This is a genomic window from Altererythrobacter chaiwopuensis, from assembly GCF_054957755.1.
Genome location: NZ_JBTXJG010000001.1, coordinates 724,806 through 949,842 on the forward strand (window position 1 = coordinate 724,806; position 225,037 = coordinate 949,842).

The 225,037-nt window shown below is 61.7% G+C and carries 210 protein-coding genes and 4 tRNA genes (2 of these 214 only partly in view); 124 read left to right on the top strand and 90 right to left on the bottom strand.

The genetic code is table 11. The features are described from left to right. Together ACX2DJ_RS03595 and ACX2DJ_RS03600 are read right to left on the bottom strand one after the other, a co-directional pair. Positions 1-2,415: the 5' portion of a [protein-PII] uridylyltransferase gene (locus ACX2DJ_RS03595; protein ID WP_462571043.1), read on the bottom strand. 345 nt of this gene lie to the left of the window's left edge; 2,415 of the gene's 2,760 nt are visible here — the first part of the coding sequence; its start codon is at positions 2,413-2,415; its stop codon lies beyond the left edge, outside the window. A 143-nt stretch (positions 2,416-2,558) separates the two neighbouring features. Continuing rightward, positions 2,559-4,256, bottom strand: coding sequence for a class I adenylate-forming enzyme family protein (locus tag ACX2DJ_RS03600; protein ID WP_462571044.1), 1,698 nt, complete (start codon positions 4,254-4,256; stop codon positions 2,559-2,561). Between the two features lie 221 nt (positions 4,257-4,477). Between ACX2DJ_RS03600 and lgt the strand changes: the two genes are divergently transcribed. Then, positions 4,478-5,404 (top strand): prolipoprotein diacylglyceryl transferase, encoded by a 927-nt coding sequence (gene lgt / locus ACX2DJ_RS03605; RefSeq protein WP_462571045.1) that lies wholly within the window; start codon positions 4,478-4,480, stop codon positions 5,402-5,404. Next, complete coding sequence (locus ACX2DJ_RS03610; protein WP_462571046.1) at positions 5,401-6,459, top strand: class I SAM-dependent methyltransferase; 1,059 nt, start codon at positions 5,401-5,403, stop codon at positions 6,457-6,459. Before lgt ends, ACX2DJ_RS03610 begins: the two co-directional genes overlap by 4 nt. Here the strand turns inward: ACX2DJ_RS03610 and ACX2DJ_RS03615 are convergent. From ACX2DJ_RS03615 to ACX2DJ_RS03625, 3 genes are read right to left on the bottom strand one after another with little or no spacing between them, the layout of a single operon-like run. Then, a complete protein-coding gene (locus ACX2DJ_RS03615; RefSeq protein ID WP_462571047.1) occupies positions 6,456-7,991 on the bottom strand; it encodes an ABC transporter permease/substrate-binding protein in 1,536 nt (511 codons plus the stop codon). The genes ACX2DJ_RS03610 and ACX2DJ_RS03615 overlap by 4 nt on opposite strands. Continuing rightward, on the bottom strand, positions 7,988-8,749 hold the full coding sequence (locus ACX2DJ_RS03620; RefSeq protein WP_462571048.1) for an ATP-binding cassette domain-containing protein: 762 nt from the start codon (positions 8,747-8,749) through the stop codon (positions 7,988-7,990). Before ACX2DJ_RS03620 ends, ACX2DJ_RS03615 begins: the two co-directional genes overlap by 4 nt. A 37-nt stretch (positions 8,750-8,786) precedes the next feature. Further along, positions 8,787-9,281, bottom strand: coding sequence for a hypothetical protein (locus ACX2DJ_RS03625; protein ID WP_462571049.1), 495 nt, complete (start codon positions 9,279-9,281; stop codon positions 8,787-8,789). A 162-nt stretch (positions 9,282-9,443) separates the two neighbouring features. On the opposite strand from ACX2DJ_RS03625, the gene ACX2DJ_RS03630 reads away from it, so the two are divergent. The 7 genes from ACX2DJ_RS03630 to ACX2DJ_RS03660 all read left to right on the top strand — a co-directional run bounded on the left by ACX2DJ_RS03630 (position 9,444) and on the right by ACX2DJ_RS03660 (position 15,995). Beyond that, positions 9,444-10,613 (top strand): isovaleryl-CoA dehydrogenase, encoded by a 1,170-nt coding sequence (locus ACX2DJ_RS03630; RefSeq protein ID WP_462571050.1) that lies wholly within the window; start codon positions 9,444-9,446, stop codon positions 10,611-10,613. A gap of 124 nt (positions 10,614-10,737) precedes the next feature. Then, on the top strand, positions 10,738-12,345 hold the full coding sequence (locus ACX2DJ_RS03635) for a carboxyl transferase domain-containing protein (RefSeq protein ID WP_462571051.1): 1,608 nt from the start codon (positions 10,738-10,740) through the stop codon (positions 12,343-12,345). 183 nt (positions 12,346-12,528) lie between these two features. Next, positions 12,529-12,867, top strand: a complete 339-nt coding sequence (locus tag ACX2DJ_RS03640) for an endonuclease domain-containing protein (RefSeq protein WP_462572540.1) — start codon at positions 12,529-12,531, stop codon at positions 12,865-12,867. Positions 12,868-13,037: 170 nt separating this feature from the next. Continuing rightward, positions 13,038-13,757: a CPBP family intramembrane glutamic endopeptidase, BDIM_20840 family gene (locus ACX2DJ_RS03645; RefSeq protein WP_462571052.1), complete on the top strand. Its 720-nt coding sequence runs from the start codon at positions 13,038-13,040 to the stop codon at positions 13,755-13,757. Between the two features lie 119 nt (positions 13,758-13,876). Then, complete coding sequence (locus tag ACX2DJ_RS03650) at positions 13,877-14,467, top strand: 1-acyl-sn-glycerol-3-phosphate acyltransferase (protein ID WP_462571053.1); 591 nt, start codon at positions 13,877-13,879, stop codon at positions 14,465-14,467. After that, positions 14,464-15,264: a DUF1295 domain-containing protein gene (locus ACX2DJ_RS03655; RefSeq protein WP_462571054.1), complete on the top strand. Its 801-nt coding sequence runs from the start codon at positions 14,464-14,466 to the stop codon at positions 15,262-15,264. Before ACX2DJ_RS03650 ends, ACX2DJ_RS03655 begins: the two co-directional genes overlap by 4 nt. A 98-nt stretch (positions 15,265-15,362) precedes the next feature. After that, positions 15,363-15,995 (top strand): hypothetical protein, encoded by a 633-nt coding sequence (locus ACX2DJ_RS03660; protein WP_462571055.1) that lies wholly within the window; start codon positions 15,363-15,365, stop codon positions 15,993-15,995. 119 nt (positions 15,996-16,114) lie between these two features. Here ACX2DJ_RS03660 and ACX2DJ_RS03665 read toward each other — a convergent pair whose 3' ends face one another. From ACX2DJ_RS03665 to ACX2DJ_RS03680, 4 genes are all read right to left on the bottom strand, one after another. Further along, positions 16,115-16,849, bottom strand: a complete 735-nt coding sequence (locus ACX2DJ_RS03665; RefSeq protein ID WP_462571056.1) for a M50 family metallopeptidase — start codon at positions 16,847-16,849, stop codon at positions 16,115-16,117. A gap of 10 nt (positions 16,850-16,859) precedes the next feature. Further along, positions 16,860-17,948 carry an AI-2E family transporter gene (locus ACX2DJ_RS03670; RefSeq protein ID WP_462571057.1) on the bottom strand — a complete coding sequence of 363 codons (1,089 nt, stop codon included), beginning with the start codon at positions 17,946-17,948 and terminating at the stop codon, positions 16,860-16,862. Between the two features lie 231 nt (positions 17,949-18,179). After that, positions 18,180-20,708, bottom strand: coding sequence for a DNA topoisomerase (ATP-hydrolyzing) subunit B (gene gyrB, locus ACX2DJ_RS03675; RefSeq protein WP_462571058.1), 2,529 nt, complete (start codon positions 20,706-20,708; stop codon positions 18,180-18,182). 83 nt (positions 20,709-20,791) lie between these two features. Further along, a complete protein-coding gene (locus tag ACX2DJ_RS03680) occupies positions 20,792-21,580 on the bottom strand; it encodes a PIG-L family deacetylase (protein ID WP_462571059.1) in 789 nt (262 codons plus the stop codon). An 81-nt stretch (positions 21,581-21,661) separates the two neighbouring features. On the opposite strand from ACX2DJ_RS03680, the gene ACX2DJ_RS03685 reads away from it, so the two are divergent. The 4 genes from ACX2DJ_RS03685 to ACX2DJ_RS03700 all read left to right on the top strand — a co-directional run bounded on the left by ACX2DJ_RS03685 (position 21,662) and on the right by ACX2DJ_RS03700 (position 27,723). Continuing rightward, a complete protein-coding gene (locus ACX2DJ_RS03685) occupies positions 21,662-23,206 on the top strand; it encodes a class I adenylate-forming enzyme family protein (RefSeq protein ID WP_462571060.1) in 1,545 nt (514 codons plus the stop codon). A 138-nt stretch (positions 23,207-23,344) separates the two neighbouring features. Next, entirely contained in the window at positions 23,345-24,220 is an 876-nt protein-coding gene (locus ACX2DJ_RS03690) for a hypothetical protein (RefSeq protein ID WP_462571061.1), read from the top strand. Positions 24,221-25,004: 784 nt separating this feature from the next. Then, positions 25,005-26,579: a glutamine-hydrolyzing GMP synthase gene (gene guaA, locus ACX2DJ_RS03695; RefSeq protein WP_462571062.1), complete on the top strand. Its 1,575-nt coding sequence runs from the start codon at positions 25,005-25,007 to the stop codon at positions 26,577-26,579. 169 nt (positions 26,580-26,748) lie between these two features. Next, positions 26,749-27,723, top strand: a complete 975-nt coding sequence (locus tag ACX2DJ_RS03700) for an NAD(P)H-dependent flavin oxidoreductase (RefSeq protein WP_462571063.1) — start codon at positions 26,749-26,751, stop codon at positions 27,721-27,723. A gap of 57 nt (positions 27,724-27,780) precedes the next feature. Here the strand turns inward: ACX2DJ_RS03700 and ACX2DJ_RS03705 are convergent, their stop codons facing one another. Both ACX2DJ_RS03705 and ACX2DJ_RS03710 read right to left on the bottom strand, forming a co-directional pair. Then, the gene (locus ACX2DJ_RS03705; RefSeq protein ID WP_462571064.1) at positions 27,781-28,236 is read right to left on the bottom strand and encodes a hypothetical protein; all 456 of its coding nucleotides are present in this window, start codon (positions 28,234-28,236) and stop codon (positions 27,781-27,783) included. A 93-nt stretch (positions 28,237-28,329) separates the two neighbouring features. Next, positions 28,330-28,584, bottom strand: coding sequence for a zinc-finger domain-containing protein (locus ACX2DJ_RS03710; protein WP_462571065.1), 255 nt, complete (start codon positions 28,582-28,584; stop codon positions 28,330-28,332). A gap of 88 nt (positions 28,585-28,672) precedes the next feature. Between ACX2DJ_RS03710 and ACX2DJ_RS03715 the strand changes: the two genes are divergently transcribed. From ACX2DJ_RS03715 to nadB, 3 genes are all read left to right on the top strand, one after another. Continuing rightward, a complete protein-coding gene (locus tag ACX2DJ_RS03715; RefSeq protein WP_462571066.1) occupies positions 28,673-29,602 on the top strand; it encodes an ABC transporter ATP-binding protein in 930 nt (309 codons plus the stop codon). An 88-nt stretch (positions 29,603-29,690) separates the two neighbouring features. Further along, complete coding sequence (locus ACX2DJ_RS03720) at positions 29,691-30,671, top strand: MBL fold metallo-hydrolase (RefSeq protein WP_462571067.1); 981 nt, start codon at positions 29,691-29,693, stop codon at positions 30,669-30,671. Between the two features lie 39 nt (positions 30,672-30,710). Further along, complete coding sequence (gene nadB, locus ACX2DJ_RS03725; protein ID WP_462571068.1) at positions 30,711-32,297, top strand: L-aspartate oxidase; 1,587 nt, start codon at positions 30,711-30,713, stop codon at positions 32,295-32,297. 27 nt (positions 32,298-32,324) lie between these two features. Here the strand turns inward: nadB and ACX2DJ_RS03730 are convergent, their stop codons facing one another. Both ACX2DJ_RS03730 and ACX2DJ_RS03735 read right to left on the bottom strand, forming a co-directional pair. Beyond that, entirely contained in the window at positions 32,325-32,711 is a 387-nt protein-coding gene (locus ACX2DJ_RS03730; RefSeq protein WP_462571069.1) for a DUF6768 family protein, read from the bottom strand. Continuing rightward, the gene (locus tag ACX2DJ_RS03735; protein WP_462571070.1) at positions 32,708-33,256 is read right to left on the bottom strand and encodes an RNA polymerase sigma factor; all 549 of its coding nucleotides are present in this window, start codon (positions 33,254-33,256) and stop codon (positions 32,708-32,710) included. Before ACX2DJ_RS03735 ends, ACX2DJ_RS03730 begins: the two co-directional genes overlap by 4 nt. 136 nt (positions 33,257-33,392) lie before the next feature. On the opposite strand from ACX2DJ_RS03735, the gene ACX2DJ_RS03740 reads away from it, so the two are divergent. Further along, the gene (locus ACX2DJ_RS03740; RefSeq protein ID WP_462571071.1) at positions 33,393-34,280 is read left to right on the top strand and encodes an alpha/beta fold hydrolase; all 888 of its coding nucleotides are present in this window, start codon (positions 33,393-33,395) and stop codon (positions 34,278-34,280) included. Between the two features lie 24 nt (positions 34,281-34,304). Here the strand turns inward: ACX2DJ_RS03740 and nrtS are convergent, their stop codons facing one another. After that, positions 34,305-34,472, bottom strand: a complete 168-nt coding sequence (nrtS, locus tag ACX2DJ_RS03745; RefSeq protein WP_462571072.1) for a nitrate/nitrite transporter NrtS — start codon at positions 34,470-34,472, stop codon at positions 34,305-34,307. Between the two features lie 574 nt (positions 34,473-35,046). On the opposite strand from nrtS, the gene ACX2DJ_RS03750 reads away from it, so the two are divergent. Then, the gene (locus tag ACX2DJ_RS03750; protein WP_462572541.1) at positions 35,047-37,095 is read left to right on the top strand and encodes a ribonucleoside-diphosphate reductase subunit alpha; all 2,049 of its coding nucleotides are present in this window, start codon (positions 35,047-35,049) and stop codon (positions 37,093-37,095) included. A gap of 7 nt (positions 37,096-37,102) precedes the next feature. Continuing rightward, positions 37,103-37,372 carry a hypothetical protein gene (locus tag ACX2DJ_RS03755; protein ID WP_462571073.1) on the top strand — a complete coding sequence of 90 codons (270 nt, stop codon included), beginning with the start codon at positions 37,103-37,105 and terminating at the stop codon, positions 37,370-37,372. A gap of 159 nt (positions 37,373-37,531) precedes the next feature. On the opposite strand, the gene ACX2DJ_RS03760 is transcribed toward ACX2DJ_RS03755, so the two are convergent. After that, on the bottom strand, positions 37,532-37,774 hold the full coding sequence (locus ACX2DJ_RS03760; protein ID WP_462571074.1) for a DUF2171 domain-containing protein: 243 nt from the start codon (positions 37,772-37,774) through the stop codon (positions 37,532-37,534). A 195-nt stretch (positions 37,775-37,969) separates the two neighbouring features. Here ACX2DJ_RS03760 and ACX2DJ_RS03765 point away from each other — a divergent pair, with 195 nt between their 5' ends. Continuing rightward, positions 37,970-38,260 (top strand): hypothetical protein, encoded by a 291-nt coding sequence (locus ACX2DJ_RS03765; RefSeq protein ID WP_462571075.1) that lies wholly within the window; start codon positions 37,970-37,972, stop codon positions 38,258-38,260. Between the two features lie 26 nt (positions 38,261-38,286). On the opposite strand, the gene ACX2DJ_RS03770 is transcribed toward ACX2DJ_RS03765, so the two are convergent. After that, a complete protein-coding gene (locus ACX2DJ_RS03770) occupies positions 38,287-39,555 on the bottom strand; it encodes a GGDEF domain-containing protein (RefSeq protein ID WP_462571076.1) in 1,269 nt (422 codons plus the stop codon). Between the two features lie 304 nt (positions 39,556-39,859). On the opposite strand from ACX2DJ_RS03770, the gene ACX2DJ_RS03775 reads away from it, so the two are divergent. From ACX2DJ_RS03775 to ACX2DJ_RS03790, 4 genes are all read left to right on the top strand, one after another. Further along, the gene (locus tag ACX2DJ_RS03775; protein ID WP_462571077.1) at positions 39,860-40,924 is read left to right on the top strand and encodes a ribonucleotide-diphosphate reductase subunit beta; all 1,065 of its coding nucleotides are present in this window, start codon (positions 39,860-39,862) and stop codon (positions 40,922-40,924) included. Between the two features lie 3 nt (positions 40,925-40,927). After that, a complete protein-coding gene (locus tag ACX2DJ_RS03780; protein WP_462571078.1) occupies positions 40,928-42,049 on the top strand; it encodes a DUF4238 domain-containing protein in 1,122 nt (373 codons plus the stop codon). 704 nt (positions 42,050-42,753) lie between these two features. After that, positions 42,754-42,906, top strand: coding sequence for a hypothetical protein (locus ACX2DJ_RS03785; RefSeq protein ID WP_462571080.1), 153 nt, complete (start codon positions 42,754-42,756; stop codon positions 42,904-42,906). Positions 42,907-42,934: 28 nt separating this feature from the next. Beyond that, on the top strand, positions 42,935-43,192 hold the full coding sequence (locus ACX2DJ_RS03790) for an HP1242/YdcH family protein (RefSeq protein ID WP_462571081.1): 258 nt from the start codon (positions 42,935-42,937) through the stop codon (positions 43,190-43,192). Here the strand turns inward: ACX2DJ_RS03790 and ACX2DJ_RS03795 are convergent. The 3 genes from ACX2DJ_RS03795 to ACX2DJ_RS03805 form a co-directional block, all read right to left on the bottom strand. After that, positions 43,189-43,758, bottom strand: coding sequence for a pyridoxamine 5'-phosphate oxidase family protein (locus tag ACX2DJ_RS03795; protein WP_462571082.1), 570 nt, complete (start codon positions 43,756-43,758; stop codon positions 43,189-43,191). The two genes, ACX2DJ_RS03790 and ACX2DJ_RS03795, sit on opposite strands and share 4 nt — an antisense overlap. Positions 43,759-43,785: 27 nt before the next feature. Beyond that, the gene (locus ACX2DJ_RS03800) at positions 43,786-44,199 is read right to left on the bottom strand and encodes a nuclear transport factor 2 family protein (RefSeq protein WP_462571084.1); all 414 of its coding nucleotides are present in this window, start codon (positions 44,197-44,199) and stop codon (positions 43,786-43,788) included. Positions 44,200-44,346: 147 nt separating this feature from the next. Then, entirely contained in the window at positions 44,347-44,520 is a 174-nt protein-coding gene (locus tag ACX2DJ_RS03805) for a hypothetical protein (protein ID WP_462571085.1), read from the bottom strand. Positions 44,521-44,766: 246 nt separating this feature from the next. Between ACX2DJ_RS03805 and ACX2DJ_RS03810 the strand changes: the two genes are divergently transcribed. The 3 genes from ACX2DJ_RS03810 (at position 44,767) to ACX2DJ_RS03820 (ending at position 46,681) form a co-directional block, all read left to right on the top strand. Next, the gene (locus tag ACX2DJ_RS03810; RefSeq protein WP_462571086.1) at positions 44,767-45,333 is read left to right on the top strand and encodes a TetR/AcrR family transcriptional regulator; all 567 of its coding nucleotides are present in this window, start codon (positions 44,767-44,769) and stop codon (positions 45,331-45,333) included. A gap of 82 nt (positions 45,334-45,415) precedes the next feature. Next, complete coding sequence (locus tag ACX2DJ_RS03815) at positions 45,416-45,943, top strand: DsrE family protein (protein ID WP_462571087.1); 528 nt, start codon at positions 45,416-45,418, stop codon at positions 45,941-45,943. A gap of 150 nt (positions 45,944-46,093) precedes the next feature. After that, a complete protein-coding gene (locus ACX2DJ_RS03820) occupies positions 46,094-46,681 on the top strand; it encodes a carboxymuconolactone decarboxylase family protein (protein ID WP_462571088.1) in 588 nt (195 codons plus the stop codon). Positions 46,682-46,825: 144 nt separating this feature from the next. Here ACX2DJ_RS03820 and ACX2DJ_RS03825 read toward each other — a convergent pair whose 3' ends face one another. After that, positions 46,826-47,122 (bottom strand): BufA1 family periplasmic bufferin-type metallophore, encoded by a 297-nt coding sequence (locus ACX2DJ_RS03825; RefSeq protein WP_462572543.1) that lies wholly within the window; start codon positions 47,120-47,122, stop codon positions 46,826-46,828. Positions 47,123-47,347: 225 nt separating this feature from the next. On the opposite strand from ACX2DJ_RS03825, the gene ACX2DJ_RS03830 reads away from it, so the two are divergent. Then, a complete protein-coding gene (locus ACX2DJ_RS03830) occupies positions 47,348-48,253 on the top strand; it encodes a sulfotransferase domain-containing protein (protein ID WP_462571090.1) in 906 nt (301 codons plus the stop codon). Positions 48,254-48,313: 60 nt separating this feature from the next. Here ACX2DJ_RS03830 and ACX2DJ_RS03835 read toward each other — a convergent pair whose 3' ends face one another. Continuing rightward, positions 48,314-49,066: a hypothetical protein gene (locus ACX2DJ_RS03835; protein WP_462571091.1), complete on the bottom strand. Its 753-nt coding sequence runs from the start codon at positions 49,064-49,066 to the stop codon at positions 48,314-48,316. A 217-nt stretch (positions 49,067-49,283) separates the two neighbouring features. On the opposite strand from ACX2DJ_RS03835, the gene argB reads away from it, so the two are divergent. The 5 genes from argB (at position 49,284) to ACX2DJ_RS03860 (ending at position 52,940) form a co-directional block, all read left to right on the top strand. After that, a complete protein-coding gene (gene argB / locus ACX2DJ_RS03840) occupies positions 49,284-50,195 on the top strand; it encodes an acetylglutamate kinase (RefSeq protein WP_462571092.1) in 912 nt (303 codons plus the stop codon). Between the two features lie 119 nt (positions 50,196-50,314). Then, a complete protein-coding gene (locus ACX2DJ_RS03845) occupies positions 50,315-50,608 on the top strand; it encodes a YggT family protein (protein WP_462571093.1) in 294 nt (97 codons plus the stop codon). Between the two features lie 4 nt (positions 50,609-50,612). Continuing rightward, the gene (gene folD / locus ACX2DJ_RS03850; protein ID WP_462571094.1) at positions 50,613-51,506 is read left to right on the top strand and encodes a bifunctional methylenetetrahydrofolate dehydrogenase/methenyltetrahydrofolate cyclohydrolase FolD; all 894 of its coding nucleotides are present in this window, start codon (positions 50,613-50,615) and stop codon (positions 51,504-51,506) included. Between the two features lie 48 nt (positions 51,507-51,554). After that, complete coding sequence (locus ACX2DJ_RS03855) at positions 51,555-52,313, top strand: hypothetical protein (protein ID WP_462571096.1); 759 nt, start codon at positions 51,555-51,557, stop codon at positions 52,311-52,313. Positions 52,314-52,316: 3 nt separating this feature from the next. Then, positions 52,317-52,940, top strand: coding sequence for a MarC family protein (locus ACX2DJ_RS03860; protein WP_462571097.1), 624 nt, complete (start codon positions 52,317-52,319; stop codon positions 52,938-52,940). A gap of 16 nt (positions 52,941-52,956) precedes the next feature. Here ACX2DJ_RS03860 and ACX2DJ_RS03865 read toward each other — a convergent pair whose 3' ends face one another. The 3 genes from ACX2DJ_RS03865 to ACX2DJ_RS03875 all read right to left on the bottom strand — a co-directional run bounded on the left by ACX2DJ_RS03865 (position 52,957) and on the right by ACX2DJ_RS03875 (position 55,196). Next, positions 52,957-53,586 (bottom strand): TetR/AcrR family transcriptional regulator, encoded by a 630-nt coding sequence (locus ACX2DJ_RS03865; RefSeq protein WP_462571099.1) that lies wholly within the window; start codon positions 53,584-53,586, stop codon positions 52,957-52,959. Between the two features lie 72 nt (positions 53,587-53,658). Continuing rightward, complete coding sequence (locus tag ACX2DJ_RS03870; protein WP_462571100.1) at positions 53,659-54,270, bottom strand: LON peptidase substrate-binding domain-containing protein; 612 nt, start codon at positions 54,268-54,270, stop codon at positions 53,659-53,661. A gap of 5 nt (positions 54,271-54,275) precedes the next feature. Then, a complete protein-coding gene (locus ACX2DJ_RS03875) occupies positions 54,276-55,196 on the bottom strand; it encodes a tetratricopeptide repeat protein (protein ID WP_462572544.1) in 921 nt (306 codons plus the stop codon). A 229-nt stretch (positions 55,197-55,425) separates the two neighbouring features. Between ACX2DJ_RS03875 and ACX2DJ_RS03880 the strand changes: the two genes are divergently transcribed. Next, positions 55,426-55,500: transfer RNA gene (locus ACX2DJ_RS03880), tRNA-Gly, on the top strand. 227 nt (positions 55,501-55,727) lie between these two features. Continuing rightward, on the top strand, positions 55,728-57,830 hold the full coding sequence (locus ACX2DJ_RS03885) for a TonB-dependent receptor (RefSeq protein WP_462571101.1): 2,103 nt from the start codon (positions 55,728-55,730) through the stop codon (positions 57,828-57,830). A 24-nt stretch (positions 57,831-57,854) separates the two neighbouring features. Here the strand turns inward: ACX2DJ_RS03885 and ACX2DJ_RS03890 are convergent, their stop codons facing one another. The 3 genes from ACX2DJ_RS03890 to dcd form a co-directional block, all read right to left on the bottom strand. Beyond that, positions 57,855-59,036, bottom strand: a complete 1,182-nt coding sequence (locus tag ACX2DJ_RS03890) for a saccharopine dehydrogenase family protein (RefSeq protein ID WP_462571102.1) — start codon at positions 59,034-59,036, stop codon at positions 57,855-57,857. Between the two features lie 77 nt (positions 59,037-59,113). Next, entirely contained in the window at positions 59,114-60,301 is a 1,188-nt protein-coding gene (locus ACX2DJ_RS03895; protein ID WP_462571103.1) for an acyl-CoA dehydrogenase family protein, read from the bottom strand. Positions 60,302-60,313: 12 nt separating this feature from the next. After that, entirely contained in the window at positions 60,314-60,868 is a 555-nt protein-coding gene (gene dcd / locus ACX2DJ_RS03900) for a dCTP deaminase (protein WP_462571104.1), read from the bottom strand. A gap of 291 nt (positions 60,869-61,159) precedes the next feature. Between dcd and ACX2DJ_RS03905 the strand changes: the two genes are divergently transcribed. Further along, a complete protein-coding gene (locus tag ACX2DJ_RS03905; RefSeq protein ID WP_462571105.1) occupies positions 61,160-62,959 on the top strand; it encodes a tetratricopeptide repeat protein in 1,800 nt (599 codons plus the stop codon). A 36-nt stretch (positions 62,960-62,995) separates the two neighbouring features. Here the strand turns inward: ACX2DJ_RS03905 and ACX2DJ_RS03910 are convergent, their stop codons facing one another. The 6 genes from ACX2DJ_RS03910 to ACX2DJ_RS03935 all read right to left on the bottom strand — a co-directional run bounded on the left by ACX2DJ_RS03910 (position 62,996) and on the right by ACX2DJ_RS03935 (position 70,544). Continuing rightward, entirely contained in the window at positions 62,996-63,526 is a 531-nt protein-coding gene (locus ACX2DJ_RS03910; protein WP_462571106.1) for a hypothetical protein, read from the bottom strand. A gap of 69 nt (positions 63,527-63,595) precedes the next feature. Beyond that, positions 63,596-64,579: a quinone oxidoreductase family protein gene (locus ACX2DJ_RS03915; RefSeq protein ID WP_462571107.1), complete on the bottom strand. Its 984-nt coding sequence runs from the start codon at positions 64,577-64,579 to the stop codon at positions 63,596-63,598. Positions 64,580-64,603: 24 nt separating this feature from the next. Continuing rightward, positions 64,604-65,458, bottom strand: coding sequence for a formate/nitrite transporter family protein (locus ACX2DJ_RS03920; protein ID WP_462571108.1), 855 nt, complete (start codon positions 65,456-65,458; stop codon positions 64,604-64,606). 84 nt (positions 65,459-65,542) lie between these two features. After that, on the bottom strand, positions 65,543-67,420 hold the full coding sequence (locus ACX2DJ_RS03925; protein ID WP_462571109.1) for a hydantoinase B/oxoprolinase family protein: 1,878 nt from the start codon (positions 67,418-67,420) through the stop codon (positions 65,543-65,545). 122 nt (positions 67,421-67,542) lie between these two features. Next, complete coding sequence (locus ACX2DJ_RS03930) at positions 67,543-69,612, bottom strand: hydantoinase/oxoprolinase family protein (protein ID WP_462571110.1); 2,070 nt, start codon at positions 69,610-69,612, stop codon at positions 67,543-67,545. 23 nt (positions 69,613-69,635) lie between these two features. Beyond that, positions 69,636-70,544 (bottom strand): hydroxymethylglutaryl-CoA lyase, encoded by a 909-nt coding sequence (locus ACX2DJ_RS03935; protein ID WP_462571111.1) that lies wholly within the window; start codon positions 70,542-70,544, stop codon positions 69,636-69,638. Between the two features lie 206 nt (positions 70,545-70,750). Between ACX2DJ_RS03935 and ACX2DJ_RS03940 the strand changes: the two genes are divergently transcribed. Further along, positions 70,751-71,932: a CaiB/BaiF CoA transferase family protein gene (locus ACX2DJ_RS03940; protein ID WP_462571112.1), complete on the top strand. Its 1,182-nt coding sequence runs from the start codon at positions 70,751-70,753 to the stop codon at positions 71,930-71,932. A 15-nt stretch (positions 71,933-71,947) separates the two neighbouring features. Here ACX2DJ_RS03940 and ACX2DJ_RS03945 read toward each other — a convergent pair whose 3' ends face one another. After that, positions 71,948-72,595: a GntR family transcriptional regulator gene (locus ACX2DJ_RS03945; RefSeq protein WP_462571113.1), complete on the bottom strand. Its 648-nt coding sequence runs from the start codon at positions 72,593-72,595 to the stop codon at positions 71,948-71,950. Positions 72,596-72,878: 283 nt separating this feature from the next. Here ACX2DJ_RS03945 and ACX2DJ_RS03950 point away from each other — a divergent pair, with 283 nt between their 5' ends. Both ACX2DJ_RS03950 and ACX2DJ_RS03955 read left to right on the top strand, forming a co-directional pair. Beyond that, the gene (locus ACX2DJ_RS03950) at positions 72,879-75,395 is read left to right on the top strand and encodes a TonB-dependent receptor (protein ID WP_462571114.1); all 2,517 of its coding nucleotides are present in this window, start codon (positions 72,879-72,881) and stop codon (positions 75,393-75,395) included. A gap of 44 nt (positions 75,396-75,439) precedes the next feature. Further along, entirely contained in the window at positions 75,440-76,075 is a 636-nt protein-coding gene (locus tag ACX2DJ_RS03955) for an isochorismatase family protein (protein ID WP_462571115.1), read from the top strand. Here the strand turns inward: ACX2DJ_RS03955 and ACX2DJ_RS03960 are convergent. Together ACX2DJ_RS03960 and ACX2DJ_RS03965 are read right to left on the bottom strand one after the other, a co-directional pair. Then, positions 76,072-76,944 (bottom strand): phosphorylase family protein, encoded by an 873-nt coding sequence (locus ACX2DJ_RS03960; RefSeq protein ID WP_462571116.1) that lies wholly within the window; start codon positions 76,942-76,944, stop codon positions 76,072-76,074. The two genes, ACX2DJ_RS03955 and ACX2DJ_RS03960, sit on opposite strands and share 4 nt — an antisense overlap. Before the next feature lie 98 nt (positions 76,945-77,042). Next, positions 77,043-77,735 (bottom strand): glutathione S-transferase family protein, encoded by a 693-nt coding sequence (locus ACX2DJ_RS03965; protein ID WP_462571117.1) that lies wholly within the window; start codon positions 77,733-77,735, stop codon positions 77,043-77,045. A 195-nt stretch (positions 77,736-77,930) separates the two neighbouring features. Here ACX2DJ_RS03965 and ACX2DJ_RS03970 point away from each other — a divergent pair, with 195 nt between their 5' ends. Genes ACX2DJ_RS03970 through ACX2DJ_RS03980 form a run of 3 tightly spaced genes read left to right on the top strand, consistent with a single transcriptional unit; the run spans position 77,931 to position 82,024 of the window. Next, the gene (locus tag ACX2DJ_RS03970; RefSeq protein WP_462571118.1) at positions 77,931-79,358 is read left to right on the top strand and encodes an aldehyde dehydrogenase family protein; all 1,428 of its coding nucleotides are present in this window, start codon (positions 77,931-77,933) and stop codon (positions 79,356-79,358) included. 13 nt (positions 79,359-79,371) lie between these two features. After that, the gene (locus tag ACX2DJ_RS03975) at positions 79,372-80,733 is read left to right on the top strand and encodes a phosphotransferase (protein WP_462571119.1); all 1,362 of its coding nucleotides are present in this window, start codon (positions 79,372-79,374) and stop codon (positions 80,731-80,733) included. A 4-nt stretch (positions 80,734-80,737) separates the two neighbouring features. Further along, positions 80,738-82,024 (top strand): acyl-CoA dehydrogenase family protein, encoded by a 1,287-nt coding sequence (locus tag ACX2DJ_RS03980; RefSeq protein WP_462571120.1) that lies wholly within the window; start codon positions 80,738-80,740, stop codon positions 82,022-82,024. On the opposite strand, the gene ACX2DJ_RS03985 is transcribed toward ACX2DJ_RS03980, so the two are convergent. From ACX2DJ_RS03985 to ACX2DJ_RS04000, 4 genes are all read right to left on the bottom strand, one after another. After that, complete coding sequence (locus ACX2DJ_RS03985; RefSeq protein ID WP_462571122.1) at positions 82,021-83,361, bottom strand: APC family permease; 1,341 nt, start codon at positions 83,359-83,361, stop codon at positions 82,021-82,023. The two genes, ACX2DJ_RS03980 and ACX2DJ_RS03985, sit on opposite strands and share 4 nt — an antisense overlap. Positions 83,362-83,467: 106 nt before the next feature. Continuing rightward, positions 83,468-84,856, bottom strand: coding sequence for an alpha-amylase family glycosyl hydrolase (locus ACX2DJ_RS03990; protein WP_462571123.1), 1,389 nt, complete (start codon positions 84,854-84,856; stop codon positions 83,468-83,470). Then, positions 84,849-86,375 (bottom strand): MFS transporter, encoded by a 1,527-nt coding sequence (locus tag ACX2DJ_RS03995; RefSeq protein ID WP_462571124.1) that lies wholly within the window; start codon positions 86,373-86,375, stop codon positions 84,849-84,851. Before ACX2DJ_RS03995 ends, ACX2DJ_RS03990 begins: the two co-directional genes overlap by 8 nt. Positions 86,376-86,488: 113 nt before the next feature. Further along, on the bottom strand, positions 86,489-87,577 hold the full coding sequence (locus tag ACX2DJ_RS04000; protein WP_462571125.1) for a LacI family DNA-binding transcriptional regulator: 1,089 nt from the start codon (positions 87,575-87,577) through the stop codon (positions 86,489-86,491). 304 nt (positions 87,578-87,881) lie between these two features. On the opposite strand from ACX2DJ_RS04000, the gene ACX2DJ_RS04005 reads away from it, so the two are divergent. From ACX2DJ_RS04005 to ald, 7 genes are all read left to right on the top strand, one after another. After that, positions 87,882-90,683: a TonB-dependent receptor gene (locus ACX2DJ_RS04005; RefSeq protein WP_462571126.1), complete on the top strand. Its 2,802-nt coding sequence runs from the start codon at positions 87,882-87,884 to the stop codon at positions 90,681-90,683. Between the two features lie 128 nt (positions 90,684-90,811). Further along, the gene (locus tag ACX2DJ_RS04010) at positions 90,812-92,326 is read left to right on the top strand and encodes a tryptophan halogenase family protein (RefSeq protein ID WP_462571127.1); all 1,515 of its coding nucleotides are present in this window, start codon (positions 90,812-90,814) and stop codon (positions 92,324-92,326) included. Then, positions 92,323-94,188, top strand: a complete 1,866-nt coding sequence (locus tag ACX2DJ_RS04015) for an alpha-amylase family glycosyl hydrolase (protein WP_462571128.1) — start codon at positions 92,323-92,325, stop codon at positions 94,186-94,188. Before ACX2DJ_RS04010 ends, ACX2DJ_RS04015 begins: the two co-directional genes overlap by 4 nt. A gap of 5 nt (positions 94,189-94,193) precedes the next feature. Continuing rightward, positions 94,194-95,810, top strand: coding sequence for an alpha-amylase family glycosyl hydrolase (locus ACX2DJ_RS04020; protein WP_462571129.1), 1,617 nt, complete (start codon positions 94,194-94,196; stop codon positions 95,808-95,810). Further along, positions 95,807-97,840, top strand: a complete 2,034-nt coding sequence (locus ACX2DJ_RS04025; RefSeq protein WP_462571130.1) for a glycoside hydrolase family 97 protein — start codon at positions 95,807-95,809, stop codon at positions 97,838-97,840. Before ACX2DJ_RS04020 ends, ACX2DJ_RS04025 begins: the two co-directional genes overlap by 4 nt. Continuing rightward, on the top strand, positions 97,837-99,330 hold the full coding sequence (locus tag ACX2DJ_RS04030) for a tryptophan halogenase family protein (protein ID WP_462571131.1): 1,494 nt from the start codon (positions 97,837-97,839) through the stop codon (positions 99,328-99,330). The genes ACX2DJ_RS04025 and ACX2DJ_RS04030 overlap by 4 nt, the downstream gene beginning before the upstream one ends. 108 nt (positions 99,331-99,438) lie before the next feature. Continuing rightward, positions 99,439-100,527: an alanine dehydrogenase gene (gene ald / locus ACX2DJ_RS04035; protein WP_462571132.1), complete on the top strand. Its 1,089-nt coding sequence runs from the start codon at positions 99,439-99,441 to the stop codon at positions 100,525-100,527. A 78-nt stretch (positions 100,528-100,605) separates the two neighbouring features. Here the strand turns inward: ald and ACX2DJ_RS04040 are convergent, their stop codons facing one another. Then, the gene (locus ACX2DJ_RS04040) at positions 100,606-100,812 is read right to left on the bottom strand and encodes a hypothetical protein (RefSeq protein WP_462571133.1); all 207 of its coding nucleotides are present in this window, start codon (positions 100,810-100,812) and stop codon (positions 100,606-100,608) included. 85 nt (positions 100,813-100,897) lie between these two features. Between ACX2DJ_RS04040 and ACX2DJ_RS04045 the strand changes: the two genes are divergently transcribed. The 10 genes from ACX2DJ_RS04045 (at position 100,898) to ACX2DJ_RS04090 (ending at position 111,454) form a co-directional block, all read left to right on the top strand. Next, positions 100,898-101,479: an OsmC family protein gene (locus ACX2DJ_RS04045; RefSeq protein WP_462571135.1), complete on the top strand. Its 582-nt coding sequence runs from the start codon at positions 100,898-100,900 to the stop codon at positions 101,477-101,479. A 187-nt stretch (positions 101,480-101,666) separates the two neighbouring features. Beyond that, complete coding sequence (locus ACX2DJ_RS04050) at positions 101,667-102,914, top strand: flavin-containing monooxygenase (RefSeq protein ID WP_462571136.1); 1,248 nt, start codon at positions 101,667-101,669, stop codon at positions 102,912-102,914. A 12-nt stretch (positions 102,915-102,926) separates the two neighbouring features. Then, positions 102,927-104,093, top strand: a complete 1,167-nt coding sequence (locus ACX2DJ_RS04055; RefSeq protein ID WP_462571137.1) for an NAD(P)/FAD-dependent oxidoreductase — start codon at positions 102,927-102,929, stop codon at positions 104,091-104,093. 80 nt (positions 104,094-104,173) lie between these two features. Then, positions 104,174-104,533, top strand: coding sequence for a group I truncated hemoglobin (locus ACX2DJ_RS04060; protein WP_462571138.1), 360 nt, complete (start codon positions 104,174-104,176; stop codon positions 104,531-104,533). Positions 104,534-104,537: 4 nt separating this feature from the next. Then, on the top strand, positions 104,538-105,584 hold the full coding sequence (locus tag ACX2DJ_RS04065) for an adenylate/guanylate cyclase domain-containing protein (protein WP_462571139.1): 1,047 nt from the start codon (positions 104,538-104,540) through the stop codon (positions 105,582-105,584). A gap of 6 nt (positions 105,585-105,590) precedes the next feature. Then, positions 105,591-107,465 (top strand): hybrid sensor histidine kinase/response regulator, encoded by a 1,875-nt coding sequence (locus ACX2DJ_RS04070; RefSeq protein WP_462571140.1) that lies wholly within the window; start codon positions 105,591-105,593, stop codon positions 107,463-107,465. Further along, complete coding sequence (locus ACX2DJ_RS04075; RefSeq protein WP_462571141.1) at positions 107,458-108,174, top strand: response regulator; 717 nt, start codon at positions 107,458-107,460, stop codon at positions 108,172-108,174. Before ACX2DJ_RS04070 ends, ACX2DJ_RS04075 begins: the two co-directional genes overlap by 8 nt. Before the next feature lie 114 nt (positions 108,175-108,288). Next, positions 108,289-109,806 (top strand): cysteine synthase A, encoded by a 1,518-nt coding sequence (cysK, locus tag ACX2DJ_RS04080; protein ID WP_462571142.1) that lies wholly within the window; start codon positions 108,289-108,291, stop codon positions 109,804-109,806. A gap of 24 nt (positions 109,807-109,830) precedes the next feature. Next, positions 109,831-111,279 carry a pyridoxal phosphate-dependent decarboxylase family protein gene (locus tag ACX2DJ_RS04085; protein WP_462571143.1) on the top strand — a complete coding sequence of 483 codons (1,449 nt, stop codon included), beginning with the start codon at positions 109,831-109,833 and terminating at the stop codon, positions 111,277-111,279. Between the two features lie 49 nt (positions 111,280-111,328). Next, on the top strand, positions 111,329-111,454 hold the full coding sequence (locus tag ACX2DJ_RS04090) for a hypothetical protein (protein WP_462571144.1): 126 nt from the start codon (positions 111,329-111,331) through the stop codon (positions 111,452-111,454). Positions 111,455-111,865: 411 nt separating this feature from the next. Here the strand turns inward: ACX2DJ_RS04090 and ACX2DJ_RS04095 are convergent. Both ACX2DJ_RS04095 and ACX2DJ_RS04100 read right to left on the bottom strand, forming a co-directional pair. Beyond that, a tRNA-Leu gene (locus tag ACX2DJ_RS04095) sits at positions 111,866-111,952 on the bottom strand. A gap of 107 nt (positions 111,953-112,059) precedes the next feature. Next, on the bottom strand, positions 112,060-112,935 hold the full coding sequence (locus ACX2DJ_RS04100; protein ID WP_462571145.1) for an MJ0042-type zinc finger domain-containing protein: 876 nt from the start codon (positions 112,933-112,935) through the stop codon (positions 112,060-112,062). Between the two features lie 197 nt (positions 112,936-113,132). Between ACX2DJ_RS04100 and ftsE the strand changes: the two genes are divergently transcribed. From ftsE to ACX2DJ_RS04120, 4 genes are read left to right on the top strand one after another with little or no spacing between them, the layout of a single operon-like run. After that, positions 113,133-113,876 (top strand): cell division ATP-binding protein FtsE, encoded by a 744-nt coding sequence (ftsE, locus tag ACX2DJ_RS04105; protein WP_462571146.1) that lies wholly within the window; start codon positions 113,133-113,135, stop codon positions 113,874-113,876. Next, a complete protein-coding gene (locus tag ACX2DJ_RS04110) occupies positions 113,873-114,820 on the top strand; it encodes a cell division protein FtsX (RefSeq protein ID WP_462571147.1) in 948 nt (315 codons plus the stop codon). Before ftsE ends, ACX2DJ_RS04110 begins: the two co-directional genes overlap by 4 nt. Beyond that, entirely contained in the window at positions 114,817-115,347 is a 531-nt protein-coding gene (locus tag ACX2DJ_RS04115) for a YdcF family protein (protein ID WP_462571148.1), read from the top strand. Before ACX2DJ_RS04110 ends, ACX2DJ_RS04115 begins: the two co-directional genes overlap by 4 nt. 10 nt (positions 115,348-115,357) lie before the next feature. Continuing rightward, the gene (locus tag ACX2DJ_RS04120) at positions 115,358-116,044 is read left to right on the top strand and encodes a lysophospholipid acyltransferase family protein (protein WP_462571149.1); all 687 of its coding nucleotides are present in this window, start codon (positions 115,358-115,360) and stop codon (positions 116,042-116,044) included. Here ACX2DJ_RS04120 and ACX2DJ_RS04125 read toward each other — a convergent pair. Together ACX2DJ_RS04125 and hisC are read right to left on the bottom strand one after the other, a co-directional pair. Next, positions 116,041-116,943: a prephenate/arogenate dehydrogenase family protein gene (locus ACX2DJ_RS04125; protein ID WP_462571150.1), complete on the bottom strand. Its 903-nt coding sequence runs from the start codon at positions 116,941-116,943 to the stop codon at positions 116,041-116,043. The genes ACX2DJ_RS04120 and ACX2DJ_RS04125 overlap by 4 nt on opposite strands. Next, positions 116,940-118,052 carry a histidinol-phosphate transaminase gene (gene hisC, locus ACX2DJ_RS04130; protein WP_462571151.1) on the bottom strand — a complete coding sequence of 371 codons (1,113 nt, stop codon included), beginning with the start codon at positions 118,050-118,052 and terminating at the stop codon, positions 116,940-116,942. The genes ACX2DJ_RS04125 and hisC overlap by 4 nt, the downstream gene beginning before the upstream one ends. Before the next feature lie 83 nt (positions 118,053-118,135). Here hisC and metX point away from each other — a divergent pair, with 83 nt between their 5' ends. From metX to ACX2DJ_RS04165, 7 genes are all read left to right on the top strand, one after another. Then, on the top strand, positions 118,136-119,269 hold the full coding sequence (gene metX, locus ACX2DJ_RS04135; RefSeq protein ID WP_462571152.1) for a homoserine O-acetyltransferase MetX: 1,134 nt from the start codon (positions 118,136-118,138) through the stop codon (positions 119,267-119,269). After that, positions 119,266-119,697, top strand: coding sequence for a GNAT family N-acetyltransferase (locus ACX2DJ_RS04140; protein WP_462571153.1), 432 nt, complete (start codon positions 119,266-119,268; stop codon positions 119,695-119,697). Before metX ends, ACX2DJ_RS04140 begins: the two co-directional genes overlap by 4 nt. After that, the gene (gene metW / locus ACX2DJ_RS04145; protein WP_462571154.1) at positions 119,694-120,287 is read left to right on the top strand and encodes a methionine biosynthesis protein MetW; all 594 of its coding nucleotides are present in this window, start codon (positions 119,694-119,696) and stop codon (positions 120,285-120,287) included. Before ACX2DJ_RS04140 ends, metW begins: the two co-directional genes overlap by 4 nt. Before the next feature lie 83 nt (positions 120,288-120,370). Then, positions 120,371-120,742 carry a hypothetical protein gene (locus ACX2DJ_RS04150; RefSeq protein ID WP_462571155.1) on the top strand — a complete coding sequence of 124 codons (372 nt, stop codon included), beginning with the start codon at positions 120,371-120,373 and terminating at the stop codon, positions 120,740-120,742. A 66-nt stretch (positions 120,743-120,808) separates the two neighbouring features. Continuing rightward, on the top strand, positions 120,809-121,480 hold the full coding sequence (locus ACX2DJ_RS04155) for a glutathione S-transferase family protein (RefSeq protein ID WP_462571156.1): 672 nt from the start codon (positions 120,809-120,811) through the stop codon (positions 121,478-121,480). 9 nt (positions 121,481-121,489) lie between these two features. Next, positions 121,490-121,891 (top strand): peptide-methionine (R)-S-oxide reductase MsrB, encoded by a 402-nt coding sequence (msrB, locus tag ACX2DJ_RS04160; protein ID WP_462571157.1) that lies wholly within the window; start codon positions 121,490-121,492, stop codon positions 121,889-121,891. A gap of 104 nt (positions 121,892-121,995) precedes the next feature. Next, complete coding sequence (locus ACX2DJ_RS04165; RefSeq protein ID WP_462571158.1) at positions 121,996-124,197, top strand: transglycosylase domain-containing protein; 2,202 nt, start codon at positions 121,996-121,998, stop codon at positions 124,195-124,197. An 89-nt stretch (positions 124,198-124,286) separates the two neighbouring features. On the opposite strand, the gene ACX2DJ_RS04170 is transcribed toward ACX2DJ_RS04165, so the two are convergent. From ACX2DJ_RS04170 to hflK, 3 genes are all read right to left on the bottom strand, one after another. Further along, positions 124,287-125,795, bottom strand: coding sequence for a Do family serine endopeptidase (locus tag ACX2DJ_RS04170; protein ID WP_462571159.1), 1,509 nt, complete (start codon positions 125,793-125,795; stop codon positions 124,287-124,289). Between the two features lie 200 nt (positions 125,796-125,995). Beyond that, the gene (gene hflC, locus ACX2DJ_RS04175) at positions 125,996-126,841 is read right to left on the bottom strand and encodes a protease modulator HflC (protein WP_462571160.1); all 846 of its coding nucleotides are present in this window, start codon (positions 126,839-126,841) and stop codon (positions 125,996-125,998) included. A 2-nt stretch (positions 126,842-126,843) separates the two neighbouring features. Then, positions 126,844-128,004, bottom strand: a complete 1,161-nt coding sequence (gene hflK, locus ACX2DJ_RS04180; RefSeq protein ID WP_462571161.1) for a protease modulator HflK — start codon at positions 128,002-128,004, stop codon at positions 126,844-126,846. A gap of 73 nt (positions 128,005-128,077) precedes the next feature. On the opposite strand from hflK, the gene ACX2DJ_RS04185 reads away from it, so the two are divergent. The 4 genes from ACX2DJ_RS04185 to ACX2DJ_RS04200 all read left to right on the top strand — a co-directional run bounded on the left by ACX2DJ_RS04185 (position 128,078) and on the right by ACX2DJ_RS04200 (position 133,857). Beyond that, entirely contained in the window at positions 128,078-129,043 is a 966-nt protein-coding gene (locus ACX2DJ_RS04185; protein WP_462571162.1) for an Mrp/NBP35 family ATP-binding protein, read from the top strand. A 2-nt stretch (positions 129,044-129,045) separates the two neighbouring features. Next, positions 129,046-131,319 carry a xanthine dehydrogenase family protein molybdopterin-binding subunit gene (locus tag ACX2DJ_RS04190; RefSeq protein ID WP_462572545.1) on the top strand — a complete coding sequence of 758 codons (2,274 nt, stop codon included), beginning with the start codon at positions 129,046-129,048 and terminating at the stop codon, positions 131,317-131,319. Next, on the top strand, positions 131,316-132,350 hold the full coding sequence (gene hemH, locus ACX2DJ_RS04195) for a ferrochelatase (RefSeq protein WP_462571163.1): 1,035 nt from the start codon (positions 131,316-131,318) through the stop codon (positions 132,348-132,350). The genes ACX2DJ_RS04190 and hemH overlap by 4 nt, the downstream gene beginning before the upstream one ends. Positions 132,351-132,441: 91 nt before the next feature. Further along, on the top strand, positions 132,442-133,857 hold the full coding sequence (locus ACX2DJ_RS04200) for a cytochrome P450 (protein ID WP_462571164.1): 1,416 nt from the start codon (positions 132,442-132,444) through the stop codon (positions 133,855-133,857). 115 nt (positions 133,858-133,972) lie between these two features. On the opposite strand, the gene ACX2DJ_RS04205 is transcribed toward ACX2DJ_RS04200, so the two are convergent. Next, a complete protein-coding gene (locus ACX2DJ_RS04205; RefSeq protein WP_462571166.1) occupies positions 133,973-134,140 on the bottom strand; it encodes a DUF1674 domain-containing protein in 168 nt (55 codons plus the stop codon). A 56-nt stretch (positions 134,141-134,196) separates the two neighbouring features. On the opposite strand from ACX2DJ_RS04205, the gene ACX2DJ_RS04210 reads away from it, so the two are divergent. Then, positions 134,197-135,432 carry an RsmB/NOP family class I SAM-dependent RNA methyltransferase gene (locus tag ACX2DJ_RS04210; protein ID WP_462571167.1) on the top strand — a complete coding sequence of 412 codons (1,236 nt, stop codon included), beginning with the start codon at positions 134,197-134,199 and terminating at the stop codon, positions 135,430-135,432. Here ACX2DJ_RS04210 and ACX2DJ_RS04215 read toward each other — a convergent pair. After that, positions 135,422-136,249: a hypothetical protein gene (locus ACX2DJ_RS04215; protein ID WP_462571169.1), complete on the bottom strand. Its 828-nt coding sequence runs from the start codon at positions 136,247-136,249 to the stop codon at positions 135,422-135,424. The genes ACX2DJ_RS04210 and ACX2DJ_RS04215 overlap by 11 nt on opposite strands. Before the next feature lie 126 nt (positions 136,250-136,375). Here ACX2DJ_RS04215 and ACX2DJ_RS04220 point away from each other — a divergent pair, with 126 nt between their 5' ends. Beyond that, the gene (locus ACX2DJ_RS04220; RefSeq protein ID WP_462571170.1) at positions 136,376-136,762 is read left to right on the top strand and encodes a VOC family protein; all 387 of its coding nucleotides are present in this window, start codon (positions 136,376-136,378) and stop codon (positions 136,760-136,762) included. Here the strand turns inward: ACX2DJ_RS04220 and msrA are convergent. Continuing rightward, the gene (gene msrA / locus ACX2DJ_RS04225; RefSeq protein WP_462572546.1) at positions 136,759-137,289 is read right to left on the bottom strand and encodes a peptide-methionine (S)-S-oxide reductase MsrA; all 531 of its coding nucleotides are present in this window, start codon (positions 137,287-137,289) and stop codon (positions 136,759-136,761) included. The two genes, ACX2DJ_RS04220 and msrA, sit on opposite strands and share 4 nt — an antisense overlap. Before the next feature lie 114 nt (positions 137,290-137,403). Between msrA and ACX2DJ_RS04230 the strand changes: the two genes are divergently transcribed. Together ACX2DJ_RS04230 and aguB are read left to right on the top strand one after the other, a co-directional pair. Next, complete coding sequence (locus tag ACX2DJ_RS04230) at positions 137,404-138,279, top strand: class I SAM-dependent methyltransferase (RefSeq protein ID WP_462571172.1); 876 nt, start codon at positions 137,404-137,406, stop codon at positions 138,277-138,279. A 16-nt stretch (positions 138,280-138,295) separates the two neighbouring features. Then, positions 138,296-139,159: an N-carbamoylputrescine amidase gene (aguB, locus tag ACX2DJ_RS04235; RefSeq protein WP_462571173.1), complete on the top strand. Its 864-nt coding sequence runs from the start codon at positions 138,296-138,298 to the stop codon at positions 139,157-139,159. An 86-nt stretch (positions 139,160-139,245) separates the two neighbouring features. Here the strand turns inward: aguB and ACX2DJ_RS04240 are convergent, their stop codons facing one another. Beyond that, a complete protein-coding gene (locus tag ACX2DJ_RS04240; protein ID WP_462571175.1) occupies positions 139,246-140,679 on the bottom strand; it encodes a M20/M25/M40 family metallo-hydrolase in 1,434 nt (477 codons plus the stop codon). A gap of 100 nt (positions 140,680-140,779) precedes the next feature. On the opposite strand from ACX2DJ_RS04240, the gene folK reads away from it, so the two are divergent. Both folK and ACX2DJ_RS04250 read left to right on the top strand, forming a co-directional pair. Further along, positions 140,780-141,283, top strand: coding sequence for a 2-amino-4-hydroxy-6-hydroxymethyldihydropteridine diphosphokinase (gene folK, locus ACX2DJ_RS04245; RefSeq protein ID WP_462571176.1), 504 nt, complete (start codon positions 140,780-140,782; stop codon positions 141,281-141,283). Positions 141,284-141,325: 42 nt separating this feature from the next. Next, a tRNA-Lys gene (locus ACX2DJ_RS04250) sits at positions 141,326-141,401 on the top strand. A 52-nt stretch (positions 141,402-141,453) separates the two neighbouring features. Here the strand turns inward: ACX2DJ_RS04250 and ACX2DJ_RS04255 are convergent. Then, positions 141,454-142,140 carry a queuosine precursor transporter gene (locus ACX2DJ_RS04255; protein ID WP_462571177.1) on the bottom strand — a complete coding sequence of 229 codons (687 nt, stop codon included), beginning with the start codon at positions 142,138-142,140 and terminating at the stop codon, positions 141,454-141,456. Positions 142,141-142,279: 139 nt separating this feature from the next. Here ACX2DJ_RS04255 and ACX2DJ_RS04260 point away from each other — a divergent pair, with 139 nt between their 5' ends. The 6 genes from ACX2DJ_RS04260 to ACX2DJ_RS04285 all read left to right on the top strand — a co-directional run bounded on the left by ACX2DJ_RS04260 (position 142,280) and on the right by ACX2DJ_RS04285 (position 150,973). Next, the gene (locus tag ACX2DJ_RS04260; RefSeq protein ID WP_462571178.1) at positions 142,280-143,593 is read left to right on the top strand and encodes a NupC/NupG family nucleoside CNT transporter; all 1,314 of its coding nucleotides are present in this window, start codon (positions 142,280-142,282) and stop codon (positions 143,591-143,593) included. 9 nt (positions 143,594-143,602) lie between these two features. Then, a complete protein-coding gene (locus ACX2DJ_RS04265; protein WP_462571179.1) occupies positions 143,603-144,532 on the top strand; it encodes an isopenicillin N synthase family dioxygenase in 930 nt (309 codons plus the stop codon). Positions 144,533-144,782: 250 nt separating this feature from the next. Continuing rightward, complete coding sequence (locus tag ACX2DJ_RS04270) at positions 144,783-148,220, top strand: TonB-dependent receptor (protein WP_462571180.1); 3,438 nt, start codon at positions 144,783-144,785, stop codon at positions 148,218-148,220. 103 nt (positions 148,221-148,323) lie between these two features. Next, a complete protein-coding gene (locus ACX2DJ_RS04275; RefSeq protein ID WP_462571181.1) occupies positions 148,324-149,049 on the top strand; it encodes an energy transducer TonB in 726 nt (241 codons plus the stop codon). Positions 149,050-149,108: 59 nt separating this feature from the next. Beyond that, positions 149,109-150,161: a mannose-1-phosphate guanylyltransferase gene (locus ACX2DJ_RS04280; protein ID WP_462571182.1), complete on the top strand. Its 1,053-nt coding sequence runs from the start codon at positions 149,109-149,111 to the stop codon at positions 150,159-150,161. 8 nt (positions 150,162-150,169) lie between these two features. Further along, complete coding sequence (locus ACX2DJ_RS04285) at positions 150,170-150,973, top strand: class I mannose-6-phosphate isomerase (protein WP_462571183.1); 804 nt, start codon at positions 150,170-150,172, stop codon at positions 150,971-150,973. Between the two features lie 6 nt (positions 150,974-150,979). Here ACX2DJ_RS04285 and ACX2DJ_RS04290 read toward each other — a convergent pair whose 3' ends face one another. Genes ACX2DJ_RS04290 through ACX2DJ_RS04300 form a run of 3 tightly spaced genes read right to left on the bottom strand, consistent with a single transcriptional unit; the run spans position 150,980 to position 153,239 of the window. Then, positions 150,980-151,285 (bottom strand): polyhydroxyalkanoic acid system family protein, encoded by a 306-nt coding sequence (locus tag ACX2DJ_RS04290; RefSeq protein WP_462571184.1) that lies wholly within the window; start codon positions 151,283-151,285, stop codon positions 150,980-150,982. After that, positions 151,282-152,031: a hypothetical protein gene (locus tag ACX2DJ_RS04295; RefSeq protein ID WP_462571185.1), complete on the bottom strand. Its 750-nt coding sequence runs from the start codon at positions 152,029-152,031 to the stop codon at positions 151,282-151,284. Before ACX2DJ_RS04295 ends, ACX2DJ_RS04290 begins: the two co-directional genes overlap by 4 nt. Then, positions 152,031-153,239: a toxic anion resistance protein gene (locus ACX2DJ_RS04300; RefSeq protein WP_462571186.1), complete on the bottom strand. Its 1,209-nt coding sequence runs from the start codon at positions 153,237-153,239 to the stop codon at positions 152,031-152,033. The genes ACX2DJ_RS04295 and ACX2DJ_RS04300 overlap by 1 nt, the downstream gene beginning before the upstream one ends. Positions 153,240-153,413: 174 nt before the next feature. Here ACX2DJ_RS04300 and ACX2DJ_RS04305 point away from each other — a divergent pair, with 174 nt between their 5' ends. Together ACX2DJ_RS04305 and ACX2DJ_RS04310 are read left to right on the top strand one after the other, a co-directional pair. Continuing rightward, a complete protein-coding gene (locus tag ACX2DJ_RS04305; RefSeq protein WP_462571187.1) occupies positions 153,414-154,955 on the top strand; it encodes a TIGR00341 family protein in 1,542 nt (513 codons plus the stop codon). A gap of 37 nt (positions 154,956-154,992) precedes the next feature. Beyond that, positions 154,993-156,633 (top strand): acyl-CoA dehydrogenase family protein, encoded by a 1,641-nt coding sequence (locus ACX2DJ_RS04310; protein ID WP_462571188.1) that lies wholly within the window; start codon positions 154,993-154,995, stop codon positions 156,631-156,633. A gap of 23 nt (positions 156,634-156,656) precedes the next feature. Here the strand turns inward: ACX2DJ_RS04310 and ACX2DJ_RS04315 are convergent, their stop codons facing one another. Beyond that, positions 156,657-158,408 (bottom strand): fatty acyl-AMP ligase, encoded by a 1,752-nt coding sequence (locus ACX2DJ_RS04315; protein ID WP_462571189.1) that lies wholly within the window; start codon positions 158,406-158,408, stop codon positions 156,657-156,659. A 151-nt stretch (positions 158,409-158,559) separates the two neighbouring features. Between ACX2DJ_RS04315 and ACX2DJ_RS04320 the strand changes: the two genes are divergently transcribed. The 4 genes from ACX2DJ_RS04320 to ACX2DJ_RS04335 are packed head-to-tail and all read left to right on the top strand — an operon-like array spanning position 158,560 to position 160,583. After that, positions 158,560-159,129 carry a regulatory protein RecX gene (locus tag ACX2DJ_RS04320; RefSeq protein ID WP_462571190.1) on the top strand — a complete coding sequence of 190 codons (570 nt, stop codon included), beginning with the start codon at positions 158,560-158,562 and terminating at the stop codon, positions 159,127-159,129. Beyond that, positions 159,119-159,637, top strand: coding sequence for a DUF192 domain-containing protein (locus tag ACX2DJ_RS04325; protein ID WP_462571191.1), 519 nt, complete (start codon positions 159,119-159,121; stop codon positions 159,635-159,637). Before ACX2DJ_RS04320 ends, ACX2DJ_RS04325 begins: the two co-directional genes overlap by 11 nt. A 50-nt stretch (positions 159,638-159,687) precedes the next feature. Further along, entirely contained in the window at positions 159,688-160,083 is a 396-nt protein-coding gene (locus ACX2DJ_RS04330) for an NADH:ubiquinone oxidoreductase subunit NDUFA12 (protein ID WP_462571192.1), read from the top strand. 2 nt (positions 160,084-160,085) lie between these two features. Then, positions 160,086-160,583 carry a DUF2155 domain-containing protein gene (locus tag ACX2DJ_RS04335; protein WP_462571194.1) on the top strand — a complete coding sequence of 166 codons (498 nt, stop codon included), beginning with the start codon at positions 160,086-160,088 and terminating at the stop codon, positions 160,581-160,583. Here the strand turns inward: ACX2DJ_RS04335 and aat are convergent. Beyond that, positions 160,532-161,230: a leucyl/phenylalanyl-tRNA--protein transferase gene (gene aat / locus ACX2DJ_RS04340; protein WP_462571195.1), complete on the bottom strand. Its 699-nt coding sequence runs from the start codon at positions 161,228-161,230 to the stop codon at positions 160,532-160,534. The genes ACX2DJ_RS04335 and aat overlap by 52 nt on opposite strands. Positions 161,231-161,349: 119 nt before the next feature. Here aat and ACX2DJ_RS04345 point away from each other — a divergent pair. Next, positions 161,350-161,425: transfer RNA gene (locus ACX2DJ_RS04345), tRNA-Trp, on the top strand. Between the two features lie 219 nt (positions 161,426-161,644). Then, positions 161,645-162,730 carry a hypothetical protein gene (locus ACX2DJ_RS04350; protein WP_462571196.1) on the top strand — a complete coding sequence of 362 codons (1,086 nt, stop codon included), beginning with the start codon at positions 161,645-161,647 and terminating at the stop codon, positions 162,728-162,730. Between the two features lie 31 nt (positions 162,731-162,761). Here ACX2DJ_RS04350 and ACX2DJ_RS04355 read toward each other — a convergent pair whose 3' ends face one another. After that, on the bottom strand, positions 162,762-162,860 hold the full coding sequence (locus tag ACX2DJ_RS04355; protein WP_462572547.1) for a hypothetical protein: 99 nt from the start codon (positions 162,858-162,860) through the stop codon (positions 162,762-162,764). Positions 162,861-163,135: 275 nt separating this feature from the next. Between ACX2DJ_RS04355 and ACX2DJ_RS04360 the strand changes: the two genes are divergently transcribed. The 4 genes from ACX2DJ_RS04360 (at position 163,136) to ACX2DJ_RS04375 (ending at position 166,460) form a co-directional block, all read left to right on the top strand. Next, positions 163,136-164,062, top strand: coding sequence for an HNH endonuclease (locus ACX2DJ_RS04360; RefSeq protein WP_462571197.1), 927 nt, complete (start codon positions 163,136-163,138; stop codon positions 164,060-164,062). Between the two features lie 190 nt (positions 164,063-164,252). Continuing rightward, complete coding sequence (locus ACX2DJ_RS04365) at positions 164,253-164,948, top strand: thermonuclease family protein (RefSeq protein WP_462572548.1); 696 nt, start codon at positions 164,253-164,255, stop codon at positions 164,946-164,948. Between the two features lie 110 nt (positions 164,949-165,058). Next, positions 165,059-165,826 carry a hypothetical protein gene (locus ACX2DJ_RS04370; protein ID WP_462571198.1) on the top strand — a complete coding sequence of 256 codons (768 nt, stop codon included), beginning with the start codon at positions 165,059-165,061 and terminating at the stop codon, positions 165,824-165,826. 94 nt (positions 165,827-165,920) lie between these two features. Next, positions 165,921-166,460, top strand: coding sequence for a hypothetical protein (locus tag ACX2DJ_RS04375; RefSeq protein ID WP_462571199.1), 540 nt, complete (start codon positions 165,921-165,923; stop codon positions 166,458-166,460). Between the two features lie 25 nt (positions 166,461-166,485). On the opposite strand, the gene ACX2DJ_RS04380 is transcribed toward ACX2DJ_RS04375, so the two are convergent. Then, complete coding sequence (locus ACX2DJ_RS04380) at positions 166,486-167,064, bottom strand: recombinase family protein (protein WP_462571201.1); 579 nt, start codon at positions 167,062-167,064, stop codon at positions 166,486-166,488. 573 nt (positions 167,065-167,637) lie between these two features. On the opposite strand from ACX2DJ_RS04380, the gene ACX2DJ_RS04385 reads away from it, so the two are divergent. Then, positions 167,638-167,787 (top strand): hypothetical protein, encoded by a 150-nt coding sequence (locus ACX2DJ_RS04385; protein ID WP_462571202.1) that lies wholly within the window; start codon positions 167,638-167,640, stop codon positions 167,785-167,787. Between the two features lie 9 nt (positions 167,788-167,796). Here the strand turns inward: ACX2DJ_RS04385 and ACX2DJ_RS04390 are convergent, their stop codons facing one another. Next, a complete protein-coding gene (locus tag ACX2DJ_RS04390) occupies positions 167,797-168,024 on the bottom strand; it encodes a hypothetical protein (RefSeq protein ID WP_462571203.1) in 228 nt (75 codons plus the stop codon). 1,044 nt (positions 168,025-169,068) lie between these two features. Between ACX2DJ_RS04390 and ACX2DJ_RS04395 the strand changes: the two genes are divergently transcribed. Further along, positions 169,069-170,115, top strand: coding sequence for a sulfite exporter TauE/SafE family protein (locus ACX2DJ_RS04395; RefSeq protein ID WP_462571204.1), 1,047 nt, complete (start codon positions 169,069-169,071; stop codon positions 170,113-170,115). 729 nt (positions 170,116-170,844) lie between these two features. Here the strand turns inward: ACX2DJ_RS04395 and ACX2DJ_RS04400 are convergent. Continuing rightward, on the bottom strand, positions 170,845-172,212 hold the full coding sequence (locus ACX2DJ_RS04400; RefSeq protein ID WP_462571205.1) for a tyrosine-type recombinase/integrase: 1,368 nt from the start codon (positions 172,210-172,212) through the stop codon (positions 170,845-170,847). A 288-nt stretch (positions 172,213-172,500) separates the two neighbouring features. Then, positions 172,501-174,024, bottom strand: a complete 1,524-nt coding sequence (locus tag ACX2DJ_RS04405) for an alanine/glycine:cation symporter family protein (protein ID WP_462571206.1) — start codon at positions 174,022-174,024, stop codon at positions 172,501-172,503. A gap of 278 nt (positions 174,025-174,302) precedes the next feature. Here ACX2DJ_RS04405 and secE point away from each other — a divergent pair, with 278 nt between their 5' ends. Together secE and nusG are read left to right on the top strand one after the other, a co-directional pair. Further along, a complete protein-coding gene (gene secE, locus ACX2DJ_RS04410; RefSeq protein WP_462571207.1) occupies positions 174,303-174,512 on the top strand; it encodes a preprotein translocase subunit SecE in 210 nt (69 codons plus the stop codon). A 30-nt stretch (positions 174,513-174,542) separates the two neighbouring features. Next, on the top strand, positions 174,543-175,079 hold the full coding sequence (nusG, locus tag ACX2DJ_RS04415) for a transcription termination/antitermination protein NusG (RefSeq protein WP_462571208.1): 537 nt from the start codon (positions 174,543-174,545) through the stop codon (positions 175,077-175,079). Positions 175,080-175,093: 14 nt separating this feature from the next. Here nusG and ACX2DJ_RS04420 read toward each other — a convergent pair whose 3' ends face one another. Together ACX2DJ_RS04420 and ACX2DJ_RS04425 are read right to left on the bottom strand one after the other, a co-directional pair. Further along, positions 175,094-175,558 carry a host attachment family protein gene (locus ACX2DJ_RS04420; protein ID WP_462571209.1) on the bottom strand — a complete coding sequence of 155 codons (465 nt, stop codon included), beginning with the start codon at positions 175,556-175,558 and terminating at the stop codon, positions 175,094-175,096. Between the two features lie 85 nt (positions 175,559-175,643). Then, positions 175,644-176,888, bottom strand: coding sequence for an FAD-dependent oxidoreductase (locus tag ACX2DJ_RS04425; protein ID WP_462571210.1), 1,245 nt, complete (start codon positions 176,886-176,888; stop codon positions 175,644-175,646). Between the two features lie 402 nt (positions 176,889-177,290). Between ACX2DJ_RS04425 and rplK the strand changes: the two genes are divergently transcribed. Beyond that, entirely contained in the window at positions 177,291-177,722 is a 432-nt protein-coding gene (gene rplK, locus ACX2DJ_RS04430; protein ID WP_462571211.1) for a 50S ribosomal protein L11, read from the top strand. A 4-nt stretch (positions 177,723-177,726) separates the two neighbouring features. Next, entirely contained in the window at positions 177,727-178,419 is a 693-nt protein-coding gene (gene rplA, locus ACX2DJ_RS04435; RefSeq protein WP_462571212.1) for a 50S ribosomal protein L1, read from the top strand. 129 nt (positions 178,420-178,548) lie between these two features. Here the strand turns inward: rplA and ACX2DJ_RS04440 are convergent, their stop codons facing one another. Continuing rightward, on the bottom strand, positions 178,549-178,938 hold the full coding sequence (locus ACX2DJ_RS04440) for an MAPEG family protein (RefSeq protein ID WP_462571213.1): 390 nt from the start codon (positions 178,936-178,938) through the stop codon (positions 178,549-178,551). A gap of 83 nt (positions 178,939-179,021) precedes the next feature. On the opposite strand from ACX2DJ_RS04440, the gene ACX2DJ_RS04445 reads away from it, so the two are divergent. Next, on the top strand, positions 179,022-179,336 hold the full coding sequence (locus ACX2DJ_RS04445) for a winged helix-turn-helix transcriptional regulator (protein ID WP_462571214.1): 315 nt from the start codon (positions 179,022-179,024) through the stop codon (positions 179,334-179,336). Here the strand turns inward: ACX2DJ_RS04445 and ACX2DJ_RS04450 are convergent. The 3 genes from ACX2DJ_RS04450 to ACX2DJ_RS04460 all read right to left on the bottom strand — a co-directional run bounded on the left by ACX2DJ_RS04450 (position 179,333) and on the right by ACX2DJ_RS04460 (position 184,701). Continuing rightward, a complete protein-coding gene (locus tag ACX2DJ_RS04450; protein WP_462571215.1) occupies positions 179,333-182,191 on the bottom strand; it encodes a DUF2339 domain-containing protein in 2,859 nt (952 codons plus the stop codon). The genes ACX2DJ_RS04445 and ACX2DJ_RS04450 overlap by 4 nt on opposite strands. 72 nt (positions 182,192-182,263) lie before the next feature. After that, positions 182,264-183,028, bottom strand: a complete 765-nt coding sequence (locus ACX2DJ_RS04455; RefSeq protein WP_462571217.1) for a competence/damage-inducible protein A — start codon at positions 183,026-183,028, stop codon at positions 182,264-182,266. Positions 183,029-183,192: 164 nt separating this feature from the next. Continuing rightward, the gene (locus ACX2DJ_RS04460; protein WP_462571218.1) at positions 183,193-184,701 is read right to left on the bottom strand and encodes a flavin-containing monooxygenase; all 1,509 of its coding nucleotides are present in this window, start codon (positions 184,699-184,701) and stop codon (positions 183,193-183,195) included. Between the two features lie 130 nt (positions 184,702-184,831). On the opposite strand from ACX2DJ_RS04460, the gene ACX2DJ_RS04465 reads away from it, so the two are divergent. Together ACX2DJ_RS04465 and ACX2DJ_RS04470 are read left to right on the top strand one after the other, a co-directional pair. Beyond that, complete coding sequence (locus ACX2DJ_RS04465) at positions 184,832-186,841, top strand: TonB-dependent receptor (protein ID WP_462571219.1); 2,010 nt, start codon at positions 184,832-184,834, stop codon at positions 186,839-186,841. Between the two features lie 162 nt (positions 186,842-187,003). Continuing rightward, complete coding sequence (locus tag ACX2DJ_RS04470; protein ID WP_462571220.1) at positions 187,004-189,973, top strand: TonB-dependent receptor; 2,970 nt, start codon at positions 187,004-187,006, stop codon at positions 189,971-189,973. Between the two features lie 117 nt (positions 189,974-190,090). On the opposite strand, the gene ACX2DJ_RS04475 is transcribed toward ACX2DJ_RS04470, so the two are convergent. Together ACX2DJ_RS04475 and ACX2DJ_RS04480 are read right to left on the bottom strand one after the other, a co-directional pair. Then, positions 190,091-191,254, bottom strand: a complete 1,164-nt coding sequence (locus tag ACX2DJ_RS04475) for an acyl-CoA dehydrogenase family protein (protein ID WP_462571221.1) — start codon at positions 191,252-191,254, stop codon at positions 190,091-190,093. Positions 191,255-191,292: 38 nt separating this feature from the next. Continuing rightward, positions 191,293-192,054: a crotonase/enoyl-CoA hydratase family protein gene (locus ACX2DJ_RS04480; protein WP_462571222.1), complete on the bottom strand. Its 762-nt coding sequence runs from the start codon at positions 192,052-192,054 to the stop codon at positions 191,293-191,295. Positions 192,055-192,170: 116 nt separating this feature from the next. On the opposite strand from ACX2DJ_RS04480, the gene ACX2DJ_RS04485 reads away from it, so the two are divergent. The 4 genes from ACX2DJ_RS04485 to ACX2DJ_RS04500 all read left to right on the top strand — a co-directional run bounded on the left by ACX2DJ_RS04485 (position 192,171) and on the right by ACX2DJ_RS04500 (position 196,758). Beyond that, entirely contained in the window at positions 192,171-193,439 is a 1,269-nt protein-coding gene (locus ACX2DJ_RS04485) for an acetyl-CoA C-acetyltransferase (RefSeq protein ID WP_462571223.1), read from the top strand. Between the two features lie 10 nt (positions 193,440-193,449). Beyond that, positions 193,450-194,979 (top strand): acetyl-CoA acetyltransferase, encoded by a 1,530-nt coding sequence (locus ACX2DJ_RS04490; RefSeq protein ID WP_462571224.1) that lies wholly within the window; start codon positions 193,450-193,452, stop codon positions 194,977-194,979. 100 nt (positions 194,980-195,079) lie between these two features. Continuing rightward, entirely contained in the window at positions 195,080-196,195 is a 1,116-nt protein-coding gene (gene hppD / locus ACX2DJ_RS04495) for a 4-hydroxyphenylpyruvate dioxygenase (RefSeq protein ID WP_462571225.1), read from the top strand. After that, positions 196,192-196,758: a VOC family protein gene (locus ACX2DJ_RS04500; RefSeq protein WP_462571226.1), complete on the top strand. Its 567-nt coding sequence runs from the start codon at positions 196,192-196,194 to the stop codon at positions 196,756-196,758. Before hppD ends, ACX2DJ_RS04500 begins: the two co-directional genes overlap by 4 nt. Before the next feature lie 12 nt (positions 196,759-196,770). On the opposite strand, the gene hemN is transcribed toward ACX2DJ_RS04500, so the two are convergent. The 10 genes from hemN to ACX2DJ_RS04550 all read right to left on the bottom strand — a co-directional run bounded on the left by hemN (position 196,771) and on the right by ACX2DJ_RS04550 (position 206,865). Further along, positions 196,771-198,081, bottom strand: a complete 1,311-nt coding sequence (gene hemN, locus ACX2DJ_RS04505) for an oxygen-independent coproporphyrinogen III oxidase (protein ID WP_462572550.1) — start codon at positions 198,079-198,081, stop codon at positions 196,771-196,773. A 244-nt stretch (positions 198,082-198,325) separates the two neighbouring features. Further along, positions 198,326-198,493: a cbb3-type cytochrome oxidase assembly protein CcoS gene (gene ccoS / locus ACX2DJ_RS04510; protein WP_462571227.1), complete on the bottom strand. Its 168-nt coding sequence runs from the start codon at positions 198,491-198,493 to the stop codon at positions 198,326-198,328. Further along, positions 198,493-200,637 (bottom strand): heavy metal translocating P-type ATPase, encoded by a 2,145-nt coding sequence (locus ACX2DJ_RS04515; protein ID WP_462571228.1) that lies wholly within the window; start codon positions 200,635-200,637, stop codon positions 198,493-198,495. Before ACX2DJ_RS04515 ends, ccoS begins: the two co-directional genes overlap by 1 nt. Next, positions 200,610-201,059 (bottom strand): FixH family protein, encoded by a 450-nt coding sequence (locus ACX2DJ_RS04520; RefSeq protein ID WP_462571229.1) that lies wholly within the window; start codon positions 201,057-201,059, stop codon positions 200,610-200,612. Before ACX2DJ_RS04520 ends, ACX2DJ_RS04515 begins: the two co-directional genes overlap by 28 nt. Next, the gene (gene ccoG / locus ACX2DJ_RS04525) at positions 201,056-202,606 is read right to left on the bottom strand and encodes a cytochrome c oxidase accessory protein CcoG (RefSeq protein ID WP_462571230.1); all 1,551 of its coding nucleotides are present in this window, start codon (positions 202,604-202,606) and stop codon (positions 201,056-201,058) included. The genes ACX2DJ_RS04520 and ccoG overlap by 4 nt, the downstream gene beginning before the upstream one ends. Continuing rightward, the gene (gene ccoP / locus ACX2DJ_RS04530) at positions 202,593-203,513 is read right to left on the bottom strand and encodes a cytochrome-c oxidase, cbb3-type subunit III (RefSeq protein WP_462571231.1); all 921 of its coding nucleotides are present in this window, start codon (positions 203,511-203,513) and stop codon (positions 202,593-202,595) included. The genes ccoG and ccoP overlap by 14 nt, the downstream gene beginning before the upstream one ends. After that, positions 203,503-203,667, bottom strand: coding sequence for a cbb3-type cytochrome c oxidase subunit 3 (locus tag ACX2DJ_RS04535; RefSeq protein ID WP_462571232.1), 165 nt, complete (start codon positions 203,665-203,667; stop codon positions 203,503-203,505). The genes ccoP and ACX2DJ_RS04535 overlap by 11 nt, the downstream gene beginning before the upstream one ends. Then, the gene (gene ccoO / locus ACX2DJ_RS04540) at positions 203,664-204,425 is read right to left on the bottom strand and encodes a cytochrome-c oxidase, cbb3-type subunit II (RefSeq protein WP_462571234.1); all 762 of its coding nucleotides are present in this window, start codon (positions 204,423-204,425) and stop codon (positions 203,664-203,666) included. The genes ACX2DJ_RS04535 and ccoO overlap by 4 nt, the downstream gene beginning before the upstream one ends. 11 nt (positions 204,426-204,436) lie before the next feature. Further along, on the bottom strand, positions 204,437-206,092 hold the full coding sequence (gene ccoN, locus ACX2DJ_RS04545) for a cytochrome-c oxidase, cbb3-type subunit I (RefSeq protein WP_462571235.1): 1,656 nt from the start codon (positions 206,090-206,092) through the stop codon (positions 204,437-204,439). Between the two features lie 11 nt (positions 206,093-206,103). Next, the gene (locus ACX2DJ_RS04550) at positions 206,104-206,865 is read right to left on the bottom strand and encodes a Crp/Fnr family transcriptional regulator (RefSeq protein WP_462571236.1); all 762 of its coding nucleotides are present in this window, start codon (positions 206,863-206,865) and stop codon (positions 206,104-206,106) included. A gap of 164 nt (positions 206,866-207,029) precedes the next feature. On the opposite strand from ACX2DJ_RS04550, the gene ACX2DJ_RS04555 reads away from it, so the two are divergent. After that, positions 207,030-207,707, top strand: a complete 678-nt coding sequence (locus ACX2DJ_RS04555; protein ID WP_462571237.1) for an OmpW/AlkL family protein — start codon at positions 207,030-207,032, stop codon at positions 207,705-207,707. Between the two features lie 18 nt (positions 207,708-207,725). Here ACX2DJ_RS04555 and ACX2DJ_RS04560 read toward each other — a convergent pair whose 3' ends face one another. Further along, positions 207,726-208,433 (bottom strand): Crp/Fnr family transcriptional regulator, encoded by a 708-nt coding sequence (locus tag ACX2DJ_RS04560; RefSeq protein ID WP_462571238.1) that lies wholly within the window; start codon positions 208,431-208,433, stop codon positions 207,726-207,728. Between the two features lie 123 nt (positions 208,434-208,556). Between ACX2DJ_RS04560 and acs the strand changes: the two genes are divergently transcribed. Further along, positions 208,557-210,494 carry an acetate--CoA ligase gene (gene acs / locus ACX2DJ_RS04565; protein WP_462571239.1) on the top strand — a complete coding sequence of 646 codons (1,938 nt, stop codon included), beginning with the start codon at positions 208,557-208,559 and terminating at the stop codon, positions 210,492-210,494. 51 nt (positions 210,495-210,545) lie between these two features. Here acs and ACX2DJ_RS04570 read toward each other — a convergent pair whose 3' ends face one another. Next, positions 210,546-211,682: a M14 family metallopeptidase gene (locus ACX2DJ_RS04570; protein WP_462571240.1), complete on the bottom strand. Its 1,137-nt coding sequence runs from the start codon at positions 211,680-211,682 to the stop codon at positions 210,546-210,548. Next, positions 211,679-212,299, bottom strand: a complete 621-nt coding sequence (locus ACX2DJ_RS04575) for a DUF4136 domain-containing protein (RefSeq protein ID WP_462571241.1) — start codon at positions 212,297-212,299, stop codon at positions 211,679-211,681. The genes ACX2DJ_RS04570 and ACX2DJ_RS04575 overlap by 4 nt, the downstream gene beginning before the upstream one ends. 141 nt (positions 212,300-212,440) lie before the next feature. Between ACX2DJ_RS04575 and galE the strand changes: the two genes are divergently transcribed. The 3 genes from galE (at position 212,441) to ACX2DJ_RS04590 (ending at position 214,383) form a co-directional block, all read left to right on the top strand. Then, positions 212,441-213,454: a UDP-glucose 4-epimerase GalE gene (gene galE, locus ACX2DJ_RS04580; RefSeq protein ID WP_462571242.1), complete on the top strand. Its 1,014-nt coding sequence runs from the start codon at positions 212,441-212,443 to the stop codon at positions 213,452-213,454. An 85-nt stretch (positions 213,455-213,539) separates the two neighbouring features. Beyond that, entirely contained in the window at positions 213,540-213,665 is a 126-nt protein-coding gene (ykgO, locus tag ACX2DJ_RS04585) for a type B 50S ribosomal protein L36 (protein WP_007165381.1), read from the top strand. A gap of 100 nt (positions 213,666-213,765) precedes the next feature. Further along, on the top strand, positions 213,766-214,383 hold the full coding sequence (locus ACX2DJ_RS04590) for an HAD family hydrolase (RefSeq protein WP_462571243.1): 618 nt from the start codon (positions 213,766-213,768) through the stop codon (positions 214,381-214,383). A 106-nt stretch (positions 214,384-214,489) separates the two neighbouring features. Here the strand turns inward: ACX2DJ_RS04590 and ACX2DJ_RS04595 are convergent, their stop codons facing one another. Then, a complete protein-coding gene (locus ACX2DJ_RS04595) occupies positions 214,490-214,834 on the bottom strand; it encodes a DUF8200 family protein (protein ID WP_462571244.1) in 345 nt (114 codons plus the stop codon). 166 nt (positions 214,835-215,000) lie between these two features. Between ACX2DJ_RS04595 and ACX2DJ_RS04600 the strand changes: the two genes are divergently transcribed. After that, positions 215,001-215,552, top strand: coding sequence for a winged helix-turn-helix transcriptional regulator (locus ACX2DJ_RS04600; protein ID WP_462571246.1), 552 nt, complete (start codon positions 215,001-215,003; stop codon positions 215,550-215,552). Positions 215,553-215,650: 98 nt separating this feature from the next. Here the strand turns inward: ACX2DJ_RS04600 and ACX2DJ_RS04605 are convergent, their stop codons facing one another. Next, on the bottom strand, positions 215,651-215,944 hold the full coding sequence (locus ACX2DJ_RS04605; RefSeq protein ID WP_462571247.1) for a GIY-YIG nuclease family protein: 294 nt from the start codon (positions 215,942-215,944) through the stop codon (positions 215,651-215,653). Positions 215,945-216,047: 103 nt separating this feature from the next. Next, positions 216,048-217,556, bottom strand: a complete 1,509-nt coding sequence (locus ACX2DJ_RS04610; protein WP_462571248.1) for a YifB family Mg chelatase-like AAA ATPase — start codon at positions 217,554-217,556, stop codon at positions 216,048-216,050. Positions 217,557-217,789: 233 nt separating this feature from the next. Here ACX2DJ_RS04610 and rpmH point away from each other — a divergent pair, with 233 nt between their 5' ends. From rpmH to yihA, 5 genes are read left to right on the top strand one after another with little or no spacing between them, the layout of a single operon-like run. Beyond that, positions 217,790-217,924, top strand: coding sequence for a 50S ribosomal protein L34 (rpmH, locus tag ACX2DJ_RS04615; protein ID WP_119514694.1), 135 nt, complete (start codon positions 217,790-217,792; stop codon positions 217,922-217,924). Positions 217,925-217,956: 32 nt separating this feature from the next. Then, a complete protein-coding gene (rnpA, locus tag ACX2DJ_RS04620) occupies positions 217,957-218,352 on the top strand; it encodes a ribonuclease P protein component (RefSeq protein WP_462571249.1) in 396 nt (131 codons plus the stop codon). After that, on the top strand, positions 218,349-218,558 hold the full coding sequence (gene yidD / locus ACX2DJ_RS04625; protein ID WP_462571250.1) for a membrane protein insertion efficiency factor YidD: 210 nt from the start codon (positions 218,349-218,351) through the stop codon (positions 218,556-218,558). Before rnpA ends, yidD begins: the two co-directional genes overlap by 4 nt. A gap of 60 nt (positions 218,559-218,618) precedes the next feature. Further along, entirely contained in the window at positions 218,619-220,385 is a 1,767-nt protein-coding gene (gene yidC, locus ACX2DJ_RS04630; RefSeq protein WP_462571252.1) for a membrane protein insertase YidC, read from the top strand. A gap of 8 nt (positions 220,386-220,393) precedes the next feature. After that, positions 220,394-221,065: a ribosome biogenesis GTP-binding protein YihA/YsxC gene (gene yihA, locus ACX2DJ_RS04635; RefSeq protein ID WP_462571253.1), complete on the top strand. Its 672-nt coding sequence runs from the start codon at positions 220,394-220,396 to the stop codon at positions 221,063-221,065. 151 nt (positions 221,066-221,216) lie between these two features. Here yihA and ACX2DJ_RS04640 read toward each other — a convergent pair whose 3' ends face one another. The 3 genes from ACX2DJ_RS04640 to ACX2DJ_RS04650 are packed head-to-tail and all read right to left on the bottom strand — an operon-like array spanning position 221,217 to position 223,242. Continuing rightward, positions 221,217-221,522, bottom strand: a complete 306-nt coding sequence (locus tag ACX2DJ_RS04640; RefSeq protein ID WP_462571255.1) for a GIY-YIG nuclease family protein — start codon at positions 221,520-221,522, stop codon at positions 221,217-221,219. A gap of 41 nt (positions 221,523-221,563) precedes the next feature. Beyond that, a complete protein-coding gene (locus tag ACX2DJ_RS04645; RefSeq protein WP_462571256.1) occupies positions 221,564-221,983 on the bottom strand; it encodes a VOC family protein in 420 nt (139 codons plus the stop codon). 50 nt (positions 221,984-222,033) lie between these two features. Continuing rightward, positions 222,034-223,242: an OmpP1/FadL family transporter gene (locus tag ACX2DJ_RS04650; protein ID WP_462571257.1), complete on the bottom strand. Its 1,209-nt coding sequence runs from the start codon at positions 223,240-223,242 to the stop codon at positions 222,034-222,036. Positions 223,243-223,495: 253 nt separating this feature from the next. On the opposite strand from ACX2DJ_RS04650, the gene ACX2DJ_RS04655 reads away from it, so the two are divergent. Continuing rightward, a complete protein-coding gene (locus ACX2DJ_RS04655) occupies positions 223,496-224,161 on the top strand; it encodes a glutathione S-transferase family protein (protein WP_462571258.1) in 666 nt (221 codons plus the stop codon). Continuing rightward, positions 224,161-225,037, top strand: the 5' portion of a protein-coding gene (locus ACX2DJ_RS04660) for a S1/P1 nuclease (RefSeq protein ID WP_462571260.1). It continues 5 nt past the right edge of the window; 877 of the gene's 882 nt are visible here — the first part of the coding sequence; its start codon is at positions 224,161-224,163; its stop codon lies beyond the right edge, outside the window. Before ACX2DJ_RS04655 ends, ACX2DJ_RS04660 begins: the two co-directional genes overlap by 1 nt.

Sequence of the window (225,037 nt, forward strand, 5' to 3'; positions counted from 1 at the left end):
CACCAGCTCGATCCGGTTGGCGAGCGCGTCACCGATCGATTTGCGCAGCCGTTCCAATTGCCCCTCTTCACAGAACGGCTGGCCGAGGGGGTCCTGCACCAGGAAATTGTCGACCGCCCAGCCCGACCGCGCGGTATGAATACGCGCGTCGATGATGTTCGCGCCGGCCAGCGCGATGCCCCCGGCAATACGATAGAACAGGCCGGGGTGGTCGGCGGCAATCACACTGACCAAAGTGGCCCCGCGTTCCGGGTCGAATTCGCACTCGATCGAAAGGTGTTCCTCGACCAGTCGCGCCGCATCATATTGCACCAGATTGCGCGCGATCATGGCTTCGGGTTCGGCGATCCAATAGGAATCGTCGAGCAGCGCGCCGACTTCCTCGACCAGATTCGCCTTGTCGCCCAGTAATTCGCGCACAGCCTCGCGCTTTGCCGCCACGCGCTGGCGGCGCCCCTCGCGCATATGGCCCAGCCGCAAGCGTTCTTGTGCGGCATCGTAAAGCTCGCCCAGCAATTGCCGCTTCCAGCTGTTCCACGTGCCCGGCCCCACCGCGCGGATATCGACCGCAGTTAGCATCACGAGATTGCGCAGGCGCTCCAGGCTTTGCACTTCGCCCACGAAGTCCTCGATCGTCTTGGGATCGGTCAGATCGCGCTTGAAGGCGGTCGCGCTCATCAGCAGGTGTTGCCGCACCAGCCAGGCGATGAGATCGGTTTCGTTTTCACTCAGGCCTAAACGTGGGCACAATTCACGCGCGACCTCCGCCCCCAGTACCGAATGATCGCCGCCGCGCCCCTTGGCGATATCGTGCAGCAGCACCGCGACATAAAGCGCACGGCGTGAATTGATGCGGTGGATCAGCCGCGCTGAGCGCGGATGGTCGGCATTGAGTTCACCCTTCTCGATCCGGCTCAATAGCCCGATGGCGCGGATCGTATGCTCATCGACGGTGTAGTGATGATACATGTCGAACTGCATCTGCGCATTGACCCGGCCGAAATCGGGTATGAAGCGGCCAAATACCCCCGCTTCGTTCATCCAGCGCAGCACCGTTTCGGGATCGTTGCGGCCCGCCAGCAACTCAAGGAACAGCGCATTGGCCTGCGGGTCCTCGCGCACATCGGATCTGATCAGCGCGCTGTCGCGATCAGCCAGGCGCATGGTTTCAGGGTGGATCTCCAGACTGTTGGCTTCAGCCAGCTGGAAGATTTCGATCAGCCGCACCGGATCCTGGCGAAACCAGTCATCCGATGGTGCCGCGATCTTGCCGCCAAATACGCGGTAGCCCTTCAGCAGGCGCGATTTCTGCGCCCAGCCGGCAAAGAAGCCCTTGCGCGCCCGCTTGCCTGCAAATTCATTGTCGAGATGGGAGAGGAACACTCCTGTCAGGCTGCCCACCCGCTTGGCCTGGAGGAAATAGAACTGCATGAAGCGTTCGACCGCGCTTTTGCCGGGGCGGTCGGCGAAATTCATTCGTGCGGCAACTTCGCGTTGCAAGTCGAAGGTCAGCCGGTCTTCCGGGCGCCCGGTGATGATGTGCATGTGGCACCGCACCGCCAGCAGGAAGCCCTCTGCGCGGCGGAAGCTGCGGTATTCGGGCCGGGTCAGCAGGCCGACATCGACCAGCTCGGCGGCGCTGCGCACCCGGTGAATATACTTGCCGATCCAGTACAGCGTCTGCAGATCGCGCAGGCCGCCCTTGCCTTCCTTGATATTGGGCTCGACCACATAGCGGCTGTCCCCCATCCGTTTATGGCGGGCATTGCGCTCTGCCAGCTTTTCGCTGAGGAATTGCCGCTCGCTGCCCTTGACAACATCGGCCCAGAAACGGGCACTGGTTTCCTCGTCGAGCTTGCGGTCGCCCCAGATGAACCGGCTTTCGAGTAGCGCAGTGCGGATGGTCAGATCCTCGCGCGCCATGCGGATAGTGTCATCTACAGTGCGGCTCGAGTGCCCCACTTTCAGGCCCAGGTCCCACAGGTAATAGAGCATTGCCTCAATCACCTGCTCGCACCACGGCGCACGCCTGGTCGGTGTGATAAAGGCGATATCGACGTCTGAATGAGGCGCCATTTCAGCCCGGCCGTATCCTCCCACCGCCAGGATCGCGAGCCGTTCAGCACGGCTACGATTGGCCACCGGGTAGACGTGCTCGGTTACGTGATCGTGCACCACGCGCACGATCTGATCGATCAGGAACGATTGCGCGCCGGTGCATTCGTGCCCGGCGGATGGTCTTTCCTCAAGACGACGGGCTATCTCGGCGCGACCTGTGTCGAGCGCGTCGCGCAGCAGCTTGACGATCTGCGGGCGCGCCTTTTCACCCTTGTCGGAGGCGAGCGCGTCGATCGCTTCGGCAAGCGCACGGCGATCGATAATCGCCCGCTGGTTTGTGACCTTGGGGGAACTCAAGCCGGTTCTCTGCCTCGCTGCTAGAGCCTGATCGTGTGAGATTGAAGCGCTTCGGTTTCGATCTCACACGTGCATCAGGCTCTTATCAATATGATGAGACCTTGATTCACGTTTCAGTTGATTCCGCCTGAAACGATCAAGGCCTACGCCGCCGCCTGTTCGGCGGTAAACATGTTGCGCACGGTGCGTTTGTCGATCTTCTGGGTGCCGAGCCGCGGCAGCGCCTTTTCCGAAACCCAGATGTGATCTGCCAGCGGCACCTTGAACGGGGCGATATGCGCGAGCAGGAATTCGCGCAGTTCGGGCCCGCTCAGGCTGTGCCCCGGTTTGAGATAGAACACCGCCGCGGGCACTTCGCCCATTCGCTCGTCGGGAATGCCGAACACCGAACATTCGGCGATCGCATCATGCGCATAGATCGCTTCTTCGACCTCGATGCAGGTGATGTTTTCGCCGCCACGGATGATGATGTCCTTCTTGCGGTCAACAATATAGACATAGCCGTCTTCATCGACCCGGCCGAGATCGCCGGTGCGGAAATACCCGTCGGCGGTAAAGGCCGCTGCGGTTGCTTCCTCATTATTCCAATAGCCGATGAAATTGCACACGGAACGGATCGAGATTTCGCCGATCTGGCCCTGCGCCAGGGGCTTGCCGGCATCGTCGAGTATCGCCAGATCCACCAGCGGGCGGCTTGGCTTCCCGGTCGAGGAAGGCTTGGCGAGATAGTTTTCGTTGAAATTGGCGCAGCCAACGCCGTTGGTCTCTGTCAGGCCATAGCCCAGCAGCGGGAAACCGTCGGGGAAGGCTTCCCTGATCTTGCCGACATGATCAACCGGGCGCGGTGCGCCGCCAGCGGCAAAGCCGGTGCAAGAGCTGATGTCATATTTGTGCCGGTCAGGATGGGTTGCGATTTCATAGCTCATCAGCGGCACGCCGGCGAAATAGCTGACCTTCTCCTTGTCCATCAGCCGCAGCGCCTCGCCCGCGTCCCAGCGCGGCATCAGCACCAGCTTGCGGCCGAGCGCGAAGCTTTGCAGGAATACAGGAACCTCTCCGGTAACGTGGAACAGCGGCACCGCCACCAGCGCGCAGGCCTGAGTGGATGGCGCGTTGCCGATACTATCGAAATAGGTGAACGCCATCAGCGACTGCATGGCATAGCTGAGCGCACCGCTGACCACGCCGAGGTGATCGGACCATGCCCCTTTGGATTTGCCGGTCGAACCCGAGGTGTAGAGGATGGTGGCGTAGTCCAGAGGCCCCATTTCGGGGAAACTGGCAGTGGCGGGATCAGCCCACAATTCGCCAAGCCCGCGCGAAGGTTGCTCGTCATGGTCGAACAGGACGATCCGGGCGCCATGATTGTGCCCGTCGAGCCGCTGGGCGCGCTGGGCATCGGCCAGCAGCAGGCGGCAGCCGACCAGCTCGATCTGGTCCGCCAGCTCTTCGCCACTGGAAAATCCATTGAGCAGCGTGGCGCAACCGCCGGCGGCCAATATGCCCATATAGGCGATGATCCAGTTGGCCGAATTGCGTGCCGCAATGCCCACGCGGTCGCCGCGTGCGACACCGTGATTGGCAATCAGCCCGGCGGCAACGTGCTGCGCCGCATCCCAGGCCTGAGCAAAGCTGATCCGGATGTCTCCGTCGATAAGAAATGGCAGGTCGCCATGCTGGTTGCAGTAATGGGCAAAGTAATGGACCAGGCTGGGCGGGGCGTTCTTTAGCGAAGGCATGTCCACGCCGCCGCGACTGACCGGCACGGTCTCAGCGGGGGCTCCGGCGGCGGTCAGTTTGTCCATGATAGCATCGAGGGCTGTATCAAGATCGGTGGGCATGCGAATTTCTCTCCTTGTCGTCCCGGTTGTTCGACATCTTCACAGCGCACGCCAAGCCAATACGCCAGTGTGCGTTTGCCGTTATGCCGTTGATGCCGCGTCCTGCAGCCTGTCAGCGGAGTTTCTCTCCGCGAACGGGCTTTCCCCCAATCCCCGGCTGTGCCAAAAGCCGCTCCGAACGGTGTGCCGGACCGGCATACCCCTATATAGAGGTTCGCTTCGTGCTGTCACTACTTGCCGCCACCGGGGCCGTCGTCGGCGGTACCGCTGACCCGATTTTCTGGAAAGACCTGGGCCTTGTCGAGGGGATCGACCTCGGCTTTTTCACCCTCCGCTTCTATTCGATGGCCTATCTTGGCGGGATCCTGTTCGCCTATTGGCATCTCAGCAAGATGATCAAGGCACCAGGAGCGCCCATGGCGCAGCGCCATGTCGATGACCTGTTCTTCTACTGCACACTGGGTGTGATTTTGGGTGGGCGGCTGGGCTATGCTGCATTCTATCGCCCGGAGCTGTTTGTCAGCTTTGAAGGTCAGGGCTTCGTGAGTTGGGAACTGCTGCGTTTGTGGGATGGCGGCATGAGCTTCCACGGCGGGCTGCTGGGCGTGCTGGCGGCGATGGCCTGGGTTTCCTGGCGCGGCAAGCTGCCGCTCCTGCGCGTGACCGATTATGTCGCGGTCAATGTGCCGATGGGCATGTTCCTGGGCCGGCTTGCCAATTTCAACAATGGCGAGCTGTGGGGCCGCGAAACCGATGTGCCGTGGGGCATGGTGTTCTGCGATCTTCCCAGCCTGCCGGGTGAATGCGCCACTACCTTCATCGTGCGCCATCCCAGCCAGCTCTACCAGGCCGGACTGGAAGGGCTGCTGATGCTGGCGATCATGCTGCCGCTGTTCTGGAAGACCGGCGCGCGCTACCGCCCCGGGCTGATGGTGGGCATTTTCACCACCGGCATCGCGACTGCGCGCTTCATTAACGAATTCTTCCGGGAACCGGATGCACATCTGGCCGAATTCGCTGCGACAACCGGGCTTTCGATGGGGCAATGGCTCACAATACCGCTGATTCTGCTTGGATTGATTGTAACGCTTTACGCGCTCAGCCGCGACCCGGTCGGGACCGGCGGGAGCAAGCCGGCCGGGGTATGAGCGGCGGTGCACGGGCCGATCTGGCGGGCACTTTCCGGCGGCTGATCCGCGAAACAGGCCCGATCAGCCTTGCCCAGTATATGGGCGAAAGCAACGCGCACTATTACACCAGCCGCGATCCGTTGGGTGACGCGGGCGATTTCATTACCGCGCCTGAAGTAAGCCAGGTATTCGGCGAGCTGATCGGGCTGTGGCTGGCAGACATCTGGGTGCGGGCGGGGCGGCCCGGGCCGGTGCACTATGTCGAACTGGGCCCCGGACGCGGCACTCTGGCGTCTGACGCGCTGCGCACGGCCGGGCGCTACGGGCTCATCCCGCAGGTGCATTTCGTCGAGGGTTCAGACGCCTTGCGGCAAATCCAGCGCGGCACGATTCGCGGAGTGACGCATCACGCCGATGTCACCACCCTGCCAGAAGATGGCCCGCTGCTGATCATCGCCAATGAATTCTTTGACGCGCTGCCGGTGCGGCAATTGCTGCGCGCCGCAGAGGGCTGGCGCGAGCGGATGGTTGGGCTTGAAGGTGATCGGCTGGTGTTCGTTTATGGCGATCGGCCGATGGATGCCGCTGTGCCACAAAGCTGGCGCCATGCAAGCCAGGGCACGGTGATCGAAACGAGCCCAGCAGCGGCAGCGGTGATGAGCGAGCTTGCCGACCGTCTGGTGGCGCAGGGCGGGGCGGCGCTGATGATCGACTATGGTTCGCGTGAGAGCCGTGCTGGTTCAACACTGCAGGCGATCAAGGGGCATCAGAAAGTCGATGTCTTTTCGGCCCCCGGCAAGATGGACCTGACCGCGCATGTCGATTTTGAAGTGCTGAGCCATGTCGCGCAGCGCCAGGGCGCGAATTTGCTGGGGGTTCAGATGCAAGGCGAATGGCTGAGCGCGCTGGGGATCGACATGCGGATGGAGGCGCTCAAACGCCGCGCGCCTGACCAGGCCGAGAAACTCGCACGCCAGCATGCTCGGCTTGTCGCGGAAGACCAGATGGGCTTGCTGTTCAAGGTAATGGGTCTGTCCGGCAAGGGCTGGCCTGCCGAAGCACCGGGTTTCTAGAGGCCCACCCGCCGCGCAAGCTGGCGCGCGGCTTCGTCGGGCGTCAGCTTTTCCTCGTCGCGGTCGACCGCAAAATTCGCCTCGCGCATGGCATCGACGTCGACCGCACCGATCACCGGACGCAATGCATCGATGAATGCGGCGTCTGCGGCACGCCCGGGGCTGACCAGCAGCACCGCATCATAATTGGGGAAGGCCTGCCGCTTGTCCTCCAGCACGCGCAGCCGATCTGCGGCGATTCGCCCGTCGGAAGTATAGGCGCCGATCACGTCTGCCTCGCCCGATTGCAGCGCGTTGTACATGAAGGTGGGGGCAAAATTGCGCTGGCTGGCGAATTTGAGGCCATAGGCATCGCGCACCGCCACCCATTCGGGCCGCTCGAAGAATTCGGGATCGCCGCCAACGGTCAGCTGCGGGGCAACGCGCGCGAGATCGGCCAGGTCCTCCACGCCGAGCGCCGCCGCGCGATCCTCGCGCATGGCGAAGGCATAGGCATTTTCGAACCCCAATCGCCCCAGCACGCGGGTGCCGCTGGCCGCCTGTTCCCATTGCTCGATTTCGGCCAGCATGGTGTCGCGCGGCGGGTTGTCGCGGCGTTTCATCTGGTTGGTCCAGATAGTGCCAGTATAGTCGACCAGCAGATCGATATCTCCGCTCGAGACTGCGCTATGCGCCACTGCCGAGCCCAGCCCGTCGCGATATGCAACCCTGTATCCTGCCGCCTCGAGCCGCTGGCCGATCAGCCGGGCGAGCACATATTGTTCGGAAAAGCCCTTTGCGCCGATCAGCACGCGGTCACGTTCGCCGCTGCCGAATTGCGCGAAGAGCGCTGCAGCAATGCCCAGCACAACCACGGCAAGCCCGCCCAGCGACAAGCTGCGCCTGCGCTCGGCCATCCCGCGTTCGATCAGGCCGAGCAAATTGTCCGCCACCAGTGCGAGCCCGGCAGAGGCGATGCAGCCGGCGAGCACCAGTGCCCAGTTCTGCGTCTGAAGCCCGGCAAAGATCGGATCGCCCAGGCTGGGCTGGCCAATGGTGGTGGCCAGCGTGGCCGCGCCGATGGTCCAGACGCTGGCGGTGCGGATACCCGCCATGATGAAGGGCGCGGTCAGCGGCGCTTCGACCAGCCGCAGCTTCTGCCAGCCGGTCATCCCCACGCCGTCAGCCGCTTCGAGCACGCCCGGGTCGAGATTGGCCTGCGCGGTCACGGCGTTGCGCAGGATCGGCAGCAAGGCATAAAGCGCCAGTGCCAGCAATGCGGGCAGGAAGCCCAGCGTGGGCAGGCCTTCGCCGAACACGGCGCGCAGGCTCAGCAGGATCGGGAAGAACAGCGCCAGCAGCGCCAGTGCGGGAACGGTCTGCACCAGGCTGGCCATGCCCAGCGCGAGCCGCGCAACTGCCGGCGATCGGCTGGCCCAGACAGCCAGCGGCAGCGCCACCGCGATCCCCAGCGCGATCGCTGAAGCGGCCAGCAGCACATGGGCGACGAGTTGCGGGCCGAGACCGGTGAGCGCAGCAAGGAAATCGCTCATGCCGGGCCTCCATCGCGCTCCATCGCGGCGAGCCGTTCGGCCTGCGCGCGCGGCACCGCGACGAGGCCTTGCGCCACCTCGCCTCCCTTGCCAGCGACAAGAGCCTGCGGTGTTTCGTCCGCGACGATCCGGCCGGCTTCCATCACCAGCACCCGGTCAGCCAGCAGCAGCGCCTCGGCCATGTCATGCGTCACCATCACGCTGGTGAGGCCCAGCCGGTCATGGAGCGCCCGCACCCGCTCGCCCAGGGCATCGCGCGTGATCGGATCGAGCGCGCCGAAAGGCTCATCCATCAGCAGCACATGCGGATCATTGGCCAGCGCACGCGCCACGCCCACCCGCTGGCGCTGCCCGCCCGATAGCTCGTCGGGCATTCGGCCAGCCATTTCAGGTTCAAGCTCGACCAGTTCGAGCAATTCGGCCACACGCCGATCGGCAAGCTTCTCGCCGCCCAGCCGCGGGCCGATCGCGATATTCTCCGCCACGTTCATGTGCGGAAACAGGCCGATGCCCTGGAAGACATAGCCGATCCGGCGCCGCAGCGCGGGCGGCGGCAGCGTGGTGACATCAATGCCTTCCAGGCACACGCGCCCGCTGCTGGGAATGGTGAGCGCATTGACCATCTTGAGCAGCGTCGACTTGCCCGATCCGGAGGCGCCCACCAGCGCCACGAAGCTGCCCTGCGCGATGTCGCAGCTCACGCCGCCCACCGCCACCACTTCGCCATAGCGGCGCGTCACCGCATCGAAGGCGATCATCGCGCCATGGCCGGGTTCAGGCTCGGGAAAGATCGTTTCAGCCTTCTTCAGGGCCTGTCGGGGCGAGGTAGGTCACCTGTTGCAGCAGCACTTCGCGACCCTCTTCGCTGGTGACCCGCATGGTGCCGTTCTTCTTGTGCTTGCCCAAGGCCCAGCAGGCGCCCGCGCGGGTCTCGTCTGACGGCGTGAAGCAAAGCCGCCCATCGCCCAGCCGTTCCCAGGTGCCGTCAGCCCATGGTTCGCCGTTCTTCATGTCGCGGTACTGGCCTTCGGGATCAAGAAAGGTGGTATAGATTGCACCGTCTTCGCCGGTCGCGCGCCACGCGGTGTTGGCCATGGCCAGCTCTTCGGCGGAGGGTTGGGTGGCCTCATCAACCTGTCCGGCATCGGGGGCCTGTTGCCCCTGATCCTCTCCGCCGCCAGCTTCGCTGCTCGCATCGGCCCCCAGGCTGATTTCATTGGCTGCCCCATCCTGCGGCGGATTGCAGGCGGCCAGCAGCAAGGTGGACGCAATGAGCGGGGTGATGCGCATGTCTGACCCTCCGGTATTACCTTCACCCCATACCCTAGGCGGCGGATCGCGCGCGGCCAAGGCCGATTGCGCACACCGTGGATTAGCGATTGATTGCAGTCGCAACCGGTTTGCGTGCCGCGCGCGCGCTGGTATGGGCCAATGCGAGGAGATTGTCTGAACATGCGCGCCACCCCTGAGTTCGATTTCCAGCTGGGCGAAAGCGCCGAGATGATCCGTGAGGCGGCGGGCCGTTTCGCCGATGAGCAGATCGCGCCGCTGGCCGCGCAGGCTGACCGTGAGGACTGGTTCCCGCGCGACGAATTGTGGCAGGCCATGGGCGCGCTCGGCCTGCACGGGATTACCGTGGAGGAAGAATGGGGCGGGCTTGGCCTGGGCTATCTCGAACACGTAATCGCGGTGGAAGAAGTGAGCCGCGCAAGCGCCTCCATCGGCCTCAGCTATGGCGCGCATTCGAACCTGTGTGTCAACCAGATCCGCCGCTGGGGCAATGACGAACAGAAGGCAAGATATCTGCCCAAATTGATCAGCGGAGAGCATGTGGGCTCGCTCGCCATGTCGGAAGCTGGCGCCGGGTCGGACGTGGTTTCGATGAAGCTGAAAGCCGAACAGGTGCAGGGCGGATACGTGCTCAACGGCACCAAGTTCTGGATCACCAATGCCACCTGCGCCGATACGCTTGTGGTCTATGCCAAGACCGATGGCCACGCCGGTTCGCGCGGGATCACTGCCTTCCTGATCGAGAAGGACATGCCTGGCTTCTCCATCGGGCAGAAGATCGACAAGATGGGGATGCGCGGCAGCCCCACCGCCGAACTGGTGTTCGATAATTGCGAGGTGCCCGAAGAGAACGTGATGGGCCCTGTCAACGGCGGGGTCGGCGTGCTGATGAGCGGGCTCGATTACGAGCGCGTGGTGCTGGCCGGATTGCAGCTCGGCATCATGCAGGCGTGCCTCGACACGGTGATACCCTATCTGCGCGAGCGCAAGCAGTTCGGAAAACCGATCGGTTCGTTCCAGCTGATGCAGGCCAAGGTCGCTGACATGTATGTCGCGCTGCAATCGGCCCGCGCCTACACCTATGCGGTGGCCAAGGCCTGCGACGCCGGGCAGACCACCCGTTTCGACGCGGCCGGCGCGATCCTTCTGGCAAGCGAGAACGCCTTCCGCGTGGCGGGGGAAAGCGTGCAGGCGCTGGGCGGCGCGGGCTATACGAAAGACTGGCCGGTCGAACGCTACCTGCGCGATGCCAAGCTGCTCGACATCGGCGCGGGGACCAACGAAATCCGCCGGATGCTGATCGGGCGCGAACTGATCGGGGCGGCTTCTTGATCCTCCCCGATACTCCCCTCGTCACCCTGAACTTGTTTCAGGGTCCATTGTGCGACGGCGAGCCTTCATTGCTATTGGAGAAATGGATGCTGAAACAAGTTCAGCATGACGGGGAGGATCTGGAATGACTGCCCCTACTCTCACCACTAAGCTCGACCGCGAAAGCCCCGAGGCGAAGGCGCGGTTCGCGCACAACAAGGCGCTGGCCGATGAACTTCGCGCCGCCGTGGCCGAAGCCGCGCTCGGCGGGCCGCAGAAGCACCGCGAGCGGCATGTTGCACGCGGCAAACTCCTGCCACGGGAGCGCGTCGAGCGCCTGCTCGATCCGGGCTCGCCCTTCCTCGAGATCGGGCAGTTGGCCGCGAACGGAATGTACGAAGGCGACGTCAATGGCGCGTCGATGATCGCGGGGATCGGGCGCGTTTCGGGCCGGCAGGTGATGATCGTGTGCAATGATGCCACGGTCAAGGGCGGCACCTATTACCCGATGACGGTGAAGAAGCACTTGCGCGCGCAGGAGATCGCGCAGGAGAACCGGCTGCCGTGCATCTACCTCGTCGATAGCGGGGGTGCGAACCTGCCGCATCAGGCCGAGGTGTTTCCGGACCGCGACCACTTTGGCCGCATCTTCTTCAATCAGGCGAATATGTCGGCGCTCGGTATCCCGCAGATCGCCTGCGTCATGGGCAGCTGCACCGCAGGCGGCGCTTACGTGCCCGCCATGTCCGACGAGAGCGTGATCGTGCGCGAACAGGGCACGATTTTTCTCGCGGGGCCACCGCTGGTCAAAGCCGCGACGGGCGAGGAGATTTCAGCAGAGGACCTTGGCGGCGGCGACCTCCATGCGCGCAAATCGGGCGTGGTCGACCACCTTGCCGAGAATGACGAGCATGCGCTCACCATCGTGCGCGATATCGTCAGCCATCTGGGCGCAAACACCGGCGCGGCGGCAGATGTGGCGTTGAAAGACCCGCGCCCGCCCAAATTCGACGCGGAAGACCTCTATGCCCTCATCCCCGATGACGTGCGCGCGCCCTATGATGTGCATGAGGTGATCGCGCGGCTGGTCGACGGTAGCGAATTCCACGAGTTCAAGGCGCATTTCGGCAGCACGCTGGTTTGCGGTTTCGCCCATATCTGGGGCATTCCCGTGGCAATCCTCGCCAACAATGGCGTGCTGTTTTCCGAAAGCGCGCAAAAGGGCGCGCATTTCATCGAGCTTGCCTGCCAGCGGCGCATTCCGCTGCTGTTCCTGCAGAATATCAGCGGCTTCATGGTCGGCGGGAAATACGAAGCCGAAGGGATCGCCAAGCATGGCGCGAAGCTGGTGACGGCAGTCGCCACCGCCACCGTGCCCAAACTCACCGTGGTGATCGGCGGCAGCTTTGGCGCGGGCAATTATGGCATGTGCGGGCGGGCCTATTCCCCGCGCTTCCTGTTCACCTGGCCCAATGCGCGCATCAGCGTGATGGGCGGGGAGCAGGCCGCATCCGTGCTTGCGACCGTCCACCGCGATGCGGAAAGCTGGACGCCCGAGCAGGCCGAGGCGTTCAAGGCGCCGATCCGCCAGAAATACGAGGACGAGGGCAACCCCTATAATGCCACCGCGCGGCTGTGGGACGACGGGGTGGTGGATCCGGTCCAGACCCGCGACGTGCTGGGGCTGGCCCTTGCCGCAACGCTTGAAGCACCCATTGCCGAACGGCCCGCGTTCGGCGTGTTCAGGATGTGATAGCAGGCTCTCTCGCCTGGCAGTCCGGCACCTTGCAGCGGGACAATATGTAGGAAATGTGACGATCCTCGCGATTGCTTGTCTGCGCTCCATCTGCATGTAAGTCAGGCGACAAAGGATTCGGATTTGGAACAGAATCACGCGCCACCGCCCGGCAAGCGGGAAAATGCTGCTTTGCCCAAGATGCATGGCAACATGCATTTGCTAGAGGGCTTACTATGGCGGCAGTTGAGATCGCGGCCGAGCGGGCTGAGGTTCAACAGGCGGCGCGCGACTGGCAAATATGTCCATGACTTCTACTGTCCCGACGCACGGCTTGCGATCGAGCTTGATGCTTCGACAGTTGATCCGGTGCGGGACGACTGGCTGAAGCGCGCAGGAATTGCCACGATGCGGATAACTGCCAAACATATCATTGAAGAGTCCGGCGCTGCGGCCGACGAAATAGTCTCCCGCGCCCGGGCGCTTTTGCCGCAGAGCCATCCCGCGCTTGCTGTGGAGCGCACACCGGAAGCAAGCTGACGAACGCCGTGATAAATGGCGCGAATTGATCCCTCTCGCATTCCCGCGCGCAATTGCTATGCATGTGCGGGGGAGAGGGAACTTTCGTCGTCTGCGCCGCTGGTTCGACCTATGCTGGAAATCCCCAATCAAATCGAATAAATACAAACATATAACAAGGGTCGCAAGCAATGGATGCGGTGGTTTCGATAGGGTTGATCTGTGCAATCCTGGTTGGGTCCGGTTTGATCATTGGCCTGATGGATCGCGCGAATTTCGCCCCCCGCTGGCTAATGGCGAGCGCGGCGCTGGTGTTCTTCAACGATGCATTGCTGACGAATTTCTACGGCAATCTCCCGTCCTTCCTCCCGGACAGTGACTGGAACTGGCAGGGCAAGCTGTTGGCGCTGGCAGCATCGCTGGCGATTGCATTCCATCCCGCGATCGGCTGGAAAAAGATCGGGCTCACGCTGGCGCAGAAGCGCGAAGGCTTGTTGGGCACTCTGGCCATAGCTGCCGCCTATTGCCTGTTCTTCGTCGCAATTGCCTCGATGTTCCCCAACGATCCGATCCGCGCCGACGCTTTGGCGTTCCAGCTGACCATGCCGGGGCTTGAGGAAGAGATATTCTATCGCGGCCTGCTGCTGTTCATGCTGCACGAGGCGTTTCGTGGCCGCATCCGCATGGCGGGGGTGAACTGGGGATGGTCGGCAGTGCTCACAAGCGTGCTGTTCGGCCTTGCCCACGCATTCAGCTATTCGTCCGCCGATGGAATCAGCTTTGATGCCATGATCATGGCGATGACCTTCATTCCCTCTTTCCTGGGCGTGTGGATGCGTGAGCGTTCGGGCAGCCTGTTGCTCCCCATCGTTGCGCATAATTTCGGGAACTCAATCTTCTTCTTTGTCTGAGGAAGGCGTGATCCTGCCCGCTCCCGCTTCGCAAATCCCCCTCGCAATCCCGCGCGCGGATGCTAGGCATGTACGGGGAGAGAAAAGTGTCGTCCAAGCCCGCTCGCAAGCGTTCCATCATGTCGCGCATTGTGCGGCGCATCATCCTGACCATATATCGCTGGAAGGGGTGGACGCTCGACGGGCATCTGCCGCCGATCCCGAAATATGTCATCGCCGGCGCGCCGCATACTTCCAACTGGGACTTTGTATTCTTTATCGGTGCAACCGCCGAAGAAGGAGTCGAACCCAATTTCATGGGCAAGCACACGCTGTTCTCCGGATATATGCGCCGCTTCATGCTCGACATGGGCGGCATCCCGATCGACCGGACCAAGCGCAGCAATGTCGTCGAACAGGTAGCTGCCGAATTCGAACGGCGTGACCGGCTGGCGCTGGTGATCGCGGCGGAGGGAACGCGTAGCACAGACGGGAGCTGGAAGTCGGGCTTTTACAACATCGCGCGCGCGGCAAATGTTCCGATCGTGCCTGCGTGGGTATGTAACAAGCGCATGGTGCTGGGTTTCGGGGAACCGATCTGGCCCACCGGGGATTATGGACAGGATCTGTTGAAAATCGCCCGTTTCATGCGTTCCAAACTTCCTGAATATGAGCGCTTCAAGGTGCTGGAAGCGCAAGCGCTAAGCCTGATCGAGGACACAAAGCCATGATCGATGCCCTGCTTTTCAATGCCGCTATCCTGCTTGCACTGATTGTGGTGCTGTGGCTCATTTCCGTGAAGATCAGCGATGTCTCCTTTGTCGATGCCTTCTGGGGCGCGGGCATGGGCATAATGGCGCTTGCCAGTTATTTTCAGCTGGCCCGCCCCGGTGCGCTGGCTACGCTGATCATGGTGATGACCGCCGCATGGGGCTTTCGCCTGGGCGTTTACTTGCTGCGGCGCTGGATGCGCGAGGGTGAGGACAAGCGCTACAGGATGATCCTGAAAAAGGATCGCGAACGCGGCAATTTCGCGTTCGCCGCGCTAACCAAGGTGTGGCTGATGCAGGCAGTGCTGCTGTTTCTGGTGTCGAGCCCGGCGCAGGTCGGCATTCTTGCGTCAGGCGACGCCGCCCCCATCACAGCCCTTGCCTGGGCGGGGCTGGCGATATTCCTGACCGGGATCTTCTTCGAATGGGTTGGCGATTGGCAATTGGCGAGATTCAAGGCTGATCCCGCCAATGAAGGGCAGGTGCTCGATAGCGGTCTGTGGCGCTATACCCGCCACCCCAACTATTTTGGCGATTTTGCCGCCTGGTGGGGGATCTGGCTGGCGTGCGCATCGGCTGGCTGGGAATACGCGCTTTATACATTGGCCGGGCCGATTTTCCTCAGCTTCACGCTCACCAAATGGTCGGGCGTGGCATTGCTTGAAAAGGGGATGGACCGCAGCAAGGGTGACAAATACGCCGATTACAAGCGCAGGACTTCGGCATTTGTCCCGCTCCCGCCAAAAACTCTTTCCTGAAGAAGGCGCAGCCGGCCGGTGCAAATTAAATCGGGCATTGCGGGTTTAAGCCTGGCATCTGAACCCCTAAATTGCCCCTCGAATGCGAGGTCAAGGCGATGATGGCACGGGAAACGCGACAGACGGAGCGCAGGCGCGCAGCACTGCTGGCGAATGAATTGTTCGAGCAGCGCGGCGAGGAAGTTCGCATCGCTGATCTTGCGGCATCGGGCCGTATCCCGCGCCGCATTCTGGACGAGCTTTTCGAGCATGATGACGATCTGTTCGAAGCGACGGTGGAGCTCTGGTTCGAGCCGCATGTGGCTGCGATGGAAGAGGTTGTCGCCAGCGATCTGCCGCCCAATCGCAAGATGTACGAATTCTTCGTCCGGCGTTTCCGTGTCAACCGTGAGCGGTTTCGCAGCGATCCAGCCAGTTTTGCGCTGATGTGTGAAGCCGGAGCAGCCCGCTTCGAACGGGTGCGAAGCTTTGTCGACCTGGCCGACCACTATCTGTGCGAAGTAATCGCGCAGGCTCAGGCCGAGGGGTACTTTCCCGGGCTGGAAATCGACCAGACCTTGTCGCTGATCAACCAGATGGTTGCCAATTATACCATGCCCGAAGCGCTGACCTATCTCGATGACAAGCTGAACGAAGAGAAGCTGGCGCGTATCATCGACACGATCTTTGTCGGTTTGTCGGGGGAAGATGGCGGCTCACGCGGGATCAACACCATCCGGATTGCGACCTGAGCACCGCGAGCTTGCGATCTAGACTCTGTTCGATTTTGGCTGAATCAAAATCTGAGTCTAGATTCTTGGTTTACCGTGATTTCCGAGCCGAGAAATGTTCCATTTCACTCGAAATCACTCTAGCGGCGGCCACTGCGCCCATATTCCTTCAGCGCGTATTTCAGACTGGTACCGATCATCAGTGCAGCGATTGCCACCAGCAGCATCGCCCAGACCCAGTGCGGCAACAGCAGGTTGGCCGCAATCGCGCCGGTATCTGACAGGATCAACTGGCCATTGATCAACGCGCTTTCCATGAACAGATAGTCCCACGACAAAAACATGCTGAGCCCGGCCAGCATGCCGAGAAATTGCAGCGTGAAGCGCCCAATCCCCTCTTGACCGCGCCATGCCAGCAGGGCCAGCGCCGCAGCGATCAGCGGCAGCACGATCCAGCCAGTAGTGGTGCGCACCCAGATCACCGTCGAGATCCCGATAATTGCTGCCAATCCTATCAGTGCCGCGCGCCACAGCTTGTGCCGGGCGCTGGCCAGGATCAGCACCGATCCGATCACGCTGGGCCCCAACGGGCCGCCAGCTGCGATTGCAGCCCGCGCCAGCGGCGTTATGCCCGCCGGCGTGCGGCTTTCCGCCAGGCCTGACCCGTCGGGAAAGATCAGCAGCCGGTCGAATTCAAAGCCCAGTGCCAGCGCCGCAAGGCCGTGCCCCATTTCGTGGAACCAGGTGCCCAGAATCATGAAAGGATAGATCAGGTAATTGCCCAATGGCAGGTGCGGCGCGAACACCACCAGCACGCCTGCAAGAAACAGCCGCCCCAGCTGTTCGGCTTGCGATCCGGGTACAGCCCGCCTCATGCGGCGCGGCTCAACTGTCGCTGCCTGCAATCTTGTGGTGGAGCAAATATTCCTGCGCAATCGACCATGCGGCAAGGAACAACCCGGCCAGCAACGGCCCGAGCACCACCCCGGAAAGCCCCATGGTGGCAATGCCCCCAAGCGTGGTGATCAAGATGATCCAGTCGGGAATTCCCGTGTCGCGGCCAACCAAGATCGGACGCAGCACATTGTCGGCCATACCGATCACCGCGATCCCCGATATTGCCACCAGCACGCCTTCCCATGTCGATCCGGACGCAAGCAGATAGATTGCCATCGGCACCCACACGATGCCGGTGCCGACTGCAGGCAGAAGCGAGAAGATCGCCATCAGCAGGCCCAGCAATAATGCCGCCTCGACGTCAACAATCCAGAAGGTGATCGCCCCCAGCCCGCCCTGTACAAGCCCGACCACGACCGATCCCTTGATCGTCGCCCTCACGATTGACAGGAAGCGTTCGGCCAGGCGCTCGGCGATTTCCAGTTCCAGCGGCAGGCCGCACAGAATCGCGTGGCTGATCTTCTTGCCGTCGCGCAGCAGGAAATAGGTCACATAAAGGCCAAGCAGGAATGAAATGACGAAGCCGAACAGCCCACCGCCGATCGCCACCGCCTGGCGTGCGATCATGCCGGCGCTTTCGGTCAGCAGTTCCTGCGCGCGCGCCTGCAGTTCACCAAAGTCTGCCAATCCAAGCTGCTCCAGTGGATCGCGCAGCGCGGTGGGAAGCGCGAGCAGGATCTGCGAGAACCAGGCCGCTACGTCGAGATCGCCCTGCTGGAAGGCGATCACCACATTGGCCGCCTGCTCGACGATCAGGCCGCCGATGAATAGCGAGGGTAACAGCACCGCAAAGGTAATGAACAACAGTGTGGCGGCCGCCGCCCTGTTCTTGCCGCCATTGAGCCGGGCAAGAAACCATTGGTAGAGCGGCTGGAACATGATCGCTGCCAGCGCTGCCCACAAAACCGGTGTGGCAAAGGGCCAGACCACGAAGGTGACGCCCGCGGTAAGCAAGCCCAGCAGCAAGACGAAACCCAGGTGTTCGTAACCGTCGCCGCGCTGCTGGCTCTCACTCATCAGTGCCTCCATTAACTCTCACAACGCGGCATAAGCTATCGCCGCTGCCGCTGAAAGTGTCGGCAGGGCGAATAGGTCAAATAACTGCCGCGCGATGCGCTGTGCCAACCAATGGTTGGATCGACGATGGCAATCGATGATGCCAGTCGCGTGGAGCAATCAGAAAAACCAGGCTGACCAAAGCCAGCCACCCGGCTGCGATCAGGAAACAGCTCCGGGCCAGGAGCTGGATCACACGTCGAGATTGGCCACATTGAGCGCGTTTTCCTGGATGAACTCACGGCGTGGCTCCACAACGTCGCCCATCAGACGGGTGAATATTTCGTCGGTCACGTCGGCGTCTTCGACCTTGACCTGAAGCAGCGCGCGGTTGTCCGGGTCGAGCGTGGTTTCCCACAATTGCTCGGCATTCATTTCGCCCAGCCCCTTGTAGCGCTGCACCGAAACTCCCTTGCGACCGGCGGCAAGCACGGCGTCGAGCAGTTCGGTCGGGCGCATGATGGCATCAACTGCGGTGGCGGCGGGCAGATCGTCCGCCTCTACATCATCGTCCGGGACTGCATCGGGCTCGGTGCCTGATTTTACCAGCCGCGCCGGGCGGGCATAGGTTTCGGCATGGCTGCCGGCAAGGCCGTGCAACTTGTGTGCCTCGGCGCTGATCAGGAACTTGGCCTCGATCTCGTGCACGTCGGTTACACCGCGCCAGACCCGCTCGAAGCGAACCACACCATCCTCGCCGATTCTCGCTGACCATTTCGCCTCCGGGTCGGCCATGCCCAGCCGTTCAGCCGTGAATTGCAGCGCCTGCGCCCGCGTAGGGCGATCGAGCGAAGGATCGAGCGCGCCCGACAGGGCCATCTGTTCGATGATTGCCAGATCATACTTGCGCGGGACGAAGCCCAGCAAATTGCGCAGGCGCAGTGCATGTTCGACCAGCGCGCGCAGGTCTGCGCCCGAGCGCGCACCGCCGACCGATTCGAGCACGCGACCCTGCAGCCCGGCATCGACCAGATGGCGGTCGAGCGCGGCCTGGTCTTTCAGATAAACTTCGCTGCGGCCCTTGGCGACCTTGAACAACGGGGGCTGCGCGATGAAAAGATGTCCGGCCTTGATGATCTCCGGCATCTGGCGGTGGAAGAAGGTGAGCAGCAGCGTGCGGATGTGTGCGCCGTCCACGTCAGCGTCGGTCATGATCACGATCTTGTGATAGCGCAGCTTCTCAAGGTCGAATTCGTCGCGAATGCCCGTGCCCATGGCCTGGATCAGCGTGCCCACTTCCTTCGAGCTGATGATCCGGTCAAACCGGGCGCGCTCGACGTTCAGGATCTTGCCCTTCAGCGGCAGGATCGCCTGGGTCTTGCGATCGCGGCCCTGTTTTGCGGAGCCGCCGGCTGAATCGCCCTCGACCAGGAACAGTTCACTCTTTGCCGGATCGCGCTCCTGGCAATCAGCCAGTTTGCCCGGCAGACTGGCCACGCTCATCGCGCCCTTGCGGCTCATTTCGCGCGCCTTGCGAGCGGCCTCGCGTGCCGCGGCGGCATCAATGATCTTCTGGATGATCGCCTTGGCGTCTGCCGGATTTTCCTCCAGCCATTCGGTCATCTTTTCGCTCATCAGGCTTTCGAGCGGCTGGCGCACTTCCGAAGAAACCAGCTTGTCTTTCGTCTGGCTGCCGAATTTGGGATCAGGCAGCTTGACGGAAACGATCGCAGTCAGCCCTTCGCGCATGTCTTCGCCCGACAGACTGACCTTTTCCTTCTTCATCAGCCCGGAGCTGGAAGCGTAATTGTTGATCGTGCGTGTCAGCGCGGCGCGGAACGCGGCCAGGTGGGTGCCGCCATCGCGCTGCGGAATGTTGTTGGTGAAGCACAGCACGTTTTCGTAATAGCTGTCGTTCCATTGCAGCGCGACATCGATCCCGATCCCGTCTTTTTCCGCCGAAACCGAAATCGGGGAGCTGATCAGCGGCTGCTTGTTGCGATCGAGCCAGCTCACAAAGGCTGCGATGCCGCCTTCATAGAACAGGTCGTGCTCGAGCGGTTGCTCGTGCCGGTTGTCGCGCAGCAGGATGCGCACACCCGAATTCAGAAATGCCAGTTCGCGGTATCGATGTTCAAGCTTGTCGAAATCGAATTCCGTCACGTTCTTGAAGGTGTTGTGCGAAGCCTTGAAGGTCACGCGCGTGCCTTTCTTCAAACCGTTCGCATCGCCATTGCTGGCGGCCGGCGGGGCATCGCCCCGCACTTTAAGCGAGGCAACCGCATCGCCATGCTCGAAGCGCATCCAGTATTCCTTGCCGTCCCGCCAGATGACGAGTTCGAGCCATTCGGAAAGCGCGTTCACCACTGAAACGCCCACGCCGTGGAGGCCGCCCGAGACCTTGTAGGCGTTGTCCTCCGAAGTGTTCTCGAATTTGCCCCCGGCGTGCAGCTGGGTCATGATGACTTCGGCTGCCGAAACGCCTTCTTCCTTGTGCATGCCGACAGGGATGCCGCGGCCATTGTCTTCGACTGACACCGATCCGTCGGGATTGAGCTCGATCAGCACCAGGTCGCAATGGCCCGCCAAAGCTTCGTCGATCGCATTGTCCGAAACCTCGAACACCATGTGGTGCAGGCCACTGCCGTCATCGGTATCGCCGATATACATGCCGGGGCGCTTGCGCACCGCATCGAGCCCCTTGAGGACCTTGATCGAATCGGCGCCATATTCGCCCATCTGGACGATTTTTTCAGGAATTTTTTCAGGGTTTTCTGACATGCTGATTATATAGGCCGGAGAGGGGTAATTCCCAAGCTTTTCCCCCCTTCAGACGGCGGTTTTCCACGATGTGTAGCCGCCCGCTAGAAACCCGCGCGCAAATGCACCGATCCTTGCCAGATAGTCTGGTCGAACAGTGCCATCATTCCTGCCCTTGTCGGCGCATCGAATTGAGTCTCGTGGCAGGCGGTGGCCCGCGCCGCCGCGGCCAGGTCGCCGGCATTGTAGCCATAGGCCAGCGTCAGCAACTCAGGATCGGTTTCGGCCCAGTCCTGCATCTCGGGGACAGGGGGCAGGGTTCCCTTGCGGATGCCGGGATAGAGCAGTTCGGGACGGTCTTCTTCCATTGACTGGACCAGCTGGGTGGTGATCGCGCTGACCATGCGATGGTCCGAATGGCCATATCCGCCATCCGGACCCCATGTTATTACCCGGTCATAATCACCCTCTTGCAGGATCGCATCCAGTCCGGCTGCAAGTCTGCGCGCGGCACTGCCCGGCCTGCTGGCCCCCTCTCCCAGTGTCCCGTCGCCCAGCCGCAGGAATATTGTCTGGTGAACCCCCAATGCATCGGTGGAACATCGCGCTTCGGCTTCGCGCGCGGCGGCGAGGTCGGCGCCGGCCTCGAACTCCGAAACGCCCGGGCCTACATCGCCGCTGGTGGCGTAGACCACGCTTACCGCCGCGCCTTCGCGTGCCATTGCGGCCAGCATGGGGGCCACGAACACTTCGTCATCGGGGTGCGCGAAAACCGCCAGGATGCGCGGTGCAGCGGCCGCGCTTTGGGCATGAGCGGCCGGAATTGCCGCAAGCGCCGCAAGCGCCGCAAGCGCCAACGTACCCGCTAGTATCCGATTGCAGGGTCTGCTCATCCCGATTCTCCTTGGCATTGGATTGCCAGACTGCAAAGTCGCACGCACTAAAGCAATGCGAAACAGGGAGAGAAGCACGCGATGCTGGAAACACTTCAGTCCGAGTTCGGCAATTTTCCGGATATCATCGCAAATTGGGCACAGCGTCAGCCCGGCAAGGTTGCGCTGCGCGATGGCGAACGTGAATTGACCTGGGGCGAGCTTGGTGATCGGGTCGAGCGGATCGCCGCAAGACTGGTCGAGACAGGCCTCGAACGCGGACAATCGGTCGCGATCCTGGGCACGAGCTGCATCAATTATGCGCTGGTGTTCCTCGCCGCAGTGCGTGCGGGCGGGGTGGCTGCGCCGCTTACCACCAGCGCCTCGAAGGAGCAGCTGATCGGCATGGCGGGTGACAGCGGGGCGCGGCACCTGTTCATCGATGCGGCGAAAAGCGCCGAGCTGGGCGCGGATTTCATGCCCGGGCTCGATCATATCGCGCTTGAGCAGATCGAGAGCTGGATGGCGCCCGCTGGAACCCTTGCCCCGGCTTTCACGCCTGGGCCGAAAGATCCGTTCAACATCATCTATTCCAGCGGCACCACCGGCATCCCCAAGGGCATCGTCCATTCGCACCTGATGCGCTGGCGGCAATTTGCCAGCACCGCTTCAAGCTATCTCGAGGCGGGCATTCCGGTGCGCTCGCTCGCCTCGACCCCGCTCTATTCGAACACCACCATGGTTGCCTTCCTGCCCCCGCTGCTGGCGGGCGGCACGGTCAACATCATGGGCAAGTTCAATACTATGGACTGGCTTAAGGTGGCGCAGGAGCACGAAGTGACCATCACCATGCTGGTGCCGGTGCAATACCAGCGGCTGATGGCCGAACCGCGCTTCGACGAATTCGACCTCTCTTCGCTGCTGCTGAAATATTGCACCTCGGCGCCCTTCTCCGCCGAGCTCAAGGCCGAGGTGCTGCGGCGCATGCCGGGCGGGCTGATCGAGATTTACTCGATGACCGAAGGCGGCGTGGTGTGCCTGCTGGCATGCCACGAATTCCCCGACAAGCTGCACACGGTGGGCCGGCCCACCCCGGGCAGCGAATTGAAAGTGCTCGACGATGAAGACAGGCGTGTGCCGCCGGGCACACCGGGCAACCTCATCGGGCGTTCGCAGACGATGATGAGCGGCTACAAGAACCAGCCCGATAAAACCCGCGAGGGTTACTGGACCGATCCTGAAACCGGCGAAGTGTGGCAGCGCATGGGAGATATCGGCCGGGTTGACGAGGATGGATTCGTCGAGCTGGTCGGCCGCGCCAAGGACATGATCATTTCGGGCGGTTTCAATATCTACCCGAGCGATCTCGAGGCCGAGCTGGAAAAGGATCCGCGCGTGGCCGAGGCTGCGGTGATCGGCATTCCCTCCGAGCGCTGGGGCGAGACGCCTTATGGTTTTGTCAGGCTAACTGTGGGGGTCGCGGAGAGCGAGGTCGATGATATCCTCGGCACGGTCAATGCGCGGCTGGGCAAGACCCAGCGGCTCTCTGCGCTCGAAGCGATCGCGGAAATGCCGCGCAGCCATATCGGCAAATTGCTCAAGACCGAGCTGCGCGAACGCGCCACTGCGAGCGCGGCAATCAACTGACAGGCAGGGCACCAGCCCGCTCCATCCATTGGTCAAGGGTTAACCTGTTCGCGCTAACAGGTTGACGGGGCGCGGATATTTTTTACCGTGCTGCCTGGGAATTCAGGGATGAAGGAATTTACAGGACAGGAGTTGCAGATGAGGGTGCATTCGATACTCGCCGTTTCGTGCGCGGCATTGGCGTTGAGTTCATGCGGACCATCGTTTGACGGACCACAGACTGACGACATTGATCAGTTCCTCGAAATGGAACTGCCCGAAGGCATAGATGCTCAAGATATCGAGATCCAGGCGGCGCAGAATGTCGGTGACGAAATCGAGCCGGTCTTTCGCACCAGGAGCAAGCTGAGCCTTGTCCTCGAAGAAGACTATGCAGAGCGGGTCGACACAATCGATGATCGACCTGTGATCAAGATCACCAAGAATAAGGGAACTGAACTTCCTGCCGTACTCTTTACCCGCAGCGAACCGATCGGCGATGATGACTGGAAAATCGAAAACGAACGGTTGGAATGGAAACTGGTCAAGGGCTCCCCGGTAAGCCTTTATGATGACCCGATCCTCGAAGGCTCGGAGGAAGAGAAGACAGCTCGCGAGGCTGCCAAGAACAAGGCGGCCGAGGAAGAACGTGAGCAGAAGGCCAAATTCGCTGCCGCGCAAAAAGCCTTCGTCGGCAATTGGAAAGCCAGCCAGCCGCTGATGAACTACGGCTCGGTATACTCCCGCGGTGGAACCCAGATCGGGATCAGCTTCGACCTTGGCCCCAATTCCGATGGCTTCGGCAAGGGCACTGGGCGCGTTTATGACTTCAACAAGCCATCGGTCCGGGCGCAGAGCGACGTGACATATACTGTGAATGAAAATGGCAGCCTGGCGACGGTGACATTCCTGTCGCGCGCGCGGAACGATGACCTGCCATGGTACATTACCGAAGGCACCAACTTCAGCTTGAATTCCGAAGGGAATGTCTCGATTGGCGGCAGTCGTCGCTGGACCATCAAGATGTCGAAATAGGCAGTACAATTGGGCCAAGTGGCCCGAGGGCCTGATCGCATTATCAGATGCGGTGAAGTGGTGAGGCGCGGCTCCCGCCCGGACGGGGGGGGCTGTGTCACGGTGTGCGGTAGCCGCGCCTCGCTGGCCTGAGGGGAGGGAGATTCTCAGGCATCAGCTATATCTTCGATCATTCCGCACCGGTGCCGATCACTGCGATCTGGCGAGCGTTCAGATCTTTACTTTACTGCCTGAAAGTGGCCCGTTTCGCTTTCACCGGCCACTGCAAGGCATCTGTTAACTGGTTCGCGATCAACCTCATTTTGGTTACAGGTGAATTTGGCTGAAGGCAGATTGCGCGCAGCCGGGTGCGCCGCTGCGGCAAGCTATTGCGAGAGAGGCGCGTCCGCCTGTTGGTTGGGGGGAGGACTGGCGGTGATCGCGCCTCGCTCGCTTCGCTGGTCGCCCGGGTCCGGCCTATGCGGCACGGACCCGTCGGCGTTCCTTGGGAGAGGTTGGAACGCCAGCGACCGGCTGTCAGGACGCGGCTATCCGGGGGGAAGGAGGCCGATTGTCCTGACGCGCTGCAGATAAAGGGGGGAGGATTTCCCTATTTGCAGCGGAGACAGCGAAATAATATTTCGTACGATTGAACACAAATGAGAAAACCACGTAACATGTTGCAAAAAACGCAACTCTGTAACTGTAACATTCGTGGGTGTTGCAGCTCCCGCAGGGCCGCCGCTTCGTGCATAGCACACGCCGCATGCTGGACAGCCACGCTACGCATCCTTAACGGGCGGCCATGGACCCTACGCATCTCCCCGATTCCATCCTGATCGTCGATTTCGGCAGCCAGGTAACCCAGCTGATCGCGCGCCGCGTGCGCGAGGCGGGAGTCTATTCCGAGATCGCTCCCTTCTCCGCGGCGGAAGAGGCATTCCACCGGATGAAGCCCAGGGGCATCATCCTGTCGGGCAGTCCGGCAAGCGTATGCGACGAAGGCAGCCCGCGCGCGCCGCAGGTGCTGTTTGACTCCGGCTTGCCGATCCTGGGCATCTGCTACGGCCAGCAGGTGATGAGCCAGCAGCTTGGCGGCGAGGTCCGCCCCGGGCACGAGACAGGGGAGGGCGGCGAATTTGGCCGTGCCTTCCTCACCGTGACCAAATCATGCGCGCTGTTCGACGGTTTGTGGAGCGAAGGCGAGCGCCACCAGGTGTGGATGAGCCACGGCGACAAGGTGACGCGATTCGCCCCCGGCTTCGAGATCGTCGCCACCAGCGACGGTGCACCCTTCGCGGTCATCGCGGATGAGGCGCGCCGCTATTACGGCACGCAGTTCCACCCCGAGGTGGTCCACACCCCCGATGGGGCCAGGCTGATCGCCAATTTCGTGCATAGGGTGTGCGGGCTGGCGGGCGACTGGACGATGGCCGCCTATCGCGAAACCAAGGTGGCCGAGATCCGCGAACAGGTAGGTGCCGGCAAGGTTATTTGCGGCCTGTCAGGCGGGGTCGACAGCTCGGTTGCAGCAATCCTGATCCACGAGGCAGTGGGCGATCAGTTGACCTGCGTATTCGTCGATCATGGCCTGCTGCGCCTCAATGAGCGCGAACAGGTCGAAAGCCTGTTCCGCGATCATTACAACATCCCGCTGGTGGTGGTGGATGCGGAAGAGCGTTTCATGGCGGGGCTTGCGGGCGTCACCGACCCGGAAAAGAAACGCAAGTTCATCGGCGCCGAATTCATCGCCGTGTTCGAGGAAGAGGCGAACAAGCTGGGCGGGGCGGATTTCCTGGCGCAGGGCACGCTTTATCCCGATGTGATCGAAAGCGTCAGCTTTACCGGCGGGCCGTCGGTCACGATCAAGAGCCATCACAATGTCGGCGGCCTGCCCGAGCGGATGAACATGAAACTGGTCGAGCCCTTGCGCGAATTGTTCAAGGACGAGGTGCGCGAATTGGGCCGCGAACTGGGCCTGAACGAGCAGTTCGTCGGCCGCCACCCCTTCCCCGGGCCGGGCCTTGCCATCCGCATTCCTGGCGAAGTCACGCAAGAGCGCTGCGACATCCTGCGCAAGGCCGATGCGATCTATCTCGATGAAATCCGCAAGGCCGGGCTTTACGATGCGATCTGGCAGGCCTTCGCCGTGCTGCTGCCGGTCAAGACGGTGGGCGTGATGGGCGATTACCGCACCTATGACAGCGTGTGTGCCTTGCGCGCGGTGACCAGCACTGACGGCATGACCGCCGATGTCTATCCTTTCGACGCGGCGTTCCTCACCGGGTGCGCCACCCGTATCGTCAACGAGGTGCAGGGCATCAACCGCGTGGTCTATGACTATACCAGCAAGCCGCCGGGCACGATCGAGTGGGAGTGAGTGAGGCGGCGCAGATCATGCGCTGCACTCCCGCTCCGGACTGCGAGGACAGGACACAGCGCGGCACCTGACGCTACGGCATCAGCACCTAACCAAAACGGAGCTTGCGCGGCGGCGCGCGATCCGCAATCCCTGTATGAAACTAGCCAGCGCAGGGGAGATTCCAGCCATGAAAACCGCCATCACCGAAATGTTCGGCATCAAGCACCCGATCATCCAGGGGGGCATGCATTTCGTCGGCTTTGCCGAGCTGGCGGCTGCGGTCAGCAACGCGGGCGGGCTGGGCATCATCACCGGGCTGACCCAGGGCACGCCCGAAAAGCTCGCCAATGAAATCGCGAAGTGCCGCGACATGACCGACAAGCCGTTCGGCGTGAACCTCACCTTCCTGCCCAGCCTCACCCCGCCCGACTATCCCGGCCTGGTCAAGGCGATCATCGACGGGGGCGTGAAAGTGGTCGAGACGGCCGGGCGCAACCCGGTGCAGGTCATGCCCGCGCTGAAGGATGCCGGGATCAAGGTGATCCACAAATGCACCAGTGTGCGCCATTCGCTGAAGGCGCAGGAGATCGGCTGCGATGCGGTTTCTGTCGACGGGTTCGAATGCGGCGGCCATCCGGGCGAGGATGACATTCCCAACTTCATCCTGCTGCCGCGCGCGGCGGACGAGCTGGAAATCCCCTTCGTCTCATCGGGCGGCATGGCCGACGGGCGCAGCCTGATCGCCAGCCTGGCGATGGGCGCGGAAGGCATGAACATGGGCACGCGCTTCATCGCCACCAAGGAAGCGCCGGTGCATGAGAATGTGAAGCAGGCGATTGTCGCCGCGAGCGAACTCGACACAAGGTTGGTGATGCGCCCGCTGCGCAATACTGAGCGGGTGATGACGAACGATGCCGTCGAGCAATTGCTGCGGACCGAAAAGGAGAAGGGCGACGACCTGAAGTTCGAGGATATCATCGAACAGGTCGCGGGCGTCTATCCGCGGATCATGATGGAAGGCGACATGGACGCGGGCGCGTGGAGCTGCGGCATGGTGGCGGGCCTGATCCATGACATCCCCACCTGCCAGGAACTGATCGACCGGATCATGAGCGAGGCCGATGCCATCATCGCCCGGTTGAACCGGCTGCAGGCCGGGTGACCTGTCGGCAGCCCTGACCTGCCGTGATCAGGGCTGTCATTCGGTCAGGTCTGGAGTCTAGCCTTCACCGGGTCCAGCGTCATCGGCCCTGGTGTAGGGGATGAAATCGTCGAAGAACACGGCGCCGCTGAAGAAGCCGCTGGTTCGATCGACGGTGGTCACATTATCAAGCCGGCACAATTGCGAGCCGGTGAATGTCTTGAGGACCAGGATATCGTCATCATCGATATCCTCAGGGTTTTTGGTTCGCTGCACGTAAATCGTGTTGCCCCGGCCATAGACATAGGCGGTATCATCGATCACGCGCAGGCTCTGGTTGGGATAGTTGCTGATACAGCTCACAGGCTCGCCTGCCACGCGGCCTTCGAGCAGCTTGGCAAGCTCCTTTTCGCCCTTGGTCGATTCCTGCTGGTCTGCAGAATCCTGCTCAGGCTCGTCACTTGCGAATACGGGGGCGGCCAGCACACCGGAAAATGCTGCGGCGATCAGGGCGGGGCGAAAAAATCGGGTCATTGCTGGACTCCTCTCAAGGTATTTTCCTTGAAGCCAATATAACGCGCGATGCTGAACCGGCGATGAGTAAGGGATACGCTCAAAAAGCCAGGCTTATTGCGGGCTTGCGCCTTCGGAAATGTCGGGCAAATGCGCATGGTCCGCGCCATCGGCAGGGCCGCCCTTCAATACAAAACGCCGGTCGCAATATCCGCAATCGACATAGCCATGCTCGTCGATTTCGAGATAGATCCTGGGGTGGCCAAGCGCAGCAGGGCGATAATTCTCGCCCCCGCGAATAGCGCTGGCACCATCGCAACTGACGCGCGCTGTCTCGACTGTGATAACTTCGGGCGGTGCAATGCTCATGGGCTTGCCGATAATCGGATCGCTGCGGATTCGCAACTGGTGACGAAGGGCTTTGCAGTGCACAGGGATTGGCATTAGTGCGGCGTCCATGAGCACACCGCCCGCCATCTCGATCCGCGACCTCAGAAAAACCTACGCCGGGGTGAAAGGCGAACCGGGCAAGGAAGCGCTCAAGGGCGTAAGCTTCGATGTGCCGCAGGGCGAGATTTTCGGCCTGCTTGGCCCCAATGGGGCGGGCAAATCAACCCTGATCAATATCCTTGCCGGGATGGTGATGAAGAGCGGCGGCAGCGCGGAAATCTGGGGCTTCGATATCGACGAGCACCGCCGAAACGCCAGCCGCTCAATCGGGATCGTACCGCAGGAAATCGTGTTCGATCCCTTCTTCACCCCGTTTGAAGTGCTGGAAAACCAGGGCGGCTTTTACGGCATTGCCAAGCATCTGCGGCGCAGCGAGGAACTGCTCGAAGCGGTGCGTTTGACAGACAAGCGCGATGCCTATGCCCGCACGCTGTCAGGCGGGATGAAGCGGCGCCTGCTGGTGGCCAAGGCGATGGTCCATTCGCCGCCGATCCTGGTGCTTGACGAGCCGACGGCCGGGGTCGATGTCGAACTGCGCAAGCAGCTGTGGGAACTGGTTACGCAGCTCAATGATGATGGCGTCACTATCGTGCTGACCACGCATTATCTGGAAGAAGCCGAGCAGTTGTGTGACCAGATCGCGATCATCAACCATGGCGAGCTGATTGCGAAAAAGCCGACTCGCGAACTCATCAACATGGCTCGCGAGAAGATCGTGCGCGTGACCGTTGACCGGGATCTGGCGGGGCCAGTGGTGGAAGAAGGCTTCCACAAGGTCGAATTGATCGAGCCGCGCGTGCTGGAGATTACTTATGACCGCGACCAGGCCAACGCCGGGCAAGTGCTCGCCAAGGTCCAGTCGCATGGCTATACAATCGAGGATGTGACAACGCGCGAGCCCGACCTCGAAGACGTGTTCGTGCAACTGACGGCATAGCCTGGGCTGGCGGGTAAGGCCTGCCGTGCTGTAACTCGCCTGCGGTTTGTTGCGGACCAGTGGATGAAGCTTTCAAGGGGAATCCATCATGCTCCATCGTGCGCCATCGCTTGTTGCCGCCGCCATGCTCGCCGCAATCGCGGCGGCGTGTTCGGCAGCTGAAAGCGGGCCGGGCCCGGTTGAAACCGTTGATCCGGCAGAACAGGCCGCCAGCTGCCCGGCAAGCGGCCCCGCATTGCAGGTGCTGGGTTCGGGCGGTCCGATCGCCGAATCCGGCCGCGCCGGAACTTCCTATCTGCTGTGGATCGATGGCACGGCTCGCTTGCTGATCGACAGCGGGTCGGGCGCGTTCCTGCGTTTTGCCGAGGCTGGCGGGGATTTCACCACGCTTGATGCGGTGCTGTTGACGCATCTGCACGCCGATCATGTCGGCGATCTCGCTGGCATTCTCAAATATGGCGGCTTTACCTCGCGCACCCGCGCATTGCCGGTAATTGGCCCTGACGCAGCCCCGCGCTTTCCCGCAACCGGTGAATTTCTGGAACGCCTGGTGAGCAAGGATGGCGGCGCATTTGCCTATCTTGGAGGTTACCTTGATGGTAGCGAGGACAAGGTAGTGCTGGAACCGCGTGAGATCGCGACCGACATGGGCAAGGGGGAGCCGGTTACAATCGAGCTGGCAGACGATCTGGTCATTCGGGCGATCCCGGTGCACCACGGGGTGGTGCCCGCGCTTGGCTTTGCAATCAGGGTTGACGGCAAAACGATAGTGATCACCGGCGATCAGAGCGCGAACAGCACTGTGTTCGAACAGAGGCTGGCAGGCAGCCGCCCCGAAATTCTGATCGCGCATCATGTGATCAATGGCCAGCCGGGCCAGCCGCGAGGCTTGCATCGCACGCCAGCACAGATCGGCGAGCTGGCGGCGGGCCTGCAGCCCGGCCAAGTGATACTGACCCACAATATGAACCGCGCGCTTGAGCGGATTGACGAGAGTCGCGCCGCGATTGGCGCGAACTATTCCGGTGTGGTGACTGTCGCAGATGATCTTGACTGCTTTGCCTTTTAAGCAGTTGCCCAAGCCGGTTAGCGCCGCCATGACACGTCCATGACGGAACAAGCGCATGATGTCCTGATAATCGGTTCCGGTGCCGCCGGGCTTACTGCCGCGCTCGAACTGGCGCAGGTGAAAAAGGTGCTGGTGCTGGCCAAGGGCTCGCTCACCGGTGGCAGCACCGCCTGGGCACAGGGCGGCATCGCCGCAGTGCTGGATACGGGCGACACATTCGAGAACCATATCCGTGACACCATGGTGGCGGGTGCGGGGCTAAACCGGCGTGAAACTGTGGAGTTCGTGATCGAGAACGCACCGCGATCGATCGCCCGACTGGTGGATCTGGGCGTGCCCTTCAACACCGAGGGCGAGAATCTGCACCTCACCCGCGAGGGTGGGCATAGCCATCGCCGTATCGTCCATGTCGCCGATGCCACCGGCTGGGCGGTGCAGGACGCCTTGCTCAGGGCGGCACAGGCCAATCCCAACATCACGCTGCTGCCGGGCCGCAGTTGCATCGACCTGATCACCGGCAGGCACGGCGAGCGCTTTTCGGGCGATGGCAGGGTGTGGGGCGCCTATGCGCTCGACGAAGCGACCGGCAAGGTCGAACGGCATGTGGCGCGCGCTACCGTGCTGGCGGCGGGCGGCGCGGGCCGCGTCTACCAGTTCTCCACCGCCCCGCGCGGCGCGACCGGTGACGGGATCGCCATGGCCTGGCGCGCGGGCTGCCGCGTCTCCAACATGGAAATGATGCAGTTCCATCCCACTTGCCTGTACAATCTCGAGGTCAAGAATTTCCTCATCACCGAGGCGGTGCGTGGCGAGGGCGGGCATTTGCTCCACCCTGAAACCGGGCACCGGTTCATGGCCGATTACGACCCGGAACGGATGGAACTGGCCCCGCGCGATGTGGTGGCGCGCGCGATCGACGACCAGATCAAGCGTTATGGCCTCGATTATGTCCATCTCGACATTTCGCACCAGCCGCCCGAATTCGTGCGCGCGCATTTCCCGACCATTCACGAGAAGCTGATCGGCCTCGGTATCGACATGACCACAGGGCCGATCCCCGTGGTCCCGGCGCAGCATTACACCTGCGGCGGGGTGTTGGTGGGGCTTGACGCGCGCACCGATTTGCCGGGCCTGTGGGCAGCCGGCGAATGCACCGAAAGCGGGCTCCACGGCGCCAACCGGCTGGCTTCGAACAGCCTGCTCGAATGCTTCGTGTTCGGAGAGGCGGCGGCGAAAGACATCCTGGCCCGCTGGGACGAACTCGGCGCCCCGCCCCCGATCCGCGAGTGGGATGAAAGCCGCGTGACCGATTCCGACGAGGAAGTGGTGATCAAGCAGACCTGGACCGAGATTCGCCGTTTCATGTGGAACTATGTCGGGATCGTGCGCACCACCAAGCGGCTGGAACGCGCGGCGCACCGCATCGCCCTGCTGCGCAAGGAGGTGCATGATTATTACAGCGCCTTTCGCGTCACCACCGACCTCATCGAACTGCGAAACCTGATCGAAGCGGCCGACCTGATCGTCACTTCAGCGCTCCGCCGCCATGAAAGCCGGGGCTTGCACTATACGCTCGACTATCCCGAAACGGCGGAGGTAGCGCGCGATACCGTGCTGGTGCCTTGACCGTCAGGACACCAGCCATGCAGCGCCTCAGTCTTTCGCCTTCGCCCGCGCGATTTGCAGTTCGACCCGCTTCAGTTCGCGCAAAACGCGGTTGGTTTGCAGGCTGGGCCACAGCGCCAGCTTGAGCATGCCCGCCATGATCAGCAGCACTGCTGAAGGCATTCCCCAGCGCAGCGCCTCGAGCGTTTCGTTGGCCTGGAAGAATTGCACCGCGCAATAGACAGCAGCGATGAACATCACGGCCTGCCAGAACATCATCAGCCAGCTTACCCAGCCCAGCCTGCCGCCGAACAGGCCGTGGATCTGGCTGAGATAGCCCGGTTCCTCGCCGATCTGGCGCAGCAATTCGCGCTCCTCGGCATCGAGGGTCTCATCAATCATCGCATCAAGCGAATCATTCATTTTGGTGCTCATTGGTGTTCTCCTTCCAGTATCGCGCGCAATTTGCGGCGGGCATTCATCAGTCGTGTCTTGACCGTGCCGACCGGCACAGCGAGCGCGACCGCAACCTCGGCCACGCGCAATTCCTCGAAATGGTAGAGCGCAATCGCAGCACGCTCCCCTGCAGGTAACTGGCGGATCGCTGCCCGAAGCCTGCCAGGCTGCGATGGCTCCTCCGGTTCGATGCTCGCTTCGCGCGGTTCGCTGGCCCAGGCCCGCGCCAGCCTGCGGCGGGCCACGGCATGGCCGATCTCGCCTGCGCAAGCCCGCGAGGTGATCCGGTAAGCCCAGGCGGGGAATGCGCGCGGATCCTTCAGCCGGGCGATCCCCTTGACGATTGCTGCCCAGGCCAGCTGGACCGCATCCATCGCCAACTCGCGCTCACCAGTCAGGCGCAGCGCATGCGCGACGAGTTTCGGGTGCCAGCGCCGCGCCAGCTGACCAAACGCCTCGCGGCTGCCTGTCTGCGCGCTCGCAACCAGATATTCGTCAAGGAGGCGGGCGGTAGATTGCATCATGTCCTCGCTTCTGCCGTTCACCAGTATAGTGGGCGTGAAGGCCAACCCGGTTCATCGTGAGGGCAAAAATTTCCGCTTCGCCCTTGTCGCAAGCGCGCCAATATGGCCAAAGCAGCGAGTACCACAGGAGGAAAGCTTGCCAGAAATCACCGCCAACGGAATTACCATCCATTACGATACCCATGGCGATCCGTCGAACCCGCCAATATTGCTGGTGATGGGGCTGGGCGCGCAGATGACATTCTGGCCGACCGAATTGGTCGAGGCGCTGGCAGGCCGCGGCTTCCACGTGATCCGCTATGACAATCGCGACATCGGCCTGAGCCACAAGTTTCACGGCGAAAAAGTGCCCGGCATGATCTGGCATATGATCCGCAAGCGCTTCGGTTTTCCGCCCAAGGTTCCTTATTCGCTTAGCGATATGGCGGCAGACGGGATCGGCGTGCTCGATGCGCTGGGAATCGAGCGCGCGCATATTGTCGGCGCTTCGATGGGCGGGATGATCGCGCAATTGATGGCTATCGAGCATCCGCAACGCGTCCTCAGCCTCACCTCCATCTTTTCGACCACGGGCCATCACAAGCTTCCGCAGGCCGACAAGGCGGCGATAGAGGCGCTGACCAAGCGACCGGCATCAGAGGAGGAAGAGGTGCTGGTTGAACACGGCATGATGGTGGCGACTGCAATTGGCAGCCCGGGCTTCAGGCCAGACCCCAAGAACCTGCGTGAGCGGGTGACGGGATATGTTCGCCGTTCCGTTTATCCCGAGGGACTGTTCCGCCAAATGGCGGCGATCATCGATGATGGGGACCGGACCGAACGTTTGAAGTCCGTAAACGCGCCCGCGCTGGTTCTGCATGGCGAGGATGATCCCCTGGTCAAGGTGGAATGCGGCCATGCAACTGCGGCCGCAATTCCCGGCGCCAGAATCAAGACCATTCCCGGCTGGGGCCACGATCTGCCGGTGGAGCTGGTCGATCCGATTGCCAATGCGATTGCCGAACATGCGCAGGCGGCAGGCTAGGGTGAGGCAGCCAGGGCCCTGACCCTAGTAGTCGCGCATGGCCAGCGCAGAATAGGCACCATAGCTGGCGACCAGGAACGGCACGAGATAGGTCAGCGCAACTTTCCAGATCACCGGCTGCTGGCCGGCCATGATAAGATCGCCCTGGTTGATGGCCGTAAGCAGGGTGCCGATAATCAGTGCGACCTTCAACGAGCGCCGCAAGACGGGGCCGGTAAGGCATGTTTTCAAGGCAATGCGATTCATCTTGTTCACGCTTTCGAGGGCAGTCGCCGGATTCGAAAATTGCGTGCCCGGATTCGAAAGATTCACAAGTCCTGTAAACCCGTTTTGCCCGCAAAAATTTTTTCCCAGATTCATTTTGGGGCTTGCGCTGCACGCCAGCCAAGGATTTCCCATGCGTCGCGGCGTTGCAGCAAGGCAATACACCTTGCCTCCGGGTCGCTCAAACATGGTGAATCGGTATTTACCCTCTTGCGCCGGACTCGCCTCTGATTCAGTATCTAGTGGTACATGGCGCAGGGGCACCTACTAGACCTAGTCATTTTAGCCGCAGTTCCCATATCTGCGGATTAAGAGAGGATTCGGTCTTCCGCGGGGAAACGCGCAGGTTCTGTGGGCAAAAAGGGGAAAACTATTTCCCCCTTGGGCCCGCGAAATTGCTAGGTGGGAGCGATCCCGCCGATTCGAACACAAGCGGAACATCGCCATTCAAGGGGCGGGCGCCGCGAGAGAGTCAAACGGGCGAACGGAAGCGGGGCAAATGATGGATTTCAGGACTGGCGACGAGGCGACATTGGGGCTGGATCACGGCACGGAAGATACGAACGAAACGGAAGCCGGGGCAGCCGCAAAAAAGGGCCAGCCAGCCCGCGAAAAAGGTAAGGCCAAGGCAGTGGCAATGGAAACCGAAGACAAGGGCAGCGAAGAACTGGTTGCACAGAAGGCCGGCGAAGCCTTGGCCGGTGCGATGGCTGCCGCCGCCAAGTCTGCCGCACAGGTGGACAGCAAGAAGGTCAATGACCGCCGCTTCACCGTCATTACGGACGAAACGCGTGACGCCAATCTGACCGAATTCGGCAAGGAAACCCTGATTGACCGCTACCTGTTGCCGGGCGAGAATTTTCAGGACCTGTTCGCGCGTGTGGCCGATGCCTATGCCGATGATCAGGAACATGCCCAGCGGCTTTATGACTATATTTCGCGCCTGTGGTTCATGCCCGCCACCCCCGTTCTTTCCAATGGCGGCACCAATCGCGGCCTGCCGATCAGCTGTTACCTGAACTCGGTCGAGGACAGCCTTGAAGGCATTGTCGGCACATGGAACGAGAATGTCTGGCTTGCTTCCAAGGGCGGCGGCATCGGCACCTATTGGGGCAATGTGCGCGGCATTGGCGAGCCGGTGGGCCTGAACGGCAAGACCAGCGGCATCATCCCCTTCGTGCGGGTGATGGATTCGCTGACGCTGGCAATCTCGCAAGGTTCGCTGCGGCGCGGTTCGGCCGCCTGCTATATTGATATCGCGCACCCGGAGATCGAGGAATTCCTGGAGATCCGCAAGCCATCGGGGGATTTCAACCGCAAGGCGCTCAATCTGCATCACGGCGTGCTGCTGACCGATGAATTCATGGAAGCGGTGCGTTCGGGCAGCGAGTTCGATCTGAAATCGCCGCGCGATGGCAGCGTGCGCGGCAAGGTTGACGCGCGCAGCCTGTTCCAGAAACTGGTTGAAACCCGGCTGGCGACCGGTGAGCCCTATATCGTCTTTTCCGACACGGTGAACCGGATGATGCCCAAGCATCACCGCGAGCTGGGCCTCAAGGTCTCGACTTCGAACCTGTGCAGCGAAATCACCCTGCCCACCGGGATTGACCATCTTGGCAATGACCGCACGGCGGTGTGCTGCCTCAGCTCACTCAACCTTGAAAAGTGGGACGAGTGGTCGACCGAGAAGGATTTCATCGAGGACGTGATGCGCTTCCTCGACAATGTCCTGCAGGATTATATCGACCGTGCGCCGGATGAGATGTCGCGCGCCAAATATTCCGCCAGCCGCGAACGCAGCGTGGGCCTGGGCGTGATGGGCTTCCACTCCTTCCTGCAAATGAAGCAGATCGGCTTCGAAAGCCCGATGGCCAAGGTGTGGAACCTGAAAATGTTCAAGCACATCCAGGGCAAGGCATCCGAGGCCTCCATGCTGCTGGCGCATGAACGCGGCGCCTGCCCCGATGCCAAGGAAATGGGCGCGATGGAGCGCTTCAGCTGCAAGATGGCGATCGCGCCAACCGCGTCGATTTCGATCATCTGCGGCGGCACCAGCGCCTGCATCGAACCGATCCCGGCCAATATCTACACCCACAAGACATTGTCGGGCAGCTTCATCGTCAAGAACCCCTATCTGGAGAAAATCCTGCGCGAGAAAAGCAAGGATTCGACCCAGGTGTGGAACTCGATCCTGGAAAAGGGTGGCTCCGTCCAGCATCTCGATTTCCTCTCGGTAGAGGAAAAGGCGGTGTTCAAGACCAGCTTCGAAATCGACCAGCGCTGGCTGCTCGAATTCGCGGCCGATCGCACGCCCTACATCGATCAGGCGCAGTCGCTGAACCTGTTCATCCCGGCCGATGTCGACAAGTGGGACCTGATGATGCTGCACTTCCAGGCGTGGGAGAAGGGCATCAAGTCGCTCTATTACCTGCGCTCGAAATCGGTCCAGCGCGCGGGCTTTGCCGGCGGGGTGGAGGCGGACAACACCGCCGAGGCCGCAGTGTATCAATTGCCGACGACCGATTACGACGAGTGCCTGGCCTGCCAGTGAGGGGGCATTGAACAGCGCGGGGATCATCGGGATCGCTGCTTTGGGACTGATCGCGGTCGGCTGGAGCCTCTACGAATTCTTCGTCAGTGCCCAGCGATTTATTGCCCCGGACAATGCAGATCGCGATGTAATCAATCGGGATCTTGGCGAAGGCACGCCTGAAGCGCAGGCAGAACTGGAAAAACGCTTCGGTCCGGACAGCCATTGGTATGATTTGCGCACCGGACTTGTTGGACTGCTTGGCATGGTTGTATTGATCTGGATATGGCTGGGATGACCATTCGCCGGCTTGCCGTTGTGGCTTATTCCTCGCCCTCGCCGCACCGCTCTTTGCGCTCGCCCACGTAAAACCCCGGTCTCGCGCATATCGGGGGACAGGCGAAACCGGGGCAGCTGCCTGCGGCCTTGCGGCGCGGCAGACTTGGTCAGGTTGAAGCTAGAGGCCGACCGAGGCCTTGTTCCCTAGCCCGATTGGAATCTTCGCGTCTTCCTTCAGGTAAACGCGGTTCTCCTCAATCTTGTCGACATCCGCGAGCGGCAGCACGTGGTGCTTGCCGTCCATGCTGTCAGACTTGGTCAGCCGGATCATCTCATCCTTTACCTCGTCGACCGTGCCGACGTGGCGGCCCTTGGCGTCGCTGACTTCCATATGTTCCTTGATGCGTAGCTTCTCGAACATGTTTTTCCTCCTTTTTTGAGTTGGTTACATGTCATCAACGGGTGAGCGGGCGGATCGGTCCTCGTCTCACCCCGCCTCAGCCACGGCTCGTGGCGAAGGGCGGCAAATGCGCTGTTTTCGCACGACGATCGCAATCTCTTGTGCCTGCCCAAGGCAGCGAATAGGATCGGATCACACCGCCCTGGGAGCCGTGCCATGACCAGACCCGTTCGTATCCTGACTCTGTCGGCAGCCCTGCTGCTACTGTCTGCCTGCGCTTCGCAGCTCGACGCGGGCGTGGCCAGTGGGCCCGAAGTGCCCGGCTTCTGGTGGGGGCTGTGGCATGGGTTCGTGTTCCCCTTCGCCTGGATCGGTTCGCTGTTCGATTCAGGCATCGCGGTTTATGCCGTGCCCAACACCGGCGGCTGGTATGATTTCGGCTTCTTTCTCGGCATCACCGTGCTGGGAGGGGGCAGCTGGTTCAGCTCGAAACGGGCGAAACGATAGCGGCCCCAACCATTGCGGCTGGCCATTCAGGCCTTCCGTCCCGAAGCATTCGCATGAGGTAAAGCTGCGGACTGATCGCTCACCTCGACGATCTCGACCCGGTTCCGCCCGGCGCGCTTGGCGCTATAAAGCGCAACATCGGCCGCCTCGATCATGTCCTCAAGCTCAAGCGTTGTATCGGCTGCGACCAGCGCCATCCCGATGCTGGTGGTGATCAGCGGCCTTGACGTGTCGCGAACCGGCACCAGCATCTCTTCGATCGCTGCCCGCATGGTTTCGGCCAGCCTCACAGCCTCCCCGGGCTCGCGCTCGCGCACGGCCGCGATGAACTCTTCCCCGCCGTAGCGGGCCAGCACACCGTATTCGCGCGGGAATACGGCCTGCAACTGGGCCGCCGCCATCGCCAGGCAGCGGTCGCCCGCCTGGTGGCCGTGGCGATCGTTGAACGCCTTGAAGTGATCGAGATCGATCATCATCACTGCCAGTCTGCCCGGCCAGGCCCGATCGGGCCGCCGCCCCTCCAGCCGCTCGGACACGACGCGTTCGAACTTGCGCCGGTTGGGCATGCCGGTGAGCGGATCCTGTTCCGACAATTGGCGCAGCATTTCGTTGTTCTGCTCAAGCTCGTGCCGGGTCAGATCGTCGCGCATGTCGAGCAGGATCGAGCGCGCCCTGACATTCCAGTGCTGCCGCGCGATTGCCCAGGCGGGGATGCCGATCAATGCAGTGAAGATGATATGGAGCCCCAGTTCACCCGGCGGCAGCGCATTGGGCCACAGCCCGGCGATCGAGGTTGCCAGCCCGAATATCAGCGCGAACCGCTTGATCTCCTGCGGGGGGCAGGGCAGCGCCAGGCACGCCAGCCCGAGGAGGAAACTGGTCGCCATGGTATAGCGCGACATGATCTCTGGCGAGCTGAAACTGGCCAGATGGATGGCCAGCACGCCCACGCCGACAAGCGAAAGCGCGATGACCAGCTTGATCTTTCTGACATCGCCCGTGCGCAGCACGAACAGGCCGAACAGCGCCAACGGCAAGGAGGTGAGCAAGCGCCAGGCAATGGCGACATCGGCCTTTTGCGGCACCGCGACTATGTCCCACATCAGCGCAATTGCGCTGATCGCCAGCCCCACCAGCAAATGATAGCGCAGCAGCACGAATTCGTTGCCGCTCTGATGGCTTGCCAGCGCCTCTTTCAGTTCGGGCGACCATGCGTCAAAGTCGGTGCGGCGTAGCAGTGCCGCATCAAGCTCTTCGCGCAATGTGAAGCTGTGAGGAGGGGGATTCGCTGACATGACCCCCAAAAGTTAGCCGAAAGGCCGTTAATCATCTCCTAAAGCACGGTTTTTGCAGGATTTCCGCGGCACACGATGGTTAACACCACCCTCCTTCGGCCGGAAAAGGGTTAACGCCGATATAAGGGGGGCGAATCAGTGGCTGATCCGGGCTTTTGGGCTGCCCACGCCGCAGCGCGATTCGCCTGCTCCGCCCGACTCGAAAAAAGCACGGCTTATCCCCGCCCAATCGTGCCTGCTTGCCTTCGAATTGCCACCATGATTCCCTATATTGACGTTTGTACTGATTCACGGAGGCCACAAGATGTCGTTGCTCGAAGCTCGTAAGACCTACAAGCCCTTTGAATACCCCTGGGCTTACGAGTTCTGGAAACGCCAGCAGCAGATCCACTGGATGCCCGAGGAAGTTCCCCTGGGCGAGGATTGCCGTGACTGGGCGCAGAAGATCACCGATCACGAGCGCAATCTGCTCACCCAGATCTTCCGTTTCTTCACCCAGGCCGATGTCGAGGTGCAGGATTGCTATCACGACAAATACGGCCGCGTGTTCAAGCCGACCGAGATCAAGATGATGCTGACCGCGTTCAGCAACATGGAGACGGTGCACATCGCCGCCTATTCGCACCTGCTTGACACCATCGGCATGCCCGAAAGCGAATATTCCGCCTTCCTCGAATATGAGGAAATGAAGGACAAGCACGATTATTTGCAGCTGTTCGGCGTTGATACCGACGAGGATATCGCCCGCACCCTGGCGGTGTTCGGCGGCTTCACCGAAGGGATGCAGCTGTTCGCCAGCTTTGCCATGCTGATGAACTTCCCGCGCTTCAACAAGATGAAGGGCATGGGCCAGATCGTGAGCTGGAGCGTGCGCGATGAAAGCCTGCACTGCGAAGGGATCGTGCGGCTGTTCCACGAATTCGTGCGCGAGCGCGATTGCTACACCAAGGCGGTGAAGGAAGACATCATCGACATCTGCCAGAAATCGGTGCGGCTGGAGGATAATTTCATCGATCTCGCCTTCGAGATGGGGCCGGTTTCCGGCATGACCGCGAAGGAGATCAAGAAATACATCCGCTATATCGCGGACTGGCGGCTGGGCCAGCTGGGCCTGCAGCCGATCTATATGATCGATGATCACCCGCTGCCCTGGCTCGCCCCGCTATTGAACGGGGTCGAGCACGCCAATTTCTTCGAACAGCGCGCTACCGAATATTCCAAGGCTGCGACCAAGGGTGACTGGAACACTGTCTGGGCCAGCTTCGACAAGCGCCAGAAGGCCAAGGCCGCGAATGAGGAAGAGGCGGTAGACGATGGCCCGGATATGTTCGGGGATGCTGGTGGTGAGGGCGCGCAGGCGGCGGAGTAAGAATTGGGGCGTACCAAGAACCATCATTTTGTCCCGCAGTTTTATCTTAGACTGTTTTCCGAGGATGGGAGGTCCATTTGCTTACTCAACAAGGCATCTGATCAAATCATTTCGTGCGCCTCGATAAAGGGGCAGTGCGCGATTGAAAATTTCCACGGCTGGCACGATGGGGTTGAATCGGCGGTCGGATACATTGAATCTGACTGTGCGACCGCGATCCATCAAATCATACGAACATCGACTTTGCCGGCAGTTGGTAGTGTTGATTTCGAGAGAATATTGCTTTTTGTTGCAATGCAGCAGGGGCGAACGCTTTCAGTTGCCAACGAGAATACAAAAATGACGGATTACTTCTCCAAGCAAGTGCTTCGTCATGATCCTACGATGGACAACGTGAATCTTGATACGTTCGAAATTCGTGACCAATACCCAGTGGCGCTTCCGCTAATAACGGCACTTCAGTCATTCGAATATTTGCAGACGCTTAGAGTTCAACTCCTTGAAGCAAGTTCGCGCGCAAATTTCGTAACAAGTGATAATCCCGTCATTCGATATAACACAATGCGCCGAGATGTGTGGTGGGAAGGGGTGACAGGCTTGGATTCAGACGGCCTGCAGTTGTTCTTGCCATTGAATCCAAGGCTATGCCTACATTTATTTGATAATAATACCTACAGTTCGTCAAGTAACCATAGACCATGGAGAGCAAGTTACTTCGACACTGTTAAAATTAATGCTCTTTCTCTTCTAAATTCAACTAGAAATATCTACGGATGTCTTGAGTGTGATTTAAAAAATATACAATCTATTCGTAAAGTTACAAAAGAGTTTGAGGAGTATGATCGTATCGCATTCACAGAAACTGGCGAACATGTGGATGAGGATGGCAAACGAGGCACCCTATTTGCAACCTATAGAATGCATCCCCCTGTAGACTTCACTTTCCGATTCGCTCGTCTGCGTAGGAAGATCTATCACGACGGTATGCGTAGCGATCCGACTCTGACTATTCGGCGCAAATCCATTCCTGCAAATGAGAACTCCGTGGCGATCCCAATCTCCCAGATGACGATTGACCGGCCTCGACAGCTATTGAAAGAAGCGATGTTGCGCAGAGTAAGTTAAGTATTCGCAATTCGGTAACAGTGCACTTAATTCCTCAAATTCCGGGGACGGCAAATTCCGGGGACAGTATACTTAATTCCTCACGCAAAGGCGTGAAGAACCGCGCGGCGCGTTCCTTAGCGCCTTCGCGTGAACCCACTCCGTCACCCCGGCGAAGGCCGGGGCCCAGCGAGAAAACAAACGTGGCACTGCGTTGCTCTGGATTCCCGCGTTCAGCCTGCGGCTGTGCTTCGCAACCGTGGGAATGACGAAGTGCGCCCTAGCACCCGCCCGGCAGCACAAGCGAATACCATTGGTGCGGGCGCGCCATAAAGCGCAAGCCCGCTTTCCTACAGGAGGGCGGGCGCGCTAGGCTTCAGGCCATGCCAGCCCTCTCCCGCTCACCCCAGCTCCAATGTCGCTGCCCCAAGCAGCCTGCCTCAAGGTCACATCTCCCTCGCTGCAGGGTGACACTTCGCGCGCCGCAAGGTCACGCTATCGCGCGGCAGGTTCACGCTGTGCGGCCAAGGGTCACACATTTCGCCCCCAGGTCTACACATTGGAGGCTTTCGGGCGGTTTTTACTACAGGACCGTGTTCCATGTGTTCCATCGCGCCGGATTGGCGGAAGGTCAAACCGCGCCGCCACACCGCCCCCGTTTGACCTCCCGCAAATCCCCGGGCGCAAAATGTGCTATGCTGCCCGCCACGAAAGGAGAGAAAACCATGCAGGAAACAAGCCTGGCCGATCGCCACAAGGAGCTGCGCGACCTGCTCGACAAGCTTGAGGCGCATCCCGAACGAGCCTATCCGCAAGAGCGCGCGCGGGTCGCGGTGCTGCAAAAGCTGCTCGCCGCGCATGAGAAGGCGCGGGCCTGAATTCCATCACAGATCGAGAGGCATTGCCATGTCACAGCATACCCCGCACGAACTCCACCAGGCCTTCCCCGAGGATATCGCGCTGCTCACCCGGCTCAAGGTTGATGACCGGCATTTCGCCAATCTTGCCGAGCGCTATCACGAAGTGAACCGCGCGATCCACCGGATCGAAAGCGAGATCGAGCCCGCCAGCGACGATCATGCCGAGGGGCTCAAGAAGCAGCGCCTCGCCATGCTTGACGAGATTTCCGCGCTGCTTGAGCAGGCGCGCAAGGCGGCGGGCTAGATTTCCCCGCCCTGTTCCAGCGCGGCAAGTTCCTCCAGCGTGTAGCGCTGCGGGATATGCTGCGGGCAGTTCCAGTCAAACCCCGCCAGCGTGATCACAAAGGCGCGCTCGGGCACGGCGCGATATGCCGGATCATGCAGCCGCTCGACCAGTTGCGGATTGTCGGCAATCTCGACCACATCGACCGTGCCGAGGATCTTGAGCCTCCGGCGGTTCGGGTAATCCATCAGGAACAGCGAAATGCGGTTGTTGGCCTTGAGGTTCCCGACGCTGAGATACTGCCGGTTGCCGCGGAAATCGGCATAGGCGAGCCGTTTCTCGTCAATCACTTTGAGGAAGCCGCGAGGGCCGCCGCGGAACTGGACATAGGGCCAGCCGGTTTCGGACACCGTCGCCTGGTAGAACCCGTCACGCGCGGCGATGAACTCGGCCTCGCGCATGGTGAAGGCATCGCCGCCTGACACGTCAGGCGACAGGAAGCGGGCATAGCTTTCCGCGCTGCCCTGCTTGCGCTGCATCTCCAGCACATTGGGGGTGAAGGTCAGTTCGGCATAGGCGCGGGGCATACGGGGTTCTCCTTGAAGGCGAAGCTGTCAAAGGCGCCGGTCGAGCGCGGAAATCGGCTGATCATTGACGCTGGCGAAGCGCTGGCGCATCAGCCCGGCGGCGTCGAATTCCCACATCTCGTTGCCGTGGCTGCGATACCACTGGCCCCCGGCGTCATGCCATTCATAGAAGAAGCGCACCGCGATGCGGTTGTCGGTGAAGGCCCACAGTTCCTTCTTGAGGCGGTAATCCAGTTCGCGCGACCATTTGTCAGCCAGGAAAGCGCGGATCTCGTCGCGTCCGTTTAGGAAACGGTCGCGGTTCCGCCACTCGCTGTCGGGCGTATAGGCAAGCGCCACCCGCTCCGGATCACGCGTGTTCCAGGCATCCTCGGCGGCCTGCACCTTGGCGCGGGCGGTTTCCTCGGTGAAGGGCGGGGCAATGATGGGAGGCGTGGTCATATTTATCTCTGCGATCCTGAATGGTGGGCCTCAACGGATGACCCAGTGGGAAGGGGGGCTGCGGGGCACGGGGGCGATATGGGGCGGTCGTGCCCCGCAGCGGGGGGCGGCCGGGCTGGGACGCCCGGCCTTGGGGTATCGTGTGCGTCAGGCCCCGCTTTCGGCATGCTGCGCGGGAAGGGTTGCTGGCGCCAGCGGATCGGCCAGGGCGATGATGCAGGCGATGCCGAGAAACGCGGCAATGATGGCGACAAACGTGACCGGCCCTGGCCCGGGGCTCAGATCGGGATCGAATTCGGGGTTCTCGATCGGGCTCAACATTTTTGCCTCCTGCACGGCGAAGTGCGCGAAACGGACAATGACCGGATTGGGTTAACCGATCTGTTACTGTGGATCTATTGCACAATTACCGATCAGTCAACCACCTTGTGCAAGATTTCCGCTGCGGCAGCGTGGGGCAGGCGATGGAGTATATCTACAATACTGATAATAGGCATTTATACCGGACGAGTTGAAAGGCACCGGTCATCGCGCTATTGACCGTTATGTCAATGTAAGGAGCAAAAGATGAGCGCTTCGAAGCGCGACGAGCTGGTCCAGAAGGCCCTCGATTCGTTCTATCGGGGGGGCTTCCATGCGATCGGGATGGACCGGTTGGCGAAGGAAACCGGCGTCTCCAAGACGGCGATCTACAAACACTTCCGCAGCAAGGAGGATTTGATCCTGGCTACGCTGCGGCTGCGTGACGAGCAGTTCCGCAACTGGCTCTATCGCCGGACCGAGGCGGCTACGCCGGACCCGCGCGGCCGGTTGCTGGCGATCTTCGATGCGTTGGCGGATTGGTTCGAGGAGCCTGGCTTCAAGAGCTGCATGTTCATCAAGGCATCGTCAGAGTACCAGAACCGCGATCATCCGATCCATGCCATGTCGGCCGAGCACAAGAAGCTGCTTACGCGCTATTTCTCCGGGTTGGCCGAAGCGGCGGGGGCGCCCGATCCGCAAGGGCTCGCGCGCCGTCTGCTGTTGGTCAAGGAAGGCGCGATCGTTATGGCACACCTTGCCGGGCCGCAGTTGGTGGTGGGCGACATGAAGGACGCGGCACGCACGCTGATCGACGAAGCCCTGCCGCAATAGGCGCGGGCAATCCCAGCCAGTACTTGCCGCCGCTGCACCGCGATGGCACTAGAAACCCGGACAAAACCAAGGGAGGACAATCTTGAAGAGATCGATCGCGTTGGCGGCCCTGCCGCTGTGCCTGCTTGCCGCTCCGGCGCTTGCCGATCATCACGCGCCGGGCGAGGTCATCGTCACCTCGGACATGACATTTCCCGCCGATGGCGAATGGAAGCACAGCTTCGACGCTTATGAATCCGAAGCCGGCAAGCCCAATGGTGCCTTTGCCCGCGCGCTCGCCTTCATCCGCGCGATGGAAGGCGCCGGGGTCGATCCTGACAATGTCAAGGTCGCCATCGTCATCCACGGCCCGGCAGTGTTCGATGTCGTCAATGATGCGCGCTATGGCGCCAAGTACCAGAGCGAGAGCGGCGAGCCGCTGCGCAACCAGAACTACAACAATGTGGCCGATCTGGTCGCTCGGGGAGCGGAAATCTGGGTGTGCGGCGTGGCGGCGAAATATCACCGCGTTGGCAATGCGGATTTGCTCGAAGGCGTGAAAATGGCGCCCAGCGCCACCGTGGCCCACGCTGAGCTGCAGCGGCGCGGATTCACCATCAATCCTTATTGATCGGCCTTCCCGCCCCGGGAATCGCGTTTTAATTCAGTGTCAGGGACCATCAAGCCGCGGCCCTTTGCTTGAAGGATCAAGCCGGGCTGCTGCGCTTGTCGCGATTGGGCGCTGCCACTATGCCGCAATAGATTCATCGCAGGAGTCACCATGGCCAAACTACCCACGCTTCCCGAAAATCCCGAAATGATCGACGTGCTGGCAAAATACCCGCAAGGCTTTGCGGCGCTGTGCGACTATCACGATGCAATCCTGCGCGGCCCCTCTGAGTTGAGTGTGGCTGAGCGCGAGCTGATCGCGGCCTATGTCTCGGGCCTCAACCAGTGCAGTTTCTGCCATGGGTCACATCGCACCTATGCCGAAGTTCATGGCATCGATCCCGAAGTGTTTGAAAAGCTGATCGGCGATCCGGCGGCTGCAGGCGTGGATGCGCGGCTTCTGCCGCTGCTGGAATATGCCCGGGTATTGACCTTGACGCCAGCGATGGTTGGTGACCGGCTGGCGCAGGCGGTTTACGATGCCGGATGGGGCGAGGAGGCCTTGTTCACTACCGTTGCAGTGACCGGCCTTTTCAACCTGATGAACCGGTTGGTAGAGGGTACTGGCATTACCGCCGACCCGGTTATTCGCGCAGGTTCACGAGCGCGTGCGGCGGGCAATATCGATAACCCGGCGCCCTATGCGGCATTTGCGGCAATGGTCGAGGATGTGCACCGTGAGCGTTACGGCCAAGCCTAGCGGGCGATCACAATAGCGCTGGCCACCGAGCAGTCTGGATCGGTCTGACCAGCCAACGAATACGGGCCAGCAGGGTCGCTGTCCTGCTGGCCCGCCTCACTCGCGTCTTCCTCAAGGAAAGGAAAACGTGCGACCCGAGCTCAGTTAAGCTTCGATGGGCTCGAGTGATCCGGTGCCATTGGGCGTTTCGATTGTCAGGCACGTGCCGGCATCGACATATGTCCAGGCATTGCCCTGATAATCGGCAGTGCTGGTTCCGGCGCAGCTGGTGCCCGGTCCGGCCGCGCAATCATTCTTGCCTGCCTTGGCGACGCCATAGCATTTTTCCTTGTCACCTTTCGGGTTCTCGGCAGCGGCAACCTGCTGCGGATCCGAACTGTCAACCGTGGTTGCATTCTGCGACGCTCCGCTGTCTCCGCTCGGCGAGCAGGCGGCGGCAATCCCGGCGGCGATGGCCAGCGTAAGACCACCTTTAAAGTGTATCGAATTCATTTGCGTAACTCCCAACTGTCGCAAGCCAGACCCCCAATCTCTTGCGGAGTCATCGGTGATTTCGCTGCAGCACGGGGAAAGGTTACAAAAATTTCTGAACGGTGGGCGATTGCAAGGATCACGCGAAGGTGTCAGTCAACTGTTGGGGTTGCGCTTTGGGCAGGGGTCATCGCGATGACAGCAGGATTGGGGCGCCGCGCGCGCAGTGTAGAGGAATTCGGCATCAATATGGGCGCGCTGGCCGCGATCCCGCCACAAAACTTTCGCCCGCTCAAGGCAGAATCAGGCGATGTGTTCATCGCCTGCTGGGCCAAGAGCGGCACCACCATGATGCAGCAGATGTTCCACCAGCTGCGCATGGGTGCCGCGACCGGCAAGGGCGATATGGATTTCGACGACATCAGCCGCATGACTCCGTGGGAAGACAGTGCCCCTGTGATCGACCACGACATCAACGGGGCGCAGCGTGCCAGCCCGCGCGGCTTCAAGACTCACCGCGAATATGAGCGTCTGCCATCAGGCTGCCGCTATGTGGTCACGCTGCGCGATCCACACGAAACCTATATTTCCATGCACCGCTTCTTCGACGGATGGGTGATGGAGCCGGGAGCGATAAGCCTGGAGGAATTCTTCCCCATATGGATGACCGGCGGGCCGGGCGGATGCGATTATTACACCCACTTGCTGAGCTGGTGGGCGCGCCGGGGCGAACCCGACACGCTGCTTGCCACCTATCGCTGGGCGGTGAAGAACAAGCGGGCGATGATTGCCCGGTTGGCAGAATTCTGCGGCATCGAACTAAGCGAAGAATTGGCGTCGATAGTCGAGGATATGACCAGCCGGGAATTCATGTATGCGCATAAGGACCGTTTCGACGATGCAATGTTCGGCGCCGCGCTCGAACGCAAGCTCGGCTTCCCGCCCGATCGCGATTCGACCAAGGTTCAGGCAGAGGGGAGCGATCCCAAGCAGGTGCCACCGGCCATTGCCGAGCAGATCGATGCTATGTGGGCCGAACGCGTCGCGCCTGTTACGGGCCACGGTAACTTTGCCCCGCTCGCGGCAGAGCTTGACGGGTAAGCAGGCTTACATCCCGTCCCGGACAGGGCCGGATTCGCCCCGCCCGGAATCAATTGGCGATCAGAGGTTCACCTTCTTCTCGACATACTCGGTGAAGTCTTTCGAATAGGCATCGCGCAGCTCGGCTTGCGCTGCCTCGATCATCGTTTCGTCCTTTGGCGGGAAATGTTCGAGCGGGTTCTTGACCTGGCCGGTGCCTTCGCGCGTCACATTTTTGCCGTCGAACTGGCGGAATACCCAGCCCGTGAACAGGTTTGAGCCGTACATCATCGCCTTGTGATAGAAGATGTGCGTGGTGACCAGTTCGGCATAGCAGGCGTTGTCGCTTTCGGTCAGCCGCTCGCCGCCCTTGAGCTTCTTGTTGAAGGCCTTGACCTCGGCCTTGAGCTCGGGATTGTTCTTCAGGTCTTCGTTCCAGGGTGTCGGCTGCTGCACGATCACCTCGTATTTGTCCGGATCGAAACCAAGCAGCGCGACGAATTCGAGCCTGTCCAGTTCGCCCAGTTGCACCTGCGGGCCAAGATATTCGCGCATCAGGTCCTTCACCGTCTTCACGCCCTGGGCATGGCCTGCCTGGTCGATCGCCGCGCCAACCAGGCCGAAGCCCGAGAAAAGCCCCATCTTGACGCCGATATAATTCTCGGTTGGCCAGACATGCAGTTCACACGGCTTTGCCGGTTCGACTGCGGGTTCGGCCGTACTATCGCTTGCTGCCAGAGCTTCAACCGGTGCATCGCTTTCCTGCGCAAGGGCAGGCATGGCGAAGACCATGGCACCGGCCATCAGGCCGAGCCGGAACGCATTCAACTTCATAGAAGGATTCCCTCTTTCCAGTCCCTGATCGCGATCAACCACCGGTTCGAATGAAGGTCAATAGAACCCGCTGAAATCCAGTCTGAAAACACAGTTCCTTGGTAGAATTGCGCCGTGGGGTGACGCATGCTGCGCGGCTTCATGCTTTGCAGCGCCCTTCCTTGCCGCTAAGCGCGCTGGCGAGCCCGGGCTTGCGGGCGCGACGAAAGGATTCTGGATGAGCGCGAGCAGCGATCCCAACATGCTGGCACCAGGCAATCTTGAAAAGGCCGAGGTGCTGATCGAGGCGCTGCCCTATTTCCAGCGCTATGCCGGGCGCACCTTCGTGGTCAAATATGGCGGCCATGCGATGGGCGATCCTGAGGCGGCGCGCGATTTTGCCGAGGATATCGTGCTGCTGAAGGCGGTCGGCATCAACCCGGTGGTGGTGCATGGCGGCGGGCCGCAGATCGGTGCGATGCTGAAGAAACTGGGCGTCGAAAGCACCTTTGTCGACGGCCTTCGCGTGACCGACAAGGCCACCGCCGAAATTGCCGAAATGGTCCTGTCGGGCGCGATCAACAAGCAGCTGGTGGGCTGGATCGCGGGCGCAGGCGGCAAGGCGATCGGCATTTCGGGCAAGGACGGCGGGCTGGTCAAGGCGCGCAAGGTGGAACGGACCACGCGGGACCCGGACAGCAATATCGAACAGGCGGTCGACCTTGGTTTCGTTGGCGAACCCGAACAGGTTGATACCACCGTGATCGATACCGTGGTTGCATCGGGCATGATCCCGGTGATTGCGCCGATCGGTGCGGGCGATGATGGGCACACCTACAATATCAACGCCGATACCATGGCCGGCGCCATCGCGGCGGCGCTGGGCGCGGCGCGGCTGTTCCTGCTGACCGATGTTACGGGCGTGCTCGACAAGCAGGGCAAGCTGCTGACCGATCTCAACCCGGCGGATATTGCCCGCCTGCGCGAAGATGGCACGATTTCGGGCGGGATGATCCCCAAGCTGGAAACCTGCGTGAAGGCGGTCGAATCCGGCTGCGAGGCGGCGGTAGTGCTCGATGGGCGCGTGCCGCATGCCATGCTGCTCGAATTCTTCACAACACACGGTGCCGGTACGCTGGTGCGCGCCTGAACGATGCGCTAGCGCGGGAACAGGCTTGGTCCCGCGGCGTAGCTTTCACCATGGGGGTGGCTTCAGGCGTATTACTAAGGTAATACGGAAGCGGGACGCAGAATACGGAAACGGGTAACATGCAGGCTCTTTACGCGATCTACGAAATCATCTCCTTGCTCACCAATGTATTGGTGATGCTGATCATCATCCAGTTCGTTATCGGGTTGCTGTTTGCCTTCAACGTGGTGAGCGCATCGAACGAATTCCTGATGGCGTTCTACAATTCGATCAACCGATTGCTCGATCCGGTGCTGCGCCCGATCCGCAACATGATGCCGCAAACCGGCGCGATCGACTTCTCTCCCCTGGTGCTCATCATCGTGTTGCAGATCGTGCTGATCGTCCTGAGCAGCATTATCACGGGCGGCTGATCCGATGGGCGCAACGCTGATCGACGGCAAGGCATTTGCCGCGCGCCTGCGCGAGCGGGTAGGCGAAGTTGCAGCGAAATTTGAAGAGGCAGCCGGGCGCAAGGCAGGCCTTGCAGTGGTGCTGGTGGGCGATGACCCGGCGAGCCAGGTCTATGTTGGCAGCAAGGGCAAGGCGACCGTGGCCGCCAACATGGCCAGCTTCGAACACCGCTTGCCCGCCGATACCAGCAAGGCCGATCTGCTGGCGCTGGTCGAACGGCTCAACAGCGATCCCACGGTTGACGGCATCCTGGTGCAATTGCCGCTGCCTGATCATCTGGACGAACAGGCGATTATCTCCGCGATCAGCCCCGACAAGGATGTGGACGGGTTCCATGTCATCAATGCCGGGCGGCTTGCGGTCGGACAGCGCGGCTTCGTGCCCTGTACGCCGCTTGGCTGCATGATGATGCTGACAGACCTGCTGGGCGACCTTTCGGGCCTCGAAACGGTGGTGATCGGCCGTTCGAACATCGTCGGCAAGCCGATGGCGCAGCTGCTGCTCGATGCCAATGCCACTGTCACCATCGCGCATAGCCGTACGAAAGACCTGCCCGCTGTGGTGCGCCGCGCCGATATCGTTGTCGCCGCCGTGGGTCGGCCCGAAATGGTCAGGGGCGACTGGCTCAAGCCCGGCGCGACGGTGATCGACGTAGGTATCAACCGCCTGCCGCCTGAACCCGGCAAGGAAAAGGGACGGTTGGTGGGCGATGTCGCCTTTGACGAAGCGAGCGAGGTCGCCGGCGCGATCACTCCCGTGCCGGGCGGGGTCGGGCCGATGACGATCGCCGTTTTGCTCAGGAACACGCTGGTCGCCGCGCACCGCAAAGAAGGGCTTGCCGTACCCGAGGGACTGTGAGCGTTTTCACCTTCGACAAGGCTGGTTTGTGTGGCTAGACCGCTTCCCATGTTCAGAACTGTGATTTCAATAACGGCGCTGGCCGCCCTTTCGGCCTGCGCTTCCGCCCCTCGCCAAGCGATCCCCACGCAGATGATCAACCGCGTGCTCGCCGGTGCACCGGGGGAAGCCCAACCGGGCAAGATCGTCGCGCGCGAGCTGGAGTTTGCCCGCGCGGCGCGCGAAACGGGGCAATGGAGCGCGTTTCGCGCCTTTGCCGCTCCGGGCGCCCTGATCCATGGCCGCGAGGGGCCGATCATGGCCGAACCTTGGCTGGCAGCGCAAAGCAATCCGCCGGTTTCGGTGCAGTGGGAACCGCGCGCGGTATGGATGAGCTGCGACGGCGCGCTGGCGGTGAGCCACGGGCGTTTCCGCGAACCTGACGGGACCGTGGGAAATTTCATCACCGTATGGGAACGCCAGTCGGATGGCGCCTACAAATGGACTTATGATGTCGGTTCGCCCGACAATCCCCAGCCGCCCCCGCCCGCGCAGTTCGATGACGGCGATATCGTGGTGACGTCGATCGACGCGATCAAGGCCGGGATCGCCGATTGCCCGCGTCGCGGCGTTGAAGTGCCCGCGCCGCCTGCATTCTCGATTGCCGAGGATTTCACCCAGGGGGGCAAAGTGTCGAACGATGGCACTCTGCGCTGGCGCTGGGAAGATCGCGGAAGCGGGCAGCGGCGTGTGGTGGTCGACTATTTCTATCAGGGCAAATGGCAGGGCGCACTCGACGAGCAAATGCCGGCCGGGGATGCGGGCTAGGCCATGTTCGAGCTGTTTGTATCAGCCTTTATCACACTGTTCGTGGTGATTGACCCGCCGGGGTGTGCGCCGATCTATGCCGGGCTGACCAAGGGGGCATCGGCGGCGCAAGCGCGCAATATGGCGCTGCGCGCCAGTTTCATAGCAAGCGCGATCCTGCTGTTCTTCGCCCTTCTGGGCCAGGAACTGCTCAACGCGCTGCATATCCAGCTCGACAGTTTCCGCATCGCGGGCGGGCTGATGCTGTTTTTCATCGCCTTTGAAATGGTGTTCGAAAAGCGCACCCAGCGGCGCGAGGAACGGGCCGAAAAGGTCGCCGCCAGCCCCGAGGTGGAGGATGTTTCGGTTTTCCCCATGGCGATGCCGATGCTGGCCGGGCCGGGGGCGATTGCGGCCATTATGCTGCTGATGAACGAAGCCGACACGCTGCAGCAATCTCTGACCGTGCTGGCGGCGCTGGCTGCGGTATTGCTGATCACCGCTGCAGCGCTGGTTGCCGCAGGCCCGCTGATCCGCCTGCTGGGCGCACGGGTGGAAGCGGTGATTACCCGGCTGCTTGGCGTGCTCCTTGCAGCGTTGGCGGCACAATATGTGATCGACGGGCTGAGGGGCAGTTTCGGGATCTAGGGTCCTGACCCTAGGGCTAGATCGCCAGCGCCGCTTCCGGATAGCCAATGAGCTGGAGCGAGGTGCGCCCGGCGTCGAGGATATATTCGGGCTCTGCGGCGATCCGTGAACTGGCGCAGGCACCGTGGTGCAGCTGCATCAGCGCGCGGCCGATCTTGTCCGGTGCTCCATCGGTCCGGCCTGCGGCAATGGCATCGCGCGCAATTCCGGTGAAGTAGCTTTGGACCCGGTCGAAGATATGGCCTGCCTCACGGCGGATTTCAGGCATTTCGAAGCCCAGTTCCAGCACCAGGCCGAGCACCGGGCAGCCAAGCAGGTCGCCCCTCTCCTGCTTCATCTCGATATTGCCGCGGTAGGCCTTGGTGTAGATAGCAATAAGCCGCTGATCGGGCGCCTTATGGGCAGCGAAGCTGGCTTCGAAGATCTGCTCCAGCGTCAATATGCCCTGGTGGCGCGTGGCCGCCAGCGCAAGATCGCCCTTGTCGGCGAAATAGCGATAGATCGTTGCCTTGTTGACGCTCGCGGCATTGGCGATCTCGTCAACCGAGACGCCGTTGAAGCTGCGCTGCCAGAACATCTCGGCTGCGGTGGCCACGATATGCGCGCGCGTGCGCTCGCCCTTGGTGGGGAAGTCTGCATAGTTCATAAATAACCGGTTAGTTATTTTCACTGAACTTGCAAAGCCACCAATTGCAACGTCGGGTCGCAAAAGCGCGTCCTATTGCAGCGTCACGCGGTCGTCATCGCCGTCGCGCCGGCCATAGAAATACATCAGCTGGATCAAGAGTTCGCAGCGTGCGGGAAGGTCCGGCGCTTCAAGCAGAGCCTGCTTCGAAGCAGGATCGAACGGTGCAATCTGCGATACGCCGTTGATGAGCGATTCGTCATCGAGCCGTTCGACCGATGCCCAATCGACGCTGTAGCCCTGGTTGTCGGCAAAGCGGCGCGCTTCCCGCTCGAACCCCGCGCGTTCGACTGCGGACAGCGCGGCATCATCGTCTTCCTCGAGCAGTTCGGCCTCGACCTGGCGAAAGGCGGTCGTGACATCAAGCTCGCGGATAATCCGGAACCGGGCCTCGCCTTCGAGCACAAGGTTGTATCGCCCGTCATCCATCGCCTCGATATTGCCGATCCGGCCGACGCAGCCGATACTGTAGAGCGGCGCGCTTTCCACCGGGCGCTGCGGCTGGATCATTCCTATGCGGCGATCGCGCACCAGCGCATCACCCACCAGCGCGCGATATCGCGGCTCGAAGATGTGGAGCGGCAATTGCAGGCCGGGAAACAGGATCACGCCCGGCAGCGGAAAGATCGAAAGCCGTGTGGACACGTGCCTTAGCCGAACAGGATTTGCGACAGGCGGCGGCGCCTGGCGACAACCCATTCGTCTTCCAGGCCCACCGCTTCGAAGATCTGCAGCAACCTGGCCTTGGCCGCGCCTTCATTCCACTCGATGTCCCGGGCGATCATGGCCAGCAGTGCATCGGCCGCATCGTCACGTGCGCCGCTGGCAAAGGCGGCCTCGGCAAAGGCGAACTGCGCCTCCATATCGTCAGGCCTGGCTGCGGCGGCCTCGCGCAGAGCGGCAAGCTCGCTGTCATCGACCTGGTTGGCGGCCAGCTCCAGCGCACTCTTGGCCGGCGCCATCGCTGCGTCCTGTTGAATGGCGGGTTCCAGCGCGTCGAAGATCTGCTGCGCCTGCACGGCTTCGCCTGCAGCCACCAGGGCGCGGACCAGGCCCGAATGTGCCGCGACATTGTCCGGCGCCATTTCGACCACTTGCGCAAAGATCGTAGCGGCGCGGGCGGCATCGCCGTCGGCCAGCACCTGTTCGGCCATGTCGACGAACTGGCCGATATCCTGCTGCGGTTGCTGGCCGCCGTTCGCGCCTCCAGCACCGGGCTGCACCGGCAGCTGCGCCAGAATCTGGTCCAGCATCTGCTTCAGCTGCGTCTCGGTGCGTGCCTGGGTCAGTTCTGCCACCGGCTGGCCCTGGAACATCGCGTAAACCGTTGGGATCGAGCGGACCTGAAACTGCGCGGCGATGAATTTCTCTTCATCGACATTCACCTTCACCAGCACCACGCCCTTGTCGGCATATTCCGCGGATACCTTCTCCAGCACCGGGGTCAGCGCCTTGCACGGCCCGCACCATTCGGCCCAGAAATCGAGGATGACGAGCTGCGTCATCGAAGGTTCGACCACGTTGGTCCTGAAACGGTCGACTGCCTTCTGTTCGTCGAGATTGAGGCCCATGCTTGCCAAGATTCGCGCTCCTGATTCGATTTTCCCCGGGGCAGTGTACCCCGTATTGTGCCTCCCTCATGTGGGGCTGCCACGCCGAATGTGAAGGGGGACTGTGCCGCCCCCATCGCGCGACTGCAAGGGCGACATTTTCCGCTTGCGGGCGCGACTGCCCGCTGCTAATCGCGCCGCCTCTCCAGTGATGGTGTGCCGATCGGGCCGCATTGCTGAGCGTCAGTGAGCGGGCGTAGCTCAGGGGTAGAGCACAACCTTGCCAAGGTTGGGGTCGAGAGTTCGAATCTCTTCGCCCGCTCCAGTTTCTTCAGGAAATCTCCGCAACGACAGGCCCCGCTGTCATCGCGGCATTTCGTCCGCCATAGTCAACCTTCCATCGATTGTGCGTATTTGACCCTTGCACCGGGCGCAGGCATTGCTACAGCACATGATATGTTATCACATTATAAGGGTTGTCCATTGATCCGTCAGGCGAATCACTCCGTTTCCCATACTGCCTTGGCCATGATGCTGCTTATGTCGTGCGCTGTGTCTGTTCCGGCAACTGCCCAGGATAGCCAGAAGCCGCAGAATCCGCAGGCACAGGCCGAGAGTGTCGAGGACGATGTGCATGATCGCCAGGTCGACTACCAGGGCAATATCATGGTCAGCGCAACCGGATTGGCCCAGCTCGATCTGCTCGCGGGTACCTCGGTTTTCGAAGCGGCGGATATCCAGAACAACCTCAACGGCCAGATCGGCGAGGTGCTGGCCAAACTGCCCGGCGTTTCTGCGACCAGTTTTTCGCCCGGCGCCTCGCGCCCGGTGCTGCGGGGCTTCCAGGGTGAGCGTGTGCGTGTGCTGATCGACGGGCTGGGGACGACCGACGTGTCCAACACTTCGGCTGACCACGCGACCACGATCGATCCGCTCACCGCCGAACGGATCGAAGTGCTGCGCGGTCCGGCGGTGCTGCTGTTCGGAAGCCAGGCGATCGGCGGCGCGGTCAACGTGATCGACAAGCGTATTCCGCGCCGCGTGCCTGACGAACCGGTTCATGTCGACGGGCTGGCGAGCTGGAATTCGGCCTTTGATTTGCGCGAGGGCGGAGTCTCGGTCGATGTGCCGGTTACGGGGCGCTTCGTTATTCACGCCGATGGCACCTACCGCGAGACCAACGATCTCGAAATCGGTGGATTTGTCATGTCGCAGGCACTGCGGTCCGAGCTGCTAGAGGCGGCGGACGAGGAAGCGGGCGAGTGCAATGATGAGGCGGCCGCCGAGCTGCGTGAAGCTGCTGGACAGCGCGGCATCCTGCCCTCCAGTGCAACCCGCACCTGGACTGCGAACGCAGGTGCGGCCTTTATCGATGGCGACAACACGCTTGGCGTCGCGGTCGGCTGGTACGATACACGCTACGGCGTTCCGGTGCGCCCCGGCACTGAGCATCACGGGGAAGGCGGCGAAGAGGAGGCCGGCGAAGAACGTGTCACGATCGGCCTCGAACAGTTCCGGGCCGATTTGCGTGCGGAGGCAGGGCTGGGCGATGGGTTTTTGTCCCAACTCAAGGCCCGCGTCGGTTACAGCAACTATAGTCACACCGAATTCGAAGGCGACGAGGTTGGCACCACCTTCGATGTCGAAGGGATTGAGGCGCGGCTGGAACTTGCGCAAAGCGAACGCGGCGGCTGGCGCGGATCGAGCGGGGCGCAGTATTACTATCGCGACTTTCTCGCCGTGGGCGAAGAAGCCTATGTGCCGCCCAACCGGACCGACCAGTTCTCGCTATTTACATTGCAGGAATTCGGCACTGGGCCGATCCAGTTTGAAGCGGGCGGCCGCGCCGAATTCACCGATGTCGAATCGCAGCCGCTGGGGCTCGCTCGCAACTTCTCGACCTTCTCGGGCGCACTGGGGCTGGTGCATGAGGGGCCCGGCAGAATGCGCATGGGCGTCAACCTGTCGCGCGCCGAGCGTGCGCCGAGCGCGGAAGAGCTGTTTTCCGAGGGGCCGCACATCGCAACGCAGGCATTCGAGATCGGGGATCCCGATCTGGTCAGCGAAAGTGCCGTCGGGATCGAGGGATATGCGCGCGGCCATCTGGGCGCGGCGAAAATCAGCGTGGCAGTTTACCAGAACTGGTTCGATAACTACATCTTCCTGCTCGAAACGGGTCTGGAAGAAGACGGCCTGCCGGTGTTCCAATACTTGCAGGACGATGCCACCTATTTCGGAATCGAAGGCGAGGTTACATTTCCGTTCTTCGAGCAGGATGGCTTGACACTGATGGCCGATCTTCGCGGCGACTATATTCGCGCGACACTCGACGATGGGACGCCCGTCCCGCGTATCCCGCCGGTGAGCCTGCTGGGCGCGATCGAGGCGCAGACCAGCAGTTTCGACGCGCGGGCTGAAGTCCAATGGTCCGCGAAGCAGGACCGGGTGGCCTCTTTCGAAACCGAAACCGCCAGTTTTACGCTGGTCAATCTTTCGCTCACCTGGCGTCCGATCAAGGACAGCAAGGGCGTAGCGCTGGTGTTGGCGGCGGACAATTTGTTTGACGTCGTCGGCCGCCGCCACGCCAGCTTTACCAAGGATTTCGTGCCGCTGGCCGGGCGCAATTTCAAGGCCAGCCTGCGCTTCAGTTTCTGAGCGCGGGCACCTTTCCCTACCGGTTCAGTCTTCGATTGCGAAGCTGATCTCGGCGTGTTCCTGCAGCCGGTTGACCAGCGCTTCGCCCAGGAAATAACCCGGCGTGCCGATACCGCCCGGCTTGTCGCATGATAGCAGGCCGATCGCGGTTTCGGCGATCATGCGGCTGGTCGAACCATAGCCCGGATCGTACTTGCCCTTGACGCCGTAACGCAGGTGCTCGCCATCCGGCATGTCGGCCACGAACAGCACGTCGTAATACCCGTTCTCGCGCTCTTCCTTGCTTGGCCCTTCGCCGGGCTTGAGCGGCTTGGCCCCGAACGGATTCTTCATCAGTTCGGTCGCAGCCTCGGCCATCTTCCTGCCCGCTTCGCCGGGGCTGGTCAGCACCATCTCGTCATAGCGGAAGTCCTCGCCATAAGGGAAGCCGGCCAGGAAATTGGTGCGGTGCACGTTCTTGGTGTTGATCGGCGCCATCACGAAAGGGGCGGCCCATTTGTCCAGGTCCTTCTCGTAGTGCGGGATCATGCCGGATGGCTGGTCTGGCCCTTCGAAACCGGGCGTCAAACCGAACGCATTGCGCAGAACCTGGATGATCCGCGGGTTGGTTGCCGCAGCCTTCATCGTTGCAGTGAGGCTGGCGGCCGTACCGCCCGAGAAGGTGCCCTGCATCGCGCGCACCCGCCCGCGGATGCGCGGGGCAGGCTTGCCGAAGCGCTTCACCGCTTCCTTCTGCGCCATCAACACGCCCAGATCGAACGGGATCGAATCGAACCCGCTGGAAAAGCAGATGCGTGCGCCGCTGGCCCTTGCCGCTTCGTGATGTTGGTCGATCTTCTCACGCATCCAGGCCGGCTCGCCGCACAGATCGGCATAATCGGTGCCGGTCTTGACGCAGGCTTCGACCAGCGCATCGCCATAGAGCTGGTAGGGGCCAACTGTGGTGATCACCACCCGCGTGCGATTGCACATTGCCTCAAGGCTGGCCGGGTCATCGGCATTGGCGACTACCAGCGGGGTGGTATCGGGCGCGCCGATTGCGTCGCGCACCGCCTCCAGCTTGTCGAGGCTGCGCCCAGCCATAGCCCATTTGGGGCCGTCTGCGCGCGGGCCATAGTGATGAGCGAGATATTCGGCGACGAGCCGCCCGGTATAGCCGGTGGCGCCGTAAACGATGATGTCGAATTCGCGGTTGTCGCTGGACATGGATGCTCTCCTTTGTGCCCTGCATGCGCCGGGCGCTTCAGAGAGTCAAAGCCGCTACGGCAGTTTACGTTCCCGCATCAAAAGCCGAACTGGCGGCTGGCAAGATCGTACATGATCTCTTCCGATCCGCCGCCGATCGCCATCACGCGCACCTCGCGATAGATCCGCTCGACCCGCCCGCCGCGCACGAAGCTTGCCCCGCCCAGAATCTGGCACGCCTCGCGCGCGCAATATTCCAGCGTCTGGGTCGCCTGGACCTTGAGCAGCGCGAAATCGCCGGGGAAGGCGCAGCCATGTTTCACCGTCCAGGCGGCATGGTCGATCATCGCCTGCGTCGCGCCGATCATTTGCAGCATGCGCGCCAGCTTGTGGCGGATCGCCTGCCGCGTCACCAGCGGTCGGCCAAAGGTCTCTCGGCTCCGCGCCCAGTCGAGCGCGTCTTCGTAGCAGATCCGTGCATAGGCGGCGGCCTGCTGCGCCATGCCCAGCCGCTCGCCGTTGAAATTGCGCATGATCGCACCGAAGCCCGCGTTTTCCGGCCCGATCAGGTTTTCGGCCGGCACTTCGACATCGTCGAAATGGATCGTCGCGGTGTCAGACGCATGCCAGCCCATCTTTTCCAGCGGCGTGCGCGACACGCCTGGCTGGTCAAGCTCGACCAGCAACAGCGAAACCCCGCCCATGCCCTCGCCGCCGGTGCGCACCGCCAGCGAAATATAGTCGGCGCGCATGCCCGAGGTGATCAGTGTCTTGGCACCATTGACCACATAAAGATTCCCGCGCCTTTCCGCGCGGGTACGAAGATTGGCAACGTCCGATCCGCCGCCCGGCTCGGTGATGCCAAGGCAGATGATCTTCTCACCGCTTAGCACCTGCGGGGCGATGCGCTGTTTGAGCTCTTCGCTGCCCGCCGCGATCACCGGGGGCAAGCCGATGCCGTGGATCATCAGCGAGGCCGGGATACCGCCAGCGCCGGGGCGGCACATTTCCTCTGACTGGACCAGCGAGTGGAAGATGTCGAAGCCGCCCTGATCCAGCGTGCCGCTGCCGCCATATTCCTGCGGATAGCCAAGCCCCAGCACGCCCGCCTCGGCGGCTTTCCGGTGCAGTTCGCGCGGCAATTGGCCCGCACGCTCCCATTCGTCGACATGCGGCATGATCTCGCGGGCAACGAAGGCGCGCACGCTGGCGCACACCGCCTCGTGGCTTTCGTCATAATGCGGCGAGCGGCTGCGCCATTGGTCAAACAGCGGCGCAGTCTCCATCACATCCTCCGTTCAGAGCCGCGGCAGCGTGACCCCGCGCTGGCCCATATATTTGCCGGCGCGGTCAGCGTAGGTTACTTCAGGCCGCTCGTTCCCAGCCAGGAACAGGAACTGGCACGCGCCCTCATTGGCATAAATTCTGGCGGGCAGCGGAGTGGTGTTGGAAAACTCCAGCGTCACATGCCCTTCCCAGCCCGGCTCAAGCGGAGTGACGTTGACGATGATCCCGCAGCGGGCATAGGTGCTTTTGCCAAGGCAGATTACCAGCACATCCTCGGGCACGCGGAAATATTCCACCGTGCGGGCGAGCGCAAAGCTGTTGGGCGGGATCACGCAGACATCGGTCTTGCGGTCGACAAAACTGTTGGCGGCGAAATCCTTGGGATCGACCACCGCGCTGTCGACATTGGTGAAGATCTTGAACTCGTCAGCCACGCGGGCGTCATAGCCAAAGGAACTGAGCCCATAGGAAATGCAGCCTTCGCGCCTCTGCGCCTCGACGAAGGGCTCGATCATGCCTTCGCTCAGCGCCTTGTCGCGGATCCACTTGTCGGAAAGAATCGCCATGGGAGAGTGATTCCCGATTGTGATGAGGGCGGCAAGCGGGGGAACGGTTTTATCTGGGGGAGACTTTGAAAGCGGTGCCCCAATGACCCCTGGAATGCGGACCATGTGCCAATCGCCCAGCTGCGGACAAAGCCGAATTCGTCCGGGCGCCGGAGCCGGAATGGCCAATCGGAGAATTCTGCGCTACAGTTCAGCTATTGAGAATCTGGCTTGGTGGCTTCGGGAAGACCGATTTCTGCCTCAAGCCAAAAACCTGGCGGGTCGCGCGAAACCTTTTTGGGAGGGACCGCTATGCTAAGATTCATGGGACTGTCGGCACTGTTGATCGGGTCGAGCGGGATTGCCGCGTCAGCCTATTTCGACAATGCTGCAATGGTTGAAACCCGCAAGCTGGCAGCGCTTGATCCATCGTTGGCTGGCCGAAATGCGTGCCGCGGCATCGACGCGAACGGCGCGTTGCTGGACAAGAGGCTGGAAATTGCTGCGGCGAAATCACCGCAGCTGCTTTCGTCGGTTTCTGCCACCACCTTCCCTCTCTACTCCCAGATACCCGCTTCGGATATCGATGTAACGGGCATGTCAGGCGAGGCGCGCAGATATTTCGACCAAGGCGTATCCTTCCTGTACGGCTTCAACCACAAGGCTGCGGTCAAATCGTTTCGAACGGCCCGCAGTTTCGCGCCGGAATGCGCCATGTGCTGGTGGGGTGAAGCAACGGCCAATGGCCTGAACATCAACGCCGGTATAAACGAGGAGCAAAACCGCCGTGCAATCTTCGCAATCAAGCAAGCACAAAGATTGTCGGCAGATTCCAGCCCTGCCGAAAAAGCGCTGATCGCGGCGGCGGCACTGCGCTTTCCCGATGATCTATCGGCAGACCGTGGCGCGCTTGAACGGGAGTATTCCAACTCGATGATGGAAATTGCCCGCCGCTTCCCGGCGAGCGATGACATTGCGGTTCTGGCAGCGGAATCCGCCATGAACACAACCCCCTGGGATTACTGGGTCGATAGTGACGGAAAGCGAGTGGCCAAACCGCAGATTGCAGCGGCGATCGCACTGATCGACAAGGTGATGGAACGAAACCCTGCCCATCCCCAAGCGTCCCATCTCTATATCCATCTTACAGAAAACGGGCCCAATCCCAGCATGGGCGAAGTTGCCGCCGATCGCCTGGTCACGCATGCGCCTCCAACGCTGGGGCATCTGGTCCACATGCCCGCGCACATTTTCTATCGGATCGGGCGATACAAGGATTCGATTGCCGCCAATATCAAGGCTGCGCGAGCCGACGAGGAGTATCTGCACCTTGCCGGCGATGACGGTTTGTACCGGTTCGGTTATTACCCTCACAATGTGCATTTCCTGCTCACATCGGCGCAGATGGCAGGCGACATGCTTACGGTCGCGAACGAGACTGAGCGCCTCAAGCGGATTGTCGGAGTAGAGGCAGCGCGAGAAATGCCCTGGGTGCAGGCCATTCACGCGGCGCCATCCTTTGCGTTGACCCAATTCGCTTCGAACGATGCGGTGCTGGCATTGACCCAGCAGCCATCCGAACTTGCCTATGTCGAGGCGATGCGCCACTACGCCCGAGCCGTGGCTTACGCAAGAATTGGCAACGACCAGGCTTTTTCCGCCGAGATTGAAAAGATGCACCAGCTTGCGAGCGAGCCGCAAGTAACCGCGATGGTAGATGCAGGCTTTCCCGCTCCAGACATAATCAGGCTGGCTGCGCTGGTCGCAAAGGGACGCCACGCACACAGCAAGGGCAAGTTTGACGCGGCTGCGGATCATTATCGGGCAGCACAGGCGATCGAACGGACCATTCCCTATACCGAACCGCCTTATTGGTATTATCCGATCGCCCAATCGCTGGGTGCATCGCTGTACAAGGCTGGCAAATACGGGGATGCACAGGCGGCCTTTCGTCAAGCATTGTTCCAGGCGCCGAACAGTGGCTGGGCACTTTACGGTCTTGCCCAGACCGAAGCGAAACTCGGAAACGAGCTGGAGGCGAAAGCGGCGTCTGCAGCATTGGACAAGGCATGGATCGGCAATCGCGATTGGCTGGTAATGGACCGATTGTGATGCGCATTGGCCAACAGTTGGCGTTCGCCGCCAGTGTCAGTCGATCAGTGCGGCGCGCAGCTTGGGATTGAGCGAAGTGATGTAGTTGAGCCACTTCTTTGGCCGGCGCAGCATGTCCTGGGGATAGGTCACCTTGATCCCGGCGATCCTGGCAATCTCGCCCACGAAATGGATGCAATTGCGCTTTTCGAGGTCGTAATACTTGCCCGGTGCATCTCGCCATGCCTTCACCAGCGCGGCAATTTCGCTATATTGCTCGTCGCTTATCGTCACAGTGAAATGGCGGTTGGTCCTGGCGATATATTTCGGCTCTTCCACCATCACATCGTGTTCGACCGGGCCGCTGAGGATCGCGGTGGACACCTTCTTGGCGGTGAAGCCGTAATTCTCGCTCACCTTCTTGCCGGTCTCCTCCAGCGTGCCCTCCATCACGATGAAGGCATGCGGATAACGCCCCACCAGCACCGAGCCATTGAAGCTGTGGAAGCTGAGCTTGACCTCGGCCAGCACGGGCGAAGCCCAGCCGAGCGAAAATGCAGCAAGCAGGATGGTGAAAATGCGGCCCATTGCGCAGCTATTATCGCTGTGTTCCGGCAAAGGGCAAGCCCGGCGTGGCTCTTTCCGCTTGTCGGGCACTCAGGGAACCAGCACGGTCGAACCGGTCGTGCGTCTCGCTTCCAGGTCAATCTGCGCCTGGGCTGCATCCTTCAGGGCATAGGTCTGGCCGATGGTGACCTTGACCTGCCCCGATCCCAGCATGTCCCACACACGGGTGATGCCTAGCGTGCGGTCTTCGGGCGTGGCGTAATAGTGGAAAATCGTCGGGCGGGTCACGAATAGCGAGCCCTTCTGCGCCAGCAGGCCCAAATTGACGCCTTCGACCGGGCCCGAGGCATTGCCGAAACTTACCAGCAGGCCGCGCGGGCAAAGGCTGTCGAGCGAGGGCATGAAAGTGACCATGCCCACCCCGTCGAACACCACCGGCACGCCGGCCCCGGCGGTCAGTTCCCGCACGTGCGGGGCGATATCTTCACGGTCATAGCGGATCACGTGATCGCAGCCGGCCTCACGCACGGTGGCGGCCTTGGCATCGGAAGAAACCGTGCCGATCACCTTGACCCCGATTGCCTTGAGCCATTGCACCATGATCAGGCCAACCCCGCCCGCGGCGGCGTGGACCAGCACTGTGTCGCCGGCCTCAAGGTCGGCGCAGCGTTCGACCAGCGCCTCGACCGTGGCAGCCTTGACAAGCGCAGCTGCGGCCAGTTCATCGCTGACATTGCCGGGCAGCTTGAACAGCGCATCGGCGGGCAACGCCCGGTGGGTGGCATAGGCACCAAGGCCCGGCCCTATATAGGCGACGCGGTCGCCCATGGCATGGCCTGTCACGCCCGCACCGAGCGCAATGATGCGCCCTGCGGCTTCCAGCCCCAGCCCGCTTGGCAATTCCACTGGATAGAGGCCGCTGCGGTGATAGGTGTCGATGAAGTTGAGCCCGACAGCGCTGTGTTCGATCAGCACTTCACCCGGTGCCGGCACCGGCAAATCGCCTTCCGCCCATTCGATCACTTCGGGGCCGCCGAAGCGGCTGATCTGCGCGCGCAGGTATGTCGTGGTCATATGTTCTCCCGTGTCGCTTTTGCCCTACATCCGGGTGCGGCTGGCATCCGCCTCGTCGTGCAGGCGGTTGACGGTGGCCTTCAGTTCGCGCCGGATCTGTGCCCAGGCGATCAGCGCGAACAGCACCGTGCCGCCCAAGAGATTGCCGATCAGCGTAGGCAGGATATTGCTCAGCATCATTTCGCCGATCGCACCCTCGCCGATCCATGCCAGCAGGAATATCTCGCACGATCCGACCACGACATGGGTGAAATCGCCCACCGCAATAACATAGGTGACCAGCAAGACCATGCCCAGGAAGCTGTTGCCCGAACTCGGCCGCATCCACACCAGCGCGGCAATCAGCAGGCCCGATGGCAGCCCTTTCACAAAGCTTTCGGTGACGCTGAGATCGGCCACCTTATGGCTGATTTCGAGCATGGCGGCGAGCGTTTCGGGCGTCACCATGGGCGTCTTGGCGAACATCAGCGCCATAGTGGCGGTGCCGATCAAATTGGCCGCCAGGCTGATCGCCCACACGCGTGACAGATTGCCGACATTCCTGGCCGATGGCGAGGCAATCGTTGGCAGCACCGGGGTAATGGTGTTCTCTGTAAAGAGTTGCAGGCGGCAGAAAATGACCAGCACGAAGCCCACGGTATAGCCCAGGCTGTCGATCGCATGGCCCGCCGCCATACCCTTGGTTTCGGCATGGAGCACCGCCTTGAGCAACAGCGAGAAGGACAGCAGAAAGCCCGCCGCCACTGCCGACCAGAACAGCGAGGCCGAGGGGCGCCCCATCTCCTCGATCCCCTCGCGCGCGACTTCGATATAGATCTGCGGCGATGTCAGCGAATCAGGCGGAGCTTGCGCTTCCTCGATGATCTCGTTCTCGCCCATGCCTGCTCCCGTCGTTGCAGCAAATTGCGCCAATCCATAGCCTTATCAAGCGACGGCAACCGCATAAGTTCCGGCAGTGCAACCTCAGGCGGCTCCCGCCCACACCGGCTGTATCGGCGCGGGCAGGCCGGTTTCCGCTTCGCAGGATTCGCGCAATTTGTCGATTCCGGGTCCATAATCGAACAGCGGCAGTTCGCCGCGCCCGGCGCGGATTGCGGTGCGCAGCTTGTCCGTCGCCGCACTATCGACCGTGCCGTTTTCATCAGCGACCACGCCATAGGGGCGCGCGCCTTCCGGTGTGACCAGGCCCTGGCGAATTTCCAGACCGACCAGCTCCGGATCGCGCTCAAGCGGATCACCCCAGCCGCCGCCGCCCCAGGTGATATAATGCAGCAGGTCGCCGGCCTTGACCGGCACATCCTCCACCTTGTTGCCGATGATTTCGGTGGTGCCGTCGGCGCGTTCGAGCACTTTCTTCGCGCGCGTGCCGGGATGCCCGCCGTTGACGCCCCATGGCGGGACGAACCAGCGGTCATCATGCACCGCGATCTCGCCATCGGCTAAAAAGCGGTAGGTCATGTGGATGCCATTGCCGCCGCGGTGCAGCCCCGCGCCGCCGCTGTCGGGCTCGGTCGAGTAGCGTTCGATCCGCAGCGGGAAATAACGCTCGAGGAATTCGTTGGGGACATTGGTGAAGCCGGGCCACAGCGAATGTCCGTCCGGCCCGTCGCCCAGCGGGCGGCCGGGAATGCCGCCAAAGCCGATCTGGAACAGCTGGAACCATTCGGGCGGCTTGTCGTCTCGCGCGTCCCAGCCGGAATAGAACAGGTGCGGGCTTGAACTGAAGCCTGCCGCATTGAGGAATTCGGGCGTGCCCTGGCCCAGCAATCCCCCCAGAATGTCGAAGATACGGCCCAGCGCATGAGTGCGGCCCGAAAGCGCGGCAGGGAATTTCGGCTTCAGCAGCGATCCCTCTGGTATGCGCACTTCGATCAGATCGTAGAACCCGTCATTGAACAGGATCTGCGGGTCGAACACCATGATCATGTAGATACCGAAGAACATCTTGAACATGTTCTCGTTGAGATAGAAATTGATCGAGGCGGCGGATTGCGGGTCGGTGCCGTCGAAATCGAGCACCACCTTGTCGCCCTCGCGCCACATGGTGCATCTGATCCGGTAGGGGCCAAAGCCCTTGCCATCGTCGCAGATGTAATCCTCGAAGCTCACCGGCTCCTCGGCCACTGCCATGCCGATCAGCGCCTTCATTGCGCGATAATTGCGGTCGAGCAGTTCCTGCGTCGCCGAGTAATAGACATCGTCGCCGAAGCGATCGGCCATTTCGACCACCCGCCGCGCGGCGACCCGGCACGATGCGATCAGCGCGTTCAGATCGGCCTGGCACCAGTCGGGCTTGCGCGTCTGGTGCATCACCAGCTTCATCAGATCGGCATTGTATTCGCCCTTTTTCCAGATCTTCACCGGCGGGATGCGCACCCCTTCCTCGAAGATCGAGCTGGCGCCGATCGGCATCGATCCGGGCACCGAGCCGCCGATGTCGCTCTGGTGGCCGAACATGGCGGTATAGGCGATCAGTCGCCCGTCCTTGAACACCGGCAGCAGCACCAGCCAGTCGTTCGAGTGCGAAATCGCGCCTTCGCAGGAATATGGATCACTGAGGAAGATCATGTCGCCATCCTCCAGCGTATCGTCATAGCCCTTGAGGAAGCCGCCGATGAAGCTGCCGAACTGGCCGACGATCATCTTGCCCTTGGGGTCCGCGATCAGCGGGAAGGCGTCACCCTGTTCGCGGATGCCGGGGCTCATTGCGGTGCGCACCAGCGTGGCGTCCATCTCGATGCGGGCATTGCGCAGCGCGTTCTCGATGATGTCGAGCGTGACCGGGTCGATCCTGACCTTCTCGAAGGGCGTGGGGTTGGTTTCGATGATTTGTGCCGGCATCGCTTGCTCCTGAAATCTCTAATTCGTCATTCCGGCGAAGGCCGGAATCCAGATGCGGCGAAGGTGGTTCCGCGCTGGACCCCGGCCTGCGCCGGGGTGACGTGAAAGGGGAAAGACGGGCGTCATTCCGACACCGGATTGATGAGAATATTGCCGACTGCATCGACCCTGGCCACGCAGCCGCTTTCGACCAGCGTGGTCGAATCCATTTCGGTGATGATCGCGGGGCCGGGAATCACATCGCCTTGGCGCAGCCGACTGCGGTCATAGATCGCTGCGGCCTGCTCGCGCCCGTCCATCCACAGCACATGGTCGCGGATCTTGGCGGCCGCTGGGTCGCCGTCGCCCTTTTCCAGTTCGGCGGCGGGAAGCGCCGGCGCCTGGCCCAGCGCCACCGCGCGCAGGTTCACGATTTCATGCGGGGTATCCATGTTGAAGGTGAAGAGGCGCAAATGCTCCTCGTCGAAGCGCGCCAATATGCCTTCGATCCCGTCTTTCTCGAGCACCGCCTTGTCGATCGTCAGCGGCACTTCGAAGGCCTGTCCGGTATAGCGGATATCGACTTCGAACTGCGTGGTAACCTGCTCTTCCGGCACCCCGTCAGCCAGCAGCTCACTGCGGGTCTGCGCCGCCATTTCATCAAGCACGGCTTCGAGATCGGCAATGCCGATATCCTTTGCCAGGCGGTTGAAGCTGCGTGCGGTTTCAGTGCGCATCCGCGTGGTTGCATCACCCAGCGCACACAGCACGCCCGGCGAAACGGGCGAGATCGCAGGCCAGCTGCCCATCAGCCGCGCCACCGCATTGACATGCAGCGGACCTGCCCCGCCAAAGCCCATCAGCGCGAATTCGCGCGGGTCATATCCTTGCTGCACGCTGATCATCCTGAGCGCGCCGAACATGTTCTCGTTGACGATATCGATGATCCCGCGCGCCGCCTCCATCAAGGTGACACCCAACGCATCGGCAATCGTCTGTACCGCCTTTTTCGCGCCTTCGCGGTCAAGCTTGAAACTGCCGCCCAGCAGGTCTTCGGGCAAATAGCCCAGCACGACATTGGCGTCGGTCACCGTCGGCAGTTCGCCGCCCTTGCCATAGGCGACTGGGCCGGGCACCGCGCCCGCGCTTTCGGGGCCAACCCGCAGCGCCCCGGTCAGCTGGGGCACATGCGCGATCGAACCGCCACCCGCGCCCACGGTCTTCACGTCGAGCGAGGAAGCGCGCACCGACAGATGGCCAACCTCGGTCGAACGGACCCGGCGCGGTTCAAGCCCTTCGATCAGCGCGACATCAGTGCTGGTGCCGCCGACGTCGAGCGTGAGAATGTTGGTGAAGCCGGCATTCTTCGCCACCCATAGCGCGCCGGTAACCCCGCCTGCGGGGCCGGACATCAATATGTTGACCGGATGCTCCTCGGCCTTCTGGCTGCTCATCAGCCCGCCGTCCGAGCGCAGCAGCGAGAGCTTGCCCTTGAGCCCTTCGTCCTCCAGCTTGCTGCGCAGGTTGGAGACATATTTGCTCACCACCGGGCGCACCGCGGCGTTGGCAACGGTCGACAGCGTACGTTCGTATTCCTGCATCTCGGGCAGCACTTCGTGGCTCAGCGACACGGGAATGCCGGGCAGTTCCTCTGCCGCGATCTCGCCGATGCGCTTTTCATGCGCGCCGTTGACATAGGCGTTGATCAGGCTGACGGTGAGTGCTTCGATCCCTTGCCCCTTGAGCTTGCGCAGCGCGGCGCGCACCGCCTTTTCATCAAGCGGGCGCACTTCCCGGCCATCGGCATCCATCCGCCCCGGCACTTCAACCGTATCTTCCAGATGCGCGAGCGGCTGCGGCTTGGGCCACACGATCCATGCAGCAAGGCCGCCGGGTACGAAGCTGCGCGCGATCTGCATGATGTCGCGGTAACCCTCGGTGGTCACCAGCCCGACCTTGGCGCCCTTGCCTTCAAGCACGGCATTGGTCGCCACCGTAGTGCCATGGAGGAAATAGGAGATGTCGCTGGCCGAAACGCCCGCTTCGGCGGTGATCGCCTTCACCCCGTTGAGTATCCCTTCCGAGCTGTCATGCGGGGTTGAGGGCGTCTTGTGGCGCCAGAATTTCCCGCTTTGCTCGTCGAACAGCAGCAGGTCGGTGAAGGTTCCCCCCACATCGACGCCCAATCTGTACTTATCGGGCCTGTAAGTCATAGTCTCTCCGTGGCTATATTCGGTCAGGCCGCTCGTGCGACCAAGGATGGCAAGGCCCGGCCCAGTCTTTCGGCGAACCAATGGTTGGCGGCGATGGCTGCCTCGAGCTCGATTCCCGTGTCGATGCCCGAACGCTCCATCATGTAAACCAGATCCTCTGTGGCAATATTCCCCGTCGCCTTGGGGGCAAAGGGGCAGCCGCCCAGCCCGCCAAGCGATGCGTCGAATATGCGCACGCCCGCCTGATACGCTGCCCAGGCATTGGCGATGCCGGTGCCGCGCGTATCGTGGAAATGCGCGCGCATCGGGATCCTGCCGCCAAGCAGTTCACCCAGGCGCCCGAACAAATCCCCCACCTGCGCCGGAACGCCCACGCCGATGGTATCCGCCAGCGCGATTTCCTCCGGCCCTTCGGCGGCCATTTCCTCGGCAATGGCGAGCACGGTTTCAGGCTGCACCTCGCCCTCGAACGGGCAGCCAAAGGCGGCGCTGATCGTTACCTGCGCGCGCATCCCCTGTTCGCGGGCGAAGCGGATCATGGCGCGGTTCTCGGCGATGCCCTGTTCGATGGTCTGGCCCTGGTTCTTCTGCCCGAATGTGTCGCTGGCCACGATCACGCAGCCGATCTGGTCGATGCCGCGGGCTCCGCCCTCGCGCGTTGCCAGCGCGCGCATCACCCCGCGCTTGTTGAGCACCAGGCCGATATAGGTCGCATCCTTGCGATCGGGCAGGCCGGCGATCACGTCTTCCGCATCGGCCATCTGCGGCACGCGCTGCGGGTGGACGAAGCTCGCCACCTCCAGCCGCCGCGCGCCATAGTCGAGCATCCGCCCGATCATCGCCAGCTTGACTGCGCTGGGGATGATCTCGGGTTCGTTCTGCAGCCCGTCGCGCGGGCCGACTTCGACGAGTTCGATGCTTTGGGCAGCCATGGGAATAGTCTCGCTGGCAAAAAACGACTGGGCGCGTGATACGCAAATTGTATACAAATGCAAATGGCGCTTGTATAGGCCCGGTCACGTTCGGGTCCGCTTGAGCGCCGCTTGTGTCGCTCTCTGTACCCTTTGTGTGCCTTTAGGGTGCGCCTTGAGTAAATAGCTGTGTGGCGCTGGAATTTTGACGATGCGAAAGGGGTGACATGGCCGAGGGAGCGCTTTCGGGACTGCGGCTGATCGAAATGGGCCAGCTGATCGCGGGGCCATTCTGCGGCCAGCTGATGGCCGATCACGGTGCCGAAGTGATCAAGATCGAGCCGCCCAAGGTGGGCGATGCGATGCGCAACTGGGGGCAGGGTATCCCGCTGTGGTTCTCGGTCGTCGCGCGCAACAAGAAATCGATCACCCTCAATCTGCGCGAGAAGGAAGGGCAGGAGATTGTCCGCCAGCTCGCCGCCAGGGCCGATTTCCTGCTCGAGAATTTCCGTCCCGGCACGCTCGAGCGCTGGAACCTGGGGTGGGACGATCTGCACGCGATCAACCAGGCGCTGATCATGATCCGCGTTTCGGGCTATGGCCAGAGCGGCCCCTATTCCCCGCGCGCTGGCTATGGCGGGATCGGCGAGGCGATGGGCGGCATGCGATACATCGCGGGTGAGCCGGACCGCCCGCCAAGCCGGGCCGGTATCTCGATCGGCGATTCGCTCGCCGCGACCTATGCCTGCCTCGGCGCGCTGATGGCGCTCAACCACCGGCACAAGACGGGGCAGGGGCAGGTGGTCGATTCGGCGATCTATGAAGCGGTGCTGGCGATGATGGAATCGACCGTGCCCGAATATACGGTGACCGGCCATATCCGCGAACGCACCGGCTCGATCCTGCCCAAGATCGCGCCCTCCAACGTCTATCCCACCAGCGATGGCAGCGTGCTGGTGGCGGGGAACCAGGACAGCGTGTGGAAGCGCATGGCGGCGATGATGAGCGTGCCCGAACTGGGCGATGATCCGCGCTACAATTCGCACGTCGCCCGCGGCGAACGGCAGGCCGAGCTCGACGCGCTGATCGGCGAATGGACCAGGCAGCGCACCAGCCAGCAGGTGCTCGACCTGTGCGAAGAGCACGGCGTGCCGGCGGGCAATATCTACCGCGCGCCCGAGATGCTGGCCGATCCGCATTTCGCCGCGCGCGAGGCGATCATCGAAATGCCGCATCCCAAATATGATAACTTCAAGATGCAAAATGTCGCGCCCAAGCTGTCGGAAACGCCCGGCCATGTCGAATGGGTGGGGCCGGAGCTGGGCCAGCATAACGAGGAAATCTACGGCGGGCTGCTGGGGATGGATTCGCGCAAGCGCGCCGAGCTGGAAGAACGCGGGATTATCTAACCCGGCGCAGCCGCTCTACTCCGCCGCCTCGGCCGCATTCGCAAAGGTGTGAAAGGCGCGGCGCAGATGGCTGCCCATGACCGCGCGGGCCCAGCCCGGATCGCGCGCGCGGAAGGCGGCGATCAGTTCGTCATGGTCGCGCGCCGACTGCCTCAGATCCTCCACCGAATAGCTGCGCGCGGTGCGCAGTACCACCGGTTGCTCGACCAGCATGGCCAGCACCTGCGCCAGGCGCGGCGAATGCGCTGCCTCGGTGATGATCTCGTGGAAGCTGCGGTTGGCATCGAGAAAGCGCACAACGTCGGGCGGCTCCATCGTCACCGCCAGGTGCAGCTGCTGGTTGACTTCCTCGAGCCGGTCGATCTGCTCGCCTGAAAGGCGGCGCGCCGCGCGCTCGGCGGCATGGCCCTCGAGCATCTGCCTCAAGGTGAACATCTCGTCGATGTCGTCGCGGCTCCAGTCGGCCACGAAGATGCGCTTCGATTCGCTGCGCACCAGCAGCATCTCGCTCTCCAGCCGCCGCACCGCCTCGCGCACCGGCGTACGGCTGACGCCGGTGATCTGCGTCAGCTGGTCCTCGGTCAGCTGCGCGCCCGGCTTGACCGCGCCGCTGAGCAGGTGGGCGCGGATCTTGTCATAGGCGAGGTCGGAGGCGCGGCTCATCCCGGAACCCTAGGCTGCTGTGCGCCCAAAGGGGACTGAAAAGGACACAAAGGATACTGAAAAGCACAGAGAAGCAGCTGAAAGGTGCACAAACGCTCCCCCGCAAGCTGCCATCGCGACCATTTTGCCACACACCACGGCCTTCCCCCCGTTCTTGCACATTAAGCTTGACCAGGATAAATTGTATACAATATTGCGTCAATTAATTGGGTAGCGTTTGCCTGCAGCCGGCAAGTCCGGGAAAAATCCCGTACCGGCTAAAGGTTCAGGGGAGATACGACAGATGACCACCTTCAAGTACACCCTTGCGTGCGGCGCGGCGTTTGGCGCGATCATTTTGGCCAACCCCGCATTGGCGCAGGATGTCGGCAGTGAAGCAGTTGCGGAAGACGCTACCGGCAGCAACGCCATTATCGTGACCGCGCGGCGCCAGTCCGAAACGCTGGCCGAGGTTCCGAGCGCGATCACCGTGTTCACCGCAGATACGCTGGAGAAGACCGGGATCGACCGGGCTGAGGAATTCGTCCAGCTGACGCCCGGCGTGACGATTGTCACCGGCACTGCGGAAGCGGGCGATACCCAGATCAACATTCGCGGCATCAATGGCGCCCGCGACGCGGAAAGCTCGGTCGCGCTGGTGGTGGACGGCATTCTCAAGACCAACACTGCACAGCTCAACCAGGATCAGGGCACGCTGCGCCAGATTGAAATCCTCAAAGGCCCTCAGGGGGCGCTTTACGGCCGCAATGCTGCGGCTGGCGCGATCGTGATACAGACGCTCAAGCCGGCTGGCTTCCTGGAAGGCGGCATCAAGGTGAGCGCCGCAGAGGACGAGACCTACAAGGCCTCGGCCTATGTTTCGACGCCGGTGGGCGAGGGGGCCGGGCTGGTCCTGTCGGGCAGTTATTCGACCACCGACGGCTTCTACCGCAACGTGCTGCTGGATTCGAATACAGTCGATGACCAGGAAGTGTGGTCGGTCGACGGGCGCTTCGTGGCCGAACTGGGTCCGTCGACGGAGCTTGATGTCAAGGCGCGCTATGCCGATCTCAAGGGCGCATCGATCAATTACAACGCGGCCTTTGCGCTGCCCAATTTCGGTGGTGCCTTTTTCGAGGACGTCAACGAGCACCCGTTCAATTTCTATTCCAACATTCGCCCCACCAATACCCAGCAGACCTTCGAGGCATCGGCCAAGATCGAGCACGAATTCGACAGCGTCACGCTGACGGCCTGGGCGCTTTATAGCGATGTCGAACAATTGCTGACCGCCGATGGCACTTCGGCGGATTTTGCGCGCTTCACCTTCCCAGGGGCGACGCAGGATTCGGTCGACGCTTCGAATGCCTGCTTTGCCAGCACCGCCTCGCTGACCGGCTTCCCGGTCAACCCGCCGGGTTTCATCGGGGCGACGCCGGTGCCCTTCATCTTCGATCCCGTCAACGGGTCGACCTTCGGCCCCTTCGGTCCCACAACCTGTGACGGCACCCAGCTACAGGTTCGCAACCAGAGCGATTTCAGCGCCGAAGTGAGGCTCGCCTCGAACGGCGATAGCCTGGTCGACTGGCAGGTGGGTGGTTACTACCTCCATATCGACCGGGAAGTCGGGGTCAGCCTGGGCGCAGACCTGGGCAATGGCGCCAGTACGGAACTGTTCAATCCGGCTGGTTCGTTCAACCCCACCACCCAGCTCTACCACGATGATTTCTCGACCGATGTCTATGCCGTGTTCGGCTCGGCAGATTTCGAGGTGAGCGAACGCTTCGAACTCGGGCTGGCAGCGCGCTATGACATCGAGGACCGCAAGGTGCGCAACCTCGTGCCCAATGCCACCGATCCCTTTACCGGCGGCCCGATCAATCCGGGCCAGGCCTTCGGGCCGATCCCCGACCAGTCGAAGAGCTTCAAGCAGCTCCAGCCCAAGATCTCGCTGCGCTACGAGCTTTCGGATGACGTCAATCTCTACGCCAACTGGGGCATCGGCTTCAAATCGGGTGGGTTCAACAATCAGGGCTCGGCCGCGATCGTTGACCAGGCCTTCAACCAGTTCATCGGCACGGACGTGCTGATCGAGGACCAGTTCCGCAAAGAGAAATCGAGCGCCTTCGAAGCGGGTATGAAGGGCGACCTTCTGGGCGGCGCGGTGACATTCGATCTTGCAGGTTACTATACCAAGATCGACGACATGCAGTTCTTCGAATTCTTTGTTGGCGGCTTCGGCCTGCTGCGCGTGGTGTCGAATATCGACGAGGTCGAGATCTATGGCGCCGAGCTCAACCTGTCTGCCGAGATCATGCCGGGCTGGAGCGTGTTCGGTTCAGCCAATGTGACGGAGAGCGAGATCAAGGAGAATGCCTCTCGGCCGGTCACGGTCGGCAACAAGTCGCCCTATACCGCGGACTACACCCTCAACCTGGGCACCCAGCTTGACCTGCCGGTAACCGACACGCTCGATTTCGTTGCCCGGGCCGATTACCGCATCACCGGGCCGACCTGGTTCCACACCATGCAGAACAACACCTCGCCCACGCTGTTCAGCGGGCTGCTTCCGGGATCGGCGCTGGCCCTGCCTTCATTCGTGGGCGATGCGGATTACTCGCTTACCCGGCGCGATACTTTCGGCGTGCTCAACACGCGTATCGGGCTGGAAACCGACAGCTGGTCGGTCACGGCCTTTGCCGACAATCTCACCAACGAAAAATACATTGCCGAGGCGATCCCGGCGATCGAATTTGGCGGATCGTTCATTTCTCCGGGGATGTTGCGGCGCTTCGGGGTGGAGTTTGGCTACAAATTCTAGGATAAGCTGTTCACACACGCGAGCGTGCGAGAGGAGCTCTTTGGGTGAGCGCTGAGGACGTGAAGAGCAATTATGCCGGCGTCTTCGAAGGTCGGATCGGTTTCGGGCAAAGGCCCGCGCTGATCCTGATCGACTTTGTAGAGGCCTATTTGGCCAAGGGCAGCCCGCTTTACGCAGGCGTCGAGCCCGCATTGGAGGCGGCCTTGCGGCTGCGCGATGCGGCACGCACGGCGGGTGTGCCGGTGATCTATACCAATGTCGAGTTCCATCCTTCGATGGCGGACGGGGGGATCTTCGCGCGCAAGATCGACGCGCTGAAAAGCTTTGCGCGCGGCAACCCGCTTGGCGCCTGGCCCGCAGGGCTTGAGCCGGGCGGGGATGAACTCGTCATCACCAAGCAATATGCCAGCGCCTTTTTCGGCACCACGCTCGCCTCCACGCTCACCGCCATGGGCATTGACAGCCTGGTGATCACCGGCGTCACCACCAGTGGCTGCATCCGCGCCAGCTGCGTCGATGCCTGCCAGCACGGCTTCATCCCGATTGTGGTGGAAGAGGCGGTGGGCGACCGGCACGAGGCTGTACACCGCGCCAATCTGTTCGACATGAACGCCAAATATGGCGATGTGGTGGGGATGGCCGAAGTGCTCGATCACTTCGCGCAGGTCGCGGGCCGCTAGCCCCCGGCAAGCAACCGGCCCGCAACTGCGTCAAGCTTTGCCAGCAGCGCCGGATCGAGTTTGTCGGGCGCGGTGATCACTGCATCATCCAGCGCGAAGTCGATCGGTGAAGGCTCGCGCTGGTCAGGCAGTGCGTTGATGAAGCGGGTCAGCATGTCGCGCGCCAGCTTGCTGTTGAGCTGCATCTGCGCAACCACCTGTGCCACGTCGACCGCTTCGCCTTCCCGCCAGCAATCGTAATCGGTCACCATGCCGACCAGGGCATAGGGCAGCTCCGCCTCACGCGCCAGTTTGGCTTCGGGCATGGCGGTCATGCCCACCACGTCCGCCCCCCATTCGCGGTACATCCGGCTTTCGGCGCGGGTCGAGAATTGCGGGCCCTCCATGGCAAGGTAGGTTGCACCGGTCGCCACCTTTCCCTTGGCGCCAGCGATCGCGGCGGCGGCCATTTCAGACAGGCGCGGGCAAACCGGATCGGCCATCGAGACATGCGTGACGAGGCCGGTGCCGAAGAAGCTGCGTGGTGTGCGATTGGTGCGGTCGATGAACTGCTCGACAATGGCAAAGCGCCCCGGCTCGATCTGCTCACGCAGGGAGCCAACCGCAGAGATGGCAAGAATGTCGGTGCAGCCTGCGCGCTTGAGCACATCGATATTGGCGCGCGCATTGAGCTCGCCGGGCGCGATCGGGTGCCCCCGCCCGTGGCGCGGGAGGAAGCGCACCCGCACGTCGCCAATGCGTCCGCACAGCACCTCGTCGCTGGGCTTGCCCCACGGGCTGTCGATCGCGATCCATTGCGCGTCTTCAAGCCCCTCTATCGCGTAGAGCCCCGATCCGCCGATGATCCCGATGGTCCACGGGCTGGTCATGCATTTCCCCTGTTTGCGTGCCTGTACGGCAAGCTTTATCGCTCAATGCCGCGTCATGGCAAAGAAATGGTTAGCCTTGCGTCGTTAGCCGCGGGAAATCACGCCAGATCATGGGGTTCAGGCACCGACCTGCGGATGAAAGCTTCCGCCTTGGCATAAGGCACGGCTATCGAATCGCGCGCCTGCATGCGCTTCAGGTGCGCGGCGAGCGCGGGATAGGCATCGAGCGGCAGCCTGGCAGCGAGCGAGAGCTGCATCAGGCAGGTGGTGACGGTGATATCGGCGATCGACAGCGCGTCGCCGGCATAGAATTCGCCATCGCCCAGCGCGCCGTCGAGATAGGCCAGGATCGGCGGCATCTTTTCTGCCCAGCATGCCCGCGCGGTGTCGAGATCGGGCTCTTTCCCCTGCATGGCGGCAAAGGCGATCGGACGGAAAATGCCCAGCCCGCCGGTTGCGGCCAGATGGCTGTCGGCATACTCCTCGATCCACAGCGCGTGCCCATAGGCGAAGGGATCGGCGGGATAGAGCGGCACCTGGGGGTGCTTCCTCTCGATATAGCCGCAGATGGCAGAGCTGTCCGCAATCGTCCCAGGAATACCCTCTTCGGCAATCGAGCGATCGCGCAGGACCGGGATTCGTTTCAATGGCGAGATCTCGCGAAACCAGTCGGGCGGATCGAACACGTTGACCGCGTCGGTTTCGAATTCCACGCCCTTTTCGATACAGACCGCCTGGACCTTGCGCACAAAGGGGGAAACGGGGCTGCCGTAAACGACGAGATCGGCCATGCGGGAATCCTCTTCAGCTATGCTTTTTCGCTCGCTTTCATGCGGCTATCAGTTGCATAGCGCAATGGATAGGCGCGCGACATGCCGTCGCGCTCTATGATGCAAGGAAAGTGTTTGCCCTTGGGGCGGCGGCGTCCCATCTTGGCGACTCGAGACATTCCTGCACACTGGCAGTTCAGACTGGAGAGAGGCCCCATGGCTACCCAATACAAGAATCTCATCAATGGCGAATTGGTTGAATCGGGCGAATGGCTCGACGTGGTCAACCCGGCCAATGAACAGGTCATCGGCCAGGTTCCGGCTTGCGGCGCGGCCGAGCTTGACCGCGCGGTGGCCGCTGCCCGCGCTGCCTTCAAGAGCTGGCGCAAGACACCGATCGAGGAACGCCGCGCCGCGCTGCAGGCGATGGCCAAGATCATCCAGGACAATCACGAAGAGCTGTACCGGCTGCTGACCAGCGAGCAGGGCAAGCCGCATGAACAGGCCAAGGGCGAAATCATGGGGTCGGCCTACATGATTGCCAGCCAGTCGACACTCAGCCTCGAAGACGAGGTGACCGAGGATTCGGCGCAGCGGCTCAGCCGCACCCGGCGGGTGCCGGTGGGCGTGGTCGGCGGCATCGTGCCGTGGAACTTCCCGCTGCTGATGGCGGTGCAGAAGATCGTGCCGGCGCTGCTTTCAGGCTGCACCATCGTGCTCAAGCCTTCGCCCTTCACGCCGCTCACCACGCTGCGCTTTGCCGAACTGATCAAGGACACCGTGCCCGCCGGTGTGGTCAATTTCATCACTGGCGAGGATTCATTGGGCCCGCTGATGACCAGCCACCCCGATATCGACAAGATCACCTTCACCGGCTCGACCGCGACCGGCAAGAAGATCATGGAGGGCGCCTCGAAGGATCTGAAGCGCATCACACTCGAGCTGGGCGGCAATGATGCCTCGATCGTGCTGCCCGATGCCGACCCCAAGAAGGTGGCGGAACAGCTGTTCTGGTCAAGCTTCACCAATGCCGGGCAGGTCTGTATCGCGGCCAAGCGCATCTATATCCACGAGGATATCTATGACGAGTTGAGCCAGGCGATTGCCGACTATGCCAAGACGGTGAAGGTGGGTGACGGCTCACAGCAGGGCACCGGTGTCGGCCCGATCCAGAACAAGAAGCAATATGAGCGCGTGCTCGAACTGATCGAGGACGCGAAGGACAATGGCTACAAGTTCCTGGTTGGCGGCGATGCCGATCCCACGGGCAGCGGCTATTACGTGCCGATCACCATCCTCGACAATCCGCCCGAAGACGCGCGGATCGTGGCCGAGGAACAGTTCGGCCCGGTCATGCCGCTGATGAAGTTCTCGACCGAAGAAGAGGTGATCGCGCGCGCCAACAATTCCGACTATGGCCTGGCCGGCGCGGTGTGGACCGCCAATCCCGAAAAAGGCATCGAGATTGCCGAGCAACTTGAAACCGGCACCGTCTGGATCAACGAGTTCATGCACATTTCGCCCTTCGCTCCCTTTGGCGGGCACAAGCAATCGGGCTTTGGTGCCGAATACGGCAAGGAAGGGCTCGAGGAATTCACCTACTCGCAGGTGATTACCGTCAAGAGGGACAATATCCCGGCCTGATCGCTGCTGAACGGTGAGCAGCAGCGACCCACAGGCGATAGAGCAGGGCCTGGCCCGCGCCCTCTCCAGACTGGGAGGCTCGCGGGCCGGGCTGCCTGCACCGTCAGGCCTGGCGCGGCTCACCGGCGGGGCAACCATGGAAAGCTGGCGCTTCTCGAGCGGGGCGGAGGATTTCGTGCTCCGCCGCGCGCCTTCGCTCGCCTTCATGGAGGGTCGGCCCTACGGGCACGCCACCGAGGCGGCAATCATCCGCGCCGCGCATGGGGCGGGCGTGACCGCGCCCGAAGTGGTGGCGGTGCTGGAGCCGGGCGACGGGATCGGCAGCGGCTTCATCATGCGCGCCCTGCCCGGCACGCCCGATCCGCGCCAGATATTGGCGATGGAAGGTGCTGGCACGATCCTGGCCGAAGCGGCGCGCGATCTGGCGCGCATTCATTCGCTAAAGCGGGAAGACCTGCCGCCGGATGTGCCCGTGATGGATTACCGCGCGGCGATTGCAGACCTGCGCCAGCAGTTCGAGGAAGCGGGCGGCGACCGCCCGATCATCGCTCTGGGGCTGAGGTGGATGGAGGACAATTGCCCCGATCAGTGCGAGCCTGTGCTGAACCACGGCGATTTTCGCATGGGCAATATCCTTGCCGAGATTGGCCAGCTTACCGGCGTGCTCGACTGGGAGCTGGCCCATTTCGGCGACCCGCACGAGGATCTTGCCTTCGGTTGCATGGCGGTGTGGCGCTTTGCGCGGTATGACCGGCCCGCGCTGGGGCTGGGTTCGCTGGACGATTATTTCGCCGCCTATGAGGCCGAAAGCGGACGCACGGTCGACCGCGCCCGGTTCCGCTACTGGCTGGTGCACCGCACCGTATGGTGGGCGCTCGGCTGTCTGCGCAATGCGCGCATCTGGCGCAGCGGTGAGGACCGCATGCTCGAACGGGTGGTGATCTCGCGCCGCACTTCGGAGAACGAGCTGGACCTGCTGATGCTGCTCGAACAGGAAGCCCCGCAGCAGGAACGCGCGCGCAGCCTGCCGCCCGCCGGGCGGGTGCCCGAATCGAGCGGCGAGGCCACTGCGGGCGAAGTGGCCACCGCGATCGGCGAATGGCTGGCAACGGTGAAAGGCCGGATGGAAGGGCATGACCGTTTCCAGCTGGCCGTGGCCCGCAATGCGCTGGGCATGATCGCGCGCGAGGAGGCGAGCGGTGTGCGCGCCGAGGACCGCGCCATCGCCCGCGCGCTGCTCGGCGGAGAGCGCGACCTTGCCGAGCCTGCCCTGCTCGCCTTGCTGCGGCGCAAGGCGCTCGACAAGCTGGAGGCCGACATTCCCAAATATCCTGCGCTCGCCGTGGCGCGCAAACTCTGGACCGGAGAGGAATAACCGCATGGACTTCGCCATTCCCGCAGATTTGCAGGCCTACCTGGACGAGCTCGACGCCTTCATCGAAGCCGAGATCAAGCCGCTGGAGCAGCAGGATGACAATATCCGCTTCTTCGACCACCGCCGCGAGCATGCGCGCACCGATTGGGAGCGCGGCGGGTTGCCGCGCTACGAGTGGGAAGAACTGCTGATCGAGGCCAAGCGCCGCGCCGACAAGGCCGGCCATTGGCGCTTTTCCGCGCCGAAGAAATATGGCGGCAAGGACGGCTCCAATTTGTGGATGGCGGTGATCCGCGACAACTTCGCGCGGAAGGGGCTGGGCCTCCACAATGATTTGCAGAACGAGCACAGCATCGTCGGCAATTTCCCCTTCGTCGCCATGTTCGAGACTTTCGGCACCGAGGAACAGAAACAGGAATTCATCCGCGGCGGGTTCGAAGGCACACGGCGGGTTGCCTTCGGCCTCACTGAAGCGAACCATGGCTCCGACGCCACCCATATGGAAACCCGCGCCGTGCGCGAGGCGCGCGACGGGGTCGATGGCTGGCGCATCGATGGCGAGAAGATGTGGATCACCGGCATGCATGTCGCCACGCACTGCGCCATGTTCGCCCGCACATCGGGCAAGGATGGCGATGCCAGCGGGATCACCTGCTTCCTCGTCCCCAATCCCACGCCGGGACTCGAGATCGAGGAATGGATGTGGACCTTCAACATGCCGACGGATCATCCGCGGCTGTCAGTCAACAACGTCTGGGTGCCGGATTCTGCGATCCTGGGGGTGGAGGGCCGCGGCCTCGCGCTGGCGCAAAGCTTCGTCCACCAGAACCGCATCCGCCAGGCGGCAAGCTCGCTCGGCGCGGCGCAATTTTGCGTCGATGAGAGCGTGCGATATGCGCGCACCCGCAAGCCCTTTGGCGAGGAACTGGCGAAGAACCAGGCGATCCAGTTCCCGCTGGTGGAGCTTGCCACACAGTGCGAAATGCTGCGGCTGCTGATCTACAAGACCGCCTGGGAAATGGACAACATGCCGCATGAGGAGATCGAGCGGACGATCTCCGACAAGGTCAGCATGTGCAATTACTGGGCGAACCGGCTGGTGTGCGAGGCGGCCGACCGCGCGATGCAGGTGCATGGCGGGATCGGCTATTCGCGGCACAAGCCGTTCGAACACATCTATCGCCACCACCGCCGCTATCGCATCACCGAAGGGGCGGAGGAAATCCAGATGCGCAAGGTGGCGGCATACCTGTTCGGCTATCTCGGGCCAAAGCGCGGGATGTACGGCTAGGCGCGGCGTTCGGGCAGGATCACGCCCTCATGCTTGACCGCGCCGCCCTTTGACAGCGCGTAGAGCACCAGTCCGGTTGCCACCAGGGCCAGTGTGGATAGCGCCGAGCTGAGCGGAACCTGCGATGTCAGCCACACGATCATGCCGATCGCGATGGGCATGATGACCAGCCAGCGCGGCCCCATCGCATCAGCAACACCCCCGTCATTGCGGTGCCACATCTTGAGCAGAGCGCCGACCGACGCGATGAATATCAATTGCTCGACCGCAACCACCAGCATGGCAAGGATGGCAAAGGAGCCGGATATGGCCAGGCCGGCAACGATCAGCGAATAGGCGGCGATGGCAATGGCCGGGGTTTCAAAGCGCGGCGAGACATAAGCGAAGAAATTGGGCAGCAGCCCGCGGCGAGCCATGCCATAGGCGATGCGGGGCATGGCCACGAAGCTGCTGAGCTGGTTGGTCCCAATTGAAAAGATCGCGGCAAAACTGATCAGCAAGGTTCCCGCAGCGCCAAAGACTTTTTCTCCCGCAGCCGCGAGCGGACTGTCGATTGCCGATGGATCGGGAGCGATCGCGATATAGGCCAGCTGCACAATCGCATAGAAGACCGCCACCCCGGCGAGGTTGATGAAGATCGAGCGCGTGATATGTGATCGGGGTTGCTTCGTTTCCCCCGCGGCAACCGTTACTATTCCAGCGCCTGAAAAGGCATAGGCAAGCAGCAGCGCGACGGCTTCGATCTGCGAAAATTGCGGCAGGCTGACCCGGGTGGGAATCCCGTTCGCGTAAAGCCCGGCTAGGCACAGAAACAGGATCGGAGCCAGCTTTGCGACAGTTCCGACCCACATGACCGCGATCGAGCGCCTGGTGCCAACGATGCTGATCATCATGAATGCGGCGATGAGCGCAACAATCGTGGCAAGCCGCACGAATGGGTTGTCGAAGAAGGGGAATATCGCTGCAAGGTAAGATACCAGCACGTGGAAATTGGCCGCCCTGCCAGACATGTTCGCCGCCAGGTTGAACCAGCCGACCAGAAACCCCGCCAGCGGCCCGAAGGCATGCTGCGCATAGAGCTGCGGCCCGCCCGACTGGCGAAAGACCGTCGACAGTTTGGCCGGCACCGCGATCAGGCAGGCATAGAGCAGCGCGAAGGCCAAGATGGCGAGCGGCGAGAAACTGCCCGCGCTGGCATAGAGCAAGGCCGGCAGGGCGAATATTCCCGCTCCGACAACGCCGTTGAGATTGATCAGGATGGCGCCCGCAAGCCCCACCACCCGCGGCGGCTTCTGGTCGTAAGTTATTACATGTCCCCGGCCAAGGAAGGCGCCCAAGCGTGAGAACTATAGCAGCGGCAGCCATTGTCAAACCCTACGCGCTATCTATGCGCCGTCGGTGCAGTGGCTCCGCCACCACTGGCGTAGGCGTGGCTGCAGCCGACTATTGCGTGGCCAGCAGGCGATAGCCCCAGGCTGGCAGCGTGACCGTGTCGCCAGCGGCCAGGCTGGTCGCGGCCCCGCTGCGGAATTCGCGGTAGGTTCCCGCAGCATGGCCATCGGCCAGCACCGCGCTGACCGGGCGGGGCGACAGATTGAACAGGCCCAGTACCTTGTTGCCGTCTTTCTCCCGGACCCAGGCAAACATCTGCTGCGGCTTGTCGGTCACGACCTGGCTCATGCGCGCGCCCCACTGGCCATTGGCGAGTGCCGGGTTAGCCTTGCGGAAGGCGATCAGATCGGTCAGCAGTTCGTCCAGCTGGCAACCTTCGCCCTGGCTCCAGTCGATCGGATCCTTCTCGAAGAAGGCAAGGCGTTTTGCGTTGCAGGCTTCCTGCCCGTTGTAGATCATCGGCAGGCCTTCGCCGGTGAAGCTCAGCGCGAGGAATGCGGGCAGGGCCGGGCCGAAATTCTCGTATTGCGTCCCTTCCCAGGCATTGCTGTCATGATTGGCGATATAGGTCAGCCGCATCGCCTGAGCGGGCCAGGCGCTTTCGTTTTCGGCGTAATAGCCGAACAGCGCGGTGGCGTCGGCCTTGCCCTGGGCGATGTTCTTGACCGTTTGGTGCCATTCCCAGGCATAGGTGGCGTCGAAGGCGCGGCGGTGGAGTTCAGAGCTTTTCCATTCGGCCAGCATGAAGACCGGTTTGATCGCATCGAGCCGGGCGCGCTCGCTTTCCCAGAAATCGAGCGGGACATATCCGGCCACGTCGGCGCGGAAACCATCGACATCGAAATCGCGGACCCACATCTCCATCGCCTCGCCGACATGCTGGCGCACGCCGGGCTGCGACCAGTCGAGATCGATTACATCCGACCAGTCCCACCACGGGGTGGGCCGGAAATCACCCTTCCAGTCCTTTTCGTACCAGTCGGGGTGCTCGCTCGCCAGGGCATTGTCCCACGCGGTGTGATTCGCAACCCAGTCAAGGATCACCTTGAAACCCTGCTCGTGTGCGGCGGCGATGAAGGCCTTGAGATCCTCGGGGGTGCCGAATTCAGGGTTCACAGCGTAATAATCCTGCACCGAATAGGGGCTGCCCAGCGTGCCCTTGCGGTTCTTTTCGCCGATCGGGTGAATCGGCATCAGCCACAAAATGTCGACACCCAGCGCCTTGAGCCGCGGCAGCTCTTTCTGCGCGGCCTTGAACGTCCCTTCGGGGGTAAACTGGCGCGTGTTGATTTGATACAGCACCGCATCGCGGCTCCATTCGGGATGCGTCAGTTCGACATAGGCGGCGGGCTGCCACTCGGCCTCGCCGGTATCGCCCGAGCAGGAGGTGAGCAGCGCCAGCGCTGCGGCAGCGGTGAGCGGGAGGGCAATTTTACGCATGGGAGACCTCTGCAATTCTGGCGGGAAGGGCGGCAGTGACGCGCAGCATCGCGGCGGCGGCCACGAGCCATGCGAGCGCGGCAAACAGCATCGTCCACACCGGCTCGCCCGGGAAGAAGGCCTGCATGATCGATCCCATCACCGTTGCCACCAGCAGTTGCGGCACGACGATGAAGATGTTGAACAGGCCCATGTAGATGCCCAGCTTCGCTTGCGGCAAATTGGATGCGATGATGGCATAGGGCATGGCCAGGATGCTGGCCCAGGCGATCCCGATGCCCACTTCGGCCAGCAGCAGCATCTGCGCATCGCGCACCACGAAGAACATCAGGAAACCCGCCGCGCCCAGCGTCAGACAGATCGAATGCGTCAAGACCTGCCCGACCTTGCGTGACAGCCACGGTAGCAGCCCCAATGCGGCGATGGCGGCCACGCCGTTGTAAACAGTGAACAGCACGTTCACCCAGCTGGCGCCTTCATTATAGGCGGCGCTTACCGTATCGCTCGATCCGAAGACATATTGCGTCACCACCGGGGTGGTGTTGATCCACATGATGAACAGTGCCGACCAGCTGAAAAACTGCACCACAGCCAGGCGTTTCATGATTTCCGGCATGCCGGAAAAATCGCCGACGATGCTGGACAGCATGTTGGCGGTCCGGCCCTGCTTCGCCAGGTTGATGGCGACCGCGCTGAGCAAGCCGTAGAACACCAGCAATCCGCCCAGCAGGAAGACTTCCTTTTCCAGTTCCAGCGCGTTGACCAGCAACAGAACGATCGCACCCAGCACGGTCCAGACTGCCGCCGAAACGAAGCTCTTTTCCGCCAGCAGCCGCACCGGCTGGCCGCTTTCGAGCGGGGCTTCTTGGGCAAAGACGGCCTGTTCTTCCGGGCTGTATTCGCGAGTGAACAGTACGGTCCACATCACCGCCGTGAACAGCGCCGCCGCCCCCGCCCAAAAGCTCCAGCGCACGGTGTCCGGCAGGCCGCCATCGGGTGCGACATTGGCGACACCTAGCGTTTCGAGAAGATAGGGAAAGATCGATCCTACCACTGCGCCGGCGCCGATGAAGGCGGTTTGCACGGCATAGCCCGCGCTGTGCTGATCGGTGCGCAGCATGTCGCCCACAAAGGCACGGAACGGTTCCATCGAGACGTTGAGGCTGGCATCGAGCACCCACAGCATGGCGGCGGCAAAGAACAGCGGCGCGGCCACAGTGGGCGCCAGCGGCATCGCGAACAGCGCCAGCGCGGAGAAAATCGCTCCGGTCAGGAAATAGGGACGGCGGCGGCCCAGCCGGTTCCATGTCTTGTCTGACAGATGGCCGATGATCGGCTGCACGATCAGGCCCGTCAGCGGGGCGGCTACCCACAGCGCGGGCAGATCGTCCATGCTCGCGCCCAATGTCTGGAATACGCGGCTCATGTTCGAATTCTGCAGCGCGAAGCCGATCTGGATCCCGAAAAATCCGAAGCTGATATTCCACAGTCCCCAGAAATTCTGACGCGGTTTTTCCATTGCCTCTATTGTCCCTTCCCCTTGCGCGAGCGGTCATTGCCGTCCCGCGTCAATACCGGAGGGCTGGCATGAAAGCCTTGAGCCGACAACACGTATACGAATGTATCGGGATCTCAGGCGAGCGGAACAGGCGGCGCGGGCGGTGTTGGTGCGGCCGGGGCGACGGGGGCACCGCCGCTGCTGGCACGCACGATCAGGCGGGTGGGCAGGCGGTTGTCAGGCCCTTCGCGTTCCTCGATCTTGGCCAGCAGCGTTTCCACCAGCCGTTCGCCCGCGCCGCCGATATCCTGCATGATCGTGGTCAGTGGCGGGTTGGTGAGGCTGGCGGAGGGAATATCGTCGAACCCGACTAGCGCCACATCGCCAGGCACCTTTAGCCCGGCCTCGGCCAGGGCGCGCATCGCACCGATAGCGATCAGATCGCTGGCGGCGAAAATGCCGTCGAACCGCTGACCGCTCGCAATCAGGCTGCGGGTGGCAGCATAGCCTGCTTCCTCGGTGGTGATGGCATCGCGCTGCAAGGCGCGCTCGGGCGCTATACCGGCATCCTCCAGCGCCTGGCACATGCCGCGATAGCGCTGGGCGAATTCGGGATAGTGATCGTCCGCATGGCCGAGAAAGGCCAGCCTGCGCCGCCCGCGCTCGATCAGATGCGCCCCTACCAGCTTGCCTGCGCCGAAATTGTCCGAACCGATGGTACTGCCGGAAGAATCGCCGCTGACCGATCCCCAGCGGGCAAAATGCGTGCCCTGCCGCGCCAGTTGATTCAGCCGTTCGCGGTAAACCGTGAAATCGCCGTATCCGAGCAGGATCAGCCCGTCGGCTCTATGGCTGTCCTGGTATTGGACGTGCCAGTCATCCTCCATCCGCTGGAATGAAATCAACAGGTCAAGCCCATGATTGGCACAGGCACGGGTGATCGATCCAAGCATTGCCAGAAAGAAGGGATTGATCATGCTCTCATCTGGCGTGGGGTCTTCAAAGAACAGCAATGCAATGGTGTTCGAGCGCTGGGAACGCAGCGATGATGCGTTCTTGTCGACAGTGTATCTGAGGTCTTCCGCGATAAGACGGATGCGTTCGCGCGTTGTGGCGCTGACCGAAGGGTCTCCACGCAGCGCGCGGCTGACGGTTGGCTGCGATACCCCCGCCAGATAGGCGATATCGAAGCTAGTCGGCCTGCCGGTAGGCTTGCGACCCAAGTTCCTCTCCTGCGAACAGCCGCCGTTTGGCGATCGCCCGAAACTTTAGGCTTTGCACCGGGGTTTGGCAATTCGGTCATATGAGGCCAGATGGCGCCCTCTAAGGACCTGGTCAGCAGGTTGAAAGATCGTTGTAAGCCATTGAATATATTAACGTATACGTATGCTATCTTTCGCATGCCGACTATGACCGGCTATTCCTGCGTCCAAGCCGGGGGGCACTTTCGCTTTCCGAGCCTGGACTGGATCAGCACGCAGGCGGGCACAGCAGATGCCTGATCGCCGTGCAGGGGAGGAAATTCACATGGCAATTCGTAGCAAGCTTTCCGTCGGCGTGAGCATGGCGGCCTTTTCGGTTGCGCTGGGCGCGGCCGCGTTCCCGCAGGTTGCAATGGCGCAGGACGCAGGTGCCGAAGACGCGGCCGAAGCGGAAGCGTCCCCGGAAGGCGACGCCATCGTCGTTACCGGTTTTCGTGCCTCGCTGGAGAGCTCGATCAACACCAAGCGTCAATCGACCGTGATTGCGGAAGCCTTCTCGGCCGAAGACATCGGCAAATTGCCAGATGTCTCGATCGCCGAAACGCTGGGCCGCCTGCCCGGCCTGGCGGTGCAGCGGATCGACGGCCGCGCGCAGAACCTGTCGGTGCGTGGTCTTGGCCCGGACTTTTCCACCTCGCTCCTCAATGGCCGAGAACTGGTCTCCTCAAGCGATAACCGCGGGGTCGAATATGACCAGTATCCGTCCGAACTGATCGACCGCGGCATCATTTACAAGGTGCCCTATGCCGGCCTCATCGGCCAGGGCCTGGCCGGTACGGTCGACCTAAAGACCATCCGTCCGCTCGAGAAGGGCGAGCGGATCGTCTCACTCGCAGCCCGCGGCGAGTTCAACGAGGATGGCTCGCTCAACCCCGATGTCAAAGGCCGCGGCTATCGCGCGACCGCCACCTATGTCGACCAGTTCGCAGGCGACACACTTGGCCTGGCTGTGGGCGTCGCTTACCAGTCGAGCCCGAGCCAGGTGAAGAAGTTCAACGCCTGGGGCTATCCCAACGATGCCGGTTTCACCGTGCTCGGCGGAATGAAGCCCTTCGCCAAGTCGGTCGACCTTGATCGCCTCGGCGCGTTCGGCACGCTCGAATGGCAGCCCAGCGACGAATGGAGCACGTCGCTCGATCTGTTCTACGCCGACTATCGCGAGCGCATTCCGCTGCGCGGCATCGAATTCCCGCTTAATCCCGGCTGGGGTTCGGGAGCCACGATTACCTCGAACAGCGGCGGCGATTTCCCCGATACGGTCAGTTTTTCGGGCGTCCAGCCGGTGGTGCGCAATGATTTCGATCGCAAGGATACCGAGACTTTCTCGGCCGGGTGGAACACCAAATACGAAGACGACGCGGTCATTCTCGAACTCGACGCATCCTATTCCTCGTCGGATCGCCGCTTGCAGCAGATCGAAAGCTATTCGGGCCTGACCTATGCGGCCAATCCGGCCGGTCCTTCGGACACTGTGACCTACACCCGCAGCCCTAAAGGCTTCCCCTTCGCCTTCACCAATTCGATCGATTATTCAGACACCAATCTCATCCAGTTGACCGATCCGCGCGGCTGGGGTGCGGACGGGCTGGTCCAGGCCGGCTTCATCAACGACACCCTGACCGATGACGAGCTGTGGACGATCCGCGGCGAAGCCGTGGGCAAGGTCGACAACGCGATCATCAAGCATCTCGTGGCTGGCCTCTCCTATTCGGATCGCAGCAAGAAGCGCGACATCACGCAGAACTTCCTCAGCCTGGCTGGAGGGCCGTCGGTGTTCGCGGCAGATGGCGCCGTCACCCGCCTGCCGATCCCGGCGGATGCGCTGTTGCCATCGATCGCCAGCCTCAGCTTCCTCGGCTTCGGGCCGCAGGTTGCCTATGATCCCTTCGTGCTCCTGAGCAACGGCACTTATGTGCTGACCGATGTCCAGAGTTCGAGCCTGCCCTTCCCGGGTGACTGGACCGTGTCCGAAAAGGTCACGCAGGGATACCTGCGGGCCGATATCGATACCCAGGTCAGCGGTTTGCCGGTAACCGGCAATCTGGGTGTGCAGCTGGTCTTTACCGACCAGTCATCCAATGGCTTCAACTCGCCGGGCGGGATCGGCGCGGTGCAGACCCCTGTTACCGACGGCGACAACTATTCCCATGTCCTGCCGAGCCTGAACCTCAATTTCGAACTGTCGGATGACATGAAACTGCGCGTCGGTGCGGCCCGCACCCTGGCTCGCCCGCGCATGGACCAGCTTAATGCCTCGTTCAATGCCGGAATCGCCAATATGCCGCCGGCCGACGGCTTCAACTCGATCTTCAGCGGCAGCGGCGGCAACCCGCAGCTGCGGCCCTTCGTGTCCGACGGGATCGACGCGTCGTTCGAATATTACTTTGGCGGCGCGGGATATCTGGCCATCGCCACCTATTACAAATGGCTTGACGATTTCGTGAACCCCAGCGCACCGGTGCTGCGCGACTTTTCCAACCTCGTCCCGCTGCTGACGCCGACCCAGCAGGCGGCCTTCGCGGCCACCGGCAACAATACGCTGGGCCTGGTCACGGGCCCCGACAACGGCGCCGATGGCTACATCTTCGGTGTGGAAGCAAGCACGGCAGTTCCCTTTGGAATGGTTACTTCGGCGCTGGAAGGTTTCGGCTTCCAGACCAGCGTGTCCTACACCAAGAGCAGGCTCGACGTGACGCAGCCTGACGGGACGAGCTTCAACGTCGATACGCCGGGCCTGTCGAAGTGGGTCATCAATTCGACCGCCTATTTCGAGAAGGACGGGTTCGAGGCCCGCATCAGTAACCGGTATCGTTCGTCGTACCTGGCCGAATTCATCGGTATCTCGGCCAGCCGCGCGTTCCGGCGGACCTATGCGGAATCGATCTTTGACGCGCAGATCGGCTATCGCTTCGAGGCAGGGGCGCTCGAAGGGGTTTCGGTCTCGCTGCAGGCGCTTAACCTGACCAACGAACCCTTCGTCAACTTCACCGATGGCGATCGCACCCATGTAATCGATTATGAAGAATATGGCCGCACCTATCTGGTGGGTGTGTCCTATCGCTTCTGACCAGCCATGAGGGGAGCGCCGGGTCTTTCGAATTTCCGCCGGATACTTGAAAGACCCGCCGCTCTACCGCTTAATGGGGTCCGGGTTGTGCTCTCCCCATTCGTTTCGGGGCATGTCGGGGATCGTTCATGACGGCGCAGGCAGCTACGGATTTCGTGATCGTGGGCGGCGGGACCGCCGGCTGGATGGCTGCGGCCGCGCTGGCGCGCTTTGCGCCGGGCCGCCCGGTCATGCTGGTCGAAAGCGAAGCGATCGGCACGGTCGGGGTGGGCGAGGCGACCATTCCCCAGATCCACCTGTTCAATGCCGCGCTTGATCTCGACGAGGCTGAATTCCTGCATGAAACCAGGGGCAGCTTCAAGCTTGGCATCGAGTTTGACGGCTGGCTGCGCGAAGGCGAAAGCTATATGCACGCCTTCGGCAATGTCGGACAGGGCATGGGGCTGCTGCCGTTCCAGCATTACTGGGTCCGGGCCAGCCAGCTCGGGCTGGCCAAGCCGCTCCAGCGTTATTCGCTCAACGAACTGGCGGCGCGCAAGATGCGGATGCAGCGTGGCCGGCGTACGCCGCAATCGCCCGAAATGCCCTATGCCTATCATTTCGATGCCGGGCTCTATGCCGCGCACCTGCGCCGCTATGCCGAAGCGCGCGGCGTGGTGCGGCGCGAAGGCGTGGTCGAAGCGGTCGAGCGTGACGGCGAGAGCGGCGATATTGCGGCGGTGCGGCTTGAAGGCGGCGATCGCATCGCCGGGCGCTTCTTCATCGATTGCACTGGCTTTCGCGCATTGCTGATCGAAGGCGCGCTCGAATCCGGGTTCGAGGACTGGACCCACTGGTTGCCGTGCGACCGGGCGATGGCAATTGCCTGCGAAGGGGCAGGCGATTTCACCCCCTATACCCGCTCGATCGCGCGCAAGGCCGGATGGCAATGGCGCATCCCGCTGCAGCACCGGATCGGCAATGGCCATGTCTATTCCAGCACGCATATGTCGGATGACGAAGCGGCCTCGATCCTGCTCGCCAATCTCGACGGCGCGCCGCTGGGCGATCCCCGCCCGTTCCGTTTTGCCACCGGTACGCGGCGGCAGCACTGGGTTCGCAACTGCCTTGCCATAGGGCTGTCCGCCGGCTTCATGGAGCCGCTCGAATCCACCAGCATCCACCTGATCCAGAGCTCGATCTCGCGTTTCCTGGCGATGCTGCCGGGGGACCGGGTGGAGCAGGCGCTGGCTGACGAGTTCAACCGCCAGGCCGCGTTCGAATGGACGCGCATCCGCGATTTCCTGATCCTGCATTACTGGGCCAACCAGCGCGAGGGCGAACCCTTCTGGGACATGGTGCGCCACATGGAACTGCCCGAAACGCTGCAACGCAAGATTTCCCAATGGCAGGCGGGTGCCTTCATCCATCGCGAGCATGAAGAACTGTTCACCCCGGTCGGCTGGTTCCAGGTGCTGATTGGCCAGGGCATCGTTCCCCATGGCTACAATCCGATCGCTGACACCCTTCCGGTCGCGCAACTGGCGGCGCTGCTCGAAGAACATGAACGCCGCTGCGAGGAGGAAGCCCGCGCCATGCCATACCATCTCGATTTCCTCCGGGCCTTTGTCGGCCAGGCCGCGCCCGAAAAGGTTGGCGCATGATCGCGCGCGGGCTGATCCTGTCCGGCCTTGCCGCCTGTGCCCTGTTTGGCGCGAGCGCATGCGCTGCGCAGCAGCCGGCGGTGGATGGGGCTGCAGCAACATCGTTCGCCGCCGCGCCGCTGCGGCTGCGCGATCCGGCCGAGGAAGTGGTCTATTTCGTCCTGCCTGACCGGTTCGAAAACGGCGATCCAGCGAATGATCGCGGCGGGCTCGCGGGCGGCCCGCTGCAGACCGGGTTCGACCCCGCGCACAAGGGCTTCTTCCATGGCGGCGATCTGAAAGGGCTGACCGCGCGGCTCGACTATCTCGAGCAGATGGGCATCACCGCCATCTGGTTCGCGCCGATCTTCCAGAACAAGCCGGTGCAAGGGCAACCCGGGCAGGAAAGCGCAGGCTATCATGGCTATTGGGTGACCGATTTCACCCGGCCCGATGCGCATTTCGGCACCAGCGCCGAGTTCAAGGCCTTTGTCGATGCCGCCCATGCGCGGGGCATGAAGGTCTATATGGACATCATCACCAATCACACTGCGGACGTGATCCGCTATGCCGATGGCGATGCGACCAATTACGAATATCGCAGCCGGGGCGACTATCCCTATTCGACCCTTGGCGGGGTGGACGGGCCACCCATAAACCCCGGTTTCATGGGCGATGAGGATCGCAGCGCCGCCAATTTCGCCCGGCTCGTCGATCCGGCCTATGCCTATGTGCCCATCGTTCCCGATGCGGAAAAGGACGTGAAGGTCCCAGCCTGGCTCAACGATCCGATTTATTACCACAATCGCGGCAATTCCAGCTTCACGGGCGAGGATAGTCGTTTCGGCGATTTTTCGGGCCTCGACGATTTGTTCACCGAACATCCGCGTGTGGTTGCGGGAATGATCGACATCTATGCCGGCTGGATCCGCGAGTTCGGGATCGACGGGTTCCGGGTCGACACCGCGCGGCATGTGAACCCTGAATTCTGGCAGGCCTTCATCCCGGCGATGCAGGACACCGCGCGGGCGGCGGGCATACCCAATTTCTACATCTTCGGCGAGGTGTTCAAGGATATCCCGCAGAACGGATATATCGCGGAATACACCCGGCGCGACGGTTTCCCGGCGGTGCTCGATTTCGCCTTCCAGGCGGCGATGCGCGAAGTGCTGGGGCGAGGCAAGGGCACGGTCGTGCTGGCACACATGTTCGATGGCGATGTGCTTTACGAAGGCGGTGAAGCTGCGGCGCTGCGCCTGCCAACCTTTCTTGGCAATCACGACATGAGCCGGTTTGCGACCCTGATCCGGCAGGACATGCCCGGCATCGGGCAAGATGAGCTGTTGGCCCGGGTCATGCTCGGCCATGCCATGCTGCTGACGCTGCGCGGTTCACCCGTGATCTATTACGGCGACGAGCAGGGCTTTGTCGGGGATGGCGATGACCAGCTGGCGCGTGAGGACATGTTTCCCTCACGCACAGCGGTCTATAACGACAACCAGCTGATCGGCACGTCCGCGACCACGGCGCAGGCCAATTTCGACCACACCCATCCGCTCTACCGGCTGATCGCCAACTTTGCCGCGATCCGCAAGGCGCATCCGGCGCTGGCCACCGGGCGCCAGCTGGTGCGGCATTACGAACAGGCGCCCGGTATCTTTGCAGTCTCGCGTTTCGATCCGGCCACTGGTGGAGAATACCTGCTTGCTTTCAATACGACTGCACAAGAAAGGACGGCCAATGTGGCGCTCGGTTACGATGCCCGCACCTTTGAATCGCTGGCGGGCGATTGCCCCTTATCCGTCACGGCACCGGGTAGCGCGGCATTTCGCCTTGCTCCATTCGGCTGGGCGATCTGCCGCGTGAGCGAGCTTGCCCGGTGAACAGGTTGAGCTCTCCTTCCGCGCAAGCCGCCGACGCCAATCTGGAACCCTGGTGGAAGGGCGCGGCGATCTACCAGATCTATCCGCGCAGCTTCCAGGATTCGAATGGCGACGGAATCGGCGATCTGCCGGGCATTACCGCGCGGCTGGATCATGTTGCGTCGCTCGGGGTAGATGCGATCTGGGTTTCGCCTTTCTTCACCTCGCCGATGAAGGATTTCGGTTACGACGTGGCCGATTATTGCGGCGTCGATCCCATCTTTGGCACGCTGGCCGATTTTGATGCACTGGTCGCCCGCGCGCACGAGCTGGGGCTGCGGGTGCTGATTGACCAGGTTTATTCGCACACTTCGGATGAACACGAATGGTTCGCCGAAAGCCGTTCCAGCCGCACCAACCCCAGGGCTGACTGGTATGTCTGGGCCGATCCCAAGCCGGACGGCTCGCCCCCTTCAAACTGGCAATCGGTGTTCGGGGGCCCCGCCTGGACCTGGGATGCACGCCGCCAGCAATACTACCTGCACAATTTCCTCAGTTCCCAGCCGCAGCTGAACGGCCACAATCCGCAGGTGCAGGAGGCATTGCTGGGCGTGGCCAGATTCTGGCTCGATCGCGGGGTTGACGGTTTCCGCCTCGATGCGCTCAATTTCGCGATGCACGATCCGCAGCTGCGCGACAATCCGCCCGCGCCGCCATCGGACAAGCCGCGCACGCGCAGTTTCGATTTCCAGCGGCAGACCTACAACAAGTCGCACGCTGCCATTCCGGCCTTCATCGCCCGGATCCGCGCACTGACAGACGAGTATGACGCGGTGTTTACCGTAGCCGAAGTCGGGGGCGACGAAGCCGAAGGCGAAATGAAGGCTTTCACCGCTGATGGCCGGCATCTCAATTCGGCTTATGGCTTCAACTTCCTGTATGCCGAACGGCTGACGCCCGGCCTGGTTTGCGCGGCGCTGGCCCAGTGGCCGGATGAACCCGGACTGGGCTGGCCCAGCTGGGCATTCGAAAACCACGATGCCCCGCGCGCCCTGTCGCGCTGGTGGAGCGCAGACGAACGCGCCGCCGCAGCGCGCATGAAGATTCTGCTGCTGGCTTGCTTGCGCGGCAACATCATCCTTTATTACGGCGAGGAACTGGGTTTGACCCAGATCGACATCCCGTTCAAGCAGCTGCACGATCCAGAAGCGATCGCCAACTGGCCGCTGACGCTTTCGCGTGACGGCGCGCGCACCCCGATGCCGTGGAGCCATGACGCCCGCCATGCCGGCTTTACCATCGCCGATCCGTGGTTGCCGCTGGGCGAACAAAATGTCGCACGATCGGTCGACCAGCAAGAGGCTGATCCGGCTTCGCTGCTGCACCACACCCGCGCGGTGCTGGCTCTGCGCAACGCCCATCCGTCGCTCAAGCTGGGCGCGGTCACGCGCTGCGAGGTGCGGGGCGATCTGCTGGTTATCGAGCGCGGCCATGGCGATGAAATGCTGCGCTGTCTGTTCAATCTCGGCCGTACGCCAATCGAGGTGCCCCGCCATCTGGCAGGCAGAGAGCTGGTGCACTCTGCCAACAGTGCCACACCCGATCGTTTGCCGCCCCTTGGAGCCCTGGTGACCAAACCATGATCTTGCGTTTTCTTGCTGTAGCCACCGTCCTGATCGCGGCGCTTGCCATGCCGGTCAGGGCAGAAGAACGAGTGACCTCGCCCGATGGACAGATCAGCGTGGCCATTGACGTCGATGGTGAAGGCAAGCCCTTCTACCGGGTGGAGAAAGACGGGGTGCCGGTGCTCGACGCGAGCCGCCTGGGGTTCCTGCTGACCGACCAGGACAAGCTCGAGCGCCGTCTCAGGATCATCGGGTCTGAAACTTCCAGCAATGACGAGACGTGGGAGCAGCCCTGGGGCGAGCGGCGCTATGTCCGTGACCACCACAACCAGCTGATCGTGCGCTTCGAGGAAGAGAGCGATGCGCAGCGCCGTTTCGGCGTCATCTTCCGGGTGTTCGATGACGGGATCGGTTTTCGCTATCTGTTCGATGATACCAGCATGGGCCAGACCGTGCGCATTGCCGAGGAACTGACCGAGTTCAACATCACGGCAGACGGCAAGGCGTGGTGGATTCCCGGCGGCGAATGGAACCGCTACGAATATCTCTATCAGGAGACGCCGATCAGCGCGGTCTCGCTGGCGCATACGCCGTTGACCTTCCGGCTCGACAACGGGACGCACCTGGCAATCCACGAGGCGGCGCTGGTCGATTTCGCCGGGATGTGGATCAAGCGCACCACCGGCACGGGATTTCGCGCTACGCTGGCGCCGACCGGATCGGGCGCGGCCCGCGCGGTGCGCGACGTTCCCTTCGCCACGCCGTGGCGAACAGTGCTGATTGCGCCCGATGCGGCGGGCCTGGCGATGAGCGATATCGGGCTCAATCTCAACGAGCCCAACCGGCTGGGCGATGTCAGCTGGTTCACACCGCACAAATACGTTGGCGTGTGGTGGTCGCTTCATCTCGAAACGGAAAGCTGGGGATCAGGGCCAAGTCACGGTGCCAATACCGCCAACGTCAAGCGCTACATCGATTTTGCCGCCGCCAACGGGTTCAAGGGTGTGCTGGTCGAAGGCTGGAACATCGGCTGGGACGGCAACTGGTTCTTCAACGGCGCCGACTTCAGCTTTACCCAAAGCTATCCCGATTACGATCTGGCGGCGCTGGCTCGCTATGCCGCGAACAAGGGTATAGCGATCATCGGCCATCACGAAACTTCAGGCGATGTCGGCAATTACGAAGCGCAACTGCCCGCTGCGCTTGACCTGATGGCCGCCAATGGCGTCGGCACGATCAAGACCGGCTATGTCACCGATGCCTGCAACTTGCGCTATGTCCATCCCGACGGGCGCGAGACACGCGAATGCACCGAAAGCCAGGTGATGCAGCGCCACCACCTCAAGGTCGTGACTGAAGCGGCCAGGCGGCACATTGCAATCAATCCGCACGAACCGGTCAAGGACACCGGGCTGCGCCGGACCTATCCCAACTGGGTCAGCCGCGAGGGTGCGCGGGGCATGGAGTACAACGCCTGGGGTGTTCCGCCCAACGGGCCGGACCATGTCCCGACTATGGTGTTCACCCGGATGCTGGCGGGGCCGATGGACTATACCCCCGGCATCCTCAGCCTTGAGGGGCGCGGCCAACCCCTGCAGATGACGCTAGCACGCGCGCTGGCGGAATATGTCGTGATCTATTCGCCGATCCAGATGGTGGCTGACCTGCCGGAACATTATGCGCAGCACAAGGCGGCATTCCAGTTCATCAAGGACGTGCCCACTGACTGGTCTGACAGCCGTGTGCTGGCGGCCGAAGTCGGCGATTATGTCGTCACCGCGCGCAAGGACCGCAGCAGCGACGCATGGTATGTCGGCGGCGCCGCTGGCGAGCAGGGGCGCAAGCTTTCGGTCGCGCTCGATTTTCTCGACCCGGGCCGCGCCTATCGCGCCGAAATATACCGCGATGGACCAACGGCAACCTATGAGGGGCAGGGGAGGTTCGATATCGTGATAGAAAGCCGGGCGGTGACATCGGCCGATGCGCTCGATCTGGCGATGGCGCCGGGTGGCGGCTTTGCGATAAGGCTGGTACCGGCAGTGAGGTGAGCGAGCGAGTTCCCCCACGCGTTGTCATCCTTGGCGGCGGCAGCGCCGGATGGATCACTGCCTGTCTGCTCCACCATCAATGGGCAGCGCGCGGCGGCAGCGTCACAGTTGTCGAGAGCCCGGAAATCGGGATCATCGGCGTGGGCGAGGGCTCGACCCCGCAGTTAAAGGCCTTCTTCGACCATCTCGGCATTGCCGAAAGCGAGTGGATGGCGGCCTGCGATGCGACCTACAAGCTCGGCATCCGCTTCACGGGATGGAGCGAGCGCGAGGGTTTTGACAGCTATTTCCATCCCTTTCCAGGGCCGACCGACCTGCATAGCGAGCCCGGCTTCGTGCAGAACTGCCTGCTGGCGCGGCGGGGCTTTGCGGTCCCCGCGCACCCTGATCACTGGTTTCTGGCGGCACGGCTGGCGCACGCGCGCAAGGGCCCGCACCCATCCGAAAATTTCCCCTTCGCCCCCAGCTATGGCTATCATTTCGACGCGCACCGGCTGGGCGGTTTTCTGCGCGAATGGGCAAGCGCGCGGGGCGTGGTGCATGTTCCGGCGACAGTGGCCGAGGTCGAGCTGTTCGGCAATGGCGATGTCGGCGCGCTTTTGCTCGGTGACGGGCGCCGGATCGAAGGCGACATTTTCGTTGATTGTTCAGGGTTCCGCAGCCTGATCGCGCAGCAGGCAATCGGTGTGCCGTTCTACTCTTTCGCTGAAAACCTGTTCAACGACCGCGCGGTTGTGATCCCGACTGCGCCGCAAGTGCCGTTCCATCCCCAGACCGACAGCATCGCGATGCGGGCAGGCTGGCGCTGGTCAATCCCGCTCACCTCGCGCGTGGGCAATGGCTATGTCTATTCCTCGCGCCATATTTCGGACGAGGAGGCCGAAGCGGAACTGCGCACCGCAATCGGTGTGGACGATACCGGGCAAGAGGCGCGCTTTCTGAAAATGAAGGTCGGCCGCGTGGCTGAAAGCTGGCACCGCAATTGCCTTGCCGCAGGGTTGGCGCAGGGCTTCATCGAGCCGCTCGAGGCAACCGCACTGCATATCGTGATCGCCACTGCGCTGGAGTTTGCCGATGCCTGCGAGGCAGGCGGTTTCACCGCAGCCAACCGCGATACCTTCAACTCCGCGATCGGCGCACGCTATGACGGTATCCGCGACTATATCGTCGCCCATTACCGCATGAACCAGCGCCATGACACGGATTACTGGCGCGACAATGCCGCCAACCAGGCGCTGTCGGACAATCTCAAGGCGATGATGACGGCCTGGTTCACGCATCAGGACATGGCGCAGGCGAATGCTGCAACTTATGCCGATCCGGTCTATTCCTCGCTGAGCTGGCATTGCCTGTTTGCCGGATACGGCACCTTCCCACCGCCAGCCAAAATGCGGCCGCTGCCGCAGGGTGCCAGCGGTGCCGATGCCGGGCGGGTCGAACACATGCTCGAAGCCTGCCAGCGCAACTTCCCTGATTATTCGACCGGGTGATTCCCGCCCGGTGAGGCCAAACAAAATACCAATAGATTGTAATTTTCTAACCCTTGCGATAGGAATCGCCTGCAAAGTCTGCCGAGTCCGATCAAAGAGGTTTTCCGCATGCTCGTAGGTGTTCCCAAGGAAATCAAAGCCCATGAATATCGCGTCGGCCTGACGCCTGAGGCGGTGCGCGAATATGTCAGCGCCGGACACCAGGTGATCGTCGAGACCACAGCGGGCGAGGGCATCAGCAAGGGTGACGAGGTCTATCGCGCCGCCGGGGCCGAAATCGTCAGCAGCGCGGCTGAAGTGTTCGCGCGGGCCGAGATGGTGGTCAAGGTGAAGGAACCACAGCCCAATGAATGGGTGCAACTGCGCGAAGGGCAGATCCTGTTTACTTATCTCCACCTGGCGCCCGATCCCGATCAGGCGCGGGGCCTGATGGCATCGGGTGTTTCGGCGGTGGCCTATGAAACGGTTACCGCGTCCGATCGTTCGCTGCCGCTGCTCGCGCCGATGAGCGAAGTGGCCGGGCGGCTTTCGATCGAAGCGGGTGCCACGGCGCTATATGCGCACAATGGCGGCCGCGGCACGCTGATGGGCGGGGTGCCCGGCGTGCTCCCGGCCAAGGTGGTGGTGCTGGGCGGCGGCGTGGTCGGCACGCAGGCGGCGCGCATGGCGGCGGGGCTTGGCGCGCGGGTCGAGATTTTCGACAAGTCGCTGCCGCGTATCCGCCAGCTTGACGAGATGTTCCAGGGCCGCGTGGCCACCCGTTATTCGACTATCTCGACGATCGAACAGTCGATCGCCGATGCCGATTTGGTGGTGGGTGCGGTGCTGATTCCGGGCGCCTCCGCGCCGCATCTGATAACGCGCGAAATGCTGGGCCTGATGAAGCCGCGCGCGGTGCTGGTAGATGTCGCGATCGATCAGGGCGGCTGCTTTGAGACCTCGCATCCCACCACGCATGATGCACCGACCTATGAGGTGGACGGGATCATCCATTATTGCGTTGCCAATATGCCCGGCGCAGTGCCGCTGACCTCGTCTTACGCGCTCAACAACGCCACGCTGCCGTTCGGCCTGGCGCTGGCGGCAAAGGGCATAGCCGCGTGCGAGGATGATCCGCACCTGATGCTTGGCCTCAACGTGCACCAGGGCCGGATCGTCAATGCAGCGGTAGCGGAAAGCCTGGGCTTCGGCGGTTGACGCCCTAACGCCAGAGGGGTGATCAGCTGAGCGATCCAGAGCTGTTTGGTGCGTAGCGCAGTCGCGAGCGGACTGGTCTCATGTGCTGTTTTCCCTATTTTCAGGCAATTTGCAGGCAAAATTGCATTTTCTGGCCATTCCAGGCGGCCCGTGATCGTCAGAAAACCCCAGAATTCTGCGTTTGCAACTATAAATTCCCTGCGTAGGTAACAGGGAATTCGTCACGGCCATCCGCTGAAACAACTGAAACCATTTGGCGGCTTCGGCGGCATCGAATTGATACATTGAGAGGGGAAAAGGTCCTCGTTCGGAGCGGACAGTCGCTCTGACTTTACTCCCCTTTTCAAATTCAATCCGAGGACCTGATACAATGACCACTGTAACCATCGAAAAGCCCGCCCGCGTCGCCATGAACGGCGTTGATGTCCCAACCTTTATCGCCACGCTTGGCGCAGTCGACAAGCAGCGCGAAATCGCTCGCTTCACCTTCCGCGCCAATGGCAAGTGGATGTCGGGCACGCATAGCCGTGTAAACTTCAAGAGCTTCTTCGGCGCCTGCTCGGAAAACGAGCACAAGCAGACCTATTCGATCGAAGGCGATCACCCCGAAGTGCTCTGCGGCAGCGACAATGCCCCGACCCCGGCCGAACTGTTGCTGGGCGCACTGTCGGCCTGCCTTACTGCCGGTATTGGCAACATCGCTTCGATGCGCCAGGTCAAGCTGGAATCGGTTGATGTGATCGTCGAAGGCGACATTGACCTTAACGGTATCCTTGGCATCGACCCGCAGACCCGCAACGGCTTTCAGGGCGTCCGCGTTCTCGTGGCCATCAAGGGCGACGCCGATGACGAGACCCTCGAAAAGATCGTCCATCAGTCGGTCGCCCGCTCCGCAGTATTCGACGTGATGACCAATGGTGTGCCGGTTGCCGTGAGTGCGGTCGTCAGCTGACACCAAGCTCACCTTCCAACGCCATAGAGTGAAATCCAGCCCGCCGGTTCCCGCAACCGGCGGGCTTTCTGCGTCCGGCTCAGCTTGGGGTAGGCTGAAACAATCGAAACAATTTTGCCTCTGGCGCGGCACATTCCCGATACATGGCTGGTCCAAACAGGGCGCGACACCAAGCAAGGAGCGCCCCATGGCCCGCATGATTGACTGCCTTATTATCGGAGCCGGCCAGGCCGGGCTGGCGATGAGCCATTGTCTCTCGGCCCATAGCATCGAGCACGTCGTTCTGGAACGCGGCCGGATTGGCGAGCGCTGGCGCTCTGAACGATGGCCAGCATTGCGTTTGCTGACCCCGGGTTGGATGACCCGTATGCCGGGCGGCGCACTGGCCACCAGGGCAGATGGCTTTCTGAAGTCTGCCGATCTCGTCGACCGGCTCGAAGATTATGCCGCCAAGCATGGCGCGCCGGTCGAGGACAATACCGAGGTGCTCGCCGTCGAGCCGGTCGGCGATCGGTTCCGCGTCGTGACCAGCGCGGGAAGTTGGATTGCCCGCGCGCTGGTGGTAGCGACCGGAGCCTGCGACCGGCCACGAGTTCCGGCCTGGAGCCTTGGCCTCGACCACCGCATTCATCGAGTCACGCCAAGCCAGTATCGCGGCATGGACCATTTGCCCGATGGCGGCGTGATGGTGATCGGCGGGTCGGCCACCGGCGTCCAGCTGGCACGCGAGGCGGCAGTTTCTGGCCGCCGGACGATCCTTGCCGCAGGCCGTCACGTTCGCACTCCGCGCCGTTATCGCGGCATGGATCTGTTCGAGTGGCTCGATTTTGTTGGCTTCCTTCGGGATCGCCGTCCGCCAGGGCGCAGCCAGCGCGAATTGATGGCTCAGCCTTCCCTGCAACTGGTGGGGGATGCAGCCAAGGGCGATATCGACCTGGCCGCGCTAGCTGCACAGGGAGTCACAATCACCGGCCGCGCGCTCAATGCCGCCGGTTCAAGAATTCACTTTGCCGACAACCTGGCGAGCGAATTCGCGGCTGCAGAACGGCGACGCAGGAAGATTCTCGAGCGGATTGATTCTGAAATAGCCCTGTGGTCGCTCACCGTCGAGCAGGACCCCGTAGCATGGCTGCAACCCGCGGCCGTTCCGCAAGGTCCGACGCAAATCGACCTTCTAAGCGAGGGCATCTCAACAGTCATCTGGGCCACTGGATACCGGCGCTCCTATCACTGGTTGCATCTCGATGCATTCGACGAACATGGCGAGATCGCCCAACAAGACGGCATCGCCAGTTGGCCAGGACTTTACGTCCTTGGCCTGCCCTTCATGCGTCACCGCGCATCGAGCTTCATCGATGGCGTCGGGCGGGATGCCGAAGCCCTTGCCCAGACAATCATTGCCCAGCTTGGCGCGCACAAACTGCGCGCAGCCTGAAAGGATATTGCCATGACTCTCACCGGATTTGCCCACGGACATTATGACGCCATTATCGTGGGTGCACGTTGTGCTGGCGCGGCAACGGGCATGTTGCTCGCCCGGCAGGGAGCGCGCGTGCTGGTGGTCGATCGCGATCCGTATGGCAGCGATACCATTTCCACGCACGCATTGATGCGCGGCGCAGTGATGCAGCTGACCAATTGGGGACTCGTGCACAATGTCGCAGCAACAGGCGCCCCTCCCCTGCGCGCGACGTCGTTCATCTATGGCAAGCAGGAACCGATCGACATCGAGATTTCACCGCAGCATGGCGTCAGCGCTTTATATGCTCCACGGCGCCACGCGCTCGACAAGGTTCTGGTCGACGCCGCCCGGCGCAGCGGTGCCGAAATCCACCATGGCATAAAGTGCGTCGACCTTCTCCGCGCTCCCGATGGTGCCGTTTCAGGCGCGTTCCTGCGCGATGCCGGTGGGGCAATCCACAAAATTTCCGCCGAACTGGTGATCGGTGCTGATGGCAGGAATTCGGCCGTCGCCAGGTTGGCCGGCGCGGGATACACCAAGCGCGGCACGCATGCTTCGCGCTGCATCTATGGCTATTTCAACGGACTTTCACCGCGCGGATATCGCTGGCACTGGGGCGAAGGCGCCGCAGGCGGCATCATCCCCACCAATGACGGTCAGGCCTGTGTTTTCCTGTGCCTGCCACAGCGCGCGCGGGACAGATTTCGCGAGGCGCTGAAGCCCGCAGGCTTCCGGGCGCAGATTGCCGCGCTGATGCCGCAGATGGACAGCGAGCTTGAGGGTGGACGGCTTGCCCGGCGGCTCACCGGCTTCGCGGGTGAACCTGGCTACATGCGCCAGGCATGCGGTGATGGCTGGGCGCTGGTCGGCGATGCAGGCTACTTCAAGGATCCGATCACGGCCCACGGCATCACCGACGCATTGCGGGATGCGCAGATCCTCGCAGACAGCTGGTATCAAGGAAAGCTCGATGAATATGCCGCCACGCGGGATGCAATTTCGCAGGATCTGTTGCGGATCTCGGACAAGATTGCGGCCTATGACTGGACGCTTGAGCAGCTGATGGACCTTCACCAGTCGCTGAACCTGGCCATAAAGGCCAATCAGCACTGGATGGCCCAAAGTATGAACCGGTTGGTCGAGGCCGCTTGACATCGGCACGCCCCGATTTGATTTTTTCGTTGGTTAGAGGCACTCTTCCCCCGGGTTAGAGGGGTTTCGGGATTAGAGTCATGCAACAGACGCTGTTCGATAAATATGGCGGTTTCTCCGTCATCTCAAAGATCGTGATGGATCTTTATGACCGCTTGCTGGACGATGATGATGTCGGCCCGTTCTTCGACGATGTCGATATGGCCCGGATCGTCGACCACCAGACCAAGTTCGTCTCATCGCTGATGGATGGCCCGGCGTCCTACACCGACAACCAGATCGAGAAGCTGCATGCACATCTGGCGATCGCAGCACGTCATTTCGAACAGCTTGCGTTGATCCTGCGTGAAACGCTGCTGGCGCATGGCATTAGCGAAGAAGATGCCACAACGATTGTCGGGCGGTTCACAGAACGCCGCAATCTCGTCGTGAACAGTTGACGCCATGTCGATCGAAGCCATCAACGAACAATTGCTGCGCGCCATCGGCGTGGGCGTGTCGCTGCTCGACCTGGCCGACCTGCGGCTCCGCTTCATCAATGACACATTCCAGGAATGGTTTGGCGAGGCGGAGCTTGGCCAGCCATTGACGGAACTGTTCCCCGGCATTGATGCAGCAGAGGTGCACAAGGCGCTTGAGGCCGAAGGTCGCTATGTCGGCGAGACCAGCTTTCGCGTGCGCCGGCGCACCCTGACCATCGCGCTCACGATAAACCCGGCATTGGAACGCAATGAACGCGTCGCCGTGCTCGTGTGCCAGAATATCAGCCGGATCAAGGAACTGGAATCAATGATCGATTCCTATTCCATGATGGTCGAGCGCAACACGCGCGAGATCAAGCGTGAGAAGGAGCAGGTCGAACGGCTGCTGCTCAACATGATGCCGCGCTCGGTTTATGATGAGTACAAGACCTTCGGTGTCGTAACCCCCCGCCTGTATGATGATGTGGCCGTGATATGCCTCGACTTCGTCGGGTTCAGCCAGACGGTGAAAAATCAGGATGCGAGCGTCGTTGTGAGCGAGCTCAATGATATCTACACCGCTTTCGACCGCATCGGTGACCAGTTCGGGTGCGAACGAATAAAGACCGTCGGTGACACGTACATCACTGTTGCCGGCATGCCAGACCCATCGGAACGTGCCCTGCAATCGGTGGTCGATGCCGCGATCCGGTTCGAGCGTTACCTCGCTCAGCGCAATCGCAGCCATCCAATCGGCTGGCAGTGCCGGATCGGCATCGCAATGGGACCGGTCATCGGGTCGGTAGTGGGTGTGCAGAAGTATATCTACGATGTCTTCGGACCCGCCGTGATTGAGGCCAATGCGCTGCGCCAGGCTGCGGAACCCATGCAGATTGTGGCTCCGGCAGCGCTAACCGAAATGCTCGGTGAAGCGATCGCGCTTTCACCTGCCGGAACCATCAGGAGCGACGGAGGCGAAGAGAGTGACATCGTCGCAATCCGACCAGTCGATGCGAGTGAGCAAGGCTAGGGTGTGATGACGGCGGCCGAGGCCCATTCCGGCAAGCAGATACTCGATGAGGTCGTGAATGCATTGCAAGACGGGATTGCCCTGTTCGATGCCTCCGCTCGCCTGCTTCAGGCAAACCAGTCCTTTCGCCAACTCAATCCGAAAGTAGCTGAACTTATCGTACCTGGTCTCGAGTGGGATCACCTGCTGATAGAGATGGTCGCAAGGGGTGCGGTTGCCCCGTCAGCGAGAGAGCGGATCCAGTGGATGGAAAGCCGGCTTGAACCGGACCAGCCTCCACTGCCGCCCTTGATGGTAGAGATGCGTGATGCCGGAGTGCATGAGTTCGCCATGCGGCCCACGGCGCGCGGCGGGTTTCTGCTGATGCAGTCCGACGTTACTGCCCGCAGCCAGACTGATGAAGACGAACGCGAGGCAGACGCACTCTTGCGCCAGGTCATGGAAGCGTGCCCAGCAGCGTTGCTCATGTCGCGGATCGCCGATGGTCAGATTATCTACCGTTCGCCAGCTGCACGCGACTTGCTTGGCCCCGGCCGGAACGCAGCGGCGCATTTCGTCAGCCGCACCGATCGCGCCGATTTCATTACTGCCCTGTTGCCCGAGGGCAGGATTGACGAGCGCACCATCGAACTGCAACGGACGGATGGCAATTGCTTCCCCGCGCTCGTTTCGGCGAGGCTGATCGAATACCGTGGGGATGACGTAATTGTCTCCTCAATCGTCGATATCACCAAGGAAGTCGCACTGCGCAGGACGCTGGCGCAGCAGCGCGAGCGAATCTTCCAGGCCGAAAAGCTCTCCGCCCTGGGCGAATTGCTGGCCGGGGTGGCGCATGAACTGAACAACCCGCTTTCCGTAGTGGTTGGGCACGCGCTGATGATGCGCGAGGAAACCACCGACCCGGCAACACTTGCCCGGATCGAGAAGATCGGCGAGGCCGCCGAACGCTGTGCACGGATCGTGAAATCATTCCTCGCCATGGCGCGGCAGCAGAAGGTCGATGCCCGCCCTGAGAAGCTGGCTGAAATCCTTGACGAGGCGCGAAACGCCATCGCGGCCCATGAGACATTCGAAATCATTATCAACCTTCCCCCTGATCTTTCGCCTGTGCTGGTCGACCGCAGCCAGTTGGAACAGGTTTTCGGTAACCTGCTGTTGAATGCAGTACAGGCGATGGATTTGAGTGGTACCGGTGACAGGGTCGAGGTTTCAGCCCGGTTGCTTCCCGGCGATGAGATGGTCGGGATCGACATTATCGACAATGGTCCGGGCATTCCGGAGGAAACCGGCAAGCGAGTATTCGAGCCCCTTTTCACTACCAAGGGCCCGGGCCAAGGTACCGGGATCGGCCTCGCCTTCTGCCATCGGGTGATCCATTCGCATGGCGGCACGATCGAACTGATGCCGTCAGCCAGCGGTGCGCATTTCCACATCACCTTGCCGGTTGCCCGCGAGGCAGGCAGGCAGGCATCGAAAGCCGGTGCCCACAGTGACGGTAGCCACGGGAACATCCTGGTGATCGACGACGAAGGGGAAGTGGCTGACCTCATTTCGGAGATACTCAAACGCGAAGGCTATCAGGTGGACACGGTTGCCAGCGGCGAGGAAGGGCTCGAACTGGCGACGACGCATGATTACGATGCCATCCTGACCGACATGAACATGCCGGGAATCAGCGGGCGCGGCTTTTACGAGGGATTGGGCAGGCGGCGGCCTGAACTGCTTGACCGGGTAGCCTTCGTTACAGGTGACACCATGAGCCCGGCCGTACGCGATTTCCTTGACCAGGCTGGCTGCGATTACCTCGAGAAACCGATCGCTCCGCAAGACTTGCGTGAACTCGCCCGGCGCCTACTCACTGGAGCGAAGCAAATTGGCTGACGGCAATCTCATATACGTCTGCGACGACGAGCAAGACCTGCGTGAGATGCTGGCTGAATATCTCGGCAAGCACGGTTTCGAGGTGAGGCAAGCGGGCAACGCAGACGAAGCACGCGTGCTGATCGCCAACCAGAAGCCCGATCTGATGCTGCTCGACATCAACATGCCGGGCGAAGATGGGCTCTCGCTGCTGCGTTCGCTCCAGAGTGGTGCGGCCCCGCGAATTATCATGCTGACGGCTGCGGGCGAAACCGTTGACCGGATCGTGGGGCTGGAGCTGGGTGCGGATGACTATCTCGGCAAGCCGGTGGACCTGCGCGAGCTGGTGGCAAGGGTCCGCGCAGTGCTGCGGCGCTCGAACAAGGAAGAATCGGGCTCGGCCACGACTGATCTTGAGGGGCGGATTCGTTTCGGCAAGGCCTGGCTCGATCTCGAGGCGGCCAAGCTGTTCGACGAAGATGGGAATTCCTTGCCGTTGACCTCGATGGAGTTCAACCTCTTGAAGCTGTTCGCCCAGAACAAGGGCCGCGTGCTCAATCGGGACCAGATCCTGGAAGGCGCGCATGACCGTTCGTGGGATCCGTTCGACCGCAGCATCGACATCCGCATCTCGCGCATCCGCAGGAAGATTGAGCCCAACCCTTCCAAGCCGGTCACGATCCGCACGGTTCGCGGGCTGGGGTATATCTTCGATCCGGACGGGTACTGAAGACCCATCTACCGCTGATACAATTGAAACATTTTCCGGCCTTCCGCGGGATCAGGCTGAAACACGCGCAGCCTATTCCCGCACTTGCCCAAAGCAAGCCAGAAGGACCCGCCAATGACCGCTCAATTCCCCTCCCCTCCTCTCCCGCGGAGCCTGGCGGGTCCTTCTGGTTCCATACTCGAACTGGTCGGCAACACTCCCGTAGTGCTGATGCAAAGGCTCTCGCCCCCCGGACGCGAAGTCTACGCCAAGCTCGAAGCTTTCAACCCGATGGGATCGGTCAAGGACAGGCTGGCAATAGGCCTGATAGAGGCTGCAGAAGCCGACGGTTCGCTCAAGCCCGGCCAGACCGTGGTAGAGGCAACCAGCGGTAACACCGGCATCGGACTCGCCATGGTCTGCGCCCGCAAGGGTTATCCGCTGGTGATCGTAATGGCCGAAAGCTTCAGCATCGAAAGGCGCAAGATACTGCGCTATCTCGGTGCCAAAGTAGTCCTTACGCCTGCGTCCGAGAAAGGCACCGGCATGATTGCCAAGGCGCGCGAACTGGCTGAGACGCACGGCTGGTTCCTGCCGCGGCAGTTCGAGAACGAAGCCAATGCCGCGGTTCACGAACGGACTACGGGAATGGAAATCATCGAGGCCTTTGCGGAGCGCCCGCTCGATTGCTTCGTCAGCGGTTTTGGCACCGGCGGTACCATTGCCGGTGTGGCAAGGGCGCTGCGTCGGCACAGCCCCAACACCCGCATCATTGCCTGCGAGCCGGAAAATTCCCCCATGCTCGGCTCAGGTTTGCCGCAGGCTTACCATGCCGACGGGACTCCTGCGGGCAGCCATGCCGTGTTCCGTCCGCACCCGGTGCAGGGCTGGGCACCGGATTTCATCCCCGCGATCACCCATGATGCAGTTCGTGACAAGCTGATTGACGAAATCGTGCCTGTCTCGGGTGACGAGGCGATCACCTGGTCGAAACGCCTTGCCCGCGAGGAGGGCATTTTCTGCGGTATCAGTTCGGGTGCCACCTTCGCCACCGCACGCCGGGTCGCCGAGCAATTGCCGAAAGGGTCACGCGTGCTGGCCATGTTGCCCGACACCGGCGAACGATACATGTCCACGCCGCTGTTCGCCGATATAGGCGAAGCCATGGACGAGGACGAAATTGCGATCTCTCGCTCGTCCCCCACTGCCCGTTTTGATGCCGCTCCGGTCAGGCCCGCAGTTGCGCCCGAATCCGCCAGTCCAAGTGCCGTCACTCATGTCGATGCGCTCCTGACAGATGAGGAACAACCGTTGGTATTCTTTGCCCTGGAGTGGTGCGAGTTCTGCTGGTCCGCGCGCAAGCTGCTCGACGCACTGGAAGTGCCCTATCGCCTGGTAGCACTTGACGGGCCGGACTATGCCGACCCAGAATGGGCAGCCGATGTCCGCCGCGCTGTCGGTGAGCGCAGCGGTGCGCCTACCATCCCCCAGATTTTCCTGCGGGGCCAGCATCTCGGCGGAGCAACCGACCTGTTCGATCGCCACAATGCGGGCCTCCTGGCGGGAATACTCGCTGGCGCCGGACTGGAAGCGAAGGGTGCTGGGCCGGACAATGCATATTCCTTGCTGCCGGCCTGGCTGCAGCCACGCTGACAGGTAAAGACTGGATACTGGACAATGAAAGAAGCAGAACTGGAGCTCGCTGCCAGGCTTGCAATACGGTCGCGCTGCGAATTGCGCCCCCTCCATTCGACCGCGGACCATGCTGAACTGCGCGAGAATTTCGCCATCGGATTGCCTGACAAGGGTCGTGACAGTCTGGAGGTGATCCGCAATCTGGTCGACGCCGCCACGCCCGGCCTGTCAGGCTCAACCGATCCCGGCTTCCTGGCCTGGGTGATAGGCGGATCAAACCCAACCGGCGTGGCAGCAGACTGGCTTGCCTCGGCCTGGGGCCAGAATGCCGGCATGTTCCTGACTTCCCCTGCCGCGGCGGTTGCCGAGGAAGTGGCTGGCGAATGGTTGGTGGATCTTATGCAACTGCCCCGCAGCTGCAGCGTGGGATTCTCGACAGGGGCCACCATGGCGGCCTTTGCCTGCCTTGCGTCGGCCAGGTTGGGCGTGCTGGCACGCAAGGGTGTAGCGCTTGAGGAATGCGGCCTTGCCGGGGCTCCTCCGGTGGCGATCTACATTGCCGAAGATGCGCACGTCTCCAACTACTCGGTGCTGCGCTATCTGGGTTTCGGGACAAACCAGATCCGACGCATCCCGTCTGTACCGCAGGGCACGTTCGATCTCGCAGCGCTGGAGACGGCAATGGCCAGAGATGGCGATGTTCCGCGCATCGTTATTGCCCAGGCGGGGCATATCATGTCTGGCGCATTCGACAATTTTCCCGTTATCGCAGAGCTCTGCCGCAAACACGATGCCTGGCTGCATATCGATGGTGCCTTCGGCCTGTGGTGCCGCGCGAGCCCGCGCCTGCGCCACCTCGCGAAAGGCGCAGACCTTGCCGACAGCTGGTCGGTTGACGGGCACAAGTGGCTGCAGGTTCCATATGATTCCGGATTTGCGATCGTGAAGGACCGCACGCTGCACCGGGCGGCGATGCAGATGACTGCGGGCTATATCGAGCGCGAGGCGGCGCACGAACCCGATCCAAGCGATTACGTGCCCGAATTGTCTCGTCGTGCGCGCGGATTTGCCGCTTGGGCGATGCTGCAGCACCTGGGTCGGCGCGGTTTGGCCGAAATGATCGAACGCCATTGCCGGGCAGCTCAGAAAATCGCGGCAAGCCTGGACAGAATCGAAGGTATCCACCTGCGCAATGAGGTAATCCTGAACCAGATTGCAGTCGGCTTCGATCTGCTGCCTGGTGTGGATGCCGCAGAGGCCGTTGCCGAACGCCTGAATGCAACCGGCCGCTATTTCCTGCGCACGGCCAAATGGCGCGGAGAGAAAGTGCTTCGAATCTCTGTCATATCTGACCGTGTAGATGACCAGCTTGCCGCCCGCCTTGCCGGCGATCTGGCGCGGGTATGGCGCGAATTGTGCGCGAGCCTTGTTGAAACAAACGAAACACGTTTCCACGCTGCGCGACACATGGCTGATACTTCGCTGTCCTAGAGCTTGGTCATCGCCTGAAAGGGCAAAGACCAACTAAAGGAGAATGACAATGTACGATAACCCGACTGCCAGCTCGGCCGACCGTTTCAAATTCGCAATTGCGGCCAGCATTTGCGCCTTCACCACCATCAGCTCGGCAGTGGCCATGTTAGCGCTTCAAGGAATGGTGGTCTGAAAACGGCCACGACAAGTTGAACGGAATACGGCCTGCCAGACTTACAATTTAGTCTTTTCAGATTGAGCTGGCTTAGCCCGCGGATCGTCGAAACGGTCCTGGCGGGTCACCAACCGGCCTCTCTGACCCGATAACAACTGTTTGACATCGATCTGCCGGTCGACTGGGCCGAGCAGGAAGCGCTGCTGCGTATCGCACGCTGATATTGCTAGCCCTATCAATGCCGAACAAAGGCCTGAGGCGAGGAAATCACAGACAGAGAAAAGGAGTGATTGGGGCGGCGAAAGCCGGCTCTTTCAGCGGTCTCTCGCCCAGGCGCATGAGATCGACCGCCGGAAACCCCCCAGAACTGCGCCATTTTTGGCCGTGTTTGCATAGGATGGTGGAAAATCAGTTCAGCGAAGGACTGTTTGGTGCGGTCGAGAAGACTCGAACTTCCACGGGCGTTAGCCCACAACGACCTCAACGTTGCGCGTCTACCAATTCCGCCACGACCGCACCCAGTCGTTCAAGGGAGCGAACGTCCCTTGCGAACAGGAGCGCGCCACTAGCAACAGCGGTGCGGCTCCGCAAGCAATTTACCGCAGGCTTTGCGGTCGTGCCGTTCAGGTGGGCTTCCAGCCGATCTCGACCACGCTGGCAGACCGCGGCACATCGACCATGGCTTCGCGTATTGTCACGGTTTCGCCGGGTGCAAGTTCGCTTTGCGGCGGGGCCAGTTCCCACGTGTAAACGATGCGGTCCTGCTCGTCGCGCAGCACGATCAGGATCGGTGGCACCGAAGCGCCCGTGCGGCCGGTGTTGGTAACAGACCCGTTGACTTCGAAATACTCTGTGCCGTTGGGCAGGGTCCGCAGATCCTGCTGTTCGGCGGGGAAATCGAGCTGCAATTGCGGCTGCTCCATCCCGAAAGTGGGCCGCTGGATCGGCACCCAGGCGGGCAGGCCGTAATAATTGACCGCCACCGCAGCGCCGCTTGCGGCAATAAAGAACACCACCGCCGCCGCCGTCCACAGCTTGAGCGGGTTGCGGCGCGCGCGGAACGGCGGCTCGTGCTCGAACTGCGAATAATCGCCATCCGGCTCTTCGGTGTAGCCGGGCGCATCATCTGCTTCGACATCGGGAGAGGTCGGCACTCCCGGCGCGGCCGCAGGCTCGCTCACAGCGGCTGGTTCCCGATCCGCTTCACCCTCATCGGCTTCGGCCTCGCCGCGGCGATCGCTCGAGCGCCAGAAGTTGACCGAGGGCCGTGCACCGGGATCGGCGGGCTCCGCTGTATCGGGCGCCGCCTCATTATCAAACGGCTCGGGTTGATCTGCCTGCTCGGGCGCCTCGTCACGGGGCGGAGGCGCAACCTCTTCAGCGGGTGCCGGTTCGGCAGCGGGCGAGGGTTCAAGCACGGGGCCATCCTGGAACCAGCTGTGCTTGCATTTGGCGCAGCGGACCGTGCGTCCATCGATGCCGATGGCCGTGTCAGGCACAACATAACGTGTGCGACAGGCTGGACAGGCGATGATCATGGCAAACAAAGCCTTACGCGGCGTGGTATGGCGCTAGCAAGAGCGCGTTACGCGCGAGAGGGCGAAAGCCGCCTTTTTTCCACACCGAAGCCCCGCTATAGCCCCCCGGTGGCGATGATTGACCTTGCACTGCCCCGATCTTGGGATAGAGCCGCGCGATGACCCATGGGGCAGGCGAAATCGTGACCTTCGACAATGTCGGGCTGCGGTATGGCACCGAACCAGAGGTGCTGCGCGATCTTGCCTTCACGCTATTCGCCGGGCGGTTCTATTTCCTCACCGGTGCCAGCGGCGCGGGCAAGACCAGCCTGCTCAAGCTGCTCTACCTGGCTCAGCGCCCCTCGCGCGGGGCGATCCGCATGTTCGGCAATGACATGATCACCTTGCCGCGCGACCGGTTGCCCATGTTTCGCCGGAAGCTGGGAGTTGTGTTCCAGGACTTCCGCCTGATCGAGCATCTTTCGGCATTCGACAATGTCGCGCTGCCCTTGCGTTTGGCGGGTGTGCGCGAAAGCGAGCTGGTCCGGCCGGTCAGCGAAATGCTGGAATGGGTCGGCCTGGCCAAGCGGATGGACGGAGTTCCCGCCACCATGTCGGGCGGCGAGCAGCAGCGCGTTGCCATCGCGCGTGCGGTGATCGGGCGGCCCGACCTGCTGATCGCCGACGAGCCAACCGGCAATGTCGATCCCGACATGGCGCTGAAATTGCTGCAGTTGTTCGAACGGCTCAACCGCCTCGGGACCACGGTGATCGTGGCGACGCATGATATCCATTTGCTGCGCCAGGTACCGGATTCGCTGATCATGCGGCTGCAGAAAGGCAGTTTGCTAGACCCCACAGGGGCACTGCGGTTTCCCCCGCGCCTGGCACCGCGGGCAAGTGAGCGGGGAAGCGAGGCATGAACGGCGAACCGGCTATCGGTCATTCGCTGGTGCGTGATCTGGTGCCGTTCCGCGGGCGGCGTGCGGCCAATCTGGTGCCGCGCAAGCTTGCCAGCGGTCCGATGCCCTGGGTGATCGCGATCATGATCGCGCTGACAGTGATGGCGGCTGCAGCAGGACTGGCGCTGGGCAATCTGGCAGACCGCGCACGGGCTGACCTGTCTGGCGCGCTGACAGTGCAGATTGTCGAGGCGAATGCCGAAATGCGCGCTACCCAGGCGCAGCGTGCCGCCGAACTGCTGCGGGCTGACAAGGCGGTCGCGGGACTGCGCGTGATCCCGCAGGATGAACTGGCTGAAATGCTGGCTCCCTGGATCGGAGCCGGTGGTGGCAGCGGTGATGGTGGTTTCGATGCGGTGCCGATTCCGGCGCTGATCGATGTCCAGCTCAGCACTCTTGCGGATACGGCTGAAATTGCCCGGCTCAATGCGATGTTGGTGAGCGAGATACCCGGCGCGCGGGTCGATGCGCAATCTGATTGGCTGAGACCGGTTTATGATGCGCTGGCGGCGCTGCAATATCTTGCGCTGGCACTGATCGCCTTGCTCGCCTTGACCAGTGCGGGGGCGGTGTGGCTTGCAGCGCGCAGCTCTTTCGCCAACCATCGCAAGACCGTGGAAATCGTCCACCTGCTTGGCGGCACTGATCGCCAGATTGCGCAGGTGTTCCAGCGCAGCGTGACGATCGATGCTATGGTAGGCGGTGTGATCGGCCTTGCCCTGGGCGCGCTTGCGGTCTGGCTGATTGGCGGCCAGTTTGCTGCCATCGATTCGGGCATGGTCGCAGGCGGAAACCTGCGGCGCCTTGACTGGCTTGTGCTAGCGGCAATTCCGCTGGCCGGGGTCTTGCTTGCCATGCTGACCGCGCGCATCACGGTGATGTCAGCCTTGAGGCGAATGTTATGATATTGAGACTCCTTTCCACGATATTCCTGGCCTGGGCGTTTGGCTTCGTGTGGTTCTTTGCCACGCTGCCTGCGCCTGTCGGCAAGATTGAAACAGATGCCGTGATCGTGCCCACCGGCGCTGCCGGGCGAATTCAGCGCGGAATCGAAGCGCTCGACAAGGGCTGGGCTGAACGGATGCTGGTCAGCGGGGTGGATCTGGAAGTCAGGCCGGATGAATTCGCTGCGGAGTTCGGGGTTTCGCAGCGGCAGATGCGCTGCTGCATCGACCTGGGCTTCGCTGCCATCGACACGCGCGGCAATGCTGAAGAAATCGCCAAATGGGTGGTGGAACACCGGGTCGGTTCGATCCGGCTTGTGACCAGTGACTGGCATATGCGCCGCGTGGCGAGCGAACTTAACCGCACTTTGCCCAGCACCGTTACCGTGGTGCCCGATGCGGTGCGCAGCGAGCCGGGTTTCGGCGTGCTGCTGCTCGAATATCACAAGCTGGTGGTCACCTATCTGACCGGCCTGGTCAAAGCCTGAGTTGAACGCAATGTCGGTGCTGCGCAGCCTGCTCTATTACCCGCTGTTTTACGGGGGAAGCGCCGTGCTGGTTTTTGCGGCAGGTCTTGCCTCGTACCTAGGGAGCGAGACACTGCGCGCCGTAGTGCGCTGGTGGACCAACTGGCATCGCTGGTGCGTGACCTATATTCTGGGCATCGAAATACGCGTCGAGGGAAAAATTCCGGCCGGGCCGGTGCTGATCGCAATGAAGCACGAAAGCTTCTTCGAGGCGATCGATGCGCCTACCCTGCTGCCCTATCCATCCGTCTTTGCCAAGCGCGAGCTGTTCAAGATCCCGGTCTGGGGGCGGTCTGCGCGGGTCTATGGGTTGACCCCGGTCTCACGCGACGAAGGTGCCCGGGCGCTGCGCCAGATGCTGAGCGCGGCGAAGCAAAGGCTGGCTGAAGGCCGCCCCTTGCTGATTTTCCCGGAGGGAACGCGCGTCCCGCATGGCAAGCCCGCTCCTCTGCAAGCTGGATTTGCCGGAATCTACAAGCTGCTGGGTGTTCCGGTGATCCCATGCGCGGTCAACAGCGGGCCGCTATACCACGGCTTGTGGAAGCGCGGCGGGGTGATAACCTATAAATTCGGCGATTTGATTCCCGCAGGGCTGTCGCGCGCCGAGGCCGAAGCCCGTGTACAGGCGGCAATCAATGCTCTGAACGAAGGGGGCTAGTGCTCCCGGCCAAAGTCGGGCCGCTCATCATCCTGCCCTTCCTCGATGATCCCGCGGCGGATTGCGCGGGTGCGGCTGAACAATTCGTGCAGCGTTTCGCCATCGCCCGAACGGATCGCACGTTGCAGCGCGGTGAGATCCTCGGTAAAACGGCCCAGCATCTCCAGAACCGCAGACTTGTTGTGCAGGAACACGTCGCGCCACATCACCGGATCGGAAGCGGCGATGCGGGTGAAATCGCGGAAACCGCCGGCCGAATACTTGATCACCTCGCTGCGGGTCACGTCTTCCAGATCGCTCGCCGTGCCAACGATGGTATAGGCGATCAGGTGCGGGATGTGGCTGGTCACCGCCAGCACCAGATCGTGATGCTGCGGGTCCATGATCTCGATCCGCGCGCCCAGCGTGCGCCAGAATTCGGCCAGCGTGTCGACCGCGGCTTGCTCTGCCCCGGCAGGCGGGGTCAGGATGCACCAGCGGTTTTCGAACAATGTGGCGAATCCGGCTTCCGGCCCGCTTTGTTCGGTGCCCGCAACTGGGTGGGCCGGAATGACCGTGGCACCGGGAAGCGCAGCTGCAAGATCCTCAGCCACGCTCTGCTTTGAAGAACCGACATCGCTCACGATCGCATGCGGTGGCAGAACATCGGCAATTGCCATGGCAGCTTCGCGCATCGCGCCCACCGGCACGCACAGGATCACCAGATCGGCCCCACGCACGGCTTCTTCGGCGCTGTCATACACCCTGCCCACCAATCCGCGTTCGGCAGCCTTGGCGCGCGCGGCGGGGCTGGAATCATAGCCACTGGTGGCAATATGCGCTGCGCGCGCTTGAACTGCCAGCCCGATCGAACCGCCCAACAGGCCCAGCCCGATGATCGTGACCTTCTCGATATTCATGCGCCTTCGCCAACGAGTTCGCGCAGAGCGGCGGCGATCGCGCCCATCTGCTTGTGCGTGCCGATGGTGATGCGCAGCGCATGGGGCAGGCCCTGGCCCGGCAGGTGCCGCACGGCAAAACCTGCTTCGCCAATCGCGTCGAGCGCCTGTGCCGCGCTCACTTCGCCTTCGAACAGTACCAGCAGGAAATTGGCCTTGCTGGGAATTGGCCGCAGTCCGTGATTGCCGAGTGCCTCGATCGATGCGGTGAAATGGGCCAGTTCCTCGGCATTGTGCTCACGGCTGCGGGCAACGAAATCCTGATCGCCCAGCGCGGCCAAGGCGGCAGCCTGCCCGCTGGTGGTGACATTGAACGGCCCGCGGATGCGGTTCAGTACATCGATCATTTGCGGCGCGCCTGTGGCCCAGCCGATCCGCTCGCCCGCCAGCCCGTAGATCTTCGAGAAGGTGCGGGTGACGAGCACGTTTTCATGGCGCGCAGCCAGCTCCAGCCCGCCATCGTCCTCGCCTTCGCCGAGATATTCGGCATAGGCCTGGTCGATTACCAGCAGCACATCGGTTGGCAGCCCGGCGTGGAGCCGCTCGACCTCAGCGCGCGGCAGGTAGGTTCCGGTGGGGTTGTTGGGGTTGGCGATAAAGACCACCCGCGTGCGATCCGTAACGGCAGCCAGCAGCGCATCGACATCCGTGGCATAGTCGCTGTCCGGTGCTTCCACCGGCGTCGCGCCGCAGCGCCTTGCAGCGATGTCATAGACTATGAAGCTGAAGCGGCTGAACAGCACTTCATCCCCTGGCCCGGCAAAGCCCTGAGCGGCGAGGTTGAGCAATTCGTCCGAGCCGGTGCCGCACACGATCCGCGCCGGATCAATGCCATGCAGCGCGCCGATGGCGGCACGCAGATCGCGCGCGTCGGGATCGGGATATTCGGCGCTGCCCGCAACCGCGCGCCGTGCCTCGGCGGCGGCGGTGCTGGTGCCGAGCGGGTTCTCGTTTGCCGATAGCTTGACCAGCTGGCGCCCATCCGCAGCCACTGCCTTTCCTGGCACATAGGCATGAATGCCCATGATCCAGGGTTTGCCTTCGGGACGGGAGCTTGCTTGTTCGGTCATGGCGCGGCGGCGCATAACCGCTTTCGCTGCCGAAAAACAGTGCAATTGACTTAAGCCGCGCCCTCGCCCAATCGGTGCGGCCCATGGCACCAACGCTGCCCTCGAAGCGCCTTACGCTCAGCAACGATCTGCCGCTTGACAGCGGGCAGGTGCTTCCGCGTGTCGAGATCGCCTATGAGACCTACGGCGAACTGGCGGCGGACAAGGGCAATGCGGTGCTGGTCTGCCATGCCCTGACGGGGGACCAGTATGTCGCCTCGAGCCACCCGATTACCGGCAAGCCGGGCTGGTGGGAACGGATGGTGGGGCCGGGCAAGGTCGTCGATACCAATCGCTTCCATGTCATCTGCGCCAATGTAATCGGCAGCTGCATGGGCTCGACCGGCCCGGCTAGCGAGGCGAGCGACGGCAAGCCTTATGGCATGCGTTTCCCTGTCATCACCATCCGCGACATGGTGCGCGGCCTTATCGGCCTGCTCGACGGGCTCGGCATCGAGCGGCTCCACACAGTGATCGGCGGATCGATGGGCGGGATGCAGGCATTGAGCCTTGCCGCCAACTGGCCCGATCGCGCGGCGCGCGTGCTGGCGATCGCCACCACCGCGCGGCATTCGGCGCAGAATATCGCCTTTCACGAAGTGGGGCGGCAGGCGATCATGGCCGATCCCAACTGGCGCGGGGGCGATTATTACGGCGGCTCCACGCCCGATGCCGGCCTCGCGGTGGCGCGCATGGCCGCGCATATCACCTATCTTTCGGAAGAGGGACTGACCGAGAAGTTCGGGCGCCGCCTGCAGGACCGGCCCGACGGTACAAAGGGGACGAAGAGCTTCGGCTTCGATGCCGATTTCCAGGTCGAAAGCTATCTGCGCTATCAGGGCAGCGGCTTTACCCAGCGCTTCGATGCCAATTCCTACCTCTATATCACTCGTGCGATGGATTATTTCGACCTTGCGGAAGAACATGGCGGTAAGCTGGCCGATGCCTTTGCCGGGCACGGGCTCACATCGGTGAACGGCAAGGGCGCGCGTTTCTGCGTGATCAGCTTCGATAGCGACTGGCTTTATCCCACCGCGGAGAGCCGCCACATCGTGCACGCGCTCAATGCAGCGGGCGCGCCGGTGAGTTTCGTAGAGCTGTCGGCGCCATTCGGGCATGACAGCTTCCTGCTCGATGTGCCCGCGCTCGACCGGGTGATGAAGGGGTTTATTGAATGATCGAACTCTCCAGCGGCTATGAATTGATCGGCGATCAGAGTGAAATTGATGCCGCCGCTGCCCATGCCTATCTTTGCCGCAGCTATTGGTCACAGGGGATTCCGAGTGAAATCGTGGCCCGTGCGCTTTCCAATAGCCTATGCGTGGCGGTTCGGTACGAAGGTGCGCAGGTGGCCATGGCCCGTGTCATCACTGACCGCGCTACTTTCGCCTATCTTGCTGACGTCTATGTTCTCGACGAGCACCGCGGCAAAGGCCTCTCGAAAGCGATGATCTCCTATTTGCACGATCACCCGGAGCTTCAAGGGCTACGTCGCTGGCTGCTGATGACCCGCGATGCGCATGGTCTTTACGAACGGTTCGGGTGGACAGCGCTGGCCAGCCCGGGATCGGCGATGGAATTGCACAATCCGGCGGTTTATGCATGAGCTTGCGGCCAGACCTTGCCGTAATCGCGCAGAATATCGCGCCGGGTAGCCGCGTCCTCGACATCGGCTGCGGTGACGGCAAGCTGATGGCCGAGCTGGTCGAAAGCCACGGGATCGATGCGCGCGGGCTCGAAATCGATCCGCAGCTGGTCGAACGCTGCGTGGCGCGCGGGCTGTCGGTGGTGCAGGGCGATGCCGGCAGCGATCTTGCCAACTATCCTGACAAGGCGTTCGACTATGCGATCCTGTCGCAGACGTTGCAAACCGCCGCGCGGCCCGACCGTATGCTCGACGAACTCCTGCGGGTGGGGCGGCAGACCTTCGTCAGCTTTCCCAATTTCGCACATTGGCGTACCCGCAGCGCGCTGATGCTGGGTGGGCGCATGCCGGTGACCCGCGCATTGCCGGTGAGCTGGTACGAGACGGAGAACATCCACCACGTGACAATCGCCGATTTCCGCGAACTGGTGGCGGAAAAGGGCGTGACGGTGGAAAACAGCTGGTTCTTCTCCGGTGGGCATGAAATCGGCAATTTTGCGGCCAATCTCCGCGCCGAATTCGCGCTGTTCCAGTTAAGTCGCCAAGGCTAGCGCTGGCACTGGCGCAACATTCTCGCGCTGCGGCGCCACATATTGTAGCGCGCGGTTCAGTTTCGCTGGTATAGTCAAACCCGATGAACATGATCCTGATCGCAGCCGCATTTGGCCTTGCCCCGATAGCCATTCAGGCTTCCCCTCCGGCACCTGTTCCGGCGCCCGAATTGTCGCAGGAAAACGCCGCGCTGCTGCGCTGTTCCGCTGCCTTTGCTCTGGTGTCCTTCGGGCAGGCGAGCGGCCAGGAGGCTTCGCTCAAATGGCCCTCGATCGATCCCCGCGGGCGCGAATTCTTCGTCCGCGCGCTGGCCCGTGTGATGGACGATACCGGCCTGGATCGCGAGGCAGTGGCGCAGCTGGCACAGGCAGAGGCCCAGCGCCTGCTCGATCAGCAGCAGCTCGATGCCGTCATGCCGGCGTGCCTGTTGATGCTGGATGGATCGGGGATCTGATAACCGCCATTCCAGCGCTTGAGCCGGTGGATTTGCTGCGCGAATTGAGGCAAGGGCGTGAATAGCATGTGGCGCCTCTACCAATTTCCCCTGTGTCCATTCAGCCGCAAGATCCGCTTGCTGCTGAGCGAGAAGAACGTTGCCTACGAATTGGTGCGCGAAGATCCGTGGACGGCCAGTGATTATTTCTGGAATCTCAACCCTGCGGGGCGCACGCCGGTACTGGTGCATCAGGAGCGCGACACGGTGCTGTGCGACAGCCGCGCGATCGCCGAGTATTTCGAGGAAACGGTGGACAAGGCACCGATGATCAACGGCACCGCCACCAATCGCGCGGAGATCCGCCGACTGGTCGCGCTGTTTGACGAGAATTTCTATAATGACGTCACTGCACCGCTGCTCAACGAACGGATGAAGAAGCGGTTGGTGCTGAACCAGCCGCCTGATTCGCGCATGTTGCGCGAGGCGATGAAGTTGGCGCACGGCCACCTGGACTATATGGATTGGTTGATCGATAACCGTCCGTGGCTGGCTGGTTCGAGCATGAGCCTGGCCGATTTGGCCGCTGCGGCGCAGATTTCCGTGGCGGATTACCTGGGCGGGATTGACTGGGCCGGGCATGAGCAGACGCGCGGCTGGTATTCGGTTTTCAAGAGCCGCCCCAGCTTCCGCCCGCTGCTGAGCGAGCGCATGGGCGTGATTCAACCGCCCGCGCATTATGCCAAGCTGGATATGTGAGGACCGGAAATGAGCGAGAAAATCGAGCTGTCTGAGGAAGAGTGGCGCGAGCGGCTCACGCCCGAACAATATCACGTGCTGCGCGAGGCAGGCACAGAGCGTGCCTTCACCGGCCAGTATGACAAGCATTTTGATGAGGGCGAATATATGTGCGCGGGTTGCGGCACGAAACTGTTCGCCAGCGATGCCAAATACAATTCGGGCTGCGGTTGGCCGGCATTCACCCGCCCTGCGGAAAGTGACATGGTGGAGGAGCGGCGCGATATTTCCTTTGGCATGGTCCGCACCGAAGTGCTGTGCGCCAAATGCGGTGGGCATCTGGGCCATGTCTTCCCCGATGGACCTTCCGAAGCGGGCGGAATGCGTTATTGCATCAACTCCGCCGCGCTCGACTTCGACCCCGAAAGCTGACCTTGCCGGAGGATATCGCCCCGCGCCCCGTTCACGCGGGGTTACAACTCACCTATGCAAGCCGCACGGCGGTCAGTTGCAGCAGGGCTTTCACGTAGTTTCCGATGTCGAAGCGCGGTAATCGCATGGTCAACCAGAACAAGCGCGGCTCTCGCCGTGCGGCCGCTGCGCGTGGGCAGGGTGCGATGCCGCCAAGCCGCAAGCCCAAGGGGCACAGGGGTGGTGGCTCGCGTGGGCGACGATTGATCAAGCGTGTCATGATGGGCGGCGTGGCGCTGGTGTTGCTGGGGCTCCTTGCCCTTGGCATTGCAGTGGGATTTGCTGCGCAATCGCTGCCCAGCTATTACCAGCTCCAGGCGACCCAGACCGGCCAGACCATCGTGGTGCGCGCGCGCGATGGCACCGAAATCGTCGAGCTTGGCCCCAGCTTCGGCGAATGGCTCGACTATGCCGAAATCCCGCAGGAGATGAAGGACGCGATGGTGGCGGTAGAGGATCGCCGCTATTTCTCGCATTTCGGGATTGACCCGATCCGCCTGACCGGTGCCGTGGTGGAATCCTTCACTGGCGACAAGCGGATTGGCGGCACTTCCACCATCTCGCAGCAGCTCGCGCGCAACCTGTTCCTCAACAGCAACCGCTCGCTGGATCGCAAATTGCGTGAAGCGGTGCTGGCGCTGGCGCTGGAATGGAAATTCTCCAAGGAGCAGATCCTCGAGCTCTATCTCAACAAGGTCTATTTCGGCGGCGGCGCCTATGGCATTGACAGCGCCAGCCGCAACTTCTTCAGCCATCCCGCGACCGAGCTTTCGATCGCCGAGGCCGCGATTATCGCCGGGCTGGTCAAGGCGCCTTCGCGTTATTCTCCCACTGCCGATGTCGATGCCGCGGTGGGCCGTGCGCGCGTGGTGCTGCAGTTGATGCGCGAACAGGGCTATATCACCCCGCAGCAGGCCTCGGTCGATGTCGATGCCGTGCGGCTCAAGCCCCGCGGTGCAGAGAACTCGGTGCGCTATTTCACCGATTACGTGCTGCCGCAGCTCGACCTGCTGTTGCCCGAAACATTCGAGCCGATCGAGGTCTGGACCACGCTTGACGTAAAGCTGCAGGAAGCCGCCACCGCAGCGGTGACCGCCAACACGCCCACCGGCGCGCAGGGGGCGCTTGTCAGCCTCGATCGGGACGGCGCGATCCTGGCGATGGTGGGCGGCACCGATTACGTTGCAACCAATTACAACCGTGCCACCAATGCACAGCGCCAGCCTGGCTCGGCCTGGAAGCTGTTTGTCTACCTCGCTGCGCTTGAAGCGGGCTATACGCCGGATGACCGGGTGGTTGACACACCCACTGAAATCGACGGGTGGAGCCCGCGCAATTCGAATGGCAAATTCGTGGGCGAAATCGATGTGCGCACCGCCTTCGCCTATTCGATCAACACTGTGGCGGCGCAGCTTGGCCAGGATGTCGGCTTTGGCACGGTTGCATCGATGGCGCGGCGTTTTGGCATTTCCTCACCGATTTCGACCTTTCCCTCGATGGTGCTGGGCACCAGCGAGGTGCGGCTGATCGATATGGCGCGCGCTTTTGCGGCCGTGTCGGCCAAAGGGACGTCGGTTGAGCCTTATGGAATTACGCGGGTTGTCACGGCAAGCGGCGACGAGATTTACCGCTACAACCGCCCCCGCACGAGCCAGCTGGTTCCGGGCTATGTCGCCGCGGGTATCACCGACTTGCTGCAAACTGCGGTTGCCACCGGCACTGGCCAGGCGGCGCAGATCGGCCGGCCGGTGGCAGGCAAGACAGGGACCACCAGTTCGAACAAGGACGGCTGGTTCGTGGGCTTTTCTTCCGGTGTCACCACTGGCGTATGGATGGGCCGCGACGATGCGCGCGCAGTGGGCGGGCTGGCCGGTGGGCGGGCCCCGGCACGTGCTTTTTCGGATTATATGCGGGTTGCAGTCAAGGATCGCCCGATCGAACAATTCGACACGGAAGTGCAATTGCCGGGCTGGATGCTGGAGCCTGACGATGAATATCTGTTCGGTGATCCCGGCGAATATTATTACATCGACGAACAAGGCAACCTGATTGAGCCCAATCGCGGCGAAGGTGGCGGGCCATTTGGCGTGGATGGAGAGCAGGTGCCGGGCCGGCCACAAAACCCTGCACCCGCTGGAGAAGCGGGCCAGGCGGCGAGCGATGCATTCCTCGAGCAGGCGACCGGGCAGGAATTGCCGCCCGGGCCGCCGATGCCGCGTACTATCCAGCCCGCCCAGACAGCACGCCAGCGCGCCGAACAACGCTAACGCCAGCGCCATTTCCTTCGCCGCAATAGCAAAGGGGCACTGCAGCCCCGGCCGCAGCACCCCTTCGCAATAGTCAGGTTAGGCCTGGTCTAGCGCATCCGCACCGGGACATAACTTGGCGATCCGCCCCGGCGCTGCACGCGCAGCAGCACGGCTTCGCGGCCTGCCTTCTGCGCCTCGTTCACGATGGCTTCAAGGTCTGCGGGCGAGGCGACCGGGCGATAGTTCGCAGACAGGATGATGTCCCCGCGCCTCAGCCCTTTGGCTGCGGCGTCGGCATTGCCATCGACCGCGCCGATCACCAGGCCAACTGTGTCCTGGCTAGCGCCCAGCTGGCCCGCGATCTGCGGCGTCAAGGTGAGTACTTGCAGGCCCAGCTTTTTTTCAATTGCACCGTTGGAATCGGGCACATTTTCCGGCTCGGCTTCGGGGTCGAAAGTCTGCTGGCGCCGCAATTCGTCTTCGGTCGGGCGCTTGCTGACCGTTGCGGAAACGCGAAGTTCCTCACCGTTGCGGATCAGGTCGATCGGGATGCGGGTGCCCGGCGCGATATTGGCGACCAGGAAGGACAGCGTCTGATCTTTCGTCACCGGCTTGCCGTTGACGGCCGTCACCACGTCGCCCGGCTTGATGCCGGCGCGATCGGCCGCGCCATCGGCCACCACGGTCTGGACGAACTCGCCGCGATTGCGCGGCAGGCCGAGCGAATCGGCCAGATCATCGCTTACCGGCATAATGCTCACGCCCAGGAAGCCGCGTTCGATTTCCGCGCCGGACCGCAGTTGCTCAACGATTGGAGCGGCAGTGTCGGCCGGAATGGCAAAACCGATACCCACGCTGCCGCCTGTGGGCGAGATGATGGCGTTGTTGATGCCGATCACATTGCCCTGCATATCGAACAGCGGGCCGCCCGAATTGCCGCGGTTGATGCTGGCATCGGTCTGGATATAGCGGTCATAGGCGCCGCCACCGGCATTGCGCAGAACCGCGGACACGATACCGCTCGTGACTGTGCCGCCCAGGCCGAACGGATTGCCGATCGCGATCACCCAGTCGCCTGCGCGCACATTGCCCGAACTGCCGAATTTGACGAACGGAAAGTCACGGTCTGACTGGATCTTGAGCACTGCCAGGTCAGACGCGGCATCGGCGCCAACCAGTTCTGCCCGGTACTCTGTGCCGTTGGGCATGGTTACGGTGATCTCTTCCAGCGTGGCGCGATTGTCAGGCGCGATCACGTGATTATTGGTCACTACGTAGCCGTTAGATGAAACGATGAAGCCTGAGCCGAGCGATTGCGCCTCACGGGTTTGCGGCTGCGCCTGGCCTCTGCTTCCGAACAGGTCGGCGAAGGGCGTTCCCGCGAACGGATTGGTGTTGACCTCGATTCGCTGGCGGGTCGAGATATTGACCACTGCGGGCTGCAATTGCTCGGTCAGATCGGCAAAGCTTGCCGGCGCACCATTGCGCGGCACGATCTGTTCGATCCTGGTCTGGTCATTCTGCGCCACCTGGGCACCGGCAGGGTAACCAGTGGCCAGCGACAGGGTTGCGCCACCCACCAGCAGCGCGGTTGTCAGTCCGTATACGTAACGCACAGGCTTATCGTCCTCTTGTTGCTTCTCGGTTGGCGCGCTGCTTCGGATCGTTTCCGAAGCAGCGCCGTTCTCAATCCCCGGTTGCGGTCTGATTATGGCTACAACGGCACTTAACCGCATTTGAACGGTGCCTGTCACCGGCAGACCGCATTGGGCGGTTCGTCGGCTCGCTATGCCATCAGCGCGATGGCGCGGCCCAATCAGCGGCGACCGCCGAACTGGCGGAAGTATTCGTTGTCACCCGACAGGATCATCGAGCTTTCGCCTGCGCCCTGTTCGAATGTCCGGCGATAGCTTTCCATCGCGCGGTAGAAGTCGTAAAATTCCGGATCCTTGCCATAGGCATCGGCATAGATCCGCGCAGCTTCCGCTTGCGCCTCGGCCTGGATGATCTGTGCGTCGCGCTGGCCCGCAGCGCGGATCGCGGCCGCTTCTTCCTGGCGGTCTGTCTCCATGCGGATGAAGGCAGCATCAAGCGGGCGCCCTTCGGGCAAGTCCGCGCGCTTGATCCGCACGTCGAGCACCTGCGCGCCATATTGCCGCGCCTGCCGGTCAAAAACAGTGGTGATGTTCTGCATCGCCGTGCCGCGTTCGGCGTTGATCAGCGAAGCGAAGGGCCGCCGCCCCAGTTCCTGCCGCAAGACCGAAGTGAGGATCGGCACGAGCGCGGATTCCAACTGCTCCTCTGTCCCGGCGCGTTCCACCATTCGCACCGGATCAATGATCCGGTAGCGGGCATAGGCATCAACTTGCAGGCGCTGCTGGTCGTTCGAGAGGACCTGCTGACGCTCCATGTCGAGGTCCAGCACCCGCCGGTCGACCATTTGCACCTGTTCGATCAGGGGCACGCGCCAGGCAACGCCCGCGCCAGTCTGGCCAAACGGCACATCGGGCTTGAACCTGTTGATCGTGCGCACGGGTTCACCAGTGCGGATCACCACTGCTTGTTGCGTTTCAGGCACGATCACCATGCTGCTGAAGGTGAGGGCGAGCAGAATGCCGACGGCAATGATCGCGCCCTTATAGGCTTGCCAGATCGATTCCATGATCATTGGCCTCCTTGCGGCTGCGCTTGGGGTGGTTGCTGTGCCCGGCGTTTCACTTCAGGCAGCGGCAGATAGGGTGTGACCCCGTCAGCTTCGATGATGGTCTTGTCGGTCTTGGACAACACGCTTTCCATGGTTTCGTAATAGAGCCGGCGCCGCGTCACTTCGGGCGCAAGCCGGTATTCGGCGTAGATGTTATTGAATTCAGCCGCGTCGCCTTGCGCCCGGGCGAGCAATTGCTGCGCGATTGCGCGGGCCCGGTTCATCGCCGCGTCGGCATCCTGCTGCGCCGAGGAGACGTCCTTGAATGCCTCTTCAACCCGGCTGGGCGGATCGGTCTTGTTGATTTCGATACCCTGCACCTTGATGCCCGACCGATAGGCATCGAGCCGTGCCTGCATCCGCTCGCGCACTTCCTGTTCGATCTCGGCGCGCCCGGCACCTGTCAGCACCGTGTCGAGATCATGCTTGGCAACCGCCGCGCGCATAGCGGATTCGCCCACTTCCAGCAGCGTTTCGCGCGGGTCCAGGAGCTGAAAATTGTACAGGGACAGATCGGAAATGTTCCAGCGGATCAGATAACTCAGATCAACGAGGTTCTGGTCAGAGGTGAGGATCAGCTTCTCCTGATCGCCATCGGGAATCTTTTCAGAGCGGATCTGGCTGACGTTCTCCACTTCCACCTGCTGGATCGGCCATGGCATGGTAATATTCGTGCCGGGATTGAGCGTGTCGGAAAATTTCCCGCCCAGCCAGGTGACGATGCCCTGCTCGCGCGGCTGGACGAAATGCACGCCAGTGGTGAACAGCCACAATGCGGCAAGCCCGCCCAGTATCAACGGCAGCCAGCTCTTGCCTCCCGGCCGCTCGGGAAAGCGGAAGTTGGGTCCGCCCGGCCCACCACCGCGCCGCCGCGGGCCTTCGGGGCCGCGCTGTCTGAAGATATCCTCGATATTGGCAGAGCGGCGCCCACGATCCTGTTTCTCGTTGTCGCCACCGGGAAGCCATGGGTTGCGCGGCCCTTCGCCAGCTCCCTTGTCATCGCCGCCGGAGCCGTCTCCCTCTTCGCCGGAAGGCCTTTCACCGTCGCCCCCGCCCCACGGGTTTTTCTTGCCGGCCATGGCAAGGCCGATCGATCTTTTGAAATTGTCGAACATATCCATGGAACTCTTATAGGGGTGGTTTCTGCGAAAAACAGGGGTTGCGTGTGCGAAATTGGTGCTAGGTGCGGCATCTATGAATTCGCAGGATCTGGCAAACCACATTCCCGAAGCTATCGCGCCGCGCATCAAGTCGGCCAAACTGGTGGGTGACCGCGCCGTGGTGGTGGTCGATGCGACCGGAATGACCGCCGCCGACCGCGATGCGATCGAGCAGGAGGTCACCGCCAGTCTGGGCGCGCTCGACAATGTCGGCGAAGTGCGCGTGGCCATGATGGCGGACCGTGTGCACCGCCGGATCATTGCGGTGGGTTCGGGCAAGGGCGGCGTAGGCAAGTCCACGCTAACCGCCAATCTGGCGGTCGCGCTGCAGCGGCTGGGCATGAAGGTCGGCGTGGTTGATGCCGATATCTATGGCCCCTCGCAGCCCAAGCTGCTGGGGCTTGAGGGCAGGAAACCCGAAGCGCGTGATGACAAGCTCGTGCCCGTCACTGGCAAACACGGCGTGCCGGTGCTGTCGATGGGTTTTCTGGTCAAGCCGGCGCAGGCGCTTGCCTGGCGCGGGCCGATGGCGGGCAATGCGCTGTCGCAATTGATAGATGCCGACTGGGGCGACACGGAATTGCTGCTGATCGACCTGCCGCCGGGCACCGGTGATGTGCAGCTTTCGATGTTGCAGAAGCACAAGCCAGACGGGGCGATCCTGGTTTCGACCCCGCAAGACCTTGCGCTGATCGATGCGGCGCGGGCCGGCCAGCTGTTCGAGCAGGGCCATGTGCCGGTGATCGGGCTGGTTGAAAACATGGCCGGATACCAATGCCCGCATTGCGGCGAAGTTTCCGATCCCTTCGGCAAGGGCGGGTTCGAAGCCATGGCAGCGAAGGTCGACTTGCCCTTCCTCGGGCGGATCGCGCTTGCCCTGCCGATTCGCGAGGCGGGCGATAGCGGCAATCCCCCCGCCGCGCAGGACACACCGGAAGGTGAGGCTTTTGCGGGGATTGCGCGGCAGGTCGCTGAATGGCTGGCACAGGAACAGGGCTGATCATGCCGGTTACTCGCCGCGGATTGCTGACCGGGGCCGCGATTGGCGGCGGCCTGCTGGTGGCATGGACGCTCTATCCGCGCAGCTTCCCCAATCCGCTTGAGCCGCGTGAGAACGAGCAGGTGTTCGACGCCTGGTTCAAGATAGCAGCCGACGGGGTGATCACCGTTGCGGTGCCGCAGCTCGAGATGGGGCAGGGCATCACCACGCTTTTGCCGCAGATTGTGGCGGCAGAGCTGGGCGCGGACTGGCGCCAGATCGCGGTTGAACCGGCACCGGTCAGCGGAAGATATGCCAATGTCCCGCTTGCCGCGCGCTGGGCGCCTTTGTGGATGCCCTTTGCGCCTGGCCTTGCCGATGAACCTGACGCTTTCCTGGCGCGGCGCTTTGCCGAAAACAACCGCTTCAACGCCACAGGCGACGGAACTTCGCTGGATGCATTCGAGCAGCCATGCCGCGAAGCTGCCGCGGCTGCGCGCGCCATGCTGGCGCAGGCGGCGGCCGAGCGTTGGGGCGTGGCTTGGGAGCAATGCGAGGCAGAGGGCGGCTTTATCCGGCACGGCGAAAATCGCCTGAGCTTTGGCGAACTGGCGGCAGAAGCAGTGGAATTCGATCCGCCCGATCCGCCCCCGCTGCGCCCGCAGCCCAATGGCGAGGATAGCCTGCCCGGCAATGCCGATGCGCAAACGGCCTATCCAAGGCTGGACCTGCCATCAAAGGTTGACGGCACGTTCCAGTTCGCGAGCGACGTGCGGCTGCCCGGCATGGTCTATGCCGCGATCCGTCACGGGCCGGTCGACAAGGCAGAGTTGGTCGAGTTCAACCCCTTCAACGCGCGCAATATCCGCGGGATCGTGGGCGCGGTTGAGGGAAAGCGCTGGCTGGCGGTGGCGGCGACCAGTTGGTGGGCTGCCGAACAGGCGCTCGACACCATGCGCGCGCGTTTCCGGGTCGATCATGTGGTTGACAGCGATGAAATCGAGCAACGGATCGATGATGCGCTGGCCACCGGCAAGGCGAAACGGATCGCCAGCCTAGGCGATGTCGATGCCCTGGTGAAAGAGCCGGATCTGGCGCTGCGCTATGACATCGAGGCTGGCGTGCACGCCACGCTGGAAACCTCGAGCGCCACCGCGCGCTACAATGATGGAAAGCTCGAGCTGTGGATTGCCTCGCAGGCGCCCGAGCAGGCGCGCATCGCGGCGGCCCGTGCGCTAGGCATCGGGGTTGAGGATGTCGTGCTGTACCCGATGGCGGCAGGAGGCAGCTTCGATCGCCGTTATGAACATGACCACGCGATCGAAGCGGCTCTGATCGCGCGCGAGATTGGCCGCCCGGTGCAGTTGATCTGGTCGCGCTGGCAGGAAATGCTGGCCGCCCGCCCCCGATCGCCCGCAGCGCTGGTGCTGCGCGCCAAGCTGAGCCGGGATGGCGAGGCGCGGATCGAGGCGCTGCGCACGCGCATTGCCATGCCGCCGGCCAATCTCGAATTCGGCCAGCGCCTGTTCGAGAACAAGACGAGCTGGGCGGCGATCCGCGACTCCGAAGGCGCAGCTGACGCGCTGGCGGTGGAGGGTGCGATGCCGCCCTATGCCATCCCTCATCTCGCGGTCGACCATATTCCGGTGGAGATCGGATTGCCGGTTTCGCGGATGCGCGGCAATGCTCATGGCTATACCGCCTTTGCGATGGAATGCTTCATTGACGAGATCGCCAGCCGCAACGGGCGCGAACCGCTATCTTTCCGCATGACGATGCTGGGGGATGACACGCGGCTCGCCGCCTGTCTCCAGCGCGCCGCGCGGCTGGCCGAATGGGGCGGCGGGGGTGATCAGAGCGGGCAGGGGATCGCCTGCCACCGCATCGGTGATGTCGAAAGCGGCGGACGCATCGCCTGCGTTGCGACTGCGCGCCAGGGCGAAGGGGGCGTGCGCGTGAGCCGCCTCGTGGCGGCGGTCGATATCGGCCGGATCGTCAATATCGATATCGCACGCCAGCAGATCGAAGGGGGGCTGGTGTTCGGCCTGGCCAGTGCGATGGGGGCCAGTACGCGCTATTCCGGCGGCCTGCCGCAAGCGCAGCAGCTTGCCGCGCTGGCCCTGCCCCTGCTGGCCGATTGCCCGGATATCGAGGTGGATTTCATCGCCAGCGAGGCGCCAGCATTCGATCCGGGCGAACTGGGCGCAGTGATCGCCGCTCCGGCGATTGCCAATGCCTTTTACTCGGCCACCGGCTTGCGCTTGCGCCGCCTGCCCCTACTTTCAGGCGGTCTATGACCTGGCTGCCTCAAGAACTTCCGTCAGATCACAAACCGGTCAGGAGCGGCAGGATCGGCGTGCTGGTGGTCAATCTGGGCACGCCCGATGCGCCTGACGCGCCTTCGGTGAAGCGCTACCTGAAGGAATTCCTGTCTGACCCGCGGGTGATCGAGATTCCGCAGATCATCTGGCAGGTGATCCTGCGCGGGATCATCCTCAACACGCGCCCGAAGAAGAGTGCCCAGGCCTATGCGAAGGTGTGGACCGATCGCGGTTCACCGCTGTCAGCGATCACGCAGGACCAGGCGGCGGGGCTTCAGCAGCGGCTCGGCGATGCGGTGATCGTGCGCCACGCCATGCGTTATGGGCAACCCTCGATTCCCGCCCAGATCGAGGCGCTGCATGCTTCGGGTTGCGAGCGCATCCTGCTGGCCCCGCTCTATCCGCAATATTGTGCCGCGACGACGGCGACCGTGGTCGACAAGGCGGCAGAAACGCTGGGCAAGATGCGCTGGCAACCGGCCTTGCGCACCTTGCCCGCCTATCATGACGATGCGGCCTATATCGATGCCCTGGAAGCTGACATCACGCGCCAGCTTATGGCGCTCGAATTCGAGCCTGAAGTGCTGCTGCTGAGCTTTCACGGGATGCCGCAACGCACGCTTGAACTGGGCGATCCCTATCACTGCCAGTGCCGCAAGACTGCACGGCTCTTGAGTGAACGGCTGGCGGCCCGCGCTGAATATGTCGATCTACGGATCGAGACAACGTTCCAGTCGCGTTTCGGGCGCGCCAAATGGCTCGAGCCCGCCACCGACGCCACGCTCGAGGCCGAGGCCGGCAAGGGCACGCGGCGGCTGGCGGTGGCCGCGCCGGGCTTTTCCGCCGATTGCGTCGAGACGCTGGAAGAGCTTGCCATCGCCGGTCGCGAACAGTTCGAAGCTGCGGGGGGCGAACATTATGCGGTGCTATCGTGCCTCAATGCTTCCACCGCCGGCATGGACATGCTCGAGACGATCACCCGGCGCGAGCTGGCTGGCTGGATCTGACGATTTTCCGGGCAATCGGAACTGGATTTGCGGCGAGCGATTATTTACACATAGGTAAGTAGCAATTCACCACCCGATTGAGGACTTCCCGATGGCCACGCTTGTTAAATCCGCGCCCGCGACCGAGCTTGCCGAAGAATTTCACCCCAAGCACTGGTCGGAAAAGCTGCCGCCTGAAGCGCTCGATCATATACCGGGCGAGGCCGGCTGGCCGATCGTCGGCAACACTTTTCGAATGCTGGCAAATCCGCATGGTTTTGCGAAGGAAATGGTCGCGAAATACGGCAAGGTTTACAAGGGCAAGGCGTTCGGCGGCTGGCAGGTGGCACTGATCGGCGCTGAGGCCAACGAACTGCTGTTGTTTGACCGCGACAAGATCTTTTCCAGCGAGCAGGGTTGGGGGCCGATCCTCGACCAGCTGTTTCCGCGTGGACTGATGCTGATCGACTTCGACCATCATCGGGCTGACCGGCGGGCGCTGTCGATCGCGTTCAAGCCGGAACCCATGCGGCATTATGCGGGTGCGCTGGGGCGCGGGATTGCCCGCGAAGTGGCGAGCTGGGGCGGCAAGCCGATGCTGTTCTATCCCGCAATCAAGCAGCTCACGCTCGATCTTGCGGCGGACAGTTTCATCGGCATTTCCTGGGGCCCGGAAGCAGACAAGATCAACAAGGCATTTGTCGATATGGTGCAGGCCTCGGTCGCCCCGGTGCGTAGGCCGCTGCCCTTCACGCAGATGAAGAAGGGCGTTGATGGACGCAGCTATCTCGTCGACTATTTCACCCGTGAAACCCATCGCCGCCGCGCCGAAGGCGGCGGGCAGGACATGTTCAGCCAGTTCGCCACCGCCACGCGCGAGGACGGTTCGCTGCTGCCGGTCGACGAGGTGGTCGATCACATGAATTTCCTGATGATGGCGGCGCATGACACGATCACTTCCAGCGCCACTTCGCTGATCTACCTGCTGGCCAAGAACCCGGACTGGCAGGAAAAGCTGCGGCAGGAGATTATCGCGGTCACCGGCGGGCCCGATGCGAGTGGCAATCCGCGCCCGCTATCCTATGACGATCTTGGCAAGCTCGAACTGACCGAAATGGCGTTCAAGGAAGCGCTGCGGATGATTCCGCCGGTGCCCTCGATGCCGCGCCGCGCGCTCAAGAGCTTCGAATATGGCGGCTACACCATTCCCGCGGGCGCGATGGTGGGGATCAACATCCACATGGTGCACCATATGGAGGAATACTGGCCCGAGCCGGACAGATTCGACCCGATGCGCTTTACGCCGGACAAGGTGAAGGCGCGGCACAAATATGCCTGGGTGCCGTTTGGCGGCGGCGCGCATATGTGCCTGGGGCTACATTTCGCATATATGCAGGTGAAGATCCTGCTGGCGGAGCTGTTGCAGAGATACTCGATCGAGATCGCAGAGGGCTATGATCCCGAGTGGCAGCCCTGGCCGATTCCCAAGCCCAAGGACGGGTTGAAGGTGGTTTTTCGTTCGCTTTGAACGTCATTGCGAGGAGCCCGCAAGGGCGACGCGGCAATCCAGCAAGCGACATTTGTCATAGCCGCAAGGCCAATAGCTGGATTGCTTCGCCTGCGGCTCCCAATGACGCGTGGTCTCAAAAATCAATCGCGATGCCGTTTTTCTCCCAATCGCCATAGCGCGTGGGGGAAAGCTTCTCCTCGACCTTGCCTTCCTTCGGTTCGGGCGGGGGATCGCTGGTCCAGTGCGCGGGCTTTTTGAAGGCGTCGGGGCGTTTGCCGGTGCGTTTTGCGGGGCGTTCCATGGCAGGCCTTATGCGCCCGCTGGCGCTTGATGTCGATACGGCCTAAGGGCCGCGCCATGGCTCAACCCCCCGGAATCCACGCGCGCCGCGCCGCCCTGCAGATGCTAGACGCGGTGCTGCGCCGCGGCGAAACGCTTGAACAGGCCGAACATGCCGCGCTGAAAGCGGTGCGCAGCGGGCCCGACAAGGCACTGGCCCGGGCCATCGCCAACGAGAGCCTGCGCTGGCTGACCGATCTCGATGCGCTGATCGACAGCGCCACCAAGACCAACTTGCCCGGTGATGCCAAGCCGCGCAGTGTCCTACGCATGATGCTGGCACAGTGGCTGCGGCTGGATACCCCGCCGCATGCCGTGATCGCCACCGCATTGCCCCTGCTTTCCGGTGGGCCAAGGCGGCTGGCGCATGGCGTGTTTTCTGCGCTGATCAAGCGCGAAGTGGCGTTGCCCGATGCGCCGACCCTGCCCGGGGCGGTTCGCGCTCGGTGGGGCGAGCAGGCTCAGGCAATCGCCAGCGGCCTTGCCGATCCTCCTCCGCTTGACCTGACCTTGCGAAATCCTGCCGAAACGCAGCGCTGGGCAACCCAGCTTGCCGCAGACAGCCTGCTGCCCGGCCACCTGCGCCTGCCGCGCGGGGAAGCGATCGAGAAGATCGAAGGATTCAGCGACGGCGCATGGTGGGTGCAGGATCTGGCCGCGTCATTGCCCGCGCGTCTGCTCGGCGCGGGGGATGGCAAGCATGCGCTTGACCTGTGCGCGGCGCCGGGCGGCAAGACCATGCAGCTCGCGGCGGCTGGCTGGCAGGTCACCGCGCTCGATCTCAGCAAGCGCCGGCTTGACCTGCTCAAGGACAATCTCAAGCGCACTGGCCTCAAGGCATCTCCCATCCGCGCCGATGCGCTCAGCTGGGAGCCGAAACACCATTTCGACGCGATCCTGCTTGATGCGCCCTGCACCGCCACCGGCACCTGCCGCCGCCACCCCGATGTGCTGCACCGCATCGGCCCGCGCCAGATCGGGGAGATGACCGAGCTGCAGGCGGCGCTGCTTGAACGCGCCACAGCTTGGCTCAAGCCCGGCGGCGTGCTGGTCTATGCGGTGTGCTCGCTCGAGCGCGAAGAGGGCGAGGATCAGGCCGTGCAGGTTGCGCTGGAGCCGCTGCCGATCACACCGGAAGAACTGCCGACGGGACTTTCACCCACGCCTCAGGGCTGGCTGCGCACGCATCCCGGAATGCTGGCCGGTGAAGGCGGGCTGGATGGCTTCTTCATCGCGCGGTGGATCAGGCGCTGAGCACTTCCCAGCGCAGCGTCAGCAGTGCGCATGGGCGATCCATCTGGGCCACTTCCATCACTGCCGAACCCGCGCTGTGCGCGGTGACACGAATATCGAAGGGACAATCAAGCTCGACATAGCGGTGCATGTCCATCTCGCCGCCAGTCACCAGCAATGCTGCGCCGTCGCATAACAGGCTGGCAATCTGGCGGGCCACCTCGGCCAGATGCGGCGCATTTACATGATCGCCCGATCCGGTGAAATAGGGGTGGCCGGGCATCAGCCCGTTCGCCTTGGTAATCAGCGCGCTCGCTTGCGGTCCGTCGAGGCGTGAAACAAGCGGCGGCTCGCGCTCGGACAGGCCGAGCAAGCGGCGCGGTGCATATGGGAATCCCTCCGGCGGTGAGCGGCGGACGACTTCCCGCTTTGCCCCCTCGCGCCAGGCCTCGAAATTGCGGTTTCGGAACACGACACCGCGCCCGCGCATGGCAACGATCAGCCGCTCTGCATCGTCGAACAACCGCGTTTCGAAGGCGAGCTTGTCATCCACCAGCGTGCGGGCGAATGTGCCGCGCGCGGCGTGGCCTGTGCTGCGATCGCCCAGTTCCCAGTCAGTCCAGGTCAATGCGCTCCACTTGCCATCTTCAAGCGTGCCCAGTGCGGCGGAGGCGCCAATGCTGGTCCAGAAATTCTGCGTCTGGATCACGATCGGATGTTGCGGCGGCAATTCGAGCCAGGGCCATTCAGCGCAATCGGTCGAGCAGGTGAAGGCGACTGTGCCGTCGTCTTGGACGGTGTTGCCACGGGTATAGGATCGGTCGGGTGTCTGCGGCATGGCTGGCACGATTGCAGAGCGAGCGGATTGCGACAAGCATTTGCATAAAAGGGCTTGACCTCAAGTGTGCTTGAGCTTGCATATATTCAGTCCTGGAAAATTGATGCGAATTGGAAAGGACTGACAATGGATCTCAATCAGGTGACGATCGGCGCGCGCGATTTTGACGCCTCGCTAGCGTTCTATCGCAAGCTCGGGCTCAAGTTGATCGTACTGACAGAGGGGCGCTATGCGCGGTTCGAGCTGCCCTCGGGCTCGTCGACGCTTTCGCTTCACCACGATGCCGTGCATTCGCCCGGCGATACGCTGCTCTATTTCGAAGTTGACGATATCGACGGAAAACATGCGGAACTTGAAGCCGCTGGCATCATTTTCGACAGCCCGCCGCGCGACGAGCGCTGGAATTGGCGCGAAGCGCGCTTCAGCGATCCATCGGGCAATCGGCTGTGCCTGTTCCATGCCGGGCCGGATCGACGTTTCCCACCCTGGCGGCTCTCCGCAGCGGAGCGCTAGCCCTTGACCTTCGCCGCAAAGCTCTTGCGCAGCTTCTGCAGCTTGGGCGGGATCACTGCCAGGCAATAGGGATTGCGCTGGCCTTCGCCCTCCCAATATTCCTGGTGATAGTCTTCGGCCGGATACCATTCGGCGGGGCCTTCGATAGTGGTCACGGCAGTTTCGCCAGGATGCTCTGCATGCCAGCGTGCGATGGCGGCTTCGGCTGCATCCCGGTCGAGATCGTCCGACAGGAAGATCGCGCTGCGATATTGCGTGCCGATATCGTTGCCCTGGCGGTTGAGCTGCGTCGGGTCATGCGTGCCCATGAACACGTCGAGAATTTCTGCGAGCGAGATTACGCCGGGATCGAAGCTGACGCGGATCGCCTCGGCATGGCCGGTCGTGCCGCTGCACACTTGCTTGTAGGTCGGGTGCGCAGTGGTGCCGCCGATATAGCCGCTTTCGACCTCGCTCACGCCAACCACGTCGCGGAACACCGCTTCAGTGCACCAGAAACACCCCCCAGCCACGATTGCCCGTTGCACATCGTTCATTGAATTCTCCTTCGCTTGGGAAGATAGGGAACCACTGCGTTATTGTCATCGTTTGCTGTCTATCTATCAGCAGCTACGAAATTATTCGGGAAAGGAACTGGACCAATGAAAAAGCTGATCCTGGCCTCTGCGCTGCCTGCGCTGGCACTGGCGGCAACAGCCAATGCCGATCACCACAGATCCGGCGAGCAGCCACATCATGGGCAGCACGACGAAGCCACTTTCATGAAGCATCACGGCGAAGCCCTGTCGGGCGCGATCAACCACCCGACCCGCGCGCAGGATCGGGCGCGCGACAAGCATCGCCATCCCGGCGAAACGCTCGCCTTCTTCCATGTTGGCCCACACATGAAAGTGGGCGAATACGCCCCTGGCGGCGGGTGGTATTCGCGCCTGCTGGGCCATTATCTGGGCGGCGAGGGCCAGTTGGTCGGCATCTACGCCAATCCGCTGACCGCAACTTCGGATCCCGTTCGCCAGCAGCGCGTGCGCGATGCGGCTGCGGCCTTTCCCGCTGAAGTGGCCGGATTTACCGGGCTGCCTGCGGAGAAGTTTGGCGGCATGACGCTCGAAACCATTCCCGACGAGCAGCGTGGCACCTTCGACCGGATCCTCGTGATTCGCATGCTGCACAACATGTTGCGCTCGAGCACCGCCGACAGCGAGATCAAGTCCATGCGCGAACTGCTCAAGGATGACGGCATGATCGGCATCGTCCAGCATCGTGCGAAAGCGGATGCGCCATGGTCCTATGTCGACGGCTCGAAGGGCTATCTGCGCGAAGCCGATGTGATCGCCTTCATGCAGGTCAATGGCTTTGAGCTCGTTGGCAAGAGCGAGGTCAACGCCAATCCGCAGGATAGCGCCGATCACCCACTGGGCGTGTGGGAAATGCCGCCGGTCTGGCGCACCAAGCGCGAGGAGCTCAAGGACCTGGGCGAGAGCGATCGCATGACGCTGCTGTTCAAGAAGCGACCGTAAAGCTAAAGGGCGGCGCATGAGAGAAATCACTGTCGCCGCCCTCCAGCTCGCCCTTGGCAGCGAAGACGAGCACGAAAACATCGCTGCGGTCACCGCGCTGGTTGAACAGGCTGCCGCGCGCGGTGCGGACATCGTGCTCCCGCCCGAGCTGTTTTCCGGCCCCTATTTCTGCAAAACCGAAGACGAGGCGCAGTTCGCGCTGGCCCGCCCGACCATTGAGCATCCTTCGGTCATCGCCATGCGCAAGCTCGCCGCCCAGCTCAAAGTCACGATCCCGACCAGCTTTTTCGAGCGCGACGGGCATCATTACTACAATACTCTGGCGATGATTGGGCCTGACGGCGAGATCATGGGCACCTATCGCAAAAGCCACATTCCCGATGGGCCGGGCTATGAGGAGAAGTTCTACTTCCGCCCCGGGAATGACGGGTTCAAGGTGTGGGACGTGCCAACCTCCTGTGGCCCCGCTCGTATCGGCGTGGGGGTATGCTGGGACCAGTGGTATCCCGAATGCGCGCGGGTGATGGCATTGAAGGGCGCCGAAGTGCTGTTTTATCCCACCGCGATCGGTTCGGAGCCCTATGACGCCGATCTTGACACCAGCCGCATGTGGCGCCGCGCGATGCAGGGGCATTCGGTGTCGAACTGCATGCCGGTGGTGGCATCGAACCGCATCGGGGTGGAGCAGGGGCAGGCCTTTTATGGCCACAGCTTCATCACCAACGAATGGGGCGACCTGGTGTGCGAATTTGGCAAGGAGGAATCGGGTGTGCTGGTGACTACGCTCGATCTTGAGCAGGCCGCCACGCACCGCGCGGGCATGGGCTTCTTCCGCGATCGACGACCGCAACTTTACGGGCGGATCGCTGAGGATATCTGATCCGGCAGGAGCGTTGCGCAGAAAAGTGGGCACCGGTTTTCTGCAATAAGCAATGCGACAACCGCTATAGGGTCCTGACCCTAAGCTCAGCCGCCGGCGAGTTCCTTCAGCATGATGTACCAGTGATCGAGCCCGCGGAAGAAGGTATCGGCGTGGAGCCTTTCGTTGAGCCCGTGGGCAAACATGTCTTGCGGGCGGGAGCCAGCGCCGCTGATCGCGACTGTATCATAGCCGAGCGTGCGGTAATGCATACCGTCCGTACCGCCCGATTCCATATAGGGAATGATCGGGATTTCTGTGTCCCAGCGTGCTTTCAGGCTCTTGGCCAGCGCTGCCTTCACGTCCTCCCGCAAGCCTGACTCCGGGCTCTCCGTAACATCCGTGATGAGTTTGAAGGAGATATTGTCATTGCCAACCACTTCGCGCAGCGTGGCTTCGGTGGCCGCTGCGCCGATACCCGGGAAAATGCGGCAATTGACTGTGGCAGTAGCGCTTTGTGGCAGAGCGTTTTCGGCGTGTCCGGCGCGCAGCATGGTCGCCACACAGGTAGTTCCCAGCGTGCCGACCGTCTCGGGATCGGCTTGCAACACTGCAATCGCTTGTGGGCTGTCCGGATTGGCGGCGAATGTGCGCATTGCCTGCCCCAGCTCTCCGGGCGCCTGTTGCCCCAAGGCGCCAAGATATGATCGTGTTAGCCGCGTGGCGCGGACCGGGAACTGGTATTGTGCAATTCGGCCAAGTGCTTCTGCCAACTCGTAGATCGCATTGTCCTTGCGCGGGCGGGATGAATGGCCGCCCGGGTTGGTGATGGTAAGCTCGAAGGTGGCAAAGGTCTTTTCAGCGGCCTGCACCCGCATCGCGAGCGGGGCATAATCATTGCTCAACGCCAACCCGCCTGCATCGCTGTTCAGGACGAACGCCGGATCGACGTTTTCGGCCACCCAGCGCGCCTGTGCGCGGGTGGAAATCATTCCCGTTTCCTCATCGCCCGAGAATACCAGATACAGATCACGCCCGGGTGCCCAGCCTTCACGCTTCAGCCGCAGGAAAGTCTGTGTCAGATTCATCACGCCATATTTGTTGTCCATTGTCCCGCGTCCGAAGAAATAACCCTCTTCGGATGTCAGCGTGAACGGAGCGCGTTCCCAGTCTTCCGGCAGCGCGTCCACCACGTCCATATGGGCAAGCAACACGATCGGCTTTTCGCCCGAAGCGCCATCGCCTCGATAACGCACCATCAGCCCCTGGGTCGGTTCGCCTTCGCTGTCATAATCGGTGACCATGATATCTTCATCGGCGAAACCGCCAGCTTTCAACCGCTCGACCAGATAGCTGACCATGGCCGGTACCTGGCCGTGGCCCCGCGCCGTTCGGAAGCTGACAATATCCCTGTAAATGTCGAGCGCGACCTGTTGATCGCTCGTCAGCTCGCGGCTGTGTTCGTCATATGCACCGGCTGGCAGCGATGCGGCTGCCGCAGCAAATGCGGCCACAGTCCCGAGAAGTTTAAAGCAACGCATGATTCCGGTTCCCCCTTGTCACAATCCGATTGCCTAGCTTTTGCCAGCAGCAAAGTCGACTGCGCTTGCAAGCACGCCCGCCCGCGCTAGGACGCACGGCATGATGGCCGCTGCATCGCACGTTTATCTCATCGCGCTGGGCTCGAATATCCGGCATCCGGCAGACGGGCCGCCGCGTGAAGTCTTGCGGGCCGCGATCGAAGTGCTCGAAGATGTTGGACTGCTGTTCCACGCTGCCTCGCCCATCAGCGATAGCTTTCCGATGGGGCCGTCGCAGCGGCGCTTTGCCAATGCCGCGGCGGTAATCGAGACGCACCGTGATCCGGCAGCTTTGCTGGCACTGTTCAAGGGGATTGAGCAGGCGTTCGGCAGGCGGCGCGGGCAGCGGTGGGCGGCGCGGGTGCTCGATCTTGACATTGTGCTGTGGGATGGCGGGATCTGGGCCGGGCGGGAGCTTGCCATTCCGCATCCGCAATTCCGCCAGCGAGACTTCGTGCTGCGCCCGGCAAAGGCCATCGCGCCGGGTTGGCGCGATCCGGTGACAGGATTGTCGATTGCGCAGCTTTATGCACGCTTGACCAAGCCGCGACCTGTCCCTAGGTGACGCGCTCTGTGCCGCGCTTGAGATCAGCGGGGCATGTCAGGTGGGCCCTTAGCTCAGTCGGTAGAGCAACTGACTTTTAATCAGTAGGTCGCTGGTTCGAGCCCAGCAGGGCTCACCACCTTCGCTTTTGATTGATCGTTCTGCGGCGGCGCACAAGCGTGCGCCCCGGCCTACCGGGCCGAAGCGTCGAGCCTGCGCGCCAGCGCCACCCCGCCAGTGATCAGGAACGGCACCAGCACGAAGCTGAGCGCGACCTTGGCCAGCACCTGGCCGATCATCAGATTGGTGATGTCGAATTCGCCATAGAAGGCGAGCGTGATGAAAATCACCGAATCGACCGCCTGACTTAATGCAGAGGCGATCGCGCCGCGCGCCATCAGGCCAAAGGTGGAATTCTCACCGCTGCCGCGCAGTTTCGAGAAGATCCATACATTGAGCAGCAGTGAGGTGAGATAGGCGGCGGGCCCGGCCAGCCATACGCGCCAGGTCGATCGGTGCACCTGTTCGAAAGCGGCAAGGTCGTCTGGGCGGAACGCGACCATCTCGGTCGATGGCGGAAGAGCCAGCACCAATTGCATGAGCAGCGCCGATACGCCCAGCGGAACGAAGCCCCACCACACGATCCGGTTGGCAATCTTCTGACCATAAAGCTGGGCCACCGTGCTCGAAATCACCACCAGCGTCAGAAAGGCAAAAATGCCCGCTTCCACCGCAAGATCGCTGGGCGGCAATTGCACCTGTTTATAAGCCAACACGCCCGCCAGCACCGTCATCCCGCCATAGAGAAGCATGTACACGAACAGGCCACGCGGCATGGCAGCAGCGGCGGCAGCTTGCGGAGTATCGTGTTCGCTCATGCTGGAAATAGCCCTTCTGGCAGAAATGATCTGTGCACGGAGCTTGCGCTCGCACCATGCGAAAATTGACTAATGGCGGCGCGCGCGCAAGACAGCGTTTGATTTCATCCGCAACTTGTCGGGCCGCAAAGGGGCGCAGATGCCGCAGTTTGTTGTAAGTCTTGCCGGGATCGCCGCGATCCTGGCTATCGCCTTTGTGCTGTCGAACGGGAAAAGAAGGATCAAGCTTCGGATTGTCGGGGCCGCCTTCGCGCTGCAAATGCTGATGGCGCTGCTGGTGCTGCGTACGCCATGGGGCGTCACTGCGATCCAGGGGCTGTCCAACGGGGTGATTGCCCTGCTGGACTATTCCAAGGTCGGCATTTCCGCGGTGTTCGGACCGATGGACGCCAACCCCTTCGTCAACACTTTCGTCATCGCGGCGCTGCCGGTGATCGTGTTCTTCGCGGCGATCGTCTCGATCCTTTACCACTGGGGCGTGATGCAGCGGCTGGTGCGCTGGGTCGGCGGGGCGATCGGCTGGATCACCGGGATCAGCAAGGTCGAGGCACTGGGCGCGGCGGCCAATATCTTCGTCGGCCAGTCCGAAAGCCCGCTGGTGGTGCGGCCCTATCTCGCCGCGCTTTCACCCAGCCGCCTGTTTACCCTGATGACCGTCGGCATGGCTGGGGTCGCCGGAACGATCCTGGCGGCCTATGCCAGCTTTATCGGCGAGGACGCGGTGCCCTTCCTGCTCGCCGCCGCCTTCATGTCGGCCCCCGGCGGTATCCTGATGGCCAAGATCATCATGCCCGACGACGAAGGCGAGCCAGCGCCCGAGGGGCGGATCGTGCTGCCTGATGCGCGGATCAGCGCCGAAGGACCGGCCGCGATCACCGAAGGGTCCAGCACCCATGAAGTCGAGGTCGCCGAGACGTTCGAGGAAGGGCATCGCCCGGCCAACCTGATCGAGGCGGCGGCGCAGGGCACCCAGACCGGGGTCAAGCTGGCGGTCGCCGTGGGCGCGATGGTGATGGTGTTCGTGGCGCTGGTGGCGCTGGCCAATGGTATCCTCGGTGGGTTAGGCGGCTGGGCCGGCTACCCCGAATTGACCTTCCAGCAGATCCTCGGCTGGGTCTTCGCCCCGGTAATGTATCTGATCGGCATCGCCGACTGGCAGCAGGCGCAGCTCGCCGGCGGGCTGTTCGGGACCAAGATCGTGCTCAACGAATTCGTCGCCTTCATCGAGCTGGGCCAGCTCGAGGGGCTGACCGAACGCAGCCGCGCAATCGTCACATTCGCACTATGTGGCTTCGCCAATTTCTCCTCGATCGCGATCCAGATGGCGGTGACGGGGGGGCTTGCGCCAAATCAAAGACCGGTGATAGCGCGGCTCGGTATCAAGGCACTTGCTGCCGGCAGCCTCGCCAACCTCATGAGCGCGGCGCTGGCCAGCCTGTTCCTGCCTTATTAAGATGGTGTCATGACTGAAATCGCATCCGTTTCACTCGATCAACCGCTCGAGAACATCGCCGATGAACTGGGCCGAAGCTTTGCCGAATTCGGCTTTGCCGTCATTCGTGACCACGGCATCCCGCAGGAATTGATCGACCGGGCCGAAGCCAGGTCGAAGGAATTCTTCGCGCTGCCGGAAGCGGTGAAGCGCGGCTATCACATTCCCGGCGGCGGCGGTGCGCGCGGCTATACCCCGTTCGGTACGGAAAAGGCCAAGGATGCCGAGGTTCAGGATCTGAAAGAGTTCTGGCACGTTGGGCGCTCGCTTCCAGAGGGGCATCCGCTGGCGGAATATATGGCACCCAATGTCTGGCCGGATGAGGTCGAGGGCTTTCGCGAGACGTTTACCGAGCTCTATGCCGCGTTCGAGAAGGCCGGCGGGCGTGTGCTCGAAGCAATTGCGCTGCATCTGGGGCTCGACCGCGAATATTTTGCGCCCACAGTGGAAGACGGCAATTCGGTGATGCGGCTGCTGCATTATCCGCCGCTCAGCGAGGATGCGCCCGAAGGGGCAATCCGCGCCGCCGCGCATGGCGACATCAATACCATCACCCTGCTGCTCGGCGCCGAAGAGGCCGGGCTTGAATTGCTGACCAGGCAAGGCGAGTGGAAATCGGTCGATGTTCCCGAAGGTGCTCTGGTGATCAATGTCGGCGACATGCTTGACCGGCTGACCAACGGCAAACTCCGCTCGACCACGCACCGTGTGGTCAACCCCAAGGGAGACGCGGCCCGGCGCGCGCGTTTCTCCATGCCGTTCTTCCTGCATTTCCGGCCCGATTACGTGATCGAAACGCTCGACAGCTGCATTGAACCGGGCAGCGAATCGGACATTCCCGAGCCGATTTCGAGCCACGAATTCCTCCAGCAGCGTCTGCGCGAGATCAATCTGGCCTGAATTCAGCGATGCAGGGCGAAAAACCCCTGATTTTCTGACTCTGTTGCGCCCCGGCAACACTGGCCAAAGCGCTAGGGATTCTGCGGCTTTCAGGCCGGTCAAGAGGGCGTGAATGGCCTGCGCGCTGCCAGTGCGGCCAGGTGTTTCACAATTTTGTCATGCAACTGACTTTTTGCCGCAGTGCAGCGCGTTTAACCAGTTCTTAGCCGAGCGCTAGATTCCGGTTCTCATTCACATCAGGGGCCTAACCATGAAATTGAAATATCTTCTGGCAGCGAGCGTTGTCAGCCTTTCTGCCGCCGCCACGATTGCCACGCCCGCAGCGGCGCAGCAGATCACCTCGGGGGTTGAAGGGCGCGTTACGGATGAAAGCGGCGCTGCGATCGCCGATGCCACTGTAACCGTCACCGATACGCGTACCAGCCAGACTCGCACATTGAGCACCGGTAACGATGGAAATTTCCGTGCCATCGCGCTGGTCCCGGGCGGACCTTATACGATCACTGTTACCGCTCCCGGCTATCAAGGCCAGACGGTCGAAGACCTGTCGATCAGCATTTCGGGCAATACCAGTTTCAATTTTGCGCTCACCGCCACCGAAACGGGTGCCAGCGACAGTGTGATCGTGGTTACCGGCGCTCGGGCCAATGCGGTTCAGCTGGCGGTTGGCCCTGGCGTTGCATTCGATACGGCAACTCTGGAGGCCTTTCCCTCGATCAGCCGCGATGTGCGCGACATCATTCGGCTTGATCCGCGCGTCAGTCTCGAACGTTCGAACGAGGTTGATCGTATTTCGTGTTTGGGTGGTAATGACCGTTCAAACACTTTCACTGTCGACGGTATCGTACAGGCTGACGTATTCGGCCTGAACGGAACGCCATTCGCGGCGCGCAACTCGCTGCCGTTGCCCTTCGATGTGATCCGATCGACATCGGTCGAATTTGCGCCTTTCGACGTTGAATTCTCTGACTTTACCGGTTGCCTTGTCAATGTGGTGACCAAATCAGGCGAGAACGAGTTTCACGGCAGCGCTTTTTACACCTATTTCGATTCAGGGCTGCTGGCCAACAGCATCATCGATGGCGACGGTGTGGAGCAGCCGCTTTCTTCTGGGAGCGAGAAACGCTGGGGCGCCACCTTGGGCGGACCGATCATCAAGGACCGCCTGTTCTTTTATCTCGGATACGAACAGGTCGATCTTGGCGATGCCAATGACGAAGGGCCAACAGGTGGCGGTTTTGTCAACGAAGTGGACGGCATCACGCAGGATCAGTTCGATCGTTTCGCGTCGATCGCGCAAAACGTGTATGGCCAGGACGTCGGTGGTTTCCCGCGTACTCTTGATGAGTCCAGCAAACGCTATTTTGGCCGAATCGATGCGTATATTTCTGACGATCACAGGCTGGAGGCGACTTATCAGCGGCTTGAAGAATCGAATATCGAACCCGATTTCGGTTCGGATAATTTGACCGGCCTCAATTCTTTCGAGGATGAAGGCACGAAATCTGATTATTTCTCGCTACGCCTTTATTCCGAATGGTCAGACAAGGTTTCAACGGAGGTGCGCCTCAGCCGCTCTGAGGTAGGAGACATTCAGGGCCCGGTCGGGGGCGGTGAAGCGCAAAGCGAAAACCCGATTGTCAGGCTGGCGGTTGGCACTTCCACACCAGGCGATGACGGAATTCTGGGAACGAGCGATGATGATTTCGGCGTTCTGAGCACTGGCCCCGGCATCTTCCGCTCAGCCAACCAGCTCGATACACGGGTTAATCAGGCGAAGTTCCAGATGAACATTGACGGCGGCGATCACCAATTCAAGATCGGTGCCGAGCTGAATGATCTTCAGGTCTTCAATCTGTTTGCGGTCAATGCCACAGGGACACTCTATTTCGCCAATCTCGATGCCTTCGAGCAGGGCATCGTCAACCAGGGGACCGAATTCTTCCCCGATGCGGAAGAGATCTTCAACGGATCGAGCTATGGCGCTGATATCAACGCTACCCCCAGCGGAGACATCAATGAGGCCGCTGCGCTGTTCAGCCGCAAGATCTGGTCATTCTACGCCCAGGATGATTGGCAGGCGACCGATCAACTCAGCTTGACCGCCGGCATCCGCGTTCAGACCTATTCGGGTGGTGCACCTCGTGCGAACCCGAATTTCCTTGAACGCTATGGCTTCACCAATTCCGTTAGTTTTGGCAGCCTTGACCCGGTCATCCTGCCGCGACTTTCGGCAACTTATGAATTCGACAATGATGGCTTCCTTTCCAACTCGCGTCTGACAGGCGGCGTCGGCATGTTCTCGGGTGGGGATCCGGTAGTCTATTTCTCCAACGCGTTCTCGAACAATGGGTTCTCGACCGGACTTGGCACTTCGCTCAGCTGCGCTTCAGGCGAATTCCCGACCAGCGTTCTGTCCGGCGGACAATTCGCCGGTTTCCCCAGCTGCGTTGTGGCGGGCGGATCGGCGCAGGCAGCGGCCGGACTTGCCGATACGCAATCGACCGATCCCAATTTCGATGTCCCCACGGTGCTGCGTGCCAATCTGGGTTTTTCATCCACGTTCGGGACCGATGGCGGGTTCTTCAGCGATTGGCGTCTGAACCTTGATTATATCTATTCGCGGTTCAATGACACGATCAACTTTGTCGATCTGGCACAAGCGCCTAATATTAGCCGCGGCCTCAATGGCTTTACTGTTGATGGTCGTCCAATCTATGCCGCGATTGATCCGACCGATCCTGATGCTGCTGGCTGTAACGCCACTCTGGCAGGCACCGGCGGCACACCGCCGGTTTGGCAGAATGTCACGGCTGCCTGCTTCAATCGTATTGGCCGCGATGACGAGATCCAGCTGACTAATGGCCCTGATTATGAGAGCCATATCGCCTCGATCTTGCTGTCGAAGCGGTTCGATGGCCTCTTTACCGATGGGGGCAGCGTCAACTTCCGCTTTGGTTATGCTTATACCGATTCGGAAAACAATCGTGACAATGGCTCTTCGACAGCGACTTCGTCATTTGATGTCACGGCTGCGTTCGACCGGCAAAATCCGGCGGTATCGACCTCGAATTTCGAAACGCGCCACAACGTCACCGCAGCTCTCAGCTTCAAAGAAGAGTTCTTCGGCGATTTTGCGACGCGGCTCGGCGTGTTTTTCCGTGCTAGTTCGGGCAGGCCCTATAGCCTGACCTTTGATGGGGGCGGGGTTTTCAACGACAGCGCGTCTGGGAGCGACAATGCACTGCTCTATGTGCCGTCAGGTGTGAACGATCCGAATCTCGCACCTACCTCTGACCCAGCGGCAGTACAGGCACTGATCGATTATGTCGGGACTACAAACTGCAAGTTCACACCGGGGGCTTCGATTGCGCGCAATTCCTGCCGCAACCCATGGCAGTATGATATGGACCTGCGTTTCAGCCAGGAGTTGCCTTTCCTCGGAAGCTTGACGAACGTTGTTGAAGACAAGGTCGAGCTGTTCATGGATTTCGACAACTTCCTCAACTTCCTCGACAGTAGCTGGAACCGGCTAAAGTTCAGGAACAGTCAGGTCGATGTCGTCGATGTCGCGGTAGATAGCGCAGGGCGCTACGTCATTTCCGGCTTTAATCCGGACGATGATACGTCTGTCGGGATCTCAAGCTCTGCCTGGAAGATCCAGGTAGGAGCACGCTACAAATTCTGATCCCCGTAGATCATAGAATGTGAACAGAGCGGCGGGGCCTTCGGGCTCCGCCGTTTACATTTGGGCGGTTTGTATTCGGGGTGAGGCGCGATAATGGTGCGTCATGGCTGGTCCGGGCGAAGGGTTCTTGAAGCAGCGCCGCAAGCTGCGCCCCGGCATGATCGCGCTGATTGTGCTGCTGCATTTGCTCGCGCTTTACGGGCTAGCGAAAGCGCTGGTTCCGCAAGTCACCGCCACGATCGAGCGCGGCGTGGTTGAGGCGTTCACCGTCACTGTTACCGCGCCGCCGGATGACCCGCCCGATGTGCCCGATGAAGGGATGGCGGGCGATCCGGGGGAAGAGGCGGTGCCCGATCCGGTCAGCGCGCCCACGCCCAGGGTGACGCCAAAGCCTGATCGTGCTCTTCCGCAGGCATCCTCCACCGGCGACGCGGCAACTTCGGGCGCCACCGCCAGCGGCGAAGGCACCGGTGCCAGCGGCGAGGGCACAGGCACGGGCAGCGGGGATGAAGGCAGCGGCCAAGGTTCCAGCATGGCCACCGGCCCGGTCAAAATCGCAGGCACGATCGATTCGGCGCGCGATTATCCCGTGCCCGATGGCGGGCGCGAAGTGCGTTTTGGCCGGACGGTGCGGATCGCGATCCTTGTCGGCACCGACGGCATGCCAAGGCGCTGCCGCGTGTTCCGCTCGAGCGGCTTGCCCGAAACCGACGCGCGCACCTGCGAGCTGGCCATGGCACGCTTTCGTTTCAAGCCGGCGCGCAACGCACGCGGGACACCGATCGAGGCCGAATTCGGCTGGGAGCAGCGCTTTCGCCGCGCGCGCTAGGTGCGCTCGCCAGGCGTTTCCTTATGGCCTGCCTGCCCCAGCCTTGTTAGAGCATGCGAATGTCACATTCCTCCAATGACATGCTGACTCATCCGGTGATCCTGTGCGGCGGCGGGGGCACCCGGCTGTGGCCGCGCAGCCGCAAGCAAAGCCCCAAGCCTTTCCTGCCCCTGCTGGGCGATGAGACGCTGCTGCAACAGACGCTCGCTCGCTGCAGTGACGAGGCCATCTTCGCACCGCCCATGCTGGTGGCGGGCGCGGACCATGTGCCGTTGATAAGGGAGCAGGCGGGCGAGCTGGCGCCGGGCGCGCTGATCGTCGAGCCGACGGCGAAGAACACCGCTCCGGCGGTGGCGCTGGCGGCGGCGCGGCTTGATCCCGATGCGGTGATGCTGGTGTGCCCGAGCGATCATCATATCGCCGACACGGCAGCTTTCCATGCGGCGGCGCTGGCGGCAGCGGCTCTTGCGCGCGATGGCTGGCTGGTGTCGCTGGCGATCACTCCTGACCGGCCAGAGGTCGGCTATGGCTATATCAAGCGCGGGGATGCCTTGGCAGGCGGCTTCGAGGTCGAGCGTTTCGTCGAGAAGCCCTCGCTCGAGACGGCGCAGGCCTTCCTCGCCGATGGCACCTATGCCTGGAACGGCGGCATCTTCGCATTCCGCGCGGGCGCATTGCTGGCAGAGCTTGCCACCCACCGCCCGGCGATGGCCGAAGCGGTCCAGCAGGCGGTCCGCCAAGGCAGCGTAAAGGGCGCGGAGTTCAACCCGGCGGCAGAGCCCTTCGCGGCAATTGAGGGCGAATCGATCGACTATGCGGTGATGGAAAACACGCGCCGCGCGGCAATGGTGCCGGCGGCGATGGGCTGGTCGGACATTGGCAATTGGGCCAGCCTGCAGGATACCATGCCCCGCGATGCCGCGGGCAATCACGCCCCTGCAAATGCGGAACTGGTCGATTGCGAGAACGTGCTGGCAGTGAGCGACGGGCCGCGCATCTCGGTGCTGGGGCTGAAGGATGTGTGCGTGATCGTTGACGGGGACGAGGTTCTGGTGACCACCCGCGATGCGGCCCCGCATGTCGGCAAGCTGGGTGGGGCGAAGGAGCAATGAGCCCCGCAATGACCAGTGCCCGCGCGCTGACCACCCGGATGGTCGAGAAAGTGTGGGGCAGGGATACTCTGCCGCCGCCCTTTGCCGCACCCGGTGGCCAGCGGATCGGCGAAATCTGGTTCGAACCGCCAGCTGAGCTTGGCAACCTGCTGGTGAAGTTCCTGTTCACCAGCGACAAGCTTTCGGTCCAGGTCCATCCTTCCGATGCGCAGGCGATTGCGGGCGAGCAGGGCAAGGAGGAATGCTGGCTGATCATCGCCGCCGAACCGGAGGCGTGCATTGCGATCGGCCTGCGCGAGACGGCGGGCGAGGAGCAGCTGCGCCGTGCGGCGCAGGACGGCAGCATCGAGCAGCTATTGGCATGGCACAAGGTTGCGGCGGGAGATTTCTTCTACCTCCCGGCCGGCACGATCCACGCCATAGGCCCTGGGCTGTCGCTGGTCGAAGTGCAGCAGAACAGCGACACCACCTTTCGTCTGTATGACTATGGCCGTCCGCGCGAATTGCATCTCGATCGTGCGCTCGACGTGGCACGGCGGGCACCCTATCCGGCGGATTTGCGCCAAAGGACAGCCGAGAGATCGCAGTGTCTTGTTGACGGGCCGCACTTCCGGCTCGACCGGATCGTGGGCGCGCCAGATGCGGAATTCGCCCATGCGTATGACGGGGCGCTTCTGGCACTCCCGCTTGAAGGGGAACTTGCGCTTGCGGGCGGCGGGGTGCTGTTGGCCGGGGGCTGCGCCTATGCGCCATCGCTCGAAGCGATCGACTTCACCCGTGCGGGCGTGAGCTTGCTGGTGCGCCCCGTTTAGGACGCGCTATTTCGGCGCTTCAAGCATTTTCGGGCCATCCTTGCGGATCGCCTTTTCGATCACCGGCTCGATGAACGACAGCATCCGCGGCAGCCTGATCTCGAAGATCACCTGCCGGTCCTCTATGTCGATATGGCCGGTGATGTTCTGCCCCATGGCGGATACCAGCAGCGCCATGCGATCCTCGCTGACCCAGTCAGTCTCGACATCGGCGATGCCACCCGGCAGATAATCGGCAATTTCGTGGCTGCGGGTGCTCAGGCGATGGCGCACCTCTTCGCGCCCAAGATCATGCGGCAGGGCGACTCTCATTTGCTGTGATCCTCCAGCGCTTCAGCGCCGCCAAAGCGGTAATCGAGATAGCGCGATTTGACCGCCAGATCGTCAAGCGCGCCTTCGGCCAGCCGCCTGGTCACGCGATCAACCTCGCCGCTGATTTTCGAAAGGCTTTCGATCAGCCGCTCGTCGGCAGTCTTGCCGACATGTTGCTCGCGGCGCAGATGGGCCGGGATCTTGCGGTAATTCTCGATCGTCTCGGGGATATATTCGCCCACCAGTTCGCGCACTTCGTTCACCGCGGGATCGGCCTGGTCGATGGCCTGCAATTGCAGCCCCAGCGCATCGAGCTGCACGCCAAGCTGGTCGACGATCTGCACTGCGGGCGGGGGCAGCGCAGGGCGCTGCGCCTCCAGCCACAATTCGGTGCGCGCCACCATCTGCTTGGCATCGCCTTTCTTGAGGTCGGCGCGCTGCGGCACCATCACCTTGGGAAAATTGGCGAATACTGCAAGCGCCGCGACCACCGCGAAGAAGGTCATCACCACGCCGATGAAACCGATCCCGTCAAGGATGATCCCGGCAGCGGTGGCCGCCAGCATGATCGCCACCACGGCGGCGCCGAAATAGCCTGCCCTGCGGATCCAGTTCTTGAGCTTGAGCTCGGCAGAGCCCTTGCCGATGTTCTTCGCCGGGCGATGCGTGCCGCCTTCGCGCTGCACCTGCAGCGAACGGCCTGCCGCGCTCAGGATTGCGTCAGACTCTCTGGTTGAATCGGCCATTATTTTTCAAGCGCCAACAGACCCGGTTCGGACGAAACCTTCTTCTGCGCCTGCGCCTGCCCTTCCGCACGCGCAATATATCCTTTCGACTTCTCGACCTCGGCGGATAGCGTATCGACTGTCTGCTTCATGCTCGAAAGCGCGCGCACCTTGAACTCGTCGACCTCGTCCATCGTGTCATAGATGTTCTGGAAAGCGCGCTGCAGCGTTTCGAGCGGGATCGTGCTCGAGGCCGCCTGTTCATGGATCTTGCCGGTCTGGTCGCGCAGCATGGTGCTGGTCGAATCGATGATGTCGCTGGTGGTCTGGTTGAGCGAAGTGATCTGCCCCAGCACCAGCCGCTGGTTGGTCATCGCCTGCGCCACGGTAACTGCTGTGCGCAAGGCCCCCACAGTGGTGGTGCTGGCACGGTCGACGCCCTTGACCAGTTCGACATTGTTCTTCTTCACGAGATCGAGCGCGAGGTAACCCTGCACGCTCACCGCCATTTGAGTGAGCAGATCCTGCGTGCGCTGGCGGACATAGAACAGCGCGCTTTCGCGCAGTGCCTTGGCCTTGGCGGGATCGATCGAATCAAGTTCGTCCGCCTTTTCTTCCAGCCTGGTGTCGAGCTTTTTGGCGATATGGATCATCTGCTCCAGCTCGCCCATCGCCTCCCACAATTTCTGGCGCTCGACATCGATTGCGGCATTGTCCTCGTAGAGCTCCCTCTTGCCCGAGGCGAGCCGCTCAAGGATCGCCTGGATATGGCCCTGGGCGGAAGTGTAGCTGTCAAAATAGCGCTGCAGCTTGTTGCCGAAGGGGATGATCCCGAACAGCTTGCGCCCGCGCATCTTTCCTTTGCGCCCGGGATCAAGGTCCTCAACAGTCTTGCGCAGCTCGAGCAAATCATTGCCCACGCCATTGTCCTGGTCCATTGCCCGCACCGGTCGATCGAGGAAGCGGTTGGACATGGCGGCGGCGGCACGGATCTGTTCCTGCCCCATGCGTGTGATCTGGTCGACCTTTTCGCCAAAGGCGGGCGAATTGGCATCTTCGGCCACCAGTTCGGCCACAAATCCTTCGACCTTTTCCTCAAGCTTGGAGCGCTTTTCCTCGCTTACCGGCACCAGGCCGACCGCCTTTTCCGGCGTAATCGTAGGCACCGGATCGGGCGGGCTGAGTTCGAAATCGGTCGCCGTCTTGGCTGGGGTTTCCTGCGTGCTCATGATCGGTCTTCAAGCTCCCTGGGATGGCGGTAAGCGCCCTTCGCATACTGTATTAGTGCACTAAAACACAAACTTCAAGAATTGTGGCTTATTCGCGCCCGCGCGTCCATGCTTTCGTTTGCCAGCTCAAGGGGCTACATTGCCCTGGCCTGCCATTTGGAATGGAACGGAAATTTGGCTGAAACTTCTGCACCGCAAAGCGCCGCGCCTGGCGATGGCGCACGCGGGACGTCATCCAGTTTCTCGCGCGTATTGTTCAGCTGGCGCCGCTGGTGGCTGCAGGACGTGGTCGGCACGGTTGACCAGGCTGCCGTGATCGAGAATCGCCGCGAGGAGTGCGGGCTGACCGAGCGTTATCTGTTCATGACCGCAATGTCCGGCGGCATCGCGATCCTGGGCCTGCTGCTTTCGTCCCCGGCGGTGGTTATCGGCGCCATGCTGCTATCGCCGCTGATGGGCCCGATCATGGGGCTGGGCTTTGCCCTGGCAATCGGGGATTACAACTGGCTCAAGCAATCGGCCCGTTCTCTCGCCTGGGGATCGGCAATGGCGGTGGTGCTGTGCGCGCTCGTGGTGTTCTTGTCGCCGATCCAGACGGTGACACCTGAAATTGCCTCGCGCACCCAGCCCAATCTGTTCGACCTGCTGGTGGCGCTGTTCTCGGCATTGGCCGGTGCCTATGCGATGATCCGCGGGCGCGAGGGCACGATCGTGGGCGTGGCGATCGCAACCGCCTTGATGCCGCCGCTGGCGGTGGTCGGGTTCGGCCTTGCGACCTTCAACTGGACGGTATTTTCGGGCGCGTTGCTGCTGTATGTGACCAACCTCATCACCATCGCGCTCACCGCATGGGGGATGGCGCGGCTTTATGGTTTCCGTACCACGCTGAGCGAGCGCAATACATTCTACCAGAATGTCGCCGTGGCGGTGGTCTTCGTTGCACTGGCTGTTCCGCTTGGTTTTTCCTTGCAGCAGATTGCCTGGGAAGCCAATGCGCAGCGGCAGGTGCGCGGCGAGATCCTGGACGAATTCGACCCGCGCTCGCGGCTAAGCCAGGTTGACGTTGATTTTGATGCAGATCCTGTGCGGATCGATGCGACCGTGTTGACACCGCGCCTTGTTGCAGATGCCGAAGCAAAGGGCGAACGATCCCTGGCGCGCGTTCTGGGCCGCCCGGTGCAACTTACGATCAACCAGTATCAGGTCGGTACCAGCGCCACTGCCGCTCAGCAGGCGGAGCTTTCCGCCACCCGTGAGCGCGAGGAAGCCGCCGCGACGCGTCGCGTAGAGGCCCTTGCCCAGCGCCTGGCGCTGGTGGCAGGGGTGAGTGAGGACGACGTGGTGATCGATCGCCAGCGCCGCCGTGCGGTGGTTCGGGCCAAGCCGCTCGAAGGCGCCACGCTTTCGACCTATCGCGAACTGGAGCGGCGCATCGTTTCAACCGAGCCCGACTGGCAGGTTGAACTGCTGCCGCCAACCCGCCCGCTTCCGGCAATTCCCTTTGCCGATGGCGAGCCAACGGCAAGGGGTGAGGCCGCCCTGTCGCTGATTGTTTGGGGAGCACAACGGCTAGGCCTGCCGATCGTGATCGAAGGCAATCCCGAGAATGTCGAACGTACGGTTGCGCTGTTGGCCGAGCGCGGGATCCCGGCCACCGCAGTGCCCGACCGGCGCGCCGACAATGTGCGTGCACGCTGGGGAGAAATTGACCAATAGCAATTCACCCGATGCCTGGATGTGAAATGAAGCTGGAATGGGAAGCAAGGATTTGAGCACCATCAAGCCTCTGAGCGAACTTGGAACCCATGAGGTTTACAACCAGCCCCCTCCGCTTGAAGGTGTGGATCTGTTTGCCTCTGATCGGGCCCTGAATGAAGCCGTCGCAGCAGCGGGCGGTGCGGTGCATGCCCCCCATCTTTCAAAGCTTGGCGCCATATGTGGCAGCGGTGAAGCGATCGAATGGGGGGTAGAGGCCAATCGCAGCTTGCCCGTGCTGGAAACGCATGACCGCTATGGCCACCGCATCGACGAAGTGCGCTTCCACCCGGCTTACCACGAGCTGATGCGTCTCGGCCTGGACAACGGTTTTGCCTCGATTGCCTGGACGGGGCAGCCGGCGGGGCATGTGGCGCATGCTTCGGTGCTTTACCTCACCGCGCAGGTCGATTGCGGCACTACCTGCCCGATGACGATGACCTATGCCGCCGTGCCGTCGCTGCAGGCCGAGGATTCTGTCGCGCGCGAGTGGGTGCCCAGGATCGAGGCAGGACGCTACGATCCGGCGGTGCGGCCCGCGCCCGAAAAGGCCGGCGTTACGATCGGCATGGCCATGACCGAGAAGCAAGGCGGCTCCGATGTGCGGTCCAATACCACGCGGGCCGATCCGGTCGGCGAAGATGGCTGGTACAACCTCACCGGCCACAAATGGTTCTGTTCCGCCCCGATGTGCGATGCCTTCCTGACGCTCGCCTATGCCGAAGGCGGATTGACCTGCTTCCTGCTGCCGCGCTGGCTGCCCGATGGCACGCGCAATCCCGGCTTTCGTGTGATGCGGCTGAAAGACAAGCTGGGTGACCGCTCGAACGCTTCGTCCGAAGTCGAATATCACGGCGCACTGGCGCAGCGTGTTGGGTCAGAGGGGCGCGGCGTCGCAACCATCATCCAGATGGTGCAGCACACCAGGCTCGATTGCGTGATGGGTTCGGCCAGCCAGATGCGCGCGGCGCTGGCGCAGGCAATGTGGCATACCGCGCATCGCTCTGCCTTCCAGAAACGGCTGATTGACCAGCCTGCGATGGCGGCAGTGCTGGCCGATCTGGCGCTGGAGAGCGAGGCGGCGTGCGCGCTGGGCATGCGCCTGGCGCAAACCTTTGATGAAGGCGATCCACTTGCACGGCTACTTACGCCCGTGGCCAAATATTGGGTGTGCAAGCGGGCGCCACTGATGGTCTATGAGGCGATGGAGGCACATGGCGGCGCCGGCTATGTCGAAACCGGCCCGATGCCGCGCCTGTTCCGACAATCGCCGCTCAATGCGATCTGGGAGGGATCGGGCAATGTCATCGCGCTTGATGTGCTGCGCGCGCTTGGCCGCGAGCCAGAGGCAGTCGAGGCGCTACGTGCCTGGCTGATGAAGCAACGCGGCAAGAACCGGGCCTATGACAATTGGCTCGATGGTTTCGATCTTGCCGGGGTGAACGAGGCGACAGCTCGGCTAGCGGTTGAGCGTGCTGCCCTGGCGGCGCAGGCGGCGGTTCTGCTGGAATGGGAAAGCCCCGTTGCCGATGCGTTCTGCAGCTTGCGGCTTACCGGACGGGGCATGGCCTATGGTGCGTTCGATCAGGCGATTGATGCGCGCGCGATCATTGAGCGTGCTTCGCCCGCACTCGGCTGAACGGTCTTGCTTGAACCTTGAAGTCAGGCCGCCAGGTCGAGCGGCTGGATTTCACCCGACAGATACAGCTTCTTAGCCTTGGCGCGGCTCAATTTGCCCGATGACGTGCGCGGCAGAGTGCGCGGCGGCACCAGCTCGACAACGCAGCTCATGCCGGTGACAGAGCGAACCTTGTCGGCAATCTCGTCACGCAGGCGTACCCGCTCTTCGGGGTCGGACACGCGGCAATGCACCAGCACTGCGGGCGCCTCTTCGCCATTGTCCATCTCGATCGCAAAGGCTGCAATATCGCCATGGTTGAAGCCGGGCAGCTGTTCCACCGCCCATTCGATGTCTTGCGGCCAGTGGTTCTTGCCATTGATGATGATCATGTCCTTCGCGCGGCCGACAACGAACAGATAACCATCGCCAAGATAGCCCATGTCGCCCGTGTCGAGCCAGGCTCCCTTGCCATCCTTGCTTGGGACAAGGCAGTCTTCGGTCGCTTCGGGATTGCGGAAATAGGAATGCATCACGCTGGGGCCGCGGCACCACACCTTGCCGATCTGGTGATCGCCGCGCTGCTCGCCGTTCTCGCCGCGGATCTCGACCTCCATGTCGGGCAGCGGCTTGCCGCAATTGACGATCGCGCGATAGCGGGCCGGGCGCGAAAGATCGCGCGGGGTGCCCGAAAGGCGTTCTTCCTCCACCAGTTCGACCCGGATCCCCTCGCCCGGCGGCATGACAGTCACGGCCAGAACAGCTTCAGCCAAGCCATAACTGGGCGTGAAGGCATTGGCTTTGAACCCTGCGTCGGAAAAGGCGTTGACGAAATTCTGCATTACGTCGGGCCGGATCATGTCCGCGCCATTGCCTGCAACCCGCCAGCGCGACAGGTCAAAGCGATCTGCCACATGGCTCTGGCTCGAAATGCGGCGTGCGCAAATGTCATAACCGAAGGTGGGCGAATAGGAGAGCGTATTGCCCGGATTGCGGCTGATCATGTCGAGCCAGGCAAGCGGGCGGCGCGCGAAATGGTCAGGCTTGAGATAGTCACAGCTTACCTGGTTGGCGATCAGCGACAGGAAACACCCGACCAGCCCCATATCGTGATACCACGGCAGCCAGCTGACCACACGGTCACCGCTGCCCAGGTTCATCGAGGTGGCGTGACCATAAAGATTGTGCAGCAAGGCGCGGTGCGTCACTGCCACCCCGGTAGGGAAGCGGGTCGAGCCGGAGGAATATTGCAGGTAGCAAATGTCTTCGGGATCGGCCTCGGGCAATTCGCATTCGGGCGCCTCGCGCCGGACGAAATCCTGCCAGGATTCGCTCGCGCAGCCTTGCTTGGCGGCGGCGGTTTTGGCCATTTCGGCGATCTCTTCGGGGAACAGCAGCAGCTTTGGGTCGCAGCTCTGCAACTGCACCGCCAGCTGATCGATATAACTTTCCTTGCCGCCGAAAGTGGTGGGCAGCGGCAGTGGCACCGGCCAGGCGCCGGCATAGATGCAGGCACAGAACAGAGCGGCAAATTCGGGGCCGGTTTCCGCAATCAGTGCGATCCGGTCTTCCTTGCCGATTCCGGCGGCGGCCATGCGCCGCGCCATCACCAGCGCGTCATCGCGCATCTCGGCAAAGCGATAGGCGCGTATCAGTTCGCCCCGCATATCGTGAAAATTGAGGCCCTTTTCGCTTCTGGCGGCGTAATCGATAGCCTCGTTGAACGTGGCGAAGTCAGCCCGCCTGCGTGGCAGGGGGCAATCATTCGGCGTCGGCTTCAATGCGGCGTCGGTCATATTATTCAGCGATACCCGTTATTTGCGGCGCAAAATGCGCCGATTTCAGTCCCCAATGCGGAATTCCCCTCATGTCCGCGTCCAATCCAGCTTTCCCATTTGATAAGGAGTGTGGCACGAATAAGGCGAAATGGTTGCAAAGCAAACCGGATTGTCGCGTAAAAGACGCAAGTCGCCGCCGCTGGATCAGGCCAGGCTCGAGGAAATCGCGCTGGCCTATGTGGCGCGATTTGCCACTACGCGGGGCAAATTGCTGGCCTATCTGCAGCGCAAGATCCGCGAACGCGGCGCGAGCGAGGATGGGCCTGCCCTCGATCCCGAGGCGGTGGCTGACCGGCTGATCGAGCTGCGGTATATTGATGAAGAGGCCTTTGCCCGGGCGCGCAGCCAGGGATTGCTGCACAGGGGCTATGGCGCGCGCCGGGTGGAGCAGGCGCTGCATGCAGCCGGGATCAATGCCGAATTGCGAGAGGAACTGGCGCCCGGCGAGGCGGCGGCACGGCAAGCGGCCCTGGCGTTGGCCCGCAAGCGCCGGTTCGGACCCTATGGCGCGCTGGCGGACAGCGAGCCGCCTGACCGCGCTCTACGCGAAAAGCAGATTGCGGCAATGATCCGCGCAGGCCATGACTATAGCATCGCACGCGCATTGATCGAAACCACCAGCACCGGCGAGGCCGAAGATTGGGCGCGTGAAGCACAGGATGATTGCGATGAAGTATAAGTGGACGGCCCTGGCGGTTGTTTTGGCGCTGATTTCGTGTTCGCCCGCGCCCGAGGCAGGGGCCGCCGGAGCAGCTGAAACGCAGGCCGGGGCGCAAACCGTCGGCGATGAAGTGCTGCATCCGGTTTCCGGCCTGCAGGTGATCGATCTGGCAGTGATCTCGGACGGGGCACGGCACGATTTCAAGGTCGAGCTGGCAGATAGTCCCGAAGCTCAGGCACGCGGGCTGATGTTCCGCACCGAGCTGGGCGATGATGAAGGCATGCTGTTTCCTTCCGACAGGCCCGGTATCCGCAGCTTCTGGATGAAGAACACCCCGCTATCGCTCGACATCATCTTTATCGGCATGGACGGGCGGATTCTGAATGTCGCGGCCAATACCGTGCCTTATTCGCTCGAATCGGTCCGGTCTGACGGCATGGCCAGCGCCGTGCTGGAGCTGCGAGGGGGGCGAGCTGCCGAACTCGGCATCGGGCCGGGAGCCGTTGTCGAATACAGGCTTCCCTAGGCAAGGTTCCCGCTTGGCGCAGCGGCAACTATCCGCTAATCGCGCTGGCCATGGGAATCCTCGGCAAGATATTCACCTGGTGGGATGGCGCGACCATCGGCACCATGCTGTTCACTGCGCGCAAGGGCGAGCATGTCGGCACCGATGCTCAAGGCAGCAAATATTACCGTTCCAGGCCCAAGCCAGGTGAGCGGGAGCGCCGCTGGGTAATCTACAACGGCAATAATGATGCCAGCCGCGTGCCCAGCGAATGGCACGGCTGGTTGCACGGCGCATTTGACGATGTGCCCGAGAGCCGGTTGCCGCCGCCCAGAATCTGGGAAACCGATTTCACGCCCAATGCCACCGGCACGCCTGCCGCCTATCGCCCGCAAGGCGCGCTTGAGCGCGGCGGGAAGCGCGCTCGTGCCACTGGCGACTATGAGGCATGGAGCCCGGAAGGCTGAGCATGCCCGGTTGGCGCATCGGTTTGGTGGTGGTGGGCGTGATCGGCCTGGCCGCCTGTTCGCAGGATACGCCCGCGCCCGTACCGGTCGAAACCGAATTGCCGGAAGAACTTGCGACGCCTTCGGCCACTGGCACGCCGACCGATATCGGCGCAGATGTGGCTGGAGCCACGCCGATGGAAGAACGCGTGGCGACGCTGGGCCTGCTCAACAAGCGTAACAATTCGAGCCAGGATATAGAGCTGCGTCCGGGTGAATCGCGCCGGATCGGCGACATCGTGATCCGCCTGCAGGCCTGCGAACGCACCGCGCCGTGGGAAATGCAGCGCGAGACCGGGGCCTTCGTCCAGGTTTCCGTGCAGGATCGCGGCACGTCGGATTTCCGACGCATTTTCTCCGGTTGGCTGTTTGAGAGTTCGCCCAGCCTCAACGTGGTCGAACACCCGATCTATGATGTCTGGGTGAAGGATTGCGCGATGAGTTTCCCGGGCGACGAATGATCCCGTGCGGCCTGCTGAATTATGTCCGTATAGGCTTGCGGAAGGCTCATTCCAGGCTGCCCTGAGGCCCGCGTCAACCCTTCCAGATACTGCCGCTGGGTAAGCTCCACAGCACCCATCGTGCCGAGATGTTCAGTCATGAACTGGCAGTCAAGCAGGTGGTATCCGGCCCGCCGCATCATCGCCACCAGCCAGGCCAGCGCCACCTTGCTGGCATCGCTGCGGTGGCTGAACATGCTTTCGCCGCAAAATACCCGGTCGAAGCTGACCCCGTAGAGCCCGCCGACCAGCGTTGCGCCATCCCAGCATTCGACCGAATGCGCGTGGCCCAGCCGGTGGAGCTGGCGATAGCTGGCGATGATCCGTTCGCTGATCCAGCTTTCGGGATGATCGGGGCGCGGCTGGGCACAGGCGGCGATCACATTGTCAAAATCGCGGTCGATCGTGACTGTGAAGCGATCCTGCCGAATCGCCTTGCGCAGGCTGCGCGAGAGATGGAATTGCTCAAGCGGTATGATGGCGCGCTGTTTGGGCTCGACCCAGAATACTTCGGGATCATCGCGCCGATCCGCCATCGGGAAAATTCCGCTGCGATAGGCGAGCAGCAGCATTTCCGGCGGTATCGGCGGGGGATAAGGCGAATGCATATTGCAGCCATTATAGCAGGGCCTTGCCCAATTGCGGCAAGGCAAATCCGCCGGCTGCATGGGCAAACTGCCATGTTGCCATGCTGCGCGCTTGGCTATAGAGGGCAGCGTCCGGCTGCAGGGGTGTAGCTCAGCTGGTAGAGCATCGGTCTCCAAAACCGAGGGCCACGGGTTCGAATCCTGTCACCCCTGCCACTTCTCAAAAAATGTTGAAAAACAACACTTTGGGGCCCTCCGGGGCCCTTTTGTGTACCAGCTTTGTGTACCAGCTTTGCGTGCCAATTTCCCTAGTGACGGGGCCGCTCTAGCAGCGAGAGCCGCGAGAGCCGCGAGAGTCGGGCTCATAGGATCTTCGTATTCCAGATTGGCTCGAACAGATTTTGAGGTCAGATCAATTCGCGTTAGACAATCAAAATGTACACACACTACCTCACAATCTGGAAGGTCCGAGGCTTTAACAAGCTTGATGGTGTGAAGGACGGCGTGATCCTTGCGTCTCAAGCGCAACCCCATGCGAGCGCTAAGCTTACTAGCGACCCCGAGCCGTTTTTTGAACACATCGAGAAATGGCAGGCTATTGCCACGAGCCTTATGTTTGGGCTCTTCACCGAAGGTGACACGCATTCCCCAGAAGAGAAGATTGCGAGGCTATTGGAGGAGATCCGAGAGGAGCGTCGGCACAGGGATAATACGACCGGGATCTACCTAATAATTGAGGGCATTCTTGAGATCGAAGAACCCGACAGCTTTAAAGACCGCCGCAGATTGGACGGATTTTCTGTAGCGTTCGATGCAATCGACAAGGACAAAACCGTCCAGGCATTCCAGCAATTCACTGACGCATGTTTGGCTGGTTTAGTCCTCAGTCTTCCACAAGACTCTGAGCACCAAGCGACTAAGATGGGAGGCGTAACTTACATAACGGAGGAAGAGCTGGGCGAGCCGACATATTCTATCACGTTCACCGCAGGGCAGCCTCGCATTTCGGTCGCTGCAGCACTGACGCCCGAACCCGTGGAAGATACAATGAGACGGGTGCCCATACTTCTCGGAGATGCATCCTCAAGACGTCCCATCGGATTAATGCGCTCGGCACTCAACCCAGACGCGAACGAGCTTGAGGCATTTGTAGCAGCTTGGTCAGCGCTTGAGATATTCGTGAATAAGGGTTTCTCCGAACTCTATCACGACGAGTGGGTCCGTATCTTGAAAAGCGGGGCACCTAGTGAAGCGAGCCCGGTCTTTGATCGTATGCAAGGCGTCCTCAAAGACAAATACAGAGTGCTCGACAAGTTCATTATCATTGCTTCGATATTATGCCCGCAATCCGTCGAGGCGGACACCAAAGAGTTCAAGCGATTGAAGTCGGTTCGTGACGAACTTTTCCATGGGAATGATCGCAGCGAAGACCTGCCCACTGATTCCGCTGTTCGGCTCGTCGCCAAGTTGCTACGCCTTCACGCTGATCGAAAAAAGCAGGGCGTCAAGGAGGTGTGTTGATAGTATAACACACTAGGAAAGGCGCAGGGTCTCAGCCCCCCAGTCGCTCCAGCACCCGCTTGACCCCCGAAGGATGCCAGCTGCCTCCCCTCGGTGCCTCAATGTGCCGCTCGTTCAGCCCCTGAGCTATCTCCCTTAGTCTCTCGGCCCAGCGGGTTTACCTCGGCAATGACCTTGGCGACCTGGCAGCTGGGGCGCCTACTTATGATGAAGTTGTAGAGACCCGCATTATGATCCAATTCTGGCGGGTTTCGCGAACGCAAGATGAAGAGCTTCATCATATCACTGTTCCCCCCATCACGCGAACGTAAACAAAAGCGGCGCACTTTGAGTTTCGTGTCTTGGGAAAGAAAGAAATATACTTTAAGAACAGGGCTTAAGCGTCATCCAAAGGAGTCTCGGAAAATGAGTGCGCTCAGCGATCTGCTAAGGAGTATCTCGCAGGAGCATCGAGAGGCGCTTCAATGGTTCCTCGATCATGCGGGCAAAGAAGTTGGCTGGCCCGAGCCTCTCTCTTCCGGATTGTTTTTGGTGAACAAGGCAAAGGGAATCCATAAGCCGTCAGGCTGGGATCACGCGCTCAGTGTACGCCAAAGCTTGGGGGGGCCATACGACGACAAAGAAGTCGTGACCCGTACCGACGGAACCTGGACATTCGAATACTACCAAGAGGGTCCTGATCCCAGCAGGCGTGACGACGACTTTACTAACCGTGCCTTGATGCAGAACATAGCAGACGGGATTCCCGTTGGTGCAATTGTTCAAGTCAAGAAGAAGCCAAACCCACGCTATAAGGTGCTCGGTCTTGCTCAAGTCACGGGATGGGCTGGCGGCTATTTTCGGCTCGAAGGGTTCAACCTAGAGGGGCAACTACAGATCTCTCCCGAGCCATCAAACACCGATCAGATCGTCGCTGCCCTTGATACAATTCCAGACGATCTCACCGACGCACGGAAAAGGATTAATGCAGCGATAGTTGCCAGGCAGGGGTCTGGGGCATTTCGAAAGAGCGCCCTGAGTGCCTTTGGGGGACGTTGCGCGATTACCGGCTGCGACGCCGAACAGGCACTCGAGGCCGCCCATATCGTTCCCTATCTGGGTACTGCTACTAATCAGTTGTCGAACACCCTTCTCCTGAGAGCAGACATTCATACGCTTTTTGACCGAGGTCTGATCTCGATTTCTGAAGAGACACTTCGAGTTACGCTATCCCCCGCACTTCGATCATCGAGTTATGCCGATTTGGACGGCGTAAGCATTTCTCTTCCCCCTACCGACACAGCGCCTTGGCGATCAAACCTGCGTCAAAGAAGAGAGATGCTCGAAAACTGACATGGACAGCGAAACAGGGCGTTAAGAAGAGAGCACTAGCTTTACCAGCCGGAGTCGGGGACATCTTCAAGATAAGAACTTCAAGACCCGTGCAAGAGCTTGGCGAGTTCGAAGCGGAGTTGCTGAATGAATTGAGAAGGAGCTACACAGGACAGCAAGGGATTCGAAGGAGTTAGTCTTTGTGCTTCGAATGATCGCCAACTGTGTGGCCGCTGCCTTGTTCCTCGGCTCAGCCCCTGCCTATTCGCAGATCATCTTCGGGCAGGCTCAGGCAATCGACGGCGACACTCTTCTACTAGGCGATTCTCACATCAGACTCCATGGGATCGACGCCGTAGAAAGCTCTCAGCAGTGCACCCGCAATGGGACCACCTGGGCCTGCGGTGCCGACGCTGGTCAGCTTCTATCAAGCCTAGTCGCTGGTAAGGCCGTCCAGTGTCAGCAGAGGGACGTGGACAGTTATGGGCGGGTAGTTGCTACCTGCACTGCCAACGGTGTGGACCTGAGCCAACGGATGGCCAACGCTGGTTATGCTGTTGCCCTTCCCCAATACAGTGACCGGTATGTCGGCGTGGTGGACCAGGCCAGAGCGCGGGGTGTGGGTATATGGGGTGGCGAGTTCCAAATGCCCGCCGACTATCGTGCAGCGAACCCCCAGCTTCTCCTTCCGCCCCCCTCAAGACCCCGTGATGACTACCGGGATGCACCAATGACAGCCCGCGAAGTTAGCCCACGGCAGAGCCAATCGGGGGCCGCGTATTATCGCAACTGTGCCGCCGCGAGAGCTGCAGGGGCCGCACCGCTTCGTAGGGGCTCGCCTGGTTATCGCCCGCAGTTGGACGCGGATAGCGATGGCATAGCTTGCGAGCCGTATCGGCCTCGTTAGTCGCCCGGTGGTCTCGGTTTGCTCAAGATAGGAACTTCAAGACCTTCGAGGGAGATTGAGGAGTTCGAGACGAAGTTGCTGGCGATATTGAGACGGCGGGGTTTAGGGGCTTGTATCTCGAGGCCCTCCGGTTAGTCTTGGGGGTAGGAAATGGAGCGCAGATTATGGCTTGGTTGCAGAGGCTTCGCGCCCACTTCACAGGAAAACAAGACAACTCGCCAGAGCTTGAGCAAGCGCTTAAGGAGCACGTTCAAGAATATCTCTTTGGCGACACAATCCTAAACAACCTCTCAGAAGAGGCGAAACAGAAGCAAGCCGCAGGACTTGGCGCACACATCCAAGAGGCGCTGACTAGCACCAACCCCTTGGCAAAGGTCCGCGAAAACATCTGCGGCTATTCGTTCCAATACGCAGCCGTGCAAGTCATTTGTCTAACGGAAGCCGAAAAGGAGCAGGCCTTCTACGCAAGCAACCCCCACATCTCAGCGAAGCTCTATCACGATATCCGCTCGGCCATCCCCCACGTTGACGACCTCAAAGAGATGGAGGACGACCCTGCGGACGAGAGCCTCATTTTTGCCGCGAACCTCCGGAGTGCGGTACACCTCTTCTATCTCAACGCATTCAATATGGTGCGCCTGTCACTCGGAGATCATCCAGACCCTGACTGGTATTTTCCGCTCATTGAGGCAGACCTTATTTGGTCAGAGAACCGAATAAGGCGGGCAATGGGACTGCCGCTAACAGTTCCGACGGATACAGACGCGCTGGTCTACTCCTCGATGTCGAATATGGTCGAGAACGGGAACGAAAATCCATACTTGGCGTGGCGAGAAGCGTGGCCGAATCACTACCTGAGTAGTGACGTCCTCAGATAATTTCGGGGCCGACTGCATTTAGTGCGGTTTTGATACTAGCAGGCCCCCCCCTCGTTGAATATGGAAGTAAGATAGCAGCCGGGAGCAGCAGACGGTGGGGGACAAGGGTAAGACGGCTTTAGGCTGGCTGGAGCGCCATCCCGTTTTCAGCAGCGGTTTGGCCGCCATATTGGGCGCTGCCTTCACTGTCGGAGCGGCATGGACTTCGATCAATAGTAGGATCGAGAGGCTGGAACTCAGCGTCCAGGATTTCAGACAGACCACAGCGGATGAGCGATGTCAGGCGGTCTTAGTCCGACAGATCGCAGCCATTGAACAGAACCGCTCCGATCTCCAGCCGGTCTTCCGCGATCTCATGAAGCAGCACTGCCGCCCACTCGGCCCCATTGATGGTGATGGGGAGGTAATGCTTGCGACCAGCCCGATGTCCAATAAAGAGTTTCGCGAATACCTACAGGAACAGGAAAAAGCGCGTGCGGCTTTTCAGCGGGAGGTGCGCAAGTTTGATGATGTTCTTGGGCTGGACCGACTGGAGGATTTGAGGGCCACTATGGAGAACCTTGGGAAGCCGCAGGGTGGTGGGGAGGCTGGTTCAAACAAAGCAGGGGATAGCGGACCCGTGTTAGTTCCATAATACACCTTGCATATACCGCCCCGCCTCAATTTCGCGAACAGGCCCTGCTGACCGTTGCGGGTGAGATGCCGAAGTGCCTTGCGGTCTGAGCGATGCTGGCGCTGTTCGCCTTTCGCCATCCGGCCACTTCCTGTGGGTCTACCTTTTGGGGCCTTCCGAGACTTGCCTTGCCCCGATGGGTCCTGCCAGTCTCCTCAAGAGCCTTGCGCGCTCTGGCCCTTCCATCAGCAGTCCGCTCGGCGATCCGGCGCTTCTCCATTTCAGCGACCTGAGCGAGAACGGCTAGGATCAGTTCCCCCACACCCCGCCCGATAGGGCCAAGGCCATGGACGTCCACGGTCACCCCGTTGTCGATCAGCTGGCGGACGGTGGCTTGCACGTCCAAGGCGTCACGGCCCAGCCGGTCCACCGCATAGACACAGACGGTGTCCCCTTGGCGGACGTAAGAGAGCATCTTGGCAAAGCCGGAACGCTTGGCAGCGAGTACGCCCCCGCTCACGCCTTCGTCACTGAACTCTTGATCGAACTCACCACCCATTGCGCCACGCTGGGCTTCGATGGATTGGTCTGCGGTCGATACACGATAGTAAGCTATGCGAGCCATCTGGCTATCTCCTTCAAAAGATACTTCCAGATAATGAGGGGTACCGCATAAGTCAATATGCTATCTTTTGAGGGATTATATCAGACACAATCCATCCTCTCTCATAAGGTGTAAGTTGTGGGGGGGTGTGATCAGCTCGCCCCGTTTCGGACTCGTTTGGACTTAAACTGCCCACTGGTTCCACATGGTCGATATTTCGGTCCCTGCGGATGGGATAGACGTCTAGCTCCCAACCAATGGAGGACTGCATGAACGAAGAGCAAACGACGGGCACAGTAGCGGCAGAGGTTCGCGCGAGGCTCGACAAGCTTCTAGGCGAGAACACGGAAGACTGACCCCGCCCCGTCAAAAGCGCACAGCCCACCGCGCCCCAACAATCCCCCTCGGATATCCGACGGGGAACTGAAGGAGCGCGGCGGGTCTATTTGTGGGCAGCACCCCCTAGGGGGGGAACCGCTGCCTTCTTATGCGTATATTGACCTTCAGATTTTTGCACCAAAACTAACGGACTTTCGGGCGACACAGTCCAACGAATAAGGCAAGCATGCACTCGTCAGAGATGGAGACGAAAACATGGCTGATATTGGTTCGTGGAGTGACTTCGAGAAGGGGCTAGCTGCAGCCTTTCTCGCTATGCTGTGGCTTGGATGGATGATCGAGAGGGTCGGAAGAACTCTAGATTCCATCAAACAAATACTGCTCGAAATACGTTATCGCGACTAGATTGCGCGCTTACTCGGCAAGCATATAGCCAACAGCGCCGTTCCTGAGAGCATCTTCAATCAGCGGATAGTAGAGGCTGCTCGCTGCGAAGCTGTCTCTACGGTCTCCAAGGCGCGTGGCCAGAGAGGCGAAGGGGAACGGCTCGCGGTTGTGGGTGCGGGGAGCGGTAGCGATGGTCTCTTCTGCAACCGGGATCACCTCACCATAAAGCCCCCGATACACCCTGTAGCGCCTCATGGGTGCGCTCTAGACATTGGGGGATAGCTAGGCTCGTACGGCTCAGACTTCCTCGTTGCGAAGTAGGCCTGCATCTCTGCGGCCACCTCTTCGACTAGCCTGCTCATGTCCCGGGACGCTTTGGACGATTCCTTGGCGCACTCTCGGCACTGAGAGGTTAGCCCGTCGGGCTGGCTGCGGTTTCGGTAGAACCTCTTGACGTGTTGGACGGTCTGGCAGCTGTGACAGAACTTGTGACGCTCTGGCACAGGCACAGAAATCCTCTTTCTAGGCATGTTACCTCCAGGCCAGCAAAACGCTGGCATTTTGGGTTGTCGGGATTGGTTTGGAAGTAGCCCCCCAAGGCCGCTCGGGATTTCCCAAAAAGCCAGCCTTGCGGGGTCATTCTCAGCCCACAGCGGCCATCAAGAGCGCGACCGGGGCATAGGGCGGAACGCAAAGAGCGGACAGCCCGTACAGGTGCAGGCTGCGACCTGCTGTCGCCAGCCTCCCGGCTCTAGTTCGTCGTGTATGCAATCCTTGCACTTTGCGTCGATTGCGGCCTTCCGGGATAGAGTGGCGGTGCTCACGCATCGCCGCCATCGGCGGAGGTTCTAACTTCAGTCATGTTGAAATGCTTTCCGCTGAGGACGTTGCCTCAGTCTCTAGTGTTGGTGTTTGCGTCGATTGTAGACCCGGCTTGTCCTCGGTCACCTTGAAGGTTTCCGATGGATTACGCGGGGGTGGATGGAGTCAGGTCTGGAGGGGGTTTACCCCGTCCATGAAACCTCTCTGCCCTTGCAGAGGCTCCGAATGAGAACCCTTGGGGCACAGGAAGAGCACTGGCGGTTCTCCTAAAGGAGATACCTAATCCTCTTTCACCGGGGGTGTTCGCTTCTCCGGGAGTAAGGGTTAATTGAAGAAGCCCTGATTTCCCGGGTTTCCGCTAGTGGGTGGAAAGCAGTCGCTCAGTGAGCCCCCTGGTGGTTGCATCACACAGATGAGCAGCTTAGGGCGCTCAGCGCGCCAACGCTATGTTCGTGTTGCCCGCAGGGGGTAAGTTCGATGAGTCCGAAAAAACCGGAGAGACGAGCGGATATCAGGATATTCCTGATCTGGCTCGCAATCTTCTATACTTCGTGGCTCGTCATCGTGATTCTTGTCGATGGATGGCAAGCTATTCTCGATCATTGGCCGATCGCCGCCGCGATGGCGCTGGGGTCGTATTTTGCAGGCTCAACGCCAATGGGTGGTGGCACGGTCGGGTTTCCTGTCTTGACCCTGCTCTTCGACCATCCCGCGTCGCTGGGTCGGAATTTCGGCCTCGCGGTCCAGTCGATCGGCATGGTATCGGCCAGCATCTACATTCTCGCGATGCGGCGCCATATCGACGGGGCGATCCTGCTACCGGCACTGGTCGGCGCAGCCGTCGCAACGCCACTCGGCGCGGCATTCCTTGCTCCAGAGGCACCTGACCTGTTGGTCAAACTCATCTTCGCCGTGATCTGGGCTGGTTTCGGGGTGATCCACTGGCTCAAGATCGCGGACATTGTGGGACCCGAGGGCCCCCGAGTGCCGCACGGAGGCCTCGATACTCCGATCGGCCTCGGTATCGGCCTGTCGGGCGGCATCATCGCGTCGCTTACCGGGGTCGGGATCGACATGATCATCTACGCCGTGCTCGTCCTGTTCTATCGGACCGATCTTAAGGTCGCGATCCCCACTTCGGTGATCCTGATGGCGTTCACCTCCGTCGTCGGCATCGCCAGCAACGCTGCGCTCGCATCGGCCTTCCCCGTCGTCTACGCGATTGATCCCGCGGTCTTCCTGAACTGGCTCGCTGCCGCCCCCGTCGTCGCCCTAGGCGCCCCGATCGGCGCGATCGTGGTCGAGCGCCTTCCGCGTCAGCCCACCCTCCTTCTGGTCTCCACTCTCTGCATTGCGCAGTTCGTCTGGACTCTCGTCGACCAGCAGGTCGGCGGATTGACGCTGATCGTAACGTTATGCGCCCTGATCCTGGTCTGCTGGTTCTTCCTCTATCTTTTCAAGCTCGGCCATCCCAACTCAGCCTACGCGGTCGAGGAGATCCGGCCCGCGCCAACCATGTCGTGACAAGAGGATCAGCCCTCTCCAGCGTTTCGACTTCGACAGCTTACGTGAATGCTAGCGAGGCTGGCGAATGGCAACGATGAGCGCGCATAGCAGAAGGAATGACATTGGGTCGTTAGCGGACATATGCCTTGATCCAATGAGGCACAGCCTGCAGCGATACTCAGTAAGCTAAGAAAGCCACGATTTTTCCGACCTTTTCGGATACCGCCGGTGTCTTGGGTGTCGACGTACCGGAGAACCTATAGGTCTCTGAAAATGCCACGGTTTCGCTGTCAAAATTCAGACCATCGCTTTGCTTGAAGACCACACCTCCAAGCTACCCGCCTTCAGACAAACTGTAGATGCACTGAAAGGGAACCTAAAGGATCACCCTTAGGAGCTTACGGTAAGAGCTAGTGTAAGAGTTCTAGAAGGAGTGTTCTCTTAGGATAACCTAAAGGGCGCGCGCACGCGTACACGTACGTGAAAGGGATTTAGGCCGCCCAATAGCACCCAACAGCCACGGCCAGAGAGTGCTCGGTTCTTCGAGGGTGGGTGTTTATTAGCATGGCCCTAGAAGCCACGGCCAGAAAGTGTTCGGTTCACCAAAGGTGAGGGTTTATTGGCATGGCCTTAGAAGCCCCTCAGAGCCACCGCAGGACTCGAAGAGCCGATGCTGGCTATCCGGGACAGCGGGATTCATCTATCGGCGTCCTAGCGAGTCCCTAGGGGGCTTCTCGCGATTGTTATTCAGGGCGAAGCTTCTTCTCCCGTCCGGAACTGCGGGAACTCAATGTCCGGATATTCGACCAGGGCGATCAAGTCGGCCTTCTGCTGGATTGTGATCCCGTCGGGACTGTAGCGTCCGTAGGTGAGCCCGCGTTCATGGCCCAGCACTTGCGCCCACTCGTTCTCAGGAACTCGACTACGCTCCATGATCTGCGTGACGTTCTTGCGGAACGAATGGAACACCTTGCGGCGGTCCCTGAAGCCCTTGGCGATCTTGAAGCGGGAGAACTCGGTGGAGGCGTCCATGCCGGGTTTTCTGCCGGGGCCTTCGGGGTTGAAGGTTGGCCAGACGCGGTCCGTTGATTTGCCTTTGAGCTTTGTGAGCCAAGCGATCTGCGGATGGATCGGGACTTGTCTGTTTCCAGCCTCGGTCTTGGCATCCTCTACTTCGATGAAGGCGATCCCTTCCTCCTCGCGGATATGCCCAAGGGTCAACGAAGCAATCTCATTGATGCGCATGCCTGTGTGCAGGGCGACCACCATAACCTCGGTCACGTCTTGTCGAGACGGCGGGGGATCGAACAAGGCCTGGAGTTCTTCTGCGGACCACGGTAGATAGCCGAGCTGGTTCTTTCCCGGCTTCAGGCGCTGGCGCAGATTGGCGAAGGGGTTCTTGCCCCCGCAGCGGTCCCGATCTTCGCCCCATCGCCACAGCTCCGAGAGCGCTTGCACATGACGGTTGAGGCTGGACGCCGAGAGGCCTTTCGAATGGTCACCGAACTCCCGCAGAAGCTCTGGCCACTCCATCTTCTTGCTCTTGGCTGACTTGCCCCAGAGCGGGTTCCACCGCCTGAGCACGTCCATGAAGCCCACAGCATCGGCCTTGCGGACCTCAAGAATAGGGCGGTCTCCGAAGTAGCCTGCAAAGAGGCGATAGCTGGCCTCCTTCTGCTGGCGGGTGTTGCTCTCCTTTAAGCCGTGCTGCGCACCCCACCACTCGAGGTAGTCGGATGCGGTTTCTGAGAAGCTCGGCTCCAGCTCGCGCCGCCGCTTCACTCGCTTCCCCCGGTGCTCTGAAAGGGCGTCTTGCAGGCCTGCCAGCTTGGCCAACTCGACATCGCTGAGACCTTTCCTCTCGTCCAGCTCCGCGAGCTTGTCGATCTCGTAATCGATGCCCAGTTCGACTGGTGAGCTCTCAGCATCCGCATGGACCATGAACTTGCCTTCGAGCGCTGAGCGCCTTCCGCTCTCATAGACCTGTCGAAGCGTCTCGCGTGTGGCGTTCCCCTCGGACTCCATCGCGGCCCATTCCAGCCGCAATCCGCTCTCCCACGCCGCCGCTTCTGCTTTTGCGGTAGGCCTGTCCATCGCGCTCATGGTGGCCTGCATGAACTCTCGCCCACCGTAGCGCTCACGGAGTCCTTTGGGGATTCGGACTTTCGCCCGCCATTTGTTGTATCGGTTCTGAAGGGTCGCCAAGGGTCGTCCGTCCGCTTTGTGGGCCATGTTTGTGGGCCAGCTTTGTGGGCCGGGAGGCTTTGAAATACAAGAGATATTAGGAGTTCTGCGGGTTTGAGGTATCTCCGACAACGCCTCCTGTCACCCCTGCCATTTCCTGCCGTTCAAACAGCAAAGGGGCTGGCTCTTCCCAGAGCCAGCCCCTTTTGTTTGCCGCTCTCAATATTCGTTTGGTTCTTCCGGCGTGTCGGCGGTGTGGGTCGGCCCGGCGGTCCTGTTGCCGCGCGCGAGTGCGAACACCACGCCAGACAACAGCAGCAACGCCAGCAGGTTGGGCGCTACCATCACGGCATTGGCAATGTCACCCATACGCCAGATCAGGTCCGATTCGCGGCTTGCCCCGATAAAGATGACCACGCACCACAGCACCCGCCATGCAAGGTGGAGTTTCTTCTCGCCGCCACGCGTCGAACCGGGGAACCGGTCATAAATGAATGTGATTGCCCGTTCGCCGTAATAGCTCCAGGTGAGCAATGTGGTGAAGACGAACAGCAGCAACGCGATGCTGGCGACAAGCGTGCCGAGGGGAACGCTCCCGATTTGCAGTGGGAAGGCGGCGGCAAAGGCACCGCTGGTCATGGCGAAACCCTGAAGGCCCGATTGCCAGGCATGCAGCACCGGCTCGCCATTATGGGTGAAATTGCCCTCCACGGTCAGGATTACCAGCGCGGTCATGGTGCAGATCACGATCGTGTCGATGAAGGTGCCCAGCATGGCCATGCGGCCCTGGAATTCGGGATCGTCGGTTTGCGCCACGGCGTGGGCGATCGGGGTCGAGCCCTGGCCCGCTTCGTTCGAGAACAGCCCGCGTGCCACACCGGCGCGGATCGCCAGGATCACCGCCGCCCCAAGAAAACCGCCGCTGGCTGACTGGGCATTGAAGGCCCCGCCGAAGATCCGGCTGAAGGTTTCGGGAATGTCCTGGATATTGAGCAGGATCGCGATAATCGCCATGATGATGTAGGTCGCGGCCATGAAGGGAACGACCTTCTCGGCGACATTGCCGATCGACTTGATCCCGCCGATGATGACGATGAACACCAGCACGGCAACGATCAGCCCGCCAAGCCATTCCTCGATCCCGAACAGTTCGTTGAGCCCATCGGCCACGGCATTGGCCTGGATGCCGTTGCCGGTAACAAGCGCGGAAATCAGCGTGCCGATGCAGAAAGCGATTGCCAGCCAGGTCCATTTCGGCCCCAGCCCCATCATGATGTAGCTCATCGGTCCGCCGCGATAAACGCCGTCGCTGGTCTGCTCGCGGTAACGGATGGCCAGCGAACCCTCGGCAAAGGCCAGCGCCATGCCGAACAGGGCAGTGATCCACATCCAGAAGATCGCCCCCGGTCCGCCCAGCGCGATCGCGGTTGCGACCCCGGCCAGATTGCCTGTGCCAACCTGCCCCGAAAGCGCAGTCGAGAGCGCGGCGAAGGGAGAGATTTCACCCGCTCCTGCGCCCTTGCGACCTGCAAACAGCCCTTTGACGGCGGCACCGAACTTGACGATCGGGTAAAACCGCAGGCCAATCATGAACCACAAGCCCGCACCCAGCAGGATTACCGCCAGCGGAGGTATCGGAATCAGCTGCACCCCGTCCCATGTGCCGCCCCAGATAAAGTCTGCCACATTGGTGACAGGGCCCAGCAGGCGTTCATCCAGAGTGGCCGGTTGACTGGTTGCCATGTTCGATCGTCCCCTTGTTGCGTCCCGGTAGAAGGCGGGCACGCTAAGGCCAAGTGGTTACATCTGCAACGGGGTTTCGCCGCTTACCCCCGGCCTTGCCCCATAAATGGCCAAGCCCGCTTGCTTTTGTGTAAAGCCACGCTTAAACGCGCAATCGTCTTCCGACATTGGAATCAGCTTAAGCCCCTCCCGGACCTTGTTCGGGGCGGCGAGAAACCCTACCTGAAAGCCAAGCCTGGAAGGCGGAACAAATATTATCGAGGACGGAAGGTCACCCCATGGCCGAAGAGAAAAAGCGCAAGACATCGCCCGCCGAGTTTGTGAACCAGGTTCGCAGCGAAACGAACAAGGTGGTGTGGCCTACCCGTGAGGAAACCATCCGCACGGCGATCTTCGTGTTCATCCTGATGGTGATTCTCTCGGTGTTCTTCCTCGGTATCGACACGGTCTTCAGCGCGATCGTGCAATGGCTGCTGTCGCTGGCCTGATCCGCGCATTTCATTTCACGGGAATTCACCATGGCTCGCTGGTATATCATTCACGCCTATTCGGGTTTCGAGAACAAGGTCCGCGATGCGATCATCGCCGAAGCCGAACGGTTGGGGCTGTCCGACGCGGTTGAGGACGTCCAGATCCCGACCGAAACGGTGACCGAGGTCAAGCGCGGCAAGAAGGTGCAGGTCGAGCGCAAATTCATGCCCGGCTATGTCCTCGCCAAGCTCAAAATGACCGATGACGTGTACCACCTGATCAAGAACACGCCCAAGGTCACGGGTTTCCTCGGCTCGAACAACAAGCCGCAGCCGATCAGCGAGAAAGAGGCCGCGCGCTATTTTGGCGGCGTGGAGGAAGCCAAGGCTGCGCCCAAGAGGGACATCAGCGTCGATTACGAGATCGGCGATCAGGTCAAGGTGCTCGATGGGCCCTTCGCCAGCTTCAACGGCGAGGTGGAAGAGCTCGATTTCGACAAGGCCAAGGTCAAGGTTTCGGTTTCGATCTTCGGCCGCGCAACCCCGGTCGAGCTGGACTTCGAGCAGGTCGAACTGGTCAAGTAAGGGTTCGGGCGGGCTCAGGCAGGTTCGTAAGCTTCAACCGCTTCGATGATCGCAGCGCTGGCTAACGCAACGCTGGTATAGCCGGTGAGGTCTTTGGCGATCTCGCCCTTGAGTCTCGGGGTGGTTTCCTTGCCGTATAGGTTGCGTAGCTCGCCCAGCGTACGCGGGTCGGCGATGACAATGATTTCAGAGCCTGGCTCGTCGATCGCCGCATTTTCGAGGACATTGGCGGCATGGTGCGCGAATAATTCCTCTCCTTGCTCCTGCCAATCGGTGTCGGAATAGCTGCTGCGGCGTTCGCCAAAGCGCGACTGTGTCCGGCCCGGTCGGTCCGATCCTTGCTCGTGAGTGCGGGGATTGTCCGCTTCCTGCTCAACCAACATGGCAAGGGCCGGGGCAGTCGCGCCGCCAACATTCCGCAACAGCATCAATTTGCGCCCATCGGCTACCAGAATCAGCGCTCCGCTTTTGATAATCATCGTCGATATCCTCTTCTCGATGGTGGATGTCGGTTTACTCCGCGAATTGCCCGTTGGCGAATGACTTCGGTCAAATTCCGCGGCGTCAGTAAACGCTGCGCGCGGCGGCGGTGCCCTTGGTCGCAAGCGAGAAGCGCGGTTCGATCGCCAGCTGCGCATCGGCGATATGGCGCGCCACCAGTTCGCCCACGGCCGGCCCGTGCTTGAAGCCGTGGCCCGATCCGCCGCCAACCAGCCACACCCTATCATGCCCGGGCAGGCGATCGACCAGAAAATCGCCGTTCGAGGAGTTTTCATACTGGCACACCCGGCCATGGATCAACGGCGCATCGGCGAGATCGGGGAAGCGCCGAGAAAGATATTCGCGTGCCTGCTCTACCATTGCCGGGGTGAGCCGCCGGTCCTGGCTGTCGGGATCGACCACCGGCCCATGCCGGTCGAAGGCGATCTTGAAGCCCTGATTCTCGAGGTCCGGCAGGCCATAGGCAATGTCGCCCGCGTTGTTGTCGGCCCATACTGGCAGCGCAGGTGGGGCAAAGCGGGCATCGCCCGGCGCACTGCCGAAATGCATGATTTCCTGCCGTGTAGGGATTATCCGCCCGCCCAGCACATCGGGGAACAGCTTGCCCAGCCATGGGCCGCAAGCATAGACGACGTGGCGCGCGGTGACGCCCTCGGCCACCAGATAGCTGCCATCGCTGGTTTTGACAGGCGGCTGCGCCTTGGCGATGACGAGCGGCGCGCCGCTTTCCCTGACCAGCGTCTGCACCGCACGGCCCGCGATCAGCGCGCCGGTTTCCAGCTCGACAAAGCCTTCCTCGCCATCGGCAAAGCGCATCTGCGGATAGCGCTGGCGCAAGGCCTGGGCGTCCCCGCGCCAGTATGCATGCCCATTGGCACCCAGCCATTCGATGCTCTGGCGCATATAGGCATCGCCCGCTGGCGATAACCACAGCACACCGATCTTGTGGAGCACCGGCAGCGCGCAGCGCGCCGATAGCGCTTGCCAGTGCGGCAGCGAGCGCGCCGCCATCTCGGAATAGATCGTGTCCGCGCCATAGCTCATCCGCGTCACCCGGCTTTCGCCAGCGGAGGAGGCGCGGGCATTTGCTGGGCCGTACTGGTCGATCAGCGCTACCCGGTATCCGGCCTTGGCCAGCATCCATGCGCTCCACGCGCCGAACACGCCCGCGCCGACCACGGCGACGTCGAAATTGCCGCCCGATCCCGTTTGCGCGCGCGCCGCGCCGGTGGCGGTTATCGCTGCGCCCGCCAGCGCCGTGGCGCCCGCCAGCTTCAGCCCCTCGCGGCGTGTAATTCCCTTGGCCATTGCGCCTCTCTCCCCCGATACCGACCGGTAGGGTAGAACGATGCGGGGCAGCGTCAAGGCGCGCGGAGCCTTCCAGCCAGGCTTTCCTACTCGCTGCCATTCGTGGTTGGTGGGCCGATATGGGAATGGCGCGTCATCTCTTGCAAGCAGCTCGCAACAAGGCGCTTTCCCCCGGGGGAATTGTTTCTTCTATACCGTGTTCCATGTGTTCCATCCGGCAGGGCCTGGCTCGCGGGTTTAGCTTGCACTCTGCGCGAAAGACGCTATGTGCGCGCCTTCCTGTCCAACCGGCAGGAAAACCGTGCGGGAGGTTCGGGCAACCGGGCTGTTTGACCGCTTAACATGAAGGCGCGGATACGGCGATCTCCGCCAATGCGCCTGACAGTGTGAAAGGAGGCCCCAGTGGCCAAGAAAATTGACGGCTATATCAAGCTGCAGGTGCCGGCTGGCACTGCAAACCCCTCACCCCCGATCGGCCCGGCGCTGGGCCAGCGCGGTGTGAACATCATGGAATTCTGCAAGGCGTTCAACGCCGCGACCGACAGCCTTGAAAAGGGCATGCCGATCCCGACGATCATCACCGTCTATGCCGATCGTTCGTTCAGCTTCATCACCAAGACTCCGCCGGCAACCTTCCTGATCAAGAAGGCCGCCAAGCTGAAGTCGGGCTCCAAGGAGCCGGGCAAGGTTTCGGCCGGAACCATCAAGCGTTCGGCGCTGGCTGAAATCGCCGAAATCAAGATGGCCGATCTCAACGCGAACGACATCGAAATGGCAACGCGCATCATCGAAGGCTCAGCGCGTTCGATGGGCCTCGACGTGGTGGAGGGCTAAACCAATGGCAAAGCAGACCAAGAAGCAGAAAACCCTCGCCGAACTCGATCGCGAGAAGCTTTACACCGTTGACGAAGCGCTGGGCGTGCTGCGCCAGTTCAAGGGCAAGTTTGACGAAACCGTCGAAGTCGCGATGAACCTGGGGGTTGACCCGCGCCATGCAGACCAGATGGTTCGCGGCATGGTTTCGCTGCCTTCCGGCACAGGCAAGGATGTGCGCGTGGCGGTGTTCGCCAAGGGCGACAATGCCGACAAGGCGCTGGCCGCCGGTGCTGACAAGGTCGGCGCCGAAGACCTGATGGAAGACATGCTGGCCGGGAACCTAGATTACGACCGCGTCATCGCCTCGCCCGACATGATGGGTGTGGTTGGCAGGTTGGGTAAGACGCTTGGCCCCAAGGGCCTGATGCCCAACCCCAAGCTGGGCACCGTCACTCCGAACGTGGCGCAGGCAGTCAAGGATGCCAAGGGCGGCCAGGTCGAATTCCGTGTCGAGAAGCAGGGCATCATCCACTCGGGGATCGGCAAGCTGTCGTTTGACGATGCTGCGCTGAAGGCCAACTTCAAGGCACTGACCGAGGCAGTGGTCAAGGCCAAGCCGAGCGGCGCCAAGGGCAAGTATGTCCGCAAGGTCACCGTGACCTCGTCGATGGGCCCCGGCCTCAAGGTTGACCTGTCGGAAGTCGAAGGCGCGTAATTTTTTGGTCGACCCGCACTAACGCTTCGCTGCTTGAGCGCGGATCTCCGAACTTTCCTACAGCTGAATCGATGACGTAAGGGCCGGGGGAGCAATCCTTCCGGCCCTTGTGCCGTCTTGGCCCAGCGATCAGGCGAACAGCGCCCAGATGGTCATGAAGATCCCGATCATGCCGGTTCCGTAGGCTGCAGAACGCAGGCCAAACACGCCAAACAGATAGCAGGGAATAAAGACTGCGCGGCCAAGGATGACCAGCCAGGCGGCGATCTCCGTCAGCGAACTGGTGCGATCCAGCATCAGCACCAGCGCCATCAGCGGCAGGTACATCAGCATGGCTTCGATCTGGTTCTGCACGGTGCGCGCAAATCGGCCTTGCAGCGCGCTCTTCTCAACCGGTGCATCGCGGCTGCCAAGGCCCCATTTGAGCCCTTGTGTCAGTGGGACCAGGCTGCCCTGTATTGCGGTCAGGAGCAGCAGCATCACCGGCAGCGCCACGATCGACCAGATTTCGACTGTCATAACATCCTCTCCTTCTGAATGCAGAGTGACTATAAAAAATATAGTGAATGGTCAATCTGTGTCCTGGCCGCTATGGGAAAGGGGTGACCCGGCACGATATCCCCCTCTGCCCGATTTCGCGGACCGCAGTGTTCATCGGCTCGAAATGGACCGCGCAGATCATGCGCGAATTGCTGCAGCACGAGCGGCGGCGCTATCAGGACCTGCTCGATGCCCTGCCGGGGATCGCGCCCAACACGCTGTCGCACCGGCTCAAGCTGTTAGAGCAATCCGCGATCGTCCGCCGTGAATTCTACGAGGACAATCCGCCGCGCGCGGAATATGTGCTGACCGACAAGGGGCGGGCCATGGGGGGCATCATCCAGGCGATGCGCGACTGGGGCGAGCAGTTCGGCTAGGTCGAATTCCCGGCTGCAATGCCGCGCAATTGCCGGGCATAGATCCAGCCGATCCCGATCAGGCTGAAGCCCAGCGCCATGAAACTGGCGATGCGCAGCAGGCCTTCGAGCCCTGCAGCATCCCACAGGAACACCTTCGCCACTGCCAGCAGCATCAGCACCAACGAACCGATCCGCCAACTCCGTTCGCCGCGGCGTTGGCCGACGAACAGGAAGCCGAGCGCCAGCAATATGCCGAGCAGCGAGCGCAGCAGGTCCTCCGCCTGGCTCATCGGCAGGTCGATCAGGATGCTGCCCGCGAATGCCTGCCGCAGCAATGCGAGCGCGGTGAGGCTGGCCACTGCCATCACCACTGCGTCGACCAACGGACGCTGGATCGCGGCGGCATGGCGGCGCAGCAGCAGGGCGGCGAGAATTGCAACCGTACCTGCGGCGAGCACGAGATTGGCGATCGGCGCCGGCCCCACGGCCTGCCGATCCCACAGCGGATTGTGCACCCCGGCGCTGAACCACAACGCATGCGCCAGCGCCATGCCCGCGAATGCCACCGCAAGCCGGGGTTGCGCTCCCAATTGCGGGATACCGCGTTCAAAGGCCAGAGCCGCCCCCAGCAGCAAGGCCTGCCACAGTGTGCGTTCGGCCAGTGCGAACGACACGAATGAGCTGATCGTATCGACGGCAAAGGCCTGCCGGAACAGCGTGTGCACGATGACTATGGCCACTGGCGCAGCCAGCCAGCGCGTATCGAACCGGCCCCGTATGGGCAGGCTGACCAACGCCAGCGCGCCAGCGAACGGTAAGAGCCGGGTGAGGAGTTCGCGCAGCGAGGGAAGCTCGCGCAGGAACAGCGGATCCCCGGCAAGGGCTGCCAAACTGCCCACCGCCCATTCGCCCAGCGGCACCAACGCCCACAGGCCAGCGATGGCCACCAACGTCGCCTGTGCCGCCACGCGGCCGCGCTGCAACTGCCACAGGGTGATGGCACCGATTGCGGCGGCCCAGGTGAGCGCGATTTCCCCAACCACCTGCGCGATAAGGCCATAGGCCAGCAGGGCAGCAAGAACCTCTGCGGTCGACCGCGCCCTGTGGTTCTGCTCGCGCCAGGCCAGCACCACCCAGGGAACAAGGCCCGCGAGCCAGCGGATCACACCCTGGGCGGTGTTGCTGCCTTGCTCGCCGCCGAACAGGCGCGCTACCTCGGAATTGATAGCTGGCACTGCAAACAGCGCCACCAGCGCGATCGCGGCGAAACCCCAGGGGATCGCCCGCAATGGCCCTTCGTCACGTCGCTGCAGCAGGGCGAACAGGCCGGCGAAGGCCAGGGCTGCCATAGCCACCGCCAGCCATGCCGGTGTCACCAGCAGGGCAGCTGCCGACAGCATCAGCGCGCCGGTCACCAGCAGCAGCGCCAGATCGCCCGCCCGTTCTGTGCGCCACAGCCGCCATGCACCTGCAAGCGGCAGGATGGCGAACGCCACGAATGCAAGCGCCAGTGGCGCTTCAAGTATGTCACCTTCAGGCTTGCCGTAAGTGGCATAGCCAATGATACCGAGCGCAAAGGAAGTGCCTACCAATTGGAAAATGTCGATACGCGCATCGGACCCGCGCCAGGCATGCGCCAACGGAACCCCCGCATGTACTGCGGCGATCCCTGCGGCAACCAGCGCGAATATCAGCGGATCGGCATCGTTCCACTGCGCCAGCAGCAGCACCGCCACCACCGCTGCGATCGCGCTCGTTTCGCGCAATTCGGGCTTGCGCCACGCCAGGAACGCCAGCGTGCCGCCGAGCAGCAGGTAAAGCGCCCAGGCCAGCGGCGCATAGCCGCCCTGATCGACCAGTAGCGCCAATTGCACGCTGGCGACAAAGGCAGAGGCGATGCGCACGGGCCGCTCGTAATTCCTGGCCCCGGCAAATGCAGGCAGGACTGCGCCGAGCACGACGAAATAGAGCCCCAGCGCGAGGATCTCTGCTACGCCGGGATCGCCCGCAAGCAGCAATATCGCGCCCCAGCCGAGGCCGAACACCAGCGCCGCGATCGAAAGCCAGGGCCGGGCCTGCTGCTTGGCGGTGACGGTCAATCCGGCAGTGACAAGACCGAGGTAGAGCGAAAGCAGCGGCAGATTGGCTTCTTCTCCGCCGACCAGTGCAGGAGCGGCAAAACCTCCCACCAGGCCCAGCACCACGCAGGGCAGGCCGAAGCGGAACGACAGCGCGATCGCGCCTCCCGTGACCGCGGCCAGGCCCAGGAAAGCAAGGGTCTGGCCCACCAGGCCATATTGCGTGCCGGCAAGATAGAAGGCCGCATAGAGCGTGGCGAGGCCGGCCCCGGCGAGCGATTGGCGTACCCGCTCGTCGGCGAGTTTTTCCGCGTTGCGATAGGCCCATTCGGCGCCGCCGAGCAGCAGGAACCCGAACACGAAGGCAAGCGCGACACGCACTACCGGCGTCAGCAGGCCGGCCTCGATCGAATAGCGCACCAGAAACACGCCCGCGATAGCAAGGGTGATTCCGCCCGCCCAGATCGGCAGGCGCCGCCCGAAGATATCCTCGAAATCGAACTGGAAGCGCGGCGCGGCAGGTTCGTGGGGCTCGGGTTCGGCCGGCGCTTCGTGTGACTCCGCGAAATCTGTTTCGCGCGCTGGCTCTGGGCTGGTGTCCGTTTCGGGTGACTCCTCCCGGCGCGTGATCGGGACGCTCGCGGCCGGGTGCGCCGGTAGCGGTTCATGCGATGTTTCGAAATCGGGCCTGTCCGGGCGAAATTCGAGCTGCGCAACCTGCCGCTCCAGCCGCTCGACCCGTTTCCACAGCCAGGCGAATGCTCCGCCCAGCACGACAATCAACATGAAATTCATCGCGACCGCTCTCCCCCTTCACAGGAGGATAGCGCTCTTTGCCTGACCGAGGAAGCCGGAAACGCCCTGACCCTAGATCCCGCCGGTGGTGAAATCGAGGCCTTGATCGCCCAGCGCTTCGCACAAGGTGTCGACTGCGCTGCCGAGATCCTCGCGGCTGGTCGATCGGATCACGAAGTTTGCACCCACGCGCCCGTCGCGGAAGAAGGGATAGCTGCCGATCTGGCAGTTTGCATGCGCCCTCTCGACTTCGCGCAGGATTTCGGCGACCTCGCTTTCGGCGGTCCAGCACCCGATCGTTTCGCTGAGCAACGGCGCGCCGCCCTCCAGCGTTCCCGTCAGCGCGTCGAGCATGCCGGCGGTAATGTGCGGCACGCCTGCCATCAGGTGGATATTGCCGAGCTTGATTCCCGGCGCGCCCGACATGCGATTGGGGATCAGTTCGCCGCCTTCGGGCACCCGTGCCATGCGCAGCCGCGCCTCGGTCAGCTCCATGCCCCGGCTGGCATAGTATTTTTCGAGCATCGCCCGCGCCTCTGGGTGCACGATCACCGGCACGCCCAGTGCGGCGGCGACCGCATCGACGGTGATATCGTCATGCGTGGGGCCGATCCCGCCGGTAGTGAAGAGATAGTCATAGGCCTGGCGCAGCGCGTTGACCGCTTCGACAATCCGCGACTCCACATCGGGCACCACGCGCACTTCGGCCAGACGGATGCCCTGTACCTGCAGCCAGCTCGCGACCTGCGCGATATTCTTGTCATGCGTGCGGCCCGACAGGATCTCGTCGCCGATCACGACGAGCCCGGCGGTCCATATCTTGTCAGGAGAGGTCATGAGGTGTGATTAGGCGAGAACGGGACGGATCAAAAGAGATTCGTCATTGCGAGCCGAAGGCGAAGCAATCCAGGGACTGATCGTTCGGCAGCCGAAACCCTTGGCCATGGATTGCCGCGTCGCCCCGAAACGAGTTCGGGCCTCCTCGCAATGACGAGGCTTTGTTACTCAGCCGCTTCGAGTTGCTCGCCCGCCATGCGTGCATTTGCACCAGCGCGAGTGAAAGTGAGCAAGCCGTCATCCACTTCCCCTTCGCGAAGCGCCTTGCGGTCAAACAGATATTCCTGATTGAGCCGCCAGGGATAGGTGGTCGCGCTCTTGGGCATGATGTGCTTGCCGCGCTGGATGTAGCCCGACGAGAAATCGAACAGGTCGTCATCTTCGATTCTGGCTTGGTCTTCAGCCGTGAGCACTGGGGCCGCAAGGTCGGCCCCGGTTGCTTCCATGTGATTGAGCACGCGGCACACGAATTCGGAATTGATGTCCGCGCGCAGGGTCCAGCTGGCATTGAGATATCCAAACACCACCGCCAGATTGGGCAGGTTCGAGAACATGCAGCCCTTGTAATAATAGTGCTGGCTGAATTCGATCGGCTCGCCCGCCAGGCTGATCTTGATCTTTCCGGCAATGGCAAGCTTGAGGCCGGTTGCGGTAACGATGATGTCAGCCTCGAGCAGTTCACCCGTCTTCAGGCGCACCCCGTTCTTTTCGAACTTCTCGATATGGCCGGTAACGACCGAGGCGCGGCCCGCCTTCATCGCTTCGAACAGATCGTTGTCAGGCACCAGGCACAGCCGCTGTTCCCACGGGTTGTAGGGCGGGGTGAAGGCTTGTTTATCGTAATCCTTGCCCAGCGCCTTTTCGATCCGCTTGTGCAGCCCTTCCTTCATCTTTTCGGGCTTGTTGCGAGCCATTTTGAAGCTGTAATCCTGCAAGGTGATGTTCTTGAACCGGGTAATCGCATAAGCGAGTTTTTCCGGCAGGATCTTGCGCAGGAAATTGGCGAGCCCGTCCTTCGCCGGGCGCGAGAACATCCAGGTCGGCGTGCGCTGCAACATGGTCACATGGGCTGCATCCTGCGCCATCGAGGGCACGATAGTTACCGCTGTCGCACCGGATCCAACCACCACAACTTTTTTCCCGGAATAGTCGTAGTCTTCCGGCCAGAATTGCGGATGGATCACCTCGCCTTCGAATTCGCTGAAGTCGAACCCGGCGTCATAGGGATCGTCATAGTCGTAATAGCCCGAACCGAGATAGAGGAAGTTGGCGGTAAGCAGCTTGCGCTCGCCATCTTCCAGCTCGACCGTGACATGCCAGCGCGCCTCGTCAGGCCGGAAATCGGCCGAAACGACCTTGTGACCGAAACGGATATGTGGGTGGATGCCACGCTCATCTGCGATGCGGCTCAGATAGTCGAGGATGGCGGGGCCATCGGCGATCGATTTCTCATGCGTCCACGGTTCGAATACGAAGCCGAGCGTGTGCATATCGCTGTCCGAACGGATGCCGGGATAGCGGAACAGATCCCACGTGCCGCCGATTTGCGCGCGTCGTTCGACAATGGCGTAGCTTCGGCCAGGGCACATCATCTCCATATGCGCAGCCATGCCGATACCGGAAATACCGGCGCCAACGATCAGCACATCAAAATCGGGCGGTGTAGCAAGCATCCTGATATCTCCCCTGCTTACACTGATGTAAGCATACAGATTGCCACAATGCTAGACCCGATGGCATTTTGCAACTGACTGATGTTGGCAGATGCGATAGGGCGACCGCGCTATGGCCAGACTTGCTCTCATGATTCCTGCCGCATGTGCGGTATGCCCGCTCTCTCCACTGCTGGCGCAGGAGCCCGCAGATGGTTCAGATGGACCGGAACGTGAGATTGTCGTGATCGGTGAGGGGTTGGAGCAGGCGCCATCCGTGGCTGCCTATGCGGTGAGTGAGATTGATCGCCCTCAAATCCTTACTTCGGCTTCGGGCCGGATTGAAGATGTCCTGTCGAATATTGCCGGATTCCAGCAGTTTCGGCGTTCCGATAGCCGCTCGTCAAACCCCAGCGCACAGGGGGTGACGCTGCGCGCACTGGGCGGCAATGCCACGAGCCGCGCGTTGGTGTTGCTTGACGGAGTGCCGATGGCCGATCCGTTCTTCGGCTTTATCCCGTTCAGCGCGATCGCTCCAGAGAGGCTGGCCAATATTCGCGTCACGCGCGGGGGTGGATCGGGGCCGTTTGGTGCTGGCGCATTGGCCGGGACTATCGAATTGCAGAGCGCAGATGCTGCTACACTGGGGCCGTTCAGCGCGAGCCTGCTGGCGAATGATCGCGGCGAAACCGAATCGAGCGCCACGCTGGCGCAGGATCTGGGCGCAGGTTTTGGCGTGATCAGCGCGCGCTGGGACAGGGGCGATGGTTTTTTCACAACGCCGGTGGACGAGCGCGTTCCGGCTACCGCACGCGCCGCGTTCGACGCATGGTCGGTGGGGGTGCGCACCGTTGCACCGCTCTCCGACACGATCGAGTTGCAGGCACGCGCGCTGGCCTTTCGCGACGAGCGAACCCTGCGTTTCGATGGCGGGGATTCCTCCAGCGAAGGACAGGACGCAAGCATTCGCATCGTGGGCCGCGGCAAGTGGCAATTCGATGCCCTTGCCTATGTCCAGGCGCGCAATTTCTCCAACGTGGTGATCAGCTCAACCCGCTTTGTTCGTGTTCTCGACCAGCGCAATACGCCCTCGACCGGGCTGGGCGGCAAGTTCGAACTGCGCCCGCCGGTTGGCGGTGGGCATACGCTACGATTGGGGGTCGATTATCGCCATGCTGACGGCGAATTGCAGGAAGAGGCCTACAGTGCATTCACCGGCAACCTGACTGAGCGCCGACGCGCCGGCGGGACCAATACAAATCTCGGGTTATTTGCCGAGGATGACTTGAAGCTTGGCGCTCTTACATTGACGGCGGGCCTACGGGCGGACCGCACCCGCATCGCCAATGGCTTTTTCCGTGCAGTTGATGCGAGCGGCACTCTGGTGAGCGAAATCACTGCCGCTGACCGGAGCGATTGGACGGTGACCTGGCGCGCTGGCGCAGCCTATGATGCCAGCGCGATGCTGCGCCTGCGTGCCGCCGCATATACCGGTATGCGGTTGCCCACCCTTAACGAGCTCTATCGCCCCTTTGTGGTGTTTCCGGTTGTGACCGAGGCCAATGCGGCGCTCAGGAACGAGCGGCTGGAAGGTTTCGAAGCCGGGGTTGATCTGGCACCGTGGCAAGACGTAACCCTTTCGATCACCGCATTCGATAACCGCGTTGAAAATGCCATTGCCAATGTAACCCTCGCGCCCAATGTTCGCCAGCGGCAGAACCTTCCTGCAATTGACGCGCAGGGGATCGAGGCATCACTCACGGCCAAGCGCGGAACCTGGCGCTTGAACGGCTCACTGGCCTACACCGATGCAGAAATCGACGGGCGGGGAAACTCGGCATCGCTTGACGGCAACCGCCCACCGCAGACAGCGCGCTGGGCGGCCTCTACCACGCTTGGTTGGGCGCCGATGCCTGGTTGGGACTTTGCCCTGACGCTGCGCCATACCGGCGCGCAGTTCGAAGACGATCAGCAGACCGACCGACTCGCAGCGGCAACCACGCTTGATCTTTACGCCCGGATTCAGCTCGAAAACCGGCTGTCTTTGGTGCTGCGGGGCGAAAATTTGACCGATGCACGCATCGTTACCCGCAATTCTGCCGGTTCGTTTGACTTGGGTACACCGCGCACGATTTGGGCCGGTTTACGTTACGGCATCTGACGTTTGACATCAGTTTGCAGCCGAAAAGGCTGCGGCATCATGTGACAATTTTGCACTCTTATGGCTGATCACAACCGACGGATGTAGGGTAGCCTCTTGTAATTTTCATCACCTGATTGGTAGAGTTTGCGCACAATCATGAGGTTTTGGGAGAGAGAACCTATGAAACGCAAGCTAACCTTTGCCGCAGCTGGCCTGATGGCCGGCACTTTTTTAACAACGCCAGCTTTCGCGCAGGATGCGGGTGATGAAGAAGAGGCAGTCGCAACCAATGTGATCATCGTTACCGCCCAGCGCCAGGCGCAAAGCCTGCAGGAAGTGCCGATTGCGGTCAGCGCCTTCTCGGCCGAGGCATTGGAATCGCAGCAGATCGAGAATGCGAGCGACCTGCAGCTGACCCTACCGAATGTGTCGTTCACCAAGAGCAATTTCACTTCATCCAGCTTCACCATCCGCGGCATTGGCGACCTGTGCGTGGGCGTTTCTTGTGACAGTGCCACCGCCATTCACGTCAATTCGGCGCCGCTGTTCGGCACACGACTGTTCGAAACCGAGTATTTCGACCTTGAACGGATCGAGGTTCTGCGCGGCCCGCAAGGCACTTTGTTCGGTCGCAATGCGACTTCGGGCGTGGTCAATGTGGTGACCGCCAAGCCCGATCTCAGCGGGTTTTCCGGTGCCGGCGAGTTCGAATACGGCAATTTCAACAGCATCAAGGCCAAGGGCATGGTCAACCTGCCCATCGGCGAAACCATTGGCGCGCGAATCGCGGGTTTCTACCTCAAGCGTGATGGCTACACGACCAATCTGTTCAACGGCCAGGATATCGACGACCGCGACATGTATGCCGTGCGCGGTTCGCTGCGGTGGGAGCCGGGGCCGGATACGACCATCGACTTGATGGCCTATTACTTCCGCGAAGATGACAACCGGATGCGCATTCAGAAGCAGCTTTGCCAGCGCGATCCGACCGGCGTGCTGGGCTGCCTCAACAACCGGCGAGATTTTGCCAAGACCAATTCCAATTCCACTTTCACCGGCACGCTGGGTTCGTCGGAATTCCTGGCACTCAATGGCATTCCCGCGAGCTTCGGCCTCAACAGCCTTTACGGCCCCGACGCCTATGCGAATTTCGTGGAGGCCCCGGATGTCCGCCAGATAAGCACCCAGTTCACGCCGGAATACTTCGCTGACGAGCTGCAGTTGCAGTTTGACCTGGATCACGATTTCGGCGCGATTTCAGTTTCGCTGAACGGCACCTATCAGGAAGCTCGCGTCGATTCCCGGCAGGATTACAACCAGGGCATCGGCGAGACTCCCAATGCTGCGCTTGCTTTCGGAACGCTCCAGACCTTTGCCAATCCGCTGGCGGTGGGCCCATTCGTCGCGTCCTATTTCCAGCCGGTAGTGGAGGGCCTGTTCGACAGTGCGGGCAATCTTTGCACTTCCGATACGCGGCTGGACAATCGCGGCGCGTTCGAGGGCTTCAGCATCTGCACGCCCAACGGGACCCAGTTCGACCGTTCCAATTCGGACAGCTCGGCATGGTCGGTCGAATCGATCGTCAGTTCGGATTTTGACGGTCCGTTCAACTTCCTGCTCGGCGGGATCTATGCTGAAAGTCATCTGACCGAAAACAGCTATTTCGTGAATGCCTTCGCGATCGACTATGTCGTGAGCGTGCTGGGCACCTTCACCGCGCTGGGAAACACGGATGCGAATGATGCCCCTGCACCGCTTGATCCGTCCTACCTTGGCACTTCGTTTTTCCGTAACAATACCGATGACTTCAAGCTGAAAAGCTATGGCATCTTCGGGGAAGCCTATTTCGAAGTGTCGGATCGCTTCAAGTTGACTGCGGGCTTGCGCTACAATGACGACCAGAAGGCAATCCGCGCTCGTTCCACCCTGGCGAGCTTCCTCAACCCCTTCAGCAATGATGGCGATCCCTTCGATTCACCCTTTGTCGGTTCCTTCGATGCCGATCCCGGCGTCGCTGGTAACCAGCTTTGGCAGGAACGTGAGGTAAGCTTCAACGAGGTGACAGGACGCTTCGTGGCCGATTTCCAGGTTACGCCTGACAATCTCGTCTATGCTTCCTATTCGCGCGGCTACAAATCGGGCGGGATCAACCCACCGCTGCAGCCTATCTTTGCCGTGCCCGACAGTTTCGGGCCGGAGCAGATCGACGCATTCGAAATCGGGACCAAGAATACCTTCGCAAACGGAGCGCTGCAGCTCAATGCCACAGCCTTCTATTACAAGTACAAGGGATTGCAGCTCAGCCGCATCATTGCCCGGACTTCCGTCAACGATACGATCGACGCGAACATCTGGGGGGTCGAGCTTGAATCCTTGATCCGCCCCGATGACAACTGGTTGATCAACATGAACTTCAGCTACCTCAATGCCGAAGTTGCCGGTGACCAGTTCTTCTCGGATTCGCGGGATCCGGGCGGCGGTGATCCCAATGCGGTGATCATCAAAGACATCACCAACGGCGCCAACTGCGCGGTCACGGGCGCTGGCGCCAATGCTTTCGTAAATGCTGTCAACACCCTTGGGTTCGGGGCAGCAGGATTACAGGGCACTTCGCCCTTCCCGTCAGATAGTGGCATAGCTTCCAGTGGTGCCTTCAGTATCTGTTCGGCGCTGAGTGCAGGAGCAAATGGCAACATCGGTGCTTTCAATGTAGCACTTGCACCATTGCAACCATTGCTCAACAGCTTCGGTCCGGTCCAGGTGCTTAGCCCCGGCGTGGAAGTGAACCTGAGGGGCAACAAGCTGCCGCAGGCGCCGGAAATGAAGGCCTCGGTCGGCGTGCAATATTCGCATGAATTTGCCAGCGGGATGACGTTGGTGCCGCGTGTCGACGTGGCGATGACAGGCGAGCAATATGGCAATGTCTTCAACGGCAATGTCAATCGCATCGCGCCGTTCGTTCAGGCAAATGCCCAGATCCAGCTCAATTCGGCGGAAGACAGCTGGTTCGCGCGGGCTTTTGTCCAGAACATTTTCGACAGCGATTCGGTGACCGGTCTCTATGTCACTGACGCCAGCTCGGGCTTGTTCTCGAACATCTTCACGCTCGATCCGCGCCGCTACGGCGTTGCGGTAGGCATCAAATTCTGATCGTGTCGTTCGCGCCTTGGCGCGAACGGTAACGGCTGAACCAAAGAAGGGGCGGCTCGCACTGCGCGGGCCGCCCCTCTTCCTTGCACTCGCTGGTGCGTGGTTGTGCCGCCCAAATTACATCGAGCGTGCAATGACCATTTTCATGACTTCGTTCGAACCGCCGAAGATCCGGGTGATACGACTGTCGCGATACATCCGCGCGATCGGATAATCGTTGATGTAGCCTGCACCGCCGTGGAATTGCAGGCATTTGTCCACCACCTCGCCTTGCAATTCGGTGACCCAGTATTTGGCCATGCAGGCGGTCGCCACGTCAAGTTCACCTTTCAGGTGGCGGGCGATGCAATCGTTCACGAAAACCCGCGCTGCCGTGCCGCGCGCGTTGAGGTCAGCCAGCACGAACTGGGTGTTCTGGAAATCCCAGATCGTCTGGCCGAACGCCTTGCGTTCCTTGACGAATTCCAGGGTGGTTTCGAGTGCCTTCTCTATCCCCGTCATCGCGCCCATCGCGATAATCAGGCGTTCCTGCGGCAGTTCGCCCATCAGCTGGTAGAAGCCCTTGCCCTCCACTCCGCCCAGCACATTTTCCGCCGGCACGAACACATCATCAAAGAACAGTTCCGAAGTATCGGCCGCATCAAGCCCGATCTTGTCGAGCTTCTTGCCGCGCTGGAATCCTTGCGCGCCTTCGGTCTCCAGCAGCATCAGCGAAATGCCCTTGGCTCGCTCGTTGGGATCGGTCTTGGCTACGACGATGATGAAGTCGGCCGTCTGGCCGTTGGAGATATAGGTCTTTGCGCCGTTGATGCGGTAGCCATTGCCGTCTTTCAGCGCGGTAGTGGTGATGCTCTGCAAGTCGGAGCCGACACCCGGTTCGGTCATCGCAATTGCGCTGACCAGCTCGCCCGTCACCAGCTTGGGCAGATATTTCTTCTTCTGCTCTTCGGTGCCATGCCGCACCAGATAGGGCAGGATAATGGTGTTGTGGAGGCTGGCGGCAAAGCCTTCCACGCCGTGTTTCGCCTGCTGGTCGATAACGACCATATCATGCCGGAAATCGCCGCCGTGGCCGCCGTATTCCTCGGGCACTGAAACGCCCAGCAGGCCTGCCTGCCCGGCCTCATGCCAGAACTCGCGTTCAACCTGCCCGTCTTCGCGCCATTTCAGAATGCGCTTTTCCGGTGCGTGTTGCTGATAGAACTTGCCTACCGCATCAGCGAAGATCGAGATTTCCTCGTCTTCCATGAATTCGGGCTGGGGGACATTGATCGCGGGCATTTTATTCCTCTCCAATGGATAGCTTGCGTGGCGCGGGCTTACTTGCCCTTCCAGTTGGGCTTGCGTTTCTCGGCAAAGGCGGCGGCGCCTTCGCGGGCGTCTTCGCTCATGAACACCTGCGGCAGCAGCTTGGCCTGCTTTTCCCAGCGTTCTTCAAGCCCCCAGCCGCGCGATTCGTCGACTATCTGCTTGGATACCCGCACCGCCAGCGGCCCGTTTTCGTTGATCTTGCGAGCGAGTTCGATCGCAGCATCAAGCGCAGGGCCATCGACCACGCGGTTGAGCAGGCCGAGCTCATAAGCGCGCGCCGCGTCGATGAACTCGCCCGTCAGCGCCAGCTCCATCGCGATCTTGGGCGGAATCATGCTGGGCAGCTTCATCAACCCGCCCGCTGCCGCTGCCAGCCCGCGCTTGGCCTCGGGAATGCCGAATTTGGCATCCTTGTTGGCCACAATGAGATCGCAGCTGATCATCAGCTCCATACCGCCGGCCAGGGCATAGCCTTCAACCGCCGCGATCAGCGGCTTGACGGGGCCCTTTTGCGTGATGCCGCCAAATCCGCGCCCCTCGATACTGGGCGATTCGCCGCGCAGGAAGCCTTTCAGATCCATGCCCGAACAGAAGGTGCCTCCTGCCCCGGTAAGGATACCGACGCGAAGATTGTCATCGCTGTCGAGCCGGTCGATCGCCGCAGCGATGCCTTCGGCAGCGGCCTTGTTCATCGCATTTTTCGCTTCGGGGCGGTTGATCGTGATGATCAGTATGCCGTCACGCTCTTCGGTCAGCAGATCTTCGCTCATCGGCGCTCTCTCCTATCAATTTGTGGCATTTTGAATTGCAACTGAATTCTTGTGCATGTGCTGGCCAAGCTTTACGAATGCGTCAACCGCATTTTCGCTAATCGAGAGGATCCCCCATGGGCGAGGCATATATCATTGACGCAGTCCGCACGCCGCGCGGCATCGGCAAGCAGGGCAAGGGCGCACTCGCTGCCGAACATCCGCAGCATCTGGCAGCCACCGTGCTCAAGGCGATCAAGGATCGCAACCATCTCGATACCAAGACGGTTGATGACGTGATCTGGTCAGTCTCGACCCAGGACGGCATGCAGGGCGGTGACATGGGCCGCATGGCCTCGCTTGATGCAGGCTATGACATCACCAGTTCGGGCATGACGCTGGATCGCTTTTGCGGCGGCGGGATCACTTCCGTGAACCTGGCAGCGGCACAGGTGATGAGCGGTATGGCCGATTGCGTGGTCGCAGGCGGCACCGAAATGATGAGCCTGACCGCGCAAATGGCGAAGGAAAAGATGCAGGCCGGGATCAAGCCGCCGATGATGGGCAGCTACAATGAGCGCCTGCAGAAAGTGCATCCGCAGAGTCATCAGGGCATTTGCGGCGATGCGATTGCCAGCATGGAGGGCATTACCCGCGAAGAGCTCGACGAAGTCGGCTATCGCAGCCAGCAGCGCGCCGCCGAAGCGATTGCCGAAGGGCGCTTCGCCAAATCGATCATTCCGGTGGTGGACGATGAAGGCAATGTGATCCTCGACCATGACGAATATCCGCGCCCGCAGACTACGCGCGAAGGGCTGGCGCAGCTGGAACCGGCATTCACCAAGATCGCGGACGTTCCGATTGATGCGGAAGGGACGACGTTCCGCAAGTTGGTCAACCAGAAATATCCTGACCTCGAGATCAGGAATTTCCACCATGCCGGCAACAGTTCGGGTGTGGTCGATGGTGCAGCGGCGGTGCTGGTGACGAGCAAGGAATATGCGCAGAGCCATGGCCTGAAGCCGCGTGCGCGGATCGTCGCCACCGCCAATATGGGCGATGATCCCACGCTGATGCTCAATGCACCGGTGCCGGCCGCCAGGCGCGTGCTGGAAAAGGCGGGATTGACGCTTGAGGATATCGACCTGTTTGAAATTAACGAGGCCTTCGCCGTGGTTGCGGCCAAATTCGTGCGCGATCTCGGGCTCGATTGGGACAAGGTCAACGTCAACGGCGGCTCGATCGCGCTTGGCCACCCGATCGGCGCGACCGGATCGATCCTGATCGGTACCATTATCGACGAGCTTGAGCGTCGCGGCGGTCGCTATGGCCTTGTCACGATGTGTGCGGCAGGCGGCATGGCACCCGCAATCATCGTCGAACGCGTGACCGACTTCGCCGACTGAGGCAGGCGGCATGATTGCCGACAACACGCCCGTTATCATAGGGGTAGGGCAATATTCCGAACGTCCGCAGGACAAGGGATATCAGGCGCTATCCTATATGGACCTTGGCGGGCGGGCGTTGGCAGCGGCCATTGCCGACAGCACCGCTAGCGGGGATCTTGCCGGGGTGATCGATACGCTGGCGGCGATCCGCCAGTTCGAGATGTCGCGCCCGGGGGCCGAGCGGCCATTTGGCGGGGCGGACAATGTGCCGCGTGCCTATGCCAAGCGGGTCGGCGCCAACCCGAAGCGCGCAATCCTATCGACCACCGGCGGGCAGACCAACCAGCAATATCTCGGCGAATTCGCCGCAGCCATTGCGGCGGGCGAAAGCCAGTGCGCGGCAATCGTGGGTTCGGAAGCAATTTCGACCGTACTTGCGCTCTCTGCAAAGGGCGAGAAGCCCGACTGGTCTGAGCAAGTTGGCGGCGAGATCGAGGATCGAGGTTACGGGCTCGACGGCTTGCTCGAGCCCTCGCTGATGGCGCATGGTGCGGCTGGCGCGATCCCGCTTTACGCGCTGTGCGAAAACCGGCGGCGCGCCGATCTTGGCCTGTCGCTCCAGGATTACCGTGCGAAGATCGGCCAGCTGTTCGCACCCTTCACCCGGGTTGCCGCCGCCAATCCCCATTCCGCAGCCCCTGTTGAACGTAGCGCAGAAGAGCTCGCAACGGTGACTGAGCGCAACCGGATCGTGGCGGAACCCTATACGCGCATGACGGTGGCGCGTGACCAGGTGAACCAGGCTGCGGCGATCATCATCGCCAGCGCCGGACTGGCGCGGCAGCTGGGCGTGCCGGAAAGCAAGTGGGTGCATATCCACGCCGTGTCCGCCGCGACCGAGCTGGAGTTGACCCAGCGGCCCGATCTCAGCCGCAGCCCGGCCTCGATCGCGTCGCTCGAGAGAGCCTTGGAGCGGGCGGGCAGGGGCATGGACGAGATGGCCTATCTCGATTTCTATTCATGCTTCGCCATTCCCGTTTTCAACGCGATAGACCATTTCGGCATTGCGCCAGATGATCCGCGCGGGCTGACGCTCACCGGCGGGCTGCCATTCTTCGGCGGAGCGGGGAACAATTATTCCGCCCATGCCATCTGCGAAGCGGTGGATCGGGTGCGCAGGGATCGCGGCTCCTACGCACTGGTCGGCGCCAATGGTGGTTGGATGAGCAAATATTCGACCGGGATTTACTCCACCGAGCCTGCCGACTGGTCGGGAAATGATCGCTTTTCCAAGCTTGCGAAGGCGACCGACGCCGTGCCGCGCGGCGAGGGCGCGTTTTCCAGCACCACGGTGGAAAGCTACACCATCAACCATGGCAAGAAAGGCAGCGTGGCGATTTTCATCGGGCGCAATGCTGCGGGCGAGCGGGTGTGCGGCAACGCGGATCTTTCGCACGGGCCGACCCGCGCGCTGTTCGAAGGCGGCGAGCCATTCGGCGCGAAGCTTAACGTGACGCAGGACGAACGCGGCCTCAATATCGGCCGGCTGGCGGGCTGATCGCCCTGGCAGCGGTAGATTGAGGCAGATTTTGACAATCGGGCAGGTTTGGCGTATTTAGTTTCAAACGAAACTATATTGATTCCAAGCAAGGATTGCCATGACCAAGCACCCGTCCGACCTGTTTGAAAACCCTGCCGGCCTCGACGGCTTTGAATTCGTGGAGTTCTGCGCGCCAGAGGAGGGTGTGCTCGAACCCGTGTTCGAAGCGATGGGCTTCACCCATGTTGCGACTCACCGTTCGAAGGATGTGCACCTGTGGCGCCAGGGCGGGATCAATCTGATCGCCAATTACGAGCCGCGCAGCGCGGCATGGTATTTCGCGCGCGAGCATGGTCCCTCGGCCTGCGGCATGGCTTTCCGGGTGCGCAATGCCGCTGTGGCGTGGGAGCATCTCATTGATCAGGGGGCGGAGCCCGTTGCAGTCGAAACCGGCCCGATGGAACTGGCAATCCCCGCGATCCGCGGCATCGGCGGCGCGATCCTCTACCTGGTCGATCGCTATCCTGACGAGAAGGGTGAGGGCCTGTCGATCTATGACATCGATTTCGAATATCTGCCGGGCGTTGAAAGGCATCCTGAAGGCGCGGGTTTCAAACTGATCGATCACCTGACGCACAACGTCTACACCGGCCGCATGAAATACTGGGCGGACTATTACGAGAGCCTGTTCAATTTCCGCGAAATCCGCTTCTTCGACATCAAGGGCGAATATACCGGCCTCACCTCCAAGGCGCTGACTGCACCGGACGGCAAGATCCGTATCCCGCTCAACGAAGAGGGAGAGGGCGGGAAGGGCCAGATCGAGGAATTCCTGCGCCAGTTCAACGGTGAAGGGATCCAGCATATCGCGCTGATCTGCGATGATCTAGTCAAGTGCTGGGACAACCTCAAGGCGCTTGGCGTGCCGTTCATGACTGCGCCGCCCGCGACCTATTACGAAATGCTGGGCGAACGCCTGCCCGGCCATGGCGAGGATGTGGACCAGCTCAAGATGCGCGGTATCCTGCTCGACGGTTCGACCGAAGGTGGCCAGCCTCGCCTGCTGTTGCAGATCTTTGCCGAAGCTCAGGTCGGCCCGGTGTTCTTCGAATTCATCCAGCGCAAGGGTGACGAAGGTTTCGGCGAAGGAAATTTCAAGGCACTGTTCGAAAGCATGGAGCGCGACCAGATCCGCCGCGGCGTGCTCGAAGTACAGGGGGAGCCGGCAGAATGAGCGCGATCAAGCCTTCCGGCATCCACCACGCCGCCTATCGCTGCAAGGACGCGAAGGAAACGGTCGAATGGTACGGCCGCGTGCTGGGCATAGAATACACCACTGCCTTTGCCGAGGATAATGTGCCCTCGACCGGCGAGTACGATCCTTACATGCATGTCTTCCTCGATGCGGGGAATGGCAACATCCTCGCCTTTTTCGAGCTTCCGAACCAGCCGCAGATGGGGCGGGACGGAAACACGCCGCAATGGGTCCAGCACCTGGCCTTCCGGGTCGCGTCGGAAGACGAACTGCTGGCCGCCAAGGCGCATATCGAGGCCCAGGGTATCGATGTGCTCGGGCCGACCCACCACGGCATCTTCAAGTCGATCTATTTCTTCGATCCCAATGGCCACCGCATCGAACTCGCCGCCGATATTGGCACTGATGAGCAATATGCAGAGCTGAGGCGCGTTGCCCCGCTGATGCTCGAAGAATGGAGCCAGACGAAGAAGGCGCCGCGCCATGCCGACTGGCTGCACCAAATCGCGCGCGCCGAGCACGGGCTGGAAAACCGCGACTAACCTCGCGGCGGCTTACACTGCCGAGCTGAAGCGCCGCTGCGAATCCTGGCGATAGGGATCGAACAGCGCGGCCACGCTGCGTGCATAGGGCAACCCGCCTGGTTCGATTTGCAGAATTGCGCCATCGAGCGAAGCCAGCCCCGCATCGAGGAACGGTGCGAGCCGCGGCTTCGCCTCGCGCAATAGCGCCTGTGGCAACTCTGCTGTGCCCTGGCACAACAAGGCCTCGATCACCTTGCCGCGCGTCTGGTCATCGGCGCTGCGTTTGATCCCATGGGCGACCGGCAGACGGTCCTGCGACAATTGCATGCGATAGCGGCCGCTGTTCTTTTCATTCTGCACCAGAAGTTCAGGAAAGCTGCTGATCGCCGAGGCGCCAATCCCGATCAGCACCGGCGCCGTATCATCGGTGAAACCCTGGAAATTGCGCCGCAGGGAGCCATCGCGTGCCGCGATTGCCAGCGGGTCTGCGGGCAGGGCGAAATGATCGAACCCCACCGGCGCATAACCACGCGCGGTAAGATATTCATATCCGCGTGCAGCCATTTCGAAGCGTGCATCGAGACCAGGCAAATCGTCCGCCGGGATCACCCGCTGACGCGGGATCAGATGCGGCACATGGGCATAGCCGAACAGTGCGATGCGGTCGGCGCCCAAGGCGCAGCTGCGTTCCAGCGTGTCCTCCAGGTCGCTCCACTCCTGGCCGGGCAGGCCATACATCAGGTCATAATTGAGCGAGGTTACCCCGGCCATGCGCAGCCATGCGGTGGTTTGCTCGATCATTTCAGGTGGCTGGATCCGGCCGATGGAAGCCTGGGTTTCGGGCGCAAAGGTTTGCACCCCCAGGCTGGCGCGGGCGATGCCCGAACTTCCGATAACCTCGGCCCATTCCCTGCTCATCGCGCGCGGATCGACTTCGATCGAAATATGCGGGCTGGCCAGCCGGAAATGGACCGTGAGGCAGCTTAACAGGCGCGCGAAATCGAGCGGCGATATGGCATTGGGGCTGCCTCCGCCAAAGGAGAGGCGGCTGACCGCTACATTTGGCGGCAAATGGTCAGCCAGCAGTGCCGCTTCGCGCTGGAGCGCGTCGAGATAGGTTTCGAGCCGATGGCGCCGGCCTGCCGCGGCAGTGTTGCAGCCGCAGTAATGGCAAATCTTCTCGCAGAACGGGATGTGGACATAGAGCGAGATCTCGCTTGCGACCTGTTCGAGCTGCTCGATGAAGAGGTGCGCGCTGACAGGGCCGAATTCCGCCGCCGTCGGAAAGCTGGTGTAACGCGGGACGGGCGTCGCAAGCAGTTCGGGATGATAGGGCCACATGCCGATCATGAATGGCAGATCGGCAAAGGAATTCATTGAGATCGATCAATTTGCTTTCGGCAAGTTCCGGCATGGCATGCCTTGGCTGGACAGGGGACAGGCGGCTGGGGCTCCTCATCATCGCCCAGGGGGATCGCTATGCTGCTGCCGTCGCAGAGCCGGGCGGCGATCGTGGCACCTTGAGCGGAGGCCGGTTGCAACGGCAGCGTGCCGACCAGCAGCGCCAGGGCGGCGGTCCGCGCGATCAACATTTCTCGTCCTCATCCTGCTCTTCGTCTTCATCGATCAGAATGCGTTGGGCAGCGCCGTCGAGGTCTTCGAACTGGCCGTTCTTCATCGCCCAGAAAAACATGGCAAGGCCCAGCGCACCCATCCCCAGCGCTACCGGAATAAGGAACATCAGCCCCGTCATCAGGCGGCCCTTGCAAGTCGCAGCGAATTGCCGACCACGATCAGCGAACTCAGCGACATGGCGATGGCGGCGATCAGCGGGGTGACGAGGCCCGCCAGCGCCAGCGGCACGGCAAGGATGTTGTAGCCGATTGCGAGCGCGAAATTCTGCTTCACGATGCGCATCGTTGCTCGCGCCACTTGCACTGCCTTGGCGACCGGCATCAGGCGTTCGCCGATGAACACCGCATCGGCGGCCTGCTGGCTGGCATCGCTGGCACTGCCCGGTGCAATCGCGGCATGCGCGGCGGCGAGCGCTGGCCCATCGTTAAGCCCGTCACCCACCATCAAAGGGTAATGTCCGTCCGCTTTCAGGCGGTTGAGCAGGTCAAGCTTGTCAGCCGGTGAAAGCCCGCCTGCGCCGGGCAGATTGAATTGACGGGCCACGGCCTCGACAGCGTCCTTGCGGTCGCCCGACAGCAATTCGGCATGCAAGCCCATCAGCGCGAGTTGGTGCAGTGCTTCGGCAATATCCTCGCGCAGTGGGTCAGCGAAATGGATGGCGATTCGCCGATCGCCTATCCTCAACTCGCTCATCGGATGGTCCGAAGCCTCCGAGGGTCGGGCGAGCGCGACTTCGGAGCGGTCGAACAGTGCAAAGATGCCTTCGCCGGGGCGCTCTTCCACATCGGTAAGCGACGCGGGCACAACGCCATTGGCCAGCAGCGCCTGTGCCAGACCCTTGCTGAGCGGGTGACGCGAATTTTGTGCCAGTGCCAGCGCGATCGCCCTGGCCTCCTCATCGAGGCCGCGCAAATCCGGGCGCGGCTGGCCCAGCGTCAGCGTGCCGGTCTTGTCAAAGCGTACGCAATCGACTTCCGCCAGCCGCTCGAGCGCGGTGCCGTCTTTCACCAGCAGGCCCTGCCTGAGCAGCGCGTTGCTTGCCACCACTTGCGCAGCGGGAACCGCCAGCCCCAGCGCGCAAGGGCAAGTAATAATCAGCACCGCAATCGAGATCAGCAGCGCTTGATGCCAACCAGCGCCCGCCAGCATCCAGCCGACAAAGGCAAGCAGCGCCAGAGTGTGCACCGCCGGGGCGTAAATGCGCGATGCGCGATCTGCAATGCGGACATAGCGGCTGCGCGATTGGCCCGCTTCGTCCATGAGCCGCGCAATCTCGGCCAGCTTGGTATCGCTCGCCACGGCCTTGGCGCGCACGCGGATCGGGGCCATGACATTGATCGATCCGGCGTGAACTTCGCTGCCCGGTCCGGCGGATTCGAGCCGGCTTTCGCCGGTCAGCATCGAATTGTCGATCGCACTGGCGCCCTCGATCACTTCGCCGTCTGCGGCCAGCGATTCCCCGGCCGCGACCAGCATCACCATGCCCGGCCTGAGCTGTTCCGCCGCCATTCGCTCGATGGTGCCGTCTGCGCCAAGCACCGAAGCGCTCCTGCCCATGCGCCCAAGCAGTGCGCCGATCCCGGCGCGGGTCTTGCCGCGCATCATGGCATCAAGCGCGCGTCCGGTAAGCAGGAAGAACAGCAGCATGACCGCGCTGTCGAAATAGGCATGCGCCCCGCCGGTCAGCGTTTCGTAAAAACTTAGTGCTGTCGCCAGCAGCACGCCGATCGAAATCGGCACGTCCATATTGGTGCGGCGGTGGCTAAGCGCCATCCAGGCGGAAGCGAAGAACGGCCTGCCCGCATAGGCGATCACGGGGATGGCGATGATTGCCGAAAGCCAGTGGAACAGCTGCTTGGTGACGCCTCCCGCGCCCGACCACACGCTGACCGAGAGCAGCATGATATTCATCATGCCGAAGCCCGCCACCGCCAGCGCGCGCAGCAGCAGCCTGCGATCGGCATCGTCCTGACCCAGCGGATTGTCGGCGACCCGCTGCGCCTCGAAGCCCAGCGCTTCGATCGCTTCGATCAGCCGGTCTTCGTCAAGTTCCGGGACATGCCGCAGCGCCACCCGCTTTGCCGAGAAATTGACTCGCGCATCTTCGATACCCTGAACCTTGGGCAATTCGCGTTCAAGCTTGGCTATGCAGCCCGCGCAGCGCATCCCCGGCACGGTGAAGCGGGTATCGACCAGCTCCCGCGCTTCGTCGGCGGGGATGGTTTGCGGCGCATTCACGGCAAGTGCTCTTCCCGCCGCCATTCCTGCCCGCCGGCATCGATATACAGGCGAATGATCCAGCGCCCGTCAGCCACCGGTTCCGGCGTGGTAAAGGCATCGGCGCCGTCAGGGACCAGCTCAAGCTCGGCCAATTCCGGATCCCCCAGCGGGCGGCGGATGTCTGCGCGAAGCGTGGCAGAGGCCGGTACCCCGCTGGTTTCGACGCGCAAGCGGCCATCTTCCGCTCGGGCAAGCTTTGCCTCCCAGCCCAGCGCCTGCTGCCTTTCAGCCTGCGCCAGCCAGCCGTTGAAATGCTGGCTCGCGACATAGCTGTTTTCGACGACCACGCCGCTGAAACCGCGCGCGGCGAGGCTGGCCATGAAGAAGTTGACCGCCACCACCACGCCGAAGCCGGCGACCAGCACGATCAGCATATGCCGACCGGTGAATTCGCGCCTCATCATTGGCCTCCTGGAGCGTTGAAGAGGGTTTCCTCGCTGTCGCTCTCAGCCTGCTCGTCTTGCGAGGTCAGGACGAAAGTGAAGTTCTGCTCGCCGGTTCCCGCAGGCGCGGCGACATAGGCGCGCACTGTCTGCGTGAGATCGGCGGGAACTTTCACCACCTGGCTGCGCGCGGCCGAACCCTGCGGGATGGTGTCGGTCCACAGTACCGCGCCGGGCAGACCTTCAAGCGCGATTTCCATCGCGCGCGGGCGGCCTTCCATGTTGCGCAGCTTGAGCGTGTAGGCATTGCGAACCGAACCATCGCGCAGCAGCATGAAGGGTGGATTGCGATCGGGAGAGACTGTCAGATCGGTGCGGTTGCGTGTTCCGAGCGCAAACAGCAGTGCGAGGCCGATCGAACCCCATATAGTGAAGTAGACCAGAGTGCGCGGGTGGAGCAGCGCCTTCCACGCAGGGCGCGGGGGCTCGCCAGCCTGTTCGGCCTTGCAATCATCCAATGTAGCATAATCGATCAGCCCACGCGGCCGACCGATATCCTTCATCACCCGGTCGCAGGCGTCGATACACAGCGCGCAAGTGATGCAGCCGATCTGCGGGCCTTCGCGAATGTCGATCCCGGTTGGGCAGACCGCGACACATTGCAGGCAATCGATGCAATCGCCGAAGGCCTCGGGATTCTTCTCCGCCTTCTTCAAGCTGCCGCGTGGTTCGCCGCGCCAGTCCTTATAGGTGACGATCAGCGACTTCTCATCGAGCATCGCGGTCTGGATGCGCGGCCAGGGACACATATAGATGCATACCTGTTCGCGCATGAAGCCGCCCAGGGCAAATGTGGTCGCGGTCAGGATCGCTACCGTGCCATAGGCAACCGGCGCGGCCTGAAGGGTAAAAAAGTCCCGGAACAGAGTTGGCGCGTCAGCGAAATACAGGATCCAGGCGCCGCCGGTTGCAAAGGCGATGGCGAGATAGATGGACCATTTGAACAGCCGCCGCGCAAGTTTTGATGCAGTCCAGGGCGCATTATCAAGCCGGATGCGGGCGTTTCGATCTCCGTCAATGAGCCGGTCGATATGCTGGAACAGGTCGGTCCACACGGTCTGCGGGCAAGCATAGCCGCACCATGCGCGGCCCACCGCACTGGTGACCAGGAACAGCCCGATCCCGGCCATGATCAGCAGGCCCGCGACGAAATAGAATTCGTGCGGCCAGATCTCGATCCCGAACATGTAGAAGCGGCGATTGGCGAGGTCGATCAACACTGCCTGGTCGGGTGCGTAGGGTCCACGATCCCAGCGGAGCCACGGCGTAACGTAGTATATGCCCAGAGTAATCAGCATCACCAACCACTTGAAGCGCCGGAATGGCCCGTCGATCCGCTTGTTATGGACGGTCTTGTGCTTCTCGTAGAGCTGGTCGGCGGCGGCGGGTGCGGATTTGCGCGGTGCAGATGTGTGGGGGGCTGCTGTTCCCCCACCACCGCCCGGTACCGCCTTGGCCCAGCGATCCTGTGTGCCGCTTGCCGATGGTCGATCGTCAGGGTTGGACATTATCTTCCGTTACCGGTTCCGGCGCCATCGCCGGCACCTGTTCGCCGCCGCCCAGCGAGTGGACATAGGCGGCCAGCATCTTGACTGTAACCGGATCGAGCCGATCCTGCCAGCCTGGCATTACTCCGTGGCGGGGCCTGAGGATCTGCGTGCGGATATTGGCTGCGTCGCTACCATAGAGCCAGATCGCGTCATTGAGCGCGGGCGCGCCCTGCAATCGGTCGCCGCCCCCGGCCGGGCCGTGGCAGGCAAGGCAGTTGTCAGCGTACAACTGCGCGCCAATTGCGTTCGATTCGCCTTGCCCACTGAGCGAGCGGACATGGCCTACAAGGCTGGTGACCTGGGCATCGCTGAAGATCCCGTCAAATCCAGGCATCAGGCTGGTGCGACTCTGGCTGTCACCGTCCCAGCGGATACCGTGCTTGATGGTGAACTCGATCGCTTCGATATCGCCGCCCCACAACCAGTCGTCATCATTGAGGTTGGGATATCCGGCAGAACCTGCCGCGCCAGAGCCGTGGCATTGTACGCAATTGACCTTGAAGGCCGCCGCGCCCCCGGCAACGGCTTTCTGCATCAATTCCGGATTGTCTTGCCACTTGATGATGTCAACGGCGGCCAGTTGTTCCTTGACCGTTTGATGGGCTGCATCGGCGGCGCCCATTTCCTCCATCAACTGGCCGCGGCTGGTCCAGCCCAGCACGCCCTCTGTGGCCCGGCTGAGCATCGGCCAGGCGGGATAGGCAACCGAATAGGCCAACGCCCAGACGACTGTGGCGTAGAAGGTCCAGAGCCACCATCGCGGCAGCGGTGTGTTGAGCTCTTCAATACCGTCCCATTCATGCCCGACGAATTCGGTGCCGGTGGGCTCGTCAATGCGATTGGGCGTGTTCGGATCATTCGCCATCGTCTTGGTCCTTCAGGATCGAGTGGGCGGCTTCATGGTTGCGAGCTCTTGCTCCGGGCCGGAAGGGCCAGGCGCACAGTGCCAGGAACAGCACGGTCATTGCCAGCAGCCCATAACTATCTGCGAAATGGCGCAAGGTGTCGTAATCGCTCATCGCCCCTTCTCCTCGGCCAGCTCCTGCTGCGCGGCAGCACTGCTGACATCAACCAACGTGCCCAGCATCTGGAGATAGGCAACCAGCGCGTCCATTTCGGTGACGCGCCTGGGATTGCCGTCGAAATCGCGGATCTGCGCCTTGGGATAGCGCATTGCCAGGTCGCCCGGATCGACATCGGGATTGGCCTGCGCGATGAGGTCCGCCTCGGCCATCTCGATATCGGTTTCACTATAGGGCACGCCGACCCGGCTGAGCGCGACAAGCGTGCCTGCCGCATCGGGCACATGCAGCGTGGTCTCTCCCAGGAAGCCGTATTGCGGCATGATGCTTTCAGGCACCACGCTTTGCGGATCGGTGAGGTGCTGGACATGCCATTCATCCGAATAGCGCCCACCAACCCGCGCCAGATCCGGCCCGGTGCGCTTCGATCCCCATTGGAACGGGTGGTCATACATGCTTTCCGCAGCCAGGCTGTAAGGGCCATAACGCTCGACCTCGTCGCGGAACGGGCGGATCATCTGGCTGTGGCAGACATAGCAGCCTTCGCGGATATAGATGTCGCGCCCGGCTTGTTCGAGCGGGGTATAGGGGCGCATGCCCTCAACCTTCTCAATCGTGTTGTCGAGGTAGAACAGCGGGGTGAGCTGCACCAGCCCGCCGATCGCGACCGTTACCAGCGTGGCGACCGCCATCAGCGTGATATTGCGCTCCAGCTTCTGGTGGCGCGTCGAGGCTTTGTTGTTCGAGTTGCTCATGGATCGCGCTCCTATTCGGCCGGAACTGCAGCAATGGGACGGTCGGCAGCTTCATTATGCGGGGTCTCGGTCATCGGAGCTTCCTCGCGCAGATTGCCTGCGATCGTCATCCAGATGTTGTAGCTCATCACGACCGCGCCCGAGAGGTAGAGCAGGCCCCCGAAAGCACGCAGGGCGAACATCGGCTTCAGCGCGGCGACCGTGTCGACGAAGCTGTTCACCAGATAGCCGTCAACTCCGTATTCGCGCCACATCAGGCCCTGAGTGATCCCGGCCACCCACATGCTGCCCGCGTAGAAGACGATTCCCGCACTTGCCAGCCAGAAGTGCCAGTTGATCATTCGCAGCGAATACATCCGCTCGCGTTGCCACAAGCGCGGCACCAGGAAGTAGATGCAGGCAAAAGTGATCATTCCGTTCCAGCCCAGCGCGCCGGAGTGAACGTGGCCAATGGTCCAGTCGGTATAGTGGCTCAGGCTGTTGACCCATTTGATGCTCATCATCGGGCCTTCGAAGGTGCTCATTCCGTAGAAGGCGAGCGCCATCACCATCATGCGGATGATGGGATCGGTGCGGACCTTGTCCCACGCGCCATTAAGCGTCATCAGACCGTTGATCATCCCGCCCCAGCTGGGCATCCACAGCATGATGCTGAAAACCATGCCCAGCGTCTGCGCCCAGTCGGGCAGCGCCGTGTAATGGAGGTGGTGCGGCCCGGCCCAGATATAGAGGAAGATCAGGCTCCAGAAGTGAATGATCGACAGGCGGTAGGAATAGACCGGCCGCTCGGCCTGCTTGGGCACGAAGTAATACATCATCGCCAGGAAGCCCGCAGTGAGGAAGAAGCCCACCGCGTTGTGGCCATACCACCACTGCGTCAGCGCATCCTGCACCCCGGAAAAGGCACTGTAGCTTTTCGCGCCGAGGAAGCTGACGGGCACCGCCAGATTGTTGACGATGTGCAACATGGCAATGGTGATGATGAAGGCGAGGTAGAACCAGTTGGCGACATAGATATGCGGTTCATTCCGGCGCACGATCGTGCCCATGAACACGATGAAATAGGCGACCCAGACAATCGTCAACCACAAGTCGACATACCATTCCGGCTCGGCATATTCGCGCGACTGGGTAACACCCAGCAGATAGCCGGTGGCCGCCAGTACGATGAACAGCTGGTAGCCCCAGAACACGAACCGCGCGAGCGTGGGGAAGGCCAAAGTGGCGCGGCAGGTGCGCTGCACGACATAGAAACTGGTGGCGATCAGCGCATTGCCGCCAAAGGCGAAGATCACCGCTGAAGTGTGCAGCGGGCGTAGCCGGCCGAAATTGAGATAAGGCTCAAAATTGAGCTGGGGGAATACCATCTGCAGCGCGATGAACAGCCCCGCCGCGAAACCGGCCATGCCCCAGAATATGGTCGCAATCACGCCCCAGCGGATCGGATCATCATCATAGCGCGATGGCCCGGCTGGCATCCGGAACATGCTCTGCGCCTTGGCCAGCGGATCGTAATTTCTTGCGGTGAATACGATCAAGAGAAAGGCGGCGATCGCGACGATCGTCATGTGAACGGCAAAGACCGTGTCCTTCGCAGCCACAATCGCCATGATCGCGGCGAGCAGGACGACGGACCAGATGCCGATGCGGCCAAGTACTGCTTGCATTGTATGTTCCCCTAGTCTGCCGCTGCGATAGCGCCGGGCCGCAGGCCACTCTTTGATTCAGCGCAAATTTTGGCTTGTGTGTTTGAGCGCGAAACATGGCCCGCGCGCGTGGCCAGTTCGTCCAGATGGTGAAGCCGCACAATTGAGCGACCCGCAGTTGAAATCAAGTGCTCATTGCGCAACTCGGTGAACTGGCGGCTGACGGTTTCGATCGTCAGGCCCAGGCTGTTGCCGATGTCGCGGCGTGACATTGGCAAGTTGAGCCGGATCGAATCGCCATCGGGCACGCCAATCCGGTCAGCCATAGCCAGCAGGAAATCGGTGATCCTTTCTTGCGCAGACTTGCGGCCCAGCCGAATCGCCTTGTTGCGGCAGCGTTGCAGCGCCAGCAGTGTGCGGGCCAGGATGGTGCGCAGCACTGAAGGCTCTGCTTCCGCGATTTCGAGGAAGCTATTGGCGGGAAAGGCTATGGTACGGCAGTCTGCCAGGGCGAGCATGCTGATCGCGCCCTGTTCGGGCTGCGGTACATAGATCATGTCGCCGGGAAAGTGGAATGCCAGCACATGCTCGCTGGCATCCGGCATTCGAACAATCAGCTTGGTTGCCCCCTCGGCCAAGAACACCAGCTGATCTCCGGTCGCTGAAAGCACTATTCGTTCTGCCCGGCGTGTCTGCTGGAACTGACCGATTTCTGACAGGCGTTCGCTGACCTGCGCTGAATCGCAGCGCGTCAGGATCTGGCGGCGAAATCTGTCAAACGATTCCTTGGGCACGATCGCTCCGGATACGAGAACATGATCGCAATTACCCAGGTTGGCGATTTCGGTCTTTGATCAGGATCAATGAACCATCCTTTCCAACGGAGCAATTGCGACCTCAGGTTGCAAAAATCCTGGGCCGCAAGGGGCGGTCGCTGCAGCCACAGGGAAACCATGTGATGAAGATTTTATTGGCAGCTGCCACCGCCTCACTGGCGATGCTTGCCAGCCCCGCCGCCGCGCAGGACAATGATCGCACCGGCGACGTACAGGTCAAACTGCTGGGCACTGCCGTCTTGCCCGACGGAAAGATCACCGAACTCAGGGTTGATCCTGGCCTGCCTGCGGGCACTCAAACCAAGGCCAATGACAATTACGTCCCGACGATTGCGATCGAATATTTTTTTACCAACAATGTCTCGGTCGAAACGATCTGCTGCGTGACGCAACATGATGTTGACGCCGTTTCCGGCCTGCCAGGGGCAGAGCTGGTATCGAACGCCCGCGTCATTCCCGCGACTTTCACGGCCAAGTATCATTTCGATGCGGGCGGTGCGAAGCCCTACATCGGCGCTGGTGCGACCTATTTCCTGTGGATCAATGACAAGCCGGGTGCGGCCACGACCCCGGCGCCGCTGAGCATCACCGATACTGATTTTTCGGACGAGTTCGGTTTCGTTCTGCAGGCGGGTATCGACATCCCCCTGTCGGACAAGGGCTTTGGCCTAAGCCTGGATGCCAAACGCTATTTCGTCGACACGACTGCGCGCTGGTTTGCCGGGGATGTGGTAGTGATCGAAACCGAACACAAGCTTGATCCCTGGGTGCTGAGTGCGGGTGTAACCTACACCTTCTGATGCACGGGGTGCCGCAGGCTATTCGGCACGATCCTCGAGCGCTTCGCGGTCGAGGATCGTAACGGCCCTGCGCGAGGGCAGATCGATCAGCCCTTGCGACTTCATCTTTGTCATCTGGCGGCTGACGGTTTCGATCGTCAGCCCCAGAATGTCGGCAATCTGCTGGCGCGATAGTTGCAGGTCGAAGCTGCGCCCGTCGCCACCAGCCTCGCTGGCCCGGTCGGCAGCCTGAAGCAGGAAGCTGGCGAGCTTCTGTTCGGCGTTCATGCGGCCCAGCAGCAGCATCCATTTGCGGGTCCGGTCAAGTTCGGCCAGCGTGCGTTCGAGCAGCTTGTGTTCAAGCCGTGGATGTTCCTTGGCAAACCGGTCAAAATCCTTGCGCTCGAATACACATACCTGCGCGTCGGTAAGCGCTTCGACGCCATAGGGTGTCGATCCGCCAAAGGGGCGGCCAAGAAAATCCGATGGAAAGGCAATGCCCAGGATCTGTTCGCGCCCGTCAGACGTTGAGCTCGACAGCTTCAGCAGCCCCTCCACCACATTGGCGACCAGCACCGCCTCGTCGCCTTCCCAGATCAGCTGTTCGCCCGCGCTCAGCCTGCGCTGGCGCCCGATGCCATTGAGCACGGCCAGCTCATCACGCGACAAGTCTGAGCAGATCGCCCGATTGCGCACGGTGCAGGTGTCGCAAAATGATGCTGGTGCTGTGCTGCCAATCGCGTCCATAAACGCCACATACAGCAGCTTGGAAGGAGTTCAAACCTGCCAATGACGCGATTTTAGCTAGCCGGGTGATGCGCCAGGGAATGATTCGGGTATAAGGCGCGACAGAAGGGGAGAATGTTAGCGATGCAAACTGCAAGCGATGGATTTGTGCGGCGCCCTCACCAGGACCGACCGACCCATTGTACAACCGAGCAATATGAAGCGATGTACCGGCGATCCATCGAGGATCCGGACGGCTTCTGGCTAGAGCAGGCGCAGCGGCTCGATTGGACCACGCCGCCCACCAAGGGCGGCGAGTGGTCATATGACCCGGTCGATATCAAGTGGTTCGCCGATGGCACGCTCAATCTCTGCCACAATGCGGTCGATCGCCATCTGGCCGAGCGCGGCGATACCACCGCCCTGATCTTCGAGCCTGACGATCCCGCCTCACCCGGTCGCAGCCTGACCTATCGCGAGCTTCATGCCGAAGTCCTGCGCATGGCCAATGCGCTCAAGGCACTGGGTGTCAGGAAAGGCGACCGGGTCACGATCTACATGCCGATGGTGATTGAAGGCGTGCTGGCGATGCTCGCCTGCGCGCGGATCGGCGCGGTGCATTCTGTAGTGTTCGGCGGCTTTTCGCCTGAGGCATTGAGTGGCCGTATCACCGATTGCGGCAGCCGTTTTGTGGTTACCGCCGATACCGGGCTGCGCGGCGGCAAATCTGTGCCGCTCAAGGCCAATGTCGATGCAGCGCTTGAGCTTCACGGGGTCGAAGTCGATGGCGTGCTGGTGGTGCGGCATACCGGCGCCGAAATCACCATGCGCGATGGGCGCGATCACTGGTTCGAAGACCTTGCATCCGATGCCGATTGCCCGTGCGAGGAGATGGGCGCGGAAGATCCGCTGTTCATCCTTTACACCTCGGGCTCGACCGGCAAGCCCAAGGGGGTGCTCCACACAACTGGCGGATATGGCGTTTGGACCGCCGCCACCTTCAATTACATCTTCGATTACCAGCCGGGCGAAGTGTTCTGGTGCACTGCCGATATCGGCTGGGTCACCGGGCACAGCTATGTCGTCTATGGCCCGCTGATGAATGGTGCGACTGCCGTAGTGTTCGAAGGCGTGCCCAACTATCCCGATCATGGCCGATTCTGGGACGTGGTCGACAAGCATCAGGTAAACATCATCTACACCGCGCCCACCGCGATTCGGGCGCTGATGCGCGAGGGCGACAGTTTCGTCACCAGCCGCAGCCGCAAGTCGCTGCGCCTGCTCGGCACTGTGGGCGAGCCGATCAACCCCGAGGCCTGGCGCTGGTATTTCGACGTTGTGGGCGAAGGGCGGTGCCCGATCATCGATACCTGGTGGCAAACCGAAACCGGCGGCTGCATGATCACAACCTTGCCCGGCGCGCATGACATGAAGCCGGGCAGCGCGGGCAAGCCCTTCTTCGGCGTGCGCCCGCAACTGGTGGGCAGCGAAGGCGAAGTGCTGGAAGGCCCGGCCAGTGGAAATCTGTGCCTCACCCATAGTTGGCCGGGGCAGGCGCGCACCGTCTACGGCGATCACGAGCGCTTCGTGCAGACCTATTTCAGCACCTACAAGGGCAAGTATTTCACCGGCGATGGCTGCCGCCGTGACGAAGACGGCTATTACTGGATCACCGGGCGGGTCGACGATGTGATCAATGTCTCGGGCCACCGCATGGGCACCGCCGAAGTTGAAAGCGCGCTGGTGCTGCATGCGCTGGTGGCAGAGGCGGCAGTGGTCGGCTATCCGCACGACATCAAGGGGCAGGGCATTTATTGCTATGTCACGCTGAACGCGGGCGAAGAAGGTTCGGCCGAGCTTTACACCGAGCTGCGCAATCACGTGCGCAAGGAAATCGGCCCGATTGCTTCACCCGATCACATCCATTTTACCGATGGCCTGCCCAAGACGCGCAGCGGCAAGATCATGCGCCGCATCCTGCGGAAGATCGCCGAGAACGAGTTCAGTTCGCTCGGCGATACCTCGACCCTGGCCGATCCTTCGCTGGTCGACCGGTTGATCGAAGGGCGAATGAACCGTTAGCCAGGCGAACCGGGGCACCGCGCCGCCCCGTGCCAGGCCAGCGCAGGGCTGTCAGCGGATTTCGTCAAGCCATTCGAGCAGCGCGGCGAGGCAATCACGCGCCAGCAGCTTGCAGCGTTCAGGGCTCCAGCCCTGTTCAGGCTCGGGCGCATCGACGAGATCCTTGTAGGGCATTTCCAGCGTCATCGCGGTGCAGCCAAACCGGTGCGCTACCTGGTTCGTGTACATCGAGAGGTTGGCCTTGCCGGGCGCGGCCTTGGGATAGCCCAGCTTGGTCTGGAAATCGGGCGTGCGCCGGTCAAGTATTGCCTGGTAACGGTCATACCCTGCCTCGTGTTCAGGCGTGAGGCCGGGAATTCCGTGATAGCCGGCCAGGAACACCGCCGGGATCGCCTCATCGCCATGCACGTCTATGGCAAAGTCGCAGCCGGTTGCGTCCATATGGCCCAGGATAGCGAGAACTTCGGGCGATTTATCAGCCGTCGGGTTGTCCCATTCGCGGTTGAGATTGGTGCCTGCGGCATTGGTGCGCAAATGCCCGCGGCGCGAGCCGTCGGGATTGCAATTGGGCACGATGTGGAATCGGCAGCGTGCACGCAAGGCGCGCGCGACAGGATCGGCGGGATCGGTCAGGCATTCCAATGCGCCCTCGGCCCACCATTCGGCCTGCGTCTCGCCCGGATGCTGGCGCGCGGTGATCCAGACCTGCGTGTCGCCTTCGCCCAGTTCGAGGCAGTCGAGCGGCTGTCCGTCAAGCGTGGTGCCGAGCCGCAGCAGCTCCACCCCTTCGCTGGCGGCTGCTTCGGCCACCAGATCGTGATGCCGCTCCATCGAATAGGGGGCGAAGTAGGCGAAGAAGGCGATGTTGCTGGCCGGCGTATAGCTGATCGTCAGCGTGCCGCCTTCCTCGTCCTTGTCGAAGCGGCTTGCGGCGCGGGCCCAGTATTCGCGGTCTTCGGAAACGCAGGCGTCATAGCCAGGCCAGCCGCCGGGATAGGCCGAGCTGTTCAGCCCGGTAATCTTGAGCTGCATTTCCTTGCCCGCCGCGCCGCAAACCCGAAAGTGAAACCACTGCGCGAACTCGCTTTGATGGTCTTTGCGGATCGTCAGCTTGGCGGTGCTGCCCGTAACGGAAAGGACTTCGATATTGCCGCTGTCAAAATTGGCATCGATCGCGATGTCGCTCACTCGGAAACCTTCACTTCTACAGTCTCACCATTGTTGCCGGGGAATTCGCGGAACAGGGCGTCGGCGATCACTTCGGCATTGCGTGCGGGAACGGCCAGTTCGGATTTGGGCGACACGGTGAAGCGCGCGCGGCCTTCCCATACGGTCTGCCCGCTAACCTTGTCGCGCAGCATCACGCCCAGTTCGGTGCCAAGCCGCTCGCTCGATCCGCCGCCGCCCAGGTTGAAGCCGATACCAAGGCCCACACCCGAGCCATACGAGCCGGTGGAGCCACCCACTCCCACGCTCACCGGGCCGCGGCGCGAACCGTCGCTGCCGATGCGGTAGCGTTCGAGCCGGACCTGCGCGACCAGCGCGGCAGCATCGCTGCCCGCTTCGCCATAGCCAAGTTGCGCCAGCTCCTGAGCGACCGCCGCCTTGTATGGGGCCAGTTCCAGGGTATCGGAACTGCTGCCCGGCGCGCTGGTGACAAAAACGGTGCCGCGCTCAGCCGCGCCCAATGCTGCCGCATTGTGGAAGCGCGTGACTTCGACCGGGCTTGGGGCCGGAACCGAAGCGCACCCGGCGAGCGCGGCAGCGGCGGCTATTGCAAACAGTAGATTGCGTGGATTGTTCATGGTTCTCTTCCTCTGCCCGGCTCTAGCGGTGCGGCACGCCAATGGCCAGCATGTCGCTGCCGCTACGGGTATTTAGTCCTAAAAACAGCCTGGCGGTTAATTTTCTGCGCATTCGCCTCAGGAACTTGCTAACGGCGCGGCATGACGACTGACAAACGCGTACCCGTGCTGGTGACCGGCGGCGCCGGTTATATCGGCAGTCATGCAGTGCTGGCGCTGCTCGATGCAGGCTGGCCGGTGGCGGTGATTGACAATCTTTCTACCGGCTTCCGCTTCGCCGTGCCCGATGGCGTGCCCTTTTACGAGGGCGATATCGCCGACATCGGACTGCTGGCGCGCATCTTTGCCGAGCAGGGCACGCGCGCAATCATGCATTTTGCGGGCTCAATCATCGTGCCCGAATCGGTCGAGAACCCGCTCAAATATTATCACAACAACACCGCCAACAGCCGCACGCTGATCGAATCTGCGCTGGCGGGCGGTGTTCGCCATGTGATCTTTTCCTCGACTGCTACGGTCTATGGCGAGCCCGAGGTCAAGCCGTTGACCGAGGAAGACCCGCTGCAGCCGGTCAATCCCTACGGCATGAGCAAGCTGATGACGGAGCGTATTCTGGCCGATGTCAGCAAGGCGCATGCGCTGAACCACTGCGTGCTGCGGTATTTCAATGTGTGCGGCGCTGATCCGCAAGGGCGCAGCGGGCAATCGACCGAGGGCGCTACCCATTTGATCAAGGTTGCGGTGGAGGCTGTGCTGGGCAAGCGCGACCATGTCGCAGTGTTTGGCGATGATTACCCGACACCTGATGGAACGGGCATGCGCGACTATATCCACGTCAGCGATCTGGCATCGGCGCATGTGCTGGCGCTTGAGGCACTGATTGACGATCCGGATCGATCGATGACGATGAATGTCGGCTATGGCCGCGGGTTTTCCGTGCTCGAAGTGCTCGATGCAGTAGACCGGGTGACGAACCAGCCTGTCGAGCGCCGCCAGATGCCGCGCCGCGCAGGCGATGTTGCTTCGCTCGTCTCCGATCCTTCGCTGGTGCGGGCAACCATCCACTGGCAACCGCAATTTGATGACCTCGACACGATCATTGCTCACGCCTTGCAGTGGGAGCGGAAACTGTCCGATCTCCGCGGAGGCGCTTGACCCGAATCTGTTCCCGCGCTAACGGCGCGCTTCGAATTTGCCGCGTCGGGGGCAGCTCCGGCGCGTTTACTTTTGGAAAAGAACCATGAAGATCCGTAACAGCCTCAAGTCGCTGAAGAACCGTCACCGCGATTGCCGCGTCATCCGCCGCCGTGGCCGGACCTATGTGATCAACAAGACCAACCGCCGTTTCAAGGCCCGCCAGGGCTGATTCGCGCCGCATGGCGGGCCGTCCCTGGGGCGGCTGCGCAGCGTTACCGGCCCGCCTCCCCCGTGGAGCGCGGGCCGTTGCTGTTTCAGGAGCAGGCAACATGACTCGGCAGGTGCAGGCGGTGGTGTTCGATGTCGGGCGGGTGATCGTCCAATGGGATCTGCGCCATCTGTTCGCGCAATTGATCGATGACCCGGCTGAGCTTGACTGGTTCTGCACCCATGTCGTGACCGAGGAGTGGCATTTCCAGCACGATGCCGGGGTTCCGCTTGACGAGATGCTGCCCGCGCGCAAGGCGCAATTCCCCGATCATGCGCATTTGATCGATGCCTATCGGAACCGCTTTCTCGATACGATCCCGGGGCCGGTTCCGGGCACTGCCGGGCTGATCGAACATCTGGCAAAGCGCGAGGTGCCGCTATTCGCGATCACCAATTTCGGGGCGGAGTTCTGGGAGCAGTTCTTTCCGAGCGAACCGGTGTTGTCGCATTTCCGCGACATTGTGGTTTCGGGTCAGGAGCAGATCGCCAAGCCCGATCCGGCAATTTTCAAGCTGGCTGAACGCAGATTTGGCTACCGGGCAGGTGAGATGCTGTTCGTGGATGACAATGCGGCCAATATTGCCGCCGCGCGTGCGCTTGACTGGCAAGTGCACCATTTTCGTGATGCGGGCGAACTGGAACGTGATCTGGCCGGGCGCGGCCTGTTGCCACGCTGAACGAGGCTGTGCCTTCCCTAAACGAGAAGGTCCCCGGCGAGGGGGCGCCGGGGACCTTGGGGTTTGCCGGGATTTTGGAGAGAAGCCGGCAAAGTGGGTTATCGGCTCAATTGCCGTTGCACTGCGCCAGTTTTTCGTCGGCCAGCGCTTCGCCTTTGCTGGTGAAGCTGGTCACGTCGCCAAATTCACGGGCGAGGCCGCGGCAAATGCGCAGCGGGCTGGACGTGCCTTTCGCGGCTTTGCAGGTGGTGCCTTCGCAGAACCACGCCACGCCGCCCGCCACGGTGCGGGCATCGCTGGCAGGCGCAGCGAGTTCAGCGATATAATAAGGGCCGCTGGATGCGGCATAGCCCGGGGCAGGTGCGGTAAGCGCACCGAAGGTAATGACGGTATAGGCGAGTGCCAGAACGAGAGTACCGAGACGACCGGTGTTGGACAGGGAGAGGGTCATGGTCGTTTCCTTTCTTTGGTTGGATTAAACGGCATAAGGTTTCGAATCAAAACCAGTTGCTAATCACTACCTAATGGGCTAGAATGTAAGTTGCAACTAAAAACTGAAAAAATTTTGCGAGGCGGTAAAACCCGCGCTAGGCAGGTTGCAGAGAGAGGACTGATTTATGGGCGATTTGAGAGAACCACTGCGCGATCTGATCGAATGCGGTTTGCCGCAAGCGCTTGAGGTGATGGGCGAACGCTGGTCATTCATGATCCTGCGGGCGAGCTTCAACGGGGTGCACCATTTCGAGGAATTCCTCAGCGAGCTGGGAATTGCGCGCAATATCCTCTCGAACCGGCTCGCCAAGCTGGTTGAGCACGGCATCCTCAAGCGTGAACCATGCGCCGATGATCGCCGGAAAATCGAATATCGGCTCACCGAAAAGGGCTTCGACCTGCTGCCTGCAATGATCGCGCTGCGCCAATGGGGCCAGAAATACGGTGCCGAAGTGGTTGAGGATCCGGTGCTGGTGGACGAGGTTGATCGCCTGCCGATCGGCCCGGTGTCGATCCTGTCGCACGATGGCCGCATATTGGGTCCGAAAGACCTGTGGCTGGCCAAGCGTGAGAATGTCGGCATCCGCGCCGATGGCACGCAGGCAAAGGCACACGGCAGCGTCAATCGCGGCGATGTCGTCGACCTTGAAGAGCTAAAACGACGCGCCGCAGGCTGAGCGATTAGCGTCCGCTAACGACCCGCTTGCGGACATTCGTTCAGGCGCCCACACCCGCTCAGCCTGAGCTTGTCGAAGGCCATTCGCGGACGCTTGCCTCAATCCTTGTCAACTCTGCCGCATCGGGAAAGCTGTGAGATCAACTGCCAATCCCCGGCGATCAATGCTTCCTTCTTCGCCCTGCTCCAGCCCTTGATCTGGCGCTCGGCCGCGAACGCCTCATCGCGCGTTGGAAAGCTTACTGACCAAACGAGTTTCACCGGAAGTCGTTTGGCTGTGTAACCGCCAAGCATACCTGTCCGATGCTGGGCGATACGAAAGTCGAGATCGTCAGTGTGTCCGGAATAATAGCTACCGTCATTGCACAGCAAGATGTAGGCATAAAAAGGCATTCCTGGTGGATACCGACATCGCATGGCCTTCGACAAGCTCAGGCTGAGCGGAGGTTGATTTCACTGGAAGCGAGAACGGCCGCTCCCCACCCAAACTCGGACATCACGCCCGCGGTGCCTGCCTGCGGTAACTGAGCGCCTCGGCGATATGTATCCGTCCGACGCCTTCCGAACCCGCCAGATCGGCGATGGTCCGCGCGACCCTGAGCATCCGCGTATAGCCGCGAGCCGAAAGCCGCATTGCTTCGGCGGCCTGTAGCAGCAGCTTTTGGCCCGCCTCGTCGGGAGAAGCCCATTTTTCCAGCGCATCGCCATTGAGCTCGGCATTGCTGCGCGCGCCTGTTTCCTTGGTGCGCGAAGTCTGGATATGGCGCGCTGCCGCCACCCGTGCTGCGACCTGCGCTGAACCTTCGGCCGGCGGGGGCAGCGCCATATCTGCCGCACTCACAGGATCGACCTCTACATGCAGATCAATCCGGTCGAGCATCGGGCCCGAAACCCTGCTCTGGTAATCTGCTGCACAGCGCGGCGCGCGCGAGCAGGCCAGCGCCGGATCGCCCAGATGCCCGCAGCGGCACGGGTTCATCGCCGCCACCAGTTGCACCCGTGCCGGAAAGGTGACGTGCGCATTGGCGCGCGCAACATCGACGCTGCCAGTTTCGAGCGGCTGGCGCAGCGAATCGAGCACCGGCCGCTGGAATTCGGGCAGTTCGTCCAGGAACAGCACGCCCAGATGCGCCAGGCTTACTTCGCCGGGGCGCACTTTCAGGCCTCCACCCGTGAGCGCTGCCATGCTGGCCGAATGGTGCGGCGCGCGGAACGGCCGGGCGCGGCTGATCCGCCCGCCCTCAAGCGTGCCTGCAACCGAGGCAACCATCGACACTTCCAGCGCCTCGGCTGGCGTGAGCTCGGGCAATATTCCCGGCAGGCAGCTCGCCAGCAAGCTCTTGCCTGCGCCCGGAGGGCCGATCATCAGCAGATTGTGCCCGCCCGCTGCCGCGATCTCCAGCGCGCGTTTGGCAGCCTCCTGTCCTTTCACTTGCTTGAGGTCAGCGACCGGCACGGCCCGCTCTACCTCGCCGCGCGGCGGCTCAGGCAGGGCCTGCGTGCCCTTCAGGTGATTGAGCAGGCTGACCAGATTGGGCGCGGCCAGCACGGGTACGCCGCTTGCCCAACGCGCTTCGGAACCCTGCGCGGCAGGGCAGATCAGCCCTGTTTCGCTCTCGCTGGCGTGCAGGGCGGCCAGCAATACGCCCGGTGAAGGCACGATCCGGCCATCGAGCGCCAGTTCGCCCACCGCGATCCAGTCAACCAGCTGTTCGGCGTCGGTCACGCCCATCGCAGCCAGCAATGCCAGCGCAACCGGCAGGTCATAATGCGAGCCGTCCTTGGGCAGATCGGCGGGAGAGAGGTTGATGGTGATGCGCTTGGGGGGAAGTGCCAGGCCCATTGCCGCCAGCGCCGATTGCACGCGTTCGCGGCTCTCGCTCACCGCCTTGTCGGGCAATCCGACAATTGCAAAGCGCGGCAGACCCGGCGCGACCTGGCATTGAACTTCGACACTTCTGGCTTCCAGCCCCAAATAGGCGACTGTCTTGACTAGTGCGACCACTGGCGACCCTTTGAAATCCAGTGCAATTGATGACTAGTGACTGTTTTTACTGTATATGTCGAGGGACATGGCCAGGTTCGAGCGCGGCTATCCGCCACGCGCTATATCTTGACTCGGGTTCCAGCTTGGCTTAACGGGCCGCAGCAATGGCGGTCGCCTTTTGCAGGCGGCCCTTTTTGTTGGTGTCACTTCGGATTTCCCGCAGGACACGTAAAATTGATTTCGAGGACGATATGAAGCGGACTTTTCAGCCCAGCAATCTCGTGCGTGCCCGCCGTCACGGCTTTTTCGCGCGCAAGGCGACCCCGGGTGGTCGCAAGGTCCTGCGTGCACGCCGCAAGCGTGGCCGCAAGACGCTTTGTGCGTAAGCGCAACACCTGACACACATGACATCGCGGTGATGCGTCGCCGCGCTGACTTTATTGCTGCGAACCGGGGCCTGCGCGTGGCGCGCCCCGGTTTCGTGCTTTTGGCGCACCCCAACCAGGGCCGAGGCAAGCGATACGGCATCACCGTAACCAAGAAGGTCGGCAATGCCGTGGTCCGCAACCGGATCAAGCGCCGGTTTCGTGAATTGCTGCGCGCCGCCCTGCCCGAAGCCGGCCTGCCCGATCACGATCACGTGCTGATTGCGCGCGACGGCGCGATCGAGCGTAACTTTGCCGCGCTGCAAGGCGAACTGGCTGGGGCGCTTGCCCGTGCGGCAGCGGGGCAAGGCGATCCGCCCAGAGGCTCAAGGACCCGCAGGCCGCGCAAGGGCAATCGCGGCGAAATGGGCCAGGGAGGGCGAAAATGAAGCATGTTCTGATCTTCATCGCGCGCCTGTGGCAATGGGGCCCAAGCCGGATTCTGCCGCCGACCTGCCGCTATGCACCGTCCTGCAGTCAGTACGCGGTTGAGGCGCTGGGCAAATATGGTGCGATCAAGGGTGGATGGATGGCGATTAAGCGGCTAATGCGCTGCCACCCTTGGGGTGGGCACGGTCACGATCCCGTGCCTTGACATGTGTCTTGTTATTATAAGACACCACCCCAGATAGTCTGAAAAACGAAGAGAACGATCTTGGACAATCAGCGCAATCTCCTGCTCGCCGTGGCGCTTTCCGGCCTACTTATCCTGGGCTGGGATATGGCGATACGGTTCTTCTATCCGCAGGCTTCGATCACAGGTCAGGTTGAGCAGACGGAATCGGTGGCGGCTACTGCGGCACCGGCAAGCAGCGGCAATATCGATCCCCAGACTGGCGCAAGCACTGGGCCTGTCGATCTTGAAAGCGCGCTTGCCGCACCCGAGCGGGTGCGCATCGACGCCCCCAGGATCGAAGGATCGATCAATCTGGTTGGCGCGCGGATCGACGATATCGAACTGAAGGATCACCGCGAAAGCGTGGACAAGGACAGCCGCCCGGTCCAGCTGCTGGCCCCGGCAGGCACCGAAGGCCAATATTTCGCGCAGTTCGGCTGGATCGGGCAGGGGGTTGCCCTGCCAACTGCGGACACGGTGTGGCAGGCTGACCGCACGCAGTTGACCCGGCAAGCTCCGGTAACGCTGAGCCATGACAATGGCGAAGGTCAGATATTCACCATCGAGCTTTCGGTCGATGACAATTACATGCTCACGGCGCGCCAGACGGTGCGCAACCAGGCTGCAGGCCCGGTGGTAGTGCAACCCTTTGGCCTGATCACCCGCACTTCGAAAAATGCCAGTGTCAGCCAGTTCATTTCGCATGCCGGCCCCATGGGTGCGTTTGGCGACACGGTCGAATACGGCCCGGATTATGAAGACCTGGATGAAGCCGGTGCCTATACGCCCGAAGGCGGCGCGCCTGACTGGCTGGGCTTCAGCGACACCTATTGGCTTTCCGCGCTGATCCCGCAGCAGGGCGCACAGGCGACCCCCGGCTTTCGCGCGTTGGGTGACAAGCTCTATCGCGCCGACCTGATCTATGCGCCGGAGACGGTTGCCGCAGGCGGCAGTGCAACACGCGAGACGCAGCTTTTCGCCGGTGCCAAGGAAAGCGCGCTGCTCAACCAGTATCGCGACGGCGGCGTCGAGAATTTGGGCAAGGCAATCGATTGGGGTTGGTTCGAATGGTTCGTGAAGCCAATGATGTGGCTGCTGCGCACGCTTTATGAATTTGTCGGCAATTTCGGCGTTGCGATCATCCTGCTCACCGTCATCATTCGCGGGTTGATGTTCCCGATTGCACAAAAGCAGTTTGCCAGCATGGCAGCGATGAAAGCAGTCCAGCCGAAGATGAAGGCGATCCAGGAACGCTACAAGGACGACAAGCAGAAGCAGCAGCAGGAGGTCATGAAGCTCTACAAGGACGAGGGGGTCAACCCGCTCGCCGGGTGCTTGCCGCTGTTATTGCAGATCCCGATCTTCTTCGCGTTATACAAGGCGCTGATGCTGTCGATCGACATGCGCCACAAGCCCTTCGTGCTCTGGATCAACGATCTTTCCGCGCCCGATCCGGCCAAGATCCTCAACCTGTTCGGGCTGCTGCCGTTCGATCCGCCGGGCTTCCTTGGCATCGGCATATTGGCGGTGTTGCTGGGTGTGACCATGTGGCTGACCTTCAGGCTGAACCCCACCGCAATGGACCCGGTACAGCAGCAGATATTCCAGTTCATGCCCTGGATATTGATGTTCGTGATGGCGCCGTTTGCAGCGGGCCTGCTGCTCTACTGGGTAACCTCGAACCTGCTCACGCTCGCGCAGCAGACCTATCTCTATTCGAAGCATCCGCAGTTGAAGGCGGCGGCTGAGAAGGAAAAGGCTGACCAATCGGCGGTTGTTGCGCGCGACGATAAGCGCAAGGGCTGAGGCTGGCCGTGACACCCGAGGAAGAGCGCGAACAGAACGCCCGCGAATTGGCCGCATCCAGGCTGTTCTCCGGCCGGGTGGACTTCCTGCTGTCCGCGCCGCAGCTCAAGTTCCTGCCCGACCCCACCGTTCCGGAGATCGCCTTTTGCGGGCGCTCGAATGTCGGCAAGAGCTCGCTGCTGAACGCGCTGACCGGGCGCAAGGCGATTGCGCGCGCTTCGGTGACGCCGGGCCGCACGCAGGAACTCAACTTTTTCGAGGTGGGCGAGCCCACGCTGTTCCGGCTGGTCGATATGCCCGGCTATGGCTTTGCCAAGGCCCCGCCCAAGGTGGTCGAGAAGTGGAAGCGGCTGGTGCGCGATTACCTGCGCGGGCGCCAGGCGCTCCATCGCACGCTGGTGCTGGTGGATAGCCGGCACGGGCCCAAGGAAGTCGACCGCGAGATGATGAAAATGCTCGACGAGGCGGCAGCCAGCTATCGCATAGTCCTGACCAAGGCGGACAAGGTCAAGGCCAGCGAACTCGACAAGGTGGTGGCGGCAACCGCCGAAGAGGCGCGCAAACACTCCGCCGCTTTTCCAGAGCTGCATGTAACAAGCGCGGAAAAAGGCATGGGCATCGCCGCGCTCAGGGCGGCGGTGGTGCAGGACGCGCTGGGGCCTGGCGGGCTTTCGGTGTAAGTGGCGACCGCTTGAGGGCCATGCAATTTAACGCTCGAACGACGGGAATCGGGTCTTTGTCGGCTCTGGAATTGGCGCCTTTCGCAAGTCTGTCGTTACACCGTCATTGCGAGCGAAGCGAAGCAATCCATGAAGCTGCGTTGCGACCATCTCAGCCGAGAAGGGCTTCGTACAAGTCCTGCCATTCCGGATTGTCATTCTCGATCAAGGCAATCTTCTTGGCTCTCGATCCGGCCTTCAGCTGCTTCTCGCGCAGGATCGCGTGTTCCATTGTTCCACACAACTCGAACCAGACCAGCCTCTTGCAGCCGTAGCGCCTGGTGAAACCGTCCAGCGCGCCTTCCCGATGTTGCCAGGCTCGCTGGACGAGGTTCGAGGTAACGCCGATGTAGATCGTGCCGCGCTTGTGGTTCGCCATCATGTAGACGACCGGTTGAAAGACCTCGCGCTGGACCATGGATTGCTTTGTCGCTTCGCTCCTCGCAATGACGTAATGCCTTACGTCGCGAACAGGTTGGCGAGGTTTTCGAACGCCTTCATCTCGATCGCATTGCCGGCGGGGTCGCGAAAGAACATCGTTGCCTGCTCGCCCGGCTGCCCCTTGAAGCGGATGGTCGGCTCGATCACGAATTGGGTGCCCGCCGCAGTCAGCCGGTCAGCCAGCTCCTGCCAATCGTCCATATTGAGCACGATGCCGAAATGCGGCACCGGCACACCGTGCCCATCGACATGGTTGCTGGCACGGTCCCCGGCACCACCAGGCGCAAGATGGGTCACGATCTGGTGGCCGTAGAAGTCGAAGTCGATCCACTCGTCTGACGAACGGCCTTCGGCGCAGCCCATCACGCCGCCATAGAAGGCGCGCGCGGCGGCAAGGTCATCGACGGGGAAGGCGAGGTGGAAGGGGCGCAGGCTCATGCCCCTTGCTTACACCAGCCGGCAAGGGTTGGGAAAGAGCCCGCATGCGCTCAGAAGCTGACACCTGCCGCAATCCCGAAAGAGGTTTCGCTGAGCCGTATGTCGGCTTCGCCGCCGCCGAAGTTCATTGGGATCGAGCCCTCGCCGCGCACCGTGTTGCGCGGGGCGTGCATGGCATAGGCGCTGAATTCCAGCTTGGAACCGGTCTTGAGCGATGCACCTGCGGTGAAGTGCTCCTTTACCACGCCGGGGGCGAGGATGTTGAGCAGGGTTTCCGATTGCGGCACCGGATTGCCGCCAATGCTATAGCCAGCGCGCAGGGTAAGCCTCTCATTCGCCGTGTAGACCGCGCCGAATTTGCCCACCGAGATATCGCGCCAGCCAAAGCCGGGTGCATCGTCCACACCGAAGGGGATGCCCTGGAACAGCGGGGCCAGCGGATTGCCCACCGATTGGACATCGGAATATTCAATACGCTTGAAGTCTGCCGCCAGCGTCAGCCGGTCGCTGGCCTTCACGGCTATCCCGCCGCCCCATGATGCGGGCACGTCGAAGCCGCCCTCTTGAGCGAACAGCCCGGAATAACGCCCGAACTTTCCTGTCCACACCTTTGATTTGTAAAACGCACCCAAGCTTATTTCGTCGGTAATGCGGCCAAGATAGCCCACTTGCACGCCCGAGCCGAAGGCCACACTGGTGCCGCGATTGGTAAAATTGGCCGGGTCCGCCGATGCGCCAGAGAAGGGCGCTATCCCGCGTGCGCGAAAGCCCTGTACAACCCCGATCACCGAAATGCCCAGCGAATGGCCTGGGGCGATCCGTGCCGCGACAGTGGGGGTGATGAAGACCTGTTTCAGGTCAACGCCGGTCTGGCCGGTTTCACCAAAGGCCGCAAACGGGCTCTCGCGATAGGTCGTGTTCATCCCGCCATGGGCGTAGATGGCAAGGCCGATCGAGACATTGTCCGACACCGGCCGGACATAGCCGAATTCGGGCATCACGAACGGATTCGCGCCATTGCCGTTGTAATCTCCGTCAAGCCCCGCAGCGTTGCCATTGATGCTGGCCCCGCGACGCGGAATGAAGATATCGATCCCGCCGTCGATGCGGTGGCCCAGCTCTGTCGCCGAAGCCGGGTTGGCAGCGATCGAAAGCGCATCCTGCGGCAGTGCGATGGCAACGCCGCCCGCGCCCTTTGACTTGGCGCCCACACCGCTCAGGAAATAGCCGTCCGTCGCATGCGCGGCAGGCGCCAGCATGGTTGCTGCCAGCGGCAGTATGGCGAGGGAGGATAGACGGCGGATTGCAGGGAGGGACATGACGGTTCCGGTTGTTATGACTTGTTCAGACAGCCCAATTAGTCCGCACCCCCATGATAAACAGGCACATTCCGTTTCCGGTTGCGTAGAAAAACTAACCCACGGCAGCAGGATTGACGCCGAAAAACCCGTTCATGCTCGACTTCGCTTTCCTGAACTTCTAGGTGATGGGCAAGCAAGGTGGAGCGCGCGCATGAAGCTGATCATCGGCAACAAGAACTATTCGAGCTGGTCGATGCGCGGCTGGCTCGCGGCCAAACAGTCAGGGCTTCATTTCGAAGAGCTGATCGTGAATATCGATGGCGACGAATGGGGGGATCGCAAGCAGGCGATGGGCGAAGTCCAGCCCTCATCAGGCAAGGTTCCGATCCTGTGGGATGGCGAAACCGTGGTCTGGGACAGCCTGGCGATCATGGAATATCTGGCCGACAAGGTCGGGCGCGAACGCTTCTGGCCCAAGGAAGAGGGCGCCCGCGGAATGGCCCGCGCCATGGTGGCTGAAATGCACAGCGGTTTCCTGCCATTGCGGCGCGAGCTGCCGATGAATGTGCGCCGCCGGGTCCAGCTGCCATCAGTCTCGGATGAGGCAAAGCAGGGCATCGTGCGTGTGCTGAGCCTGTGGGCGGAGGCGCGCGCGCGCTTCGGCAACAGTGGCCCCTTCCTGTTCGGCACTTTCGGCGCGGCAGACATTTTCTATGCGCCGGTTGTGTCGCGCTTTGTCACTTATGGCATCGCCGTGCCGGGCTTCGCCCAGGCTTATATGGAAGCGATCTGGGAGCATGACTGGATGCAGGAATGGATCACCGCCTCGGAGGATGAAGAGTGGGTGATCGAACAATTCGAGAAGGAACCGGCCTGATGTTGCGGCATCTGGCGGGCCTGATCGCCGCTCTGGCAATCCTGTTGCCCGCCCCGGCGCAGGCCTGGGGCTTTTACGCCCACCAGGTGACGGGCGAGATCGCGCTCGCCAATATTCGCCCCGAAACGCGCTCAGCGATGGAGCGGCTTTTCCGGGCCGAGGCGCTGATCGGCACGCCCGATTGCCGCCTGCGCAGCCTGCCCGATGCGACCGTGTGGCCCGATTGCCTGCGCCGCGACGGCTGGCGCTGGGGCTATACCTTCGCCTGGCACTATCGCACCGCGCCGATTGGCGAGCCTTACAGCCCGCGCAGCAATTGCAGCGGGGGCAATTGCATCCTGGCGCAGATCGAGCGCAACCAGCGTATCCTTGCCGACGAAAGCCTGCCCGCCAATATCCGGCTGGAGGCGCTGGCCTTCATGGTCCACTTCGTTGGCGATGTGCATATGCCGCTCCATTCGGGCGATCACAACGATCGCGGCGGCAATGACCGCGTGACCGATTACGGTATCGTGCCCGGCCTGAACCTGCACTGGATCTGGGACGGGCCGCTGGCCGAACGCGCCATTTCCTCGGCGCAGCCGTCGCTGGTGCGCCGCTATACCGCAGCCGAACGGGCCGAACTGGCTGGCGGCGATGCGGCGGAATGGGGCCGCGAAAGCTGGGAGATTGCCCGGACCTTTGTCTATCCCAACGCCTTTGATTGCGAGGACTGCACCGGCGAACTGCCATCACAAACCGCGCTGACACAGGAAGATATTGTCGCCGCCATCCCCGTAAGCCAGCGCCGCGTGACGCAGGCCGGGCTGCGCATGGCGCAGATGCTGGACGAGGCGTTTGCACCGGGGCCGCTGCCGGTGCCTGAACGGGAACGCC

What these genes read in the sequence shown, in the direction of transcription:
- ACX2DJ_RS03600 (WP_462571044.1), bottom strand. Translation starts at nt 4,256, where the DNA reads ATGCCCACCGATCTTGATACAGCCCTCGATGCTATCATGGACAAACTG.
- ACX2DJ_RS03610 (WP_462571046.1), top strand. Translation starts at nt 5,401, where the DNA reads ATGAGCGGCGGTGCACGGGCCGATCTGGCGGGCACTTTCCGGCGGCTG.
- ACX2DJ_RS03615 (WP_462571047.1), bottom strand. Translation starts at nt 7,991, where the DNA reads ATGAGCGATTTCCTTGCTGCGCTCACCGGTCTCGGCCCGCAACTCGTC.
- ACX2DJ_RS03620 (WP_462571048.1), bottom strand. Translation starts at nt 8,749, where the DNA reads ATGATCGCCTTCGATGCGGTGACGCGCCGCTATGGCGAAGTGGTGGCG.
- ACX2DJ_RS03625 (WP_462571049.1), bottom strand. Translation starts at nt 9,281, where the DNA reads ATGCGCATCACCCCGCTCATTGCGTCCACCTTGCTGCTGGCCGCCTGC.
- ACX2DJ_RS03630 (WP_462571050.1), top strand. Translation starts at nt 9,444, where the DNA reads ATGCGCGCCACCCCTGAGTTCGATTTCCAGCTGGGCGAAAGCGCCGAG.
- ACX2DJ_RS03635 (WP_462571051.1), top strand. Translation starts at nt 10,738, where the DNA reads ATGACTGCCCCTACTCTCACCACTAAGCTCGACCGCGAAAGCCCCGAG.
- ACX2DJ_RS03640 (WP_462572540.1), top strand. Translation starts at nt 12,529, where the DNA reads ATGCATGGCAACATGCATTTGCTAGAGGGCTTACTATGGCGGCAGTTG.
- ACX2DJ_RS03645 (WP_462571052.1), top strand. Translation starts at nt 13,038, where the DNA reads ATGGATGCGGTGGTTTCGATAGGGTTGATCTGTGCAATCCTGGTTGGG.
- ACX2DJ_RS03650 (WP_462571053.1), top strand. Translation starts at nt 13,877, where the DNA reads ATGTCGCGCATTGTGCGGCGCATCATCCTGACCATATATCGCTGGAAG.
- ACX2DJ_RS03655 (WP_462571054.1), top strand. Translation starts at nt 14,464, where the DNA reads ATGATCGATGCCCTGCTTTTCAATGCCGCTATCCTGCTTGCACTGATT.
- ACX2DJ_RS03660 (WP_462571055.1), top strand. Translation starts at nt 15,363, where the DNA reads ATGATGGCACGGGAAACGCGACAGACGGAGCGCAGGCGCGCAGCACTG.
- ACX2DJ_RS03665 (WP_462571056.1), bottom strand. Translation starts at nt 16,849, where the DNA reads ATGAGGCGGGCTGTACCCGGATCGCAAGCCGAACAGCTGGGGCGGCTG.
- ACX2DJ_RS03670 (WP_462571057.1), bottom strand. Translation starts at nt 17,948, where the DNA reads ATGAGTGAGAGCCAGCAGCGCGGCGACGGTTACGAACACCTGGGTTTC.
- gyrB (WP_462571058.1), bottom strand. Translation starts at nt 20,708, where the DNA reads ATGTCAGAAAACCCTGAAAAAATTCCTGAAAAAATCGTCCAGATGGGC.
- ACX2DJ_RS03680 (WP_462571059.1), bottom strand. Translation starts at nt 21,580, where the DNA reads ATGAGCAGACCCTGCAATCGGATACTAGCGGGTACGTTGGCGCTTGCG.
- ACX2DJ_RS03685 (WP_462571060.1), top strand. Translation starts at nt 21,662, where the DNA reads ATGCTGGAAACACTTCAGTCCGAGTTCGGCAATTTTCCGGATATCATC.
- ACX2DJ_RS03690 (WP_462571061.1), top strand. Translation starts at nt 23,345, where the DNA reads ATGAGGGTGCATTCGATACTCGCCGTTTCGTGCGCGGCATTGGCGTTG.
- guaA (WP_462571062.1), top strand. Translation starts at nt 25,005, where the DNA reads ATGGACCCTACGCATCTCCCCGATTCCATCCTGATCGTCGATTTCGGC.
- ACX2DJ_RS03700 (WP_462571063.1), top strand. Translation starts at nt 26,749, where the DNA reads ATGAAAACCGCCATCACCGAAATGTTCGGCATCAAGCACCCGATCATC.
- ACX2DJ_RS03705 (WP_462571064.1), bottom strand. Translation starts at nt 28,236, where the DNA reads ATGACCCGATTTTTTCGCCCCGCCCTGATCGCCGCAGCATTTTCCGGT.
- ACX2DJ_RS03710 (WP_462571065.1), bottom strand. Translation starts at nt 28,584, where the DNA reads ATGAGCATTGCACCGCCCGAAGTTATCACAGTCGAGACAGCGCGCGTC.
- ACX2DJ_RS03715 (WP_462571066.1), top strand. Translation starts at nt 28,673, where the DNA reads ATGAGCACACCGCCCGCCATCTCGATCCGCGACCTCAGAAAAACCTAC.
- ACX2DJ_RS03720 (WP_462571067.1), top strand. Translation starts at nt 29,691, where the DNA reads ATGCTCCATCGTGCGCCATCGCTTGTTGCCGCCGCCATGCTCGCCGCA.
- nadB (WP_462571068.1), top strand. Translation starts at nt 30,711, where the DNA reads ATGACGGAACAAGCGCATGATGTCCTGATAATCGGTTCCGGTGCCGCC.
- ACX2DJ_RS03730 (WP_462571069.1), bottom strand. Translation starts at nt 32,711, where the DNA reads ATGAGCACCAAAATGAATGATTCGCTTGATGCGATGATTGATGAGACC.
- ACX2DJ_RS03735 (WP_462571070.1), bottom strand. Translation starts at nt 33,256, where the DNA reads ATGATGCAATCTACCGCCCGCCTCCTTGACGAATATCTGGTTGCGAGC.
- ACX2DJ_RS03750 (WP_462572541.1), top strand. Translation starts at nt 35,047, where the DNA reads ATGGATTTCAGGACTGGCGACGAGGCGACATTGGGGCTGGATCACGGC.
- ACX2DJ_RS03760 (WP_462571074.1), bottom strand. Translation starts at nt 37,774, where the DNA reads ATGTTCGAGAAGCTACGCATCAAGGAACATATGGAAGTCAGCGACGCC.
- ACX2DJ_RS03765 (WP_462571075.1), top strand. Translation starts at nt 37,970, where the DNA reads ATGACCAGACCCGTTCGTATCCTGACTCTGTCGGCAGCCCTGCTGCTA.
- ACX2DJ_RS03770 (WP_462571076.1), bottom strand. Translation starts at nt 39,555, where the DNA reads ATGTCAGCGAATCCCCCTCCTCACAGCTTCACATTGCGCGAAGAGCTT.
- ACX2DJ_RS03775 (WP_462571077.1), top strand. Translation starts at nt 39,860, where the DNA reads ATGTCGTTGCTCGAAGCTCGTAAGACCTACAAGCCCTTTGAATACCCC.
- ACX2DJ_RS03785 (WP_462571080.1), top strand. Translation starts at nt 42,754, where the DNA reads ATGCAGGAAACAAGCCTGGCCGATCGCCACAAGGAGCTGCGCGACCTG.
- ACX2DJ_RS03790 (WP_462571081.1), top strand. Translation starts at nt 42,935, where the DNA reads ATGTCACAGCATACCCCGCACGAACTCCACCAGGCCTTCCCCGAGGAT.
- ACX2DJ_RS03795 (WP_462571082.1), bottom strand. Translation starts at nt 43,758, where the DNA reads ATGCCCCGCGCCTATGCCGAACTGACCTTCACCCCCAATGTGCTGGAG.
- ACX2DJ_RS03800 (WP_462571084.1), bottom strand. Translation starts at nt 44,199, where the DNA reads ATGACCACGCCTCCCATCATTGCCCCGCCCTTCACCGAGGAAACCGCC.
- ACX2DJ_RS03805 (WP_462571085.1), bottom strand. Translation starts at nt 44,520, where the DNA reads ATGTTGAGCCCGATCGAGAACCCCGAATTCGATCCCGATCTGAGCCCC.
- ACX2DJ_RS03810 (WP_462571086.1), top strand. Translation starts at nt 44,767, where the DNA reads ATGAGCGCTTCGAAGCGCGACGAGCTGGTCCAGAAGGCCCTCGATTCG.
- ACX2DJ_RS03820 (WP_462571088.1), top strand. Translation starts at nt 46,094, where the DNA reads ATGGCCAAACTACCCACGCTTCCCGAAAATCCCGAAATGATCGACGTG.
- ACX2DJ_RS03830 (WP_462571090.1), top strand. Translation starts at nt 47,348, where the DNA reads ATGACAGCAGGATTGGGGCGCCGCGCGCGCAGTGTAGAGGAATTCGGC.
- ACX2DJ_RS03835 (WP_462571091.1), bottom strand. Translation starts at nt 49,066, where the DNA reads ATGAAGTTGAATGCGTTCCGGCTCGGCCTGATGGCCGGTGCCATGGTC.
- argB (WP_462571092.1), top strand. Translation starts at nt 49,284, where the DNA reads ATGAGCGCGAGCAGCGATCCCAACATGCTGGCACCAGGCAATCTTGAA.
- ACX2DJ_RS03845 (WP_462571093.1), top strand. Translation starts at nt 50,315, where the DNA reads ATGCAGGCTCTTTACGCGATCTACGAAATCATCTCCTTGCTCACCAAT.
- folD (WP_462571094.1), top strand. Translation starts at nt 50,613, where the DNA reads ATGGGCGCAACGCTGATCGACGGCAAGGCATTTGCCGCGCGCCTGCGC.
- ACX2DJ_RS03855 (WP_462571096.1), top strand. Translation starts at nt 51,555, where the DNA reads ATGTTCAGAACTGTGATTTCAATAACGGCGCTGGCCGCCCTTTCGGCC.
- ACX2DJ_RS03860 (WP_462571097.1), top strand. Translation starts at nt 52,317, where the DNA reads ATGTTCGAGCTGTTTGTATCAGCCTTTATCACACTGTTCGTGGTGATT.
- ACX2DJ_RS03865 (WP_462571099.1), bottom strand. Translation starts at nt 53,586, where the DNA reads ATGAACTATGCAGACTTCCCCACCAAGGGCGAGCGCACGCGCGCGCAT.
- ACX2DJ_RS03875 (WP_462572544.1), bottom strand. Translation starts at nt 55,196, where the DNA reads ATGGGCCTCAATCTCGACGAACAGAAGGCAGTCGACCGTTTCAGGACC.
- ACX2DJ_RS03890 (WP_462571102.1), bottom strand. Translation starts at nt 59,036, where the DNA reads ATGTCCAGCGACAACCGCGAATTCGACATCATCGTTTACGGCGCCACC.
- ACX2DJ_RS03895 (WP_462571103.1), bottom strand. Translation starts at nt 60,301, where the DNA reads ATGGAGACTGCGCCGCTGTTTGACCAATGGCGCAGCCGCTCGCCGCAT.
- dcd (WP_462571104.1), bottom strand. Translation starts at nt 60,868, where the DNA reads ATGGCGATTCTTTCCGACAAGTGGATCCGCGACAAGGCGCTGAGCGAA.
- ACX2DJ_RS03905 (WP_462571105.1), top strand. Translation starts at nt 61,160, where the DNA reads ATGCTAAGATTCATGGGACTGTCGGCACTGTTGATCGGGTCGAGCGGG.
- ACX2DJ_RS03910 (WP_462571106.1), bottom strand. Translation starts at nt 63,526, where the DNA reads ATGGGCCGCATTTTCACCATCCTGCTTGCTGCATTTTCGCTCGGCTGG.
- ACX2DJ_RS03915 (WP_462571107.1), bottom strand. Translation starts at nt 64,579, where the DNA reads ATGACCACGACATACCTGCGCGCGCAGATCAGCCGCTTCGGCGGCCCC.
- ACX2DJ_RS03920 (WP_462571108.1), bottom strand. Translation starts at nt 65,458, where the DNA reads ATGGGCGAGAACGAGATCATCGAGGAAGCGCAAGCTCCGCCTGATTCG.
- ACX2DJ_RS03925 (WP_462571109.1), bottom strand. Translation starts at nt 67,420, where the DNA reads ATGCCGGCACAAATCATCGAAACCAACCCCACGCCCTTCGAGAAGGTC.
- ACX2DJ_RS03930 (WP_462571110.1), bottom strand. Translation starts at nt 69,612, where the DNA reads ATGACTTACAGGCCCGATAAGTACAGATTGGGCGTCGATGTGGGGGGA.
- ACX2DJ_RS03935 (WP_462571111.1), bottom strand. Translation starts at nt 70,544, where the DNA reads ATGGCTGCCCAAAGCATCGAACTCGTCGAAGTCGGCCCGCGCGACGGG.
- ACX2DJ_RS03940 (WP_462571112.1), top strand. Translation starts at nt 70,751, where the DNA reads ATGGCCGAGGGAGCGCTTTCGGGACTGCGGCTGATCGAAATGGGCCAG.
- ACX2DJ_RS03945 (WP_462571113.1), bottom strand. Translation starts at nt 72,595, where the DNA reads ATGAGCCGCGCCTCCGACCTCGCCTATGACAAGATCCGCGCCCACCTG.
- ACX2DJ_RS03950 (WP_462571114.1), top strand. Translation starts at nt 72,879, where the DNA reads ATGACCACCTTCAAGTACACCCTTGCGTGCGGCGCGGCGTTTGGCGCG.
- ACX2DJ_RS03960 (WP_462571116.1), bottom strand. Translation starts at nt 76,944, where the DNA reads ATGACCAGCCCGTGGACCATCGGGATCATCGGCGGATCGGGGCTCTAC.
- ACX2DJ_RS03965 (WP_462571117.1), bottom strand. Translation starts at nt 77,735, where the DNA reads ATGGCCGATCTCGTCGTTTACGGCAGCCCCGTTTCCCCCTTTGTGCGC.
- ACX2DJ_RS03970 (WP_462571118.1), top strand. Translation starts at nt 77,931, where the DNA reads ATGGCTACCCAATACAAGAATCTCATCAATGGCGAATTGGTTGAATCG.
- ACX2DJ_RS03980 (WP_462571120.1), top strand. Translation starts at nt 80,738, where the DNA reads ATGGACTTCGCCATTCCCGCAGATTTGCAGGCCTACCTGGACGAGCTC.
- ACX2DJ_RS03990 (WP_462571123.1), bottom strand. Translation starts at nt 84,856, where the DNA reads ATGCGTAAAATTGCCCTCCCGCTCACCGCTGCCGCAGCGCTGGCGCTG.
- ACX2DJ_RS03995 (WP_462571124.1), bottom strand. Translation starts at nt 86,375, where the DNA reads ATGGAAAAACCGCGTCAGAATTTCTGGGGACTGTGGAATATCAGCTTC.
- ACX2DJ_RS04005 (WP_462571126.1), top strand. Translation starts at nt 87,882, where the DNA reads ATGGCAATTCGTAGCAAGCTTTCCGTCGGCGTGAGCATGGCGGCCTTT.
- ACX2DJ_RS04010 (WP_462571127.1), top strand. Translation starts at nt 90,812, where the DNA reads ATGACGGCGCAGGCAGCTACGGATTTCGTGATCGTGGGCGGCGGGACC.
- ACX2DJ_RS04015 (WP_462571128.1), top strand. Translation starts at nt 92,323, where the DNA reads ATGATCGCGCGCGGGCTGATCCTGTCCGGCCTTGCCGCCTGTGCCCTG.
- ACX2DJ_RS04025 (WP_462571130.1), top strand. Translation starts at nt 95,807, where the DNA reads ATGATCTTGCGTTTTCTTGCTGTAGCCACCGTCCTGATCGCGGCGCTT.
- ald (WP_462571132.1), top strand. Translation starts at nt 99,439, where the DNA reads ATGCTCGTAGGTGTTCCCAAGGAAATCAAAGCCCATGAATATCGCGTC.
- ACX2DJ_RS04040 (WP_462571133.1), bottom strand. Translation starts at nt 100,812, where the DNA reads ATGTATCAATTCGATGCCGCCGAAGCCGCCAAATGGTTTCAGTTGTTT.
- ACX2DJ_RS04045 (WP_462571135.1), top strand. Translation starts at nt 100,898, where the DNA reads ATGACCACTGTAACCATCGAAAAGCCCGCCCGCGTCGCCATGAACGGC.
- ACX2DJ_RS04050 (WP_462571136.1), top strand. Translation starts at nt 101,667, where the DNA reads ATGGCCCGCATGATTGACTGCCTTATTATCGGAGCCGGCCAGGCCGGG.
- ACX2DJ_RS04055 (WP_462571137.1), top strand. Translation starts at nt 102,927, where the DNA reads ATGACTCTCACCGGATTTGCCCACGGACATTATGACGCCATTATCGTG.
- ACX2DJ_RS04060 (WP_462571138.1), top strand. Translation starts at nt 104,174, where the DNA reads ATGCAACAGACGCTGTTCGATAAATATGGCGGTTTCTCCGTCATCTCA.
- ACX2DJ_RS04065 (WP_462571139.1), top strand. Translation starts at nt 104,538, where the DNA reads ATGTCGATCGAAGCCATCAACGAACAATTGCTGCGCGCCATCGGCGTG.
- ACX2DJ_RS04070 (WP_462571140.1), top strand. Translation starts at nt 105,591, where the DNA reads ATGACGGCGGCCGAGGCCCATTCCGGCAAGCAGATACTCGATGAGGTC.
- cysK (WP_462571142.1), top strand. Translation starts at nt 108,289, where the DNA reads ATGACCGCTCAATTCCCCTCCCCTCCTCTCCCGCGGAGCCTGGCGGGT.
- ACX2DJ_RS04085 (WP_462571143.1), top strand. Translation starts at nt 109,831, where the DNA reads ATGAAAGAAGCAGAACTGGAGCTCGCTGCCAGGCTTGCAATACGGTCG.
- ACX2DJ_RS04090 (WP_462571144.1), top strand. Translation starts at nt 111,329, where the DNA reads ATGTACGATAACCCGACTGCCAGCTCGGCCGACCGTTTCAAATTCGCA.
- ftsE (WP_462571146.1), top strand. Translation starts at nt 113,133, where the DNA reads ATGACCCATGGGGCAGGCGAAATCGTGACCTTCGACAATGTCGGGCTG.
- ACX2DJ_RS04110 (WP_462571147.1), top strand. Translation starts at nt 113,873, where the DNA reads ATGAACGGCGAACCGGCTATCGGTCATTCGCTGGTGCGTGATCTGGTG.
- ACX2DJ_RS04115 (WP_462571148.1), top strand. Translation starts at nt 114,817, where the DNA reads ATGATATTGAGACTCCTTTCCACGATATTCCTGGCCTGGGCGTTTGGC.
- ACX2DJ_RS04120 (WP_462571149.1), top strand. Translation starts at nt 115,358, where the DNA reads ATGTCGGTGCTGCGCAGCCTGCTCTATTACCCGCTGTTTTACGGGGGA.
- ACX2DJ_RS04125 (WP_462571150.1), bottom strand. Translation starts at nt 116,943, where the DNA reads ATGAATATCGAGAAGGTCACGATCATCGGGCTGGGCCTGTTGGGCGGT.
- hisC (WP_462571151.1), bottom strand. Translation starts at nt 118,052, where the DNA reads ATGACCGAACAAGCAAGCTCCCGTCCCGAAGGCAAACCCTGGATCATG.
- metX (WP_462571152.1), top strand. Translation starts at nt 118,136, where the DNA reads ATGGCACCAACGCTGCCCTCGAAGCGCCTTACGCTCAGCAACGATCTG.
- ACX2DJ_RS04140 (WP_462571153.1), top strand. Translation starts at nt 119,266, where the DNA reads ATGATCGAACTCTCCAGCGGCTATGAATTGATCGGCGATCAGAGTGAA.
- metW (WP_462571154.1), top strand. Translation starts at nt 119,694, where the DNA reads ATGAGCTTGCGGCCAGACCTTGCCGTAATCGCGCAGAATATCGCGCCG.
- ACX2DJ_RS04150 (WP_462571155.1), top strand. Translation starts at nt 120,371, where the DNA reads ATGAACATGATCCTGATCGCAGCCGCATTTGGCCTTGCCCCGATAGCC.
- ACX2DJ_RS04155 (WP_462571156.1), top strand. Translation starts at nt 120,809, where the DNA reads ATGTGGCGCCTCTACCAATTTCCCCTGTGTCCATTCAGCCGCAAGATC.
- msrB (WP_462571157.1), top strand. Translation starts at nt 121,490, where the DNA reads ATGAGCGAGAAAATCGAGCTGTCTGAGGAAGAGTGGCGCGAGCGGCTC.
- ACX2DJ_RS04165 (WP_462571158.1), top strand. Translation starts at nt 121,996, where the DNA reads ATGTCGAAGCGCGGTAATCGCATGGTCAACCAGAACAAGCGCGGCTCT.
- hflC (WP_462571160.1), bottom strand. Translation starts at nt 126,841, where the DNA reads ATGGAATCGATCTGGCAAGCCTATAAGGGCGCGATCATTGCCGTCGGC.
- hflK (WP_462571161.1), bottom strand. Translation starts at nt 128,004, where the DNA reads ATGGATATGTTCGACAATTTCAAAAGATCGATCGGCCTTGCCATGGCC.
- ACX2DJ_RS04185 (WP_462571162.1), top strand. Translation starts at nt 128,078, where the DNA reads ATGAATTCGCAGGATCTGGCAAACCACATTCCCGAAGCTATCGCGCCG.
- ACX2DJ_RS04190 (WP_462572545.1), top strand. Translation starts at nt 129,046, where the DNA reads ATGCCGGTTACTCGCCGCGGATTGCTGACCGGGGCCGCGATTGGCGGC.
- hemH (WP_462571163.1), top strand. Translation starts at nt 131,316, where the DNA reads ATGACCTGGCTGCCTCAAGAACTTCCGTCAGATCACAAACCGGTCAGG.
- ACX2DJ_RS04200 (WP_462571164.1), top strand. Translation starts at nt 132,442, where the DNA reads ATGGCCACGCTTGTTAAATCCGCGCCCGCGACCGAGCTTGCCGAAGAA.
- ACX2DJ_RS04205 (WP_462571166.1), bottom strand. Translation starts at nt 134,140, where the DNA reads ATGGAACGCCCCGCAAAACGCACCGGCAAACGCCCCGACGCCTTCAAA.
- ACX2DJ_RS04210 (WP_462571167.1), top strand. Translation starts at nt 134,197, where the DNA reads ATGGCTCAACCCCCCGGAATCCACGCGCGCCGCGCCGCCCTGCAGATG.
- ACX2DJ_RS04215 (WP_462571169.1), bottom strand. Translation starts at nt 136,249, where the DNA reads ATGCCGCAGACACCCGACCGATCCTATACCCGTGGCAACACCGTCCAA.
- ACX2DJ_RS04220 (WP_462571170.1), top strand. Translation starts at nt 136,376, where the DNA reads ATGGATCTCAATCAGGTGACGATCGGCGCGCGCGATTTTGACGCCTCG.
- ACX2DJ_RS04230 (WP_462571172.1), top strand. Translation starts at nt 137,404, where the DNA reads ATGAAAAAGCTGATCCTGGCCTCTGCGCTGCCTGCGCTGGCACTGGCG.
- aguB (WP_462571173.1), top strand. Translation starts at nt 138,296, where the DNA reads ATGAGAGAAATCACTGTCGCCGCCCTCCAGCTCGCCCTTGGCAGCGAA.
- ACX2DJ_RS04240 (WP_462571175.1), bottom strand. Translation starts at nt 140,679, where the DNA reads ATGCGTTGCTTTAAACTTCTCGGGACTGTGGCCGCATTTGCTGCGGCA.
- folK (WP_462571176.1), top strand. Translation starts at nt 140,780, where the DNA reads ATGATGGCCGCTGCATCGCACGTTTATCTCATCGCGCTGGGCTCGAAT.
- ACX2DJ_RS04255 (WP_462571177.1), bottom strand. Translation starts at nt 142,140, where the DNA reads ATGAGCGAACACGATACTCCGCAAGCTGCCGCCGCTGCTGCCATGCCG.
- ACX2DJ_RS04260 (WP_462571178.1), top strand. Translation starts at nt 142,280, where the DNA reads ATGCCGCAGTTTGTTGTAAGTCTTGCCGGGATCGCCGCGATCCTGGCT.
- ACX2DJ_RS04265 (WP_462571179.1), top strand. Translation starts at nt 143,603, where the DNA reads ATGACTGAAATCGCATCCGTTTCACTCGATCAACCGCTCGAGAACATC.
- ACX2DJ_RS04270 (WP_462571180.1), top strand. Translation starts at nt 144,783, where the DNA reads ATGAAATTGAAATATCTTCTGGCAGCGAGCGTTGTCAGCCTTTCTGCC.
- ACX2DJ_RS04275 (WP_462571181.1), top strand. Translation starts at nt 148,324, where the DNA reads ATGGCTGGTCCGGGCGAAGGGTTCTTGAAGCAGCGCCGCAAGCTGCGC.
- ACX2DJ_RS04280 (WP_462571182.1), top strand. Translation starts at nt 149,109, where the DNA reads ATGTCACATTCCTCCAATGACATGCTGACTCATCCGGTGATCCTGTGC.
- ACX2DJ_RS04285 (WP_462571183.1), top strand. Translation starts at nt 150,170, where the DNA reads ATGACCAGTGCCCGCGCGCTGACCACCCGGATGGTCGAGAAAGTGTGG.
- ACX2DJ_RS04290 (WP_462571184.1), bottom strand. Translation starts at nt 151,285, where the DNA reads ATGAGAGTCGCCCTGCCGCATGATCTTGGGCGCGAAGAGGTGCGCCAT.
- ACX2DJ_RS04295 (WP_462571185.1), bottom strand. Translation starts at nt 152,031, where the DNA reads ATGGCCGATTCAACCAGAGAGTCTGACGCAATCCTGAGCGCGGCAGGC.
- ACX2DJ_RS04300 (WP_462571186.1), bottom strand. Translation starts at nt 153,239, where the DNA reads ATGAGCACGCAGGAAACCCCAGCCAAGACGGCGACCGATTTCGAACTC.
- ACX2DJ_RS04310 (WP_462571188.1), top strand. Translation starts at nt 154,993, where the DNA reads ATGGGAAGCAAGGATTTGAGCACCATCAAGCCTCTGAGCGAACTTGGA.
- ACX2DJ_RS04315 (WP_462571189.1), bottom strand. Translation starts at nt 158,408, where the DNA reads ATGACCGACGCCGCATTGAAGCCGACGCCGAATGATTGCCCCCTGCCA.
- ACX2DJ_RS04325 (WP_462571191.1), top strand. Translation starts at nt 159,119, where the DNA reads ATGAAGTATAAGTGGACGGCCCTGGCGGTTGTTTTGGCGCTGATTTCG.
- ACX2DJ_RS04330 (WP_462571192.1), top strand. Translation starts at nt 159,688, where the DNA reads ATGGGAATCCTCGGCAAGATATTCACCTGGTGGGATGGCGCGACCATC.
- ACX2DJ_RS04335 (WP_462571194.1), top strand. Translation starts at nt 160,086, where the DNA reads ATGCCCGGTTGGCGCATCGGTTTGGTGGTGGTGGGCGTGATCGGCCTG.
- aat (WP_462571195.1), bottom strand. Translation starts at nt 161,230, where the DNA reads ATGCATTCGCCTTATCCCCCGCCGATACCGCCGGAAATGCTGCTGCTC.
- ACX2DJ_RS04350 (WP_462571196.1), top strand. Translation starts at nt 161,645, where the DNA reads ATGTACACACACTACCTCACAATCTGGAAGGTCCGAGGCTTTAACAAG.
- ACX2DJ_RS04360 (WP_462571197.1), top strand. Translation starts at nt 163,136, where the DNA reads ATGAGTGCGCTCAGCGATCTGCTAAGGAGTATCTCGCAGGAGCATCGA.
- ACX2DJ_RS04365 (WP_462572548.1), top strand. Translation starts at nt 164,253, where the DNA reads ATGATCGCCAACTGTGTGGCCGCTGCCTTGTTCCTCGGCTCAGCCCCT.
- ACX2DJ_RS04380 (WP_462571201.1), bottom strand. Translation starts at nt 167,064, where the DNA reads ATGGCTCGCATAGCTTACTATCGTGTATCGACCGCAGACCAATCCATC.
- ACX2DJ_RS04385 (WP_462571202.1), top strand. Translation starts at nt 167,638, where the DNA reads ATGGCTGATATTGGTTCGTGGAGTGACTTCGAGAAGGGGCTAGCTGCA.
- ACX2DJ_RS04390 (WP_462571203.1), bottom strand. Translation starts at nt 168,024, where the DNA reads ATGAGGCGCTACAGGGTGTATCGGGGGCTTTATGGTGAGGTGATCCCG.
- ACX2DJ_RS04395 (WP_462571204.1), top strand. Translation starts at nt 169,069, where the DNA reads ATGAGTCCGAAAAAACCGGAGAGACGAGCGGATATCAGGATATTCCTG.
- ACX2DJ_RS04400 (WP_462571205.1), bottom strand. Translation starts at nt 172,212, where the DNA reads ATGCAGGCCACCATGAGCGCGATGGACAGGCCTACCGCAAAAGCAGAA.
- ACX2DJ_RS04405 (WP_462571206.1), bottom strand. Translation starts at nt 174,024, where the DNA reads ATGGCAACCAGTCAACCGGCCACTCTGGATGAACGCCTGCTGGGCCCT.
- secE (WP_462571207.1), top strand. Translation starts at nt 174,303, where the DNA reads ATGGCCGAAGAGAAAAAGCGCAAGACATCGCCCGCCGAGTTTGTGAAC.
- nusG (WP_462571208.1), top strand. Translation starts at nt 174,543, where the DNA reads ATGGCTCGCTGGTATATCATTCACGCCTATTCGGGTTTCGAGAACAAG.
- ACX2DJ_RS04420 (WP_462571209.1), bottom strand. Translation starts at nt 175,558, where the DNA reads ATGATTATCAAAAGCGGAGCGCTGATTCTGGTAGCCGATGGGCGCAAA.
- ACX2DJ_RS04425 (WP_462571210.1), bottom strand. Translation starts at nt 176,888, where the DNA reads ATGGCCAAGGGAATTACACGCCGCGAGGGGCTGAAGCTGGCGGGCGCC.
- rplA (WP_462571212.1), top strand. Translation starts at nt 177,727, where the DNA reads ATGGCAAAGCAGACCAAGAAGCAGAAAACCCTCGCCGAACTCGATCGC.
- ACX2DJ_RS04440 (WP_462571213.1), bottom strand. Translation starts at nt 178,938, where the DNA reads ATGACAGTCGAAATCTGGTCGATCGTGGCGCTGCCGGTGATGCTGCTG.
- ACX2DJ_RS04450 (WP_462571215.1), bottom strand. Translation starts at nt 182,191, where the DNA reads ATGAATTTCATGTTGATTGTCGTGCTGGGCGGAGCATTCGCCTGGCTG.
- ACX2DJ_RS04455 (WP_462571217.1), bottom strand. Translation starts at nt 183,028, where the DNA reads ATGACCTCTCCTGACAAGATATGGACCGCCGGGCTCGTCGTGATCGGC.
- ACX2DJ_RS04460 (WP_462571218.1), bottom strand. Translation starts at nt 184,701, where the DNA reads ATGCTTGCTACACCGCCCGATTTTGATGTGCTGATCGTTGGCGCCGGT.
- ACX2DJ_RS04465 (WP_462571219.1), top strand. Translation starts at nt 184,832, where the DNA reads ATGATTCCTGCCGCATGTGCGGTATGCCCGCTCTCTCCACTGCTGGCG.
- ACX2DJ_RS04470 (WP_462571220.1), top strand. Translation starts at nt 187,004, where the DNA reads ATGAAACGCAAGCTAACCTTTGCCGCAGCTGGCCTGATGGCCGGCACT.
- ACX2DJ_RS04475 (WP_462571221.1), bottom strand. Translation starts at nt 191,254, where the DNA reads ATGCCCGCGATCAATGTCCCCCAGCCCGAATTCATGGAAGACGAGGAA.
- ACX2DJ_RS04480 (WP_462571222.1), bottom strand. Translation starts at nt 192,054, where the DNA reads ATGAGCGAAGATCTGCTGACCGAAGAGCGTGACGGCATACTGATCATC.
- ACX2DJ_RS04485 (WP_462571223.1), top strand. Translation starts at nt 192,171, where the DNA reads ATGGGCGAGGCATATATCATTGACGCAGTCCGCACGCCGCGCGGCATC.
- ACX2DJ_RS04490 (WP_462571224.1), top strand. Translation starts at nt 193,450, where the DNA reads ATGATTGCCGACAACACGCCCGTTATCATAGGGGTAGGGCAATATTCC.
- hppD (WP_462571225.1), top strand. Translation starts at nt 195,080, where the DNA reads ATGACCAAGCACCCGTCCGACCTGTTTGAAAACCCTGCCGGCCTCGAC.
- ACX2DJ_RS04500 (WP_462571226.1), top strand. Translation starts at nt 196,192, where the DNA reads ATGAGCGCGATCAAGCCTTCCGGCATCCACCACGCCGCCTATCGCTGC.
- hemN (WP_462572550.1), bottom strand. Translation starts at nt 198,081, where the DNA reads ATGTGGCCCTATCATCCCGAACTGCTTGCGACGCCCGTCCCGCGTTAC.
- ccoS (WP_462571227.1), bottom strand. Translation starts at nt 198,493, where the DNA reads ATGACGGGGCTGATGTTCCTTATTCCGGTAGCGCTGGGGATGGGTGCG.
- ACX2DJ_RS04515 (WP_462571228.1), bottom strand. Translation starts at nt 200,637, where the DNA reads ATGGCGGCGGGAAGAGCACTTGCCGTGAATGCGCCGCAAACCATCCCC.
- ACX2DJ_RS04520 (WP_462571229.1), bottom strand. Translation starts at nt 201,059, where the DNA reads ATGATGAGGCGCGAATTCACCGGTCGGCATATGCTGATCGTGCTGGTC.
- ccoG (WP_462571230.1), bottom strand. Translation starts at nt 202,606, where the DNA reads ATGTCCAACCCTGACGATCGACCATCGGCAAGCGGCACACAGGATCGC.
- ccoP (WP_462571231.1), bottom strand. Translation starts at nt 203,513, where the DNA reads ATGGCGAATGATCCGAACACGCCCAATCGCATTGACGAGCCCACCGGC.
- ACX2DJ_RS04535 (WP_462571232.1), bottom strand. Translation starts at nt 203,667, where the DNA reads ATGAGCGATTACGACACCTTGCGCCATTTCGCAGATAGTTATGGGCTG.
- ccoO (WP_462571234.1), bottom strand. Translation starts at nt 204,425, where the DNA reads ATGAGCAACTCGAACAACAAAGCCTCGACGCGCCACCAGAAGCTGGAG.
- ccoN (WP_462571235.1), bottom strand. Translation starts at nt 206,092, where the DNA reads ATGCAAGCAGTACTTGGCCGCATCGGCATCTGGTCCGTCGTCCTGCTC.
- ACX2DJ_RS04555 (WP_462571237.1), top strand. Translation starts at nt 207,030, where the DNA reads ATGAAGATTTTATTGGCAGCTGCCACCGCCTCACTGGCGATGCTTGCC.
- ACX2DJ_RS04560 (WP_462571238.1), bottom strand. Translation starts at nt 208,433, where the DNA reads ATGGACGCGATTGGCAGCACAGCACCAGCATCATTTTGCGACACCTGC.
- acs (WP_462571239.1), top strand. Translation starts at nt 208,557, where the DNA reads ATGCAAACTGCAAGCGATGGATTTGTGCGGCGCCCTCACCAGGACCGA.
- ACX2DJ_RS04575 (WP_462571241.1), bottom strand. Translation starts at nt 212,299, where the DNA reads ATGAACAATCCACGCAATCTACTGTTTGCAATAGCCGCCGCTGCCGCG.
- galE (WP_462571242.1), top strand. Translation starts at nt 212,441, where the DNA reads ATGACGACTGACAAACGCGTACCCGTGCTGGTGACCGGCGGCGCCGGT.
- ykgO (WP_007165381.1), top strand. Translation starts at nt 213,540, where the DNA reads ATGAAGATCCGTAACAGCCTCAAGTCGCTGAAGAACCGTCACCGCGAT.
- ACX2DJ_RS04590 (WP_462571243.1), top strand. Translation starts at nt 213,766, where the DNA reads ATGACTCGGCAGGTGCAGGCGGTGGTGTTCGATGTCGGGCGGGTGATC.
- ACX2DJ_RS04595 (WP_462571244.1), bottom strand. Translation starts at nt 214,834, where the DNA reads ATGACCCTCTCCCTGTCCAACACCGGTCGTCTCGGTACTCTCGTTCTG.
- ACX2DJ_RS04600 (WP_462571246.1), top strand. Translation starts at nt 215,001, where the DNA reads ATGGGCGATTTGAGAGAACCACTGCGCGATCTGATCGAATGCGGTTTG.
- ACX2DJ_RS04605 (WP_462571247.1), bottom strand. Translation starts at nt 215,944, where the DNA reads ATGCCTTTTTATGCCTACATCTTGCTGTGCAATGACGGTAGCTATTAT.
- rpmH (WP_119514694.1), top strand. Translation starts at nt 217,790, where the DNA reads ATGAAGCGGACTTTTCAGCCCAGCAATCTCGTGCGTGCCCGCCGTCAC.
- rnpA (WP_462571249.1), top strand. Translation starts at nt 217,957, where the DNA reads ATGCGTCGCCGCGCTGACTTTATTGCTGCGAACCGGGGCCTGCGCGTG.
- yidD (WP_462571250.1), top strand. Translation starts at nt 218,349, where the DNA reads ATGAAGCATGTTCTGATCTTCATCGCGCGCCTGTGGCAATGGGGCCCA.
- ACX2DJ_RS04640 (WP_462571255.1), bottom strand. Translation starts at nt 221,522, where the DNA reads ATGGTCCAGCGCGAGGTCTTTCAACCGGTCGTCTACATGATGGCGAAC.
- ACX2DJ_RS04645 (WP_462571256.1), bottom strand. Translation starts at nt 221,983, where the DNA reads ATGAGCCTGCGCCCCTTCCACCTCGCCTTCCCCGTCGATGACCTTGCC.
- ACX2DJ_RS04650 (WP_462571257.1), bottom strand. Translation starts at nt 223,242, where the DNA reads ATGCTGGCGCCTGCCGCGCATGCGACGGACGGCTATTTCCTGAGCGGT.
- ACX2DJ_RS04655 (WP_462571258.1), top strand. Translation starts at nt 223,496, where the DNA reads ATGAAGCTGATCATCGGCAACAAGAACTATTCGAGCTGGTCGATGCGC.